Here is a 227732-nt window from a genome sequence, read left to right as displayed (position 1 = left end):
AGCGACCTGCCCGCATTGGCCGGCCTGCGCATGCATTACCTCGACGAGGGGGCGCGCGGCGGCGTCACCTGGCTTTGCCTGCACGGCAACCCCGCCTGGAGCTACCTGTACCGCAAGATGATTCCCGTGTTCCTCACAGCCGGGCACCGCGTGGTCGCGCCCGACCTGATTGGTTTCGGTAAAAGCGACAAACCTAAAAAGGACGGCTTTCACAGTTTCACCACGCACCGCCAAATCCTGCTGGAATTCGTGGAGCGCCTTGATCTGAAAAATATCGTGCTGGTGGTGCAAGACTGGGGTGGGCTGCTCGGGCTGACTTTGCCCGTGGCGGCACCTGCGCGGTACAAGGGCCTGCTGGTCATGAACACCACACTGGCCACCGGTGATGTGCCGCTGTCACCAGGGTTTCTGGCCTGGCGTGAGATGTGCGCCAAAAACCCGGCCTTCGATGTGGCGCGCCTGTTCGCGCGCGGCAATCCGCAGATGCGCGCTGAAGAATGCGCGGCTTACAACGCGCCGTTTCCCGACAAAGGCCATCGCGCCGCGCTGCGCGCCTTCCCTGCCATGGTGCCCGAGTTCGAGGATTCGGAAGGTGCCGCCGTGTCGCGCGAAGCGAGGCAATTCTGGCGTGAGCGCTGGCAGGGCCGGGCCATGATGGCCGTTGGGGCTCAAGACCCGGTGCTCGGGCAGCCCGTGATGCGCCAGCTGCAGCAGATGATCAAAGGCTGCCCCGAACCGGTGATCTTGCCCGAGGCCGGGCATTTTGTGCAGGAGCAGGGCGAGGCCATCGCCCAAAGTGCCGTGGCCCTTTTTCGCGGCTGATTCCCGTCCGCGCCACTGCTGCTGCGCGCAATGGGATACTTGCAGCCGTGAAAAAACATATCTACATCTTTTCCCCCTCCAGCGCCGTGCGCGACAAAGCCGCTTTCAAGCGCGGCGTCCTGCGCCTCAAAACGCTGGGCTACGACGTCGAGATTGACGAGGCCGCGCTCGCCAGCTACCAGCGTTTTGCCGGCGACGATGAGACCCGTCTGGCCGCCATAGCCCGGGCCGCCGCCAGTGGTGCGGATGTGGCGCTGATTTCGCGTGGAGGTTATGGACTGACGCGTATCCTGCCGCAGATCAATTACAAGGCGATCGACAAAGCTGTTTCGAAGGGCATGCGTTTTGTGGGCCTGAGCGATTTCACAGCGTTGCAAAACGCGCTACTGGCCAAAACCGGAGCCGTGACCTGGGCCGGCCCGGCGGTAGGCGAGGACTTTGGCACCGAAGGCCAGCCCGACGACATCATGGAAGCCTGTTTTGACGACCTGATTACCGGGCAGGGCGAAGGAACAGGCTGGCGGTTGCCGAAAGTTGCTACCAAATCAATAGCTGCCAACGCTTATCCAGCAACGGCAGAGAGCCGGTTGAACATCAACAATGCGGTCTTGTGGGGTGGTAACCTGGCGGTGTTGTCCTCGCTGGTCGGCACACCTTACCTGCCCGCCGTCAAGGGCGGCATTCTGTTTCTGGAGGAAGTGCACGAGCACCCGTACCGGCTTGAGCGTATGTTGACCCAGTTGCTTCATGCCGGCGTGCTCGCACAGCAAAAGGCGGTGGTACTGGGGCAGTTCACCAACTACAAGCTGGTGCCGCATGACAAGGGTTTCAAACTGGCGACGGTGGTGCAGTGGCTGCAAAACCGGATCAAGGCACCGGTGTTGAGCGGCCTGCCGTTCGGGCACGTACCGACCAAGGTGGTGTTGCCGGTGGGTAAGAAAGTAACCCTGGCAGTCGAGGAAAGGGATGCGTTTTTGCTGTGGGGCCACAGCCACTAAAGGGCGATGGCTAATGAAGACCAAGCCGTTTGGCCGATGGGCCGGGCTGGGGGACCTCGGCAGGGTTTCTAGTTGGTCAGTGAGCTGCGGCGCGAGCCCAAGCCGCCGGGCAGCAGGCCTTCAAACATCTTGGTGATGCTGCTGACTTTCTGGCGTGCGATGGTTTCACCTTGCATGGCCGAAATCACGGCCATCACGTCGCCCCGGGCATACCAGAGACCTTGTGCATCTTGTGCGTAGCGAATCCGTAGCGCGATTTTCGGATAGTGTTTCTCGCCGAATTCACCCAGCTCGGTGAGCATCAGCTGCCGAATGCCTTCGGTGCGTTTTTCCAGGTTGGAGGGGGTTACTTCGCCACCGTTGAGCAAACCCAGCAAGCTGCTTTTTAGATGAGGCTTAATCCAGCGCATAGAGTGGAAGCTTTCAGAGAGTCGTCCGACAAGAATTCGTGTGGTCTGGTAGATTAAGGCCGAGCGAGGCGGGATGCAAGTTCTATTGCGTGACATGGTTAACGCAAAACAACAAACAAATCAATGTGTTAGTAACCAAATGTCATGTCGATTCTTCGGTTTCAATTAAAAATGAATACTTTAGACCTCATCAATTTAGAATCAACGTGCGAAAAAGCATGCCATACATCTCTGTGACTTATTTGCCATTATTGCCTTAGTTTCCTCTCAACTTTTTGTCTTTCGAACCACCATTTATGACCACCTATTCTTCCCACTACATCAACGGCCAATGGGTCAAAGCCCAATCGGCCGAGACTTTGCCAGTCCATGACTCCAGCACCGAAGAAGTCATGGCCACGGTGCCCGCAGGTACGGCGCAAGAGGCTGAGCAGGCCGTGCTCGCGGCCCGCGCCGCCTTTGACGGCTGGTCAAGCCTGACAGCCGAGGAGCGCGCGGTTTACCTCGACAAAATTGCGGCCGGCCTGAAGGCGCGCGCCGAAGAGATGGCGCTGGCCATTTCCCGCGAAGTCGGCATGCCGCTGAAAATGTCGCGCATCGTGCAGGTGGGCGGCCCGACCTGGCACTGGGGCAACTACGCCAAGATCGCCCGCAGCTTTGAGTGGGAAAAACGTGTGGGCAACTCGCTGGTGGTGCGCGAGCCCATCGGCGTCGTGGGTTGCATCACGCCGTGGAATTACCCGCTGAGCCAGATCACCCTGAAAATTGCGCCGGCGCTGGCCGCCGGCTGTACCGTGGTGCTCAAGCCCAGCGAGATCGCTCCGGTCAACGCCATGATCCTGGCCGAGATCATCCACGAAGCCGGCTTGCCGCCGGGCGTCTTCAACCTGGTCAACGGCATGGGCCCGGTGGTCGGCGAGGTCCTGGCTACCCATCCGGAGGTGGACATGGTCAGTTTCACCGGCTCCACCGGCGCAGGCAAACGGGTGGGCCAGCTGGCCAGCCAGTCGGTCAAGCGCGTAGCGCTGGAGCTCGGCGGCAAGTCCGCCAGCGTCATTCTGGACGACGCCGACTTCGAAGCGGCGGTCAAAGGCACGGTGTCGGCCTGCATGCTCAACAGCGGCCAGACCTGTTCCGCCCACACCCGCATGCTGGTGCCGGCCGGCCGTTATGAAGAGGTCAAGACGCTGGCCCAGGCCGCGATTGCCAAGTTCAGCGTCGGCCCCAGCCTGGAAGAAACCAGCCGGCTCGGCCCTCTGGTCAGCGCCAACCAGCGCGACCGTGTGTTGGGCTTCATTCGTACCGGCATCAAGGAAGGCGCGGACGTGATTGCTGGCGGTGCCGAGCCGCCAGCCTTTGAGAAGGGCTATTTTGTGAAGCCCACCATCCTCGGCATCAAGTCCACCGACACGCTGGCCCAGGAAGAAATCTTCGGGCCCGTGCTGGTCGTTATTCCCTACAAGGACGAGGAAGAGGCAGTGGCGATTGCCAACAGCACCATCTACGGCCTGGCCGGTGGCGTCTGGAGCGGCAGCGACGAACACGCGATGAAAGTGGCGCGCCGCATCCGCACCGGGCAGATTGACATCAACGGTGGCCCTTTCAACGCCAACGCACCGTTCGGCGGCTACAAGCAATCGGGCAACGGCCGTGAAGCCGGTGTGTACGGGTTTGAAGAGTTCCTGGAGTTCAAGGCTATGCAGCTCAAGCCTGTTGCCGCCTGATTTTTCCCAAGGGCATTCGCTGGACAGATTCAGGTAGGCTATCGCCCACAACGAGGAGGCGATGATGGTCTGGATCAAGCGGTTTTTTTGGGTGCTTCTGGCGCTGGGTCTTTTGCTGGCGGCCGCGCTGGCGGTTTATGCCAGCCGGGCCCTGCCTGCCCTGGACGGTGAACTCAAGCTGCCTGCGCTGGCGGCCCGCGTTACGGTGGCGCGCGACGCGGCCGACGTAACCCACATCCAGGCCCAGTCCCCGCGTGATGCCTGGCTTGCACTCGGCTATGTGCACGCGCAAGAGCGCGGCTGGCAGCTCGAGTTCAACCGGCGCGTCATGCACGGCGAGTTGTCCGAAGTGCTGGGCGAAGCCACGCTGGAGACCGACAAGCTCATGCGCGCACTCGGCATCATGGAAGCGGCCGAGCGGCAGTGGCAGGCCTTGCCGGCCGACGGCAAGGCCGCGTTGCAGGCCTACAGCGACGGCATCAACGCCTTTTACGCCGGTAGCTCCCAGGCGCTGTCTCCCGAATTCCACATCCTTGGCGTCAAGCCGGGCGGGCGCAAAGGCCAGCCCTGGACGCCACAGGACAGCGTGGGCTGGTCGCTGATGATGGCGCTGGACCTGGGCGGCAACTGGGGCACCGAATTTGCGCGGCTGTCGGCAGCCAAAGTGTTGACCACGGGGCAACTCTGGCAGTTGTTCACGCCTTACCCCGGTGAGGCGCCCGCATCAAAAACCGATTTCGCCAAACTGTATGCCGGGCTCGGCGTCTACAAAAATTCAGATGCTATCAAAACAGGAGCTGTTGGTACAGACAAACAAAGGGCTGAAGCCCTGTTTGACTCACAAAATCCGGCAAACATGCACGCCATGATGGCGCAGGACATCAACACCTGGGCTGCCAGCATCGGCAATGTCGAGGGCAAGGGTTCAAACAACTGGGTGCTGCCCGGTAGCCGTACGCGCAGCGGTAAACCGCTGCTGGCCAACGACCCGCACCTGGGTCTGTCGGCACCGGCCATCTGGTACTTCGCCCACCTTGAGGCGCCCGGGCTGAATGTTATTGGCGCGACCTTGCCGGGCCTGCCTTTTGTGGTGCTTGGCCGCACAGACAAGGTCGCCTGGGGCTTTACCAACACCGGCCCCGACGTGCAGGACTTGTACCTGGAGCAGATCAATCCCGCCAACCCCGCGCAGTACCGTGTTCCCGGTGGGGCGGGCCAGCCGCAGTGGGCCGACTTCAAGACGCGCGCCGAGACCATTGCCGTCAAAGGCAAGCCCGATGTGCAACTGACGGTGCGTTCCAGCCGCCACGGCCCCGTGCTCAGCGATGTACAAAAAGCGCACGGCGAGGTGCTGGACACGGCCAAATACGTTCTGGCGCTGCGCTGGAGTGCGCTGGAAACCGACAACTTCACCGTGCTGGCGGGTGTTCGTTCCAACCGCATCCAGTCGGTCGACGACCTCATCGCGGCCTACGCCGACTACCACTCACCCATGCAAAACGCGGTGATGGCTGATGTCTCCGGCAAGGTCGCCTACAAAGCCGTGGGCCGCGTGCCTTTGCGCCATCCTGACAACGACATTCGCGGCATAGCGCCTGCGCCAGGCTGGGAGGCCCGCTACGACTGGGCCGGTTGGCTGCCCTATGCGCAGACACCGCAGGTCGACGCGGCTGCCATTGGCCGCAAAGGCTGGTTTGCCAACGCCAACCAAAGCGTCACCCCGGCAGGCTACGACCATTTCATGGGGCAGGACTGGGTGGCTCCCTACCGCTTTGACCGTATTGAAAAGCTGCTCGCCGACTCTTCCCGCCACGACATGGCGTCCATGCAGAAGATCCAGGGAGACCAGTTGTCACTGGCAACGCTTGCCTTGCTGCCCTTGTTGCAGAAGACAGTGTCAGAGCATGCGCTCGCCGGGGAAGCACAGGCGCTGCTGGCGGGCTTTGACGGCAACATGCTGGCCGACACCGCCGCACCACTGATTTTCTCGGTCTGGGTTGACGAATTCACGCGTGGCGTCATTGGTGGCAAGCTCGGAGAAGAACGCTTCAAGTCGATGTATGGCAAACGTCACTTTCGCAGCGCCATTGAAGAGATTGCAAAGCGGAACGATGCCTCCTGGTGCGGTGCCTCAGGTTGCGCGGCCCAGTCCACCGCGGCGCTTGACCGCGCACTGACGCGTTTGCAGGCCAGCCATGGCAGCACGCCGGCAAAGTGGAAGTGGGGTGATGCGCACTACGCGCTGTCGGTGCACCGGCCTTTTGGCAGCGTTCCCCTGCTTGCCAAGATGTTTGATGTGCGGGTGGCCACCGGGGGCGATTCGTTCACGGTCAATGTGGGTCAATACTGGCCTAACGACCCGAAAATTCCGTTTGCGAATCGCCACGCCGCGTCCCTGCGCGCGCTGTACGACCTGTCCGACCTTGAGAACTCGCGCTTTATTTACCAGACAGGGCAGAGCGGCCTGGTCTTTTCAGGCCGTTACCGTGACATGCGTAAAACCTGGGCAGCGGTGGAGTACAGGCCATTGCAGATGAAGCCGACGGGTTTTTCGCACCAGCTGACACTCACCCCCTGACGGCTCTGGGCGTCAGGGCATTCAGGCCGGCACGGCGTCCACATTGAGCCTGTCCCAATGCCTGTGGCTGGCAATGGCTGCAATAAAGGCCTGCGAGATCTCGCCATCGGCCGTTCGCCGGGTGTCGGCCATCAGCACGCCCGGCGTGGGCTGCATCAGCGCGTCTCCCTTGGCCTCCAGCGCGAAGCCGAGTGTGCTCAGCAACTGGGCTCCATCATTGAGCGCACACACGGGCTTGCAATGTTTGTAAGCCTCCAGCACGAAATGCACCGCGTCGCCCAGCTGCGCCAACGCCACGGCGCTGTCCGCGCCGCCCGGTATCAGCACGGCATCAAACATGATGGATGGCATATTGGAGAACGTGTGGTCTGCAGCGAGTTGCTTGCCCGATGAGGTGCTTACAAACCCCAGTTGCGGTGCAACAAGTTTGCACTGCGCGCCCGCGTCCAGCAGCTCTTGCTGCAAGCGTTTGAAACTCAGCAGGTCCACGCCGTCGGCCACCAGAATGGCCACCTTGCGGGTCTTGATGTCAGCGGCAGGCTTGGCCACCATGCTGAGCGCCGCATCGTCCTCGACGGTGGGGATGATCCTGTAGTCGCGAAACCCCAGGCGCCCGGCTGCGGCTTTGGGGTCGGGTGCATTGATGCCGAGCGGGGCAGCGACGCGCGCTGCCAGTTTCGCATCGACATGGGCCAGGTTATCCACCATTCGCTGGCGAATATCCGTCACTTCCACTTTGGAAAGCTCAAACCGGAAAGCGGCCACGATGTGGTCTTTCTCTGCCGGGCTCTGGCTGTTCCAGAACAACGTGGCGTGCGAAAAATGATCATCGAAGGACGGACTGCGCCGGCGGATCTTGGGCGACTCCAGCGCTTGCGGGTGGGTGTTAAAACCCTGTGCGCCTCCGTCAACGCGGAATTCCGCGCCGGTGGCTAAAGTGTTGGGTTCGTAGGCAACGCGGCCCTTGCTGATTTCCTGGCGGTGCATGCCGTCTCGCTGGAAGTTGTGGAACGGGCAAACCGCCTTGTTGATGGGTATTTCGTGAAAATTGGCGCCGCCCAGGCGTGACAATTGCGTGTCGGTGTAAGAGAAAAGGCGCCCCTGCAGCAGCGGGTCGTCGCTGAAGTCGATGCCCGGCACCAGGTGCCCGGGATGAAACGCCACCTGTTCGGTCTCGGCAAAGAAATTGTCAGGGTTGCGGTTGAGTACCAGCTTGCCGATGATCTGCACCGGCACGACTGATTCCGGAATCAGTTTGGTCGGGTCCAGGATGTCAAAGCCCAGCTTGTCTTCCTTGCCTTCTTCAACAATCTGAACGCCGAGTTCCCACTCCGGGAAATTGCCCTGTTCGATGGCCTCCCACAGGTCGCGACGGTGAAAGTCGGCATCCTTGCCGGCAAGCTTCTGGGCTTCGTCCCAGGCCAGGCCATGAACGCCCAGCTTGGGCTTCCAGTGAAATTTCACAAAATGCGAATCACCGCGCGCGTTGATGAAGCGAAACGTGTGAACACCGAAACCTTCCATCATCCGGTAGCTGCGCGGAATGGTGCGGTCCGACATGGCCCACATCAACATGTGGGTGGACTCCGGCATCAGGGAAACGAAGTCCCAGAAGGTGTCATGGGCGCTGGCCGCCTGCGGCATCTCGTTGTGCGGCTCGGGTTTGAGTGCATGCACCAGGTCAGGAAACTTGATGGCGTCCTGAATGAAAAACACCGGAACGTTGTTGCCGACCAGGTCGTAGTTGCCTTCGTCGGTGTAAAACTTGACTGCAAATCCGCGCACGTCGCGCACGGTGTCGGCTGATCCCCTGGAACCGGCGACCGTCGAGAAACGCACAAACACCGGCGTTTCCGCTTCCGGGTTCTGCAAAAAGCCGGCGCTGGTGAATTGCGTCATCGGTTTGTAGACCTTGAAGAAACCGTGCGCCGCCGAGCCGCGGGCATGGACGGCCCGCTCAGGAATCCGCTCGTGGTCGAAGTGGGTGATTTTCTCGCGGAGGATGAAGTCCTCCATCAAGGTCGGGCCGCGCACACCCGCCTTCAGGGAATTGTGGTTGTCGGGAATCCGCAAGCCCTGATTTGTCGTCAGCATGTTCCCTGGTTCGCTGGTGCTGTTTTGTAACTGTTTTTGCTTTTCTGTAGCGCTGGAAAGAAGTTTGGGTGAAGTGCTGGTGGCGCTGCGCTTGGGTTGCGGCATCGGGGTTCCTTAAGACGCGGAAAAAATAAAAAGATGTTGGCCCGCTGGGCAAGGCAGCTGTGGCAGCGAAGGGGACTAGCTGTTTTCGGTTTCGCAATCCAGCAACCGCTCCACGCCTTTGACGATAGCCATCACACCGAGGGCGGCCACCAAGCCGATGATCAGCCAGCCGATAGCTGTCTGTAGCGCTTCCGCGCTGCCGTCCGGCATCACGGCCAGAACAGTGATCAGACCCGCCAAAGCAGCCAGCAGCCACGTCGCGGGGCCAAAAAAAGCAAGAGACGAGGCAGGCGCCGGTTTGAGCGGAGAGACCGTGGAAGAAGAGGCTGCGATGGCCATGATGCGTACCCCGGGTTGATGTGCTTGCCTGAACTGTGGAGAGCAGACTGTGGAGAGAACTGCTTTCACCATACAAACTTGGGCCGGTAAAGTCCGTAGCCCCTGTGCGTCAGCAGCTGTAAGGGCAATCGCGAGCAGGTGTAAGACCCGTCTTACGGTGTGGCGTTTAGGGACGCTCACTGGCTTGCGGCTTGGCGGATGCGTGATGCAAGGCATTCCCCGAAATAGCATTTCAAGTGCCCGCCCCGCGACCTCCTCCTACAAGCCAACCCACGGCTATCCCGCACGCATGTGATGCAGGGGCTTTTAGAGTTGAGTTCATGACGAACTGGTTCAACAAAGCGCAACAAAATTTCCCCAGCTTCACCGTGTAACAGCGAAACCAGCCGACCCCCCGTTTTCCTGTTCAGAAAGGATTTTTGTGATGCCGTCACTGAATGACGAAATATCTCCGCAGAGTCAGCCCCGGCAATTGGGTGACGATGTGTTGCAGTCTGCGGAAGAAGCGGTGCTTGTCAATCCGACGTCGGCTGAAGCCGCTCTGTTTCAAACTGTGTCGGTTGGTGGTACAGAAGCGGAGAAGGGCGCAGGAGGTTCGCTGTCGCGGTATCAGGAGGCGTTATGCGCTTATGTCGCCCGCAAACCGGGCACCTCTGCATTGATGGCAGCTGCCACCGGTGCATTGGTCGCGGGCCTGTTGAAGTTCGCTTTGGGCCGCCGCCCATCAGACAGCTGACCGCGCGTCGCAGGCACTACTTGTCGATGGAGAAACCCATGATCTTTTTTTCTGCAGGTACCCCAGATCCAGGCACTCAGATACCGACCGAAATGCCGCCTCCGGTGATGCCTCCTTTGCCGGAAGTCCCCCCTGAAGTGATTGATCCACCCGGCGAACCGGTCCCGCCTGTGCGTGAACCCGGCAAGGTCATACCCGCACAGGCCGGGGCTTGATCAGGTGGAGCGAGCAAAGAAAAGGCCGGCTATAGCCGGCCTGCGCCCCAAGCCCCGCACACGATAATGTGGCCGGGCAGGGTAGCTGTCAGGCCATGCCGGCCAGGTAGATGATGGCGCGCAGGGCAGAGAACTCGTAGTCCACAAACTCGTCAAACTCGCGGCCCTTCAGCACGGCAGGCGTCCATTTGTTGGCCGTCAAGGCGTCGGTCCAGGTTTTGGTTTTGGTGGCGTCCACAACCATGTTGGCCAGCGCTTCACGCTGTTCAGGCGTGATGCCGGGCGCGCCATAAACACCGCGCCAGTTGCCGATGACCACGTCAAAGCCCTGTTCCTTCATGGTGGGCACAGCCACGCCAGGCAGGCGTTTTTGGGAGGTGACACCAATGGCCTTCATTTTTCCGGCATTGATGTATTCCGCAAACTCGCTGTAGCCGCTGCCGCCCACTGTGACGTTGCCGCCCAGGATAGCCGCCGTGGCTTCGCCGCCGCCGCGGAAGGCAACGTAGTTGACCTTCTTCGGATCAACCCCCACGCTGCGCGCCAGTATGCAGGCTGCAATGTGTTCGGTAGAGCCGCGTGAGCCGCCGCCCCACTTCACGCTGCCGGGGTCTTTCTTCAGTTGCGCCACAACGTCCTTCATGCTGGTGAAAGGCGAATTTGCCGGCAGGACAAACACGTTGTATTCGCTGGTGAGCCGCGCAATGGGTGTCACCTGGGTCAGATTGACAGGTGGCCGTCCGGTGATGATGCCGCCCAGCATCACCGCGCCCATCACCATCATGGCGTTCGGGTCGCCCTTGCTGCTGTTGATGAACTGTGCCAGGCCCAGTGCGCCCGCGGCGCCGCCCTTGTTCTCGTAGACCACGGCGTCGGCCAGCTTGCCGTCCTGCAGGGCTTTGCCCAGGGCCCGGCCGGTGGTGTCCCATCCACCGCCGGGGTTGGCCGGAATCATCATTTTGACGGTAGGGGCAGCGCGTGCTGTCAGGGGCAGGGCGCCGGCCGCAGCCAGTGCAGCCATGGATTTAAGGAAGGTGTCGCGACGCATGTTTGTCTCCTCTAAGGGTGGTGGTGAGATTTCATGGTGCGCGGCGAGCCTGTCACTTTGCTGTCTAACGCCTAGGTGAAAACGCTCGTACGCGCTACAGAGCGTACTCTTCAAATAGCCCCGCAGCTAGCTTGCGCAGGGGCAAAAGCCTAAAATACAGGGTTCTCCCTAAAGCCCCCATGAACGCCCCTATCGACGTTTCCTTTTTCGCGCGCGCCGCAAAACCGCTGACCAGCTACCGAAAGTACTGGGCCAGCCGCTTCGGCACGTCGAAATTTCTGCCCATGAGCCGGGCCGAAATGGACGTCCTGGGTTGGGACAGCTGCGACATCATCATCGTCACCGGTGACGCCTATGTCGACCACCCGAGCTTCGGCATGGCGGTCATTGGCCGCATGCTTGAGGCGCAGGGCTTTCGCGTCGGCATCATTGCCCAGCCCGACTGGCAAAGCGCCGATCCGTTCAAGGTACTGGGCAAACCGAACCTGTTTTTCGGCGTCACCGCCGGCAACATGGACTCGATGATCAACCGCTACACCGCGGACCGCAAAATCCGCAGCGACGACGCCTACACCCCCGGCGACATTGGCGGCAAACGCCCCGACCGCGCCGCCATTGTTTACTCGCAGCGCTGCCGCGAGGCTTTCAAGGACGTGCCCATCGTCTTGGGCGGCATCGAGGGCTCGCTGCGCCGTATCGCGCATTACGACTACTGGTCCGACAAGGTGCGCCGCTCCATTGTGGTGGACGCCAAGTGCGATTTGCTGCTCTATGGCAACGCCGAGCGCGCGATCGTCGAGATCGCGCATCGCCTGGCCGCCAAGGAACCTGCGGCCACCATGACCGACATCCGCGGCACGGCTTTCATTCGCCGCACAGGCGACGACACCGCGCAGGGCTGGTTCGAGATCGATTCCACCAGCGTGGATGCGCCGGGCCGTGTCGAAGCGCACGTCAATCCCTACCTGATGATTTCGGAGCAGGCGAAAGAGCAGGGCGCAAGCTGCGCGCGTGAAGACGAGGCGGCAGAAGTTGCGGTGAAGGCTGAATCGGCGGGCTCGCAGGTTCCAGCCAAAGCCCCGCAGGCCAACCCGGCCATCAAGCCGCTGACCTTCGTGCCCAACCCGGCTTTGTCCCACATGCAGGGCAAGATCAAGGTCCCGCCGCGCGACCGTTCGGTCATCCGCCTGCCATCCTACGAACAGGTCAAGAGCGACGCGGTGCTCTACGCCCACGCCAACCGAGTGCTGCACCTGGAAACCAACCCCGGCAACGCCCGCGCCCTGGTGCAGGCGCACGGCGAAGGCGCGACCGCGCGCGACGTGTGGATCACGCCGCCGCCGATCCCGCTGACCACGGCCGAGATGGACTACGTGTTCGACCTGCCGTATGCACGTTCACCGCACCCGGCCTACCAGGACGAGAAAGGCAGCCACGACGGTGCCACCAAGATTCCGGCCTGGGAAATGATTCGCTTCAGCGTCAACATCATGCGCGGCTGCTTCGGCGGCTGCACCTTCTGCTCCATCACCGAGCACGAGGGCCGCATCATCCAGAGTCGCTCGGAAGATTCGGTGATTCGCGAGATCGAGGCCATCCGCGACACCGTCAAGGGCTTTACCGGCGCGATCTCCGACCTGGGCGGGCCGACCGCCAACATGTACCGCATCGGCTGCAAGTCGCTGGAGATTGAATCGGCCTGCCGCAAGCCGAGCTGCGTCTACCCCGGCATCTGTTCGAATCTGAACACTGACCACAACCCGCTGATCAAGATGTACCGCCGCGCGCGGGCGCTCAAGGGTGTGAAGAAGATTTTGATCAGCTCCGGCCTGCGTTACGACCTGGCCGTGCAAAGCCCCGAGTATGTGAAAGAACTGGTCACGCACCACGTGGGCGGCTATCTGAAGATCGCGCCCGAGCACACCGAGCAGGGCCCGCTCACCAAGATGATGAAGCCCGGCATCGGCAGCTACGACAAGTTCAAGCAGATGTTCGAAAAGTACAGCCTTGAGGCTGGCAAGAAGCAGTTTTTGATTCCCTACTTCATTGCGGCCCATCCGGGCACCAGCGACGAAGATATGATGAACTTGGCGATCTGGCTGAAGAAAAACGGCTTCCGCGCCGACCAGGTGCAGACCTTTTACCCGTCGCCGATGGCCACGGCGACGACGATGTACCACACCAACAAAAACCCGCTGCGTAAGATCACGCGCGACAGCGAGACGGTGGACATTGTGCGCGGCGACAAGCGGCGCCGCCTGCACAAGGCCTTTCTGCGCTATCACGATGCCAACAACTGGCCACTGCTGCGCGAGGCGCTTAAAGCCATGGGCCGTGCTGATTTGATCGGCAACGGCAAGCACCATTTGATCCCGACCTTCCAGCCGCTGACCGATGGAGGCTACGTGAGTGCGCGCAAGAAGAACTCGACCACCGTGACGTTGAAATCCGTCACCCCGGTCAAAGGGCGCATCCTGACCCAACACACGGGCTTGCCACCGCGTGACAACGGATCGGGCAAACCTGCGCGGCGCAGCAAGCCACGCTGACTCTTTTTTAAGCCTTTCAAGCAGTCGCCCCGGCGACAAAATGCGGGTTTATACCGGCTGGCTGTTTTTCGCATGGTGTTGCTAAATTTGCTCACCAACCGGAGACCACCATGCTGAAACCCTTGAATCGTCGCGAATTGCTGACCCAGGCAGGTTCTGCCGGTCTTCCCCTTTGCCTGGGGGCACTCGCATCGCCCGCACTTGCGCAGCAGGGTTACCCCAACAAACCTATCCGTATCGTCGTGCCGTTCAATGCGGGCGGTGCCACTGACGTTCTGACCCGCCTGATTGGCGAGAAGCTCAGTGCACGCCTGTGGCAGCCGGTGCTTGTCGACAACAGGGGCGGTGCTGGTGGCATTGTGGGAACGGACAACGTGGCCAAGGCCGCGCCGGACGGCTACACCTTTGTGGTGTCTCTCAATTCGTCGCTGATGACTAACCTGTTCCTGTACGACAAGCTGCCCTATCACCCGCAGCGTGACCTGACGCTGGTCTCGCAATTTGTCAATGCGCCGGTTACCTTGGTTGTTCACCCCAGCGTGCCCGCAAAAAATGGCCCCGAACTGCTTAAATACATCGCGGCCAACAAGGGCAAGCTTTCTTATGGCTCATGGGGCGTGGGCTCCTATGCGCACCTGGCCGGCTACTCCATGAGCGAGAGCCAGAAGGCCGACATGGTGCATGCGCCGTACAAAGGCGAGGCGCCCATGTTGCAGGAGTTGATCGGTGGCCAGATCCAGATGTCCTACGCCAGCGCGCTGGCGGCCAAGCCGCATATCGAGGCAGGCAAGCTCAAGCTGATTGGCGTGACCGGACTCAAACGCATGGCCGTTCTGCCCAATGCGCCCACGCTGACCGAGCAGGGGCTGACAGACGAGTTCTACCGCATTGCGGGCTGGATAGGCATGGCCGCGCCGGCCAAAACACCCAAAGACATCATCGCCCGCGTGTCCAGCGAGATCCAGCGCATCTGCGTGATGCCCGAGATCGTCGAAAGAATCTCCAGCATGGGCTTCACGGTGGCCGCCAGTACGCCCGAGGCGTTTGCCGCCGCCTACAAAAAGGATTCCCCGGTCTGGGAGCGGCTGGTCAAGACTTCTGGCGCCCGACTGGATTTGTGAACGGAGTGCCTTCACGACGGCGTTCAGGTTGCCACTGGCCGTATTCCTAAGGAAAATCGACCGCTGGCCCTTATTGGACGGGCGCAAGCAGCTATTAAATGGATAGCGCTTGCTGTTCAACGTTCCAGCGCGGTTCACACCGCTTTCATGTGCTTGCAACCGGCCGCTTCCCCGCACCGGCCTATCGCCGTAGACTGGTTTTTTCTTCGGAGAAAACACCATGCTCAAGAGCGCACCCCTGTATTCCTATGTGCCTGTCAGCAACCTGAAGCGAGCGCGCCAGTTTTATGAAGACGAACTCGGCCTGGGCCTCGGCCAGTCTTCAGGCCCCGGCCTGATTTTTCAGTGCGCCGGTGGCACGGGTTTTTTCATGTACCCCACACCCGGCGCCGGCACGAACCAGGCCAGTTGTGCCTTCTGGCAGGTCGGCGACATCAAGACCACGGTGGCCTGGCTCAAGGGCCGTGGCGTGGTGTTTGAAGAGTACGACACCCCCGACATGAAAACCGAGGGCAGCATCTTCACCGGTGGCGGCGCCATGGCGGCCTGGTTCAAGGACACCGAGGGCAACATCATGGCGGTGGTTCAAGACCTTGATGAATAGGGCCTATTTACCTGTTTTCCGGTCATCCTCAAGAAAAATAGGCCACTAGCCCATATTCTGCGGACGTAAGTAGCTATTAAATCGATAGCGAATCGGTGGCCTTGCCACGCCGGCCGCGAGCCGTTCTACCTTGCCTCCAGTCAGAGCAGCACGAACAGGCTTTTCTTCAGCACATTCAACCAGCTGATGGGTAGCCGCCGCCATAACGGCGATGCCAGGGACAGCGGCACTGTGCCGCGGATCACCACGCCGTAGTCATGGGATGCCTCGTGGGGGAAGTAGTCGGGGCGGATGTACATGATTTCCCGGAACCCCCGCTGCTTGTAGTAGCGCAATTGGGGGTCGAGTGGCAGCACAGTGCCTCTTCTGCCCGTACGACGGCCACCGTGTACATAGCGATAAACCGATCCACCTGGATTCCGGTCCAACCACTTCTTGAACCCTGGCAGCGGCGAGCCCAGGTAGATGTGCCTCCACCCAGCCTTGAGGGCATGCGGCCAGAAGAACTCGAACAGGGCGTCGCCAGCTTCGGGGTGGATGCTGCTGAAACTGATGCCGAATAACTCCATGTCAGTTTCCTCAGCCTGCGTTCTTGCGCATTCCTGCCAGTTGGCCGATTGCATCAGCAAATCCCGTGAGGTGGGTTTCATGAACATCGAGGCCAGGGCCTCACCTGTCGACGCATCGAATGCTCCGAGACAGAGCTGGGGGTAGCGAGCGATGCGCACGCTCATTTCGTCGGCCGTCGCGGCCTGCTCCGGTTCCCACTTCTGGTTCTCCAGCGCCAGCAAGGCGGGAATGTCGGCAGCTAGGAGGAATCGCGTCGTGACAAGATTGCGCGGCGGGCATGCAACCCCGGCTGGCGCTTGCACGGGCGAGGGCTGGGCCAGTACCCGCAGCGGAAGAAAGTAGCTGGCCCAGGCGGGTACCAATTGCAGGGCACGTTTGCTCTTCGCCAGAAAACCAAATGCGGACGTCCACCACCCGGCGGTCTGCCGAGATGTGCGCGCTTTGTCGATGCGACCAAAGATTCTCACATGAAGCAGTATGTCGACGGCCAGCAGCAGAGAGGCCAGCAGGTAGAAGCCCAGGCGCTGCAGGCCCGAGACACGGCAGGCCCGCATCAGATCGAGGGTGACATGGGCATGGGCGATTTCCTCTGCGCAATGCCAACGCCACAAGCGTACCTGCGGTGAATTGTTTGCCGAGAGCCAGCCACGCGTGCCGTGAAGTGCAGCTCGGGAAATGACGCTGGTGATGTGCTCAAACGCGCCAGCCAGGCACAGGCGCTGGTTCACCGAGAGGTATTTGCTGAAAGAAGTGAGGTCGCCAGCTATCCGCTGTTCAAGCGCCTGCACCGGGTAGCCCTGAAGCGTCAGACGCTGGTTGTACAACTGGTGTGCCCGCTGGTGGGCTTGTTCTTCCGCAATGAACTTCCGGCAGGCATCTTGCAGCGGCGTGTGGTGCGCAAGCGTAGCCGCTGCAGCCTCTACAGCTGCGATGACAAATTCTTCACCTACCGGTAGCAGCACTGAAAAAGCGTCAAACAGATAGGTTTTAAAGGGCGTGTCATTCCAGAAAAGAGGGGCCGCGGGCGGTGCCGCCTGAACAGAAGACGACATTCTGAAAATTCCAGTCAAGGTGGGGTATGGCCCGACGCGCAGAGTGAACCTGCGCTGGGTTAAAACCATGCATTACGCGCTTTGAACGTGAAAGCTTGATGACATGGGGCCTGCGGGTGTGTGGACAGTACCCTGCGCGAAGGGGGGGTCATCGGCGCGGTTACCTCTCCGCTTTCGTTAGTCCTTGATCGCGCCACGCTGAGAATTGACGCTGCTTCTTGGTGAGGTCAATTCCTGCGGTTACGATTACCGAAATTTCCCCTTTCAAGTTCCTCAATCCACGCCCACGCTTCCTCCCATTCGCCATGATCATCTGCCCCAAATGCAACTCGTCAGGCGCTCCTGGTGCCACAGACTGTGTGAAGTGCGGATACCTATTCACAGCGGCAGAGTCCAATCCAGGGTTCTCCCCGAGGAAGATCTTCAAGTGGTGGCTTGGCTTCTACGCCTTCTGGCGAGCTTTTGGCCTGGTCACAAGCTCCATCGCGGCGCTTCGTGCTGTGGATGCTGGTCTTTCTTTCTACTTTGCAGCTACGGCTCTGTGCCTGACGGTCTCGCTCATAGGTATTTTTCTGCTATGGCGTGGCCGGAAAGTTGGCCTGGCTGTTTTTGTGGTTGGCGAAGCTCTTTCCACTGTGCTGCAGCTTCTCGTAGGTAACGTCATTGCCGTCATCTATCCGTTCATCGCCGTTGGTGTCATGTGGCTCACACACAAGCGAGCAATGCATAGTGCGGCCTAACCCCTTTAGGTGCTGAATGGAAATCAACCTTCGCTACTGGATCGGCCCCGCAGAATACCTAGCGCGCGACGAGTTGCTGCATCCCGAAGCTTTTCGCACTGCCAGGGCGGGCTTTCGACGTGAAGCGGTTGAATACCTGATCGTCTGCCTCTTCGCCTTGCTCGCATCGTGGCAAACACGCGAGACTCTCTTCGTACTTATTGCGCTTGGATTCTTCGGGTACAAGATTGCGTGGTTTGTCATCGTGCAACGTGAGTTTCAAAAGGCGCTCGCGGCGGCCGCCAAAAAACAGGCGCCGCGCGAAATTGAGCTAATCATTGACGATCAAGGGCTTCACGAAACGGTCGAAGGCGTCAAGTCGTTTGCGCCTTGGTCGGCGGTGAAGTCGCAAGTCCGATTTAAGGACACGTACTTCCTTGCGCTCGCCGGTGGGCTCACGGCCGTTGTTCCGTGCTCGGCATTGACCCAGTCAGGTGCGGGAGGCGAAGAAGCACTGATTGCCGTCCTCCAGATGAGGGCTGTTCCACTGCGGAATGGTGCTGCATGAGCGCACCCAGCAAGTCGGCCAACACGGGCTCACAGCGTTGTGCACTCATATGAGATTCAGTAGAAAAACCGTCCTGAAAATCTTGGCGTCATGTCCAGGAGCCACCGTTGGGCTTCTTCTTGCTCGTCAGGTTCTTCTGCAGGGGCTGCAGCATGCACCACTTTAGATCTTCCATACTGCCTGCACTCTTTTCAGGAAGCATTGGGGTGTTGCTCTTCTGGCTGTTCCTTTGGACCTTCGTTGATCCGCAGCTATGTTCAGAGTGGTGCGGCACTTTCCTGACCGGCTTGGTTTTTCTGGCACGCGAAATGTTTGGCCTGCTCGGCGTTAGAGTGCTGTTGGTTGGGCTCAGCCTGATGTTCATCGGCTGGACGGTGAAAATCATTCGGGAGCGGTGAGCGTAGCGCCAGCGGTCTAAATTAGGTCATATGTCATGAAAAATCTCCAGAAATTCGCGGCTTGGCATAAAGAGCGACGACGAAAGAATAGAGTTAGTGTGCTTATATCGTCCGTGGTGTTTATTCCGGCGTATTTCGTGGCAAAACAATTCACGTCCAGCCATACGGATGCCGCATTTGTTTCGTTGATAGTTGCCATCGTAATTGGCGTTTCTTTCGGCCCATTGGTAATTTGGTTTCTTGCTCGGCTACCAAGAAATGAAAAGCGGCGGTGAGCAAAGTGCCGTCCAACTTGCCGCCCAACACGGAATCAACGGTGAAGCCGTTGATCCGGGTAGCTCTACGTTAGGCATCGAAAAACAACGTTTTCTAAAATCCTGGATCAGAACACAAATGCCCACCTTCACCTCATCAGAAGTTGTTGTCCAGCGTCAACTGGACGCATATAACGCCAAGAACCTCAACGCCTGGCTGGCAACTTACGCCGATAACGCCAAGCAGTTCGAACTTGGAGGCGCACTCTTGGCCCAAGGCCACGAAGCAATTCGGGCTCGCACTGCGCCGCGCTTTGCTGAACCCAACCTGCAAGCAATTCTTTTGAAGCGTGTCGTCATGGGAAACGTTGTCGTTGACCACGAAGATGTCATTCGAACTTTCCCCGAAGGCCCAGGAAGAGTGGAGTTGGTGTGCGTCTACGTCGTTGAGGAGGGAAAGATCCAAAGCGCCTCATTCAGCATTGGGCCTCAAGTGCTCACGCCCCCTGGCTAAGACCAGCGTGCCCAGCGATGCCTAATCAATCGAGAGGGGCGTCCAGTAACCTTAAGGGAGAGTCCATGAATCTGTTCGCTGAAGTAATGCTTTTTCTTTCTGCCGCGGGCCTTGCTTTGTTCGTTGGCGCGCTGTTAACAGAGGCTATGGTGCTTGTTCCCATGTGGCGAACATTGCAGCCACAAGAATTCTTCACACTGCATGCAGCGCATGCTCATCGCCTGTACACGTTTTTTGCGCCGCTCACGGTGAGCGCAACGGTGCTTGCGGTGGGTGCGGCAATTACATCCGTCGCCACAGATCGTCCACTAAGTTCTGCATCGGTTGTCGCTGCCGTTCTCGCATTGGTCATTCTTTCAACGTACGTTCTGTACTTTCAGCGCGCCAATGCGAGCTTTGCCGATGCGAGCATCACGCACGAAGCTCTTCCTGCAGAGTTGGCGCGTTGGGCTTCGTGGCATTGGTTCCGCACAGCGATCGGCCTTGTGGCTCTTGCCTCGGCATTGCTTGCATTGCGTGGCGGTACAAACCTCTAGAAAATGAATCGGCCGCCTAACCCATCATTCGAAACGGACGCATAAATGCTTCTGTGCGCATCGCGTATCGATCGTGCGCCGGTCGCCCTCGAGGACACGGAGCACTTCGAGGTGACTGGAGACTTCTTGAACAACTATCCTCGTCGACTAGAGTAGCTTTTCGAAGATGACGAAGGCACGTAAACCTTCCTTCAAGCGAACCTGCCCTCGGCCGACCGCTTGAGTCAAACCTTAGACAAAATGAAAAAACACTGTTGCGATGCGTTGGGCCAACAAGCGGAGTTCACTTGTCCGCAGCATCCTGTGTTGCACGACTGCCCGGACGCCCTGGTTTCGTACAGCCCAAAATTCAATGAATATGCCCTTATCGTTCATGACGGAGGAGCTAGCGGTGTGGTTATCGCCTACTGTCCATGGTGTGGTTCCAAACTCCCTGCGTCTTTGCGTGAGCGCTGGTTCAATGAGCTGGAAACATTGGGCTTTGATGATCCTTTTGTTCAAAATATCCCAGGGAAATACAGGACCGAGGATTGGTATCGTGACGTTTGATAGATCAGCCAAGCGCGGATCGCCTTCTGTATTAACTTAATGCTAACGTTAGGTGTACACATGCTCCCATCACTCCTCGCCATCGCATTACTCCACTGGGCCGTTCTTCTTGTACCCGGTTTCAACGTTGTGCTGCTCGCGCAACTTGCAGGTGGCCAAAGTCGCGTAGCGGCTTTTGCAGCCGTTGGGGGAATGACAACTGCCACCCTGGCATGGGCGTCGCTTGCGGTCATGGGTATCGGCGTTGTGTTCTCCACCCAGCCCATGTTGCGCCAGGGGGCCCAGATCGCGGGCGGGCTGTATTTGCTTTACCTTGCGTTCAATCTCTGGCGAGCGGGTGCTTCAGTGGCTTCCGTGCCTCAGGAGACGTTGAGCAAGAGCGCGGCATTTCGCGTTGGCTTCATGACCAGTGCGCTCAACCCCAAAATGGCGCTGTTCTATGGAAGTGTGTTTGCTACGGCCTTGCCACCGTCGCCATCCTGGGTGCATGTGGCCAGCGCGGTTGCCGTGGTTTATCTCAACTCGATCATCTGGCACACCAGCCTCGCCGTGGCCTTTTCGCAGAAAGCCGTCCAGCGTGCTTATCTGCGGAACTTCGCTCGCCTGACCAAGGTCTCAGGCGCTGTCGTCGGTGCCTTCGGCTTGCGGTTGATCGTGGGAACCATCCAGGAGCTGCGTGCCCGCATGCCCTGAGGTGCAAGCGGACTATCCACCAACAGGTTTAAAGAGGAGAACACATGCGCCTGTCCACCAAACGCTGGCTTGCCTTCATCGCTGCCGCCTTGCTTTGCACGCAACCAGGCGCACAGGTTCAACCGGGACCGTGGCCCACGCAGCAGTGGACAACCGCGACGCCGGAAGAGCTGGGTATGGACTCGCGTGCGCTGGCTGCGTTGGTGGACTTTGGCGCTGCCGGCGACATGGACAGCCTGGTGGTCACGCGGCATGGCAGGATTGTTGCCGAGGCCTACTACGCACCTTTCAAGCCGGGCATGCGGCACAGGATCAACTCCGCCACCAAAGGCGTTGTGGGCGCCCTGACGGGCATTGCCATTCAGCAGGGCAAGCTCAGCGGCGCAGCGCAGCCGGTGCTGCCGCTTTTCGCAGACCGCAACATTGCCAACGTAGACGATCGGAAAAAGGCAATGACGGTGCAGAGTCTGCTCGACATGACCTCCGGCCTGGACTGGACGGAGCCGTTGACCGAAGGGCGGCCTGAGTCGATGTTTGAGATGTGGCGCACCACCGACTGGGTGCAGTTCATTCTGGACCGGCCTATGGCGCAGGCGCCTGGCACGGCCTTCAACTACAGCAGTGGCAATTCGCACTTGCTGACTGCCATTCTGGCGCGGCAAACCGGCATGAGCGTGCCCGACTTCGCGACGCAGAACCTGTTCAAGCCGCTGGGTATTTCCGATGTGGTGTGGCAGAAAGACCCGCAAGGCTTGGCCATCGGCGGGTACGGGCTCTATCTGCAGACGCGCGATATGGCAAAAATCGGCTACCTGTATTTGCGGGGCGGCGAGTGGGACGGCGCGCAGATTGTCCCGCGCAACTGGGTGAACAAGGTGTTCCAGGCCAAGGTGCCGATGATATTTCCGCCCGTCACCTCCACAAGCCTGCGCTACGGCGACCAGTGGTGGACCCATTCCGAGCGCAAGATGTACATGGCTGTGGGCTACAACCGGCAAATCATTCTGGTGATGCCTCAGGAAGGCGTGGTGGCCGCGATGACGGGGCGCAAGCACTACTCCTTTACCCAACTGCTCGAGCTGGTGGCCCAGACCGTGAAGTCAGGCAGCGCGCTTGTCCCCAACCCCGAGGGCATGGCCTTGCTGGCGCAGCGCGTGAGGGATGTAGCCAGCGAGAAGCCGGTTGTTGCAGTCGGACCGGCCCTGGCCCAAAGCATTTCAGGCAAAACTTATCGCCTGGTGCCCAACAACCTGGGTGTTATTGAGTTCACCTTGCACCTCACCGCATCGCCGTCGTACGACATCGTCAGGTATGTCGCGCGCGGCAGCAGCGAGACGAAAAAAATGTCATTGCCGCTCGGCCTGAACGGGCAGTTCTTGCCGGGCGACAACATCAACGGGTCCGCTTTTGTCAGCAAGGCCAGCTGGACCGCCCCCGACACCCTGACCCTGGTGACACGCCAGCCGCAGGAAGCCGATACCTTTCGCTACGTGCTGAAATTCACCGGCAACCAGGTGGCGGTTAACTACACCAACGCCTATGGTGTTCAGCAAAACCTGAGTGGTGAAACCAGCGACTGATGGGTCAGAAGGGAGGGTCGGCGTGGGTGACGCACTTTCCCTTCTGTCATTGCGGACTCGATCCGCAATCCATGCCGGCTTGTCCCGTCCGTGGGTTCGCGTTGCATGGATCCCGGGTCAGGCCCGGGATGACTGGCGGAGCGGGGTGGAAAGGCTCTTTTTACAAATCCTTGAAAGAAAAGTGGCTCCAGCCCTTTGTTTTCGGGTGTCAGCAGCTATCAAAACAAGAGCGACCCACGCTGCCCCCATCGCCTGCAGGCGTCCTTGACCTGACGCAAGCCTGCATCTGCCCCGCTGGGCGAGAATTAACGCTTTGAATTGCCTATGCTCCAGTTCCTGCCTCCTTTCCTGCGCGGTGTGATTGCGCTGCTTTTGCTGGTCGTCAACACGCTGTTCTGGTGTGTCCTGCTGTTCGCCTTCTCGCTGGTCAAGCTGTTGCTGCCGTTTCAGGCGGTGCGCACGCGCGTTGACCCGCTGCTTAACGCCATTGCCACCGCCTGGATTGCCTGCAACAGTGGCTGGATGCGGCTGACGCAGGCTACGGTGTGGGACGTGGCCGGGGTGGACGCGCTGAGTTACGAAGGCTGGTACCTGGTCAATGCCAACCACCAGTCGTGGGTGGATATTTTTGTGCTGCAGCACGTGCTGAACCGGCGCATTCCCATGCTGAAGTTTTTCCTCAAGCAGGAGCTGATCTGGGTGCCGGTGATTGGCCTGGCGTGGTGGGCGCTTGATTTCCCTTTCATGAAACGCCACACCAAGGCCGACCTGCGCAAACACCCAGAGCGGCGCCTGCAAGACCGCGAAGCCACGCGCCGCGCCTGCGAGAAGTTTGCCCTGGTGCCCACCAGCGTGATGAACTTTGCCGAGGGCACACGCTTCACGCCCGCCAAGCATGCTTCACAGGCTTCGCACTACCACCACCTGCTCAAGCCCAAAGCCGGTGCGCTGGCGCTGGCCATCAACGCCATGGGCGAAAAGTTTCACTCGTTGATTGACGTCACCATCGTCTACCCGGCGGGCGCGCCCAGCTTCTGGCAATTTCTTTGCGGCCAGGCGCCCAAGGTCATCGTGCGTGCGCAGCAGTTGCCCATTCCCGCCGAGTTCAGCGTCGGCGACTACGGGGGCGACCCGGCGTTCCGCATGCAGTTCCAGCAGTGGTTGACGGACTTGTGGGACAACAAGGACAAGCAGATCACCGCGCTGTTGGCGCAAAGCAAGGCGCTGTAGGCCTTGGCCCTGTAGCCGCCGTACACGCCTGAGGTTGGTTTTGTAGAACAAAATCAGTCATTTGCCCACGCTCCACGGGCGCAAGCAGCTATCAAAACAGGAGCGGGTTCAGGGGTGACAGCTGGAATGCCCAGGCCAGGCCAGCCATGGCGCTGCACTTGTACAGCGGTGCAGGGGTGACCTGCTAAGCTGGCAGAACGCGCGTCTCGCACGCGCCACCGCGTGCACCGCACAGATGGGGGAATCCAATGCACATCGCTCGCCGAGTCCTGCTTGCCCTGGCCATGGGCGTTCTGGTTTTGTGTTCATGGCTGGCACCCATGGATGCCCCGGCAATGGAGCAGGTTGACGCTGGCCTCAAGCGTGCGCTCATCAGTTTTGCCACAGCACGGGTGTTGAACGCCGCCATCTCGGTCGCCCAGGGCACCGAGGCGCTGGTCCAGCCCTTCGGCGTGGGTGTCACGCTCGCACCCGGCCAGGTGCTCGACCCCGTCAACGATCTGGTTGAACAGTTCTCCAATCTGATGCTGGCTGCCAGCGTGGTGTTTGGCGTGCAGAAGGTGTTGATCGGCATTGGCGCTTATTGGCCCATCTCTTTGGTGTTGACTGTGGCCGCGCTGGGCTGGTCATGGCTTTACTGGCGCGGGCAGCACCCGCCAGCCTGGCTCTCGCGCACGCTGGTCATTGTGTTGATGCTGCGCTTTGCGGTTCCAGTGGTGACGATAGGCACCGACTTACTGTGGCAAAAGTTTCTGGCCGCCGACTACCAGGCCAGCCAGCAACTGATAGACAGCGCCTCAGGCCGCGTTGACAAGCTGAACCCAGTGGAGCCGGCAGGGCCGGGCAACCTCAGCCTGCTCGACAAGATGAAAAACTGGCTCGCGAAAAATGCCGACGTGAAGCAGCACTTTGACGACCTCAAGCAGGCGGCAGAGCAGGCCACAGAGCACATCATCAAACTCATCGTCATCTTCTTGCTGCAAACCCTGGTGATTCCGCTGGCGCTGCTGTGGGCAATGTACGGGCTGGTCCGGCGAGTCTTTGAATGGCCGGGAAGGCCTGTTTTACAGGGAAAATTAGCCTCTGGCCCTTGATCGGCGGGCGCTAGTAGCTATCAATTCAGGAGCTCCGGAGCGACCGGCTGCGCCTCGGTGAGCACCCGGTGCAGGGTTTGCAGAAGTTCGGTGTTCGAGGTCTGGGCTTTGAGCAGCACGGCGGCGAAGCGGGCGGCCTCGGCCGGCTTCAGTGCCGTGGCTGAGAACACCACCACGGGAGGCGGGTTGCCCAGCGCCTCAATGTCCGCCAGCACCTCCCACCCGGAGCCGCCTTGCAAGGTCAGGTCAAGCAGCACCAGGTCGAAGCGCTGCTCCCGCAGCCGCGCGCGCGCTTCCCCGGGCGAAACCGCAAACTCGAAAACGGCGAAGTCCTGCGCAATGGCCGCCGTGATGCGCTGCGTGTCGAAGTCGTCTTCGATATGCAGGATGCGCGGTTTCCCCTGGCTCATGAGGCCGATGGCGCGGCGTAGTGTGCGAACCAGCTGGTTCTCGTCGATGGGCTTGTCCAGCCAGTCTGAAATATTCAAGGGCAGGTTGTTGCACCGGATATGGCCTTCGCTGGCCGAGGCAGACACCACCACGATGGGCAAGTCGCGCGTGTGCGTTTGCCGGCGCAGGGTGCGGATCAGGGTGATGCCGTCCTGGTCGGGCAGCTCCAGGTCCATCGTCATCGCGGCATAGTGGGTTGTTTCCAGAAAAGACAGAGCCATGGCGGCGGTATAGGCCCTGTCCACGTCAAAGCCGCCCTTGTCCAGCATCATGCCGATCAGGTGGGCGATGTCGCGGTCGTCTTCGCACACCAGAATGCGCGGGCGGTCGCCGACGGACGCTGCCACCGGCGGCCGCTGATGCCCTGTCGATAGCGGCAGTTCAAAGAAAAAGGTGGTGCCCTTGCCGGCTTCACTTTCAAAACCAATCTGGCCACCCAGCCGTTCAACAATGGCCTTCGAAATATTCAGGCCCAGCCCGGTGCCGGCCGCCTGGCGTGTGTCGGATGAATCGGCCTGCGAGAACTTCTGGAAGATGCGCTTGCGAAACTCATCGGGAATGCCGGGGCCGCGGTCGCGCACCTCCACCCGCACGCCAAGGCCCGCCCGCGACACGTGAACCTCCACCGTTTCGTCGGGCGGGGAAAACTTCATGGCATTGGACAGCAGGTTGGTCACCACCTGGGTCAGGCGGTCGCTGTCCGCAAACACCTGCAGGGTTTCGTCGGGGCAGTACAGGCGCAGGCCCACGTTTTTTGTGGTGCCGAAACCTTCGTTGGCCTCCAGCGCCTGCGCCAGCAGCGGCTTCAGGGCTATCTCTTTCAGGTCGAGCTGAATCTTGCCAGACTCGATTTTCTCGATATCCAGAATGTCGTTGATCAGGCGGATCAGTCGCTCGCAATTGTTCTTGGCAATCTCCACCAGCGTCATGACGGCGTCGGGCAGCTTGCCCCCCACACCGCCCGCAATCAGCCCCAGCGAGCCGCGAATCGACGTCAGCGGTGTGCGCAGCTCGTGGCTGACGGTGGAGACGAACTCGCTCTTGATGCGGTCGACTTGTTTAAGTGCGGTGACGTCGATGGCCTGCACGTAAAAGCCGAGAACCTTGCCCTCGTCGGCGTCCTCCCCGTAACGCGGAAAATAATTGACCACATAGTCGCGCACGTCGCCGCGCGGGGTTTTCCGGACGCGGTCATAAACCACCGGGTACCCCGCCAGAACCTCTTTAATGGCGGGGATGTTGCTTTGGTAAATCTCCTCGCCCAGCACCTCACGCATGTGCTTGCCGTCAATCTGCGCCGCAGACAAGCCCAGGCCCTCTTCATAGGCCAGGTTATGAAAGCGGTAGTGCTGGCTGGCATCAATGTACGAAAGCAGGGCTGGCGTGTTGTTGGTGATGTCGCGCAACTGCGATTCACTGCTGCGCAGCAGCTCGCCGGCATCGCGCGCATCTTTTTCCGAACGAACCAGCTTGCGCACCAGCGGTGTGACCAGAATATGCAGCAGCAGCATGCCGGCAATCATCAACCCCGCCAGCATCGGCAGGATGTCTTTGACCTGGGTGAGGGTGGGCGAGTACAACTCATTCTGGTCGAGCTTGAGCACCATCCCGAAGCCGGCGGGCTTGACCGGTATGTAGGCCGCCACCACCTGTTCGCCGCGGTAATCCCTGGCAGCGATGATGCCGGTGTTTCCAAGCAGAGCGTGGTTCATGGGCAGGGGCGTGCCGTTCATCACGCGGTCAACGCGCTTGAACCCGATGCCGGGCAAGCGCCCCAGGAAACAGTCCATGGCCTTGCCGCCATCGTCCAGCGGCGCGCAAACCGCGAACTCGGCACTTTGGCCCATGGCACCCACCTCGCTAAAAACGCGGGTCAACAGGGGCAGGGTGCTCTCCGTCATGACGGCGCCCACGCGCAGGCCTTTCTGGTCGAGGATGTCCACGTGCGTCTGAACCGTGAATTCTTTGTTCCACAGCAGGAGGGCGCGTTCCTTTTTGCTCAGCAAAAGGTGTTTTTCATCGCTGCGGGAAAAACTGCCGGCGCGTCCGACTTCACGGCCCGTTGCATCAAGAAAAGACATGCCCTTGAAGCCGGTGGGCAAAAACGAGGTGGCGGCCCGCTGCATGGCAAGCAGGGCTGTAGCGTCATTCGGCGTGGTCTCGAGAGTCTGCAGGGTTTGCACCAGAAAGGGCCGGGTGGCCACTGTGCGCGCGTCAGTCAGGGCCCGGCTGGTCTGGCTCTCAAAAAGGCGGGCATTGCTTTGCAGAGCCGTCTGTAGGCTGCGGCTGAGAACAGACTCCATCTGCCGTTCCATGACGGCGTACACGGCGATGCCCGCCGCGATACTGGTCGCCATGAGGATGAGGCCGCCAATCATCGAAATCCGGCGGTCTTGAGGCATTGAAAACAAAGGTTCTCTTTTCGTGTCGGGCTTCGAGTGTTGGGGGCTTCGACTGTCCGGCGGCGACGCCTTGGTGCAGCTCTGCCGCGCGTAAAGTCGCGTATCAAGAATAGCGCCGTTTTCCTGTTTTGGGTGTGTTCCGCAGCTCCTGCGGCATGTGATATCTGGACTGCAGCCGTGATCGCTTGGTTTGTGGCGCCTGTGTCACCATGTGCGAGTCCAAATACCAGGGCAACAAAATTAAATTGCATGAACCGTGAATCCTTTTCGCCTTGGGCCCCCTCTTTGTGGGTGATGCCGACCTTTTTACCGGCAGCCATGGAGAGAAAAATGTTCTATCGAAAAAATGTGGGCAGCAAAGAGCGCGTGGCGCGGCTGGTGGCGGGTGTGTTGATGGGCGTTTGCGGCCTGTTCTTCTTCGGCGCCACGCCGCTAGGGTGGCTGGCGCTGGGTGCCGGTGTCATGACCGTAGTCACCGGTTTGTTTGGTTTTTGCCCGGCCTGCGCCATGGTGGGCCGCAGGCTTCCCGGGGAGTGACAGTGACGGTTGAAAAAACCATGTTTGCCGCTGCACAGGCCGGTGACCCGCTGGCGCTGGACCTGCTGCTGCGCCAGCTGCAGCCCGACATTCGCCGCTACGCCCGTTTTCAATGCCACCGCAGCTCCGCCATTGAAGACGTGGTGCAGGAGGCGCTGATCATTGTTTACCGAAAGGTGGGCTCGGTGCGTGATGCCGCGGCGGTGGCCGGGTGGATGTTCCGGATCGTGGCCCGGCTGTGCATGCTGCCAGTGCTTGGCTTCATGCGCGGCACGGAACAAATCGAGGCCGTGCAGGAGAGCGCGCGCTTTGCCACCATGCCGCAAGACGACCTGCGCATTGACCTCATTCGCGCACTGGAATCATTGCCCGCCATGTACCGCGAAGTTGTTTTGCTGCGCGACATGGAGCAGCTGACCATCACCGAAATTGCGGAGTTGTTGCAAATTACCCGCGAAGCCGCCAAAAGCCGCATTCACCGCGCCCGCAGCCTGGTGCGCGAGTACCTGCTGGGCGGCCTGCCGGGGCCGGGCAAGGCGGCGCCATGAATCTCTTCAGCAAAGCCGCCACAGGTTTCTTTGCCAGCCAAAGCCTGGCTGGCCACCTGCTGCGCGGTGCCGCTGCCTTCACGCTTTTGTACTGGGCTATTGCGCATCAGCAGGCGCAGCCCTTGATGGCCTTGCTGGCCGGGGCTGGCGCGCTGGTGGCCATGCGGGGTTGCCCGGTTTGCTGGACCATTGGGTTGGTGGAAACTTTGGGGCAGAAGTTCAAGCGCCGGCCGGGTTGAGTGGCAGGGCCCGGTTTCTTTAAGAAAAATTGGGCACCAGCCCTTTATCTACGGGCGCAAGCAGCTATTAATTTGGTAGCGCGTTTGCGCGAATCGATTCAGTGCAGCCGGTCAGCCAGCTGTGCCAGCCCGGCGCGGCGGTGCACGCCGAGTTTGTCGAACAGGCGCTGCAGGTAGGTGCGCACGCTGGGCAGGGCGATCGCAAGTTCGCGGGCAATCTCCTTGTCGGTCAGGCCGCGGCACACGCAGCGCGCCACCTCCATCTCGCGCCGGCTCAAGGTCGCCAGCGGCAGCGTGGCCGGGGCAGGGAGCGAGCGGCGCGCACGCCGCAGCGCGGCCACGAAAGCCGGCGCCAGCATGTCCAGCAGTTGCTTGTCGTGGGCAGTGAACTCGTTGCCGCTGCGCCCGCGCCAGATGCGCAGGTCGCCCAGCGCCTCGTCGCCGTCGAAGGCATGCAGGTTGATGCCCCAGTGCAGACCGTCGCGCGCCAGGAAGTCGTTGAAGAACTCGGTTTTCAGGAAATCCCGGCGCGGCATCACTTCGCTGACCAGGGTGGCGTGGCGGCGCGACTGCAGTGCAAAGGTGATGGGGTCGCGGTACTGGTACCAGGCCTCGTAACGCTGCAGGTTGGCCGGGTCCATGTGGATGGCCACGCGCTGGTCAAAGCAGCCCGAGGGTGAGCTCCAGATGTAGGAGGCAAAGTGGTCGGCGCGAAACAGCGCCAGCGTGGCCTGGCCCATGCGCTCGCGGATCTCGCGCTCGTTCAGGTCTTCGGCCAGCAGGGAAAAGCAGGTGGCCAAAGCGCGTTGCTCGGTGCCGGACAGGAACATGGCGGGCCTCTACGAAGGAACGAATGAGCGGTGGAAAACCGTGTGGTGCGGCAAGCCTAGCGCCAAGACCGGCGCCGGTCAATCGGCCGTGTCATCGAATTCGATGACAGACAGCCGCGGCGGCAGGCGCGATGATTTTGCTGCAACCACCACCAAACATCAGGAGTGACCATGGCCCGCTTTGCCCTCCCACACACCTGCAGCGCCCTGGCTGCCGCCGCCGCACTTTCGGCCTGCAGCGGCCCGGGCGGCCTCAAAGGCACACCCGACATCGACACGCTCACTGCCACCGAGGCCGCGGCCCGCGTCTGCAGCGGTGAGCTGAGCAGCGAAGCGCTGGTGCAGGCCTACCTGGCGCGGGCCAAAGCCCGGCCCGAGCTGAACGCCTTTGTCACACTGGACGAAGCCGGCGCCCTGCAGGGTGCGCGTGCGGCCGACCAGCGCCGTGCGCAGGGCGGCGCCTGCCTGCCGCTGCAAGGTGTGCCCATCGTCGTCAAGGACAACATCCAGGCCAGGGGCCTGCCCGCCACGGCCGGCACGCCGGCGCTGAAAAACTTTGTGCCCGCTGCCGACGCCCCTGTGCTGCAAAAGCTGCGCGATGCCGGCGCCATCGTGCTCGGTAAGACCAACCTGCACGAGCTGGCCTTCGGCATCTCGGGCTACAACCCGGCCTTCAACACCGGGCCCAACCCCGGCGTGCGCAATGCCTATGACGCGACAAAGATGGCCGGCGGCTCGTCGGCCGGCAGCGCGGCCGCGCTGGGCGCGCGCATGGCGCCCGCCGGGCTGGGTACCGACACCGGCGGTTCGCTGCGTGTTCCCTGTGCACTGAATGGCTGTGCCTCGCTGCGGCCCAGCATGGGCCGCTACCCGCAGGCCGGCATCGCGCCGATTTCGCACACGCGCGACACGGCCGGCCCGATGGCCGTGGCCATGGCTGATGTTGAATTGCTGGACCGCGTGGTCACCGGTGCGCCCGCGCTGCTGCCCGCCGACCTCAAGGCTGTCCGCCTCGGTGTGGTGCCCGGCTTCCTGGCCAACCTGGACAGCGACACGCGTGGTGCCTGGGAGGCGTCGCTGGCCCGGCTGAAAGCCGCCGGCGTCACCGTGGTTGATGTCGCCATGCCGCAACTGGCCGAGCTCAACGGCAAGGTGGGCTTTCCGGTGGCGCTGTACGAAGCGTATGACGACATGGTGGCCTACCTGGCCAGGTACAACACCGGCGTCAGCATCCGCCAGATGGCAGCAAGCATTGCCAGCCCCGATGTGAAGGGCACCTACGACGCGCTGGTGATTCCGCGCAAGCTGCCTGGGCCGGGCGGCCTGGTGGATGCCGCGCCCATCTACCAGGCGGCGATGGCCGTGCACCGGCCGGCATTGGTCAAGCTGTATGCCGACACCTTTGCCGGCCAGCGGCTCGATGCGCTGGTGTTCCCCACCGTGCCGCGCACCGCGCTGCCCGCCACGCCCGAAGCCAGCAGCCTGGAGAACTTTGGCCTCTTCATCCAGAACACCGACCCCGGCAGCAACGCCGGCATTCCCGGCATCCAGCTGCCCATGGGCCTGGGCGCCAGCAGCCGCATGCCGGTCGGGCTGGAGCTGGACGGGCCGGCCGGCAGCGACAGGCGGCTGATCGCGATTGGCCTGGCGCTGGAAGGGGTGCTGGGGCGTTTGCCGGCGCCGCGCTAAGCGTTTGCCTTTGCGGGGGCTGAATTGCTAGCGTTTTTATAGCTGCTTGCGCCCGTGGAATAAGGGCTGGAGGCCGATTTGTCTCTATAAACCTTGCCAAACCAGCCACGCACCCAGTGCCAGCAGCCCGCCCATCAACCAGGTCTTGAAACTTTCCTGGCTCAGCTCGTCGCGCAGGGCCTGGCCCAGCCACATGCCCACCAGTGCCGGCATCAGCATCAGCAGCGACTGCGTGGCCGAGTCGGCATTCAGGTGGCGGCTGCCGGTCAACGTTACGGCCAGCGCCAACGTGGAAACAGTGAACGATAGGCCCAAGGCCTGGGCCATCTCGTCTTTCTTCAGCCCCAGCGCCTGCAGATAGGGCACGGCCGGCAGCACGAACACGCCGGTCGCCGCCGTCAGCAGGCCGGTCAGGCAACCCACCACGCCAGACACGGCGGTTTCATGCCGCGCGTGCGGCTGCGGCAGATGTATGCCCGCCAGCCCGGCCAGGGCATAAGCCACCAGGCACAAGCCCAGCCACAGCATGGCGTTACCGGCGGATGCTGACATCCAGCCACGGCCCAGCCACATGCCGGCGCACACGCCAAGCATCATCGGCCAGAGCCGCCAGGCCAGCGCCCGCAGGTGCCCGCCGCGCGACATCTGCCACAAGTTGGTGATGAGCGAAGGCAAAAAGAGCAGGGCGGCACCCTCGGCCACCGGCATCAGCAAGCCCAGCAAACCCATGGCCACCGTCGGCAAGCCCATGCCCAGCACGCCCTTGACGCCGCCCGCCACAAAGAAAACAAAACTAACCACCATGAAGTCGTGGGCGTTGGGTACGAACATGAATGCTCCTGAAACAAGGGAGTGTTCAGTCTGGCTTGTGGGAGCGTCGGTGACTATCTGTCTTTGCTTGAGGTAGGCTCAGCGCTGTGTATAGCCACCGGTGAACAGGCCCCCCAATGCGTTTCGACTGGACCGACCTTCAGCTTTTTGTGCACGCCTGCGAGGCCGGCAGCATGACGGCCGCCGCCAGCCGTTCGCACCTCACACTCGCCGCCGCCAGCGCGCGCCTGCGCGGCATGGAAGAGCAGGCCGGTGTGGCACTGCTGGCCCGCCACTCACGCGGCGTGCGGCCGACAGCTGCCGGCGAAGCGTTGCTGCGCCACGCCCACGCCGTGCTGGCGCAGATGGCCCAACTGCGCGGCGAGCTGGCCCTGCATGGCCGCGGCGCGCTCGGCAAGATCCACCTCATGTGCAACACCTCGGCCCTGGTGCAACACCTCCCGCCGCTGCTGGCCGCCTTCCTGCGCGAGCACCCGTCCATCGACACCGTGGTCGAAGAAAGCGCCAGCCCACTCACCGTTCAGGCGGTGAGGCAGGGCGCCACCGACATCGGCATTGCTTCGGACGCAGAAGACATGACCGGCTTGCAAACAGCCTTCTTCTGCAAAGACCCGCTGGTGCTTGTGCTGCCGCGCGGCCATGCACTGGCGCGCAATCGTTCTGTGGCGTTCGAGAAGGTGCTCGATCTTGAGCTGGTGGGCTACAGCGCTTCCAGCGCCTTGCACACTTACCTGAGCCTGCAGGCGGCACAGCTGGGCAAGCCCATGCGTGTTCGTGCCAACCTCGGCAGCTTTGAGGCGATGTGTACCTTGGTGGAGCAGGGTGTGGGCGCGGCGGTGGTGCCTGCCGCTGTGCTGGGGAAGGCCGTTGGCAACAGGCGGCTGACCGTGCGGCCCTTGTCGGATGCCTGGGCCAAGCGGTCGCTAGTGGTGTGTGCGCCGGTGGATCTGGCTAATTCGCAGCCTGCTGGGCGGTTGTTTGAGTTTTTGAAAATTACTAGCAACAGAACTAAGCAGGATTTTTTGTGATGCACGAAGCCAACACATCACCGATCTCATCGCCATCAACTTGCTATTGTTAAAGTTCCTAATCAAGATCTTGCAGATACGTGCGTGTTGCAGGCGAATAATTTTTCAGTTTGATATCTGAGAATGATGCGCCAGCAATCGATCCAAGTCGATCCGGTTCTAGGTAATACATCGACCCTTCTAAGGTTAGAACGCCGTCGGTTATCAGCTTACGAAGTACGGCCTCTCCAATGCTCCCTTTGAGCATTCGTGCGTGTTCAATTTTGTCTTGAAACCGAGCAAGCCTGCCTTTACTGTGCGATCGAAATGCCATAACAAGTCGTCGAAGGGTGCGAAGTGCATCGGACGTTCGAGGGTCTTCGTCGGGAACCGAAGGTGATGCAAAATTTGTCCACGGATAAGCGTCAGATCCTTGCCACGTGACTTGTAAGCGCGCTGGTTGCCTAATCGACGGAGCAGAAAGAGCCGCATCGGCGTCAAGCACTTGCGTTTCCAATAGAACAAGATTTTCACTGGTGTTGTGAGAATCTGTTTTGACAATGACTTGACTGCATACCAGCTTGAGCGTGCCAGCACTTATTGAGACAGGTGCTATCAATTCCAGCTGGTCGCCGTTGCCAATCTCGACTGTTGTAGATTCCGCATCAATGCTTACTCCAGAGACACGCCTGCCTAGACGAATAGTTCCTGTACTCGAAGCTTTTAATTCAATGCTAGAAAAAGTAGTGTCTTGTCGGCCTACGAAAATCTCAACCGATAAGTTGTCTTCTGCCTCCTCAGCTTCAATAGAGAGTCGGACGGTGTCGCGAGGGCTAGCTTTTGCTAGTACTGATTCGAAAAGCAAACCAATATGCTCAGTAGGAATTACCTGTGCAACTGACTGTTCCGTGCCCACTTCTTCATTATGTGGTGTTTTGTAAAAGTCATAGAGGAATGGATTTGGAGTATTTTGTCCAGTGCTTGCATATCGCTCAGCGGCTCTTACCAGATCAACATGATTGCTCTTAAGGGCAGCGGACACAATACATGCGCTGAATACTGCGCTAGACGGCGCTGTTCCCGAGCCGTTTAGAAATGGGTGTTGCGGTAATAGATTGTTGACTGCTTGTTCGTAGGCCGAAACTTCGGCTTGCTTGAGATGAGATGGAAGAGGTGGGGGGTTAAGATGAAGAAGCTTTCTCGCGATCCGCGAAAGTTGTTCTTCGGGCGTGTAGAGCAGTTCGGGCTTCGCGATTGATACCGCGCTGTTCACTTGCGTTACAAGCTTTCCTGACTCGCGGCGTAATATCTCCGATGTGAGGCTATTGAGAACCGCCCCTTCCAGAATTCGTTGCATTTCCTCGCCTATGCGCGCTGGATTGTTCTGTGAAGCAACAACTTTTGCTACCGCGTCAAGCACGGGTGCATATCCGAAAAAGCGGTTGCCATCGTATGCTGAAATGCTTTGAAGTCCTACAACGATCCTTGTGATTGCCTGTTTGTAAATGGTTGTATGGGTAGAGAGCGATCCGGCGAGATCTGGATAGTCGAATTTTTCTTGAAAGTTTTTCTGTTTGCTGAGCTTTACAAGCCTAGCCATTACAAAGTTTTCGGCCTGTTCGACGTTGAACAACTCAATGTCAAAGATCGGAGCGTTTATGCTCTCTTTCTCATTCAGAATCATCCAGGCTTCTTCAATAATGCCCACTCGCCCAAGCACCACGACCGGAAATTTTCCGGATCTTGCCACCAGTGCAATATCGGATAAAAAATCCTCAAAACCCGATTGAGTTGCTCTCAATCTAGCCTCATCCAAGGCGTCTATCAAAACCGCTGTTTTACCTGCTGTCCACTGGTCCCAGAGGCTGTTGCGAACTAGTCCACCAACCATGTAGTTGCCCGCTACAGTTGCGGCTTCTGCAAGGTTTAAGTAGGCAGCTCCCGTCGCCGCGCAAATTTCATTGGCCAACGTCGATTTTCCAACAGCACCGGGCGCCCCAATTAGCCAAACACGTTGGGTCAAATCGTCGTATCCCTCGCGAAGGCTCAAGTCAGTAGCTACGTATGACTCCTCTTGCGTGCAAGTTAAGTTCCATCCTGGCAAGGCGCTGGCTGGCAATTGCTTATTAATCCCAGCAAACGTCGAAATCCAAAATGTGGTCGAGTAGTCCATAAGTCTCTCATTTGTATATATTGGGAATTTTGCTGTATTTGCCAAACCAATTCCATAAAGAGTACCACGCCGCTAACGGTTTTATTGCCAGTGCATAGGCGCCATTTCACTTAGTTGACATCGCTGCGTGCAAAGACAACTATGATCCTATCCATGCACCTCCAGCTCTCTCCTCCTTCCGTCTAACTCGCACTGCACTTGGCCTCACGCCGGGTCGCGCATGCGGCCGCGCTTGTTCTTCCATTCAATGAACAACAGCGCGCGGCCATGAGTTGACGCGCCTGCCTGCCTTTTCTTCTTTCCTATGGCTGCAAACAGCCTTGCAGCAGGCGCACGGATGGAGAACTTTTTTCATGAATTCCCGAACATCGGCCGCTTTGGCCTGGGGTGGCGTCCTGCTTGCGGGCGTCTTGTGGGGTGTGGGCGCGCTGGTTGCCCAGTCTGTGATGGAGGGCGGCGGCATGTCGCCGTTCAGTCTGTCGTTGGTGCGGTTTGCACTGGGCTTGCCGCTGCTGTGGTGGTGGCACTGGCGGCAAATGGCTACTGCGCCGGCGGCTGGGAAATGGCGAAACCTGCCGTGGCAGGAGAGGGCGCTGGTTGTTTCCACCGGCCTGGCCATGGCGATGAACGTGACTTGCTGGTTCATGGGCGTCAGCTACATCGGCGCGGCCTTGCCGACGGTGATTTCGATCTGCTGCGCGCCGATGATCGTGGCGCTGCTTTCGGTGCTGCGCGGGTATGAGCGGGCCAGCGGGCAGCTGCTGTCTGCGCTGGTGCTGGCGCTCGTGGGCGTGGCATTGATTGTTGTACCGGAGGAAGCCTTGACCCTGCCGCGCGACTATGCAGCGGGCCTGGCGTGGTCGTTCGCTTCCGCCGCCTTGTACTCGCTGGTGGTGCTGGGCAATGCGCGCATGCCTGCGCATGTGCCGGCGGTCAGTGCCTCGGCCTGGGGCATGGCAGTGGCGGCGCTGCTGATGCTTGTGCTGGCCGGCGCGCAGGGCATCACGTGGCCGCAAGACGGCACCGCCTGGCTGCAGGTGGCCTACACCGGCGTGGCGACAACTTCGATTGCCTACCTGGCTTTTGCCTGGGGCGCGCGCCGGTTGTCTCCGACGGCGGCAGTGGTGGGCACCTTGATTGAACCGCTGGTGGCCGCTTTGGCTGCAGCTTGGCTGTTTGCGGAGCCACTGACGGCGCGGCAGGGTGTGGGTGCATTGCTGCTGGGGGTGGCGATGTTGCTGCTGGCGCGGCGGCGAGCGGCTTAGTGGTTTGGCTTGTCATCCCGGATCTGATCCGGGATCCATGCTGCGTGGACCTGCTGTGGGGTGTGCCTGCATGGATTGCGGGTCAAGCCCGCAATGACAGCGAAAGGACGGGTTGCGCAAAAGTTTGAAGCCAAATCGACACCCAGCCCTTATTTGACGGGCGCAGGCAGCTATTGATTCGATAGCGTGTGCAACCTCAAAGCCCGTCGTACCGCCCGATCGCCTTCACCTCCGTCTGCACCGGCGGCTCCACGCAGCGATCCTTGATCCCCGCCAGGAAAGCCCGGAACGCTTCCACCTTCATCAGCGGGCTCTCCTCCGCCCCGCCGTCACGCGTGGCCACGTGCATGAAGCTCACCCCATCGTCGAGCCGAAATGTCTGATACCGCAAGCCATCTGGCTTGTCCCGCGCAAGCTCCGCAAACGTCTGCTCGATCAGCCGCTGGTTGTCGTCGGCCAGTTCCGGCTTGACCTTGTAACGCACCAAAATTGTCTTCATGATTTCACTCCTTGTATTGCTGCCGTATCGTCTTGGGCTGCGCGCGGCTTCAGCCGCCAGCCCACCGCCGCGCCGGCCAGCGAAAGCGCCGCGGTCGCCATCAAGGTCGCCGTGAAGCCGGCGCCGAACTGCTGTGGGCTGGCATAGCCGCCCACCCGTGTGAACACCGCGACCACCAGCGCCACGCCGAACACGCCGCCCAGCTGCCGCAAGGTGTTGAACAGGCCCGCCGCCTTGCCCATGTCGGCCGGCTCCACCGCGCCCAGCACGGCGCTTTGCACCGCGGGCATGGCCATCGAGATCCCACCGCCCGCCAGCGCGAGCGGCAGCACCCACATCCAGTAGCCGGCATCGCCCCGCCCCGATGACACCAGCGCGGCCAGCCACACCATGCCCAGCGCCTGCAGGACCAGGCCTGCAACCACCAGTGCCTTCTCGCCCACGCGCTTGACCATCGCGCCCGCCACCGGCGCCACCAGGAACAGCGTGGCCGTCCACGGCAGCATGCTGGCGCCCGCGGCCAGCGGCGACAAATGCCATGCCACCTGGAAGAACTGCGCCATGAAGAACAGCGTGCCCATCAGCGACGCCGTGAGCAGGAAGGTGATGCTGAGCCCCACCGCCAGCACCGGCGAGCGGAACAGCCGCGGCGGCACCATCGCGTCCCATGCACGCAAGCGCTGCGAAGCCACGAACAATGCGCCCAGTACCACGCCAGCGGCCAGCGATATCAGCACCTCCGTGCTGTCCCAGCCATCGCGGTTGCCGCGCACCAGACCCCACACCAGGCCGAGCAGCGACGCCGTCATCAGCAGCGCACCCCAAATGTCCAGCGGCGCCGACGCAGCCTTTCCTTCCGGCACCTTGGCCAGCACCAGCCAGCCCACCGCCAGCGCCACTGGCAGGTTGATCCAGAAGATCCACTGCCACGCCAGTCCGTGCACGATGGCGCCGCCGATAAGCGGTCCCGACAACACCGCCAGCCCGGTGATGCCGCTGAACAGGCCCAGCGCCTTGGCCCGCTGGGGCGGCGGAAACGCCGCGCCCAGCAGTGCCATTGCAATCGGCATCAGCAGCGCCGCGCCCAGTCCTTGCACCGCCCGCCCCGCGATCAGCCACCCCGTGCTGGGCGCCAGCGCGCAGGCGGCCGAGGCCAGCGCGAACAGCGCCAGCCCCACCACGTACATGCGGCGCCGCCCGAATCGGTCGCCCAGCGCTGCGCCTGTCATCAGCAGCGCGGCAAAGCTGAAGGTGTAGGCGTTGACTGTCCACTCCAGCGCCTCCACCGACGCGGCCAGGTCGTGCCGCAGCGTGTCCAGCGCCGTGGTCACTACCATCGCGTCCAGCGCGGCCATGAACGAGCCGGCCGCGGCCAGGCCCAGCACCCAGCGCTGGGTGCCCGTGAATCCCTTGGGTTGATGAGTGTCTTGCATTGGCTTGTATCCTTTCCTGGGTGCCTGCTGACAAAGACGAAGAGCGGAGCCGAAACGATCCGGAAATATTTTTTGCGTGCACCGCATCCTTTAACCTTTGCCAAACGTCTTCTCTTTAACTGCCTGGCTTCACCCGCAATCCATCCGCCCCAGCAAAGGCCCGCATGCACCCCGCCAAACTCCCCGACCCGCCGATACCCGATCCCGACTTCCCCCAGCTGATGGCTCAGCTGCGCGCCCGCCTGCATCGCTATTGCGCGCGCATGACGGGCTCGATGCTGGACGGCGAAGACGTGGTGCAGGAAACGCTGATCAAGGCCAACGGGAGCTACGACGCGCAGGCTGTGCAGAACGTGGAGGCGTGGCTGTTTCGCATCGCGCACAACGCGGCCATGGACTTCCTGCGCCGCCGCTCGCGCGAGCAGGCGATGTTTGCCGACGAAGACGTGGATGCCATTGCCGACACGCAGGCCGAGCCCGCTGACCGCCGCCACGTGGCAACCGCAGCCTTGCGCACCTTCATGCGCCTCGCGCCCGCGCAGCGCAGCACCGTCATCCTGGCCGATGTGCTGGGTTATGCCCTGGAAGAAGCGGCCGGCGTGATGGGCACCACCGTGCCGGCTGTCAAGGCGGCGCTGCACCGTGGCCGCGCGCACTTGCGCGAGCTGGCCAGTCAGCCTGACGACGCGGCCCCGCCGCCCAGCCTGTCACCACAAGACCAGGCCCTGCTGGCCGCCTATGCTGAGCGTTTCAACGCCAGGGATTTCGACGGCCTGCGCGAGATGCTGGGCCAGGACGTCAAGCTGGACCTGGTGGCGCGCCGCAAGCCGATGCAGGCGCGCGGCGGCGAGTACTTCACGAATTACGCCGCCAAGACATACGGGCTGCGCATGACGCCGATCAACGTGGAGGGCCGGCCGGGACTCTGGGTGGATACCGAGGCGGACGAAGGGGCCGGGGCGCCGGGGTATGTGGTGGTGCTGGCGTTTGCTCAGGGGAAGGTGACGGGGATCAGGGATTTCCGGTATGCGCGGTGGGTGTGCGCAGCCATTGGGACCGATCCCGGGAAGTTTGAATAAGTAGAGTTGCTGGCAACTGCCTGCAAGCTAGTCCCAGAACGGCCTGGCCTGTCTGGCAAAACCGTCACAGGCCTGCTGGCAGCCTTGCACATGTGCCGCGCGGCGGGCGCTGAGCCAGCCTGCGCCGAAGAGGGCGCGCGGGTCGTGGCCTGACAGGCCTTGCCAGGCCTGCAGCGCCGCCACCTCGTCGTGGTAAATGCCCAGTGCGTCCTGCAGCGGTTTGATGGCGGCAAGGTAGGCCTCTGATTTTCGCTTTGAAAACAGTGGCTGCGCGAACTCGGCCAGGTAGCGCAGGCGCTTGAGGCGCTTGCGCAGGGCATGTTGCTCGGGTTCAGGCAGGGTCGCGAATTGCTGGCCCTGCGCCAGCACCTGCTTGTGCAGCCTGGCCAGGCGTTTGCGCAAGGTTTTTTTGGGTGGTTTGTCTTCCGGGTCAGCTTCAGCAGAAGCCGCGTGAACAAAACCCACCAGGCACAACAGCGCCTGCTGAAAGGCCGGCGCGCGCACCGACTCTGCCGCGCTGGGCAGGGCATCCATTGCGCCCTGCCAGTCCAGTGGCGGGCCGCCTGCGGCTTCGATCTGGCCTTGCAGCTTGTGCAGGAGGTAGTCGCGGTCGCGGTGCAGGCCCAGCTCGCGGAAGACGGTGGCCAGCGGCGCTTCCCATTTGTCGCCTTGGCCACCCCAGTTGCCTGCGAGGGCGTCGAGTTCTTTCAGCGCGGTGCGCAGTCGGCGCAGGCCCACGCGCAGCTGGTGGATGTGATCCTCGCCGGTGCAGCCGCCAGCCACGTCGCTGGCGTTGGCCAGCACTTGGTCCAGGCAAGCCGCCAGCACCGCGGCAGCCACCTCGCGGCTGGAGGCGTGGTGGGGAAAGCGCGGCGGCTCCGCATTCACGGCGGCACCGAAGTCCTGGCCCGCTGCCAGGCGCTGGCCTTTCATGGACTTGCTCACGCTGCTGAGCCACAGGCCATGCTTGAGGCACCAGTTGCCTGCCAGCGCCACGGCAACGGCGGGCTGGCCTTGTTTGAGTTCCAGCTCCAGCTCGCTCACCGGCAGCACCTTGTCGCCCGCGGCAATGCGCCCCCGGTCCAGCGCGAGCTCGACCACTGCGCCACGCACACGCACGAGCCGGGTGAGGCGGACGATGTCGGTGGTGTACACCGGCGCCAGCCCGGGGAAAGATTCGCCGGGTTTGAGTTTCAGGGCCCGGCGAATGCATTCGCCGACCGGTGTGCCGCTATGGCGCGCCAGCTCAGGCTCCGGCGCCGCATGGGCGCCCAGCGCCACATTGTGTTCCAGCCGTTCCAGCGGCCGGCTGCCGGGCGCCTTGGCCGTCTGTACCCACTGCCGGCCTTCCTTGCGCAGGCGCAGCACCACACCCTGCGCCGCCAGTGCACCCTCGGGCGTGTCGAAATAGCGCGCCTGCAGCCGTTGCTGCGCAACCCGTCCGCGGCGCACGGCAGCCTCAACCGCCGGGCGCCGGGCGGGCGGAATTTCAAACTTGAATTCGAACTCGGTCATGGTGCGCAGTGTCTGGGGGTAGGCTTTCCATCCTACGCACCCGGGAATCCAATGCAAGGTGAGCGTTTGGACTTCTTTCGCAGTTTACGAAGCCAAATCGGGCGCCAGCCCTTATTTTCCGGGCGCTGTCAGCTATTCATTCGATAGCGTATGCAGCGGAATATCTTTCTCCTCCGCCAGCTTGTTCAGCTGCGCACGGGTCTGCGTAAGCATGAAAGCGGCCACCGCTTCGTGCGTGGCGGGCGCAAACATGGCGCGAATGTCTGAGGCGGCTACGCCGGCTGCTTCGCATAGCGCTGCGGCAAAGTGCGGTTCCAGTGCAGCGACAGCTGCACGCCCGTCCTTGCAGGCGTAGACGCGGTAGCCGGCATGTGCGCCACCGACGGAGCCGGTGGGCTGTGTCAGGCCCCATTGCCGAGGCAGCGCCAGGTAGGCGGCGGCTTCGGACAGCGCCACTTCGATGAAGGCGCCCTGGGGATGCGGGTCGCCTGAGCCGGTGTAGGGCTCTTGCCGGCGCAGCGCGGCTTGCAGCACGGCTTCGCTGGCCATCAGTGAGCCGCTCATGTCGGCGTAGAGCGTGGGTGGCAGGTTGAGCCCCGTGACCAGGTCGTTGTGGGCCATGTAGGTCAGGTCGTGGCCGGGCTCTTCGCCCAGTGCGCCCGGCGCACCGACGATGGCGACGTGCGAGAGCGCGGGGTAGCGCGAGTGGATTTTTTTCCAGCTCAGGCCGAGCTTTTCAATGGCGGAGGGGCGAAACGAGGTGAGCAGCACATCGGCTTTTTCAAGCTCGCGGTGCAGCACCTTCTGGCCGGCTTCGCTTTTCAGGTCGGCGCTCAGCACCTTCACGCCTTCGTGCAGCTGTGCGTAAGCCGGCTTGTTGTACAGGCCCATGGGGTCGCCCGCGGGTGGCTCAAGCTTGACGCAGGTTGCCCCCATCTGCCGGCAACGCATCAGCGCGGCGGGGCCGGGCAGGTTGAGCGCCAGGCTCAGGATGCGTGTGCCTTGAAGGGACTGAAGGGCAGGGGTTTTGGCGGGGGCAGAGGAGGTCATCTGGGTGGCGGATGGTCGGGAGAGGATGAAGGCGGAATGCGTCCGAATGCAATTGACCTTACCAGACTTTGCAGGCGGGGCGAGGAAGCCTTTATTTTGTAAAAATTTATGTTTTACAGAAATTAATTATTGTTTTACAGATATTTATTGCCATAATGGAGGCCTCATGACATAGGGGGCACCCATGAAAAACGCATTCACCGCAAGCACCCTGACACGCCCTGACGTGCAGCGCCTGAACAGCGCCTTTGCCTGGGTTTGTGCCTTGCTGGCCGTGGCTTTGCCGCTGGCCGTGTTCTATCAACTCGTCACCACGCCAACCGAGGGTTTGCTGCTCCGCTCGGGCGTCAGCCTGTCGGCGCTGCAGGCGGCCATGCTTGATGTGGAGCTGTGGCAGCGCGCGCTGGCGGTGCTGCTGGGCATGGTGCCGGTGTGTTGTGCCTCTTATGGCTTGGTGTGCGCGATGCGCTGCTTCTCCGGGTTTTCGCAAGCCGAGTATTTCAGCGTGCGCACCGTGCGTTACCTGCGCGGTTTTGCCGCCGGCATTTTTGCGTCGGTGGTCACTGGCCTGTTTGCTTCGACGCTGATCAGCGTGGTGCTGACGGCTGGTGCGCCGGCCGGGCAGAAGGCCTTGTCTTTTGGCCTGGGCAGCAATGAGTTGCTGACGCTGCTGTTTGCCGGCATGGTGTGGCAGATCGCCGCCGTGATGGGCAAGGCCGTGGCCCTCGCGGAAGAGAACGCCCAGTTCATTTAAGGCAAGGGCCTGTTCACACTATTTATGCAAGGTGCGTTGCGAGTCAAAAAGGTCATGCGCGAGGCGCAAAATGCAGCCGGGCTGACGCCCGGCAAGGCTTTGCAACGCTGTGCATGGCCTTTTTGGCCGCAACCCGGAGGGAACATGGTTAAAACAACGCCACTCGTTGTTGCACTCCTAGCTCAGCCGCCCAGGCTGAGCGTCGTCGCGCGCCTAGATTGGCGCTGTTTTAACCGTGTTCGCACTTGTATAAATAGTGTGAACAGGCCCTAGCTGTGAGCATCGTCGTCAAACTTGACGTGATGCTGTCGCAGCGCAAGGCCAGGTCCAAAGACCTGGCCGCCTACGTCGGTATCACAGAAGCCAACCTGTCCCTGCTCAAGCAGGGCAAGGTCAAAGGCGTGCGTTTCGATACCTTGCTGAAGATTTGCGAATTCCTGGAGTGCCAGCCGGGTGACCTGCTCGTGAATGTGCCTGATGGAGGCCCGTTAACCCGTTAGCAGGCCGCGTAACGCCAGCTCCCCGACTGCGTCAGGCGCCGAAATCGAGCGGCAGGCCCACGTAGTTTTCTGCAACCGAGCGCGCGCCAGTCTCCGAGTGGACGATGTAGTCCAGCTCGGCGTCCTGCAGCTTCTGGCCGATGGGGCCATTTTCGGGGAAGTTGTGCATCAGGCCGGTGAACCACCATGAGAAGCGCTCGGCCCGCCAGATGCGTTTGAGGCAACGCTCTGAATAGGTGTCGATGCCGGCTTCGCTCTTGTCGGCGTAAAACTCGATCAATGCGCCGGACAGGTACTTCACGTCGGTGGCGGCGAGGTTCAGGCCTTTGGCGCCGGTGGGCGGCACGATGTGGGCGGCATCCCCGGCGAGGAACATGCGTCCAAAACGCATGGGCTCGGCGACGAAGCTGCGTAACGGAGCCACGCTTTTCTCGATGGAAGGGCCGGTGACGAGTTTTTCTCGGCCACCCGCGTCCAGGCGCAGGCCCAGCTCGTTCCAGAAGGCGTCGTCAGACCAGGCTTCGACCTTGTCGGTCAGCGGCACCTGCAGGTAGTAGCGGCTGCGCGTGTGGCTGCGCTGCGAGCACAGCGCAAAGCCGCGGGTGCTATTGACGTAAATGAGTTCGTGGTGCACCGGCGGTGTCTCGGCGAGCACGCCCAGCCAGCCGAAGGGGTAGATTTTTTCGTACTCGGCCACCGCGCCTGCGGGCACGCTGGCACGGCAGACGCCGTGAAAACCGTCGCAGCCGGCAATGAAGTCGCATTCAATCTCATGCGTCTGTCCGTCTTTTTCGTAAGTCACACGGGGCTTCTTCGTGTCGAAGCCGTGCACGGCGACGTTGCCGGCTTCGTAAACAGTAGTCAGGCCTGCCGCCTGGCGCGCATCCATCAGGTCGCGGGTGACTTCGGTCTGGCCGTAGACCATGACGTTCTTGCCGCCGGTCAGGCGGTTCAAGTCGATGCGGTGGCGTTCGCCCTTGAACAACATGTCGAAGCCGCCGTGCACCAGGCCTTCCTGGTGCATGCGTTTGCCGACACCGGCTTCGTCAAGCAGGTCAATGCAGACCTGCTCGAGCACGCCAGCGCGGATGCGGCCCAGCACGTAGTCGCCGCTCTGGCGTTCAACAATCACCGCGTCGATGCCGGCCTTGTGCAGCAGTTGGCCGAGCAGCAGGCCGGAGGGGCCTGCACCGATGATGGCAACCTGGGTACGCATGTCTGTCTCCAATTTCCAGTTCGTTTTTCCTGAACGGTGAGCGTAGGCCTTGGGCCGGGGGATAGCCAGTTCCGCCACGGCGCTTTGCACGATCTGCAGGCCATTTGTGCGATGATCGCGCAATGAGCAGCCAATCAACACCTCCCGCGGAAACGAACGGAATGCTGCAAGCCGGCAAACCGATTGCCCGAGCCGACCTGATTGAAGGCATGGCCAAAGGCATGGCGGTGCTGGAGAGTTTTGACACGCAGCGCCAGCGCCTGAATGCCACGCTGGCCGCTGAACGTGCGGGTATCACACGTGCCGCAGCGCGCCGCCATCTGTTGACGCTGGCGCACCTGGGTTACCTGGAAACCGACGGCAGCTATTACTGGCTGGCGCCCAAGGTGTTGCGTTTTTCGGGGAGCTACCTGGCTTCGGCACGTTTGCCGCGCGCGGTACAACCCACGCTGAACCGCCTGGCGGCGCAGACCCAGGAGTCGTTTTCAGCCGGGGTGCTGGACGGTGACGAGGTGGTGGTCATTGGGCGCAGCGGTTACGAGTGGAAAAGCGGTGGCGACGGCGCTGTGCGCATATTGGCTTACGGCTTGCATCTGGGCGCGCGTTTGCCTGTGCATGCCACGTCCACCGGGCGGGTGCTGCTGGCCGCCAAGCCCAAGACCGCGCTGACGCAATGGCTCAAGGGACGCACGCTGGCGCGCCTGACCACGCGCACCATCGTCGACATCAAGCAGTTCCGGGCGGTGATCGAGCAGGTGCGTGCAGACGACTTCTGCCTGGCGGTGGAAGAGCACGAGCTTGGCGTGCATGCGCTGGCGGTGCCGCTGCGCAACATGCAGGGCAAGACGGTGGCAGCGCTGAATGTGGTGGCGTCGCCGCAGCGGCTTTCCGCGCAGGTGATGCAGCGCGATTTGCTGCCGCTGCTGTTTGATGCAGCCAGGGAACTGCGGCCGCTGATGTAGCCTGTGATTTATGCCACTGGTTTGATGGGCCTGCCGCGAACTAAAATTCTTGCATGCAAGCGAAAACCAAAAAAAGCGAGCTGACCCGCAACGCCATCATCGAGGCGGGCATTGACATTGCTGTCCGCTATGGTCTGGGCGCCGTCACGGTTCCCATCCTGGCTGAGAAGCTCAAGCTCTCCAACAGCGGCGTTTTTTCCCGCATCGGCTCCATTGAAACGCTGCGCCTTGCATTGGTAGAGGAATACGGCAAGCGTTTTCTGGCGGAAATATTTTTCCCCGCACTGAAAAAACCGCACGGCCTGGATCGGCTCGACGCCATGGTCGAGTCATGGATCCGAAAAATATGCAGTGGAGATGGCAACAGCATGGCGCTGTTTGAAGTAACCGCCTTTTCGATGGACCAGGCGGCGCACGACACGCGGGAGATTCTGGTGGGTAACGTGCGCGCATGGCGCGGCGTGATGATGCGTACCGTCATGCAGGCGATGGCACACAGGCAGCTCAGGGAAGATATTGACCCGGCCTCGCTGCTTTTCGAAATTCATTGCCTGGTGCTGGGGGCTTTGTATGAGTACCGCATCATGAATGACGCGAACACGGCGGACAAGGCGATGGCTTCTTACCGGGCGCTTATCCAGCGGGTCAAAAGGCCCGCAAAAGCCGCATAAGGCAAGGGTGAGAAAGCCGGCTGGCCTCGTGCTCAGTCAGCCTGGTGCAGCGTGAAGAAGAAGGTGGCGCCTTTGTCAGGCGCCGATTCAGCCCGGATCGTTCCGCCGTGCCGCTGGATGATCCTGGCCACGGTCGCCAGGCCGATACCGGTGCCCGCGTAGTCCGCAACATCATGCAGGCGCTGGAAGGTGCCAAAAAGCTTGTCTGCATAGGCCATGTCAAAGCCGACGCCGTTGTCACGAACAAAAAAGGCGCCGTGCGGTGAAAGCCGTCCAACCGAAATTTCGGCTTTCGAGCGGCGTGAAGTGAACTTCCACGCATTGCTCAGCAGGTTTTCCATCACCGACTGAATCAGGCGGCTGTCACCCTGAACCTGCAGGCCCGGCTCGACACTGAACACGACCTGACGGTTACGCTCCATGGATTTCAGGCGCTCCAGGATGTCGCTGCTGATGGCGCTGAGGTCCACCTGTTCATGCTGCAGCTCCTGGCGAGTCACATGGGCCAGCAACAACAGGCCTTCAATCAACTGGCCCATCTTCCCCACGCCGCCTTTGATACGGGCCAGGTAGTGCTGGACGCGGACGGAAGAGTTGTCGCCCAGTTCTTTTGCCAGCAGTTGACTGAATCCGTCCACGGTGGTCAGGGGTGAACGCAGGTCGTGCGAGACCGAGTAGGAAAACGCTTCCAGCTCGGCGTTGGACAGCCGCAGTGCCGCTTCTATGGCCATGATCTCCGTCATGTCGACATCGATCCCCACCCAGAACATCACCTCTGCGGTGTCGTTGAACACGGGCGATACGCGGTGGGACATGCTGCGGTAGTTGCCGTCCTTGTCACGCAAGCGCCGGATTCCGCTGTAGGGCGTACGGTTCTCGCGTGCTTTCCGCCAGATTTCATTCATTCCCTTCCGGTCGTCCGGATGCACCAGTTCCATCCAGGCCGTACCGTGCCAGTCGGGCGGCGCGCCACCGAAAATTTCGTACCAGGCGCTGCTGATGAAGGTGGCGTCCCCGTGCGTGTCGAGGGTCCAGATCGGGTGCGGCGCCTGCTCGGCCAGAGCCCTGAACAGCGCTTCCTGGCGAGACAGTGCGCGCGTGCGCTGCGCTACTTTTTCTTCAAGGTTGCTGTTGAGCTCCTGGACCTGGGTCAGCAGGTTGGCGTTGTCTATGGCAATGAGGGCGAGTTCTGCCAGTTCGGTGGTGACGTACTCGTCCTGCTGCGTGAACTCACCCTCGAACTTGTCGGAAAGCTGCAGCAGGCCGACGTTCACGCCGTCACGACCGGTCAAGGGCACTGCCAGCCAGCCATTCACGGCCGGGTGCTTGTCGGCATAGGTTCCAAAGCCGCGCCAGCGCGGATGTGCGACCAGTTCGGCCTGGGTCAGGCGCAGGGGCCGGTTGGTTTCGCAGACCACCGCATAAATGCCGCTGCCATCGGGTGGCTCAACCAGATGCCGGTAGTTCGCGTATTTGTCGGACAGTGACAGCGCGGTGATGCTTTGGGACCAGTCGCTACCCTGTGTCAGGCTGACAACAGCCTGGTGCGCGCCAATGATGGTGCGTGCCTGGTCTGCCACTTCCTGCATGACTGTATCGAGGGTGCGATGCTGGGTGATGGCCTGTGCTGCTTCGGCGGCGCGTTGCAGCGTTTGCAAATGGCCTTGAAGGGCTTGCTCTGCCTTGACGCGCGACGTGACGTCCTGCAACGCGCCCTGCATGCGCCGGATCGTGCCCTGGCTGTCGCGCACCGCCTGGCCCATCGAACGCACCCAGATCGTCCGGCCGGTTCCCGTCACCACCTCGACTTCCACATCGAAGGGCGTACCGTGTTCAATGCATGCTTGCGCCACCCGTGTGGCCAGCGGCTGTGATTGTGGCGTACATAGCCCGATAGCGCTTTCCAGGGTAGGCGCGCTGCCTTCAGGCAGTTCAAGCACAAGGGAGGCTTCGTCTGACCAGCTGAAGCGCATCTCGGGAAGATCGAGTGCCCAGCCGCCCATTTTGGACAGTTGCCCCGACATGCGCAGCAGTGATGTTTGCGCATGCAGTGCCGCTTCGGCTTGTTTCAGGTCGTCGATGTCCGTGGAGGTGCCGTACCACGAGACAATGCGTCCGGCATCGTCGCGGTTGGGAAGCACCCGCGCCAGCTGCCAGCGGTAAGTGCCGTCTCCGCACAGCAGGCGGTGTTCGTTGTGCAGGCTTTGTCCGGTTTCGATGGCGACGCGGAAGTCCTCGGCGCATCTTTCAAGGTCGTCAGGGTGAATGCGCGTGAACCAGCCTCCCTGGAGCGATGCTTTCACCGGTTGGCCGGTCACCTGGGTCCATTGGTTGTTGACGAAAGCCATGTGACCCGTGGCATCAGTGATGAACACGATTTGCGGCATGGCCTGGGCCAGCTGGCGAAAGCGCAGCTCGGTGCGCTCGCGCTGCTGGGTGTACCGGTAGAGCAGGGCCGATAGCAGCGCGACGATAGCTGCAGCTGCGAGCCAGATCAGCCCGGTCAATTTGGAAAAACGCCTCCACGAGGCCAGTACATCGCCGTGAAGCGAGCCGGCGTAGACCACCAGTTCCGGATAGCGGTCAAGCGCGCGGTAGGCAATGACGCGGGTTTGGCCGTCGATAACACTGAGCGTGGTGTAGACGCCCTGCGGGGCCCTGGAAAGGTTTGCAAACAGGGGGAGGGCCGGCATCGCTTTGCCCATCGAAGAGTCGTCAACGGGGCTGCGCATCATCATCACACCGTCCTTGCGGAAAAGCGCAATGGCACCGCCTTCTCCCAGTTTGATGCTGCGCCAGAGGGTATCGAAATACTGCGGCTCCACCGCAGCCGCAATCACGCCAGCGAAAGTTCCATCGGCGGCATACAGCGGCCTGGACGCGGTGATCATCCAGGTGCCCGTGGTGCGGCTGCGCACAGGGGCACTGAGGTGGAACCGCGTTGCGGGGCGTCGCAGGTAGACCTGGAAATACTCGCGGTCTGCCAGTTGCAGTTTGCTGTTTCCTGTGTTGGAATCGAAAACAATGCGGCCTTGCGCATCCATGACCCATAAAGACCGAACGAACTCCAACCCGGCGAGTTGCTCACGCAGTACGGCTCGGGCCGAGTTTTCGTTCAGCTTCTTCTCGTGCCGCAGGGCTTGAAGCCGGTCAGTGGCCAATTGCAGGCGCTGGTCTACGATCTGGAATGTGTGGCTGGTTTGTTCCTCGACGATATGCGCCAGTGATTGGGTGATATTTTCCCCGGTTCGCAGAGCCTCGCCATGAAGATAAAACAGTGCGACGGCAACCGCGCAGGCGGATACCACGATCAGTGCGGCCGACAGCCAAACAATGAGGCGCCTTATGGTGTCCTGGTCGGAGATGGACGATTCCCGGATTTGCGGCAGGGACGCATCAACTTGCCAGGGCCAAAGCATGCATCCGACCTTTCAGTGGATCCAGGCCGTGATGGCCCGGATGAATGCATGATGCCATGCAGGCCGGGCTTTGTCGATTGAACGCGCTAGCGGTTTTCCCGGTCTGTCGGGCAGTGTTTTAGACGCCCAGGTATTGCGTCAGCAACTCCGGCCGGGCATGCAGTTCCGGTGAGCTGCCTTCAAACACCACCTCGCCCTTGACCAGGATGATGTTGCGGTCTGTGATCTGTGTGACGTGTTTCCAGTTCTTGTCGACGATCACGCTGCTGATGCCGCTTTCGCGGATCACGCCGCAGATGCGCCAGATCTCGCGGGCGATCAGCGGGGCCAGGCCTTCAGTCGCCTCGTCGAGGATCAGCACGTCGGGATTGGTCATGAGTGCGCGGCCGATGGTCAGCATCTGCTGCTCGCCGCCGCTGAGCTGCTGCCCGCCGTGGCCCAGGCGTTCCTTCAGGCGCGGGAAGGTTTCGAGCACCCGTTCGTAAGTCCAGTCGCGCTGGCCGCGGGTGCCGGCGCGCGCCGCCATCTTCAGGTTCTCGACGACGCTGAGATTGCCGAAGATGCCGCGGCCCTCGGGCACATAGGCAATGCCGAGCTGGGAGATTTCGTAGGGCGCGCGGCCTGCCATCGGCCTGCCCACAATGTCGATGCTGCCCGAGCGTGGCTTGACCAAACCCGTGATGCTTTTGAGCAGGGTGCTCTTGCCCATGCCGTTGCGACCCATCAGGCCGATGGTTTCACCACGCGCCACCGAAAAATCGATACCGCGCAGGATGTGGCTGGCGCCGTAATAGGTGTGGATGCCTTTGGCATCGATCAACAGCTCGGCCATCAATGTTCCTCTCCGAGATAGGCGGCCTGCACACCTGCATCGGCCCGGATGGCGGCGGGTGCGCCGCTGGCAATCACCTTGCCGTCCACCATCACGGTCAAGCGGTCGGCCAGCGTGAAGACCGCGTCCATGTCGTGTTCGACCAGCAGGATGCCGTGGTCCTTCTTGAGGCTCAGGAGCAGGGCGACCATGCGTTCGGCCTCGGCCACCCCCATGCCCGCCAGCGGCTCGTCGAGCAGCAGCACCTGCGGCCCGGTGGCCAGCGTCATCGCAATCTCGAGCTGGCGCTGCTCGCCATGACTGGTGGTGCCGGCAATCGCATTTTTCCGGTTCTCAAGGCCTGAAAGCTCGATAGCCCTTGTCGCACGGTCATTGATAGCTACAAAATCAGTAGCGCGTCTGAGCCAACGTGCGGCATGCGGCTGGCGCGACTGGGCCGCCATGCGTACGTTCTCCCAGACGGTGAAGGGCAGGAAGATGTTGGTTTTTTGGTAGCTGCGGCCCAGGCCCTGGCGCGAAATTTTTTCGGGGTTCCAGCCGGTCACGTCCTGGTCGCCCAGCTGGACTGAGCCAGACGTTGGCGGCAGGTCACCGGACAGCAGGTTGGTCAGCGTGGACTTGCCGGCGCCGTTGGGGCCGATCACGGCGTGGATGTGGTTGCGCAGCAGCTCCAGCGAGACATCATTGACAGCGGCCAGGCCGCCGAAACGCTTGGTCAGCTTCTGTGCAGAAAGCAGGACTTCACTCATGGTCAGCTTTCCGTGATTTGCCGAAGCGCTCAACCAATCCGAGGATGCCGCGCGGCGCGAAGGTCACCAGCAGCACAATGAACAGGCCCATCCACAACTGCCAGTGCTTGCCAAGGTTCACGCTGCCGACCATGGGAAGGTCCTTGAACACATGCAACAGGTATTCAAAGGCAAAGGCGCCGACGATGGCGCCGGCGAAGTTGCCCATGCCACCCAGTATCACCATCATGATGGCGTGCGCGCTCATGTGAAAACCCATGAGCTCGGGGTTGATGTAGCCGGTTTGTGTGCCCCACAAATACCCGGCCAAGCCGGCCAGTGCACCGGCCAGCGTGAACGCTGTCAGCTTGTAGCGGAAGGTGCCAAAACCCATGGCGCGCATACGATGCTCGTTGACGCGTATGCCGGCCAGTGCACGCCCGAACGGGCTCCACAGCAGACGTCGCAAAAAGGCGTAAACCCCCAGCATCACGGCCAGGGTGAAGTAGTACAGCGTGCGCTTGTTGTCGAGGTCGAAGGGCATCCAGCCGAAGAGGGTGGTGTCCGGCTTGAAGTTGATGTACAGACCGTCCGAGCCACCCAGCTCCTTGTTGTCGAAAAACAGGAAGAACACCATCTGGGCAAACGCCATGGTGACCATGATGAAGTAGATGCCATGGGTGCGCACGACGAAAAAACCGATGATGAGTGCGGCCAGCCCCGCGGCCAGCACGGCGACAGGCAAGGTCCACCACAGGCTGACGGCCTCGCCCTGTGGCATGAGAAAGGCCAGCGCATAACCGGCCAGGCCGAAGTACGCGGCGTGGCCCAACGAGACCAGGCCGGTGACGCCTTGCAGCAAATCCAGGCTCATCGCAAAAATGGCCATGATCATCATGCGCGTGACCATCTGCGTATAGAAATCGGTACCGGCAAAAGGGAAGGCGATCAGAGCGACTAGGCCCAGTACCAGCGTGATTTGCACGCCGCGCGGCAGGACTTCGAGATTGGATTTCATCGAGCTCATTGCTTGAACAAGCCTTCAGGCTTCCAGAGAAGGACCGCAGCCATGAGCATATAAACCAGCATGCCTGCCACCTGAGGCAGCAGCACCTTGCCGAAGGTGTCAACCAGCCCGACCAACAGGGCCGAAATGAGGGCGCCGCGCACGGAGCCGATGCCGCCGATGACCACCACCACAAAACACATGATGAGTACCTGCGAGCCCATGTTGGGGTAGACGCTGGCAATCGGCGCGGCGATCATGCCGGCCACGGCGGCCAGCGTGACACCGAGTGCGAAGACCACCGCGTGGATCAATTTGATGTTGATGCCCAGTGCGCCCGCCATGTCGCGATTGAAGGCGCCGGCACGGATTTTCATGCCGAGCCGGGTTTTGGAAATCAGCAGGTACAGGCCCACGGCCAATGCGATACAGACGCCGGACATGAAGAGGCGGTAGACCGGGTAAGACAGGTTCTCGGTCAGCGGAATCGAGGCGCTGAGCAGCTCTGGAATCGGCACGCCGTGCACGTCGTCGCCCCAGAGGAGGGATCGCAGTTCTTCAAAGATGTAGATCAGGCCGAAGGTCAGCAGCACCTGGTCGAGGTGATCGCGATGGTAGAAGTGCCGAAACAGCAGCCACTCAAGTGCCAGCCCGAAAATCGCCGACAGCACCGCGCCGCCAAGAATGGCCAGCGTGAGGCTGCCGAAATAGGCGCTGAGCGACCAGGCCAGATAGGCGCCCAGCATGTAGAAGCTGCCGTGCGCGAGGTTGACCACACCCATGATGCCGAAGATCAGCGTCAGGCCGGCGGCCAGCATGAACAGCAGCAGACCGTACTGGACGCTGTTGAGCAGCTGGATGAGGAAGTTGGCGAGATCCATGGCTCAGCGTCAGGCCTGTCTGCGGGTCAGTAACAAGAGCCCACCCATGAGCGTAAACAATCCGCCGGAGACGCGATTGAACCATCGCACGGCGCGATTTGAGCGCAGCAGCGGTGCAATGCGGGCAACACCCAAAGCGCAGCCGCTCAGAACACTGAACTCGAACGCCATGAAGGTCAGCGCGAGGATGGCGAACTGCGGCACGAAGGGCGCCGATGGATTCAGGAACTGGGGAAAGAACGCCGCAAAGAAAAGCACGGCCTTGGGGTTGCTCGCACCGACCAGAAAGCCGCGCAGGAAGAACGAGCGGCGCGGCGTTTCAGCCACACCTGCATCGGCACGCAACACCGCGGCTTCACTGCGAAAAGTTTTGACACCCAGGTAAATCAGGTAAGCCGCGCCCAGCACCTTGGCCACCGTGAAGGCGGTTTCAGAAGCCGCCAGCAAGGCGCCAAGCCCAAGTGCAGACAGCAGCATCACGCACAACACGGCACTGACGCTGCCGGCCACTGAGGTCATGGCCTTGCGCGGCCCATGGTTCAGCGAGGTTGTCATGCACATCAGCATGGTCGGCCCCGGTGTGAAGATCAGCAGCGCGACGGCGGCGAGGTAAAGAAGGTAGGTGGTGAGAGTCATGGGGGTGAAGATAGCATCAGAATGGCCCCCACGGTCGCTCACTGCGTGTAGCTCCCTGCCCCCCGAGGGGGCCGCCCGCCTGCGGCCCGGCAAAGCCGGTTCCGCGGCTCATGCTGGTAGGGAGGGCATTAGGTTGGCCGGACTAGCCAGGCTAGGTTCAAGCCATCTTGCAGCCGGCACCGGAATCGGCCAGTGCCTTGGCGGCCACGCCGAGCACCTTGTTTTCCTTGTTTTCGACCACGCGCAGGTAGATGTCTTGCACCGGGTTGTGTGACTTGCTCATGGTCCACTTGCCGCGTGGGCTGTCGATCACGGCTGACTCCAGGGCTTTGTACAGCGCAGGCTTGCTGTTCAGGTCACCCTTGACGGCGTTGGCACCCTGCACCAGCAGCAGGCCGGTGTCGTAGCCCTGCACCGCATAAACGTCGGGCTGACTACGGAAGGCTGTGGCATAGGCTGTGCGGAAAGCCTTGTTGCGTGGCGTGTCCAGCGAGTCGCTGTAGTGCATGGTGGTGATGATGCCGTCCGCTGCGGGGCCGGCCGCGTCGAGCACGCCTTCAGTCAGGAAGCCGGAACCGTACAGCGGGATCTTGCCTTTGAGGCCGGCAGCGGCGTAGTCGCGGATGAACTTGGCAGCACCACCGCCGGCAAAGAAGCAGGCCACAGCGTCGGGTTTGAGGGCGGCAATTTCAGTCAACAGTGCCTGGAACTCGACGTTGGGGAAGGGCAGGCCCAGCTCTTTGATGATGGTGCCGCCGGCTTTGGTGTAGCTTTCCTTGAAGCCTTCGAAGGCTTCGTCACCGGCTGCGTATTTCCAGGTGATCCAGACGGCTTTCTTGTGGCCCTTGGCAACCATGGCCTGGCCCAATGCGCGGGTGGGTTGCGAATTGCTGAAGGACGTGCGGAAGACGTTGGGAGCGCACAGCCCGCGGGTGGCGGCATGCACGCCGGCGTTGGGGATCAGGCTGAGCACGCCGGAGTCGCGTGCGACTTTCTGAATACCCATTTGCACGCCGGAGTGGACGGTGCCAACCAGCACATCGACCTTGTCGCGCTGCACCAGCTTGCTGGCGTTTTCAACACCTTTGGACGGCTCGGACTCATCGTCCACCTTGAAGTATTCAATTTCGCGGCCACCGAGCTTGCCGCCTTGCTGGTCAATGGCCAGGCGAAAGCCGTTTTCAATCGCCACGCCGAGCTGCGCAAAGGTGCCGGTGTAGGGCAGCATGAAACCCACGCGCACCTTGCCGGACTGCGCCCGCACCACTTGAGGGAGCAACAGGCCGGTGGAAGCCGCGCCGATGACGGCTGCACTCTGGCTCAGGATCAAACGACGTGAAGGAAGGCGTGAGGTCATGGAAAACTCCTGGTTGAAACGTGAGAGGAAGCGCGCGATGCCGAATGGTAACGGTGCACCTGTGAAAACACCCTAGTGAAAAACCCGAGATTGAAGATTAAATTGTTTATATCTAAAGCAATTACCCTGCCAGCTTGGTCGCTTCAGGCCCGGGGTGAGCGCAATTTGAAGCGCTGGATCTTGCCGGTGGCTGTTTTGGGCAGCTCGGACACAAACTCGATCCATCGCGGGTATTTGTAGGGGGCAAGTTGCTGCTTGACGTGTGCTTTCAGGTCATCGGCCGACGCGGCTTGCCCGGCCTTGAGCACCACAAACGCCTTGGGCTTGATCAGCTGGTCGGCGTCGGCCAGGCCGATCACCGCCACTTCCAGCACGGCGGGGTGTGTCATCAACGACGCTTCCACTTCGAAAGGAGAAACGTAGATGCCGCCGACTTTGAGCATGTCGTCGGTGCGGCCGCTGTAGGTGTAGTAGCCGTCGGCATCGACTGTGTATTTGTCGCCGCTGCGTGTCCATTCGCCGGCGAAGGTGGTTTTGGTTTTTTCGCGGTTGTTCCAGTACATCAGCGCGGCGCTGGGGCCCTTGATCTGCAGCTCGCCGATTTCGCCCACGCCACAGTCGCTGCCGTCGTCGCCAACGATGCGCAGCTCGTAACCGGGCACGGCCTTGCCGGTGCTGCCGTAACGCACCTGGCCGGGCCGGTTGCTCAGGAAGATGTGCAGCATCTCGGTTGATCCGATGCCATCGAGGATTTCACAGCAGTAATGCGCGGTCCATTTTTTGCCGATCTCGGCGGGCAAAGCTTCACCGGCGCTGGTGCAGACGCGAAGCTTCAGCTCCGCTTTCTGTGGACGCGCCGGGTCGGCCAGCAGCGCCGCGTACAGCGTTGGCACGCCGTAAAAAATGGTGGGCTGGTGCTTCTTCAAAATGCTGAAAACTTCCGCCGGCGTTGGCCGTGAGGGCAGAAGGACGGCCGTGGCGCCCACACTCATTGGAAAAGTCAGCCCGTTGCCCAGGCCGTAGGCAAAAAACAGCTTGGCAGCGGAATACACCACGTCCGACTCCTGGATGCCCAGAACGCCGCGGCCATACAGCTCGGCGGTCTGGATCAGGTGGCTGTGCAGGTGCACCGTGCCTTTGGGGGTGCCGGTTGAGCCGCTGGAATAAAGCCAGAAGCAGGCTTCGTCGGCGCAGGTGCTTGCTATATTTTTTGTAGCTGCTTGCGCCCGTATCAATTGGGCTAAGGTGGTATTTGACTCTGAAGCTTCCACGCCGGCGACGATAACGCTGCGCAAAGCCAGTTGGCTCAACAGAGGTTGAAACGCGGGCAGGAGGGCGCTCGAAACAATCAGCCCCTGTGCGCGTGAGTCGCGCAGCATGAAATCGAAATCGGGTGTGGTCAGCAGCGTGTTGGCCGCGATGGGCACCACGCCGGCCAGGATGCAGCCAAGAAAGGCCACCGGCCACTCGGTGGTGTCGTGCATGGCCAGCAAGATGCGGCTCTCGGGTGCAAAGCCCTGGGCACGCAGGGCGTTGGCAAAGCGGTGCGACTGGTCTGTCAGCTCGCCATAGGTCAGCGTGGTGCCGCTGACTGCGTCAATAAAAGCCAGCTTGCTGCTGCGGCCGGCGTTGCGCTCCAGCAGATCGTGCGCGGCGTTGTACTCGCGAGGAATGTCGACGAAGGGTGGGCTCACCGAATGGTCAGCGCGGCTTGACTGCATGGATGTCTCCGTTAACTATCTTTTTTATAGCTGCTCGCGCCCGCACTTATTGGGCTGGAGCCTTATTTGAAGCAAAAATCAGGCGGTCTCGGCATTGGAGGCGCTGCTGAGCACCAGGGCCAGCCACTCACGGCACCAGGCCGCTCCTTCGGTTTCGGGCAGGGTACCGGCGCTGGCATCGTGGCACCAGATCTCGCCGATGCGCTGGGCACCCAGGCCCTGCAGACGTTCGTCGAACTTCTTGCCGCCGAAAGCAAAGGTTTGTTGGTAGGTGCGGTCGCCGAGGGCAATCACGCCGTAACGCACGTGGCCGAGGAATTTCGGCTGGGCGTCCAGCGAGTCGTACAGCCCGCGCGCGTTGTCCGGCACGTCGCCCTGGCCATAGGTGGATGAACATATGAGATATATTGCATCTCCTTCGACGGCGTTGTCGAAGACGTTGATCTCCAGACCATCCATCAGCTGCACCTCGATATCGCTGACAAGATCAGCGCAGTCCATCTGAATGGCCTGAGCTACGTAGTCAGCGGTGCTGGTCATGGTGCCTACAAGAATTTTGAGCTTCATATTGTTCCGATCATCCTGGGCTGGTCGAAGGGTGAAAAAAAGATGCAATAAACTGCTTGACGATTGCGTTTAGTGAAGTATACTGCAATCTTGATATAGCGCAAATACTTTTCACAAAAATTGGTGTTCGATGCAAGTCATGTCCGAAATTGAAGCAAAAGCCACCCTGGCCGAACTGGGCGCCCGGGTGCGCGCCTGGCGCGCCCGCCGCGGCATGACCCGCAAGGCCCTGGCCAGCGATTCGGGCCTGAGCGAGCGTTTCCTGGCCGATGTGGAAAGCGGCAAGGGCAATGTGTCGATCAACTCTCTGGAAGCCGCGGCCCGTGCGCTGAACATCTCGATTCTTGAATTGCTGCAGGACGCGCCACGTCCGGCGCTGGCTCGTGTGCAGGGTTTGCTGGGCCGGCTTGACGACACGCAGCTGGATCAGGCGTATGCCTTGCTGGGCGGCACCTTTGGTCTGAGTGATGCGGCAGGCCGCGAGCAGCGGATTGCACTGATTGGCCTGCGCGGCGCGGGTAAATCTACGCTGGGTCAGAAACTGGCCACCGAGCGCGGCGTGCCTTTTATCGAACTCGACCGCGAGATTGAGCGCGAGGCCGGCACCAGCATGAACGAAATTTTGCTGTTGCATGGGCAGGCCGGCTATCGCCGCTATGAACGGCGTGCACTCTTTCGCATTGCCGAGGACCACGCCGATGGCGTAGTCATGACGACGGGCGGCAGCATTGTCAGTGAGCGCGAAACCTTTGACCTGTTGCAAAGCCGCTTTTACTGCGTCTGGCTCAAGGCCAGCCCGGAGGAACACATGGCACGTGTGGTCGCGCAGGGCGACATGCGGCCTTTTGACACGACCCGCGGGGCCACGAACGAGGCGATGGAAGACATACGCCGCATTCTTGCCAGCCGTGAAGCGCTGTATGCGCGCGCCGACGCCGTAGTGGACACGTCGGCCCGCACGCTGAAACAAAGCCTGAAAGACATGGAACGCGCCGTTCCTGCCCAGGCGCAGGCCACCGGGCAATGATTAATTCACATGAAGGAGGCAAGTCATGAAGCGCATGGCGAGGGGCCCCAGCTTGCTGGGGATCGACACGCGGAATGACTTAGGGTGGTCGACACCCACGCAGTACCGAAACCAACCAAGATACAGGAGACCACGATGAACGCGATGACTGAACCGCTTCTTTTCAAACAGGTGATTGAGGGCCAGGAGCGCGAGCTCGTGAGCTTTGCCACCCACCCCAGCAAATACCAGCACTGGACCTTGAGCGTGGAGGGCGACGTTGCGCGCCTGAAGCTCGACATCAACGAAGACGGCGGCATCAAGCCAGGCTACAAGCTCAAGCTCAACAGCTACGACCTCGGCGTGGACATCGAGCTGCACGACGCCATTAACCGCATTCGTTTTGAGCACCCGGCCGTCAAGGTGGTGGTGTTTGAAAGCGGCAAGGAAAAAATCTGGTGCTCGGGCGCCAACATTTACATGCTGGGCCTGTCCACCCACGGCTGGAAGGTCAACTTCTGCAAGTTCACCAATGAGACCCGCAATGGCCTGGAGGACTCTTCGCGCCATGACGGCCTGAAAGCCATTGCTTCTGTGACTGGCGCCTGTGCGGGCGGTGGCTACGAGCTGGCTCTCGCCTGTGACCGCATCGTGATGGTGGACGACCGCTCCAGCACCGTGAGTCTGCCCGAAGTGCCGCTGCTCGGCGTGTTGCCCGGCACCGGCGGCCTGACGCGCGTGACGGACAAGCGCAAGGTGCGCCGCGATCTGGCCGACATCTTTTCCACCACCTCGGAAGGCGTGCGCGCTGACCGCGCCAAAGACTGGAAACTGATCGACGCCTACGCCAAGCCGCAACAATTCAGTGCACTTCTTGCTACAGAAATTGAAGCGCTTCGCGCCCAGTCTACAAGGGCTGCAACCTCAAAAGGCATTGAACTCACGCCGCTGAAAGTGCTGATCGACGACAAGGGCTACCACTACAGCGTGGTGGATGCGCAGGTGGACCGCGAGAAACGCATTGCCACCATCACCATCAAAGCGCCGGCTGCTGCCGTCGAGTCGACAGCCGAAACAATTGAAGCTGCAGGCGCCAACTGGTACCCGCTCAAGCTCCAGCGCGAACTCGACGATGCCATCCTGAACCTGCGCACCAACGAGCTTGAAGTTGGCACCTGGGTCATCAAGACGCAGGGCGACGCCGGCCAGGTGATCCGCATGGACGAAGTGCTGGCCAAGCTCAAGGACCACTGGCTGGTCAAGGAAACAATCGGCGCGCTGCGCCGCACGCTGGCCCGTATCGACGTGACCAGCCGCTCGCTGATCGCGCTGGTCGATGCCGGCTCGTGTTTCGCCGGAACGTTTTACGAACTGGCGCTGGCCTGCGACCGCATCTACATGCTGGACCTGCCCGATTCGCCCGATGCTGCGCCTACGCTGCAACTGAGCCCGGCCAACTTCGGCTGGTTCCCCGCAGTGAACAATCTGACGCGCCTGCAGACCCGGTTTTATGAAGACGCCACCACCATCGGTCAGCTCGAAAAACTTGGTGACAGCAAACTGCGCGCCGACCAGGCGCTGGAGTTCGGCTTGGTCACGCTGACACCTGACGACATCGACTGGGAAGACGAGATCCGCATCATGCTCGAAGAGCGCGCCTCCATGTCGCCTGACGCCATGACCGGCATGGAAGCCTCGTTGCGCTTCCCGGGCAAGGAAACCATGGAAACGCGGATTTTCGGCAGGCTCTCGGCCTGGCAGAACTGGATTTTCATTCGCCCGAATGCGGTGGGTGAGGACGGTGCACTCAAATTATTTGGAACAGGTAAAAAAGCCAAGTTCGACTGGAAGCGGATTTAAAGATCAATTTTTCTGTCATGCCGGATCTGATCCGGCATCCATGCTTCGCCAGCCAGCGGGCCGCGTGACGTGGATTGCGGATCGAGTCCGCAATGACAAACTACCAAGGAAACACCATGAGCAACATTGACCTGCAAGCCCTGATTCCCAACAACGTCAACCTCGGCGAGAACCGCCAGCTGCAGCGCGCGCTTGAGCACTGGCAGCCGGCCTTCATGAGCTGGTGGGACGAAATGGGTCCGAGCGACTTCAATGCGAAAGAGGTCTACCTGCGCACAGCCGTTGGTGTGGACGCTTCCGGCTGGGCCAGCTACGGCTACACCCCCATGCCCGACTACCGCTGGGGCATCTTTCTGGCGGACAAGGAAGAAAACCGCAAGATCGGTTTTGGCGACCACATGGGCCAGGACGTCTGGCAGGAAGTGCCGGGCGAATACCGCAGCGCTTTTCGCCGCCTGATCGTCACCCAGGGCGATACCGAGCCGGCCTCTGTCGAGCAGCAACGGCTGCTGGGCCACACCGCGCCTTCCTTGTATGACCTGCGCAACCTGTTTCAGGTGAATGTGGAGGAGGGCCGTCATCTGTGGGCCATGGTTTACCTGCTGCACGCGCACTTCGGCCGCGACGGCCGTGAAGAGGCCGAAGAGCTCCTGACGCGCCACAGCGGCGACGCCGACAAGCCGCGCATTCTGGGCACCTTCAACGAGCCCATGGACAACTGGCTGAGCTTTTTCATGTTCACCTACTTCACCGACCGCGACGGCAAGTTCCAGTTGAAAAGCTTTGCCGAAAGCGCGTTCGATCCGCTGGCCCGCACCACACGTTTCATGCTGACCGAGGAAGCGCATCACATGTTTGTCGGCGAAACCGGCATAGGCCGCGTCATCAAGCGCACGCTGGAAGTGATGAAGGAACTGGACACCGACAACGTCGACACCCTGCGCAAGGCCGGCGTGATCGACTTGCCGACCATCCAGAAATTCATGAACTTCTGGTTCACCTCCTCGCTGGACCTGTTCGGCTCCGAAGCTTCGTCGAACGCTGCCAATTACTTCAGCAACGGCATCAAGGGCCGACCGGACGAAGCCAAGTTCGCCGACCACGTCGAACTCGAAAGCGAAATGACCATCCAGGTGCCGGACGGGAAGGGCGGGCTGAAGAACGAAACGATTTCAACGCGCAACGGCATGAACGAGATCACGCGGCTGGAATACGTGAAGGACTGCAACGTCGGCGTGACGCGCTGGAACATGGCGATCAAACGCGCCGGTGTGGATTTCGAGCTGAGCTTGCCGAACACACGTTTCCGCCGCAGCGTCGGCTCCTGGGCCGGCGTGCACACCGATCCGCAGGGCAATCCTCTCAGCGAAGCCGAGTTCAACGCCAAAAAGGACGCGTGGTTGCCGACGGACGAAGACAAGACCTTCATCCACAGCCTGATGCAGCGCGTGACCGAACCCGGCAAGATGGCCGGCTGGATTGCGCCACCGGACCGCGGCATCAATGCCAATGCGGTTGAGTACGAGTACGTCAAACTGTAGGGGTCCGATTTAAACCAAGCCTGGGCCGCGGGACTGGCTTTGCCAGACCGCAGGCGCAGCGGCCCCCTTTCGTCGTGAAAGGGGCAGGGCGATGCCGCAGGCTACACGCAGTGAGCAACCGTGGGGGCCACATCCGCTCCCCGCTCCTTGAGCAAATCCCGCAGCAGCGAACGGTGGCAGCGCGATTCGTTCTCGCAATAACACCCCATCGCGAAATTGGTTTGGTGTGAGAGTGCAGCCAACAGGTCCAGGTTTCGGCTGGCGTCGGCGTCAGCCATTTCAGAGCGGTACTTCTTGCTAAAGGCGACCCACTCCTTGTCGGTTTCCACCGATTGGCCGAGTTTCATGGTTTCCACGCTGGGCGCGAGATTGGGGTACCAGACGTCGTACCAGTTCTGCGACGCAAATTCGGTTTTAGGCACGCCGCGCGGCGGACGGCGCACTGTGCCTATGCGCAGGCCTTCGCCACTGCTTCGGGCAGTGCCCAGTTTGACGATTTTTACTGCCATGGGAGATCCTTTCAGCACCGATGATGAACGCCATTCTGTACGGTTTTAGTTGAACGGTCATGTACGGTGGTGCACTGAACGGCTTGGTTCAGTGGTCTGCCCGGAGGGGATCGAACCCCCGACCCTCAGCTTAGAAGGCTGATGCTCTATCCAACTGAGCTACGGGCAGAAATGCGGATACGGCGAATGTAAACGCAGATGCGAAAAAAGCCCACAGAGTGAGCTTTTTTGGGATGTTTCTTTGGTCGGAGTACAAGGATTCGAACCTTGGACCCCCTGGTCCCAAACCAGGTGCGCTACCAGACTGCGCCACACTCCGACAAGTCCAAGATTATAGCCCGAACCGGCTACCTGCTGCCAGCCTTGCTGAATTATTTACTTGGCTTCAGTGGCTGGCAGGTCCAATTCAGCGTTTCTGGTACTGCGTTTTACCGAAGAGAATGTCGCGCGCCTTGTCGTCGGTGATGGGGCGGCGCAGGTCGGCCAGTACCTTGACACCGCGCTGTACCGCGGGGCGGGCGGCGATCAGGTTAAACCATTTCTTGAGGTATGGGTAATCAGCCCAGTCAATGCCGTGGTTTTCCCAGTTGCGCAGCCAGGGGAAGATGGCGATGTCGGCAATCGTGTATTCGTCGCAGGCCATAAACCTGCTGCTTTCCAATTGCTTGTTCATCACACCGTAAAGCCGCCTGGTTTCGTTGGTATAGCGGTTGATGGCGTATTCGATCTTTTCCGGCGCGTACTGGCGAAAGTGATGGGTCTGGCCAATCATCGGCCCGACCCCGCCCATCTGGAACATCAGCCACTGCAGGACCTGGAATTTGAGCCGGTCCGTTTGGGGCAGAAACTGGCCAGTTTTGGCCGCCAGGTACAGCAGGATGGCGCCGGATTCAAAGAGGGCGATGGGCTTGCCGTCCGGACCGTGGGGGTCCACCATTGCCGGAATCTTGTTGTTGGGACTGATCGCCAGAAACTCTGGTTTGAACTGGTCGCCGGCGCCGATGTTGACTGGAACCGCCTCCCAGTCACGGCCGAGTTGAAGCCCGCATTCCTCGAGCATGACGTGGACCTTGTGGCCGTTGGGTGTGGGCCAGGAATAAACTGTAAGCATGAATAGAACCTTTGGAACTATGATGGCGCGGACCCTGTTAATCACAGGTTCTGAAGCACTTTAAGAGAAAAACCGGAAACATGTTTAAGCGTCTGAAAAAGGTCTTTTCGCCGGGAGCTTCGCTTCCCGAGATGGCCGCGCGTGCTGATGCCGTGTCCGAATGGGCGGGAACGCAGGGGTTCAGTTATTCATCCCAGAGCTCGGGGCAGGGGCTTGTGCTGACCGGCAAGGTGCGGGGCAAGCCCTGGAAGCTGGAAAGTGGCTCAGCGTCACGTGACTACATCCGGGGCGAGGAACTGCGTGCCCGGGCGGCGCTGGGGATTAATGAAGATGCCGCGGTGCTGATCATGAACCGGCCGCTGAAGGAGACGCTCGAAAAGCGCGCCTACGCGATTTACACCGACACCCTGCAAACCACGGCGGACCCGAGCCTGCCCGAAGAAATGCGCTGGCTGGCCATGTACGAGGAGTTCGGCTGGAGCAGCCTGGTGCCGGAATTCTGGGAGCGTTACACGGTGCTGGCCGACCGGCGTGACAACGCGCTGGCATGGGTGGACAACAATCTGGCGGAAATGTTGCTGCACTGGCCCAAACCCGGCCCGGATGCGCAAACCCCGTTCATCCTGATGCTGTTGCGCGGCAAGGCGTATCTGCGCATGCAGTACGTCCCCGGCGATATTGCAACGCTTCAGCACGCTGCCATCACTTACACCAGTGCCTGCGAGGCAGCGCTGGCAGGCCTGTCGACTGATATTCCCCTCTGACTCAAGTAAAATAGGGCTTGGGCCCAATGGATACGGGCGTTAGCAGCTATTGTTTTTATAGCTGACCGGTGCCCGGTTTTTCTTGTCAACTACCGCGGGTGATCGGCATTTCGACTTCGCCCGGCATGGCCAGGTGTTTTGCAAGTTCCAGTTTGGCCAGCGAAGCGCGGTGCACTTCGTCCGGGCCGTCGGCCAGGCGCAGGGTGCGCTGGTGCGCGTAGGCATAGGCCAGGGGAAAGTCGTCTGACACACCGCCACCGCCGTGGGCCTGAATGGCCCAGTCGATGATCTGGCAGGCCATGTTGGGCGCCACCACCTTGATCATCGCGATTTCAGCCTTGGCGACTTTGTTGCCAACCGTGTCCATCATGTAAGCGGCCTTGAGCGTCAGCAGGCGCGCCTGGTCAATCATGCAGCGTGCTTCGGCAATACGTTCATGCCAGACCGACTGAGTCGCGATGGGCTTGCCAAAAGCGACGCGGGTGTTCAGGCGCTTGCACATCAGCTCCAGCGCGCGCTCGGCGATGCCTATGCTGCGCATGCAGTGGTGGATGCGTCCGGGGCCGAGGCGGCCTTGCGCAATTTCGAAGCCGCGGCCTTCGCCAAGCAGCAAGTTGCTTGCAGGCACGCGCACATTGGTCAGGCGTACTTCCATATGGCCATGCGGTGCGTCGTCGTAGCCGAAAACGCTCAGAGGGCGAATCACGGTAATCCCGGGCGCATTGGCCGGCACCAGAATCATGGACTGTTGCTCGTGGCGGCCGGCCTCGGGGTTGGTTTTGCCCATGACGATGTAGATCGAGCAGCGTGGGTCGCCCGCGCCCGACGACCACCATTTCAGGCCGTTGATCACGTAGTCGTCGCCGTCGCGCTCGATTCGGCACTGGATGTTGGTGGCGTCGGACGAAGCCACTTCGGGCTCGGTCATCAGGAAGGCGGAGCGGATTTCGCCCTTGAGCAGGGGTGCGAGCCAGCGGTCCTTGTTGGCCTCGGAGCCATAACGCTCGATAGTTTCCATGTTGCCTGTATCGGGCGCAGAGCAGTTGAATACCTCGGAGGCAAACACCACGCGGCCCATGATTTCGCAGAGCGGCGCGTATTCGAGATTGGACAGGCCTTCGGGTGCCCGTGAGGAATGGGGCAAAAACAGGTTCCACAGGCCTGCGGCACGGGCTTTGGGTTTGAGCTCTTCAATGAGGGTTGTCGGAATCCAGGCGTTGCCCTTGGCGCGGTTTTCGGCAATCTCCCGAAAGAAACGTGCCTCGTTCGGGTAGATATGCTGGTCCATGAACTTGAGCAGGCGGGCCTGCAGTTCCTGTACCTTGGGGGTGTAGTTGAATTCCATTGGCTTGACTCCTGGGTAAACGTTTTCTTTAACCGCGCTGGTGGCCGGAGTTGCTTTTTTTTGCAAAGTCCCAGGCCATGCGTGCCAGCGCAGGTGCGCCTTTGGACGAGGCGACGGCCTGGGCACTGGCGGCTGTGCCTGCTTCCACGCGTTTGGCAATGCCCTGCAAAATGGCGGCGAGCCTGAACAGGTTGTAGGCGAGGTAAAAATTCCAGTCGGCCTTGATCAGATCGGGGCTGGCAAAGCCGGTGCGCTCGCAATACAGGCGGATGTAGTCTGCTTCGGTCGGAATGCCCAGGCTGGCAACGTCGAGCCCGCCAATGCCGCGAAAGGCGCCCGGCGGAATGTGCCAGGCCATGCAGTGGTAGCTGAAATCGGCCAGCGGATGGCCCAATGTGGAAAGCTCCCAATCCAGGACGGCCAGCACACGCGGCTCGGTCGGGTGAAACATGAGGTTGTCCAGGCGGAAGTCGCCGTGCACGATGGACACCATGCTTTCATCGCGCGCGCTCGCCGGAATGTTCTCGGGCAGCCACTTCATCAGCGCATCCATCTCTGCAATAGGCTGGGTGATAGAGGCGGTGTACTGCTTGCTCCATCGGCCAATCTGGCGCTCAAAATAATTGCCGGGTTTGCCGTAGTCGGCCAGGCCACGCTCGGCGAACTTCACTTTGTGCAGTGCGGCGATCACGCGGTTCATCTCGCCATAAATTTCTGCGCGTTGTGTGTTGGTCATGCCGGGCAAGGCCTGGTCCCACAGCACGCGGCCTTCGACGAATTCCATGACGTAGAAGGCGCGCCCGATCACCGCTTCGTCCTCGCACAGGCAATACATTTTGGCCACCGGCACGTCGGTGCCCTGCAGGCCCGTCATGACCTTGAACTCGCGTTCTACAGCGTGAGCCGAGGGCAGCAGTTTGGCGACCGGGCCCGGCTTGGCGCGCATGACGTAAGCCCTGGCCGGCGTGATCAGCTTGTAGGTTGGGTTGGACTGGCCACCTTTGAACATTTCCACGCTGAGCGGGCCCTGGAAACCGGGTAAGTGTTTCTGCAGGTAGGCACTGAGTGCGACGATGTCAAAGGCATGCTGTGCCGAAACCTCCCGCGTGCCCAGGAAATGGTCAAAGTTGCTCATTGGTTTATTTTTCCAGGTCCGCTTCGGAGATGCGCATCAGTGCTTCGCGGTTGCGCACGACCAGGCCACCCGGTTCGATGCGAATCGCATCCTCGCGCTCCATGGCCTTGAGCTCCTGGTTCACCCGCTGGCGCGAGGCGCCCAGCAATTGCGCCAGCTCTTCCTGCGCCAGCTGCAGCCCGATGCGCACTTCGCGGCCGTCGCTCAGGCTGCTCACGCCATAGCTGCGCACCAGGTGCAGCAACTGCTTGGCAAGCCGCGCCCGCAAGGGCAGGGTGTTGAGGTCTTCCACCAGGCCGTAAAGCTGGCGGATGCGGCGCGCGTGCAGCCGCAGCATGGCTTCGTACAGCTCCACATGGGCGGCCAGGATTTTCTTGAAATCTGCCTTGGCCACACACAGGATGGTGGTCTCGCCATGCGCATAGGCGTCGTGCGTGCGCCGGTCGCCGTCGAAGATCGCCACATCGCCAAACCAGATGCCGGGCTCCACATAGGTCAGCGTGATCTGCTTGCCCGAAATCGAGGTCGAACTCACACGCACCGCTCCCTTGGCGCAGGCGATCCATTGTTCTGGCGGATCGCCGCGGGCGGCGATCAGTTCGCCGTCCTTGAAACGTTGGACGTAAGCGCATCGAAGTATGTCGTGCCTGAGTGAGGGGGATAGGGATGAAAACCAGCGGCCACCATTGATGGCCTCTCTTTCGTCTATCGTAAGAATGGGATCGTCCATAGCCTGTCTTTTGAGTGACTCACAAGACTGCTATTGTCGCGCCAGTGACGGCGGGACGGACCTCCACCTGTCGCCTCGGTGTCCGTGGCCATCATGGCCCTCGCTCACGCGCTGCGCTGGGGAGCCAGATGGAGAGGCGTTACTTAGCTATAGCGCGGCGTGCGCTTTTCAAGAAAAGCGGCAATACCTTCGCCGCCATTGGGATGGTGCAGATTGCGTACGAAATGCGCACGCTCGGCATCCATTTGCTGGCTCAGGGTATTCACCTGAGCGTCGTTGATGAGTTCCTTGATGCTGGCCAGCGCGCTGGGCGCGCGGGCATTGAGCGTATCGGCCAGCTTCAGCGCTTCATTGAGCGCGTCACCGGCAATGACACTGCGGTTCACCAGGCCCAGCGCATGCAGTCGCGGTGTGCCTATGCGTTCGCCGCACATGAGCAGTTCAGTGACCAAGGCGCGGGGCAGGGCGCGGCTGAGGGACCAACTGCCGCCGCCGTCCGGCGACAGGGCCACGCCGCTGTAGGCCATCACAAACACGGCATTCTCGGCCGCGACCACGAAATCGCAGGCCAATGCCAGCGAGAAACCGGCACCGGCAGCGGCGCCCTCGACCGCTGCAATCACCGGTTTCGGAAAAGTGCGTATCGAATCAATCCAGCTGTGCAGGCCATTGATGCTCTGGGCCTGGACGTCGGTCGACAACTCCCGGTTGCCCTGCAAACGACGCAGGTTGCCCCCGGCGCAAAAGTTGGCACCTTCGCCGGTGATGACCACACTGCGGATGTCAGGGTTGTTTTCGGCGGCGTTAAGCGCTTCCACACCCTGGGCATAGATCTCCGGCCCGAGGGCGTTCTTGAACTCGGGATTGCTCAGGGTCAACACCAGGGTGCTGCCGTCGCTGGTGCTTTTCAGTGCGCCTGCCATGTTAGTTCTTTCAAAAATGTTGACCCCCGTCGGATGCTCACTTCGTGTAGCACCTTCCCCCTCGAGGGGCGGCGCCTGCGGCCTGGCAAAGCCAGTTCCGCGGCCCCGCCGGCGGGAGTCTGAAAATTGCAGCCTTTGGGTTTGATTCACTCTTCCTGATGTAGGAGGCTCAGGCCGATGGCACCGCGGCGACGCAGCCACGGAGAAGGGCGGTAGCGCGGGTCGCCATACACGGTCTGCATGTTGAATAGCACTTCCAGGATGTTGGTGGGGCCATAACGGTCGCCCATGGCCAGTGGGCCCAGGGGGTAGCCCAAACCCAGGGTAACTGCGGTTTCCAGGTCTTTGGGGCTGCAGATGCCCTGCTGACAGATGTCGCTGGCAATATTGACGATGGTAGCCACCACGCGCTGGGTGACAAAGCCGCCGCTGTCGCGGATCACGCTCACGGCTTTGCCGTCGCGTGCAAAAAGCGCATGCGCGGCGTCGCGCATATCGCTGCGGGTAGCGGGGTTGGTGGCCAGCACGCGGCGCTTTGTCGCTGCGTCGTCGATGAGCATGTCAATGCCAATCGTGCGTGCAGGGTCAAGGCGCTCGACCACTGCGACGGTGGTGATGTCAAAACCCAGTGGCGCGACGAGCACAAGTGCGTTCATCGATGGTGAAGCACCGGTTTCGATGCTTGCCCCGAGGTTTTTCAGCAGCTGCAGAAGTTCTGAGCGGCGGGCAGCACGCGGCGACACCCAGACGGGGGGTATTTCTGCCACCGTGGGTACAGGAAGCTCAGCCGACGTCTGTGCGACCCCTTCAACATAACGGTAGAACCCCTCGCCGGTTTTGCGGCCCAACATGCCGCCTGCCAGGCGCTGCGCGGTGATGACACTGGGACGGTAGCGTGGCTCCTCGTAATACTGGTGGTAAACCGACTCCATCACCGGGTGCGACACATCCAGGGCCGTCAGGTCCATCAGCTCGAAGGGACCCAGCTTGAAGCCGGCCTGGTCCTTGAGAATGCGGTCTATGGTGGCAAAGTCGGCGATGCCCTCGCTGACGATTCGCAAAGCCTCGGTACCGTAGGCGCGCCCAGCGTGGTTGACGATAAAACCGGGCGTGTCTTGGGCGTGGACGGGCGTGTGGCCCATCTGCCGCGCATATTCGGCCAGGGCCGTGCTGGTGGCGGTTGCGGTCTTCAGGCCTGCAATCACCTCGACCACTTTCATGAGCGGGACCGGGTTGAAAAAATGAAAACCCGCGAAGCGCCCCGGATGCTTGAGCCCGCCAGCGATGGCAGTCACCGACAGTGAGGACGTATTGCTTGCCAGGACGGTTTGCTCGGAAACAACACTCTCGAGGGATGAAAAGAGTGACTTCTTCACATCCAAACGTTCTACAACAGCTTCGATAACAAGGTCGCACCCCGCCAGGTCATTCAGGGCATCGGCACGGAGCAGGCGCGCTTTGTAATTGGCGGCTTGTGCGGCGTCGAGCCGGCCTTTAGCCACTAGCTTGTCCCATTGGGCTGCCAGGGCGTCGCGTGCCCTGTCAGTGGCACCTGCCTGCGTATCGAAGAGCTTGACCGTGCTGCCCGCTTGAGCTGCAATTTGTGCAATTCCCTGGCCCATGGCCCCGGTCCCGATTACGCCGACTGTGTTGTAGAGTAGTTTCATGGAGCCTGATTATCCAGCAGGCTGCACCGATGACCGTGGTTGCCCCGGGCGTTGCGGGTGGTCCGGGTGTTTGCGGATGCCCTGGGCTGGGGGTAGACTTGTTTCGGCGTTATCCATCCGGGACGCAGGCTGCTATAGGGATTGAATGAACCTGCCTGGGGGACTTGCGAAGCATGCCGTGTCTCTTTTTCATCTCAAAATCCCCGGTATGTGCCTTACCCTTGAGGTTGATCATGCCAAAATCATCCAAGTGAATACTTTTCTACATCTGCGCAAGATCCGCCGCCTTCTGCTGGGGTGCTTGTGGCTATGTGTGGTGAGTTCGTCCGCTGTCACGTTGGGTCCCAACACCCGCTCGGCCGTTCTTGGCCAGCCGTTGGACCTGTCCATGCAGGTGATGCTCGAAGCGGGTGACAATCCCCAATCCTTGTGCCTGGAGGCTGATGTCTTCTACGCGGAGAAGATGCTGGGCAAGACTGATGTCAAGGTCACAACTGAGAAGGCAGCGAATGCCCAGGACTGGATGATTCATGTCCGGGCAGCGGCACCCGTTGAGGGGCCTGTGGTTACGGTGCATCTGCGCGCGGGATGCGTGCAGAAAACTGCGCGGCGTTATGTCGTGCTTGCGGCGACCAAATCGCGCTCCGTAGCCCCAGACGCTCAGGCACTTTCTGCTGGTGGGACTTCAACCCCTGCCTCGACCGAGCCCGGTACGGAGAAAGTCCTCGCTCTGGAAAATGAGCTTCGCCAGATGCGCGACAACCTGCAGAAGAGCCAGTCTGCGTTGGCCGAGAGCAAGGTCCAGCTTGAAAAAGTCGAAGGCGGGCGCTATGGCAAGGTGCCGATGTATGGCTTGGCTGCATTGGTGTTGATTGTGTTTGCGGTCGTGTTTTTCCTGGGATACATGCGTTCGGTTGCACGCGAACCTTCTTCTGCGTTTGCCCCGCTGCCGGCTGGTTTGGGCCCGGATGGTGGACCATCCACGCTTATGCCTCTGGCTGACGCCGGGCCTTCCCTGGATGGCAGGGTCAACGAATCGCTTTTTGATGAGCTGAGGCGTGTATCCCGGTCATCCCCCCCTTCCGAATCGGTCCCCCCTCTGCCGCCGCGTGATCGCCCCCGTTTCTCCGTGAGCGTGCCCTTTGTGCCGCGGACAGTGAAGGTTCCGGAACTGTTCGATCTTCAACAGGAGGTGGAGTTTTTCAGTTCGCTGAAACAACAGGCCAAGGCCATTGAGCTGCTTCGCGAGCATCTGGTGGGCAACGTCAAGACCAGCGCCTTGGTTTATCTGGATCTGCTCGACCTGTATCACCAAACCGGCAAGGAGCAGGACTACGAGGACCTGCGCGATGACTTCAATCGAGTGTTCAATACGCGAATTGGGCCTTTTGCCCGTTATGCGCCAGCCGCATCTGGCGGACCGGTTTACGCGGGGGTGTTATTGCGGATCCAAGCTGCCTGGCCAGGCAGGGAAGTCTTCAAAATCATTGAGGATGCACTATTCAGGGAGCCCGGAAATGCCACAGAAGTGCTTGCGTTGGAGGAATACCGGGAATTACTGCTTTTGTATGCCGTGGTTCGGGAAATCATCGAGCTGGAATCGGGATACACCGGAAGCGGGGAGACGCAATGGCCTGAATTGGCAATGCAACCGAGATCGTCACCGCGCCTCGGGGTGGATATCGATTTGACCCAGTTTTCAGAGGGCAGCTCGAGCAGGAGGGAGCGCAGCCGGGACCCTTCAACGGCACATGATTCAGGAAGGGATTCCGAGCGCGCCGGAACCGCTTCCAGCCTCGCAGAGCTGCTTCATACAGCGCGGCAAAAAGAAAGCGGGAGGACCGCTGCGCCGTTGCCCAGGTCTTCCGGCACGTCCCATACCGGAACCCCAACGGGACTTGACTCCCTGGTGGACTTCGACGACTACGATACGGGCTATCGGCCCGATGATTTCGACAAGTCTCGCTCCTGAGTTTCTAACCACCGTCTCCCCTTCGGTGGCATAACCAGCCGAACTGACCTTTCTGAGGCTTCTTCAGCCTGCCCAATCTATTGCCTATTCACTCCTGCGCCCAGGGGATTTGTCGTTGTGTGTCAAAATGTAATATGTATACTTTTTTCTTGTTTCAGTGACCTTCTTGCGACTGCTCATAGCAGCAATATTCTGGGCAGCAGCATCAAGCGCCGTCGCCGTTTCCCTTGGGCGCAGCCAGGGTGCAGCGTTGCTGGGGCGTCCGTTGGCTATCTCCGTCGGGCTTGCGCTGGACGGCTCGGAAGCTTCCACTGAATCGTGCGTCAGTGCCGATGTTTTTTACGCTGATAGCCGGTTGGAAAACTCCCGTGTTAGTGTTTCCCTTGAAAAGACGCCTTCTGGCCAGGAAGCCCTGATCCGCATCCGGACAAACGTCGCGGTAGATGAACCGGTGGTGACCGTGCAGGTGCGTGCTGGATGTACCCGAAGCGTCGAAAGACGCTATGTGTTGCTCGCTGATCCTGTGTCCCGACTGCTGGGCACGCCTGCTGAACAGGCTGACCCACCCCGCGGAAAGACCACCATAGAGCTACCGGCTCCCGATAGTTCCTTGATGGGCTCTTCCCCTGGCGCGCGTCCTGTGCCCGGCCGGGCCCAGCTGGCGGCGGTTCGAAGCCACGATGCCGTCAGGGCGACAACCCGCAGCTCACCAGCCCGCCCTGCTGCGAAACCCGTTGCGCGGCTCAAACTGGAACCTCTGGATCTCACGCTAGAGACATCGCCTCAGCTCAAGGCTTCCAGTGAGCTTTCGAGCTTGCCTGAAGCCAGCGCCAGTCAGCGCGCAATGGCTGCTGCCTTGTGGAAGGCGTTGATGGCTGAGCCTGAGGATGTGCTTAAGGACGCGGAAAAAATAAGTTCAATCGAAGCCGATTTGAAGCGGCTGAACTCCGAAAGCAAAAAAAACCAGCTTGCCTTGGCCGACCTCCAGGTTCAGCTGCAACTACAGCAGCGCGATGCGCGGTGGTGGATTGGAGGATTGCTCGCCGTGCTGGTGCTGCTGATTTCCGGTTTCTTCTTCTGGCGCCGGGCGACCTCTGAGCGCGCCGCTCCTTGGTGGCGCAGGAAAAAGGCTTCTGAAATGCACTGGTTTGCCAGTGCATTGGGCGGTAACGCCGATGTTGGCAGGGACAGCGTTCCGATTGATTCGGATCTGCTCTATTCAATGCCACCAGACGGAAACGCGGGCGCAGAGCTGGCGTCCAGGCCATCGCGGGTTACACCGAAGCCTGCCTCCAGCTTCATGCCGCCGTCGTCCCGGCGCGGCCACACAGACTTTGCGCTGAGCATGCCTCACGTACCGCGAGCAGTCAAAGCCGAAGAGCTATTTGATGTTCAGCATCAGGCAGAATTTTTTGTCTCGATTGGCCAGCATGAGCAGGCCGTTGCGGTTCTGCGCAACCACATTTCAGAAGACTCCCTCACCAGCGCACTCGTTTACCTGGATCTGTTCAATCTGTATCACCAGTTGAAGTGCCGGACCGAGTTCGACGGCTTGCGCGTGGAATTCAGTCGGCTTTTTAATGCCGAAATCCCACCGTTCGACACGTACACCGAGGTCAGTTTGGGGCTGGAGGTCCATGAGGCGGCATTGGCCCGGATTGTGTCCATGTGGCCGAGCCCGAAAGTGCTTGAAGTGATCGAGGAGGCGGTGTTTCGCGAGCCTGGCGACCAGACGGAGGTATTTGGGCTGGAGGCCTATCGCGAGCTGCTCTTTCTTTACGGCATTGCCAAGGAAATCGTTCAGACTCATTCCGTAGCCAACTCAAGCTTGCTTGACTTCGATTTGCCTTCCTTGCCGCCTCTGGAAACTGGAGGAGCAGGCCGCGAATTGCCGGCTCCTGAAACTGCCGTCGCGCCGAGCGTTCAGTCTTCCCCAGCCAAAAGGGGCGACAGCCGTGCGGCCGCTTTGCAAAACACCTTGTCCCAGCGTGGTGTGGACATTGACCTCGGTGCGCTTGAAACGGAAAAGTCGTTTGTTGCCGTCCCTGCGCGCGGAGCCGTACCCATTGTGGCGAGAGCGGCTCCGTCGCATTCACCGGCAGAGGATTTCGGTGAATTCAACCTGATTGATTTCGAGATATCCAGCCTGTCGTCGCGACCGGAGGGCGGCAAGCCCAAAAAATAATGGTGTTTGTGCGCTGGGCACAACGTTCATCAGCGCCGCACTTGCAATGCCCCGGGGTTGACGATATTGGTTGGCGTTCCCTTGATGAAATTGACGACGTTGTCAAAGGCCGAACCAAAATAAAGCTCGTAGCTTTCCTGTTCCACATAACCGATATGTGGGGTACAGATACAGTTTTCCAGACGCAGTAACGCGTGGCCCTGCAGGATGGGCTCTGACTCAAATACATCGACAGCCGCCAGCCCCGGGCGACCGCGGTTCAGCCCGGCAATCAGCGCCTCGGGCTCGATCAACTCGGCGCGGGATGTGTTGACCAGTATGGACGTAGGCTTCATTCGCAGCAGGTCGTCCAGCGTCACCGCCCCCCGGGTGTCATCGTGCAGCCGCAGGTGCAGGCTGAGCACGTCGCTGTCTTCGAAAAACTCGGTCTTTGACAAGGCCACCTCATACCCCTCGGCCTGAGCTCTGGCACGTGAGGCCTGGCTGCCCCAGACCAGCACACGCATGCCGAAAGCCCGGCCGTACCCGGCGACGATCTGGCCAATCTTGCCGTAGCTCCAGATGCCCAGGGTTTTTCCCTTGAGTACCGAACCGATGCCGAAGTTGGCCGGCATCGAGGCGTTTTTCAGGCCTGCCTGCTGCCAGGCGCCATGTTTGAGATGCGACACATAGTGCGGAATACGGCGTGTGGCCGCCATGATCAGTGCCCAGGTCAGTTCTGCCGGTGCCGTTGGTGATCCAACCCCTTCGGCAACAACAATGCCGCGTTCGGTGCAGGCAACGACATCGACATGGCTGCCTACGCGGCCAGTCTGCGCAATCATCTTGAGCTTGGGAAGTTTCTCGATCAATTGGCGCTGCAGTTGCGTTCGTTCGCGAATGAGAACGATCACGTCGGCATCCTTGAGCCGAACCGAAAGCTGGCCAATGCCTTTGACGGTATTGGTGTAGACCTTGGCCTGGTATTCGTCGAGTTTGGCGGCGCAGGGAAGCTTGCGAACCGCATCCTGATAGTCGTCGAGGATCACAATATTCATGGTCGATATTGTGCCTGCAAGTTCTGTTGTCACACGGAACCAGGGACGCGTTGGCCACGGCGGCAACGGACTCTAAAGACGCCACCGCCGCGGAGCGCGCGGTGGATGCTGCTTGCGGTAGCCGCTTTCGGGTGGCCTTGTGGGCCGTTGGGCTGTCAGATGGCTTGGGCAGTTTCCCGCTGCGCCATGCGGTCAAGCTCGGCACAAACATCAGCCATGCGGCCTGAGATGACCATACGCCCGGCGCAGGAGGAGCTGATTCCGGCTTCGAATTCGCGAACGACTTTGAGCCGGCGCGATGACGCGGCCTTGGCCACCGTATGGCACGGCTTTTTCCCCATGGTATTGAGCGGGCGAGTGCCGGGAACCGGCTTTTTCGCATCGAGCTGCGTTTCGGCTGCGCCCGGGTGACGTGATGCTTTCATAAAGTCTGGCACTGGGTGGGTGGATGGCGTGGGCCGCAGGAACGAGGCCAGAGCCTGCAGTGGCGAGAGCAAGACCGAAAAGACTGGTGAACGTGAAAAAACGGCGATTCCCATGAAAACTCCTGGAGTAGAGATAAACACAGGCAGGATTGCAAACCGAATATCTGTCGCACCAGGGTGTTGGTACCTATGACCAAACGCCCGCCACCTGTTGCGCAGAAAAAATGGGCGCCCGAAGAGGTTGCCCCGAAGGGGTTACATCAGCATGGTGTTTCGGATCAGGCCAACTGCAAGGCCTTCAATTTCAAAGGCTTCGCCGGGTTCGACCACAATGACTTTGAAATCGGGATTTTCAGGCAGCAACTCGATAGTGTTCTTGTTGCGGCGAAAACGTTTGACGGTGACCTCATCGCCCAGGCGCGCCACCACAATTTGCCCGTTCTTGGCTTCCTTGGTCTGCTGCACGGCCAGCAAATCGCCATCCATGATGCCGGCATCGCGCATGCTCATGCCGCGCACCTTGAGCAGGTAGTCAGGCTGGCGCTGGAACAGGCTGCTTTCAAAATAGTAGGTATGGTCAACGTGCTCCTGCGCGAGAATGGGGCTGCCAGCAGCAACCCGCCCCACCAGAGGCAGGGCGAGTTGGGCCAGGCTTTGCAACGGCAGGGAAAACTGTTTGATGCGTGACTCGTTAATGGAACGCAGGGTGTCGCTACGCAGGCGGATGCCTCGCGAGGTGCCGCTGACCAGCTCGATCACGCCTTTGCGCGCAAGGGCCTGCAGGTGTTCTTCGGCCGCATTGGCTGACTTGAACCCGAGCTCGTTGGCGATTTCAGCCCGGGTGGGCGGCGCACCGGTGCGAGCAATGGCGCTTTGGATCAGCTCAAGGATTTGTTGCTGACGGGCGGTGAGTTTGGGCATTTCGGGAGAATCGTTGAAGCTGTTCATGGCGGGGGTCCTAGCAAAAAACAGATGAATTCGATAGTCCGGTACGGAGGAATGAAGAGTTGGCGAGCTGTTTTAATATCCAGTAGCTGTATTTTCATCCAGTTTTTCAAAGAATGCAAGTGCGAAAACATATGACGAAGAAAAAGATCGTGATTCTGGGTACAGGCGGAACAATTGCCGGTACCGCCGACAGTGCGTCGGACCATACGGGTTACACCGCGGCACAGGTCGGTATTGAACAGCTGGTGGCTGCCATCCCTTCCCTGAGGGACAGTCCCTTCGGGTTGGTGACAGAGCAGGTGGCGCAGGTTGACAGCAAGGACATGAGTTTTGCGGTCTGGGCGAAGCTGGCTGCGCGTGTCAGCCATTTCCTGGCGCAAGCTGAGGTTCAGGGGATAGTGATCACGCACGGTACCGACACGCTGGAGGAAACCGCCTGGTTTCTGCATGCCTTGCTGAACCCGGACAAACCTGTGGTACTGACCTGTGCCATGCGACCGGCCACCGCCCTGGTGCCCGACGGCCCGCAGAACATGCTGGACGCGTCGGCCGTTGCCGCGTTTCCCGGTGCCCGAGGCGTGTTGGCTGTTTGTGCCGGTGTCATTCATGGCGCGCGGGATGTGCAGAAGGTCCATACCTACCGGCTCGATGCATTCAGCTCAGGCGATGCCGGGCCGATCGGATATATCGAGGAAGGGCGCTTGCGCTTAACAAGAAATTGGCCTGAAGCCGTTATTCCCCGGGCGCCAGTAGCTATTAAATTTATAGCGAATCAAGAGGCGGCCTTGGCTTGGCCCAGGGTGGAAATTGTCATGAACTACGCGGGGGCCGGTGCTGCGGTGACGAGCGCCCTGGTCGCAGACGGTGTACAGGGCCTGGTCGTGGCGGCGACGGGCAACGGGACACTGCACCATGAGCTGGAGGCTGCTTTGCAGCTGGCGCAGGCTGCGGGCGTGCGGGTGGTGCGCGCGACGCGCTGCTTCGAGGGCCGGGTAATACCCGGTGCCGGTGACCTTCTTCCGGACTCGCAGGGCCTGACGCCTGTCAAAGCCCGGGTGGACCTGATGCTGCAGCTAATGGGCTGACGCGTGTTCGCTGCGCTGAAATCCCACCTGTGGATTGATGGCCCGCGGTCCAGCCCAAGCTGAGGTGGATTGGGAGCGTGTACAGGGCGCCAGCAAAAAAGCCGTCTTTCGACGGCTTTTTTTCTACAGCGAGCAATGCTCAGCTGGACAAAGCTTCAAAAGCCCGCGAGGTGATGTCGTCCACGCCGCCCATGCCGCTGATGGCGCGGTATTTGGGGGCAAGATGGGATTCAGCCTTTGCCCAGCTGGAGTAATAGTCCACCAGAGGCCGGGTTTGCGCGCTGTACACCTCAAGCCGTTTGCGCACTGTTTCTTCCTTGTCGTCTTCACGCTGAATCAGCGGTTCACCCGTCACGTCGTCTTTGCCTTCCACTTTGGGAGGATTGAATTTGACGTGATAAGTACGGCCTGACGCGGGATGCGAGCGACGACCGCTCATGCGGTCGATGATGGCTTCGAAAGGCACGTCGATCTCCAGCACATAGTCCAGCTTCACGCCGGCTGCTTTCATCGCATCGGCCTGCGGAATGGTGCGCGGAAAACCGTCGAAGAGAAAACCCTTGGCGCAGTCGGGCTGGACAATGCGGTCCTTCACCAGGTTGATGATCAGGTCGTCGCTGACCAGCGCGCCGGAGTCCATGATTTTTTTTGCTTCCATGCCCAGGGGCGTGCCGGCCTTGACGGCAGCGCGCAGCATGTCGCCTGTGGAAATTTGGGGGATGCCGTACTTCTGGCAGATGAAGGTCGCCTGCGTACCCTTGCCCGCGCCCGGCGCGCCCAACAAAATCAGTCTCATGGATGTCCTTGGATTTACGAATTCTCGATAGCGGACGCTTGCCTGATACCGGCTCCTGCCTCACCTTGTTTTTGGGCTGAAGGATAGCATGCGCACCCCTGCGGGCAACTTACACAAACAGCCTGCGCACCCGCTCCAGATCTGCCGGGGTGTCCACGCCGGGCCCGGGAGCCTGCGTTGTCACATGCACCGCGATGCGATGGCCGTGCCAGAGCGCGCGCAGTTGTTCAAGCTGCTCGAGTTGTTCGATCGGCGCCTGCGGCAGCTTGGGGAATGCCCGCAGGAAGCCGACCCTGTAGCCGTAGATGCCGACGTGCCGCAGAGGCCCCGGCAGGGAATTGCCGGTTCTCCACCAAGGGGTGCCGGGAAAATCGCGGGCGGCCGGAATCGGCGAGCGGCTGAAATACAGGGCGGTGCCGTGTGCGTCGAGAACCACCTTGACCACATTCGGGTTGAGCAGTTCTTCCAGGTCGTCGATGGCATGCGCGGCGGTACTCATGGCGCAATCGCCGCGCTGCGCGAGCAGGCCGGCCACGGCGTTGATCAGCGCCGGGTCCATCAGCGGTTCATCACCCTGCACATTCACGACCACGTCGTCGTCGCCAAGGCCCAGGGCGTCACACGCCTCGGCCAGGCGGTCGCTGCCGCTGGGGTGATCTGAACGTGTCAGAACGGCTGCCACGCGGAAAGCCGAGCAGGCATCCATGATCTTCTGGCTGTCGGCCGCCACGACCACGCGGGAGGCTGCACTTTGCATGGCACGCTGCGCGACCCGCACGACCATGGGCACACCGGCAATGTCGGCCAGCGGCTTGTCCGGCAGGCGAGTGGAGGCGAGGCGGGCGGGGATGAGAACCGTGAAGCTCATGCCGGGACCATCACAGCCCGAGTTCCTCGTCGGTCAGCGTTCGTGCCTCGCTTTCGAGCATCACAGGCAAACCGTCACGGATGGGGTAGGCCAGGCGGGCGCTGTGCGAGACAAGTTCCTGTTTTTCGCGGTCGTAGTCGAGCGGGCCCTTGGTCACGGGGCAGACCAGCAATTCAAGCAGTTTGGTGTCCATGGGGGGATGTTAATGGAGAAAGCAGGGGCGCCAGCAGGGCGTCGAAGGCGATGAAAAATGCTGCATCGGGTGTGAACTCCAGAGGCACGGCCAGCACATTGGCTTGCCTTGGAAACAGCTTGACGGCATCTTTTTCGGTGCAAATCAGGGTGTAGCCCTTATCGGACGGTCGCGGATAGCTATCAAAATCATAGTGATCGGGAAGCACCCGGGTTTCGGTCAACTGCAGGCCGCGGCTTCTGAGCATGGCAAAAAAAGCTTCGGGTTTTGCAATGCCGGCGAGAGCCAGCAATGGCTGGCCGCCCAGCTCCGCCAGCGGCACCTTGCTGCCATCGGCGCGTACCGCGTGGTTGGCGAGTTGCCGGACCGAGCCGAACCCCTTGAACGCAGGCTGGCCGCCGGTATGCAGGACGAGGTCGATACCGCGGCCGCCGCTGCGGACGCCGTGTTTCAACCGCTCGGGCCAGGGTTCACGCAGCGGCCCGGCTGGAAGGAGCCAGCCGTTGCCGGTGCCCCGTTCATCGAAGACGGCAATTTCGATGTCGCGCTGAAGCGCGTAGTGCTGCAGGCCGTCATCACAGATGACCAGTTGCGTGAGCGGGTACCTGGCGAGCAGCGCACGCGCGGCTTCCGCACGCCGGTTTGCTACAAAAACAGGAGCGTTGGTGGTCCGCTGAATAAGGGCAGGCTCGTCACCTGACTCTTCGATCGGGGTGCCCGCCAGCACCTCCTGGCAGTGCTGGCCGGAGCGGCCGTAGCCTCGCGAGACCACGCCCACGCGCAAACCACGCGCCTGAAGATGCCGTACCAGCGCAATGACGGCAGGAGTTTTTCCGGCGCCGCCGGCCACCACATTGCCAACGATGATGACCGGGACGGGAAGGCGTTCGGATCGGATGTAACCGGCGCGAAAAGCCTGCCGCCGCAATTCGATCAGCAGCCCATACAGGCGAGAGACGGGCCAGAGCAGGCAGGCGAGCAACCCCCGCCGCAGCCATGCCTGCTGCAACCGCTGTGTCACCTTTACCGGGAGCCGGCCTGCGCCGCGCTCTGGGTGGCAAAGGTGATTTGCGTCAGGCCGCTGCGCCTGGCCGCTTCCATCACCGTGATCACCGACTGGTGGGTGGCGCTGGCATCGGCGCTGATGATGATGACGCTGTCTTTGCCGGCCTTGGCGGCCAGCGTGATGGCAGCGCTCAGCGCTTCGATGCTGCGTCCGGCTACCGGCGCCTTGCTGACCATGTAGCGGCCATCGCTGCTGACGGCGACGATGACTTCCTTGGGGTAGTCGCGCTGCTGGTCGGTGTCGGCCACGGGCAGTTTGATCTGCAACTCCGTGAACTTGCTGTAAGTGGTCGACAGCATCAGGAAGATCAGGACCACCAGCAGCACGTCAATGAACGGAATCAGGTTGATTTCAGGCTCATCGCGCGAGGTGCCACGAAAATTCATGCAGGCCTCCGAAGGAAAAGCGTGCGGGCCATTATTTCCTCAGCGTGTTGAGGTGACGCACAAAACGTTCGGAGGCGATTTCCATGGTCAGCAGGTAGCCGTCAACCCGTGCGCGGAAGTAGCGCCAGAAGATCAGCGACGGGATCGCAACAATCAGGCCGAACGCGGTGTTGTAAAGCGCGATTGAAATGCCTTGTGCGAGCTGGGCCGGATTGCCGCCGGCCGCGTTGCTTACCCCGCCACTGCCGGCTTGCGAGCCGAAGATCTCGATCATGCCGATGACGGTGCCCAGCAGGCCCAGCAGCGGCGCTGCCGAGGCGATGGTGGCCAAGGCGGCCAGGTAGCGCTCCAGCGTGTGGGCGGCGCGTCGGCCGGCGCCTTCCAGCGTGGAGCGCAGATCGTCTTCGCTGATGCGGGGATTGGTGTTCAGCGCCCTGAAGCCGCTGGCCAGCACCTGACCGAGCAGGGAGTTTTGTTCCAGGTGCGAAACCACATCGGGCGAAGGAACGGCGCCGCGCGAAACAGTGATGGCTTCATCCAGCAGCCGGGGCGGCGCGATTTTCCGGGTTTTAAGACTGACAAAACGCTCAATGACCAGGGCCAGAGCCAGAATGGAGCACGCAATCAAGGGCCAGATTGGCCAGCCTGCGGCTTGTATGATCGAAAACAAGAATCGGTCTCCCGGGCAAATAGTTGCTGTGGATTATGGCCCAGCCGAGATCCTGGCCCCCGAGATTGCTCGCCTCGGCGCTCGCTTTTGAGGCCTGGCCTTTTTGTAGGTGCTAACCCACAGATCTTGTGGATAACTTTGTTAGCAAGTAGGCGCGGAGGTGCCGCAAAGCCGCGCCAATAGGGCACTGTGACAAAACGATGAAAAATTGAGCAGAATAAAGTTGTTATAAATCAATGATTTACACGAAGTCATCAGCCTCTCCCCGGCAAATCGCGGGTTTTACCCAGCCAGCATGCCCTTCTGTGGAGTATTACCCCCGCCAAACCAGGGGATTTGATGGTGTTTGAGATGCCTGGGCCTCCTCAAAGCCCGTCATCGGGAGTTCGCATTTGGCCTGTGGGCTCACTTCTGCGCGCGATTGCCGACAGCCTGGAGGCGCGCTTCAATCCCGTGGCGGTGCAAGGCGAGGTCAGCGGCTTTTCGCGGGCTGCCAGCGGCCATTGCTATTTTTCCTTGAAAGATGAACAAGGTCAGGTGCGTTGTGCGATGTTCCGGCGCGCAGCCGGCTTGCTGGACTTTTCACCACGCGACGGGCAACTGGTTGAAGTGCGCGGCAGGCTGGGTGTCTATGAGCCGCGTGGCGAGTTGCAAATGGTGGTCGAATCCATGCGCCAGGCCGGGCAGGGTAACCTGTTCGAGCAGTTTCTTCTGCTCAAGGCCCGGCTGGAGGCAGAGGGCCTCTTTGAGGCCAGTCGCAAACGTCCGTTGCCGCTTTTGCCGCGCGCCATTGGCGTGGTGACATCGCTGGGTGCGGCTGCACTGCACGACGTTGTGACTGCGCTCAAACGCCGCGCACCGCATGTTCCGGTGGTGATTTACCCTGCCAGCGTCCAGGGCGCCCAGGCTCCCGAAGAGTTGCGCCAGGCCCTGCGCAAGGCCGCGCAACGCGCCGAGGTGGATGTTCTTTTGCTGGTGCGCGGCGGCGGGGCCATGGAAGATCTCTGGGCCTTCAACGACGAGCAGTTGGCGCGCCTGATCGTTGCGTCACCCGTCCCGGTGGTGTGCGGGGTCGGGCATGAAACCGATTTCACGATTGCCGACTTTTGCGCCGACCTGCGCGCGCCGACCCCCACAGCTGCCGCTGAAATGTGCGCCCAGCCGCAAGCCGTCTGGCTCGGGGCCTTGGCGCTTGCGCGGGACCGCATGCAGGGCGGCGTGGAGCGACAGTTGCAGGTGCACAACCAAAGACTGGATTGGGCCGCGTCGCGCGTAAGCCGCCCCTCCCATCTGGTGACGCGCCAGCAGGCACGTTTGACCAGCCAGGCGCAGCGTCTGCGCCATTCGGTGCAGTCGGCTCTTCAGCTGGAACAAGGCAGACTGCAAGCGCTGGTATCTGCCTTTCCGCAGGCCGTGGATGGCGCCGTGACGGCACAGCAACGGCGGCTTGAGCGCGCGCAGTTGCGGCTGGAACCGCTTGACCCCAAACTGGTGCTCCAGCGCGGCTACGCGTGGCTGGCCGACCTGCACGGGCAAGCCATCACCAGCGCTGCTGCTACCACACCCGGCCAGCCCTTGCGCGCTACCCTTGCCGACGGCGAGGTCGATTTGACCGTTTCCGCGCCGAGGTTGATTTAGTTTTTACAATGGCCGTCGAAACCGGCTTTATCAACAAAACACTTTAACGAGGAAACCCACATGGAACACAAACTACCCCCCCTCCCGTACGCGATTGATGCACTGGCGCCTCATTACAGCCAGGAGGCTTTTGAATACCACCATGGCAAGCACCACAACGCTTATGTGGTCAACCTCAACAACCTGCAAAAAGGCACCGAGTTTGAGGCCATGACACTGGAAGAAATTGTCAAAAAATCAAGCGGCGGCGTGTACAACAACGCTGCCCAGATCTGGAATCACACCTTTTTCTGGAGTTGCATGAAGCCCGCCGGCGGTGGCGAGCCTGGCGGCGCGCTGGCTGCAGCCATCAATGCCAAGTTCGGCTCTTATGCCGCTTTCAAGGAAGCGTTTGTGAAATCGGCTGTTGGCAATTTCGGCTCGGGCTGGACCTGGCTGGTGAAAAAGGCAGACGGCTCGGTGGACATCGTCAACACTGGCCCCGCCGGTACGCCGCTGACCACGGCCGACAAGGCCCTGCTGACGGTTGACGTCTGGGAGCACGCTTACTACATTGACTACCGCAACCAGCGCCCCAAGTTTGTGGAAACCTTCTTGTCGAACCTGGTGAACTGGTCGTTTGCCGAGGCGAATTTCGCCTGAGTTTGAGTCTTGCTCCCATGAAAAAGCCGACAGAAGTCGGCTTTTTCTTGCCTGCCGTCCTGGCGCGCCAAGTCGGCCGCCTAACGAGCTGGCGTGAATACCGGACCGGACAGCTTGCTGCCGGCCTTGATGCCTTTTTTGGCAAACCAGCCAACGTTCATTTCCAGGACATAACGCACCGGCTTTTCCGAGCAGTGAGACTCCGTGGTCTGCGGCTTCATGTCGGCCAGGTTGACGATGGTCCCGTCGTCTGCAACAAAGGCTGCGGTCAGGGGCAGCAGGGTGTTCTTCATCCAAAAGCATTGCTTTGACGCCTGCTCGAATACAAAAAGCATACCTTCCGTAGAGGGCATTTCCTCACGGAACATCAGGCCGATTTGTCGCTGCTCGGGAGTCAACGCCACTTGCGCATCGATGAGGTGCATACCCGCCGACAACTTGACGCGCTGGAGGTTCATCTGCGGCGCTCCCGGGGCTCCTTGGGCAGAGGCGTTGCCGCAAAAAAGCAGCGAACCGAGAATAAAGGCGGCAAGCCGGTAGGCGGGGGAAAGTGTGCGGTAAGAAGTCAAAAAGGACATGGGGCGTCACTACGGGGTGTTTAGTCGGCCAGCATAAACGACGGCCATAAAAAATGCCCGCATTGCGGGCATTTCAGGTAGTCGCGAAGAGTTACTTCTTGGCAGCAGCTTTGTCTTCCATTGCTTTCTTGGCGGCAGCGGCTTTTTCAGCTTTTGCAGCCTTGGCAGCGGCGGCTTTGTCTTCCTTGGCTTTCTTGGCGGCAGCGGCTTTTTCAGCTTTTGCAGCTTTGGCAGCAGCAGCTTTTTCAGCCTTGGCTTTCTTTGCATCGGCTTTTGCGTCAGCTTTGGCAGGCGCTGGCATGGCAGCAGCAGGTGCGGCTGCAGCAGGCTTGGAAGCCGCGCCCATGGGAGCACCAGCGTGGGAAGCGGCGAAAGCACCGGCAGAGAAGAGACCGGCGATCAAAACAGCGAGGATCTTGTTCATTTGAAATTTCCTTGAAACGTTATTGAAAACAATCCCCCGAATATTTCGAAGGCCTCACCGTAACGAAGGGCGTTTGCAATCGGTTGACACGCCGCCCTGAAAATAGTTGGCGGATTATTTTGCGGCTAGAATTTACGGGTTATCACCTAACCCGCGCCAGGCAGCTTTTCCCTGCAATTTCCAGCGCTTACCGGAGACTTTCCCACATGTACCAGCACATCAAGGTGCCCGCCCAGGGTAAAAAAATCACTGTCAATGCCGACAATTCACTGAATGTTCCGGACGAGCCGGTCATTCCGTTCATTGAAGGTGACGGTACAGGGGCGGACATCACGCCGGTCATGCTCAAAGTGGTGGATGCGGCCGTGGCCAAAGCCTACGGCGGCAAGAAAAAGATTCACTGGATGGAGGTTTATGCCGGCGAAAAGTCGACCAAGATCTATGGCCCCGACGTCTGGCTGCCCGAAGAAACACTGCATGCCGTCAAGGACTATGTGGTCTCCATCAAGGGCCCATTGACCACGCCGGTCGGCGGCGGCATCCGTTCGCTGAACGTGGCCTTGCGCCAGGAACTGGACCTCTACGTCTGCCTGCGCCCCATCCAGTACTTCGCCGGCGTGCCTTCGCCTGTGAAAGAGCCGCACAAGACCAACATGGTGATTTTCCGCGAGAACTCGGAAGACATCTACGCCGGCATTGAGTTCGAAGCCGAGTCCGACAAGGCCAAGAAACTCATCAAGTTCCTGCAGGACGAGATGGGCGTCAAGAAAATCCGCTTCCCCAATACCTCGGGCATCGGCATCAAGCCGGTTTCGCGCGAAGGCACGGAGCGTCTGGTGCGCAAGGCCATCCAGTACACCATCGACAATGACAAGCCCAGCCTGACGATTGTCCACAAGGGCAACATCATGAAGTTCACCGAAGGCGGCTTCCGTGACTGGGCCTATGCCCTGGCGGCCAAGGAATTCGGTGCCGAGCTGATCGACGGCGGCCCGTGGATGAAATTCAAGAACCCGAAAACCGGCAAGGAAATCACCATCAAGGACTCCATCGCCGACGCCTTCCTGCAGCAGATCCTGCTGCGTCCGGCCGAATACTCGGTGATCGCCACGCTGAACCTGAACGGCGACTACGTCTCCGACGCGCTGGCGGCCCAGGTGGGCGGTATCGGCATTGCCCCGGGTGCCAACCTGAGCGACACCATCGCCATGTTTGAAGCCACCCACGGCACGGCACCAAAATACGCTGGCAAGGACTATGTGAACCCCGGTTCCGAAATCCTGTCCGCCGAAATGATGCTGCGTCACATGGGCTGGACCAAGGCTGCCGACCTGATCATCAGCTCGATGGAAAAATCGATCGAGTCGAAGAAAGTCACCTATGACTTTGCCCGCCTGATGGAGGGCGCGACCCAGGTCAGCTGTTCCGGTTTTGGCCAGGTGATGATCGACCACATGTAAGCCAGCCCGCCGGCCGTTTTGGCCGGCGACTTGCCGGACTGCCGGAAAAACAGGCAGAAAAAGCTGCAAAACCGCCCCAGGCTTGAGCCGGAGGCGGTTTTTTCATGGGCTTTCGGCGTGCCTTTGAAAAGTCAATTGTGCGCGCTTGATTGTCGTGTTCCCGCCACCAATTTCCCTGTCAGGCGCACTGGACAATTCCGGTCGCTAGAATGAATTCCATGGCCAGCAAACCTCCCAAGACTCCCGCAACACCCAAGGCCCCGGTCTTCAAGCCTGATGACGCCAACGGCGGAGATTCGGTGGTGCTGGAGCGCCGACCGCAGAAAACGGTGCCGCCGCAGATGTACCAGGTGGTGTTGCTCAATGACGATTACACGCCGATGGAGTTTGTGGTGGTGGTGATCCAGGAATTTTTCAACAAAGACCGGGAAACCGCGACGCAGATCATGCTGAAGATCCACCTTGACGGCAAAGGCGTGTGTGGCGTGTTTTCCAAGGACGTGGCGTCCACCAAAGTGGACCAAGTCACAGAAGCGGCAAGAAAAAATGGCCATCCGCTGCAGTGTGTGTGCGAGCCCATTGAATAATTGAAAAAACAGCCCATATCGACTTGAAGAGTTACACAATGCAGTTATCAAAGACTCAAGCAGCAAGCCGAAAGGAAAAGCAATGATTGCCCAGGAATTAGAAGTCAGCTTGCACATGGCCTTTGTTGAGGCCCGGCAGCAACGCCACGAGTTCATCACCGTGGAACACCTGCTGCTCGCTTTGCTTGACAACCCCAGCGCGGCCGAAGTGCTGCGCGCATGCTCAGCCAATATTGATGACCTGCGCAAGTCGCTGGCCAATTTCATCAAGGACAACACGCCCCAGGTCGCCGGCAGCGACGACGTGGACACGCAGCCCACGCTGGGTTTCCAGCGTGTGATCCAGCGCGCCATCATGCACGTGCAGTCCACCGGCAACGGCAAGAAGGAAGTCACCGGTGCAAACGTGCTGGTCGCCATCTTCGGCGAAAAAGACTCGCATGCCGTGTATTACCTCCACCAGCAGGGCGTGACCCGCCTGGACGTGGTGAACTTCATCGCGCACGGCATCAAGAAAAGTGACCCGCCCGAACCGACCAAGGCCGGCGAGAGCGCAGCCGAGAACGAAGAGGGTGGCGAGAAGAACGAAAAAACTTCTCCGCTGGAGCAGTACACCCAGAACCTGAACCAGCTCGCCAAGGACGGCAAGATCGACCCGCTGATCGGCCGCCACTACGAAGTCGAGCGCGTCATCCAGATCCTCTGCCGCCGCCGCAAGAATAACCCGCTGCTGGTCGGTGAAGCTGGCGTGGGCAAGACCGCGATTGCCGAGGGCCTGGCCTGGCGCATCACGCAGAAAGACGTGCCCGAGATCCTGGCCGAAGCGCAGGTTTATTCCCTGGACATGGGCGCCTTGCTGGCCGGCACCAAGTACCGTGGTGATTTCGAGCAGCGCCTCAAGGGCGTGCTGAAAGCGCTGAAAGACAAGCCCAACGGCATCTTGTTCATCGACGAAATCCACACCCTGATCGGTGCCGGTGCGGCTTCGGGCGGCACGCTGGATGCGTCCAACCTGCTGAAACCCGCGCTGAGCTCGGGACAGCTCAAATGCATTGGCGCAACCACCTTCACAGAGTACCGCGGTATTTTCGAGAAAGATGCTGCCCTGTCTCGCCGTTTCCAGAAAGTCGATGTGGTTGAGCCCACGGTGCAGGAGACGGTCGACATTCTCAAAGGCCTGAAGTCGCGTTTTGAAGAGCACCACAGCGTCAAGTACGCCGTGGCGGCGCTGCAAGCTGCGGCTGAGCTGAGCGCCAAGTACATCAACGACCGCCATTTGCCCGACAAGGCGATTGACGTGATTGACGAGGCCGGTGCAGCCCAGCGCATTTTGCCGCCGTCCAAGCGCAAGAAAATCATCACCAAGGCCGAGGTGGAAGAGATCGTGGCCAAGATTGCCCGCATTCCACCGGCCAATGTGTCCAACGACGACCGCGGCAAGCTCAAGACGCTGGAGCGCGACTTGAAGAGCGTGGTGTTCGGCCAGGACAAGGCGCTCGACGTGCTGGCCTCCGCCGTGAAGATGGCGCGTTCGGGCCTGGGCAAGGACGACAAGCCAATTGGCTCCTTCCTGTTCTCCGGCCCCACCGGTGTCGGCAAGACAGAAGCGGCCAAGCAGCTGGCCTACATCATGGGCATCGAGCTGATTCGCTTCGACATGTCAGAGTACATGGAGCGCCATGCGGTGAGCCGCCTGATCGGTGCGCCTCCGGGCTACGTCGGTTTTGACCAGGGTGGCTTGCTGACTGAAGCCATCACCAAGAAGCCACACGCGGTGCTGCTGCTCGACGAGATCGAGAAAGCGCACCCGGACATCTTCAACGTGTTGCTGCAGGTCATGGACCACGGCACTTTGACAGACAACAACGGGCGCAAGGCCGATTTCCGCAACGTGATCATCGTCATGACGACCAACGCCGGCGCCGAGACCATGAACAAGGCGACCATCGGCTTCACGAATCCGCGCGAGGCGGGCGACGAGATGGCCGACATCAAGCGCCTGTTCACGCCCGAGTTCCGCAACCGGCTTGACGCGGTGGTGAGCTTCAAGGCACTCGACGAAACCGTCATCCTGCGCGTGGTCGACAAGTTCCTGCTGCAACTCGAAACGCAACTGGCCGAGAAGAAGGTGGACGTCACCTTTACCGACACGCTGCGCAAGTACCTCGGCAAGAAGGGTTTCGATCCGCTGATGGGCGCACGGCCGATGCAGCGCCTGATCCAGGACACCATTCGCCGCGCGCTGGCCGACGAGCTGTTGTTTGGCCGCCTGATCGACGGCGGCCGCCTGACGGTCGACATGAAGGTGACGACCGACGAAAAAGGGGTCGAAACCGGCGAAGTCGAGCTCGACATCCAGCCGTTGCCGAAGAAGGAAGGCCGGGCCAAGCCGGAGGCCGAAGAGGCAACAACCGACTGAACGCCGGATTTGGGCATTCAGCAAAAAGGCCGGTAGCATGGCGCTACCGGCCTTTTTCATTTGCTCCTTAAATGATAGCTGCTTGCGCCCGTGTTTATTGGGCAAATGGGCTATTTCATACATCAACCTGGTTAAAAAGCGTTCAACCGATGGCTCCGCACACCTTTCTCTGGCATGACTACGAAACCTTTGGCCTGAACACGCGCCGCGACCGGCCGGCACAGTTTGCCGGTGTTCGCACCGACGCCGAGCTCAACGAGATCGGTGAGCCGCTGATGATTTATTGCCGGCCAGCCAGGGACTACCTGCCCGACCCGACCTCCTGCCTGATCACCGGCATCACGCCGCAGCTGTGCCTGGAGCGCGGCTTGCCCGAGCATGAATTCGCCGCCCGCATCGAAGCCGTGCTGGCCCAGCCCGGCACCATAGGCGTGGGCTACAACACCATCCGTTTCGACGACGAAGTCACCCGCCACCTTTTTTGGCGCAACCTGATGGACCCCTATGCCCGCGAGTGGCAGAACAACTGCGGCCGCTGGGACTTGCTTGACGTGGTGCGCATGGCTTATGCGCTGCGGCCTCAAGGCATTGAGTGGCCGATGAAGCCCGACGAACGCCGTCCCGACGAGGCTGGCGCGCTGCGTCCCAGCTTCAAGCTCGAAGACCTGGCACGTGCCAACGGCCTGCTGCACGAGTCGGCGCACGACGCCTTGTCGGACGTGCGTGCCACGATTGCGCTGGCCCGCGTGATCCGCACGGCCCAGCCCAAGTTATTTGATTTCTGCCTGGGGCTGCACAAGAAAGACCGCGTAGCCGCAGAGCTCGGCTTGCCCACCAGCCCGCAGACTGCGCAGCCCTTTCTGCATGTGTCGGGCATGTTCCCGCCCGAGCGCGGCTGCCTTTCCGTCATGTGGCCGCTGGCCATGCACCCCTCGAACAAAAACGAGTTGCTGGCCTGGGACCTCTCGCACGATCCGGCCGAGTTGCCCCTGCTCGACGTGGCCACCCTGCGCCAGCGCCTGTTCAGCAAGTCGGCGGACTTGCCAGAAGGCGTGACGCGGCTGCCGATCAAATCGGTGCACCTGAACAAATCGCCCATGGTCGTGCGCAAACTGGCCACCCTGAGCCCGGAGATGGCAGCCAAATGGGGTGTGGACGTTGAGGTCGCACTGCGCAATGCCGAAAAGGCCGCCAGCTTGCCCGACATGAGCGCCATCTGGCCCGAAGTCTTTGTGCGGCCCAAGGAAGGTATTCCTGACGTGGACGAAGACCTGTACGGCGGTTTTATCAACAACGACGACAGGCGGCGGCTCAACAAGCTGCGCGCCTTGCCGCCAGCCGAACTCGCGCACAGCCGCACCGGCTTCGACGACGAACGGCTGGAAGAGCTGGTGTTCCGCTACCGCGCGCGTAACTTTTCTGAGGCCATGTCGCCCGAAGATGCCGAGCGCTGGGAGGCTCATCGTGCCGTGCGCCTGCTGGAAGGCGAAGGTGGGGCGCGCAACGTGGATGCGTTTCTTGCCGCGCTTGATGTGCTGTCGGAAACGGCAGATGAGCGCGGGGAGGCGGTGCTGGGGGCGCTGTACGAGTATGCGGAGATGATTACGCCCGAGGTTTAGCCTGCCCGCGCTACGCCCCAGCAGGCTCCCAGGGCGGGTGTTTTGCCATCACGCCTGCGTGAAGTTCACTGCCTTCAAACACCGCCAGCCAGCTCTGCAGACGCGGCCACGGTTGCGCGGCAAACCAGTCCGCATCGGTGCGCGCGAACTGGCGGATGAAAGGCAGGATGGCCATGTCGGCCAGGCTGGCTTGAGCGCCCAGCAGCCAACCCGAGGCCAGGCGATCGTTCAGTTGCGCCAGCCACTGCGCCGCTTCGCTGCGGTGTTTCAGCGCAAAGCCGGCTACGTCGCCCTCTGACTCCTGCGGGTAACGGTTCGGGTACTTGTAGCGATCCAGGTAGCGCTTGAAGTCGCCATCGTTGGCGTCGATCAGCGCATCCATTTCCTGCTGCGAGGCCTGCGGCGGTGACAGCCATTGCGCCGGGTCGTTGCGGGCCAGCGCCCAGCGCATGATGTCCAGGCTCTCCTCGATCACCTCGCCGCCGGGCAACACCAGCACTGGCACCGTTCCCTTGGGCGAGGCGGCCAGCATATCGGCCGGCTTGTTTCTTAGCACCACTTCGCGCAGCTCATGCGGCTGTTTGCTGATGGCCAACGCCAGCCGTGCACGCATGGCGTAGGGGCAGCGGCGAAACGAGTAGAGGATCGGGAGAGCGGGCAGGGCGCCCATCAGGAGCTTTCTTTGTCCTCTGCGCTCGACTGTGGCAGCTTGGCACCGATGTGCGGCTGGCGGCGCCGGTTGGCGTAGTCGACCTGGCGTTGGCGCTCGATGAAGCCGCGCTTTTGCTCTTCGGTTTTCTTGTCGTGGCAGGCCGGGCAGCTGACGCCGGGCACGTAGAGCGGCGAGGCCTTGTCGGCTTCGCTGATCGGGTCGCGGCAGGCGCGGCACAGGTCGTAGTGGCCGGTCGCCAGGCCGTGCACGACGGAAACACGCTCGTCGAACACAAAACACTCGCCTTTCCAGAGGCTGTCGGTTTCGGGCACGGTTTCCAGGTATTTGAGGATGCCGCCTTCCAGGTGGTAGACCTCCTCAAAGCCGCGGGTGCGCATGAAGGCTGTGGATTTCTCGCAGCGTATGCCGCCGGTGCAAAACATGGCCACCTTGGGTTTTTTGCCATCTTTTTCAGCCAGTAAGCCGCCCGGTGCAGACTGCGCTTCCACCCAGGAGGGCAGCTCCGAAAAACTTTTGGTATGGGGGTCCACCGCGCCGGCAAAGGTGCCGATGCCGACTTCGTAGTCGTTGCGGGTGTCCACCACCACCACGCCGGGCTCGGAGATCAGCGCATTCCAGTCCTGCGGCTTGACGTATTGGCCGGCCATCTCGTTCGGGTTGATGCCGGTCACGCCGAGCGTGACGATTTCGCGCTTGAGGCGCACTTTCATGCGGTAAAACGGGAACTTGTGGGCACGCGACTCCTTGTGCGCCAAATCGGCCAGACGCGGGTCTTGCCGAAGATGTGCCAGCACCGCCTGCACCCCTTCGTCGGGCCCGGCAATTGTGCCGTTGATGCCTTCCCGGGCAAGCAACAGCGTGCCGCGTACATCATGGGCTTCGCAGAAGGCCTGCAGCGGCGCCTGCAACTCGGCAAAGTCGGGCAGGTCGACAAATTTATAAAGAGCAGCGGTCAGGAAGTCGGGCATAGCAAGGCAAAACAGGAAGAGCAGCGGGAAATGTTGGAATTGGCCGGGGAGGCCGGACCCTCCATCCTAACGTCTGGCGCTTTGGGCGGACCTGATGCGCATCAAGTGCCCCTGGCACCCGCTACCGATTTTGCCGCTACAGCATAGTACCCCGATGCGCTATTGATTAGATAGCAATCAGAGCCCATGAATAAAGGGCAAATGCCATTTTTTTACCCTGCGTTATCACCGCAGGGGCAAGCCGGACAGGAATCCTTCCACAGCTTCTGTGTAGACTCCTGGCAGGCCCAGCAGGGTGTTGATCTGTTCGTGCGTCATGTTTTGCGGCAGCACGCTTGCCCGTCCCCCTTTGCCCGTCACTTTGGCGGCAAAATCGCGTGCCTGCGGACAGGGGCCGTCGCCTCGCTGCGTCGAGCAGACCAGGAGCATGGGCACGGCATCAGACGCCAGCACACTGCTGGGCGAGACACTGCGCCAGTAAGCCGGGTCGGCGCCAAAGACGCGGTCGTAAAAACGCATGTGCCGGGCCTGCATGATGCGTTCCAGGTCCAGCGCAGCGCTGTCAAGCGCCACGGTGCCCAGCCAGGCTTGTGCGCCTGCTTCGCGGGCCAGCGAAGGCGAGGCGCTCAGCAACGCCACCAAGTGTGCGCCAGCAGAATGCCCCATGAGGACGAATTTTGCCGGGTTGCCTCCCCATGAGGCGGCCATGGACTGCGCCCTGGCCAGCCCGCCGGCTACATCACGCGCCTGCACCAGCGGATCCACTTGTGGCGAGAGCCGGTAACCAACCGAGACAAAAATCCAGCCCTTTTGTTTGACCCAATAAGCCACTTTGTTGTCCACCACTTTGGGCATGGCCTTGTTGCCCGCCATCCAAGCGCCGCCATGCACCATGACGATCACGGGCACATTGGCTGCGCCTGCCGCCTGCTCCGGCAGGTAGACGTCCATGCGTTGGCGTGGGTCCTCGCCGTACGGAACGTTGGCGATGCGGCGCACGCCTTCCTGCATGGTGGGCACAGCGAAGGCGAAGCTGCCTGATACAAGAAGCGCGGCAAGGCCGATGCGTCGCAGGAGGGTGGCAAGACAGATCATCAATATCTCTCCAGTAAAAGCGCGAACGTGGCGGCATGGTCAACCGGCCGGTTTGCGGGCGCTTTTCTTCGACGTCATGTAGGCACCAATGTCGCCCGGTGTGACGACACCGGAGTGGCTTGCGTCGATGGCATCGAAGTTTTTGTAAACCATGGGCATCTTGGCCTGCGCTTCCTCGCGTGTCAGTTTGCCGTCTTTGTTGATGTCGGCTGCGGCAAAGCGTTTTTTCAGCTCATTGCGGGCTTTTTCCATGCGGGCAGCATCGGGTGCCTGGGCCTGGGCCGCGGTGGCCAATGCCAGGATGCCGATGAGCGGGAGTGTGCGCAAGATAGAGAAGGAGAAGGGTTTCATGAGAGGGCTCCAATGAAAGGTTGTGGAAATGCGTTACAAAAAGTCGGTTTCCACTCAGCGCGACGGACAGCTCATGGTCGCGCCGGAGGCGTCGTAGCAGGTGGTGTTCCGGGTCACGCCGGTGGCCTGGTTGTAGGTTGCCGTGCTTTGCACGCTGTTGCCGGTGGCAGCACTGGTAGCGCTGGTGCTGCGGTTGGCGTCTACAGTGCCATCGGCGCTTTTGCTGCTGCTGCCGCTGGTTTCCACATTGCCTTTGGCGCCGCTGGCGGCAAAGCTGCCGCTGCGCTGGGCAGAACCGTCGGCGCTGCGGCTGGCCTGGCCGCTGCGTACGGCAGTGGCACCACGGGGGCCGGTGGTGGTGGCGCCGCCGGCGGTTGTGGCATTGCCTTGCCCGTCGGTGGTGGTGGCTCGGTTTCGCACCCGCGTGCCGCCCTGCGCTCCCTGGCGTGTCACGGCTGTGGTGGCGGTCGCACCGCCCCCAGCGTTGGGGCGCACGACGCGGTGGCTGGCCGCGTCGGCATCGGTTGCGGCAAAACCTACGGCCAGCAGGGCAAAGGTCAGGGTGGTAGCTGAAAGGGCGGTTTTCATGGCGGACTCCTTCAAATTGAAAGTCGTTGAACGGTGTTGAGACTGCGAAACGGCCCTCGCCGTGTCGTGATTCAACTGTCGCCGGCAGATGTGAGCCAACCATGGCAGCCGCGGGCCTCTTGATGACAATGCATGAGCAAAACCCGGCTTTGTCATCGTTTGTCATGATTTGCCGGGCGCCTGGTTCTGGCCGGGCCGCTACCATGGGGCATCTTTCTTGCGGCAGGTGCTTTTTATGACCTATTTACAGACAGTACAAACAGTACAGACAGGCCCATCACGATGAGCGAGGCCCTGGCCCGGGTCCTGGTGGTGGACGATGAGGCGGACCTGCGCAGCCTGCTGCAGCGCTACCTGGGCGACCAGGGTTATGCGGTGCGCACGCTGGAAGATGCCAAAACCCTGGATGCCCTGCTGGCGCGCGAGCGTTTTGACGTGCTGGTGCTTGATGTGATGATGCCGGGCGAAGACGGCCTGGCGGTGTGCCGCCGCCTGCGCGCGCAGGGCGAAACCATTCCCATCGTCATGCTCACTGCCCGGGGCGACCCGGTGGACCGCATCGTCGGGCTCGAAATGGGTGCCGACGACTACCTGCCCAAACCCTTCAACCCGCGCGAGCTGCTCGCACGCATCCAGGCGCTGGTGCGCAGGCAGCGCATGCTGGGCGCCCACAGCGGCCCCTTGCCCGGCCAGGGCTCCGTGCAGTTTGGTGGTTTCACGCTGGCGCTGGAGGCGCGCCGGCTTGAAAGGAATGGGCAGGACGTGCCTTTGACCACGGGTGAGTTCAACCTGCTGCAGGCGCTGGCCTTGCACCCCAACCGGCCGTTGGGCCGCGAGCGGCTGATCGAGCTGGCCTATGGCCGTGACCACGAAGCCACCGACCGCAGCATCGACGTGCAGGTCATGCGCTTGCGCAAGCTGATTGAGGCGGATCCTTCCCAGCCGGTGCACATCCAGACCGTCTGGGGCGTGGGTTATGTGTTTGTGCCGGAAGGCGGTGCGGCAAAACACGGCAAGGCGGGCAAGCCGTGAGGCTATTCCCGCGCAGCCTGTTCGGCCGCAATGTGCTGCTGATCGTGGTGCTCATTGTGCTGGGCCAGCTGCTTGGTGCGCTGATGGTGCGCCAGCTGATTGTCAAACCGCGGCTGGCGCAGCTTTCGGTGGCCGTGACGCGCAATGTGAGTTCGATACGTGCCGGCCTGGCTGCTATGCCGCCGGCCCAGCGCGAAGCTTTTGTGGCCCGGTTCAACCACCGCGCCATGCAGGGCGTCACGCATGAAGTCGACGGAACTGATCGCGGCCAGCGCCTGCTGCTCAGCCGGCTGGAGCGCCGCTTCGTTCGCGAAGCTTCACGTGGTATTGCGGCCGAGGGGGAGGGCGCAGAGATCATCTGGCGCCGTGAGGCCGGCGGCAGCCTGGCGGTGCGTTTGCGGCTCGACGGCGCCGACCACTGGGTCACCTTGCCCGGTGTGCTGCCGGCGCGCGAATTTACCGGCGCATGGGTGGTTGCGTCGCTTGCCAGCGCCATGCTGGCATTGTTGGGCGCGCTGCTGATTCACCATTACCTCAATCGCCCGTTGCGCCGCGTGGTGGCCTCAGCGCACACACTGGCTGGCGGCAACAGCCCGCAGCCATTGCCTGAAGATGGCCCCACGGAAATTGCCGACCTGAGCCGCAGCTTCAACCAGATGGTGCGCGCCCTGGCCCAGGCCGATGACGAACGAACGCTGATGCTGGCCGGTGTTTCACATGATTTGCGCACGCCGTTGACCAAGCTGCGGCTGGGCATTGAAATCCTGCGCGACAAGGCCGATGCCGAGCTGATGGCCAGCATGACGCGCGGTGTCGAGGAAATGGACGCCATCATCGGCCAGTTTCTGGACTTTGCCCGCAGTACCGACAGCGAAGAACGGGTACCGGTTGATCTGGACGCGCTGGCGGCAGAAGTGGTGGCGGCATCGGCCGACCATGGCCGGCCGGTAACCTTACAGGCAGGCGGATTAGCGCCGGTAATGCTGCGACAGCGGGCCATGCGCCGCGCGCTAACCAATCTGGTCGAAAACGCCTGGCGCCATGGCAGCCCGCCAGTCACGATAGCCACCGGCGAGCGGGGCGAGTCAGTCTGGATAGAGGTGACGGACCGCGGCGCCGGCATCGCCGCAGCAGAAGCGGAGGCGTTGAAGCAACCCTTTCGCCGTGCGGAAAGCACGCGCACCGGCCCGCCCGGCGCGGGTTTAGGCCTGGCCATCGTCGACCGCATCGTGCGCGCGCACGGCGGAACGCTGGACCTGCTGCCGGCCGCAGGAGGTGGCCTGCGTGCCCGGGTCACCCTGCCGCGGCCCTGAAAACACCCAAAAACCCGAAGGGCCTCTTTTTTGATACGAAATGAGCCACTGGCCCAATGAATACGGGCGCGAATAGCTATATATTTGATAGCGTACGAATATTGGCGGGAAAGCGATAGCACCTGGCTGCCTGGGTTAAGGAGTCTGCCTGTCTGCAAGGGCGGCAGACTTCACCCACAATTCCCGTTTCCTTACTCACCGAAAGCAAAGACACCATGACCCCATCCCTCAAAGTTGCCGTCATGGGCGCAGGCGCCGTCGGTTGTTATTACGGCGGCATGCTGGCCCGTGCCGGGCTTGATGTGGTGCTGATTGCCCGGCCCCGGCATGTTGACGCCGTCCAGAGTGATGGCCTGCGCATGGAAACCCGTACCTTCGACGAACACGTGCGACTGGCCGCCAACAGCGAACCTTCCGCCGTGCAGGGCGCCGACCTGGTGCTGTTCTGCGTGAAATCCACCGACACCGAATCTGCAGGCGCGTTGATCCGGCCGCACCTGGCACCCGGTGCGCTGGTGTTGTGCCTGCAAAACGGCGTGGACAACGCCGACCGCCTGCGCACCGTGCTGCCGCAGCACAGCGTGGCCGCCGCCGTGGTGTACGTCGCCACCGAAATGGCCGGCCCCGGCCACGTCAAACACCATGGCCGTGGCGAGCTGGTGATCGAGCCTTCCAGCCTGAGTGAGGCCGCGGCCCAGGCATTCGTCGCTGCTGGTGTGCCGGTTGAAATCTCCGGCAACGTGCGCGGTGCACTGTGGGCCAAGCTCATCCTCAACTGTGCCTATAACGCCGTTTCAGCCATCGCACAGCTGCCTTACGGCAGAACCGTGCAGGGTGAAGGCGTGAAAGACGTCATGCGCGACGTGGTGGCCGAATGCCTGGCCGTGGCCAAGGCCGAGGGCGTGCAGGTGCAGGGTGACATGCTTCTGGCTGTCGACAAACTGGCCGGCAGCATGCCCGGCCAGTTTTCATCCACCGCACAAGACCTGGCGCGCGGCAAGCCCACCGAGATCGACTACCTCAACGGGCTGGTCGTCAAACGCGGCGAGGCACTGGGCGTGGCAACGCCGGCGAACCGGGTGTTGTGGGCGTTGGTCAGGCTGATAGAGAGCAAGCACCCCTGAACTGCGTTCTCCGTCATTGCGAGCCTGACCCGGAATCCATGCCGCTCAGCCTCGCTGCGGTGCCAGTGTTTTGGTGTAAAGCGACGCGCCAACCAGGTCTTTCAAGGTGACCGTCATGGCTTTGGTTTTGGCGTCGATGTCCACCTGACCAAAGAACTGCATGCCGTTGGTGGGCGGTGCATTCACTTCGCTCGGGGCTTTCTGGTACACCACCTGCATGCCGAAGGTGGCGTCGGTTTTGTTGGGCCCAAAACCACCGGCGTTGAGCGGGCCCGACACAAACTCCCAGAACGGCGAAAAATCACTGAGCCGGGCCTTGGCCGGGTCAAAATAATGCGCGGCGGTGTAGTGCACATCGGCGGTCAGCCAGACCACGTTCTTGATGCTGGCGCGCTTGATCTCGCGCAGCAGGCGCGCAATTTCGAGTTCGCGGCCCATGGGGGTGCCGTCATCGCCGTTGGCGCTGGCTTCCCAGCGGTCGCGCCCGTCGGCATCTTTTCCATCGGCCACATGCAGGCTGATGGGCATGTCGGCGGCGATCACTTTCCAGACTGACTTCGAACGCTTGAGGCCGTCCAGCAGCCAGGCGATTTGAGGGCGGCCCATGAAGGCGCTTTCCTCGGTCTCGCTGGTCTGCAGGTTGTGGGTGTTGGGGCCGCGATAGCTTCGCATGTCGACCACAAACATGTCCAGCAGGGGGCCTTGCGGCAAATGCCGGTACACACGCTCACTCTCAACGTCGGCGGTACGGCGTATGGGCGCAAATTCATGAAAAGCTTTGGTGGCGCGCGCCACCAGCAAAGGCACGTTCTTTTCGGTGTAACGCTTGTCAGCACCGAGGTCTTTGGAGTCAGACCAGTTGTTGACCACCTCGTGGTCATCCCATTGCCATATTTGCGGCACTTCTGCCGCCATGCGGCGAACATTGGCGTCCATCAGGTTGTAGCGGTAGCGGCCGCGGTACTCGTTGAGTGTTTCCGCAACCTTGCTGACTTCTTCGGTGACCACGTTGTTCCAGAGGGATCCGTCAGCGAGCTTGACCTGGGCCGCGATTGGGCCGTCGGCGTAAATCGTGTCACCGCAATGCAGGAAGAAGTCAGGGTTGACCTTTCGCATTTGCTCGTAGATTTTCATGCCGCCCCATGCCTCGTTGATGCCCCAGCCTTGCCCGGCCGTATCGCCACTCCAGGTAAAGCGCACGTCGCGTACAGCCTTGCCCCCTGCGTTGGCAGGCAGGCGCAGGTGGCCGGGCACGGCTTCAGACAGCACACGTTCGTTATGCAGGTCTTGCAGCACCACGCGGTAGAAAATTTCCTGGCCCGCCGGCAAGCCCGTCAGATCCACACGCCCGGTGAAGTCGGTGTCGTCCATCAGGTAGGGCCCCCGCACACGGGTGGCATTGGCAAAACTGGCGGTCGTTGCCCACTCCAACCAAAGGCGTGAAGGCCGGTCACTCCGGGTCCAGATGACCGCGGCGTCCGCCTTCGGATCGCCACTTTGAATCCCGTGGGCCATTTGTGGCCGCATGGCGTCGCGCGTGATGAGGGCAGGAGCGGCCTGCGCCCTGGCGAGGCGGGGCAGCGCCATGACCGAGCCTCCCAGCACGGTGGTCGAATAAAAAAATTGGCGGCGATCCATGAGTTTCTCCAAGAAATAAGACGTTGAAGCGCCTATTCTTTTGGCACTACATGTCAGCCTCATGAATCAGCCACCGCACTGAAACGCGGCGGTGCTGCCGGGCGTGTACAGCCCAAGTCAGCGCACGTTTGCCCAAATGAAGTACTGGTTGGCACCAAAATATGCCTCTTTTTGAGTCCTGATGCACAAGTTTGGGGCGACCAATCCGCGCCGTGCCGTCCCTTGCCCCCTTGCAGGGCGGGTTTTCATCGTGCTTTGTTTAACGGCACGGTATGTGCTTCATCCATCAAGTCAGGCTAACGAAGGCCTGCGCAGGGTACAGCGAAACTCGCGGTACCCATCGATCTGAATGGATAACGTCGTCCACTTCGGTCTTCATCTTTTTGAAGATCTCGAAGTGGATTTTTTTTTGGTTTTTCAGGATTTAAGGGGTCGTATGGCTTATTTAGTGCCTTCGGAATTTGTGACCAAGATGGTGGATGCGGGCGAATCCAAAATCTTCATGTCCACCCGCGACACCGTGATCCGGGCCTACATGGCCGGCGCCATCCTGGCCCTGGCGGCCTGGTTCTCAGTCACCATCAACGTGCAGACCGGCCAGCCGTTGCTGGGCGCGGTGCTGTTCCCGGTGGGTTTCGTCATGCTGTATCTGTTCGGCTTTGACCTGCTCACGGGCGTGTTCGTGCTGTGCCCGCTGGCGCTGATCGACAAGCGCCCGGGCGTCACCCTCAAGGGCGTGCTGCGCAACTGGGGCCTGGTGTTCGTCGGCAACTTCGCCGGCGCCTTCACGGTGGCCGTGATGATGGCGATCTACGTCACCAACGGCTTCTCCACCGAGCCCAGCGCGGTGGGCAAGGCCCTTGGCGTGATCGGCGAGAGCCGCACGCTCGGCTACCAGAAGTACGGCGCGAACGGCATGCTTACATTGTTCGTGCGCGGCATGCTGTGCAACTGGATGGTGTCGGCCGGCGTGGTGGGTGCAATGATTTCCACCCAGGTCAGCGGCAAAGTGATCGCGATGTGGATGCCCATCATGCTGTTCTTCTACATGGTGTTCGAGCACTCGATCGTGAACATGTTCCTGTTCCCCTCGGGCCTGCTGCTGGGCGCGCACTTTACCATCATGGACTATTTGATCTGGAACGAGATTCCGACGGTGCTGGGCAACCTGGTAGGCGGCCTGGCCTTCACCGGCCTGACACTGTATGCCACGCACATTAAAACCGGACCGACACGTTCCATCAAATAGTCCGTCTCAAAAACAAAGGCCCTTGCGTATCCCGAATACGCGGGGGCTTTTTCGGTACCCCACATGTCCAGTGAACTGAAGATATCGGCAGGTCAGTATTCGGACAAGGGCCGCAAGGAAACCAATCAGGATTTCCACGGTATCTACGTACCGAAAGAGCCGCAGCTGAGTGCCAAGGGCATTGCCATTGCGCTGGCCGACGGCATCAGCAGCAGCGCCGTCAGCGACGTGGCCAGCCAGTACGCCGTCACCGGTTTCCTCGAAGACTACTACTGCACCTCGGAAGCATGGTCGGTCAAGACTTCGGCCGAGCGGATTTTGAGCGCCACCAACTCCTGGCTGCACGCGCAAACGCAGAAAAGCCAGTACCGCTACGACAAAGACAAAGGCTATGTGTGCACCCTGAGCGCCATGGTCATCAAGTCGACCACCGCGCATATTTTTCATGTCGGTGATTCACGTATTTACCGCCTGCGCGGCAAGTCGCTGGAGCAACTCACCACTGACCACCGCGTGTGGATTTCCCAGGGCCAAAGCTACCTGGGCCGTGCGCTGGGCGTCAAGCCGCAGCTTGAAATTGACTACCAGACCCAGCAAGTGGAGCAGGGAGACATTTTTCTGCTGGCAACTGACGGTGTGTACGAGCACGTCAGCGAGCACGACATGGCCGGCATCATCCACATCTGCGCCAACGAGCCGGAAGGGCTGGATATTGCCGCCAAATCCATCGTCGAAAAAGCCCTCCAACAGGGCAGCGCCGACAACCTCACGGCACAGGTCGTGCGTGTCGACGAGCTGCCCCGCGGGCAGACCAGCGAGATGGTGCAGCAGTTGTCAGGCCTGCCGCTTCCGCCCATCCTCGAAGCCAGAACGGAATTTGACGGTTACACCATCGTCCGCGAAGTGCACGGCAGCAGCCGCAGCCATATTTACCTGGCCACCGACAACGACACAGGCGCGCTTGTCATCCTCAAAACACCGTCGATAGACCTGGGCGGCGACCCGGCCTACCTTGAGAGGTTTCTGACCGAAGAGTGGATCGCAAGGCGCATCAACAGCGCGCATGTGCTGAAGCCTTACGTGCCGACCCGAAAGCGCCACTTTGTGTATGTGGCCACCGAATACATCGACGGGCAAACGCTGAGCCAGTGGATGAATGACAACCCCCGCCCCGGCCCGGAAGCCGTGCGCGGGGTGGTGGAGCAAATCGCCAAAGGCCTGCTCGCGTTTCACCGGCTGGAGATGCTGCACCAGGACCTGCGGCCCGAGAACGTCATGATCGACAAGACCGGCACGGCCAAGATCATTGACTTCGGCTCAACCCGCGTGGCCAGCTTCATGGAAGCAGACACGTCCGGCGGACGTGACGATATTCTGGGCACGGCCCAGTATTCCGCGCCGGAGTATTTTTTGGGCGAGGGCGGCACCACACGCTCAGATATCTTCTCGCTCGGGGTCATCACCTACCAGATGCTGACGGGCAAGCTTCCCTACGGCGCCGAGGTCGCGAAATGCCGAACCCGCGCCGCACAAAGCAAACTGCGCTACGACTCCGTGCTGTACGACGACCAGGGCATACCCGCGTGGATAGACGGCGTGCTCCGCAAAGCCGTTCACCCCGACCCCGTCAAGCGTTATGGCGAGCTGTCGGAATTTTTATACGACCTGCGCCACCCCAACCAGACCTTTCTGGACAAGACCCGGCCGGCTTTGCTGGAGCGCAACCCGGTGGGCTTTTGGCGGGGTGTTTCCCTGATCCTGGCGGTGGTCATCGTGGTGCTGGTGGCGCTGAAGTCCGCCACCTGACAAGGCGATGTACCTCGCTTGCTCAGGACGTCATTCAGGCGGAGTGAGCCACTTGATGGCCTCATCTTCGCTGGTGAACACCATCAGGTTGACACCGGCTTTTTGTGCCGTCTTTTCGCTGGTGTGCGTGATGCGGTCGGCCGGCACGACGGACGCCACCTGGCGGAGGTGTTGCAGGTGGCGGCCCACCGCCTCACCCACAGCCTGGTGTTCGGCGTAGGACTTCAGGGTACGCACGCCGCGCAAATCACACAGCGCGCGGCCACTGAGCCAGCCGCGGGACTGCCCGGCGAGCGCTTCCACAAAATGCAAAAACTCTTCAAGGGATGGGGCACCTTCTACGCGAACGACTGCGTACGCCTCTCGCTGCTCGACGCTGAAATCAATGCCCATGCCGCAGGATAACCCTTGCGCAGAAAAAAAATGACTGGTGAATGGGTGGGGTTGACTCTGCTCGAATGTGCGCTGGCAAGCAAAATGTCTTCGGGTCTGCAGGCCGAACAACGAAATTCGCTATGTTTTAAATAGCGAACTATCCAGAAGGGACAAGGGGAAAAGGCCGATTCGGCTTAGCACGTCACGCCGGCGGACTGCAGGAACTCCTGCAGCGCGGGAAAACCCAGCGGCTTGGTGAGATGGGCGTCGAAGCCCGCGGCCGTGGCCATGCTGTTTTTGAGGTGATCCCAGGCTCAAGACTTGCCGAGCAGCCTGGATATTTCCCGCCAGTGTTTCGGCTCCACCGGGGTGATGGACAAGCGGTTGCCCTTGCGCAGAATCACCATGTCTTCCAGCGCCGGGTTGGCGCGCAGCTCCGGCAAGGTCAGGTTGCGCGTCTTCTTCAGCACCTGCACATCCACCAGCAGCCAGCGCGGCTCTTCAGGCTTTGACTTGGGATCGTGGTAGTGCGACTTGGGGTCAAACTGCGTCGGGTCGGGGTAGGGCGCTGACGCCACCTGCGCCAGGCCGACGATGCCCGGCTCCGCGCAACTCGAGTGGTAGAAAAGCACGCCATCACCGACCCGCATGCCGTCGCGCATGAAGTTGCGTGCCTGGTAGTTGCGCACGCCGACCCAGGGCACCGTCGATTTCTTCGCCGCGAGCGCGTCGTCGACTGAGCATTCTTCGGGTTCGGATTTCATGAGCCAGTAACTTGTCATGGGGCTGCTTTGGTGCCTGAGGTTGCGACGGAACAAAGCTTAGCTGATCGACGGGGCCAAGAAAAGTCGATCCGGCTCAAACCCGCTCAAAGTCGATGAAGCTCTTTTCAGTATCAACCGCGAGCAGCTTGACGCGCGTCGTGTCGCCTACGTCCAGCCCTTCAAAACCCCGCATGACACGGCCTTCCAGCAAAGGGCTGCTGATGCGCACAAACGTGCCCTTGGGTGCCGCGCCCGTCACGATGGCGTTGAATACATCGCCGATGCGCCCTTGCAGCAACCAGGCGCCGGCCGCCTTGAGAACCTGGCGCTCAACCTTGCTGGCGTTGTCTTCCTGCAGCGTGCAATGCCTGGCAATCTCCGTCAGCTGTTCGGCGGAGTAGGGTGAGGCTTCACCGGCCAGAGCCGCCTTCAGCAGCCGCTGCGTGATCAGGTCGGGAAAGCGGCGATTGGGCGCGGTCGAGTGGGCGTAGTCATTGACGGCCAGCCCGAAGTGGCCCAATCCGTTTGCTCCATTTCCCCCCGATGGCGCAGCGGCGTACTCACCCGAGCCCAGCATTTTCACCACCGCCAGCGACAGGTCGGCAAAGCCCGCAGGGTCGGCCGCGCGCCGCGCACTCAGGAAGCCGTCCAGCGCCAGCGCATCGGACAGGGCGGGCAGCTCCACGCTGTGGCTTGCAGCCAGCGCAACAATGCGGTCCCAGCGGCGCGGTGACTGCAGAAACCGGCGTATCGACGGAAAACCCTTGTCCACCAGAAAGCGCGCCGTCGCGCCATTGGTGGCAATCATCAGGTCGGCAATCAAATCCTTGGCCCGGTTTTTCTCGTCAGGACGCAGGTCGATCAGCTGACCCTTCTTGAACACTGGGCGGGCGGCGATGGTATTGACATTGAGCGCACCGCGCGACTGGCGCCATTGCCGCAGCTTGCCGGCCAGTGCGTCATGCAGACGCACCTGCGCTTCCAGGCCGGGCACGCTGGCCACCTGTGGCGGGGCCGGCGCCGCGCCGTCCAGCCAGGCCGAAACCGCGTCGTAAGTGAGCTTCGCGCGGTTAAGCACCAAAGCGCGGTAGATGTCTGAGCCAGACACCGTGCCATCTGCGGCCACCTGCATGTCCACCACCACGGCCAGCCGCTCCTGGCTTTCGTGCAGTGAGGTGAGGTTTGTAGACAGCACCTCGGGCAGCATGGGGAAAATGCCTGCCGCTGTGTACACCGAGGTCGTGTTGGTACCCGCATGGTCATCCACCGCCCCGCCGGGCCGCACCATGCAATCAACATCGGCCACCGCCACAAGCAGCCGCGCGGCACCCGCAGCCAACGGCTCGGCCACGCTCAGCTGGTCCAGGTCGCGCGTGTCGTCGTTGTCAATCGAGAACCAGGTCAGTTGTCGCAGGTCGCGGATGTCTCCGTTGCGTTCGGGGCCGGTCTGGCGCGCGGCTTCGGCTTCCCGCAAGGCCTGCGGAGAGAACGCGGGCAACAGGCCGCGGGAGCGCATGGCCTCGACGGCAATTTGGTGAAGATGGGTGGAGTCCATGGCGTGTGAACAGTGAATTGCCTCAATGTACCCGTTGAAGACTTCCGTTTGGCGAGCGGCGCGCCAGGCGCTCATTTGACCTGCATCGCCCTGGGGGTTATAAATCGCCCACACAACAGGAGACCACCATGGGATTGATGAAATTTGCGGGCGCTGCGGCGCTGTCAACGGTTTTGCTCGGCTGCGCTATGCCCATGGGCGGTAGTTGGACCGCCCTGGTGGACGGGGAGCGTGGCCTGGAAAACTTCAATCTGGTGGGCGTTGCCAACTGGTCGGGTACTGACGGTGCTATTCAGGCAACGGCAGGCGGCGCCAGACCGGCTTACCTGGTGTCCAAACAGTCCTACACAGATTTCACGATGCGTGTGGAGTTCTGGTCCAGCGACGACGTCAACAGCGGCGTCTTTGTGCGCTGCGCCAACCCGGCCGAGATCACTGACGAGAACTGCTACGAAGCCAACATCTTCGACCAGCGGCCCGACCCGACCTATGGCACCGGCGCCATCGTGAAGGTGGCCAAGGTGTCACCCATGCCCAAGGCGGGCGGCAAGTGGAATGTCTACGAGATCACTGCCAAAGGCCCGCGCCTGACGCTGGTGCTGAATGGCGTGAAAACAGTGGACGTGGAAGACCGCAAACTCACCAGCGGGCCCGTGGCGCTGCAATGGGGGCGTGGGATCATCAAGTTCCGCAAAGTGGACATTCGTCCGATCTAGTATCCGCAGTCGCAGGACTGGGCCACGCTCAGCTGGTCCAGATCGCGGATGTTTCCATCGCGTTCGGGGCCGGCCTGGCGCGCGGCATCAAAACACTGTACGAATCAGGAAAAACCATGCCGACCGAAGAGGCTCGGTCTATCTCGTGGGACTCGAGATACGAACAAAATCAAAAGTATGCGTGCCGTCCGGGTACCCGGTACTTTCGATGTGCAAATTGTTTCCGCTGCATTGGTATGTTGAGCCTCCGAGCAGAGGGCCTACACCAGCAACGGCGAGCAATAGAGGCTCTTTTTTGGTAACGGGCAGGGTGACACCGTCTTCACCCCGCGAATTCGGGACGTGCGGCCTTCTCATATAGGTCGAGGTATTGACAGTGCCCTCTGGTCGTCGAGAAGGGTTCTGGAACGCAATCATGAGACTGCCCACACCCGTACCCCAGAAAATGGGAGATGAATCCTTCAGGGCGGTTTCGACGAGGCTTGTCCCCGACTCAGGGCGATGTTGGCTTCGGTAGACGAGATTTTCATGAACATAGCGTCCGGTGCCCAAGCTTGTAGGCGTCGCATCCGGATTGAATATCAGGTACAGCCTGCCACTGACGATGGTGTGGGATTCAACGCTTCGGTGTGCGCGCCTTCTGAGGTTCTCTAGAAGCGACGGCTCGGTCATCCGCCATTCACCGACCACGCAATTGCAATTTGTGTCCCTGTCAGGAATCGAGACCCGCATCACCCCTGCCGTGTCGCTCGATGACGTGCTGCGGACCTCACGGAATTGCGCTTCGGATTCGCAGGCTAAAACAGTTGCCGGCGGGTCTGACCAGCCTGTGCCCGCCGATGCAGCCCATTTGATGCGCGCATCCGCCGGTCGGCCTTCGAAGCTCACGTTATAGGCGCGTCCAGGCGCAAAAATTATCGGGCGCCGCTCAACGACGTAGTTTGTCGTTGGCAAGGGAAACTCCCCTGCATCTGAAATCCTCAAGGGCTCACCTTGCTGAGGATTCGACGGGATCAGCCTTCCTCCTGGCAGTTGGATGTTTCTGTCAAGGTAGGCCCTCGAGAACTCAGACCATTCGTCGCTGGTAACAACACGCCGTAGCGCTTCCAACTGCTCCTGGCGGGGCGAGGGCCTAGAAGGCATTTGGGCTATGAACGCTGGAATCGCGCTGTGTCCCCGCGTCTGTCCCCACCAGGCAAAAAACACGGCGGTGTCATAACTCATCATTTCGTAGAGAGATGTACGCACACTTGACTGATCGAACGGCAACAAGCTGGGGTCGTATTCCGCCGCCCCAGGCCTGGACAAGTATGCAAAGTAGTGGGCCGTCCCCTCGATCCACCACCACCCGGCATTTGCCAGACCTCTTCCCGTATCTCTGCCCGCACGTAGTCCTGCAGCCATTTGCCCTTCCCAAAGGCGATATTGCATGCAGTGAAATAGCTCGTGGGAGAGGGCGAAAAAAAAGGCCTCAGGCGAGGTGGCTCTAGCGCCCTTGAAGAAAGCGATTTGACATTCGCGCTCTACAATTTTTCGCGCAGGGGAATAAGCACCGTATTGGGCATCCAATGTCATGGTATGGCCGTATTCATCATCAACCACCGGAGGGGTATCGGTGAGCAGCACGCTCACATTTCCGAGGGAGACAGTTCCCATTTTCTCCATCGCAGCCCCCACACTTCTGGCGAGCTCGTGAAATTCCGTCATGAGCGCTTCATGATCTCTGCTCGCAGATCCACGCAATTTCAAGACACGCATTTTTGTGGTTCGGCCATTTGCGGTGATAGTTGTCGTGCCTACGTCGTCGCATGAACTCGCGCCCAGCCGTCGATCAAAGACCTGCATGTACGCAGCGTCCGCACAACGGCCAAAGCCAGGCAAAAGAGCTTCATCAGCCAAAGCAGTTTCAGCGCCAAACGGGAGCGATGACAACAAAATGACTCTTAAAACAAGTGAAGGTAGACGCATCGAATTTCCTTGTCTGGTTCTGCGGTTCACGAGGCCCCGGTTTTTTGCTTGGGACCGACCAGGGCGCTCGCGAGAAACTGCCCGGCAGCCCAGGCTTTGAAACGGGAACATGCCATCATCAAGGCCACCCTCGATGTTTCTTGATTAGCTCGGGAATTCGTCGGTGTCGCTTGCCGCATGCAGGGCGTCGGCGGCGGCAAAGATGCGGTCTTTGATGTCTTGCGATAAAGCCATTTTGCCGACTCGTTGGGAATTGGTAGGAATAGTAGCGATTTACAGCAAGGAGCGACCTTCTTTTTGGCAACAGTTGGAAACTGGGTTGAGCCAACCGCAATTTATTTACTTGAGCCAGGCAAACAGAAACCCGTCTCACCTGGCCGCCCGTCTACTCGCAACCTTGCCACCACCTCCGGTGTCTCCGCTAGCAGCTTGCCATTCTTCCAAACCTTCAAGCGATTCGCCCGCAGCCGGATCGCCTCCACCGCATCCCGCGCCTGCAGCAGCACAAAGCTCGCATCACAGCCCTGCGCGATGCCGTAGCCTTCGAGGTGCATTACCTTGGCCGCATTGACCGTCACCGCGTCAAAGCACTGGCGAATGCCTTTCTGGCTCGTCATCTGCGCCACATGCAGGCCCATGTGCGCGACTTCGAGCATGTCGCCGCTGCCCATGCCGTACCAGGGGTCCATCACGCAGTCGTGGCCGAAGGCGACGTTGACACCGGCGGCCATCAGTTCGGGCACGCGGGTCATGCCGCGGCGTTTGGGGTAGGTGTCGTGGCGGCCTTGCAAGGTGATGTTGATCAGCGGGTTGGCGATGACGCTGACACCGCTTTCAGCAATCAGAGGTAGCAGCTTGCTCACGTAGTAGTTGTCCATGCTGTGCATGGAGGTGCAGTGGCTGCCGTTGACGCGGCCTTGCAGGCCCAAGCGCTGCGCCTCAAACGCCAGGGTTTCAATGTGGCGGCTCAGCGGGTCGTCGGATTCGTCGCAGTGCATGTCGACCAGCTTGCCGCGCTCGGCGGCGATTTCGCAGAGCAGCTTCACGCTGGCGGCGCCTTCGGCCATGGTGCGCTCGAAGTGCGGAATGCCGCCAACCACGTCCACGCCTTTGTCGAGCGCACGTTTGAGGTTCTCCACGCCGCCTTTGCTGCGCAGCACGCCGTCTTGCGGGAAGGCGACCAGCTGCAGGTCAATATAAGGCGCTACCTGTTTCTTCACTTCCAGCAGCGCGTCCACCGCCAGCAAGCTGGCATCACTCGTGTCCACATGGCTGCGAATAGCGAGCAGGCCTTTGGCCACGGCCCAGTCGCAGTAGGTGAGGGCGCGTTCAATCAGTGCGTCGGCGGTGAGCAGCGGCTTGAGTTCGCCCCACAGCGCGATGCCTTCGAGCAGGGTGCCACTTTCATTCACGCGCGGCAGGCCGTAGCTGAGGGTGGCGTCCATGTGGAAATGCGGGTCGACAAAGGGCGGGCTGAGCAGATAGCCCTGGCAATCGATTTCCTCCGGCGCGCTTGCGGGCAACGAGGGTTGGACGGCGATGATCTTTCCGTCCAATACCGCGACGTCCTGGGCTGTTCGGCCATCGGGGAAACTTGCATTGCGGAGAATCAGGTCAGGTTGGGTCATCGGTGACTCCGGTCAGCGAAGGTAGCTGGGACGTTAGGGCGGTTTTGAACGATTCAGACTGAATATATGCGCCCGCCTCTTGCCGCAACTGTTGCATGTTTTCTGCCCATCCGTTCAATCGGACCTGGGCTGCCTTGATCGTCGCATAGCATTTGTCCAGGTATTCAGAGGCTGCGTGGCAACCGTCGATGCTGAAAACATCAAATTGGTCCAAGAAGTGGTGAATTAGCTTGTTGCGTAGTTCTACCAACTGCTTCAGCTCCGCCACTATGAGTGCGCCATCCTCAGGGCTGAATTGGATACCGAGTCGCATACGAAAGCGGATCGAATCTGGCGACTCCTTCAGATCAGATTCTTCTTCGAAAGATGTTGTCCGAATAAACGAGTTTGATGCGACTGTGACAAGGTTACCCAAGGTCGCTAATCTAACTTTTTCAGCCCGTTTCTCCCTTTCCTCGTGCGCGGTATCAATCGTGCCCGTCTCTTCAGAGTGAACAATCAGCGCTTTCATCAGCTGCTCATACTGCTGGAGTTGCAGAATGGTGCGACCCAGCTTGCGCTGCACCTCACGTTGCGGTCCCGCTATCAGGTCATCCGACTTGATATCTTTGGTCACGGGCTCGCTCGGGTCTGAGCTTTCGATGCTATTCATCATCAGCGTTTTTCCTTGCGGTGTGCCGCAAGACTTCAGGGTCGGCCACCATGGCTGCAAAGGGCTCGCGGTCGGCGTCTTTCCACTGCCGCAATTGGATGCGCGGGCTGGCCAGCAGCTCTGGCGCGATGTCGTTGCTGGCTGTCCATTCAATGGCTTCGGCTTGCAGGCCGCCATTCAGGGCGTCCAGCAAGACCTGCCGCTCTGCCTGTTTGCGTGCGGTCCTTTCGTCAAGAAAAGCCGGGTCGGCTTCTTTGTCCTGTGAGCGCCTGCGCATCAACGTTCTCCCTTTCGATATGGCTTCATCAACGCCTGAGGATACGCCGCCTTGCGCCCTGGCCGCGCCTGCTACAGCTCAAACAGCCGCTGCACCAGCCACCAGGCGGCCAGCATGGCCACCAGCACCGAGCCGCCCTTGAGCACGCCCACCCGGTAAAAGCGGGTGCTCCGAAGCGAGAAGGCCAAGGGCAGGAAGACGGCAACAATGGCCAGCTGACCGATCTCGACGCCGACGTTGAAACCCACCAAGGCCAGCACCAGCGCGTCTTTGGGTAGGCCCAGGTCGGCCAGCACCGACGCAAAGCCGAAACCGTGGATCAGGCCGAAGACAAACGCCATGACCCAGCGCCGCGATTCACCGCCGCGCAGATTGCTCAGCGCCGCAACAATCACCGAAGCTGCAATCGCCGACTCAACCCAGCGCGAGGGCAGGGTGATGACTTCGAGCGCGGCCAGGCTCAGGGTGATGGAATGCGCAAGGGTGAAGGCGGTGACCACCTTGAGCACTTCCTTGACGGCACCGCCCAATTGCGGCGCGGGCTCCCACCGGCTCTCGCGCCGCACCAGCACCGCCGGCAGCAGCAGGGCCAGCAGAAAGAGGATGTGGTCGTAACCTATCCAGATGTGCCAGACGCCGTCGACCAGGTATTGCGCCAGCGTTTGCCACGCGCCGGCAGGCAGCAGCGCGAGGGATTGTTCGGCAGATTCGGTGCCGAAAATCAGCGCCTGACCGGTGGCACTGCCGGGGGCCACCCACTGCACCAGGCCGCGGTGCGTCGGGTCAACGTCAAAGAAAAGGGAGTAGCGCGCCTTCAGGCCGCCGGCCAGACTGGCGCAGCGCGCGTTCATCTGCAGCACCGCGTAGGTGCCGTCGCTGTGTTTGTCCAGCATCAAGGGCTGGGTGGCCGCCCAGGGGCAGGCTGCGCCGCCTGCGCTCAGTGCCAGGCGGCTGTTGGCCAGGCCGACGATGTCTGCCTCGCGCTGGCGCACTTCACCCCAGCTGAGCTCGCCGTTGCCGTCGCGGTCCAGCTGCAGCACGTAGTCGAGGTCGCGCAGCGCGATGTCCCAGCGCACGGCGATGTCGCCGTTGTCCTGTGCGGCGCGCAGGGTGAGGTAGCTGTCGCTGGGCTTGTGTGCCCAGGCGCTGGCGGACAGCAGCAGGGCCATGAGGCTGAATAGCCAGAACTTCAACCGGCCTCTCATCGTGCGGCACCCGGTGTGGACAGCGTGTCGAACAGGGTCTTCAAGTGCGGGTCTTCGTAGCGGCTGCTGCGCATCCAGCCGATGGCGGGCGCGGCTGCGCGGGGTTGTTTGGCGGCGATGGCGGCACGCATCAGGATTTCGGCGTCGCGCGGCTCTTTCTGGTCGTTGTAATTGCGGGTGGCGAGGTCCAGGGCTTTGGACGGGTTGCCTTCGATGTCGAGCTCAAAACGGGCGGCTTCCTGCTCGTGCAGACGGTCCCCGCGCAGCGCTGCTGCTGCGAAGCGATCGCGCAGCTGGCTGGCCCAACCATCAGCGCGACTGTCTTTGGCCGCACGGCCGGCCATGGCCAGCCGCAGCAGAAGAATGTCAGAGCGCTCCCAGGATTCGAGCAAGCGCATGACTTCGGCCGGGCGGTTTTGCTGCAGCAGGTAGTCGGCGTAGGCGCCCAGGAGGAACTGGTCGGTGACGCCCTGCTGCAGCGCTGCCTTGAAATGCGCCTCAGCCTGCGGGAAGCGCCCCAGGCGGACGGCCATTTCGGCCAGCCGTGTGTTCAGCCACAGCCTGAGTTCGGGTGACAGCGGCCCGGCCGCGGCCAGCCCGGCGGCAAGGCCGTCGTACGCCGCAGCCAGCTGCCCGGTGGCGGCCTCCACATAGGCTGAGCAGCCCTGTGCCTGCAGCGGTTGCACCAGCGGCGCCAGCCGTTTGCATTCAGCCAGGGCTTCTTCATAGTTGGCCTGCACCATGTGGATGGCGGAGCGCCAGGCCAGGGGTTCACTGGACTGCGGGTCCAGCGCGTGCGCCTTGGCCAGGCTGCGCAGCGCGCCTTCAAAGTTATGGCTGTATTGCTGGATCAACCCGTGTACCAGCCAGTAGCCGGCAAGATCGGGGGCGGAGCTTGCAAGCGGCGCAATGGCCGCGGACGCGTAACCCACATAACGCGGGTCACCCTGGGCCATGGCCAGGTCGAAATAGCGCCGGGCAATGTCTATGCGCAAAGCAACATCGTCTGGCCGCGCGGCCAGTTGCTTGCGCAGCGAGTCGACCCGCCCGATGGCCGGATCGCTGGCGCGAGCAGGAAGGCGTTCAACCACCTCGGCGTCGCTGGCGGGTGTGTAGGGCGCGGCCTGAACCGCCCCCAGACCCAGGAGCAGGGCCAGACCGAGAATTTTCATGAAAGGAGTCTGCTATTAAATAGGTAGCTGCTTGCGCCCGTGTTTATTGGGCAAACGGCCTATTTTGTGCCGAAGATGCGGTCGCCGGCGTCGCCCAGGCCAGGCAGGATGTAGCCATGGCTGTTGAGTTCGCGGTCGATGGCTGCGGTGTAGATGGGCACGTCGGGGTGAGCTTTTTGCAGCGCGGCAATGCCTTCGGGGCAGGTCAGCAGACAGACAAACTTGATGGATTTGGGGTTGAGCTCCTTGAGCCGCTCGACTGCCGCGATGGCCGAGTTGCCGGTGGCGAGCATCGGGTCAACCACGACGATGTCGCGCTCTTCCATGTCGTGTGGCATCTTGAAGTAGTACTCGACCGCCGTCAGGGTTTTGGGGTCACGGTACAGGCCGACATGGCCCACGCGCGCGCCGGGCACCACGCTGAGCATGCCTTCAAGAATGCCGTTGCCGGCGCGCAGGATGGAGACAAACACCAGCTTTTTGCCGTCGATGACTTTGGACGTGGTTTTTTCCAGCGGGGTTTCAATCTCGATGTCCTGCATGGGCATGTCGCGTGTGACTTCGTAGGCCATCAACATGCTGAGCTCGTTGAGCAGTGTGCGAAAGGTGTTGGTGGAGGCGTCCTTGCGGCGCATCAAGGTGAGCTTGTGCTGCACCAGCGGGTGGTCAATCAGGTGGACTTTGTTGGCGAGGATGGTCATGTGCTTGTGTGCCTTTTGTTCTGCTTGTTTTGTCAGTTGTTCTGTTCTTGTTTCTGAATCTCAGAATACGGTGCCGTCGCTCTGGATGTTCAGGGGCGGTAAACCCAGGTGCAATTGCTGTGCCAGTGCGCGCCCTGCGGCCCAGGTGCCGCCTTCGAGTACGCAGGCCAACGGCATCTGCTCAACCGTCAATCCTAACTGCTCGCGCACCAGCGGCGCGAGCTCGTCGAGCAAGGCCACGGTGAGTGCGCGCCACTCAACAATCAATTCGTCGCCCGCCTCGTGCAGCTTGTCGGCCTGGGCAGGATCCTTGAGCAGCAGCACGCCGGCATCGAGGAAGAGGCCGCCGTTGCGGTATTCGGGCAAACCGGTCAGTGCGTCCAGGCCGCCAACCGGGTGGCCTGCCCATTCAAAGGGCTCCAGCAACGAATAGGTGAGCCACTGCGAGAGTTTGTGAAAAGGCATCCAGCCGCTGGCCAGGCCTTTTTCATCGCTGCCTGCTGCGGGGTGTCGCCAGCAATCGCCCAGCGCCATGCCACTCAGCGTGTTTTGTGCGGGCCAGATAGGGGACAGGCCGGTCAGCAGCACTGCCAGCAGATCGTGCGCTGCAATGGCGGCACCGTCTTTTGCGCTCGAGGTCAGCAAATCAAACAAATGCCCTGGGCGCGCGGGCTCGCCAAACAGCGCGGGCTGGTCTTGCAGCGCCTGGCCGAGGCGGCGCAGCAGCGCGGCGCGGCCATCAAGGCCTACCAAGGGATTGGTGTTCGGGTCCACCTGAAAAGCTGCGCTCAGGCTTTCAGCCGTGACGGCCTGGAGCCCCTTGGCGTCGGCCTGGAGCGGGTGCGCAGGGTCGCTGGAAAAAAGCCCGGCCATGAAGGCATGAAAACTCGCGACGCCCAGGCCTTCGGAGCGGCCATAGCTGTGTTCGGGGCGTTCGCCTTGGGGCGCTTCCCGGTAAGACCAGTCGGGGCCGGCGCCTGCGTCCAGCAGCACGCTGACCAGCGCCAGATCAATTTGCGAACGGGCCCTTTCCGCGGGTGAGGCTTCGCCCAATGCGCGGTTCAGTTGCGCCAACCTGTCCACCTCACCGGCCTCGAAGTGCCGCCAGCGGCTGTGGTACGGAATTTTCAGGTCGGGGTAACGCGCCTGCGTCAGCTCTGCCACCAGCAGGGCGGCGTTTGCCATGGCGCCGTCGTTGACGGTGAACCATGCTGACTCGCCGCGGCGCGCGCGTTCCAGCAGGGCTGTGGCACGCCTGCGAATCGTGTTTGTAGAGCGTAATTCGGCTACAGCCCTTTGCGTACGGGCGCCAGCAGCTTCTTTTTTGATAGCGGTAGAGGGTGGCTTCTTGGACTCAGGCATCAAGCCCCCGTCCCTTGGCCTTTTTCAGCTCTTCCGCCGTAGGCACCGCGCCCGGCGTGAAATAACCGGCGGCCATCTTGGCGTCCATCTCCACCTGGGCATCGGCGGGAATCATGTGCTCAGGGATGTTCACACGCTCAACCACCTCAATGCCGGCGCGGGTGATGGCGTCGTATTTCATGTTGCTCATGGAAACGAGCCGGTGGATCTTGCGTATGCCCAGCCAGTTGAGCACGTCAGGCATCAGCTCCTGGAAACGCATGTCCTGCACGCCGGCTACACACTCGGTGCGGTTGAAATATTGGTCGGCAGTATCGCCGCCCACCTGGCGCTTGCGTGCGTTGTAGACCAGGAATTTGGTGACTTCGCCGAGCGCCCGGCCTTCCTTGCGGAAGTACGACACCAGGCCCACACCGCCGCGTTGCGCGCCCTGGATGCATTCCTCGATGGCATGTGTCAGGTAGGGCCGGCAGGTGCAGATGTCGGAGCCAAAAACGTCCGAGCCGTTGCATTCGTCATGCACGCGGGCCGTGAGTTCGACGTCGGGATTCGCCAGGTCGCGCGGCTTGCCGAAGATGTAGGCGGTCAGGCCGCCAATGGGCGGCAGAAACACTTCCAGGTCGCTGCGGGTGACGAGTTCAGGGTACATGCCGCCGGTTTCCTCAAACAGCACGCGGCGCAAATCGGTCTCGCTGCAGCCAAAACGTTTGGCGACTTCGGGCAGGTACCAGACCGGCTCGACCGCCACCTTGGTCACCATGGCGGCGCCGCCGGCGGTCAGGTACTTGCCGTCGGCCTTCAGGCGGCCGGACTGCAGGGCTTCAATCACTTCCGGAAGGATGACGTGCGCCTGCGTCACGGCAATCGTCGGGCGGATGTCGTAGCCGGCAGCCAGCTCGGCAGCAAACACGTCGGCCACCGTCGCTCCCCAGGGGTCCATGGCCACGATGCGGCCCGGTTCGCTCCATTGCGGGTAGGGGCCAATGATGTCGGTGGGGGAGGTGTTGGTGAGGTCGGCCTTGTGCTTGGCCGAAAGTGCGCCGGAGGCGATGGCGAGTGCGCGGTAAACGCTGTAGGAGCCGCTGTGTGTGCCGATCACGTTGCGGTGGCTGCGCTTGGTGGTGGTGCCGACCACGGGGCCGCGTTCGGCAGGGGTGGCCGCAGCCCAGCGGATTGGCAGCGCGCCGAAACCGCCGGCGTGGGAAGTCAGGCGGATGTGTTGGGACGAGGCTGGAGTGGTGGAGGCAGCAGCAGGCGAGGCGGGTGCCGGGACGGGATCAAGAGGCTTGGCAGCAGCTTCAGCAGACATTGCGGATCCTTCAAAAAATCCAATGTACCGATGCGTGCCGTGATTGACAAGCCCGGCGTTTTTGCCGGGTCGTTAATATGCGACAGAGCCTTGAAGTGGGCCCTGTCCCGGTGCAGATTCAGCGTTTTTTGCCGCCGAAGATGGTGCCGAGCGCACCGCGCAGCACCTGCCGCCCCAGCGCGCGGGCTTCAGACTTCAGCACCGACTGCACCAGGCCATCACGCTGGCCGCCGCGTGGGCCTTTGGAGCCGAAAAGCACATCGCTGATGCCGCCCATCAGTCCACCGGACGCTTCTGCGGTTTTCGCTGCTTCGGCCTGTACCGCCGCAGTGCGCGCCTTCAGCATCTCGTAAGCCGACTCGCGATCGGTTTCCTTTTCATAAACACCCGTCACCAGCGAACTGGCGACCAGTGCATGGCGCTGCTGCGGTGTGATGGGGCCGATCTGGCTGCCTGGCGGCAGCACATAGGCGCGCTCGGTGATGCTGGGCCGGCCCTTGCTGTCGAGAAAACTCACCAGGGCCTCGCCAACGGCCAGCTCGGTGATGGCGGTTTCGATATCGAGGCCGGGCTTTTGCCGCATGGTTTGCGCCGTGGCCTTGACGGCTTTTTGGTCGCGTGGCGTGAAGGCGCGCAGGGCATGCTGGACCCGGTTGCCCAACTGGGCCAGCACCGAGTCGGGAATGTCCAGCGGGTTCTGGGTGACGAAATAAACGCCGACGCCCTTGGAGCGCACCAGGCGCACCACCAGTTCAATGCGTTCGATCAGGGCCTTGGGCGCTTCGTTGAACAGCAAATGCGCTTCGTCGAAGAAAAACACCAGCTTGGGTTGGTCCGGGTCGCCGATCTCGGGCAATTGCTCGAACAGCTCGGACAGCATCCATAGCAAAAAGGTGGCGTACAGGCGCGGCGAGTTCATCAGCTTGTCGGCTGCCAGGATGTTGATCACTCCCTTGCCGTTGTCCGTTTGCATGAAGTCGCTGATGTTGAGCATGGGCTCGCCGAAGAACTTGTCGCCGCCCTGCGTTTCGATCTGCATCAGCCCACGCTGGATGGCGCCCACGCTGGCGGCGCTGATGTTGCCGTATTCGGTGGTGAACTGGCTGGCGTTGTCGCCCACATGCTGCAGCATGGCGCGCAGGTCTTTCAGGTCCAGCAGCAGCATGCCGTTGTCGTCGGCAATCTTGAACACCAGGTTCAGCACGCCCGCCTGGGTGTCGTTCAGGCCCAGCATGCGGGCCAGCAGCAAGGGGCCCATGTCGGACACCGTGGCCCGCACCGGGTGGCCCTGCTCGCCAAACACGTCCCACAGCGTGGTGGGGCAGGCGAGGGGTTCGGGCTTGTCGATGCCGCGCTCTTTCAGCACAGCCGACATCTTTTCGCCCATGCTGCCGGCCTGGCTGATGCCGGCCAGGTCGCCTTTGACGTCGGCCATGAAGACCGGCACGCCGATTTTCGAGAAGTTTTCCGCCAGGGTCTGCAGGGTCACGGTCTTGCCGGTGCCGGTGGCGCCGGTGATCAAGCCATGGCGGTTGGCCAGGCCGGGAAGCAGCTCGCAGGGGGTGGAGGCGTTCTTGGCAATCAGAAAAGGCTCGGCCATGGGGTGTCCTCGGGTTGGCGGGAGCTGTGAGGCGCTCCCTAAAAGTAAAATGCGGTTTGTAGATTAAATCAATTCCAAAGGATTTCCGTGGCTGGTCACAGTAAATGGGCGAATATTCAGCACCGCAAGGGACGCCAGGACGAGAAGCGCCAGCGCATCTGGACCCGTGTGATGCGCGAGATCATGGTGGCGGCCCGCATGGGTGGCGGCGACATGGGCACCAACCCGCGGCTTCGCCTTGCTGCTGAAAAAGCCAAGGCGGCCAATATGCCGCTGGAGAATGTCAAATACGGCATTGCCAAGGCCACGGGCAGCCTGGAAGGCGTGCATTACGAGGAAGTGCGTTACGAGGGCTACGGCATAGGCGGCGCTGCCATCATCGTCGACTGCATGACCGACAACAAGGTGCGCACCGTGGCCGAAGTGCGGCACGCGTTTTCCAAACACGGCGGCAACATGGGCACCGAAGGTTCGGTGGCCTTCCAGTTCAAGCATTGCGGCCAGCTGATTTTTGCGCCCGGCACCAGCGAAGAAAAAATTATGGAAGTGGCGCTGGAGTCTGGCGCCGACGACGTGATTTCCCATGACGATGGTGCAATTGAAGTGCTGACGCCGTATGCGGACTTCGAGACTGTCAAGAACGCGCTGGAGGCTGCGGGCCTGAAGCCTGAAGTGGCCGAGGTGACCATGCGTGCTGACAACATGATCGAGCTCAGCGGCGAAGATGCGCAGAAAATGCAGCGGCTGCTGGACGTGCTGGAAGACCTGGACGACACGCAGGACGTGTTTCACAACGCCGAGATTTTATGAGCCCCCACGCTCCGCACTTCGTGTCGTCGCTGCCCCCGAGGGGGCGCTGCGCCTGCGGCCCGGCGAAGCCGGTTCCGCGGCCCTGGCTGGTCAAGAGGGGCCCTAGCGGCCTACGCTTGCTTTGAAATACCTATGAAAGTTCTCGCATGAAAGTTTTGGTAGTCGGTGGCGGCGGCCGTGAACACGCGCTGGCCTGGAAACTGGCCCAGTCGCCCAAAGTGCAGGCGGTGTATGTGGCACCAGGCAACGGCGGCACCGCGCTTGATCCGCGGCTTGAGAACATAAATATCACGGATGTCCAGGCGCTGCGGGCGTGGGCAGCTACAGAAAAGATAGCGCTGACGGTCGTCGGCCCCGAGCAACCGCTGGCAGCCGGCATCGTCGACGAATTCCGCGCGCACGGCCTGCGGGTGTTTGGCCCCACCAAAGCGGCCGCGCAGCTGGAAAGCTCCAAAGCTTTTTCCAAAGCCTTCATGAAGCGTCACGGCATTCCGACCGCCGAATACGAAACCTTCACCGATGCGGCCGCTGCGCACGCCTATGTGGACGAAAAAGGCGCACCGATAGTGGTCAAGGCCGACGGCCTGGCTGCCGGCAAGGGTGTGGTGGTCGCGATGAGCCTGCACGAGGCGCACGAAGCCATCGAATTCATGCTGGCCCCCGACCCCAGCTTCAACCCGCTGGGCGTGACGCACAACGCCGGTGGTGCGCGCGTGGTGATTGAGGAGTTTCTGGAGGGCGAAGAGGCCAGCTTCATCGTGATGTGCGATGGAAAAAACGTGGCGGCCATGGCTACCAGCCAGGACCACAAGCGCCTGCTGGATGGAGACGAAGGCCCCAACACCGGTGGCATGGGTGCCTATTCGCCAGCGCCGGTGGTGACGCCCACCGTGCATGCGCGGGCGATGCGGGAGATCATCATGCCGACGATCAAGGGCATGGAAAAAGACGGTATTCCTTTCACCGGTTTTCTCTACGCCGGACTCATGATCACTCCGGACGGCAAGGTCAAGACGCTGGAATTCAATTGCCGTATGGGCGACCCTGAAACCCAGCCCATCATGATGCGGCTCAAGTCCGACCTTTTTGACGTGATGATGGCCGCCACTTCGGGCAAGCTCGATGAGGTGGAACTGGAATGGGACCGCCGCGTGGCGCTGGGTGTGGTGATGGCCGCACATGGCTACCCGCTAAAGCCCCGCAAGGGCGATGCCGTCACCGGCCTGCCAACGGTCAGCCCGTTGGCAGCCGCCGAAGATGCGGTGGTGTTCCATGCCGGAACATCCACTGCTCCGGGAGGTGTCAAGGGTAGCGTGGTGACCAACGGTGGCCGCGTGCTGTGTGTCACGGCGCTGGCCAGCTCGGTCAAGGAAGCACAGCACCGGGCTTACGAGCTTGCGCAGGCGATTCATTTTGACGGTGCGCAGTACCGCAAGGACATTGGCTTTCGGGCCATCAGGTCCTGAACCGGGCCGCTCCCACCAGCGCGCCCTGACCCCGTATTTACACCACCTTCCCATGACCAGCCCAGATCTTTCCGGTGTTCGCGGTTTCCTGCTGGGCCTGCAGGAACGCATTACCGACGCGATAGCTGCGGTGGACGGCCGGCCTTTTGCGGTCGACCAGTGGCAAAAGGAGCCGGGGGAAGCCCTGCAGGGCCGGGGCATCACGCAAATCCTGGAGCAGGGTCAGGTGTTTGAACGCGCCGGCTGCGGGTTTTCGCATGTGCTTGGTCCGAAACTCCCGCCTTCGGCTACGCAACACCGGCCCGAGCTGGCTGGCGCGCCGTTTGAGGCCATGGGCGTTTCCCTGGTGTTTCACCCGCGCAACCCCTACGTGCCCACGGTGCACATGAATGTGCGCATGCTGGCCGCCACACCCGTTTCAGGCCCGTCGGCTTACTGGTTTGGCGGCGGCATGGACCTGACACCCTACTACGGCTTTGAGGAAGATGCGGTGCATTTTCATCAAACCTGCAAGGATGCGCTGCTGCCTTTTGGCGATGACAAGTACCCGCGCTTCAAGACCTGGTGCGACGAGTACTTTTATCTCAAGCATCGGAACGAGCAGCGTGGCATAGGCGGTGTGTTTTTTGACGACTTCCAGGAGTTGGGCTTCGAAGGCAGTTTTGCCATGATGCGCTCCGTGGCTGACTCGTTTCTGGAGGCCTACCTGCCGATTGTCGAGCGCCGCAAGGACATGGCCTACAACGAGCGCGAGCGTGACTTCCAGCTTTACCGGCGCGGCCGGTATGTGGAGTTCAACCTGGTCTGGGACCGCGGCACGCACTTTGGCCTGCAGTCGGGCGGCCGCACCGAGGCCATTCTGATGTCCATGCCGCCGCTGGCCAGCTGGTCGTACCAGCGGCCGGTCGAGGCCGGTTCTGCGGAAGAGCGGCTGTCCACCGAATTTTTGGTCAGGCGGGACTGGCTTTGAGTGCGCCGCCGGTCGCTGTGATCAAGCGCCTGGGCGTTTTCGGCGGATCCTTCGATCCGCCGCATCGGGCGCACGTGGCGCTTGCGGAAACCGCGCTGGCCCAGCTTGGGCTTGATCGCCTGCACATCATTCCCACCGGCCAGGCCTGGCACAAACGCAGGACGCTCAGCGCACCGGAACACCGCCTGGCCATGGCCAGGCTGGCGTTTGACGGGCTGGACCGCGTGGTGGTTGACGATCGAGAGCTTTTGCGTGCCGGCCCCAGCTACACCATTGACACTTTGGAGGCCCTCCAGGCTGAAAATCCGGAAGCACAGCTCTACCTTGTCATTGGGGACGACCAGTTTGCCGCGCTGAAAAGCTGGCACCGCTGGGAGGCGATTCTGGAAATAGCTATAATTTGTATAGCAAACCGCGCTGATCCGGTAAGGACACAGGCCGGTTTTGAGCTTGAAAAACAGGCCCGGCATGCGGTTTTGACCCTGCAACTGCCGCTGATGCCTGTGAGTGCCACCGACATACGGTTGCAAATCAGTTCAGGCCACGCCAGCCCGCAGGGTTGGGCCCCCTTGGTTCCCGAGCCGGTTGCGCGTTATATTGAGCGCCATCGGCTCTATGTTTCTTCCTAATTCCCGTCAACTCCATTTTTTTCATTGAAGCAAACCACTGCATGACTTCCACCCCCGCCAACACCGCCAGCACCGCTGCCAAAAAAGACGTCCAGAAACTGCAGCGAGCCATCATCGATGGGCTGGAAGATGTGAAAGCGGTGGACATTCAGGTGTTTGACACGGAGCACATCACCTCGCTGTTCGAGCGTGTGATCATCGCCTCGGGCAGCTCCAACCGCCAGACCAAGGCGCTGGCGGCCAGTGTGCGCGACGCCGTGCGTGATGCGGGTTTCGCCAAGCCACGGATTGAGGGCGAAGACAACGGGGAGTGGATCATTGTGGATTGTGGCGCGGCTGTGGCCCACATCATGCAGCCGACCATTCGCCAGTACTACCATCTTGAAGAGTTGTGGGGCGACAAGCCTGTCAAACTCAAGCTCGGCGCACCCGCACCTCTGGTTAAAGCAGCCAAACCTGAGGTCGAAGATGCGCCCAAGCCGGCCAGGGCTCGCGCCGGCGTCAAGCCTGCTGCCAAAGCGGGCAAACCTGCTGCCAAAAAGATTGCGGCCAGAACAGATGACGGCACTTACGTCGGTCGGGTCGGCAAAACCAATGACTGGACCGCCAAACGCAATGCCGCCGCCCCGGCGGCTGAGCCTGCAGCCAAACCGGTTCGCGCCGCTGCAAAAACTGCCGTGAAAAAAGCACCGGCGAAAACACCGATCGTCAAAATTCCGGCTGCCAAAAAGGTAGCTGCGAAGAAAACGGTTGCCAAAACCGCAGCCAAGAAACCCGCAGCGAAGAAAACCACGACCCGGAGCAAATGAGGCTGACGATTGTCGCGGTCGGCCAGAAAGTGCCCGACTGGGCGCAAACCGCCTACGACGACTACGCCAAGCGTTTTCCACCGGAGCTTCGTGTGGAGCTCAAGGCCGTCAAAACCGAGCCGCGAGCCTCCAAAACACTCGAAACCTTGCTGGCTGCCGAACGCCAGCGCATTGACGCCGTGATTCCCAAAGGCACACGCATCGTGGCCCTGGACGAACGCGGCACCGCCGTGACCACGGTGGCGCTGTCCGAAAAGCTCAAGGCCTGGCAGCGCGAAGGCGATGACGTGGCCATCGTGATTGGCGGCCCTGATGGGCTGGATCCGGGCTTCAAGCAGTCAGCCCATGAACGTGTGCGCCTGTCAGACCTGACCTTGCCGCATGCCATGGTGCGTGTGCTGCTGATTGAGCAGCTCTACCGTGCCTGGAGCATCACGGTGAATCACCCGTACCACAGAGAGTGATGTTGCCCCCACGTTCGTTCACTGCGTGTAACTCTCTGCCCCCCGAGGGGGCTGGCCTTGCTTGGGGCGGCCCGGCGCGGCGGCCAATGCCCCCACGGTCGCTCACTGCGTGTAGCTCCCGAGGCCTTGCAGGCCGCGGCTCGCGAGACGCTTCGCCTTTGTCGCCTGTCCAAACCTGCGCAGGCAGGTTTGGAGCCGCAGGCTCCAGCCCCTCGGGGGCCGCTGCGCCTGCGGGCCGGCGAAGCCGGTTCCGCGGCCCCTGCTTGAAGGGACGGGCTTCCGTGCGCTGACTGTATGACTGACTTTATCTATCTTGCCTCTCAAAGCCCCCGTCGCAGGCAATTGCTTGAGCAGCTGGGCGTGTCTTGTGAGCTGCTGTTGGCGGACGCTGATGAAGACAGCGAAGCGCTGGAAGCTCTATTACCTGGCGAATCGCCGACGGCCTATGTCCAGCGTGTAACGCAACTCAAGCTGGATGCCGCCGTGGCACGCCTGAAGCAACGAGGCTTGCCGCCAGCGCCCGTGTTGTGTTCCGATACCACCGTCGCGCTGGGACGCCGCATTTACGGCAAACCCGATGACGCGGCCGACGCCGCGCGCATGCTCGGCGAACTGGCCGGTACCACGCACCGTGTGCTGACTGCGGTGGCGGTGCAGCATGGACGCAAGCGACTGCAGGCCCTGAGCGCGTCGCGTGTGACCTTCGCACCTCTGAGCAAGGCGCAGATCCGCGCCTATGTGGCCAGTGGTGAACCCATGGGCAAGGCGGGTGCCTATGCGGTGCAGGGCAGGGTGGCCATGCACATCAGCCATATCAGCGGGAGCTATTCGGGCATCATGGGCTTGCCGCTGCATGAAACGGCACTGCTGCTCAATGCTGCAGGCATGAAAATATAATTTTCCCGAGACAAAAAGCATGCAACAAGACATCCTGATCAACTGGTCGCCGCAGGAAACCCGAGTGGCGGTTGTCGAATATGGCGCGGTGCAGGAACTGCATGTCGAGCGCACGCTGGAGCGGGGTCTGGTCGGCAATGTCTACCTGGGCAAGGTGGCCCGGGTATTGCCGGGCATGCAATCGGCCTTTATTGATATCGGTCTGGATCGCGCGGCCTTCCTGCACGTGGCGGACCTGATGAGCAGCATCAACAGCCGGCATGCGGATACCGACAACGCCACGGCGCCGGCCGCTGCGCCGAAGCCGATTGAAAAGCAGCTGTTTGAAGGTCAGTCGCTGATGGTGCAGGTGCTCAAGGACCCGATAGGCACCAAAGGCGCCAGGCTCACGGCGCAGGTCAGCATTGCCGGGCGTTTGCTGGTGTTCCTGCCGCAGGACAACCATATCGGCGTGTCGCAGAAAATCCCGGCCGCGCAGCGTGAAGAGTTGCGCCGGCGCCTTCAGGCCCTTACGTCCGATCTGGGAGGAGGCTTTATCCTGCGGACCAACGGGGAAGACGCCAGCGATGCCGAGCTTGGCGAGGACATCGCTTACCTCCGCAAGACCTGGGGGCGTATCAAGGACGCCGCGCTGCGCCTGCCCCCCACATCCGTGCTCCACCAGGACCTGAGCCTGCTGCAGCGGGTGCTGCGGGACATTGTGGTGGAGACCACCCAGAGCATTCGCATTGACTCGCGCGAGCAGTTTGAAGAGCTCAAGCGTTTTGCGATTGAGTTCATGCCTGCCACCCTGCAAAGGCTGCAGTTACACAGCGGCGAGCGGCCGATTTTTGACCTGTTCAACATTGACGAGGAAATTGCCAAGGCACTGGGCCGCCGTGTGGACCTGAAGTCAGGTGGCTACCTGATCATCGACCAGACCGAAGCGTTGACGACGGTGGATGTGAATACCGGCGGTTTTGTGGGCGCGCGAAATTTCGACGACACGATTTTCAAAACCAATCTGGAGGCTTCCCAGGCGATAGCCAGGCAATTGCGTCTGCGTAACCTGGGCGGCATCGTGATCGTCGACTTTATCGACATGGTGCAAGCTGGCCATCGCGATGCGGTGCTGGCCGAGTTCCAGAAGCAGCTGGCGCGTGACCGTATCAAGACCAACGTCAATGGTTTCTCACCGCTGGGTTTGCTGGAAATGACCCGCAAACGGACCCGCGAGTCTTTGGCGCATCAACTCTGCGAGCCGTGCAGTGCCTGCATGGGCAAGGGCGTGGTCAAAACCGCGCGCAGCATCAGTTATGACATCCTGCGTGAAATTCTCCGGGAGGCCCGTCAGTTCAATCCGAAGGAGTTCAGGATCATTGCTTCGCCGAAGGTGATTGAGTTGTTTCTTGACGAGGAAAGCCAGCATCTGGCTGGCCTGAGCGACTTCATCAGCAAGCCGATCTCGCTCCAGTCAGAAGCCGCTATGGCACAGGAACAATACGATATCGTCCTGCTCTGACGCACCGCCACGCATGCCTGACACAGCCATCCCCCAGCGCCCGATACCGATTCTGGTTTATCACCAGATCAGTGAAGCGCCACCCAAGCCGGCGCCATTCCGCAGTCTTTGCGTGGCGCCGGCGTCGTTCGCCCGGCAAATGGCCTTGCTCAAGCTGCTGGGTTACCAGGGCCTGTCGATGAGCAGGCTGCTGCCCTATCTGCGTGGGGAAAAAACCGGCAAGGTGGTGGGCATCACTTTTGACGACGGGTACCAGAACAACCTGACCCATGCGTTGCCTGTGCTGCAGCGCCATGGCTTTTCTTCGACCTGTTATGCCGTCAGCAACCTTCTGGGCAAGACCAATGTGTGGGACGAAGGCATAGGCGTTGCCCAAGTGCCGCTGATGGATGCCAAGGAGCTGCGCCTCTGGGTGGCTGGCGGGCAGGAAGTGGGCTCGCACACGCAGAACCATGTGCGTTTGTTGCAGAGTGAACCCTCCGTGGCCATGGCCGAAATGGCGCAGGACAAGGCTGCGCTGGAAGCGTTGCTGGCTTCGCCCGTGCGGCATTTTTGCTATCCGTATGGAGAGTACGGGCCGCAGCATGTTGTCATGGCCCGCCAGGCCGGGTTCCACACTGTCACCACAACGCAGCGCGGGCGCAGTTCCGCCGGGAACGACCTGATGGAATTGCCGCGGGTGCCCGTCGTTCGTTCCACCAGCCTGCCGGTGTTCTGGCTCAAGATTGCGACCGCATACGAAGATCGGGACCGCAAGTGACTGGCGCGCCCCCTGACGCTGAGGCACCGCACAGGCTGCGCATTGCGGTGCTGAACCGCATTTTTGACCCGGCCGGAGGTGGGGCAGAACGCTATTCGATTGCGCTTGTTGAGCAACTTGCGCAGCGCCACGAGATCCATGTGTTTGCACAGGAAATCAGGCACCACGCGCCAGGCGTGGCTTACCACCCGGTTTCCATGCTCTTGCGCAAGCCACGCTGGTTGAACCAACTCTGGTACGCCACAGCCACCTGGTTGGCCACACGCCGGGGTTTTGACATTGTCCATTCGCATGAAAACACTTGGCATGGACAGATTCAGACCGTGCATGTGCTGCCGGTGAAATACAACCTGTTCCATGGACGGACCGGGTGGCGTCGTGTGCTGGCCTGGGCCAAAGTCTGGACCAGCCCGCGCCTGTTGACCTACCTGGGGCTGGAGCGCCTGCGCGTCGCGCCCCGGCGCGGGCGATGCGTGGTGGTGACATCGGCCAGCCTGGGTGACACCCTGGCCGCAACCTATCCGGCCGCCGCAGCGATGAGCACTGTCATCACACCGGGGGTGGTATGGCCCGTCTCACCTACTGACGCGACGGAGCGGCGTGCTGCCCGCCTGCAACTGGGACTGCCGCCCGAGGGTCGCTGCCTGTTGCTTGTTGGAAATGACTACCGCAAGAAGGGCCTGGGAACGCTGCTGCGAGTGCTGCGCGACCTGCCTGCAGACGTGGTGCTGGCGGTGGTGGGCAACCCGGGGCAAATCCCGGTCTTTCAACGTCAGGCGCAAGCGGAAGGTGTGACCAGTAGCGTTTTTTTTCTCGGCTCGCTGCAGGACGTGGCGCCTGCGTACCGAGCGGCGGACTGCCTCGTGCACCCGACGCTGGAGGACACCTTTGCCATGGTGGTTCTGGAGGCCATGGCGCACGGCCTGCCGGTGGTGGTCAGCAGTGCAGCGTACTGTGGTATTTCCAGCCTGCTCAGTCATGGCGCGGATGCGCTGCTTTTGGACGATCCCCAAGATGTCGCGAAATTGGCTCGCACCCTCAAACAGGTACTCGGCGACGAGGTCTTGCGGCAGGAATTGGGTAAGCAGGCGAGGGCGTTTGCGAACCGCTACCAGTGGCCAACCATTGCGCGCCAGCAGGAAGCCGTGTACTTCGCAACGCTGAATGCCGAGCAGCGCTGAAACGCTGCGCTCAGGCCACCAGCTTGAAGTGTTTGCGGCTGAAGTCCAGCCCGGTGAGTTGCTCGATCTGCCGCATCAAGTGGTATTTGTTTTCCTTGCGCGTGGGCTTGTAAGCCGGATCGATCTGTAAATCCTGTTCAGCGCCGGTTAAAAGCCATTCCCGTACCGCCTGGGGGTGCGTACCTTCGAAAGCCTTTAGCGCGCGTGCATCGAACTGGCTGTAGCGGACCTGCATCTTGGTGGAGGTTGCCCAGTATTTGCTCACCTGGTCCAGCTTTTTCTGCATGTCCTCGTTGCGGCGGATCCAGCCATAGTGATAGATGTGGGCGTTGGCCAAGGCCGCTTGCGGGTTACGCGGCCGCTTGTGATCGGTGGTCACCAGCCAGTATTGGCCGTCTGGCGCGTAGGAGCGGATGGTGTTTCTGATCAACCGGCATTCGCGTCGGTACCAGCCCGGGCTGATCGAAATCCATTGGGGCGAGCCATAGAAGTGGTGGTAGTCGAAAACCAGCGCTTCCACCGCCGGGTTGCCGTGATGCTGCTCAACACTGGCCCGGATGGCTGCGAGATCTTTCTCGTGGACCACTTCGTCTCCCTCGAGGTAGAAGGCCCAGTCGCCAGTGCAGGCGTATTGCGCGATCATCTTTTGCTGCGCATACACAAAACCGCGGTCGGCCATGCGTTCGTTCCATACCGTTTCGATCACGCGGATCTTCGGGTCGCCAATGGCGCGTACCCTTGCGAGCGTGTCGTCGCTGCCTTGGCCTACCGCCACCACGAACTCGTCGACCAAAGGAAGCAGGGAGCGGATCGAAGCCTCAAACGGAAAACCCAGCTCAACACCGTTGCGGATAAAAGTAAAACCACTGATGGAGATAGTCATGACAATTGCGCGACGGATGCGCTTTGCGATAGATCGGCATCGTACAAGCCCAGCTTGTACAGGCGTGAGTAGGGGCCGTCGCGTTCGATCAGCTCCATGTGTGTTCCCGTCTCGACGATGCGGCCCGCGTCCATCACGACGATGCGGCTGGCATGCTGGACGGTGGACAGCCGGTGCGCAATCACCAGGGTCGTGCGGTTGCGCATGAGGCGCAGCAGGGCTTCCTGCACTGCGCGCTCGGACTCGGTGTCTAGGGCCGAGGTGGCTTCGTCGAGGATCAGGATGGGGGCGTCTTTATACAGCGCCCGGGCGATCGCCAGCCGCTGGCGCTGCCCACCCGACAGCTGGGTCGCATTGTGGCCGACCAGGGTGTTCATGCCCTGTGGCAGTTCGGTAACGAACCGTTCCAGGTTGGCGGCCTTGAGGCAGGCCATCACCTTGTCGTGATCGACATCCAGGCCCAGCGCAACGTTGGCAGCGACGGTGTCATTCAGCATGACGACGTGCTGACTGACCAGTGCAAACTGGCTGCGCAATGAAGCGATTTCCCATTCGCGCAACTCATGGCCATCGAGTTCTATGGTGCCCGACGTTGGCTCCACAAAACGCGGCAAAAGGTTGACCAGGGTGGTCTTGCCGGCGCCCGAGGCACCTACCAGTGCAACGGTTTCGCCGGGTGTAATGTCCAGGTTCAGGGCGTCAACCGCGGGCGCACCATCGTCGCTGTAGGCCACGCGTGTGTTGATGAAACTGATTCGCCCGTTCGCCCGTGCTTTCGCAAAAGTTCCGCCGGGCTCGTCGTGGGTTTTCTCCATCAGATCCAGCCCTCGTTCAAGGGCAGCCAGACCGCGTGTGATCGGATTGGCGGCCTCTGAGAGGCGTTTGATGGGGGCCACCAGCATGAGCATGGCGGTGACAAAGGCCACAAAGGAGCCTACGGAGGTGTCGTCGGTAGCGCTCTGAAGCAGTGCCACGGAAATGACTGCGGACAGCGCGGAGGCGGTGAGCAACTGGGTGGCCGGGGTCATGGCTGCCGAGGCCACCACGGACTTCATGGACAGGCGGCGCAGGGTGTCGCTCAATTTTGCGAACCGGTCGGCCTGGGCTTCCTGCGCGGCATGCAGCCGGATGTCCCGATGAGCCAGCACGTTTTCCTCAACCACATAGGCCAGGGAGTCGGTGGCACCCTGGCTGGCCCGGGTCAGGCGGTACAGACGGCTTGAAAGTACGCGCATTACCCAGGCAATGGCTGGAATCAGCAGCGTGATGATCAGCGTCAGGCGCCAGTTCAGGTAAAGCAGGTAGCCGCACAGGGCCGCCACGGCCAGGCAGTCGCGCGCCAGGCCCATGACTGAATTGACGAGCATGGACGAGCCGTTTTGCACCTCATAGACCACGGTGTTGGACAGGGCGCTGGCCGACTGGGTGGAAAACAGGTCGAGCCGCGCTGTCAGCAATTTGTTGAACATCGCCTTGCGCAACTTCAACAGGCCGAGGTTGGTCACTTTGGCCAGTGCAATTTCAGCGACAAACCCAGCGAATCCCCGAACGCCGAACAGCAGCAGCAGGGCCACGGGCACCATCCAGATGGCGAGATCACCCTTGCGAAAGCCTTTGTCCAGCAAGGGCTGCAAAAGGGCGGGTATCAGCGGTTCCGTGGCTGCACCGACCAAGGTTGCCCCGATGGCCAGAATCCAGGCGCTGGCTGGCTGGCTGAAATAGGGTCGAATGCGGCGCAACCGGTTGCCCATGGGCAACGGCGGCGGCGCGGCGGCGGCATTGCCGTCCGGCGTGGCCGGGTTATCCGTCAAGTCCGGACTCCGCTACCCGCAGGGATCAATACCACGGCTGCGCGCTCATTGGCGGGGCGGAAAAGGACTGCGATTTTGGGCATGGTGCTGGGGGACGCTGGGCTGGAGTGAGCAAGCCTGCATTATCGTGGAACAATTGGAGGCCAATTCCTACAAACGCCCGCGCTCGCAGCGCCCACAATGACAGGCTTGTCTGTGGAGGGGCTGTTGTGGTTGCTGGCTTGCAAAAACCACCCACATCCGACTCTCATGACCCTGTCCGTCATCATCATCACAAAAAACGAAGAGGCCAATTTGCAGGCATGCCTGGAGTCCGTGCGGTTCGCTGACCAATGGGTTGTTGTTGACAGCGGCAGCACCGACAACACATGTGCGATCGCCAGTGCTTTTGGTGCAGAAGTTAAGCAGACCACAGAATGGCCGGGCTTCGGTCCGCAGAAGAACCTTGCCCTCGACCTGGCCACCCAGGACTGGGTGCTGTCGCTGGACGCGGATGAACGCATTCCCCCCGAACTTGCGGCCGAAATACAGCGGGTCACACAAGACCCGGCTGCCAACGCGTTCGAGATACCGCGGCTCACACAGTTTTGCGGGCAATGGATCTACCACTGTGGCTGGACGCCCGACCGCGTGCTGCGGCTGTTTCGGCGCGGGCAGGCCGAGTTCAGCAATGATCTGGTGCACGAACGCGTGATTCTGAAATCCGGCACGCTGTCCCGTCTGAAAAACCAGATGCTGCATTACAGCTACCCGACACCGGCACATTATTGGCGCAAGTTGGAGCAGTACAGCCTGGCATGGGCCGAGCAGGCGCGCGCCCGAGGCAAGTCCAGCTCCATGCCCAGGGCGGTAATATCCGGGCTGATGGCCTTCGTGAAAAGTTATTTCTTTCGCCTTGGCATCCTGGATGGCAGCATGGGGTTTGCCGTGTGCGCCATGCAGGCTCAGGCCGCTTTTGGCAAGTATTTCACTCTGTATTGTTTGAACCAGCAAAATGAACCCAAAAAAATCTGATTCATCCGTGGCCCAAGGCCTGGTTTCTGCCCGTCGAACCTTTGTTGCAGGCTTGGCTGGCGGCCTGGGTGGTCTTGCAGTATGGCCTGCATGGGCCCAGTTTCGCGTCGAGGTGTCGGGCGTGGGCCTGACCCAGCTACCTATCGCGATTGCAGGATTTCGTGGTGATGCACAGTCGCCTCAAAAAGTTGCCGCCATTGTGCAGGCCGATCTCGAGCGAAGCGGCCAGTTCCGCGCGGTCGACTCAAGCGGCCAGAGTCTCGATGAAAGTTCGAGGCCTGACTTGTCTGTATGGCGCCAACGGGCGGCAGATTCCCTGTTGACCGGTAGCGTGACCCGTCTGGCCGATGGCCGGTATGACGTGCGTTGCCGTCTCTGGGACGTGGTGCGCGGGCAAGACCTCGGCGGACAGAGCTTTGTGGTAACCCAGGGTGATCTGCGCCTGTCGGCACACCGAATTGCCGACTTTGTGTATGAAAAGCTGACCGGTGAGAAAGGCGTCTTTTCGACCCGCATTGCCTATGTGACCAAGGTGGCCCAGCGCTACAACCTGTGGGTCGCCGATTCAGACGGCGAGGGCGCGCAGTCCGCACTGACCAGCCCGGAGCCCATTATTTCCCCTTCCTGGTCACCCAATGGATCGCAACTGGCCTACGTGTCCTTTGAATCGCGCAAGCCCGTGATTTACGCGCACGATGTGGCCACGGGTAAACGGCGCTTGCTGGCGAACTTCAGAGGCTCCAACAGTGCGCCCGCCTGGGCGCCCGATGGCAATTCGCTGGTGGCGACGCTAAGCCGTGACGGCGGCTCCCAGTTGTATGCGATTTCGGCCGCAGGCGGGGAGCCTCGGCGCCTGACACAGTCGGCCAGTATCGATACAGAGCCGGCATTTTCTCCGGACGGAAAGTTCGTTTATTTTGTGAGCGACCGGGGCGGGTCCCCGCAGATCTACCGCATGGGTGCCGGTGGCGGCAATGTCGAGCGAGTCACCTTTACCGGGAGTTACAACATATCACCGGCCCTCAGTCCCGATGGTCGCTGGCTCGCCTATATTTCCCGGATAGGCGGTGCCTTCAAGCTGTACTTGATGGAACTTGGCAAGGGAACTGCGATCGCATTGACAGACACGAGTGCCGATGAAAGCCCAAGCTTTGCACCCAACAGCCGCCTGATTGTTTATGCCACCCAACAGCAGGGCAGGGAAGCGCTGCTGACCACCACGCTGGACGGCAAGATCAAGGCTCGGCTAACAGGTGCAACCGGTGACATACGCGAGCCAGACTGGGGACCTTTCCAGAGGTAACCCAGCTAGCCAGATATAAATATTCTTGTTAATACTGAAAGTACTCCCATGAAGCGCATCCTGATTTCATTAGCCTCCATCATCACTCTGACTGCCGCCTTGGTAGGTTGTAGTTCAGGGGTCAAACTCAACGAGGTCCCGGTTGAAAACAGGACAGGTACTGGCACTGGCCAGGGCACGGGTGATGCATCCGGGGTATCGGGTCGCAATGTTGAACCAGTTCTGATTGGAGCCACTGACCCGTCCCTTGCCGGCCCACCCGGCATCGCAAAAGTCATCTATTTCGACTACGACAGCTTTGTCATCAAGCCGGAATTCCAGGCAACCGTTGAAGCACATGCCCGTTTCCTCAGCGCCAATAAGGCCCGCAAGCTGGTCATTGAAGGCAGCACCGATGAGCGTGGCGGGCGCGAGTACAACCTGGCACTGGGCCAGAAGCGTGCTGAGGCCGTGCGCCGCGCGCTTGGTCTTCTCGGGGCTACCGATGCACAGGTCGAAGCCGTGAGTTTCGGTGAGGAAAAGCCCGCCGCTACTGGTGCAAATGAAGAGGCCTATGCCAAGAATCGGCGGGCCGAGTTCAATTACCGTTAATCCTGAGTCATGAGCTTGAAAAAAATTCGGACTTTGCTGGGGGCATTGGTTTGCGCACTCGCCTGCGCCATGGCATTTAACGCCCATGCAGCCCTTTTTGAGGATGATGAAGCCCGCAAGGCGATTCTTGAATTGCGACAGCGGCTGGATGCAACAACCGCCGAGCTGCGCAAGTCTGGAGACGAGACCGCGCAGTTGCGTCGCAGTCTGCTCGAGTTGTCCAGCCAGATTGAGCAACTGCGCAGCGAACTGGCCAAAATGCGCGGGCAGGACGAGCAGTTTGCTCGCGAATTGGCTGAAGTCCAACGTATGCAGAAGGATATGTCGCAAGGCGTGAACGACAGATTGAGCAGGTTCGAGCCCTCCAAAGTCAGTGTCGATGGCCGGGAGTTCACGGCCGAACCCGCGGAAAAGCAGGAGTTTGAAGCGGCGCTGGCTGTCATGCGCAAGGGCGAGTTTGGGCCGGCCCAGACTGCTTTTACCAACTTCCTCAAGCGTTATCCGCAAAGCGGCTACAAGGCTTCCGCGTTGTTCTGGCTTGGCAATGCACAGTACGCACTCCGCAACTACCGTGACGCCGTGATCAATTTTCGCGCCTTGGTGGCAACCGATGCGGAACATGTGCGCGCGCCTGAAGCTGTACTGGCCATCGCCAACTGCCAGGTCGAACTCAAGGACACCAAGGGCGCCCGCAAGACGCTGGAAGACCTGCTCAAGGCCTACCCGCAGTCGGAAGCGGCCTCTGTTGCCAAAGAGCGTCTGGCCCGACTCAAATAGTCTTGCCGCAGGGGTCGGGGCGTCTTCATGGGCCTGCCCCTAAAATCGGGAGATGGACACCTCCCAGCTCAACGCTCTCACCACCCAGGTCCTCTGGGCGGCTTTTATTCTTGCCGCCTTCTTTGGTGCCATCGCCCAGCGAACCCACTTTTGCACCATGGGCGCCGTTAGCGATATCGTCAACATGGGTGACTGGACGCGCATGCGGATGTGGGGCATGGCTGTCGGCGTGGCCATGATCGGCTTTTACGGTCTCGCAGCAGCGGGATTGATCGATCCTTCCAAAACCCTCTACGCTTCCAACCGTTTTATCTGGTTGTCCGCACTCGTCGGCGGCCTGATGTTCGGCTTCGGCATGGTGCTTGCCTCCGGGTGCGGCAGCAAGACGCTGGTGCGTATCGGTGGGGGCAACCTCAAATCGCTGGTTGTTTTCCTGGTCATGGGCGTAGCCGCTTTTGCAACCCTCAAGGGAATCACTGCAGTGCTGCGCGTGGCCACGGTGGACCGTGTTGCTGTTGACTTTTCCTCGAATGCTGCCTTGTCCAGCTGGGTTGCGGGTGTGGTGGGCGTTTCGCCGGCTCTGGCCGGGCTGGGTATCGCTGTGATACTGGGTGGTGGCCTGATCGTATGGGCTCTGCTGGGGGCGGAGTTTCGCAGTTTTGACAACCTGCTCGCAGGCTTGGGCATTGGCGCAATCATTGTGGGCATGTGGTGGGTCAGCGGCCATCTGGGCTACATCGCCGAGCATCCGGATACCCTGCAGGAAGCCTTCCTGGCGACAAATTCCGGGCGCATGGAGGCTTTGAGTTTTGTTTCACCGGTGGCCTATACCGTGGACTGGCTGATGTTTTTCAGTGACAAGAGCAAACTTTTGACCATCGGCATCGTTTCAGTTTTTGGTGTGGTTGTGGGCTCAGCAGCGTACTCGGTGGTCACCCGCAGCTTCCGCTGGGAAGGCTTTCGCAGTGTTGAAGACACTGGCAACCACCTGGTCGGCGCGGTCTTGATGGGCGTGGGGGGCGTGGCCGCCATGGGTTGTACCGTGGGCCAGGGCCTCTCGGGTATTTCCACACTGAGTGCCACCAGCTTTGTGGCCGTGGCCTCAATCATTGCCGGCTGCGTGGCAGGCGTGCGCTACCAGGTCTGGCGACTTGAGAAAAGCATCCAGTGACCGACCTGGCAACTGCAGACCCTGAGCGGCGCTTTGGTGGGTTGGCGCGCCTTTACGGCGTGGCGGGGGCAAAGAAAATCCGCTCGGCCCATGTGGTGGTCGTTGGTTTGGGCGGCGTGGGTTCGTGGGCGGCTGAAGCATTGGCTCGCAGCGGGGTGGCGCGCCTGACACTGATTGACCTCGACCATATTGCGGAGTCCAACATCAACCGCCAGATTCATGCGCTGAGCGCGACACTGGGTCAGGCCAAGGTCCAGGCCATGCGTGAACGTATTACCCAGATCAATCCCGACTGTGACGTGCGCTGCGTCGAAGAGTTTGTCGACGCAGACAACTGGCCGGTGATTGCCGGGCTGGACCAGGCGGGCAGCGACAAGGTGTCGGTGATTGACGCGTGTGACCAGGTTCGGGCAAAAACCGCCATGGCTGCATGGGCCATGAAAAACCGGATCAATTTCATCAGCGTGGGAGCAGCCGGCGGCAAGCGCCATGCGCACAAGGTTGACATTGACGACCTCTCACTGGTTACGCATGACCCCCTGCTTGCACAACTGCGCTACCGCCTGCGCAAGGAGCAGGGGGCCGCGCGCAAGGGGAAAATAGGCGTGGCCTGTGTGTTCAGCCGCGAGGCCGTGATGCAGCCTGCTTCCGCTGTTCAACGTGAACCTGATGTGGCCGCGGAACTGCAAGCCTGCGATATCGCGGACGATGCGCAGAACGACGGCAGCCTCAACTGTCATGGTTACGGATCGGTCGTCAGCGTGACCTCCACCTTCGGTTTGTGCGCAGCCGGCTGGGTGCTCGATAAAATTGGAAGCTGAGTTTGCGAGGCGCCAAAAAATGACGCTATAATTCAAGGCTTTGCTGCACGCGTTGCAGTAAAAACCGGGTACATCCAACGATGGGCCTCGGGACCATAGCTCAGTTGGTAGAGCAGCGGACTTTTAATCCGTTTGTCGTGGGTTCGACCCCCGCTGGTCCCACCAGATTTGAGGCGCCTGATTGAAAGATCAGGTGCTTTTTCTTTGGGTTCTTAGCTCAGCTGGTAGAGCAGCGGACTCTTAATCCGTAGGTCGCGAGTTCGAATCTCGCAGAACCCACCATATTTGAAGCGCCTGACCGAAAAGTCAGGCGTTTTTTTATTGGCGGCTTGAATTCGAGGGTGAAGAATTGAGTGAGCCGAAGACGGGCGGGGCGTTACGAGGACGCCTGCCTGACACGCCTCAGAAGCAGGAGCAGGGCAAGCTCCACCAGACAAAGCATCACCGCAGCAAGACCGGTGACTTCCCTGATTCCGGATTGCCTTTCCCCGGTAGGAAACATCTCCAGAGAGCCTTGAACGAAATACACAAGGTCGAGCGCCAGAATGATTGCGACGATGGCCATGGCGCAGCGAAGCGTCCATTTCATCCATTTCAAAGCCATTCCCTGGGTCCGCGGGCTTGAGGTGTTCATTGACGGCTGAGTGTGGCGTGCCGATCAAGGGACCGCAGAATACCCCAACAACGGCACTTCCAGATGCGCCTGTTGCGCGACACGGATGCAGTCTTTCATGTGTTCTTCGCCGAGGTAGCGGATGGCCGCGTAGCCCACGGTGGCCGCTACGATCTGCCCGGCGAAAGGCACGTATTTGGCGAGTTGCTTGGTTGTCAGGCGCATGCCGATCTTCGTTGCTGCCTTGAGCACCAGCTCGCGGCTAATGAGTTTTCCGATCAACACGGAGCCGACCAGCGCAACGGCTTTCTGCACCTGCTCGCGCTTCGTCGGATCAAGCTGGTCGAGCTGCTGCGGCGTGAGGCCGAATTCCTTGTTGATCTCGGGGATCAGTTTGGAGAGCAGGGCCGCGTCGACTGCCCAGTCCAGGCCGGGCAGCGGAACGGCGCTGGCCGCGGCAGCGACCATGGCGCGTTTGTTGAGCAGTTTGCGGCCTCGCATGACGGCAGCCTGAAGGGCGGCGTCGTCGGAGGCCATTTGAAGGGCGGTAGGCATGAAGGCACTTTAGCGCCAAATGCCAGGCAGGGTTAGAGCCGCAACCCCAAGCCCTTACCCTCAAGCCAGAGAGGTTTCGATCTGCTCGGTGAGTTCAAGCCAGCGTTCTTCCAGCGCGCCGATCTCGCTCTCGATGACTTTGAGGCGCTTGCCGGTCTGGGCCATCTCCGCGGACGCAGTGGTGCCGGCCAGTTTAGCCTGCAGCGTGTCGCGTTCGGTGTTCAGCGCCTGCATTTGCTGGTCAATTTTTTCCAGCTCCTTGCGCAGCGGTTTGGTGCTGTCGGACTGTTGCTGCCGGCGCTGGGCGTCTTCTTTCTTGTTGGTCGGTTTCTTCGCATCAGAAGTGGCTGAAGCCCCCGCCGGCTGTGCGCTGGCAGCTACTGATTTGGTAGCGGTTGCGGCAGGCGCCGCAGCGGCACCGCTGCCGGACTTCTTGGCTTCTTCACGCTGGCGCTTGGCATAGTCCAGCAAATACTTCTGGTAGTCGTCCAGGTCGCCGTCAAACGGCGCCACGCCGCCCTGCGACACCATCCAGAACTCGTCGCAGACGGCGCGCAGCAGGGCGCGGTCGTGGCTGACCAGCATGACGGTGCCTTCAAATTCATTGAGTGCCATCGACAGTGCTTCGCGCGTGGCCAGATCCAGGTGGTTGGTCGGCTCATCAAGCAGCAGCAGGTTGGGGCGCTGCCAGACAATCATGCAAAGCACCAGACGGGCTTTTTCGCCACCGCTCATGCTGCCGACGGCCTGCTTGACCATGTCGCCGCCGAAATTGAAGTTGCCCAGGAAGCTGCGCAGGTCCTGCTCGCGTGTGGGCTGGTTGCCCATCTTGCCGGCGGCGGTGACTTCCTTGACGAGGCGGATCATGTGTTCCAGTGGGTTGTCGGCCGGGCGCAGCACGTCCAGCTCCTGCTGGGCGAAGTAGCCGATGTTCAGGCCCTTGCCTTCGGTCATGTCGCCACTGATGGGAGCCAACGCCCGCGCAATGGTTTTGACCAGCGTTGACTTGCCTTGCCCGTTGGCGCCCAGGATGCCAATGCGCTGGCCAGCCAGCACCGACTTGCTGACGTTTTGCACGATAATCGTGGGCGGCGTGCCTTCGGGCGCGTCGGCCGGCGGTGGATAGCCGAAGTAGGCGTTCTGCATCGACAGCATGGGGTTGGGCAGGTTGGCCGGTTCCTTGAACTCGAAGGTGAAGTCGGCTTCGGCCAGCAGCGGGGCGATTTTCTCCATGCGGTCCAGTGCCTTGACGCGGCTTTGCGCCTGTTTGGCTTTGCTGGCCTTGGCCTTGAAGCGGGCGATGAACTTTTGCAGGTGGGCAATCTTGTCCTGCTGCTTGTTGAATGCGCCTTGCTGCAGCGCCATCTGCTCGGCGCGCAGGTCTTCGAACTTGCTGTAGTTGCCGCCGTAGCGCGTGAGCTTGGCACGTTCGATGTGCACGGTGACGTCGGTCACGGCGTCGAGGAATTCCCGGTCATGGCTGATGACCAGCATGGTGCCCTGGTAACGCTGCAGCCAGGCTTCCAGCCAGACCAGCGCGTCCAGGTCCAAATGGTTGGTCGGCTCGTCGAGCAGCAACAGATCGGACGGGCACATGAGGGCTCGTGCAAGCTGCAGGCGCATGCGCCAGCCGCCGGAAAAGCTGTTGACCGGGTTGTCGAGCTCGCTGACCTTGAAACCCAGGCCGAGGATCAGCGCCTGCGCACGTGCCTGTGCGTCGTGTGCGCCGGAATCATAGAGGTCCATGTAGGCATGGGCCATGCGGTCGCCGTCGCCGCTGTCTTCGGCGGCCGTCACCTCGGCCTGCGCGGCCAGCAGCACCACGTCGCCCTCGATCACGTAGTCGGTGGCGCTTTGTTCGGTTTCGGGCATGTCCTGGGCAACCTGTGCCATGCGCCACTGGGATGGGATGTAAAACTCGCCGCCGTCTTCGTGCAACGTGCCGTTGAGCATCGCGAACAGCGAAGACTTGCCCGCGCCATTACGCCCCACCAAGCCGATTTTTTCGCCGGGGTTGAGGGTGACAGACGCGCTGTCGAGAATCACTTTGGCGCCGCGACGCAGCACCACGTTTTTAAGGGTAATCATTTAAAACAGACAAACTCGGGAAAATATGCGGTCATGCAGACCGCGACGCAGGTTTCAGGCCAATTGCTGGCGCGTAAGGAGTAAAACCTGGTCAGCGCCTGCGCTGGTCTCGAACCACAGGGGTTCAAGCTCGGGGAAAGCGCGTTCAAAATTCTCGCGCTCGTTGCCGATTTCCAGCACCAAAACAGCATTTTCGCTCATATGGCGGGCGGCGTTTAGAAAAAGGCTTCTGATGAAGTCCATGCCGTCCTCGCCGCCGGCCAAGGCCAAGGCCGGTTCCGCCCTGAATTCGGCAGGCAGCGTGGCCATGGTGGCTGCGTTGACGTAGGGCGGGTTGCACAGGATCAGGTCGTACGGGCCGGGGCAGGAGGCCAGCCCGTCGGATTCAATCAGCGTGATGCGGCCCTGCAATTCGTGGATGTCCACATTGATGCGCGCCACGGCCAATGCATCGGCGCTGATGTCGGCTGCATCCACCGCAACGTCCGGATAGGCCATGGCAGCGAGGATGGCCAGGCTGCCGTTGCCGGTGCACAGGTCCAGCACACGGTGTGTCGCTTCGTTGAGCCAGGGGTCAATGCTTTCATCAACCAACAGCTCGGCAATGAGGGAGCGCGGAATGATCACGCGTTCATCGACATAGAAGGGCACACCTTGCAGCCAGGCCTCTTTGGTCAGGTAGGCGGCGGGCTTGCGCGTGCTGATGCGTGCTTCCAAAAGGATAGCTACCTGCGCAACATCGGCAGGGGATACGGGCTGATTTTCCACTTCATCGAGCTCGTCCAGGGGCAAACCAAGCCGCCACAGCACCAGCCAGGCGGCTTCGTCGAACGCGGTGAGGGTGCCCTGGCCAAAGCCATCGGCCTGGCTAAGGCCGGCAGCCTCCAGCCTGTCCGTCCAGTGCTCGACCAGGGAGAGCACCGTTGGTTGGCTTTCCGGGCTCATAAGGCTGCCAGACGCTCCAGCACGCCTTTGTAGATGTTTTTCAGCGGGTCCAGCGAGCTGACCAGCACGTGTTCGTCAATCTTGTGGATGGAGGCATTGATCGGGCCGAACTCGATGAGCTGCGGGCAGATGCTGGCGATAAAGCGCCCGTCGCTGGTACCGCCAGTGGTGGACAGCTCGGTGGCCAGGCCGGTTTCAGCCTGGATGGATTGGCTGACCGCTTGGACCAGTTCGCCTGGCGTGGTCAGGAAGGGCTGGCCGCCCAGTGTCCATTTCAGCGTGTAGTCGAGCTTGTGCTTCTGGAGGATGGCTTCCAGCCGCGTTTTCAGGCTGTCGGCCGTCGATTCGGTGGAAAAACGGAAATTGAAGTCCACCACCAGTTCGCCCGGAATGATGTTGGAGGCGCCAGTGCCGCCATGCACGTTGGACACCTGCCAGCTGGTCGCCGGGAAAAACGTATTGCCGGCGTCCCACTCGGTAGCCACCAGTTCGGCCAAGGCCGGTGCGAAGCGGTGAATCGGGTTGTCGGCCAGGTGCGGGTAGGCGATGTGGCCCTGAACACCCTTGACCGTGAGTTTGCCGCTCAGCGTGCCGCGGCGGCCGTTCTTGATCATGTCACCGAGCTGGTTCACCGAGGTGGGCTCACCGACGATGCAGTAGTCCAGCACCTCGCCACGTTCTTTCAGCTGCTGGACGACGATGGCCGTGCCGTCAACGGACGGGCCTTCCTCGTCGCTGGTGATCAGGAAGGCGATGGATAGATTGGGCTGGGGGTTGGCTGCCAGGAATTCTTCAACAGCAACCACCATGGCAGCAACTGAGGTTTTCATATCAGCTGCACCGCGCCCGTAGAGCACGCCGTCGCGGTGGCTGGGCGTGAAGGGAGGGCTGCTCCACTGGTCGAGTGGGCCGGTCGGAACCACGTCGGTGTGGCCGGCGAAGATCAGCGTCTTCGGCGCTATTGAATTGGTAGCTGCCTGCGCCCGTGTTTCCTGGGCTAAAGGGCTAAAGCCCTTGAATTTTGCCCAGAGATTAGTGACCCGGAAGTTTTCGGGGCCGCTGACGATGGTTTCGCACTCAAAGCCCAGGGGCGCCAGTCGGGTCGAAAGAATAGCCTGGCAACCGGCATCGTCGGGTGTGACGGAGGGGCGAGAGATCAGCTGTTCGGCAAGGCGAAGCGTTGAAGACATCGAAGAGAAGACCCGCTACGCTTAAGGGTTGCCGTAACCGGTGTTGCCGGTTTTGGTCTCGTGACGAACATCCAGGGTGATTTCAGTGAAGGATGCTTCCTCGTCCTGCTCTTCCTCGGGCTCAGCGGCCTTGGCAGCCGCAGCAAAGTCGTTTTCCAGCCGCCACATCAGGTTGGTTGGCGAGTCGGCATGCAACAGGCCTTCTTTGCGCGAAACCGTGCCTTCCACAATCAGTTTGGCGATGTCTTGTTCGAAGGTTTGGGAGCCTTCGGCCATGGATTTTTCCATGGCTTCCTTGACGCCGGAAAAGTCGCCTTTTTCGATCAGCTCGGAAATCAGCTTGGTGTTCAGCATGACCTCGACTGCCGGTGCCCGGCTACCGGCCAGCGTGCGCAGCAGGCGCTGAGAAACGATGGCCTTCATGGCGGCGCCCAGGTCGCCCAGCATGGTGGTGCGCACCTCCACCGGGTAAAAACTCAAAATCCGGTTGAGCGCCTGGTAACTGTTGTTGGCGTGCATGGTGGCCAGGCACAAGTGGCCGGACTGCGCATAGGCAATGGCTGCCGACATGGTTTCCCGGTCACGGATCTCGCCGATCAAAATCACGTCCGGCGCCTGGCGCAATGCGTTCTTCAGCGCCACCTGCAGCGACTGCGTATCGCTGCCAACTTCGCGCTGGTTCACTACCGATTTCTTGTTGGTGAAGATGAACTCGACGGGATCTTCAATCGTCAGAATGTGCCCAGGTGCAATGCCATTGCGGTGGTCCATCATGGAAGCCAGCGTGGTGCTTTTGCCGGCCCCGGTGGAGCCCACCATCAGCAACAGGCCGCGTTTTTCCATGATCAGGTCGGCCAGGATGGGCGGCACGTTCAGACTTCCGAGCGCCGGGATGTCGCTGGGCACATAACGAATCACCGCCGCGTAGGTGGCGCGCTGCCGGAAACCGCTGATACGGAAGTTGCCGACGCCGGCCAGCGGAAAGCCCATGTTGAGCTCGCCGAGTTCTTCCAGCTCCTCAATCCGCTCGGGCGGCAGCACCTCGGCCAGCAGGTTGCGCGGCGCGTCGGGCGGCAGAATCTGGCTGTTGATGGGAATCGCTTCGCCATTGATCTTGATCAGGGCCGGTGAGTGGGCTGACAGGTACACGTCGGAAGCCTTTTTATCGGCCATCAAACGGAGAATTCGTTCCATCGTGCTCATAGTCGCCCAGTCATCGTCAATGTTGAGTTACGCCGTCAATCAGTCGCGGAGCAGATCGTTCAAACTCGTTGTGGCGCGCGTCTTGGCATCCACGCGCTTGACGATCACCGCGCAGTACAGCGAGTATTTTCCGCCCGCCTTGGGCATGTTGCCCGACACCACGACAGAACCAGCCGGAATGCGGCCATAAGTCACGGTGTCGGCTTCGCGGTCATAAATCGGCGTGCTCTGACCGATGTAGACGCCCATCGAAATAACGGAGTTTTCTTCGACGATCACACCTTCGACCACTTCCGAGCGTGCACCGATAAAGCAGTTGTCCTCGATGATGGTGGGCCCGGCCTGCACCGGCTCCAGCACGCCGCCAATGCCCACGCCACCGGAGAGGTGCACGCCTTTGCCGATTTGCGCGCAACTGCCCACGGTGGCCCAGGTATCGACCATGGTGCCTTCGTCCACATAGGCGCCGATGTTCACGTAGCTGGGCATGAGGATCGCGCCCTTGGCGATGTAGCTGCCGCGGCGTGCCACGGCGGGGGGCACCACGCGCACGCCGCTGGCTTTCATTTCTTCTTCGCTCAGGTGCGAGAACTTGGTTGGAACCTTGTCAAAAAAGCCCAGGTCGCCGGCGCGCATCATCACATTGTCTTTCAGGCGAAAGCTCAGCAGCACAGCCTTCTTGATCCATTGGTGGGTGGTCCATTGGCCCACGCCCTGGCGTGTGGCCACGCGCAGGCGGCCGGCGTTGAGTTCGGAAATCGTGTGTTCCACCGCGTCCTGTACTTCTTTCGAAGCAGCCTGGGGGGACAGGTTCGCGCGGTCTTCCCAGGCGGCGTTGATGATGCTTTGCAATTGGTCTTGATTCATTTTTTAAGCAGAAGTGGATTGGATAAATTGAACGATTCTTTCGGCAGCCTCGACACATTCGGCCGTTTCGGCCACCAGCGCCATGCGGATCCGGCCGGTTCCGGGATTGTGGCCCCGGGCTTCGCGGGCCAGGTAACTGCCAGGTAACACCACCACATTGTAAAGAGCGAGCAATTCTCGCGAAAACGCAGGGTCGTCGTTGTTGAAGCGCTCGGGAATTTGCGCCCAAAGATAAAAACCGGCATCGGGCAAGGCCACGTCCATGACCCGGGCGAGCATGGGCGTGACGGCGGCGAATTTCTCTCGGTACATTGCGCGGTTGTCCACGACGTGTTTTTCGTCGTCCCAGGCGGCAATGCTGGCGGCCTGCACGATCGGGCTCATGGCACTGCCGTGGTAGGTGCGGTAGAGCAAGAAGGGCTTGATCAGCGCCGCGTCGCCAGCCACAAAGCCGCTACGCAGGCCCGGCACGTTGCTGCGCTTGGACAGGCTGGTCAGGGCGATCAGGTTTTTGAAATCACTGCGGCCCAGCTTGGCGGCCGCTTGCAGCCCGCCCAGCGGCGGCTCGTCGCGAAAGTAGATCTCGCTGTAACACTCGTCGGAGGCGATGACAAAGCCGTACTTGTCGCTCAGTTCGAACAGCAGTTTCCATTCATCAAGGCCCATGACCGCGCCGGTCGGGTTGCCCGGTGAGCAGACAAACAGAAGTTGTGTCGTTTTCCAGACCTCCTGCGGAACGGCAGCCCAATCCACCGCAAAATTACGGGCCGGGTCGCTGGGCGCAAACCAGGTGTCAGCACCGGCCAGCAAAGCCGCGCCTTCATAGATTTGATAAAAGGGATTGGGTGACACAACAGTCGCACCCGGCTGCGTAGGGTCAATAACCGTTTGTGCCAGCGCAAACAGCGCTTCGCGCGAGCCATTGACCGGCAGGATCTGCGTCAGCGGATCCAGTGCCAAACCGTAGCGGCGCTGCATCCAGCCGGCCATGGACTGGCGCAGCCTCGGCTCGCCCGCCGTCGCCGGGTAGCTGGCCAGCCCGCTGAGGCTGGCGTTCAGCGCCGTTTTGATCAATTCCGGCGTCGCATGTTTGGGCTCACCGATGCCAAGGCTGATGGGGCGATAAGCAGGATTCGGTGTGACGCCGGCGTGGAGCTGGCGCAGCCGCTCAAAAGGGTAGGGCTGAAGGCGTTTCAACAAGGGATTCATCGCCCGGATTATCCAGTGTGGACTGATGGCTCACCTTCAGGGTACCGCATGGGTCTGGCTTCCGCTATCAAATGAATAGCTGCTTGCGCCCGTGCGTAAAGGGCAAAGTGCCGATTTCTCTCTTGCTTTTCCTTGAAATGCCAGCCGACTGCTACAAAACGACAGGCAAGACCGGCCAAGCCAAGCAGCCGACACCATTTTTTACAGCGGCCGACCGGTACAGCTCGGGTAACATTGCGGGCTGTGCATTGCCTGAAGCGACGCCGGGCGCCTTCAAAAAGTGCCATACAAATCAACGAGTTAGCTTCAAAGCGCCAAGAAAAAAACAGGGTCAGCCGTGCGTCTCAATTCGATCAAGTTATCCGGGTTCAAATCATTTGCCGAACCGACCAATTTTGTGCTGCCGGGCCAACTGGTTGGCGTGGTCGGTCCCAACGGCTGCGGCAAGTCCAACATCATGGATGCCGTGCGCTGGGTGCTCGGCGAAAGCCGCGCCTCCGAATTGCGCGGCGAGTCCATGCAGGACGTCATCTTCAACGGCACCAATATCCGCAAGCCGGCCAGCCGCTCCAGCGTCGAGCTGGTGTTTGACAACGCCGACCACCGCGCCGGGGGCCAATGGGGCCAGTTTGCCGAAATCGCAGTCAAGCGCGTGCTGACGCGCGACGGCACCAGCAGCTACTACATCAACAACCAGCCGGTGCGCCGGCGCGACGTGCAGGACGTGTTCCTCGGTACCGGCCTGGGTCCGCGCGCCTACGCCATCATCGGCCAGGGCACGATCAGCCGCATCATTGAATCCAAGCCCGAAGAACTGCGCCTGTTCCTTGAGGAGGCTGCTGGCGTGTCCAAGTACAAGGAGCGCCGCCGCGAAACCGCCAACCGTCTGAGCGACACGCGCGAGAACCTGACTCGCGTCGAAGACATCCTGCGCGAGCTCAATGCCAATCTCGAAAAACTCGAGAAGCAGGCCGAGGTTGCGCTGCGCTACAACACCCTGCATGCCGACGCCACGCTCAAGCAGCACCAGCTCTGGTTCCTGAAGCGTGCCGAGAGCGAAGCCGACCAGGCGAAGGTCAAGGCCGATGCCGAGAAATCGGTCAACGACCTGGAAAGCCGCATCGCCGATTTGCGCCACATCGAGGCCGACCTGGAAACCATTCGCCAGGCGCATTACGCCGCCGGTGACCACGTCAATCAGGCCCAGGGCAAGCTGTATGAAGCCAGCGCCGAAGTCGGCCGGCTTGAAGCCGAAATCCGCTTTGTGGTCGAAGGTCGTCAGCGCGTCGAGCAGCGGCTGGCGCAACTGAAAGAACAAACCGCCCAATGGGCCGCTCGCAAGGATGACGCGGCCATCGAGACCGAAAACCTGGCCGCCCAGGCCGTGCAGGCCGAAGAACAGGCCGAGTTGTTGGCCGCGCAGAGCGAAGACCAGGCCGGCCAGTTGCCCGCGCTTGAAGAAGCACTGCGCGCCGCGCAATCCAAAGCCAACGAGCAGCGCGCCAGCGTGGGCCAAGTGCAGCAGCAGATTCAGGTGCTGGCCGCCGACCAGCGCAACATCGAAGAACAATCGCGCACCCTGAGCCTGCGCCACGAGCGCCTGACGGCGGACAAAAACGCCCTCAACGCGCCCGATGAAGCCCGCCTCGTCAACCTCAACACCCAATTCACCGCCGCCAAAGAAGCGCAGGAAGAAGCCGAGGCCCGTCTGCACGAACTGACCGAGAGCGTGCCTCAGCTTGATGAAGACCGCCGCAACAAGCAGCAGGCAGTCAACACCGAATCAGCCAAACAGGCCGACCTGTCGGCGCGCATGGAAGCGCTCAAGGCATTGCAGGAAAAGGTCAAGACCGACGGCAAGCTCAAGCCCTGGCTGGCTAAACACGGCCTGGACGGGCTGCAGGGCCTGTGGAGCCGCATTCATATCGAGCAGGGCTGGGAAAATGCCCTTGAGGCCGCCTTGCGCGAACGGCTGGGTGCGCTGGAAGTCAGTCGGCTGGACATGGTGCGAGGTTTTGCCGGCACCGATGGCCGCGACACGCCGCCGGCCAAACTCTCGTTTTATTCCCCGCCATCGGCTGCAGCACCTGCCAAAGCTTCCGCAACGAATCTGAAACCCCTGGCCGACCTGCTGCGCCTGGGCGACGCCGGCCAGGCTGCGCTGCTCGGCGACTGGCTGCATGGCTGCCTCACCGCCGCAAGCCTGGACGAAGCGCTGGCCGCGCGCCAGCAGTTGCAGGCCGGTGAAGTGATTTACGTGAAAACCGGCCACGCCGTGACGCAACACAGCGTGAGTTTTTACGCGCAGGACTCCGAGCAGGCCGGCCTGCTGGCCCGCGCCCAGGAAATCGAAAACCTCGAGAAACAGTTGCGTGGCCAGGCACTGATCAGCGACGAAGCGCGCAGCGCACTGATACGCGCCGAGGCTGCCTATGCCGACGCCGCCCAGCGACTGGCGACCGCTCGCCGTGAAACCGCCGAAGGGCAGAGCCGCACCCACGAACTGCAGGTTGAAGTGCTGCGCCTGACGCAGCTGGCCGAGCAAACGCGTGCGCGCAGTGAGCAGATTGCCGGCGACCTGGCAGAAATCGACGCGCAGATGAACGACCTGCAGGAACGCAAGGTCACCGCTGAAGCACGTTTTGAAGAACTGGACATGCAGCTGGCCGACAGCCAGGAGCGCCATGCCCAGCTCGACGACCGCGTGATCGAGGCCGAGCGCAAACTCAATGAATCGCGTGAACAGCAGCGTGCGCTCGAGCGCCAGTCACAGGAAGCGCAGTTTGCGCTGCGCAGCCTGGCTTCGCGCCGCGACGAGCTGGCCCGTTCCATCGACATTGCCGCGCAGCAGGCCTCGACCATCGCCACCGAGGAGGAGCGCGCCAAAGAGGAGTTGTCGCGCCTGACCGATGCCGCGGCCCAGGCAGGCCTGCAGGACGCATTGGCCGTGAAGCTGGAACGCGAGGCCGACCTCGGCGCCAAGCGCAGCCAGTACGACGACCTGACCACCAAGCTGCGCGCCAGCGACGAACGCCGTTTGCAGCTCGAACGCGAACTCGACCCGCTGCGCCAGCGCATCACCGAGTTCCAGCTGAAAGAGCAGGCCGCGCGCCTGGGCTTCGAGCAATATGCCCAGTTGCTGGCAGATGCACAGGCTGATTTGAGCGCTGTCGAGCAGTCCATTCAAACGGGCAATGTGCGCCTGACCGGCCTGCAGGGCGAAATCGACCGCATCAACCGCGAAATTCAGTCTCTCGGTGCCGTCAACCTGGCTGCGCTGGACGAACTCAGCAGTGCGCGTGAGCGCAAGCAGTTCCTCGATGCGCAGTCGGCCGACCTGAACGAGGCCATGAACACGCTGGAAGATGCGATCAAGAAGATCGATACCGAAACCCGCGAGCTGCTGTCCACCACCTTCGATACAGTGAACCGCCATTTCGGCGAGATGTTCCCGCGCCTGTTCGGCGGCGGCAACGCCAAGCTCATGATGACCGGCGAGGAAATCCTGGACGCCGGCGTGCAAGTGTTGGCACAGCCACCGGGCAAGAAGAACCAGACCATTCATTTGCTGTCTGGAGGCGAGAAAGCTCTAACGGCGATTGCGCTGGTGTTTGCGATTTTCCAGCTGAATCCTGCACCTTTCTGCCTGCTGGACGAGGTCGATGCCCCGCTGGACGATGCCAACACCGAGCGTTACGCCAAGCTGGTGGCCAGCATGAGCAAGGAAACCCAGTTCCTCTTCATCAGCCACAACAAGATCGCCATGGAAATGGCCGAACAGCTGATCGGCGTGACCATGCAGGAGCAGGGTGTTTCGCGCATTGTGGCCGTGGACATGGAAGCGGCGCTCGGTTTTGCGGAAGCGGCGTAAACAGAGATGAGCACACTCCAGATCAGTTTGGCCATTCTTGGTGGTTTGATCCTCGCGATTGTGGTGGCCCACAGCGCATGGTCGGCCCGCAAAAACCTTCCGAGGCAGGCTACGCCGGAACCAGCGCCTTTGCCGGCCGAACCCATGGGGGGCGTCGTCCCTTTCGACGACACCGAAGCAGAGCGCCAGGAACCGGGTTTTGACCGGGACTCCAGCCTTGACACCCTGACGGCGCTGACCGTTCCCGAGAAAAAGCCCGGCCTCGACGCCTTGATTGACGTGATTGCCCCGATCTCGGTGGATGCTGCGGTCTCCGGCGAAGCCGCTCTTGCCGCGATGCCAGCCACGCGCCGCGCCGGCAGCAAGCCGTTTGCCATCGAAGGCCTGAATGCGATTACCGGTACTTGGGAGACCCCTGTTCCTGGCCAGCGTTACAGCGAGCTTCAGGCCGGCGTGCAGCTGGCCAACCGCACCGGTGCGCTGAACCAGATCGAGTTTTCAGAATTTGTCATGAAGGCGCAGGCTTTCGCCGACGCCATCGATGGCCAGCCTGAATTCCCGGACATGCTGGACGAGGTGGCCCGAGCGCGGGAACTGGATAACTTTGCCAGCGCGCACGATGCGCAATTGAGTTTTACCTTGCGCGCAAAAAACACGGCCTGGAGCCCGGGCTATGTTCATCAGAGCGCGGCCAAGCTCGGTTTCGTGACAGGCTCCATTCCCGGCCGCATGGTGTTGCCCGCCAGCGAGTCTGGCCATGCGCCGATTCTGGGTTTGGCGTTCGACACGCAGGCTGCGATGGCAGAAGACCCCGAACAAACCGCTTTGCGCGAACTGACACTCTCGCTGGATGTGCCGCAGGTGCTGCGTTCCGAGCAGCCTTTTGTGCGCATGTGCGAGGCCGCGATCGCGCTGGCCGCAAGCATGGACGGCGTGATCATTGATGACCAGGGCCAACCAATCCGGCCCGAGGCCATGGAAATCATCCATGCCGACCTGGAGCAGCTCTATGACACGCTGGAAGGCCGCGACATGCCGGCTGGCTCGGCGCTGGGCCGGCGGCTGTTCTCGTGATGGCGGCCTGATTTTTTTGCAGCGTTTCCCATGGTGACCAAAGACATGTTCGGGGAGCCTTCCGATCCGCCGGCGAGTGCCGCTGACCGCGTGGCCGCCTTGCGCGATGAACTGCACAAGCACGCTCACAGTTACTACGTGCTCGACGAGCCGACCGTTCCCGACGCGGAGTACGACAGGCTGTTCCAGGAACTGCAGGCCTTGGAAGCCCAGCATCCCGAGCTGGCCAGCCCGGATTCACCCACCCGGCGCGTGGGAGGCAAGCCGCTGAGCCAGTTCGCCAGCGTGCGCCATGCCGTGCCCATGCTGAGCATTCGCACCGAAACCGATACCGAGGCCAGCGGCGCCCAGAACTTCGATACCCGGGTGCGCAAGGAGCTGGGCCTGGCCGAGTCCGAACCACCCGTGGAATATGTGGCCGAACTCAAGTTCGACGGCCTGGCCATCAACCTGCGCTATGAAGATGGCGTGCTGGTGCAGGCCGCCACACGGGGCGACGGCGAGGTTGGCGAGGACGTGACGCAGAACATTCGCACCATCCGGCAGATCCCGTTGAGGATTGCGGCCCCCACGCTCATCGCTTCGCGTACTTCGCTGCCCCCCGGGGGGGCTGAACTTGCTCGGGGCGGCCCTTCGCGGCGTTCGCCCTCAGATATTTCTGTGCCGCCCGTGCTCGAGGTGCGCGGCGAGGTCTACATGCGCCGTGACGACTTTGAGTCGCTCAACGAAAAGCAGCGCGAAAAGATCGCGCAGGGCGCCAAGGGTGAAAAAACCTTTGTGAACCCGCGCAATGCTGCGGCCGGCGCCGTGCGCCAGCTGGACCCGGCGATTGCCGCGCGCCGCCCGCTGAGCTTTTTCGCCTACGGCCTGGGTGAGGTCACGCCGAAAGAGCAGGGCGGGCCCGACTTCGAATCCCACTTCCAGATGCTCCTGACCCTGAAGTCATGGGGTTTTCCGGTCGCAGCCCTTACCCAGACTGCGCAAGGTGCTTCTGAATTGATAGCATTCCACCAGAAGATTGGCAAGGAACGCGACCAGCTGCCCTACGACATCGACGGTGTGGTCTACAAGGTCAACAGCCTGGCGCTGCAGAAAAAACTCGGTTTTGTCACGCGCGAGCCGCGCTGGGCGGTGGCCCACAAATACCCGGCGCAGGAGCAGATGACCACTGTGCTGGCGATTGACGTGCAGGTGGGACGAACCGGCAAACTGACACCGGTGGCCAAGCTGGCACCGGTTTTTGTCGGTGGCGTGACGGTGACCAACGCAACGCTGCACAACGAGGACGAGGCCAGGCGCAAGGACGTTCGTATCGGCGACACCGTGGTCGTGCGCCGTGCCGGCGACGTGATTCCCGAAGTCGTCAGTGTGCTGGCGGAAAAACGCGTGAGAGATGCCCCGCAATTCACCATGCCGCACACTTGCCCGGTCTGCGGCTCGGACGCGGTGCGCGAGGAGGGCGAGGCCGACTACCGCTGCACCGGCGGCCTGTTCTGCGGCGCCCAGCGCAAGGAGGCCATCCTGCATTACGCACACCGGCGCGCGGTCGAGATCGAAGGCCTGGGCGACAAGCTGGTGGAGCAGCTGGTCGATGCCAACGTGATCCGCACCCTGCCGGACCTGTACCGCCTCGGCCTGACAGCCCTGGCCGGCCTGGACCGCATGGCCGACAAGTCGGCCAACAACTTGCTGGAAGCGCTGGAGAGGTCTAAGAGCACCACTTTGCCGCGTTTCCTGTTCGGCCTGGGCATTCGCCACGTCGGTGAGGCCACGGCCAAGGAGCTGGCGCGCCACTTCGGCAAGCTCGACGCGGTCATGGATGCAACGGAAGAGCAACTGCTCGAAGTCAGCGACGTGGGCCCCATCGTCGCCAAAAGCATTCGCACCTTCTTCGACCAACCGCACAACCGCGAGGTGGTCGAGCAACTGCGCGCCTGCGGCGTGCACTGGACAGAAGGCGAGCCGGCCGCCCGTGCGCCGCGGCCGCTGTCCGGCAAGACCTTTGTCATCACCGGCACGCTGCCCACGCTGAGCCGCGACCAAGCCAAAGACATGGTGGAGGCGGCGGGCGGCAAGGTGGCAGGTTCGGTTAGCAAAAAAACCGACTATGTGGTGGCCGGCACCGAGGCGGGCAGCAAGCTGACCAAGGCCCAGGAACTGGGTGTGGCGGTCATCGACGAAGCTGCTTTGCTGGTAATGCTGGCCGCTCCCGCTGCCTGAAGCGTTCAAACTTCTGGTGGTAGAGCTTCGTCGCTGAATTGTTCGGGCCGGCGCCATAGCCACACCAGAACACAGGCCATACTGCCTATGGCCAGCAGGGCCACCCAGCGCGAGGGAACCAGCGCCAACATCAATGCCGCACTGGCGCCCATAACCACTGTGGCCGTCCACTTGGCGCGCCTGCGCACCACCCCGCCGCGGCGCCACTCGGTCAGCATAGGGCCGAAGGCAGTGTGCCCCTCCAGCCAGGCCAGAAGACGTGGAGAACTCTTAGTGGCCGCCCATGCAGACAGCAGGATAAAAGGCACCGTGGGCAGCACGGGCAGAAAGATGCCGATCACGCCCAGCGCCAGGCTAAGCAGCGCCAATGCCAGAAACAGCCAGCGTGCCAGTGGGTTAAACGGCTTGGACACAGGGGACGGCAGGTCTTCGGAAGGTTCGAACATCCCTCATTTTGCCGTTTAGCTCTGCAGGTTTGGGGATGTCGGCAGCCTTCTTGGCGCCGCACGCAGGATCCAGACCACACGCGGCTATCTCAACACGGGCATCAGCACCTGTTTACACGGCGTTACGGGGCTTTGCATTCCGGACGTAAGGTGCACCGAGGTCGCCACACGTTAAGACCTGAACAACAGGAGATTTTCATGAATTACCAACGTCTTTTTACCGGCGCTGCAATGGTTGGCCTGGCAGCCATATTGTCTGGCTGTGTTGTGGCGCCGATAGGACCGCGGCCGGTGGCGGTCTATCCGGCTGGTGTTTACGTCGAGCCTGCACCCGTCGTTGTGGTGCCTGCGCCGGGCTACTACCGTCACGGTTACCGCCACCGCCATTGGCGCTGAGTCGCTGAACAACGGGGCACCGCGATAATCGGTGCATGACCATTCGCGATATTCTCAAAATGGGTGATCCGCGCCTGCTGCGGGTGGCCCAGCCCGTGACCGACTTCGACTCCGATGAATTGCACCTGCTGGTGGCAGACATGTTCGAGACCATGCGTGCCGTCAGCGGTGCCGGCCTGGCCGCGCCGCAGATCGGCGTCGATTTGCAACTGGTTATTTTCGGCACCGATGCCGTGAATCCGCGCTATCCCGATGCACCGCTGGTGCCGCGCACGGTATTGCTCAATCCTGTGATTACGCCGCTGTCAGACGATGAGGAAGACGGCTGGGAGGGCTGCCTGTCGGTTCCCGGGCTGCGCGGTGTGGTGCCGCGCTGGTCAGCCATCCGTTACGCGGGCTTCGACCCCTACGGCGACCCCATCGACCGCACGGTGGACGGTTTTCATGCCCGGGTGGTGCAACATGAGTGCGACCACCTGATGGGCGTGCTTTATCCCATGCGTATCCGGGATTTCACGCAGTTCGGGTTCACCGAGGTCCTGTTTCCCGGGCTGGATGCAGCCGACGACTGATATTCAGACCTCAACCGAGTCCGTGGCAGGCCGGTCCGCAGGCAATTTGACACGGTGGCTCACACCCAGCACGGAGCGCCACCAGTGGGCCGACCCTTCGGCAGGAACCGGCGGCGCCGTCGCAGTATTCAGCGGCACATAGTCGATCGTCACGCGCCGGCGGTAGCGGGCCACATCGTCGCCCGCCAATTCAATTTGCGGCCGCGCCGCGCCCCGGCTTTGTACCAGAACCTGCCCCGGCACAGCCCCGGCCTTGATGAGGGCCGATCGGACCGCCATGGCACGGCGATCTCCCATGAGCCAGAAAAAGCGGTGGCTGCCGGTGCCGTAGCTGTGGCCGGAGACCACGGCAGCGAGGTCGGAGTGGGCAACGAGGTAAGCGGCATGCGCCTCCAGTAGCTGTGCGTAGCTTTCTGACACCAACCAGTTGTCGGGCTCAAAAAATATCTGGTGGGCCAGCGGCCGGCCATCGCCAGCGCAGGCACCGGATGAAAGCAATGCCTGCTCGCGATCCAGCAGGGTCTGTATTTTGTGCGACACCTTGTCTCCTCAAATTGGCTGTGTGCAAAAACAATTCAGACCATTGTCCGCCGCGTCGCTCAGAGGAGGAAGGCTTGTTTCAAGTTATTTCATTACTTTAAGAAAACTTTATAACTATTTGATTTTATTCAGATAATTTAAATTTATTTGAAGCCACCTTCTGAGTGGTGTGGTGGACAGCCCCGGCGAGGGGCGTCGAGCTGGCGGGCCGTCACCGGCCCGGCCGCGCAATCTCGCCGGGGGACCGGCAAACAGCTGAAAAAGTGCTGAGGCTCAGGCCCCCAGCGCTTCCAGCAGCTCGGTTTCGATCGCGATCTGCGCCCTGTTTTGCTGGAGCTCCGGCCCGTCGATCAGGAAGGTATCCTCCACGCGCTCACCCAGAGTGGTGACTTTGGCGAGCTGCAGGTTGATGCGATGCCGCGCCAACACCCGTGCGATCGAATACAGCAGGCCCACGCGGTCGCTGGCCGAGACGCTGAGCAGCCAGCGCTGGGCCTTGTCGTCAGGCCGAAGGTCCACGCGCGGGGTGATGGGGAAGCTCTTGACCCGGCGCGACACCCGGCCTTTGCCCGGAGCGGGCAGGGGCCCGTTTTCTTCAATCGCCCGGTCCAGGTCTGCCTCGATCATCGCCACCAGTTCGCGGTAATGCTCGGAGAGCGTGGGGCTGACCACCTGGAAGGTGTCCAGGGCATAACCCGTGGAGCCCTTGGCCGGTTTGGCCGTGTGAACCTTGGCGTCAAGAATGCTGAAGCCCGCTTCCTCGAAATAGCCGCAGATGCGGGCAAAGAGGTCCGGCGCATCGGGCGTGTACACCAGCACCTGCAGGCCTTCGCCGGTTGCCGAACGCCGGGCCCGCACAATGCACTTGGCGGAACCCACATGCCGCGAGAGCTGGCGGGCATGCCAGGCGATGTCGCCGGCTTCGTGACGCATGAAATAGCTGATATCCAGCGTGTCCCACAGGGCCTTGTGGGCTTCAAAGGGCTCGGCATGTAATGCCAGTATGGTCAAGGCCTCGCGTTTGCGGGCTTCGACTTCGGCGTCCGCGTCGGGTGCCCGTCCGCCCAGCACCCGCAGGGTATAGCGGTACAAGTCCTCAAGCAGTTTGCCCTTCCAGGCGTTCCACACTTTGGGGCTGGTGCCGCGAATGTCGGCCACCGTCAGCAGGTAAAGCGCGGTGAGGTAGCGTTCGTTACCGACGCGTTTGGCGAAACCTGCAATGACCTCCGGGTCGCTCAGGTCTTCCTTCTGGGCAATGCGGCTCATGCTCAGGTGCTCGCGCACCAGGAATTCGATCAGTCTGGCATCCTCGGCCGCAATGCCGTGCTGGCGGCAAAACACCCGTACGTCGCGGCACCCCAGTTCGGAATGGTCGCCGCCCCGGCCTTTGGCAATGTCATGAAAAAGGGCCGCGACGTAAAGAATCCAGGGCTTGTCCCAGCCGGCGGCCAGTTGCGAACAGGAAGGGTATTCGTGGGCGTGCTCGGCCATGAAGAAGCGCCGCACGTTGCGCAACACCATCAGGATATGTTGGTCCACCGTGTAGACGTGAAACAGGTCGTGCTGCATCTGCCCGACGATTTGGCGGAACACCCAGAGGTAGCGGCCCAGCACCGAGGTCTGGTTCATCAGGCGCATCGCGTGGGTGATGCCCACCGGCTGCTGCAGGATCTGCCGGAAGGTGTTGCGGTTGACCGGGTCATTTCTGAATTTGGCGTCCATCACGCCACGTGCGTTGTAAAGCGCGCGCAAGGTACGGGCCGACAGGCCCTGAACGCCCACCGTGGTCTGGTAAACGAGAAAGGTTTCGAGGATGGCGTGCGGGTTGTTCAGGTACAGCTCATCACTGGCCACCTCGATCATCCCGGCTTTGTTCAGAAAATGTTCGTTGATCGGCTGCGGTACCTGCCCGCTGGGGTTGAGTCGCTCCTCGATGTTGAGCAACAGGATCTGGTTGAGCTGCGTGACTGCTTTGGCGGCCCAGTAAAAGCGCTTCATCAGGGCTTCGCTGGCACGAGAAACCACCCGGCCGGTTTCGCTATGCGTAACCGTCGCGTAGCCGAAAGACTCGGCCACCACGGTCTGCAGGTCAAACACCAGGCGATCCTCACGCCGGCCCGAAAGCAGGTGCAGGCGCGCCCGTATCAGGCTCAGCAGGGCCTCATTGGCCTTGATTTGCCGTATCTCAAAGGCGGTCGCCAGGCCGTTGCGCGCCAGGTCATCCCAGGACTTGCCCAACCCGGCTGCGCGGGCTACCCACAGGATGATCTGCAGGTCGCGCAGTCCGCCAGGAGACTCTTTGCAGTTGGGCTCGAGCGAGTAGGGCGTGTCTTCAAACTTGTTGTGGCGCTGGCGCAGCTCCAGCGTCTTGGCCACAAAAAAAGCTCGCGGATCAAGCACCTCGTCGAGTTGCACAAGCAGGGCGGAAAAAAGCGTTTTGGAGCCAGCCAGCAACCGCGCCTCGAGCAGAGAGGTCTGAACGGTCACATCCTTGGCGGCTTCCTGGACACAGTCTGTGAGGGTACGCACACTGGAGCCGATCTCCAGCCCCGTGTCCCAGCAACTGCCGATGAAGTTTTCGATGCGGGTTTTCAGGTCGGCGTCGCTTTCCACCCGGGCGTCGGCCGGAAGCAGCAGCAACACGTCGACGTCGGAATGCGGGAACAGCTCGCCCCGGCCAAAGCCGCCAACGGCGACCAGCGAGCAACCGGTCGGAAAACCTGCACGCAGCCAGAGTTGGCGCAAGGTGCCGTCGGTGTGACGGGCCAGCTTGTGCAGCAGGCTGCGGATCCCCCGTGTGGACGAGCCGCTGCCTGCCAGCGAGGTCAATAGCGCGGTTTTGCCCGCACGGTAGGCCTCACGCAACTGGGCTGGTTCCAAAAGAGAGGCAGACGTAGGCAGCGCGGAACGCATGGTGGCTGGCGCTGTGGGCGCAGGAGGGCTTGTCCGCCGGCTCAAGCCAGCGAATCGGCGGGCGCCGGTGCCACTGCAGCGTTAGCCGCCTGCGGCACAAAATCCGGAATTGACGGGCTGCCGGCTGACAGCGTGAGTACTTCGTAGCCGGTTTCAGTCACCAGAATCGTGTGCTCCCATTGGGCCGACAGCGAATGGTCGCGCGTCACAATGGTCCAGCCGTCTTTTTCAGGGCCGTCCTTGATCTCGCGTTTTCCGGCGTTGATCATGGGCTCGATCGTGAAGGTCATGCCGGGCTTGAGTTCTTCGAGCGTGCCGGGGCGGCCGTAATGCAGCACCTGGGGTTCTTCATGGAAATTGCGGCCGATGCCGTGGCCACAAAACTCGCGCACGATCGTGAAACCCTGCTTTTCGGCGAAAACCTGGATGGCATGTCCGATATCGCCCAGCCTGGCACCGGGTTTGACCCGCATGATGCCGTGCCACATGGCTTCATAGGTGACCTTGCACAAGCGTTTGGCGGCAATTGATACGTCGCCAATCATGTACATGCGGCTGTTGTCGCCAAACCAGCCGTCCTTGGTGATCACGGTGACGTCGATGTTCATGATGTCGCCCTTTTTCAGGGGCTTGTCATTGGGAATGCCGTGGCAGACCACATGGTTCAGCGAGGTGCACAGCGAGGCCGGGTAGGGCGGGTAACCCGGCGGCTGGTAGCCCAGGGTGGCTGACACCGTGCCTTGCACGTCGACCATGTAGTCATTGGCGAGTTTGTCGATTTCCCGGGTCGTGATGCCGGCCTTCACGAAGGGCGTCAGATAGTCCAACACCTCGGAAGCCAGCTTGCAGGCAACCCGCATGCCTTCAATGCCGGCCGCGTCTTTGTACGTAATACTCATGCCCCAATTATCCCACTGCCACAGCGGCCCTGCATTCCTGCGGGCTTCGCACGGTCTTGGCGTAACCGGATGCCGGAGGCCCGGTGTTCAGTCGCTGATAAAATTGCGGGTTAACGCGTATCCCGCAGCCGTGCATTGGCAAGCGTTAGACCCCAAGCAGCTTGTGAGCTGTCCACCTCCCACTACAAGGCCACCGCCACCGTGACCCTGCATCTGACGACTTTCGAGGGCGAACCGCAAGGAATCAACGCCCTGAGCGACTTTCGCGTCCAGCAACTTCTTCCCCGCCTGCAAGCCATTCACGACAAGATCGTGGGGATCAGTGCCCGGTTTGTGCACCTGGTTGCCACCGAAGCGCCGGTTGACGAGAAGCTCAAAGCCCGGTTGTCGGCCCTGCTCAGTTACGGCGACCCCTGCTCCCCGGGCAGCGGCAAGGCTGACGAAGAGTTGCTGGTCATCGTTTCTCCCCGGTTTGGCACCGTGTCGCCGTGGGCGTCCAAGGCGACGGACATTGCCCACAACTGCGGCCTGGCCATCAAGCGTATCGAACGCATCACCGAATACCGGATCAACCTGAAAACGGGCTTTTTCGGCAAGACGGCGCTCAGCGAGGAACAGCGTGAGCAGGTTGCCGCCCTATTGCACGACCGCATGACGGAAAGCGTGATGGCCGACCGCGCGCAGGCCGCCGGCCTGTTTACCGAGTTGCAAGGCGCGCTGCTAAAGACAATTGACGTTCTGGCAGGTGGCAAGGCTGCGCTTGAGACGGCCAACAGCGAGTTCGGCCTGGCGCTGGCCGTGGACGAAATCGACTACCTGGTGAACGCCTTCACCCAGCTGCAGCGCAACCCGACCGACGTCGAGTTGATGATGTTCGCCCAGGCCAACAGCGAGCATTGCCGTCACAAGATCTTCAACGCCGACTTCACGATTGACGGCGTAGCGCAGGACAGGAGCCTGTTCGGCATGATCCGCAACACTGAAAAGCTGCACCCGCAGCACACGGTGGTGGCTTATTCGGATAACGCATCCGTCATGGAAGGCGCGAAAGTCCAGCGCTTTTATGCCAAATCGGCCACCAGCCCAGCAAATACGGGCGCAACCAGCTATCAAACCTATAGCGCCACCGACGACGTGCTGATGCATGTGCTGATGAAAGTGGAAACGCACAACCACCCGACGGCGATTTCCCCATTCCCAGGCGCATCCACTGGCGCCGGCGGCGAAATCCGCGACGAAGGCGCCACTGGACGTGGCTCCAAACCCAAGGCCGGCCTCGCCGGCTTCACGGTATCCCGCCTGTTCGACGGCAGCTACGGCAAGCCGGAGCACATCGCCAGCCCGCTGCAGATCATGACCGAGGGCCCGCTGGGCGCCGCGGCCTTCAACAACGAATTCGGCCGGCCCAATCTGGCTGGCTATTTCCGCGAGTACGAGCAGACCGTGGGCGGCCAGCGCTGGGGTTATCACAAACCCATCATGATCGCCGGCGGTGTCGGCACCATCGACGCACAGCTCACGAAGAAGATTCTGTTCCCCGCCGGCACCCTGCTGATCCAGCTCGGCGGCCCCGGCATGCGCATCGGCATGGGCGGCAGCGCGGCCAGCTCCATGGCCTCGGGCGCTAACGCGGCCAGCCTGGATTTCGACTCCGTGCAGCGCGGCAACCCCGAGATCGAGCGGCGCGCCCAGGAAGTCATCAATCAGTGTGCCCAGCTTGGGGCAGCCAATCCCATCCTGGCCATCCACGACGTGGGCGCCGGAGGTTTGTCCAACGCCTTCCCCGAACTGGTCAACGATGCCGGGCGCGGTGCACGCTTCGATCTGCGCGCCGTACCGCTCGAAGAAAGCGGCCTGTCGCCCAAGGAAATCTGGAGCAACGAAAGCCAGGAACGGTATGTGATGGCCATTGCGCCGGAATCGCTGGTAACCTTCCAGGCTTTCTGCGAACGCGAGCGCTGCCCGTTTGCGGTGATCGGCGTGGCGACCGAGGAAAAGCAGCTGGTGTTGTCCGATACCGACAAAGCTGCGCCAGTCGACATGCCGATGAATGTGCTTTTGGGCAAGCCGCCCAAGATGCACCGCGACGTGAAGTCGGTTCAGAAAAGCATCAAGCCCATCGACCTGACCGGCGTGGACCTGCAGAAAAGCGTGATCGCCGTGCTGAGCCACCCCACCGTGGCCTCCAAGCGTTTCCTGATCACCATTGGCGACCGCACCGTGGGCGGGCTCACACACCGCGACCAGATGGTCGGGCCGTGGCAGGTGCCGGCGGCCGACTGCGCCGTGACGCTTGCCGACTACCAGGGCTTTGCGGGCGAAGCCATGAGCATGGGCGAACGCACGCCGCTGGCAGTGAGCAATGCCGCGGCTTCGGGTCGCATGGCCGTTGCCGAGGCCATCACCAACCTGCTGGCTGCGCCGATCGAACTCCCGCGGGTGAAGCTCTCGGCGAACTGGATGGCCGCCTGCGGCGAACCGGGCCAGGACGCCGCGCTGTACGAAACCGTCAAGGCCGTCGGGATGGAACTCTGCCCGGCGCTGGGCGTGTCGATTCCCGTCGGCAAGGATTCGTTGTCCATGCGCACGGTCTGGAGCGAAGGCAAGGGCGGCAAGAAGGTCACCTCGCCGGTGTCGCTGATCGTCAGCGCGTTTGCGACGCTGGCCGACGTGCGCGGCACGCTGACGCCGCAGTTGGACAGCCTTGAGGCTGACACCACGCTGATCCTGATCGACCTGGGCAAGGGCCAGAACCGCATGGGCGGCTCCATCCTCGCGCAGACGCTTGACCTCGAAGACGGCGCCGTGCCCGACCTGGACGCCCCCCAAGACCTGGTCAACCTCGTCAACGCCATCAATGCCCTGCGTACCCAGGGCCAACTGCTGGCCTACCACGACCGCAGCGACGGTGGCCTGCTGGCCACCACCTGTGAAATGGCTTTTGCCGGCCATGTGGGCGTCTCGCTCAACATCGACATGCTGCTGGTCGAAGGCGACGGTATCTCCGACAGCCGCATGGACACCGGCGACAGCAAGAACTGGGCGTCGCAGGTCAGCATGCGCCGCGAAGAGCTCACGCTCAAGGCACTGTTCAACGAAGAGCTGGGCGCCGTCATCCAGGTGCGGACTGAAGCGCGCAACGAGGTCATGCAGGTGCTGCGCGAACACGGCCTGTCGAAGTTCAGCCATTTCATTGGCAAGACCCGACCGGCGCATGCCTCGCTTGAGGTAGGCAAGGGCGAAGTCCAGGTCTGGCGCGACACCAAGGCTGTGTTCAGCGCGAAACTGCAGGACCTGCACCAGGTCTGGGATGCGGTGAGCTGGAAGATCAACCAGCAGCGCGACAACCCGGTCTGTGCCGATGCCGAACACGCAGCAGCCGGCGATCCAGCCGACCCCGGCCTGCACGTGCATTTGACCTTTGATCCAGCCAAACGCCCGCAGGCGCCCGCGCTCAACCTGTCACGCCCACGGGTGGCGGTGCTGCGCGAGCAGGGCGTCAACTCGCATGTGGAAATGGCCTATGCCTTCACGCAGGCTGGTTTTGAGGCCTGCGACGTCCACATGACCGACCTGCAGGCCGGCCGGGCGCAACTGGCCGACTTCCAGGGCCTGGTGGCTTGTGGCGGTTTCAGCTACGGCGACACCCTGGGTGCCGGCATAGGCTGGGCCCGCTCCATCACCTTCAACCCGGTGCTGTCAGAACAATTCACGGCCTTCTTTGGCCGCAAAGACACTTTCGGCTTGGGCGTGTGCAACGGCTGCCAGATGTTCGCCGAGCTGGCCGACATCATTCCCGGCGCCGAAGCCTGGCCGCGTTTCACCACCAACCGCAGCGAGCGTTTCGAGGCTCGCTTGAGTCTGGTGGAGGTGCTCGAGTCGCCGAGTCTCTTCCTGCAGGGCATGGCCGGCAGCCGCCTGCCGATTGCTGTGGCGCACGGTGAAGGCTATGCGAACTTTGCTTACCGCGGCGACGCGTCCAAAGTGATTGCAGCGATGCGTTTCACCGACAACCATGGCAAGCCGACCGAAGCCTACCCGGCCAACCCCAACGGCAGCGCCGGTGGCCTGACGGCAGTAACCACGGCCGACGGCCGTTTCACCGCCATGATGCCGCACCCCGAGCGCGTCTTCCGCAACGTGCAGATGAGCTGGACGGACCAGGACATCAGCGCCCACAGCGCGTGGATGCAGCTCTGGCGCAATGCGCGCCGCTGGGTAGGCTGAGTCTTGCCTGTCGATTGGGTTCGGCGGGCGTCATATGTCGTTCCTTACGGCCTGATCGCGCTGCTCGCATGGCTGGGCGATCTCTCCTGGTGGGCCATTGCCATGTTGGCTGGCGGTTTCGTCTTCGCCTGGGACTGGCTGTGGGGGGACCGGCATTTGCTTGACGCCAAGATATGCCTGGTCCTGATGGGCGGCGGACTGGCGTGTATTGCAGTTGCCTTCTACCTGGCAGATGGCTTGAGCTTGTCTCTTGGCGAATTCAGCAAACTCGCAGGCCAGTTGCCGCGCAGGCAAAGGCTGCCTTATCACCTCCCTTCCATCGGCGTGGGGCTGACTCTTTACGGCTTGCTTGGGTGGAGCCGCGCCTGGCTTCCGGACAAAGATGAGCGTTGGTAACTGTCTGTCGGTCGGCGAATGCAGCTCTGGTTCAGCGCCAAAAGAAGTAGAAAAAACAGGTTGTAGTCGTTTTTTGGTCTTGGCGGGCAGCTCGCCGTCTGGGTGAAGGATCCGCCGTCAAAATTCGAACTTCTGACCGGGCTCGCCCACCAGCATGCGTGCCGTGCTTGGCCCATTGCCCAGGGCGCTTTGGAATTCGGCCGGGGTACCGCGCAGCACGGGGGTGGTTCCGTAGTGAATGGGAAGGGCGAACTTGGGCTTGATCATGTCGCGGACCGCCATGGCGGCGTCCTTGGGGTTCATCACAAAGTGGCCGCCAATCGGGATCAGCACCAAATCGGGACGGTACATGTCGCCAATCAGGCGCATGTCGCCGAACACACCGGTATCACCCATGTGCCAGATCTTGAAGCCGTTTTCCATTTCAAGGATGAAACCGACAGGCTCCCCACCCACATGCACCTCGTCCTTGTTCGTTGCCGGGTTCTTCCAGACCAGTTCTGACGAGTGTTCGGCGCGTACCGCCGTGATTTTTACGCCGCCGGGGCCAAAGGGCATGATGGTGCCGCCCTTGCCAAAACGCGGCGCCAACTCGGCCGGCAGGATGCCCAGCGCAGCCACGGTCTGATTCATGCCGGCGGGGCCATACATGGGTGCCTTGTGCATCAGCGCCAGCGCTGGCGCATCCGCGAAGTGGTCGAAATGCCCGTGGGTTACAAGAATCAAATCCACTTTCCCCAGCGATTCCAGGGGTTTGAAACTGGCAGGCGTTTTGGGATTGGACGTGAGCCAGGGATCGATCACGATCACTTTGCCCGTTGGTGTGGTGATGCGTGTGGTGGCTTGTCCCAGCCAAAGCACCTCGGTCTTGCCCAAGGTCTGGGCGGAAGTTGCGGAGCTGAACAAGCCGAGCAGGACCAGAAGACCGGATAACAGTGTGCCGCGAAGAGCCGAAATTTTCATGGGAAATCCTTGATGGTTGGTATGCCATCCATTGGAACGAGCAGAAGGAGCTTCGTCAACGGGGAACCCCCGGGACATCTTTTTGAGCGGCGCTCCCCGGCATTCGAAGTACAAAATCGCCTGGGTGGCAATTTTCCAGATGCTGAGGACATAAAAAAACGCGGCGCAAAGGCCGCGTTTTTATTCAGGCTGTCGGCCCGGCCGGATCACTCGACCTTGGCTTTTTCGCGCAGGCCTTGCTGGAAGGCCGCCAGTTTTTGCTGTTGCATCTGCTGCGCGATCTGCGGCTTGAGTTCTTCAAACTGGGGAAGCTGGGCGGTGCGGATATCGTCTACACGAATGATGTGATAACCGAATTGCGACTTCACCGCGGTGTCAGTCAATTGGCCCTTGTTCAGCTTGGTCATGGCCGCGGCGAACTCCGGGACATAGCTGCTTGGGTTGGCCCAGTCAAGGTCGCCGCCATTGGCGCCGGATCCCGGGTCTTTTGAGGATTTTTTGGCTATTTCTTCAAACTTGCCGCCTTTTTTCAGGCTGGCGATGATGGCTTTGGCTTCGTCTTCTTTTTCCACCAGGATGTGCCGCGCCTTGTATTCCTTGCCGCCGTTGGCTGCAACAAACTTGTCGTATTCGCCTTTGAGATCGGCATCGGTCACCGGGTTCTTTTTCTGGTAGTCAGCAAACAGCTCGCGGATCAGGATGGCTTGGCGGGCCAGGTCCATTTGTGTCTTGAAATCATCGGTGCCGGCAAGGCCAAGCTTTTCGGCTTCCTGCATGAACACCTCGCGGGCAATGACTTCTTCCTTGATCTGGCCTTGCATTTCAGGCGTCACCGGACGGCCGGAACGGGCCAGTTGCTGTGCCAGTGCCTCAACGCGGGCCTTCGGAACTGGTTTCCCGTTGACGATGGCTACGTTTTGGGCAAAGGCGCCCGACGCGCCCAGGGTCATCAGGCCGGTGAGGGCGCTTGCCAGTAAAACTTGCTTTTTCATGAATTTCCTTGGGTAGTCGTTGATGGAAAACGGCACCGTCCTGGACGGAGGCCGAAAATCAGGGGGTTGGAAGGATCTCAATGGCCAGCGCGTGCAAGCCCTGATCAATGAAATTTTGCAGTGCATCATACACAAGCCGGTGGCACGCCACGCGGCTTTTGCCCGCAAAGGCAGTGCTGGCAATTCGTACACGGAAGTGACTGCCGAAACCCCGGGCGTTGGCCCCTGCATGCCCGGCGTGCGCGGCGCTTTCGTCAATCACTTCCAGCAGGCTGGGGTTGAGGCGAGCACGCAGTTGCTCCTCGATGCGGGCGGCGTGAATCGGCAGTGCCTCGGAATAAGCGGTCATGGTTCGGTGCCGGCGTGTTTGTTCAGGAAGACGGCTTGTCCCAGCACAAAAAGCAGCATCAGGCCGAGGCCCCCGAACAGTTTGAAATTGACCCAGGTAGCTGTAGAGAAATTAAAGGCCACCCAGAGGTTCAAGACACCCATGAGCGCGAAAAAAGCCATCCAGCTGTAGTTGAGATTTCGCCAGACCGGCTCGGGCAGGGTCATTTGTGCGCCCATCAGCGACCGGATACCGTTTTTCCTGAAAGCCAGCTGTCCGACGAGCAACGCACCTCCCATGACCCAGTAAAGCACCGTGGGCTTCCACTTGATGAAACTTTCACTGTGAAAGTAAATGGTGGCGCCGCCCAGCAGCGTCACCAGCCCCAGGCTGACCCACAGCATGGTGTCGATCTTGCGGCCGCGCGCCACCAGCCAGAGGATCTGGGCAAGCGTGGCCAGAATCACAACCACGGTGGCCAGCAGGACCGGCGCCTCGGCGGTGCCCACCACGCCGCCGGACACCATGAAGCCGAGCCATTCAGTGGCAGTACGGGCAGCCCACTCGGTGTTGCCCTCGGCGTACTTGAACATGCCGAAGAAAAGAATGATGGGCAGGAAGTCGAAGAGAATTTTCATAAGTCAATTATCGCGGGACAAGCAAGGAGCAAATTGAGAAGGTCGTGGTGTCCGATTTTTCCAGCAGGGGCCGCGGGACTGGCTTTGCCAGACCGCAGGCGCAGCGCCCCTCTTCTTCGTTCAAGGGGCAGCGCACCGCCGTAGGCTCACGAAGTGACAAGCGTGGGGGCTCACCCCTTTTTGAAGTCCAGCGAAGCCGAATTCATGCAATAGCGCAAACCGGTAGGCGAGGGGCCATCGGGAAACACATGGCCCAGGTGTGCGCCACAGTTGGCGCAGACGGTTTCCGTGCGCACCATGCCGTAGGCGCGGTCCACATGTTCTTCAATCGCACCTTCTTTCACTTCCTGTGAAAAACTGGGCCAACCGCATCCCGCGTCAAACTTGGTCGAAGCGTCGAAAAGTTCGGCATCGCAGCAAATGCAGCGGTAGGTGCCCGGCTCAAAATTCTTGTCGTACTTGCCGGTAAAGGCGCGCTCGGTGGCCGCGTGGCGTGTCACGTCGAAAGCGCCGGGCTCGGCACCCTTCTCGGCAAGCAGGGCCTTCCATTCGGCGTCTGTTTTCTGGATTTTTACGGTCATGACTCTACCTTTTGAGACTGTCTTTAATCTTGCTTACGAACTGCAGCTGATTTCGATGGACGCGGCCCAGTCGGGTGGGAAGCCGGCGTCCGCCTCATGCGCCGGATGCTCATCAAATGGGGCCTGAAGCAGGGTCAGCAAGGTGTTGACCCTGGAGAAATCCATTAGTTTCGCGGCCTGGATGGCTTGTTCACCAAGGTGATTGCGCAAAACGTATTTCGGATTGTTCTTGAGCATCAAATCGGCTTTTAGCCCAATGTCTACGGACATAGTGCGCTCTGAATACTGTAGCGACCAGGCATCGTACCCGGCGCGGTCCAGGAACAAGTCGCGCACCGCTTCGCGCCCTTGGGGGCTCTGGAAGTGGCACAGCCGGCGCCAGAAGATGGTGTAGTCCACCTTGTCTGCAGCCAGCAGCTTGAAGGCGTTTTCGATCAAGGTCTTGTCCTCGGGGCGGGCATCCACCAGGCCCAGCTTGGCACGCATGCGGGCCTCCAGGGCCTGCGGAAACACGGTTTTATACGACTCCAGCGCAGCCAGCGCCTGATCCTGCTCCTCGATCAGCGGCAACAGCGCCTGGCCGAGGCAGAACAGGTTCCAGTAGGCGATATTGGGCTGCTTGTTGTAGGCATAACGGCCCTGGCTATCCGAGTGGTTGCAAATGTGACCGGGGTCGAAAGCGTCGAGGAACTGGAAGGGACCGTAATCAATGGTCAGGCCCAGGATGCTCATGTTGTCGGTGTTCATCACGCCGTGGCAGAAGCCGCTGGTCTGCCAGGCAGCCATCAGCGCCGCCGTGCGTTCGCTGACAGCCTGCAGCAGGGCGGCATAAGGCTGCGCGCTTTCGCGACAGGCCGGGTAAAAATTGTCGATCACGAAGTCGGCAACGGCTTTGAGCTGCTCATGTTGCCCGCTGTAGCTGAAGTGTTCGAAGTGGCCGAAGCGGATGAAACTGGGTGAAGTGCGCGTCACCACGGCAGCCGTTTCGATTTCCTCGCGCCGGACTCGGGCGTCAGAGCCAGTGACACACAGGGCGCGCGTGGTTGGGATGCCCAGACCATGCATGGCCTCTGAACACAGGTATTCGCGGATCGAGCTGCGCAGCACGGCGCGGCCGTCGCCCATGCGCGAATAGGGCGTCATGCCTGCCCCCTTGAGCTGGATTTCCTGCGGACCGCCTGCGGTATCGATCTCCCCAAGCAGGATGGCCCGGCCATCGCCGAGCTGCCCCGCCCACTGGCCAAACTGGTGGCCGCTGTAAACACTGGCCAGCGGCTGCGAGCCTTCGGCGACCATGTTGCCGGTGAACAGCTCTAACGCTGCCTGTGATTCGAACCAGGCTTCCTCCAGCCCCAATTCACGGGCCATGGCGGCGTTGCGGCCGACCCAATAGGGGGATAGCAAGGGGGTGGGCAACAGTTCGGTATGGAAATCCGGGCCCAGCGCGGCAAAACGGTTGTTCCAGGTCAGGCCCGGGACGGCAAGCAGGGATTCGTCGGTGACTGCGTTCATCAAGCCATTGTCCTATGGTGCAAGCAGCCCCGTGCAGATGGGGTTAAAGGCTTCTTCGCGTCAGATTGGCTTCACGAACGGTCGGCTGCCACGGCGCCCGCCGGCTTGACCGCATACGCGGCAAGCGCGTGTTCATCCAGCATGGCGACCCGACCAAACTCCAGCGACACCAGGCCCTGCTGCTCCATCGACTTGAGGGCCCGGTTGACCGTTTGCCGCGACAGGCCGACCAGATGACCGAGTTCTTCCTGCGAAAGCACCAGCCGACGCCGGCCCTGCCAGAACACCCGGGTCAGGTACAGGGCCACGCGTTGCTCGGGCGAGCGCAGGCGCTCCGCTTCGATGATGGTCATGGCCTGGCCCAGGCGCCGGTTCAAATGCGTAACCAGGAAGTGGTTGAACGGCAGGCAGTGCGCCAGCAATTCGTCAAACTGGGCGCGCGGCAGGCACAGCAGCAAGGTGTCGCGCAGGGCAATCACGTCATAACGGCGCGGCTCGGTCTTCAGGACCGAGCCCTCGCCAAACCACTCGCCATCGGGTACGCCCAGGAAGGCCGACACCTTGCCTGTGGGGGAAGTGCTTTGTAGCTTGACCAGCCCCGACAGCACCGCATACCAGCCCTTGACCGGTGAACCGGCGGCCAGCATGACCTCGCCTTTGCGGCCGGACAGCGTGATGGTGCGCTCCAGCATGCGGGTACGGGTGTCGGCGGACAGGGCGGCAAACCACGGCTGGCCGTGCAGAAAGCGGTGGTGCGAGAAAACGGCTTCATCAAAGGGCATGGCTGCGATTGTCCTCGCCTCGCGCAGCGTCTTCGCAGGTTTTGCCGTTTCCGGGTTTGTACCTACAAACTGTCGGGGCAGCGACAAGCTTTGCTCGGCCGGCAGCACCGGTCCATAGTCTGCGGTGCTGCCGCCATGATGCAGGTTGCGGGAATTTCCGGTGCAGGGCCCGCAACGCGCGGCGTTACCATGCCTTCACGACACCGTCGGATAGACCAGAATTTTTACCGGATCAAAAAAGGAGACGAAGCCATGTTGGGTTTGATGCAAGGCCAGCCACTGCTGATTTCATCGCTGATTGATTTTGCCGAGCGCCACCACGGCGATGCAGAAATTGTTTCGCGCCGGGTAGAAGGCGATATTCACCGCTACACCTATCGCGATGTTGCCCGGCGTTCACGCCAGGTGGCCAAGGCACTGGATGCGCTCAAGCTGCAGTTCAGTGACCGCATTGCCACCCTGGCCTGGAACGGCTACCGGCACCTGGAGCTGTATTTCGGCGTCAGCGGGTCCGGCCGCGTACTGCACACGCTGAATCCGCGCCTGCACCCGGACCTGGTGTCCTGGATTGCCAACCATGCCGAGGACCAGGTGCTGTTTTTCGACATGTCCTTCCTGCCGCTGGTTCAGGCCTTCCACGCGAAATGCAACACCATCAAGCATTACATCGCGCTTTGCGATGCAGACAAGCTGCCGGCCGACAGCGGCATTCCGAACCTGAGCAGCTACGAGGCCTGGATTGCCCCGCATTCACCTGACTACAAGTGGCCCAGCTTTGACGAGAACTCGGCGTCGAGCATGTGTTACACCAGCGGCACCACGGGCAACCCCAAGGCCGCGCTTTACAGCCACCGCTCGACCATCCTGCATGCGTATGCGGCCGCCTTGCCCGATGTGATGTGCCTGAGCGCGCGCGACTCCATCCTGCCGGTGGTCCCCATGTTCCACGTTAACGCCTGGGGCATTCCGTACTCGGCCGCGCTGACCGGCGCCAAACTGGTGTTTCCCGGCCCGGCACTCGACGGCAAGTCGATTTACGAGTTGATCGAGAACGAAAAAGTGTCCTATGCCGCGGGTGTGCCCACGGTCTGGCAGATGATGCTGGGCCACATGAAACCCGCAGGCCTGAAATTCTCCACGCTCAAGCGCACGGTCATTGGCGGCTCGGCCTGTCCGCCGGCGATGATCCACGCCTTCCAGGAAGACTATGGCGTCGAGGTGCTGCACGCCTGGGGCATGACCGAAATGTCACCGCTGGGCACCCTGTGTACCCTTAAGAACAAGCACCTGGGCATGTCGAAAGACGAGCAGATGAAGATCCGCCTGAAACAGGGGCGGGCCATCTATGGCGTGGACATGAAAATCGTCGATCCGGAAGGCAATGAAATCGTCTGGGACGGCAAGGCCTTTGGCGACCTGTACGTCAAGGGGCCATGGATCGTGGCCGAGTACTTCAAGGGCGAGGGCGGCAACCCGCTGATTGATGGCTGGTTCCCGACCGGCGACGTGGCCACCATCGACCCCGACGGTTACATGCAAATCACCGACCGCAGCAAGGACGTGATCAAGTCCGGCGGCGAGTGGATCAGCTCCATCGACATCGAAAACATCGCGGTGGCGCATCCGGCCGTGGCCATGGCCGCCTGTATCGGTGTCAGGCATCCCAAATGGGACGAGCGGCCCATCATCGCCGTGGTCAAAAAACCCGGCGCAGAGGTCACGCGCGAAGAACTGATCAAGTTTTACGAAGGCAAGACAGCCAAGTGGCAGATCCCGGACGACGTGGTTTTTGTCGATGCCATCCCGCTGGGTGCCACCGGCAAGATGCTCAAGACCCGTTTGCGCGAGCAACTCAAGGACTACAAGCTGCCTTCGGTCTGAAGACGGGTAAAAAGCGTGCGGCTGCAGTGCAGAACCGGTTTTTCCCGCTGTGCGTCGGCGTGTCGCATTGGCGATAGAAACGCCCTGCGCTTAGGGGCAATCCCTGACCGCTGCACTGCACAAAACTTGTACGCTCGTTTCATTGTGATTACCTAGGAGACATTGATGACTTTTCAGATCAGACACCTCGCACTGGCCGCTGCTTTTGCATGCGCCGGTACTGTTTTTGCGCAGCCTGCTGCGCCTGCAAAACCGGCAGCACCCGCGGCCAAGGCTGCGCCTGCGGCCAAAGCCGCTCCCGCCAAGGCGGCTGGCGCGCCCATGTTCGCAGCCGGGCCGCTCAAGGGCGAAACTGTCAAGCTGGTCAGGATTGATCCTTTGACCGGGTTGCTGGGGCCGGTCGGCGTCGCCCAGACCAAGGGGTATCAGTTTTTTGCCGAAAAATACAGCGGTACCGGCAACCCCGCCGGCGTGAAATTTGAGTTCTCAACCATCGACAACAAACTCAGCCCGGCGGAAAGCCTGAACGCGCTGAAGGCCGCCATCGACCAGGGCGTGCGTTACATCATCCAGGGCAACGGCTCTTCAGTCGCGCTGGCCCTGTCCGATGCAATCACCAAACACAATGAGCGCAACCCGGGCAAAGAGGTGATGTACCTCAATGACTCGGCGGTCGATCCGGACTTGACCAACAGCAAGTGCAGCTACTGGCACTTCCGCTTTGATGCCGATACCTCGATGAAGATGGAGGCCATGTCCAGCTTCATGGCGGATCAGAAAGACATCAAAAAGATCTACCTGCTGAACCAGAACTACTCGCACGGCCACCAGGTCGCCAAGTTCGCCAAGGAATCCCTGGCACGCAAGCGCCCGGACATCCAGTTTGTGGGCGAAGACCTGCACCCGTTGGCCCAGACACGTGACTTTGCGCCCTACATCGCCAAGATCAAGGCATCCGGCGCCGACACAGTCATCACTGGCAACTGGGGTTCCGATCTCTCGCTGCTGATCAAGGCCGCCAACGAAAACGGCTACACCGGCAAGTTCTTCACCTACTACGCCGGCGTCACTGGCACGCCTACGGCCCTGGGACAAAACGGCGCCGGGCGCGTCTATCAAATTGCCTACAACCACTACAACATGGGTGGGCAGATGGAAAAGTGGATGAACGAGTTCAACACCAAGTACAACGACGACTTCTACACCGGCTCGACCATCCGCATCTACGAGATGCTGGGTGCGGCCATGGCCAAGGCCAAATCCACCGACCCCGTGAAGGTGGCGGCGGCGATGGAAGGCCTGCGGGTGCAGAGCTTCAACGGCGAGGTGGAGATGCGCAAAACCGATCACCAGCTGCAGCAGCCGCTGTACATGTCGGTCTGGCAAAAGACCGATGCCAAGAGCCCCTACAGCCCCGAGAAGACCGGCATGACGTTGGCAATGCTCAAGGAATACCCGAACTACATTTCGAGCACGCCGACCAGCTGCCAGATGAAGCGTCCGTAATCAAAAACGCCTGAAGACAGAGCCCGAGCGGGTTGCCGTATCGGGCTCTTTTACTTTTACCGGTGAGGAAGGTTAGCTGGAATGGAGTTTTTCATCATCTCGATGCTGAACGGGCTGAGCTACGGGCTCTTGCTGTTCATGCTGAGTTCCGGGCTCACGCTGATTTTCAGCATGATGGGCGTCCTGAATTTTGCGCACGCCAGCTTCTATATGCTGGGTGCCTACGTGGGTTACACCGTGGCCCAGTTCGTCGGTTTCTGGCCTGCGTTGCTGATAGCGCCCCTGGTGGTTGGTGCACTCGGCGCCTTGTTCGAGCGTGTGAGCCTGCGCAAGGTGCACAAGTTCGGCCACGTGCCCGAACTGCTGATCACCTTCGGGTTGTCCTACGTGATTGTGGAGCTGGTACAACTGGTCTGGGGCCGCATTGCCCTGGAATTCCATCCTCCTGCAGTACTGCAAGGGCCGGCGTTCACCCTGATTAACGATTCCGTCAAGGGAATGAGCCTGCACTGGGGCGTTGCGCCTGCCGAGCTTTGCAGTGCAGCGGATGCTGCGGTGCGTATCGTCTGCTCGCCTTTCCCGGCCACACGCGGTTTCATGATGCTGGTGGCGCTGGTGATGCTGGGGTCGGTCTGGCTGCTGCTGACCCGTACCCGCATCGGCCTGGTGATCCAGGCTGCGCTCACGCACCCGGAGGCCGTCGAATCGCTGGGCCACAACGTGCCGCGCGTGTTCATGCTGGTGTTCGGCGCCGGCTCCGCGCTGGCGGGCCTGGCCGGCGTGATTGGTGGGAGCACCTTCCTGACCGAGCCGGCCATGGCGGCCACCGTGGGTTCCGTCATCTTCGTCGTTGTCGTGGTGGGCGGCATGGGTTCCCTGTCGGGAGCCTTTGTGGCTTCGCTGCTGATCGGTGTGATCCAGACCTTTGCCGTGGCGTTCGATTACTCACTCGCCACCCTGGCCCAGCAGATCGGCCTGCCGCTCAGTGCTGGCGTGGCCAACAACTCGTACATCAAACTCACCCTGTCGCAAGTGGCTCCCATTCTTCCTTACCTCTTCCTGGTGCTCATCCTGATCTTCAGGCCCCGTGGCCTGCTTGGCAAGCGGGAGGGCTGAGGCATGAAAACGCATTACCAATTTGCTCCGCTCAATATCGGGCGCTGGCTCACCTGGGGTCTGTTTGCGCTGCTGCTTGCCGTGGCACCGCTTTTGTTTGGCAGCGGCCTGGCCATGACCGTGCTGTCGCAAATGGGCATTGCCATCATCGCCTGCCTGTCTTACAACATGCTGCTGGGGCAGGGCGGCATGCTGAGCTTCGGGCACGCGGTCTACACCGGTCTGGGTTCATTCCTGGCCATCCACGCGCTAAACAGCATCGGTAACGGATCGCTCCCCCTGCCGGTGTCCGTGGTGCCATTGGTTGGTGCATTGGCCGGTGTGGGTTTTGCCGTGTTGTTCGGCTATGTCACCACGCGCAAGTCGGGCACCACATTTGCCATGATCACCCTGGGCCTGGGCGAACTGGTGTTCGCGCTGTCGCTGATGATCCCCGAGTTTTTTGGCGGGGAAGGCGGCGTGTCTGGCAACCGCGTGACCGGCAAGGCCGTGATGGGCATCACCTTCGGCCCGCAGGTTCAGGTTTACTACCTGATCGCGGTCTACACCTTTGTAGCCGTCGGCGCCATGTTTGCCTTCACACGAACACCCCTGGGACGCATGCTCAACGCCGTGCGCGACAACCCGGAGCGGGTCGAGTTTGTCGGTTATGACACGCAGAAGGTGCGTTATTTCGCCTTCATCATTGCCGGTTTTTTTGCCGGTCTGTCGGGCGGACTGGCGGCGCTGAACTTCGAAATCGTCACGGCAGAGGTGGTCGGTGCCGCGCGCTCGGGGGCTTACCTGCTGTTCACCTTCCTGGGCGGCGCGACCTTCTTTTTCGGTCCCATCATCGGCGGCATCCTGATGGTGCTGGCCTTTGTGCTGCTGTCGGAATTCACCAAAGCCTGGCTGCTCTACCTGGGCCTGATCTTCCTGTTCATGGTCATGTATGCGCCGGGCGGAATTGCCAGCCTGATCATGATGAACCTGCGCGTGGCCGCCTTTGGCAAGCTCAGGCAGTTGTGGGTCAGCTATCTGGCGCTCGCCGTCACGGCGCTCATTCTGCTGGTGGGTGCCGCAGCCATGATCGAAATGGTCTATCACCTCCAGCTCAACACTACGCTGGGATCCGAGTTGCGTTTCCTGGGTATTCCTCTCGACTCCAAGGGATTGAACAGCTGGTTCGGCGCTGCCTTCGTCACATTGACCGGCCTGGGCCTGTTTGAGGTCACGCGCCGTCAGTTCTTGCGCGAATGGGGCGAAATTCAAGAATATATCGAGAAGGAAATCAAGCGCAGGGAGGCCTTGTCGTGACCTATGCACTTGAACTGAAAGACCTGCGCAAGAGTTTCGGCAAGACTGAAATCATCCGCGGCGTCAACATAGCGGTAACCGCCGGCGAACGCGTCGGCATCATCGGCCCCAACGGCGCCGGCAAATCCACGCTGTTCAATCTAATCAGCGGGCGCTTCGCTCCCACCAGCGGTGAAGTGCTGCTCAACGGCCAGCGCATTGACGGCAAGAAACCGTTTGAGATCAACCGGGCCGGCCTGTCGCGCAGCTTCCAGATCACCAACATCTTCCCCAAGCTCAGCGTGTTCGAGAACCTGCGCTGCGGTGTGCTCTGGAGCCTGGGCTACAAATACACCTTCCTGAAGTTCCTCGCCAACCTGGACGATGCGAATGACCGCGCCGATGAGCTGATGAAGATGATCAAGCTGGACAAAAAGCGCGATGTGCTGGCTATCAACCTGACCTATGCCGAGCAGCGCGCGCTGGAGATCGGCATCACCATTGCCGGCGGTGCCAGCGTCATCCTTCTCGACGAACCGACTGCAGGCATGAGCCGCAGCGAAACCACCCGCTTCATCAAGCTGATCAAGGAAGTCACGGTCGGCAAGACCCTGCTCACGGTGGAACACGACATGGGCGTGGTGTTCGGCCTGGCCGACAAGATTGCGGTTGTCGTGTATGGCGAAGTGCTGGCTTTCGACGTGCCCGAGGCAGTGCGCGCCAATCCCCGCGTTCAAGAGGCTTACCTCGGGTCTGCCGTGGCCGATTCCCAGGCGGGAGGACACTGAACATGGCCCCCACGCTTGTCACTTCGTGTACTACGCTTCCCCCCGAGGGGGCCAAAGGCTGCCTAGGGGCGGCCCGTCGGAGCCTTTCATGCTGAAAATCGAAAACCTCCACGCCTATTACGGCAAGAGCCATGTACTTCACGGCGTCCACTTTGATGTGCAGCCCGGTGAAATCGTGGCCCTGCTGGGCCGCAACGGTTCCGGCCGCTCCACCACAGCCAAGGCCATCATGGGTCTCGTTGAATGCGAGGGCGACATCCAATGGAAGGGCAAACAGATTGTTGGTCAGAAGGCTTACGAAGTCGCACATCTGGGCATTGGCTACGTTCCCGAGAACCGCGATATTTTCCCGACGCTCACGGTGCACCAGAACCTGATGCTGGGCCAGAAAGGCAAGGGCAAGGGTAGCCGCTGGTCGTTCGAGGACATGTACCAGATGTTCCCGCGCCTCAGGGAGCGCCAGCACACCGAGGCGGGAGTGCTGTCGGGCGGCGAGCAGCAGATGCTGACCTTGTGCCGCACGCTGATGGGCGACCCGGACCTGATCATCATTGACGAGCCGACCGAGGGCCTGGCGCCGAAAATTGTTGAACTGGTAGGGCAGTACCTCCAGACTCTGAAGGCCAAGGGCATCTCCGTGCTGCTGATTGAGCAGAAGCTGACCATTGCCATGGCTATTTCCGACCGTGCGCTGGTCATGGGGCATGGGAGTATCGTGTTCCAGGGCACGCCGGACAGCCTGCGTGCCGATACCTACATCCGCAAGGAATGGCTGGAAGTGTGAGACTGTGAGTCTTTCTACTGCGCGACCCGATCTGACTCCTGCGGTGCTCACCGTACTTTTGTACGGCTCCGCTCCTAGCAGCCCCCAGCCCGCTCGCTACGAAATCTTCACAGCCTCACAGGTTAAGACCGCAAGCCCGGTTTTGTCGCGACTGGGACAAGGCAGGCAGGGGCAAGGGTTGCACTGCAACATAAGCCCTCTACAATGACAAAAAGAACGGTCGTACTATTTTTAGCTTTCGACCGTCTGAAGATTCCGTCCCGGCCAGTTAAATGGCCGGGTAATACCCAACAAAGGAAAGCAAATGACAGCCAAATATGAAGTTCACGGCAGCGTCGCGGTGATCACCCTGGACAACCCGCCAGTCAATGGCCTGGGTCACGCCACCCGCCTGGGCATCACCGACGGCCTGCAAAAAGCCAATGCCGATGCGGCTGTCAAATCGATTGTCATCACCGGCGCCGGCAAGGCCTTTTCCGGCGGCGCCGACATCAAGGAATTCGGATCGCCCAAAGCACTCGCCGAACCCAACCTGCTGAGCGTCATCCTCGCGGTTGAAAACTCGGCCAAACCTGTGGTGGCTGCAGTTCACTCCGTCTGCATGGGCGGCGGGCTGGAGCTGGCGCTGGGCTGCCATTACCGCATTGCCGCGCCCGGCACCAACGTGGCCCTGCCTGAAGTCAAGCTGGGCCTGATTCCCGGCGCTGGCGGTACGCAGCGCCTGCCTCGGGCCCTGGGTGTGGAGCCTGCGTTGAACATGATTGTCAGTGGCGAGCCAGTCAAGAGCGAACTGCTGGCCCAGATTCCCGGCCAGAAGCTGTTCGACAAGATGGCCGCGTCCGCCGAGTCCCTGGCCGAAGAGGCTTTGGCCTTTGCCCAGTCGGTGTCCGACACACGTCCCCTGCCGCTGGTGCGCAACATGCCTTGCAAACACCCGAACGGCGACGCCTACTTCCAGTTTGCACGCAACATGGTCAAGGGCATGGCCAAAAACTTTCCCGCACCGGCCAAGTGCGTGGATGCGGTTGAATCTGCCACGAAGAAAAAATTCGATGACGGCATGGCTTTCGAGCGTGAAATCTTCATCAACCTGATGTGGACGCCGGAATGCAAGGCGCTGCGCCACATTTTTGCGGCCGAGCGTGCCGCCTCCAAAATTCCCGACGTGCCGGAAGACACGCCCAAGCGCGAGATCAAGTCGGTGGCCGTGATCGGTGCCGGCACCATGGGTGGCGGCATTGCCATGAACTTCCTGAACGCCGGCATCCCGGTCAAGATGCTGGAGATGAAGCAGGAAGCGCTGGACAAGGGCATTGCCACCATCCGCAAGAACTACGAAGCCCAGCTCAAGAAGGGCAAGCTCAAGCAGGACAAATACGACCAGCGCATGGGCCTGCTCAGCACCACCTTGAGCTACGACGACCTGAAAGACGCCGACATGGTGATCGAGGCCGTGTTCGAGGAAATGGGCGTCAAGGAAAAAGTGTTCAAGGAACTCGACCGTGTGATGAAACCCGGCGCCATCCTGGCCTCCAACACGTCCACGCTGGACGTCAACAAGATTGCCTCGTTCACCAAGCGCCCGCAGGACGTGGTCGGCATGCATTTCTTCAGCCCCGCCAACGTGATGAAGCTGCTTGAAGTGATCCGCGGCGAAAAAACCGCCAAAGACGTGCTGGCTACCGTGATGGCTGCAGCCAAGAAGATCAAGAAGACCGCCGTGGTTTCCGGCGTCTGTGACGGCTTCATCGGTAACCGCATGATCGAGCAATACGGCCGCCAGGGCGGCTTCCTGCTCGACGAGGGCTGCACGCCTGCGCAGGTCGACAAGGCGATGGAGAAATTCGGCATGGCCATGGGCCCCTTCCGCATGGGCGATCTGGCCGGCAACGACATCGGCTGGGCCATCCGCAAGCGCCGCTACCAGGAAAAGCCAGGCATGAAATACAGCAAGACAGCCGATTTACTGTGCGAAAAGGGCCGCTTCGGCCAGAAAACCGGCGCCGGCTGGTACGACTACGTGCCTGGCAAGCGCGACGCCATTCCGAACGCCGAAGTTGTGAAGATGATTGAAGATCACCGTGCTTCGCTGGGCATCACCCCGCGCAAGATTTCCGACGAGGAGATCGTCCAGCGCCTGGTGTATTCGCTGGTCAACGAGGCGGCACACATCCTGGAAGAGGGCATTGCCTCCAGGGCCAGCGACATCGACATGGTCTACCTCATGGGCTACGGCTTCCCGATCTACCGCGGCGGCCCCATGAACTATGCCGACCAGATTGGCCTGTTCAACGTGGTGCAGACCATGAAGCGTTTTGCCCAGAACCCGCTGGACGACGCCAAATTCTGGCAACCGGCGCCGCTGCTGGCCCGTCTTGCTGCTGAAGGCAAGACCTTCAACTGATGGCCGCCGAAGGCAAGACGTTCAATTAATTTCCGGAGATTCACATGACTTCAGCTGTAATCGTTTCCACCGCCCGCACCCCCCTGGCCAAAAGCTGGAAGGGTTCCTTCAACATGACCCACGGCGCCACCCTGGGCGGCCATGCGGTCGAACACGCCATCAAACGCGCCGGCATCGAGGCGGGCGAGGTTGAGGACGTGATCATGGGCTGCGCCAACCCCGAAGGTGCGACGGGCGCCAACATCGCGCGCCAGATCGCGTTGCGCGCGGGTTGCCCCATCACCGTGTCCGGCATGACCGTCAATCGCTTCTGCTCGTCCGGCCTGCAGACCATCGCCATGGCCGCCCAGCGCATCATTGCCGGCGAAGCCGACATCTATGTGGCCGGCGGTGTCGAAAGCATTTCCTGCGTGCAGCAGGAAATGAACACCCACATGCTGGCCGACTCCTGGCTGGTGAAGAACAAGCCCGAGATTTACTGGAACATGCTGCAGACGGCGGAGCAAGTCGCCAAACGTTACGGCATCTCGCGCGAGCAGATGGATGAATACGGCGCTGCCAGCCAGCAAAAGGCCACGGCCGCCCTGGCGGCGGGCCTGTTTGACGCGGAGATCGCTCCGATCACCGTGACCATGGGTGTGGCCGATGCGGTGATGGGCCTGACCACCAAACAGGTCACGGTCAGCAAGGACGAAGGCATCCGCGAAGGTACGACCAAGGAAGGCATCAGCGGCATCAAGCCGGCCATCCCCGGCGGCGTGATTTCGGCCGGCAACGCCAGCCAGTTTTCCGATGGCGGCGGTGCGGTCGTGGTGATGAACGAAACAGTTGCCGAGAAAAAAGGCCTGAAACCGCTGGGTCGCTTCCTCGGCTTCGCGGTGGCCGGCTGCGAGCCTGACGAAATGGGCATCGGCCCGGTCTACGCGATTCCCAAAGTGCTGGCGCGCCTGGGCCTGAAGGTCAGCGACATCGACCTGTGGGAACTCAACGAAGCGTTTGCCGTGCAGGTGATCTATTGCCGCGACAAGCTGGGCATTCCCATGGAAAACCTCAACGTCAATGGCGGTGCGATTGCGGTCGGCCACCCCTACGGCGTCAGCGGCCAGCGTCTGACCGGCCACGCACTGATCGAAGGCAAGCGCCGCGGCGCCAAGCGTGTCTGCGTGACCATGTGTATTGGTGGCGGCATGGGCGCTGCGGGCATTTTTGAAGTGCTCTGAGTTTCTCCAGCGAGCACACAGACCAAGGGGCTGAGCTGACTGTCCGCATAAAGCCGGACAGGCGGCCCGGCCCCTATTTATTGATGGGTACGCCCCAGCTAAAAGTGAGAGCACCATGAGCCTTCGTCCCACCCTGGATTTTCTGCTTTACCAATGGCTGAACGCTGAATCGCTGAACCAGCGCGAGCGTTTTGCAGACCATTCGCGCGAAACCTTCGATGCGGTGTTTGACACCTGCGAACGTATCGCCCGCGAGAAATACGCACCCTTCAACCGGCTGGTCGATACGCAGGAGCCGCAGTTTGACGGCGAAAAAGTCATCCTGCCACAAGCCACACACGACGCCAACAAGGCCTATGCCGGCTCGGGCATGCTCAGCGCCGCGCAGGACTACGAGGAGGGCGGCATGCAGCTGCCTTACACCATCGAGGCGGCGGCCAACTGCTTTTTTGCGATGGCCTCGGTCAGCATGGGCTCCAGCCTGCTGACCAAGGGCAATGCCAATTTGCTGCTGGTGCATGGCACCGAGGCACAGAAAGCCGTGTTTGCGCGCAACGAGTTTGCCGGGCGCTTCTCGGGCACCATGTGCCTGAGCGAGCCGCAGGCCGGCTCCTCGCTGAGCGACATTACGACGCGTGCCGTGCCGGATGGTGCGGACTTTGAGGCCGAGCCGCTGGGGCCGCGCTACCGCCTCAAGGGCAACAAGATGTGGATCTCGGCTGGCGAACACGAGCTGACCGAAAACATCATCCACCTGGTGCTGGCAAAGATTCCGGGCCCGGATGGCAAGCTCATTGCTGGCACGCGCGGCATCTCGCTGTTCATCGTGCCCAAGAAGATGGTGGGCGCAGACGGCCAGCTCACCGGCGAGCGCAACGACGTGGCCTTGGCCGGCCTGAACCACAAGCTGGGCTGGCGCGGCACGACCAACACGCTGCTGAACTTCGGCGAAGGCAAGTACCCGGTGGGCGGGGAGGCCGGTGCTGTCGGCTATCTGGTCGGCAAGCCGCATGAAGGCTTGCGCTGCATGTTCCACATGATGAATGAGGCGCGAATCGGCGTGGGCACAGCCGCAGTGATGCTGGGCATGGCCGGCTATTACGCTTCGCTCGACTACGCAAAGAACCGGCCGCAGGGCAGGCCGGTTGGCCCGGCGGGCAAAGACTCGGCCCAGCCGCAGGTGCGCATCGTTGAACACGCCGACGTCAAACGCATGCTGCTGGCCCAGAAAAGTTATTGCGAAGGAGCGCTAGCGCTGGAGCTGTATTGCGCTCGCCTGGTGGACGAGCAGCACACCGCTGAGCCCCAGGCCGCCGATGAGGCGCGCCTGCTGCTGGAGGTACTCACGCCGATTGCGAAAAGCTGGCCCAGCGAATGGTGCCTGGAAGCCAACTCGCTGGCCATCCAGATTCACGGTGGCTATGGCTACACGCGCGACTTCCCGGTCGAGCAATACTGGCGCGACAACCGTCTGAACATGATCCATGAGGGCACCCACGGCATTCAGGCCACCGATCTGCTGGGCCGTAAGGTGTTGATGGAAGGCGGCAAGGGCCTGCAACTGCTGGCCGCACGCATCAACAGCACGATTGAGCGCGCCATCCAGGTGCCCGAACTCGCCGCCCATGCCAGCGCACTGGGCCAGGCGCTGCTGCAGGTGGGTGCGACCACCAAAGCCGCCTGGGCCACCGGCAACCCGACCGATGCATTGGCCAACGCCGTCCCCTACATGCAAGGCTTCGGCCATACCGTCCTGGCCTGGATCTGGCTGGACGTGGCGCTGGCCGCCCTGAAGGCAGACGCTACAAAATCGATAGCTGTTACGGCAGGTAAGCTGGGCGCATTGCGTTACTTTTATCACTACGAATTGCCTAAAATCGACGCATGGCTCAAGGTGGTCGCAACCCGCGACCTGACCTGTGCCGAATTGCCGGAGGAGGCTTTCTGATGGGGTTTTTCAAGGAATCGGGGGGCACCACGTCGAACAAGTCGATTGCCCGCCTGCAAACGCTGATCTGGGTTCTCATTTATGGCGGGCTGCTGACGCTGGTGCTGGGCCTGTCGGTGCAGCGCACCCACGACCCGCTCGGCTGGTCCATGGTGGTGGTCGGCGGCATTGTGGCCGCCATCGGCTTTTCGCTGATCTATGTCCGCTCCCGCCTGACCCCCGGCGATTGACCCCTTTCCACTCCCGGCCGTCCACCGCGCGACAGCCGGCCGGCATGCATTGCGCGACACTCATTTTCATTTTTACCCCAGAACAAGGAGCCCGACCATGACCCGTACCATCCAGCAGCTGTTCGACCTCACCGGCAAGACCGCGCTGGTCACCGGCGGTTCGCGCGGCCTGGGCTTGCAGCTGGCGCAGGCGCTCGGCGAAGCCGGCGCCAAAATCATGCTGAGTTCGCGCAAGGCCGAAGACCTCGAGGAGTCTGCAGCCACACTGAAGGCCGCTGGCATCGCCGTGGACTGGATCGCCGCCGACTGCGCCAAAGAAGCCGACATCCGCGGCCTGGCCGATGAAACCATCAAACGCTTCGGCCACGTAGACATCCTGGTCAACAACGCCGGCGCCGCCTGGGGCGCGCCCGCCGAAGACCACCCGGTCGAAGCCTGGGACAAGGTCATGAACCTGAACATTCGCGGCTACTTCATCCTGAGCCAGCACATCGCCAAACACAGCATGATCGCGCGCCGTTCCGGCCGCATCATCAACGTTGCCTCTATCGCCGGCCTGGGTGGCAACCCACCCGAGATGACCACGGTGGCCTACAACACGTCCAAGGGCGCAGTCATCAACTTCACACGCACACTCGGCTGCGAATGGGGCAAGTACAACATCACCGTCAATGCCATCTGCCCGGGCTTCTTCCCGAGCAAGATGACCGTCGGCACCCTCAAGGCCCTGGGTGAGGAAAAGCTGGCTGCGCATGCACCACTGCTGCGCCTGGGCGATGACGAGGACCTCAAGGGACTCTGCGTGCTGTATGCGTCGGATGCCGGCAAACACATCACGGCGCAGTGGCTGGCTGTGGACGGCGGCGTCTCCGCAGTAACCGGTGGCTAACGTGGACTACTGCGCAGGCGTGATGCGTCGTTGGGCGGTGCTCGAAATCCTCACGTACCTGAGTACGTTCCGGTTCCTGCGCTCCGTCCGCCTCGCCTGACGCCTGCTCGCTACGCCCACGAAAAATGAACCATCAACTGGGGATAACAGCATGAACTTCGGCGTTGAAATTCCTTTCGTTCATCACCTTGGCTTCGAGCTGGTGCTGTTCGAAGGCGGGCATTCGCAGATCGACTACCTGCCCAAGCCAGAACACCTGAACTCGTTTCAGGTCACGCACGGCGGGGCGCTGATGACCTTGCTGGATGTCGTCATGGCCACGGCTGCGCGCAGTGCGCGCCAGGAGATGGGCGTGGTCACCATCGAGATGAAAACCAGTTTTATGCAACCGGCGCGCGGCAAGCTCAGCGGCAAGGGCAGGCTCATGCACAGCACGGCCACCATGGCTTTTACCGACGCCACCGTGTATGACGAAGACGGCAAGGCCTGCGCACACGCCACAGGTACTTTCAAATACGTCAAACGCCTGCCCGTGGGTTCCAAAGAGGTGAATCCGCTCAATTTCCGCATTTCAACCGATTGACACGTATTTTTCATATCAAATCTTGCCACAGCCCTTATCCCACGGGCGTAAGTAGCTCATAAATTCATAGCAAAACCAGGACGCCATCATGCCAGTCAATAAGCAAATCCATCTCGACAACCGTCCCACCGGCGAAGCCGTCGCCAGCAATTTCAAGCTCGTCAGCAGCGACACCCCGGCGCTGCAAGACGGCCAGGTTCTGGTGCGCCACCACTTCATGAGCCTGGACCCCTACATGCGCGGCCGCATGAACGACGCCAAGAGCTATGCCCAGCCGCAGGCTTTGGGCCAGGTCATGGGCGGCGGCACGGCCGGCGAAGTGGTCGAGTCGAAAAACCCCAAATTTGCAGTGGGCGACAAGGTGGTCGGCATGGGCGGCTGGCAGGAGTACAGCGTGGTCGATCCAAATCAGCCCGGTGCCCTGCGCAAGGTGGACACCACCCATGTGCCGCTGTCGCATTACCTCGGCGCGGTTGGCATGCCGGGTGTCACCGCCTGGTACGGCCTGGTGAAAATCATCGAACCGAAAGCCGGCCAGACCATGGTGATCAGTGCCGCCACCGGTGCAGTGGGCAGTGCCTTTGGTGCGCTGGCCAAGGCCCGCGGCTGCCGCGCTGTTGGCATTGCCGGCGGGCCCGATAAATGCAAATACGCCGTCGATGAGCTGGGCTTTGATGCCTGCATCGACTACAAGCAACACAAGGATGCGGCCTCGCTGTCCAAGGCTCTCAAGGAAGCCTGCCCGGATGGTATTGATGGCTACTTCGAGAACGTCGGCGGCATGATTCTGGACGCCGTGCTGACACGCATGAATGCCTTCGGCCGCATCGCCCTGTGCGGCATGATCGCCGGCTACGACGGCCAGCCGTTGCCCATGACTTACCCGCAGCTGATCCTGACGAATCGCCTGAAGATCGAGGGCTTCATCGTCAGCGAACACATGGAAGTCTGGCCCGACGCGCTGAAGGAGCTGGGCATGCTGGTCGGCACCGGCAAGCTCAAGCCGCGCGAAACGATTGCGCAGGGCGTCGCCGCTGCCCCGGAAGCTTTCCTGGGTCTGCTCAAAGGCAAAAATTTCGGCAAACAGTTAGTCAAGTTGATTTGACGCCGCATTTCCGCCGCCGTTGAAAGGGATGCCATGAATGTCACCCACGAAGTCTTCAACCAGCCCGAACCCCTGGTCGGCTACAACCTGTTCGACACCAACCGCGGCCTGCGCGATGCGCTGAAGTTCAACGCGCCCAAGCTGGCAACGGCGGAGCTCAGCGCGCTGGGTGCCAGCCTGGGCAGCGCGGAGATGCAAACCCATGCGCGCCTGGCCAACACCCACACGCCGGAGCTGCATAGCCATGACCGCTTCGGCCGGCGGGTCGATCAGGTGGAGTTTCACCCGAGTTATCACGAACTGATGAAGCTGGCCACCAAGGCCGGACTGCATGGCACACCGTGGAACGGCGAAGGTACCTCGCCACACGTTCTCAGGGCCGCTGGTTTCATGCTGTTCACCGAACTCGAGTCGTCCACCCTCTGCCCGATTTCCATGACCTACGCGGTCACGCCGGCGCTGCGTAGCAATGCGGCCATCCACGCCGAATGGGCACCCAAACTCACCAGCCGCGCCTACGACCCGGCGCTCAAGCTTTTCTCCGGCAAAGCCGGGGTGACCATGGGCATGGGCATGACGGAAAAGCAGGGCGGCTCCGACGTGCGCGCCAACACGACACAGGCCGCAGCGGACGGCAGCGACGCCTGGGGCCAACGCTACCGCCTGACCGGCCACAAATGGTTTTTCTCGGCGCCCATGTGCGACGCCTTTCTGGTGCTTGCGCAGGCGCCCGCGGGCTTGAGCTGTTTTTTCCTGCCGCGCGTTCTGCCGGATGGCAATCTCAACGCCATCCGCATCCAGCGCCTCAAAGACAAGCTGGGCAACAAGGCCAACGCCAGTTCCGAGGTTGAATTTGAAAACGCCATCGCCTGGCTGGTCGGCGAAGAGGGTCGCGGGGTTCCGCAAATCCTCGAGATGGGCACGATGACCCGGCTGGACTGCGCGCTGGGTACCAGCGGCCTCATGCGTCAGGCGCTAAGCATTGCCCTGAACCACTGCGCTCAGCGCCAGGCTTTCGGCAAACCGCTGATTGACCAGCCCTTGATGCGCAACGTGCTGGCCGACCTGGCGCTCGAATCCGAAGCCGCCACCGCGCTGTCCATCCGCCTGGCGCGCGCCTTTGACAAGCGCACCGATCCGCATGAGCAGGCCATGGCGCGCCTGTTGACGCCGGTGGCCAAGTTCTGGATCTGCAAACGCGGCAGCCACTTCGCCCAGGAAGCCATGGAATGCCTGGGCGGCAACGGTTACGTGGAAGAGGGCGGTGAAGGCATCATGGCCCGCATCTACCGCGAGATGCCGCTCAACTCCATCTGGGAGGGCGCCGGCAACATCATGGCGCTGGACCTGCTGCGCGCACTGCGCAAGGCCGATGCAGGCGCCGCGCTGGCGCGGGAACTGGCTCCGGCCAAAGGCGCCCACCCCGCGCTGGACCGCCTTGCCGCCGCGCTGCCGACCCGTGTGGAAGAAATGGCAACTGAAATGGAGGCTCGCCGCCTCGCGCAGGACGTGGCCCTCGCCGTGCAGGCTGCGCTGCTTTACCAAAGTGCACCGGCCGCCGTGTTCAGCGCTTTCTGCGATTCACGTCTGGCCGGCAACTGGGGCCAGGCATTCGGCACCCTGGGTGCGGGTGTGGCCTTTGATGCCCTGATTACCCGCGCCATGCCGCGATAACCCCTTTTCGAAAGACAAAAAATGGCCGACCTGATCCTTCACCACTACCCGAATTCACCTTTCTCGGAAAAGATCCGGCTCATCCTGGGCTACAAAAAGCTCGCCTGGAAATCGGTGGTTATTCCGGCCCTCATGCCCAAGCCCGATGTGCTGGCACTCACCGGGGGTTACCGCAAGACGCCGTTCATGCAGGTTGGCGCCGATATTTTTTGTGACAGCGCGCTGATCTCCGATGTGCTCGAACACCTGCAACCCACACCTTCCATCTACCCCGAGCCCGGCAAGGGCCTGGCGCGCACCCTGGCGCAGTGGGCCGATAGCTCGCTGTTCTGGGCAGCGATGGCGCACAACCTCGGGCCCAAGGGTGCGGCCCACATGTTTGCCGGCGGGCCGCCCGAGGCGGCCTTGGCGTTCAGCGAAGACCGCAAGGCCATGAGCGCCGGCATGGTGCGCCTGCGCCCAGCCGACGCAGCGGCAGCCTACAAGTCCTACCTGCGGCGCCTGTCGGACATGCTTGATGACCAACCCTTTTTGCTCGGCCAGGTGCCGTGCATCGCCGACTTTTCTGCCTACCACCCGCTGTGGTTCACGCGCGTGCGTACGCCGGTGGTGGCCGACATCCTGCAGCTCACGCCCGCCGTGCTCGAGTGGATGGACCGCATGAACGCCATCGGCCATGGCAGCATGGAAAAATTTGATGCCGCCAGGGCCATCGCCGCCGCGGCTGCAGAGGAGCCGATGGTTGTGGGCCATGGCCTGTTGCGTGACAGCACCTTCCAGGACGAACACGGCATTCCGCTCGGCAGCCGCGTCACGGTTACGGCAGAAAGCTTCGGGCCAGAGCCGACCGAGGGCGAGCTGATTGCCGCGACGCGCACGCACTACACACTGAGCCGCAGGGACGAACGCGCCGGCACGTTGCACGTGCATTTCCCGCGCATCGGTTATGTCCTGAAAGCAGCCACACCAGCATGAGCATTACATGGCGGTTTGCAGCGTTTGATGCGTTGTCGGCCGCAGAACTTTATGAACTCCTGAAGCTGCGCACCGAGGTTTTCGTGGTCGAGCAGGCTTGCGCTTTTCAGGACATGGATGGATCCGACAACAAGGCCGTTCATGTACTTGGTACAGCCGGTGGTGAACTGATGGCCTATGCGCGGTGCTTCCCCGCAGGCATCAAGTTTCCCGAGGCAAGCATAGGGCGCGTGATCACCCGTGAGTCTGTCCGCGGCAGCGGTACGGGGCACGAACTCATGCGGCAGTCCATTGCCTGCGTCGGACAACACTGGGGCCTGCAGCCCATACGGATAGGTGCACAGGCCCGGCTTGAGAAGTTTTATTTGCAGCACGGTTTTTTGACTGCAGGCGCGCCATATATCGAAGACGGCATTCCCCACGTCGAGATGCTGCGCCCGGTTTAATTCAAGGAGTTATTGATGATCACGGATTTCAAAGGCAAGACCGCCGTTCTCACCGGCGCCGGTTCGGGCTTCGGCCTCGAGTGCGCACGTATTGGTGCCCGGCTTGGCATGAACCTGGTGCTGGCTGATGTGCAGCAGGACGCGCTGGACAAGGCCGCGGCCGAAATGACGGCCGCTGGTGCGCAGGTACTGGCTTTTCGCCTCGACGTGTCCAAAGCCACCGAAGTTGAAGCCTTGGGCGCGGCTGTGCTGGCACGCTTCGGTGCGCCGCATTTTGTCTTCAACAATGCAGGGGTCGGGGCAGGGGGCCTCATCTGGGAGAACACGCTGAAAGACTGGGAATGGGTCATTGGCGTCAACCTCATGGGCGTCGCGCACGGCGTGCGCGTCTTCACGCCCATGATGCTCGAAGCCGCCAAAAAAGACCCGGCCTGGCAGGGCCACATCGTCAACACGGCTAGCATGGCAGGGCTGCTGAACGCACCCAACATGGGCATCTACAACGTCAGCAAACATGCGGTGGTCAGCATGAGCGAAACCCTGTACCAGGACCTCGCGCTGGTGACCGACCAGATCAGTGCCTCGGTGCTTTGCCCTTTCTTCGTTCCCACAGGCATTGGCCAGAGCCAGCGGAATCGGCCGGATGCGTTACCGGCCGCCAAGCCGACGAAAAGCCAGTTGATTGGTCAGGCCATGAGCGACAAGGCCGTAAGCTCGGGCAAGGTGACTGCGGCCGAAGTGGCGCAAAAAGTTTTCGATGCGGTTGCCGCCAACCAGTTCTACATCTACAGCCACCCCAAGGCCATCGGCTCGGTGCAGACGCGGCTGGAAGACATCCTGCAGGCGCGCAACCCGACCAACCCGTTTGCGCACAAACCGGAAATCGGCGAAGAACTCAAGAAGGCCTTGCGCGAGGCCTGACGTCCACCTCGGCGGAGCGTCGCGGGGCTTTCCCCTCAAGCAAAAGACGCAGGGACAACGCCTGAATGTGGAGGCTCTTCAATTCAAGCAGGGGCCGCGGATCTGGCTTTGCCAGTCCGCAGGCGCAGCGGCCCCCGAGGGGCTGGAGCCTGCGGCTCCAAACCTGCTTGAGCAGGTTTGGACAGGCGACAGAGGCGAAGCGTCTCGCGAGCCGCGGCCTGCAAGGCCTCGGGAGCTTGCGCGTTGTGAGCGACCATGGGGGCTTTATTTACGCCCGACCGCCGTCATCAACTCGCTCACAGGGACGATGCGGCCATGCAACGGCAGGATGCGCTCCACAGCGAGCTTGCCTTGTTCGATGTTCTGCACCAGGTTCACATGGTTGGCGTTGGGCTGGGCCGGAGCGGGTGCATTGGGCGGCCCGGGGGTGTAGGCATCGGCCTCAATCAGGATTTTCTCTTTGGGCAGGTACACCATCAAAAAGCCCTGCGCGTGAACGCTACCCTGGATCTCTGAAATTTCCACTGTTCGTGCGCCGTCATTCAAAATCCGTTTACCGCTGACGCCTTCCACGGTCGCGCGTCGGCCCGATCGGGCCATCGCATCGGGGCGGATGCTGTTGGTGGTGCTCATGGCTTTGTCGTACCAGGGCTTGCCAGCGCCGCTGGTGATCAGCGTCGCACCTTCGGACACCCCGGTGCGCAGCCCGCCCGCGTGGTCAAAGTGATGGTGGGAATTGACAACGTAGCGCAGCGGCTTGCCCGGCACCAGTTTGCGCACCTCAGCCAGAACAGCGGCTGAACGACCGTCGTACAGCGGCGTTTCCACCAACACGGCGTAGTCCTTCATTTCAATCAGCACACTGTTGTGTGAACCACCTGCCAGATGCCAGACGCCGTCCGCCGCCTTCTCGGCAACAACGCGCTCGGCAAACTGGCGCACCAGCTCCGGGGCAACAATATCGGCCGCGATATTGACCTGGACTTCACTCACCTGGATGTCCAGAACCTCAGTGCCGCCCATGGTTTGCCGGATGCGGCTCGGGAATTTCACGCCCGCATAGTCCCGGTAACCGGAAAAAGTGATGACCGAGGGTGTATCGCCCATCACGGGGTTGGGCTGGCGCGAATCAATACGTTCAACCAGGTTGTCGGCGTTGACATAGGCCGTGGCCTCAAACCGGCCCGGCTCGGTGAAGGACAAGGTGGTGTAGGGCTTGCCGTCAAGAGTGCGTGTGCCGGCCGTGGCCTTGTTCTTCAGTGCGGCCTTGAGAACGCCGTGCGGTGTGGTCCAAAGATCGTGGATCCGGCCATCCAGCGCCACCGGCGACGCGACCGGTGCAGGGCCCACCATGTTCCAGGCCCAGGTGCCTTGCAACATACCGACACTGCGTTGCTCGCCCAGGCCCATCAAGGGCAAGGCGCCGCCACCGCTTGCTTCCGCGCGGGTTACCGCGGCCTCCTGACGCAGGGCGCTGTTCTGATAATCGACGAGCCGCGAAAAGCTGGTGACGGTGATCTTGGGCCACGAGGTACCCGGCTGCCAGGCCTGGCCAAAAGTGGAGCCTGTGCCGCTGCCGGCATAACGCAGCGTATTGAGTGCAGCGCCGCCCATGGCAGTTTCCGCGCGCTGGATGACCGCTACCGGGTCGGCTGGTGCCCAAGCGGCGCAACCTGAAAGAATCAGCAGGCTGCTTGCAACCAGGCCAGCGGCCCAGGTGAAAGAAAGGCGCGGGGAGGAGGTCATGATGGGTCCGATCGATGGGGGTAGTGCCAGCGCCAGAGGTTAGTCTCGCCGCCTGAGCTGAAGCAGCGGCAATACCCTAAGAGATTCCGCTATCGAGGTGGGAACTTTTCCTCGAATGCCTCGTCGCCGATTGATTCAGTCGAGCAGCCGCCCTGTGGCGGGAAGCTTGTTGGAGCTTACCTGCTCGTCCGTCAGTTCAGGGCCTTGCCACATCAACACATCGGAGGCGCCGGCGCCCAGCACCATTTCCCGGAATGCCCGGATTTCCACCTGGGTGAAGCCGCCGGCCGGGTCGCCCAGCGGATGAAACACAACGCGCGGCGTCGTCGCCAGCCAGCCGGACCCGGTCAGTTTGCGAATGAATGCCTTGACGACCTGTTCACCGGCGATGAAGTCTCCCACCATGGTGCGCGGATGGGAAAACGGGTTAATAACTTCCACAGAAGGCGTTGCCCGGTGCAATGAAGCCTCGGCGCCCACTCCCAGGATCTGCGGTTTTTTCGCCCCGCGCAGGATGGCGATTTCAGGCACTTCAGAAATGAAGGCACCGGTCCTGACATTGCGTATCGTCAATCGTTCCGGCGACAAGCGGAGGTAAAAAGTAGGGCTGACGAAGGCGAGCAGTTTAAGCATGAACCGAATATAGCAAGCACCCCCTTGCGCACGGGAATACGTTCCTCCAGCCCGAACGCCACTGCGCAGAAACTTTCATAATCTGTCTCATGGCACCGACGATTTCACACCTTTTAGCTCGCAGGCAGGGTGATTCATGTTGACCGCCACTGCACTGCAATCCGGGCCTATCGAAGTTGTGGACTACCGCTGCAGTACTGGACCCGATGCCCGGCCTTTCACCGAGGTGCACAGCGGCTACTCGGTGTCGTACGTCCGCAAGGGCAGCTTCGGTTATCGCACGCGCGGCGAGCGTTATGAGCTGGTGGCCGGCTCGGTGCTGGTAGGCCACCCGGGCGACGAGTTCATGTGCACGCACGACCACCATGTCTGTGGCGACGAATGCCTGGCTTTTCATCTCTCGCCGGGCTTTGTCGACCTGATTGGCGGCGACGCCGGCACCTGGCGCACGGGCGGCCTGCCGCCTTTGCCCGAACTCGTGGTGCTCGGCGAGCTGGCGCAGGCTGCGGCTGCCAACCAGAGCGATGTTGGGCTGGACGAGGCCGGCCTGTGGTTCGCCTCCCGTTTTGTGGAAGTGGTGGCAGGCCGCAGGCCAACACCGCAGCGCGCCACCGCCAAAGACCGCCAGCGTGCGGTGGACGCGGCGATGTGGATCAACACCCATTCGCAGGAAGACATTGCCCTCGACCACGCCGCCAGTCAGGCAGGGCTGAGCCCGTTTCACTTCCTGCGGTTATTTTCGCGGGTGCTCGGCGTCTCGCCACACCAGTACCTGGTGCGCTCCCGGCTGCGCCACGCGGCGCGGTTGCTGGCCGACGGCGACCGGTCTGTCACCGATGTGGCGCTGGACGTCGGGTTTGCCGACCTCAGCAACTTCGTGCGCACCTTCCACCGCGCGGCCGGCGTCTCGCCGCGTGTCTTCCGCCAGGCTGCGAGAAAAGGGCTGAAAGGGGAGCGCAAGATTCTCCAAGATCGCATCGCCGCACTGCTCGATGATGACCGCTTGATCCACTCTTCAAGCAGGAAATCACCATGTACGACCACCTCGGCATAAAGGTCAGGGACCTCGCAGCCAGTATCCGTTTTTATGAAGCCGCACTGGCACCGCTGGGCCATGTGCTGGGCTCCCATGACGACAGCTACGCCGGCCTCGGCCCGGCCGACGCACCGGCCCTGTGGCTTTATGCGTCCAAAGGTGTCAAGGGCCCGGGTGCCCACATCGCGTTCCGTGCAGCCAGCCACAAGGCCGTAGACGCTTTTTACAAAGCCGGCCTGAAGGCCGGCGCAAGCGACAACGGCGGACCCGGCCCGCGCCCGGACTACAGCCCGACCTATTACGCCGCTTTCCTGATCGACCCCGACGGCAACAACGTCGAAGCCGTCTGCCCCTGAAACCCGCTCACAGGACAACAGCCGCCTACAGGCGTGTCATCCCTCCCTCAGGCGGGCTGAAGTGCAAACGTCACCTTGACGGCGGTTGCCGCCCGGGTTCTTCCGGCAGGGTGCGCCGCAACCACCGAGGGTGCCACGACCAGGCTGAGGGCAGACGGCTCCATCGCGTAGATCAGCGCACGGCGGTGTTCCGTCGTGAGGAAGCTATCGCCGGCATCCAGAACGATATCGCGCGGATCGTTGTCCAGGGTCACCCATACGCTGCCCTCACGGCAGAGGATTTGCACGCCGGCGGCGTCCGACACGCTGAACATCGCCTGGTGGGCAAGGGACAGGTCGAACTGGTTGGAGCTGGTAGTCATGGTGGGCCTTTCACATTCGGTATGGAAATGAATATACTGGCCGGCCCCAGAGTGTTCAAACGTTCATTTGGAATCTTTCGCATGCCCCAGCCGAATGTGAAGTCAGCATCTCCCCTGGTGCTTCCCCAGGGCATACGCCGCAGCGAGCTGCCCCGGCTGGAGCTGCTGTACAGCTTCGAAGCGGCTGCACGGACGCTCAGTTTCACGCACGCAGCCGCAGAATTGTTCCTCACGCAATCGGCGGTCAGCCGGCAAATCCAGCAGCTCGAAGCCGACCTGGGCACGCCCCTGTTCGAGCGGCACCATCGCGCGCTTGCGCTGACCGACGCCGGTCGCATCATGCAGCGTGCCGTCAGCGATTGCCTGGAGCGGCTGCGCGACGCCACCACCAGCTTACGTGCCACCACGAGCGCGCGGCAGGTCGCCATCACCACCACGCCGGGCTTTGCCTCGCTGTGGCTGATTCCGCGGCTGGCACGTTTTACCGCCACACACCCCGGCGTCGATGTGCGCATTTCAGCCACGCTGGAAGTGCTGGACCTGGAACGAAGCGGCATCGACGTCTCGGTCCGCCTGAGGACCATAGAGCACGCGGTGGGCACTGCCCTGTTCGAGGAAACCGTGACCCCCGTGTGTTCACCGCAGTTGCTGAAAAACCGCGCCTTGCCTCTGAAAAAACCGGCAGACCTTGTGGATCACACCCTGTTGGCCGCCGACATGCCGCAAGGCCAGCCCCTGACCATTGACTGGGAACCCTGGTTCAAGGTCATGGGACTGCCTGAAGTGCGCATGAAAAACACGCTGCGCTTTTCGCAGTATTCCGATGTGGTGGCCGCGGCGGTTGCAGGGCAGGGCGTTGCCATCGGGCGCCTGCCTTTGTTGGGGGAGTTGCTGCGGGAGGGCAGGCTGGTCGCCCCCTTCAGCGGCGTCGCCTCACGCATGGGTTACTTTGTGAATATGGCACCGCGTGCCGCCGGCAATGCCGATGCGCAGGACTTCGTTCGCTGGCTGATGGCAGAAGCCGAAGACGCAAAGATCGTCTGCGCGTGAAACGGCCCCTCGTGCGGCGCACTAGCGGTACTTCGCCGCCGAGATGAATTCCGAAAAGGTCTCGCACCACACCAGCACCGTGGTGTAGGCGGTGATATCCACACCTTCGGGCACTGGCACAACGAAGTTTTCGAAAGTCCTGATGTCGCCCACACGCACCGAGCGTGACTTGAGCTTGAGAAACTGGGCTTCATTTTCAACAAACTCCGGTACCAGGTACAGCTTGTAATCAGGGCCGGGCGAGACCTTTCCCATCAATGCAATGGCTTGCCTGCCCACCGAAACCTCACCTTCACCCCAGTGCAACAGGTCACTTCCTTTGAGGTCACGACGAAAATTTCCCTTGAACTCGGAACTGCGCGCAATCGCCATGATGCTTTCAAGCGACGGCATTCCCGGCGCGGTCAGGATGGGCAACAGGTAAATGCCCAACAAAAAACCAAGCAGCAATGTAGCGGCATGAGAACCGGCCAAAAGCAGGATTTTCTTCATGTGACTGAAAGCCGGGTCAGCCCGTGCATTGAAGGCTCAGTGCCTGCAGGGTCTTGCCACTGGACGGGTCAAACACCACCAGATTAACCTGCCGCTCGTGGCCGGGCGTTGCGGCAATGCTGCGAAAACCCAGTTTTTTCGGCGTGGCATCGGCGCTTCGGTATTCGCCTGCCTGGGTGTATTGCCGCACCACAAAATCATGCTTCAAAAACTCACCGGCGTTTTCGCCAGCCTTCACTTTCGAGTTGTGGCCGTGCTCGGTGACTGTCCAGTACGCTGCCCACGCCGGCACGGGTGCTGCTGGGTTGACCGGCGTCACCAGGGCCTCGAATTGATCTGTTGCCAGTTGCTTGACCTCGATACGAAGCTGGGCAGATTCCTTCTGGCCGCTGATGCGTTGCTCTGCACCACGCCATTGAGGCAAGTCGCGGCCATTGACGACCACTTGGGGCGTGTAGATGCTTCGCAGCCGGTTCCTGCCGGCAACTTCATTCTGGCGGGCGGTGTGCGCAGGGGCTGCGAAGCGGTCCACCCAGCCGATGTAGTCCCAGTAGCCCACATGAAAAGCCTGGACCACGACGTTTTTTCCCTTGAAGGCCGAAGCCCATTTATCGGCTGGCGGACAAGAGCTGCAACCTTCCGAGGTGTAGAGCTCCAACACCGGCGTCACGGTGGGGCCGGAGCTGGCCAGGCACTGATTTGACATGGAAAATGTGGCACTGGCCCACGTGGCAAGCGCGCAAGCAGCTATGAATTTAGTAGCAAAAGTAGCCATGGCCGGGGTCCTTTGGGTGGCGTAACCCCTGTTTGTCGCGCGGCAAGGGCTGTTCTTACAACGCCGTCACACCCTTTGCAAGGCCCCAGCCTTGCGTGAGGCTCGTGGCGGCTCAGAGCAGAGGCGGCGCGTCTGTAAGCGCAACGCGTGGCCGTACGCCATCTCGCGTTTCCAGCCGGTCTTCAAGTTCGCCGATATAGGCCGCCAGTGTGTTTCCCGATTGGTCGATCTTGCTGACCAGCGCGGCCTGTGTCTGGGCCAGCCGTTCGGCAAGCACCGTTGCTTGAGCCGCCTCTCGCTGATGCACAGCAAGCGCCTGTGCCTCCAGGTACTGGCGCAGTTCGGTAAAACGCGACGCCTCGGCCCGGTCGGCAAGTTCGCGCTGCGCAGCCAAGGCCCGGGTGGTCTGGCGCATTTCAAGCAAATGGGTACTTTGGATATACAGCGTGGTCCCGAGGAACACCAGCAGCACCGTGGCGAGCAACACCAACAGCAGCAAACCGAGCGGCGCTTGCACCGTGGTGAAGCCCAGGCTCAGCATCGAGGTCCGCGTGAATTCATCCATGTTCAAGGCTGCAAAGCCGGCCATCAGCGCAATGGCCACAACTAACACAATGGTTCGGATACGCATGATCGGGCTCCAGAAATTGAAGCTTGATCATGGTGGCGGCCACCAAGGCCGCGTGTAGGAAAAAAGCCTCTCCACGCGAGCGGATAAAGGCTGGATCGGCTGGCTTCAGCGGGGTTTTGCCGCGCCGGCTGCAGGTTCCGGCATGGACACAGCGGCAGCCTCCGGCTCCATGGCTTCAGCCGCTTCTTCATTGAGCGCCTTGCCAACCTGCTTGGGCCGCGTCAACGGGGTCGGGGTCCAGCGGCCACCATGCATCAGGTCGATGCCGCTGTTGATGTCCCCGCACAGCTGCAGTTGCAGGCGCTCGGCATCCCTGCGGCGAATGTCTTCGGCAATTTCCACCACCTCGGTCTCTTCCACGCCCAGGCGGCGCAGTGCCTCGCTGCTGAAGGCCAGGGCCGACTCCAGCGTTTCACGCAACTGGTAGTCCACGCCGCTGCGGATCAGCTCGATGGCGTGCTGGCGGTCGTAGGCACGCGCCAGCACCGGCGTGAGCGGAAACTCGTGCTTGGCCAGCTCCACAATCCGGCTGGTTGCCTCTTTTTTGTCGACGCAAACAAGAATGGCTCGCGCATGCCCGGCGCCGCTGGCGTGCAGCACGTCCAGGCGCATGCCGTCGCCGTAATACACCTTGAAGCCGAATTTCGCCGCCGCGCGGATCATGTCGGTGTCGTTTTCAATGATGGCAATGTCGATGCCGCGCGCCAGCAGCGACTGGCTGGCGATCTGGCCGAAGCGGCCGAAGCCGATGATGAGCACGCTGCCCTTGAGGCCATCGGTCTCCTCCACGCTTTCCACGCCGTCCATGTCCTGCTCGGGCTTGTCGGGCAATAACCAGCGAAGCGACATGACAGCCAGCGGGGTCAGTGCCATGGAGATGATGATGGCCGCCGTCAGGATGGCGTTGACATTGGCTTCGACAATGCCGGCCGCAGTCGCAGCCGAATACAGCACAAAGGCAAACTCGCCGCCCTGGGCCATCATGGCCGTGCGTTGCAGGGCGTCGCCATGGTTTGATTTGGTGATACGTGCCACCGTGTAAATGCCGACACCCTTGAGCGCCATGTAGGCCAGCACACCGCCAAGAATCAGCGGCCAGTCGGCCAGCACCAGCTTGAGGTCCAGCGACATGCCCACGCCCATGAAAAACAGGCCCAGCAAAATGCCGCGGAAGGGTTCAATGTCGGCTTCCAGCTGGTGGCGGAAAGTGGATTCGGACAACATCACGCCGGCGGCAAAAGCACCCAGCGCCATCGACAAACCACCCCACTGCATGGCCAGGGCCGCACCGAGCACCACCAGGAGGGCTGCAGCCGTCATGACTTCACGGGCCTTTGCTTTGGCGAGTACGCGAAACAGTGGGTTCAGCAGCCAGCGGCTGACCGCCACCAGGCCAATGATGGCTGCGAGCGCCACACCTATGCTGACCCAGCGCGACACGCCGGTGCCATCAGCCGGTTCTGGAGACAAAAAGGCGACGATGGCCAGCAAGGGAACAATCGCCAGGTCTTCCAGCAGCAGGATGGACACCATGCGCTGGCCACGCGGCGTCGAGGTGTCGCCGCGTTCCTCAAGCAGCTGCATCACGATGGCGGTGGAAGACAGCACAAAACCCATGGCGGCAATAAAAGCCACAACCGGCTTGAGCCCGGCGCCCATGCCCAGCGCGGTGAGCAGCGCGCCGCAGACCACCACCTGCATCAGGCCCAGGCCGAAGATCTGGCGCCGCATGGTCCACAGGCGGGTCGGCTGCATCTCCAGCCCGATGACAAAAAGGAACATCACCACGCCCAGCTCGGCCAGGTGCAGGATGGTTCCCGCTTCGCTGAACAGGCCCAGGCCGAAGGGGCCAATAGCCAACCCAGCCGCCAGGTAACCCAGCACCGAACCAAGGCCCAGGCGTTTGAAGAGCGGCACGGCCAGCACGCCGGCGGCCAGCAAAATCACGACTTTGACCAGCTCACTGCCTTGTTCGACTGCCATGCGATTCCTGTGTGCCGGATTGAGAGAGGGGAAGGGGAGATGTTATCGGACTTTTCGAGGGCAGAACCACGCCGGCGATGTGGCACACTCGCCCCCTTTCTCCAGTGCAATTTCAGAAATACATGCAAAAAATCATTCGCCAGATCGCAGCAGAAATCAAGGTCCAGGAACACCAGGTCAAAACGGCTGTCGAGCTGCTGGATGGTGGTGCCACCGTGCCCTTCATCGCGCGTTACCGCAAGGAAGTCACCGGCGGTCTCGACGACATTCAGCTGCGTGAACTCGAATTTCGCCTCGGTTACCTGCGCGAGCTGCAGGAGCGGCGTGAATCGGTGCTCAAAAGCATCGAAGAGCAGGGCAAACTCACGCCCGAACTGATTGCCGCGATTGAAGCCGCGCCGACCAAGCAGGAACTCGAGGACCTGTACCTGCCCTTCAAGCAGAAGCGCCGCACCAAGGGCCAGATTGCCCGTGAAGCCGGCATCGAGCCGTTGGCCGACAAGCTTTTTGCCAACCCGGCACTGGTGCCGGCGGACGAAGCCGCCGCCTTTGTCAAAGCCGAAAAAAGCGAGAACGGCGACGACTTCACCACCGTGCAGGCCGTGCTGGACGGCGTGCGCGACATTCTTTCCGAGCGCTGGGCTGAAGACGCGGCACTGCTGCAATCGCTGCGCCAATGGCTGTGGAACGAAGGGCTGCTCTCGTCCAAGCTGGTCGCCGGCAAGGACGAAAACAATGCGGACAACAGCAAATTCCGCGACTACTTCGACTATGACGAGCCGATTGGCCGCGTGCCTTCGCACCGCGCGCTGGCCGTGTTCCGCGGCCGCGGGCTCGAAATCCTGGACGCCAAGCTGGTGCTGCCTGTGCCGCCGGAAGCGGGGCAGCCCAGCATTGCTGAGGGAAAAATTGCGCTGCACCTCGGCTGGAGCCACAAGGGCAGGGCGGCGGACGACTTGATCCGCAAATGTGTGGCCTGGACGTGGCGCGTCAAGCTCAGCCTGTCCATCGAACGTGATTTGTTCAGCCGCCTGCGCGAAGAAGCCGAGAAGGTCGCCATCAAGGTGTTCGCCGACAACCTGCGCGACCTGCTGCTGGCCGCGCCGGCTGGCCCGCGCGTGGTGATGGGCCTGGACCCGGGCATACGCACCGGGGTCAAAGTTGCAGTGGTTGATGCGACGGGCAAGCTGGTCGAAACCTCCACCGTCTACCCACACGAGCCGCGCAAGGACTGGGACGGCTCGCTGCACACCCTGGCCAAACTGTGTGAGAAGCACGGCGTCAACCTGATCGCCATCGGCAACGGCACCGCCAGCCGCGAAACCGACAAACTCGCCGCCGATTTGATCAAGGGCATGGCCAAGGTCGAACAGGTCATCGAGAAAGTCGTGGTGAGCGAAGCCGGCGCCTCGGTGTATTCGGCCAGCGAATTCGCCAGCCAGGAAATGCCCGACGTGGACGTGAGTCTGCGCGGTGCCGCCAGCATTGCGCGGCGCCTGCAGGACCCGCTGGCCGAACTCGTGAAGATCGACCCCAAGTCCATCGGCGTGGGCCAGTACCAGCACGACGTGAACCAGAGCGACCTGATGCGCAGCCTGGACACCGTCGTCGAGGACTGCGTAAACAGCGTGGGCGTTGACCTGAACACCGCCAGCGTGCCCCTGCTGGCACGCGTTTCGGGTCTGAGCAACACCGTGGCCAAGGCCGTGGTGCGCTGGCGTGACGCCAATGGTGCGTTTGCCAGCCGCGCCGACTTGCTCAAAGTCACCGGTCTGGGCGCCAAGACTTTCGAGCAAAGCGCGGGCTTCCTGCGCCTGCGCTCCGGCAGCAACCCGCTGGACATGACGGGTGTGCACCCCGAAACCTATCCGGTGGTCGAAAAAATCATGGCGCACACCGGCAAGCCGGTGGCCGAGCTGATGGGCCGTGCCGACATGCTCAAGACACTCAAGCCCGAGCTGTTTGCCAACGAGCAGTTCGGTGTCATCACCGTGAAAGACATCATTGCCGAACTCGAAAAACCCGGCCGCGACCCGCGCCCGGACTTCAAGGTGGCGCGCTTCAACGACGGCGTGGAAGACATCAAGGACCTCAAGGAAGGCATGACGCTCGAGGGCACGGTCAGCAACGTGGCTGCCTTCGGTGCCTTCATCGACATCGGTGTGCACCAGGACGGCCTGGTGCATGTGAGCCAGCTCTCCAACAAGTTCGTCACCGACGCGCGCGAGGTGGTGAAAACCGGCGACATCGTGAAGGTGCGCGTGACCGAGGTGGACGTGGCCCGAAAACGCATCGGGTTGACTATGAAGCTCGACGCGGCGCCCGCTCGCCGCGATGGTCCGCGCGACAACCGCTTTGAAAGCGCACGCCCGGGGCAAAACCAGAACCGCGGCGGCAACTATGGCGGCCAGGGCAGGGCACCGCAACCGGCCGCATCGACGGCCATGGAGTCGGCCTTTAGCAAGCTGGCGGCGCTGAAGAAATAGGTCCCGTCGCTAAAAAGACTGCAAGTGCCTATTTTTCAGAGGAGAATAGGCGGATTGCCCAATACACACGGGCGCAAGCAGCTACCAAAACCATAGCAATCGCATTGACGTCATGCAAGCCCTTCGCATCTACGCCGGCCCCAAGGCACGCCGTCACATTGAGCAGCACGGCCTGAACCCGAAGGACGTGCGCGTGGTTCCGGGCGCCGCGGGTGGCCCCAAGGGCCTGGTGCTGGGGCCGCTTGATCGCTTCATTTTTGGCGACTGGCTGGCGGCCAGCACGCAAGAGGTGCATCTGGTTGGCGCCTCCATCGGTGCGTGGCGCATGGCCACTGCCTGCCTGGACGATCCAGCCACCGCCTTCCTGCGCCTGGAGAACGACTACATCCAGCAGCACATCGCCGCACCGCCAGGCAAAAAACTGCCGCCCGCGCAGATCGTCAGCGAGCAGTTCGGCCAAAGCCTGAAAGACTTTTACGGTGGCCGGGTGCAGCAGGTGCTGCAGCACCCACGCTACCGCCTGCACATCGTGACTTCGCGCGGGCGCCACATGCTGCGCCGCGAACATGGGCTGGGAACGCCGTTGGGTTATCTGGGTGCTTTTCTCACCAACACCTTGCACCGCAAGGCCATGGGCGCCTGGCTGGAGCGGGTGGTGTTTTCCAGCCAGGACGCAGCGCTTCCCTTTGCCACCAGCGACTACCGCACGCGCCAGTTGCCGCTGACCGAGGCCAACTTCAACCCGGCGCTCCAGGCCAGCTGCTCCATCCCCTTCATGCTCAAGGCTGTACACAACATTCCCGGCGCGCCACCCGGCGCTTACTGGGATGGCGGCATCACCGACTACCACTTGCACCTCAACTATGCTTCTGATTTGATAGCTGGCCGCGAAGGCGGGACGGGGGCTACAGGCACTTTTGACTCTAAGAATACGGCTTCACCCGGCCTGGTGCTCTACCCGCACTTCCAGAAGACCGTGGTGCCCGGCTGGCTCGACAAGGGCCTGAAATGGCGCCACGGCGCCACGCATTTCCTCGACAACATGGTGCTGCTCGCACCCGATCCGGCCTGGATCAAAACCTTGCCCAACGGCAAGCTGCCCGACCGCAACGACTTCGTGCAGTACACCAGGGACCCGCAAGGCCGCATGAAAGTCTGGAACGCCGCCGTGGCGGCAAGCCGGCAGTTGGCTGAAGAGTTTCAGGGGTGGCTGGAGAAGCCGGATATGGAGCGGGTGGCGGCGTTGTGAGTCCGCGCCGAACTTACTCACGCACCGCAAGTAATCGATTTACCTGGTTAGCGAGGTCTTGTTCGTAGGTCCGGCCCCAGTAAATGAAGTGGCGCGCTTCGATCAGTTCGGAGCCCCGAGGCAAGCCCAGTCGACGAACTGCACGCGACGCCGCAGTACCAGCGCACACAATTACCCGAGGTTTAATGATGCGAAGCAAGAATTCGAAAACAGACGTTGTTCGATATTCGTGTTGAAGGTCTGCCAAACGTTTGCTCTGCGTGGCGTACGCATTGAGTTCAACGACTTGCCCAGCAATTTGAGGAACAAAACGTTCCAGCGCGGCGCGTGACCGTCCCCATTTATTGTTCTGCCGAACTCTGTATTCCGCGATCCATGACGCGCGGTTCATTCCGGACTCATCACTCCAATAGGGCCAAAAAGGGGTATTCGTTGCAGGATTGATCCCAATCACAGCCACGTTGCAAATTAGTGGGTTCCCGTCACACAGCAAAGGGCGAACACCCTCCGAGTCGCCAATCAATTGCCTCAGCTGCGCGGAGAAATCTTTCACGACTACAGCGACGTCCCCAGCATCTCCTCATACTCCCCAGCAGTAGCAATCCGCGGATTGGTCTTGTGGCAATGGTCGGCCAGCGCGCCTTCGATGATTTTTCCGAACTGCCCGCGCTGCACCCCCATCTCGGCCAGACCCGTGGGTAAACCGAGGCGGGCGTTCATGTCCTTGATGGCTTCGGGAATGTCGCTGCCGGAAGCCAGGCCTATGGCCTGGGCCATGCGCTGCAGGCGGTTTTCCTTTTGAATCGATGCGGCACTGGCGTTGAAACGAACCACTGCCGTCAGAAGCGATCTGACGCGCCCCCTCATTTTCGAACAGGGTTCAATGCAGCCCTGTTTTCGAACGTCATTTTGAAGTGCAGATTATGTCCGCTAGGGTTAGACCGCCAAGCGGATTTGGTCATGTGTGCTACGGAGTCGTCGGGACTTGAATTTACGAAAAAAACCGCTTTTCCTTTCGGATACTCGGTTCCACAACTTGCCGTCCAAGCGCCTGCGGGGCCTTTGGCATCTGGAGTTGGATAAGTTGACGTAGGACCCATGCTTGGAACTGAGATTTTTGAATCGCTCGGATTGTTCAAATCACTCAGAGTAATCCAGGCTACATATTGTTTTGCAGGGTTCAGTCGCAGATGCGGAATGTCGAAGTACAACCATTCGTACCGAAAATCCCGAATAGTCCTGGGCTCAGACACCCACAGCACTTTCGGTGCAGGTCGGTCTTTATCCCACTCAGACAGCCGTACTTGTAGCTTGAAGTCAGGTTTAAGGGGTGCTTGCTCGGCGTTGTATTGACTAAAATGGAAACCAATATTGAACAAGACAGGAGTTCGTTGCTCGGGGGCGAACACTTGTCCAGCAGCTATCGGCGCGCCAACTTTTCCTGGTGAATAAATCGAGTAGCCGCTACTGGACATCCCGGCTTTTGAATTGACAGGCAATGTTGCTTCAACTCTGACGCCTTTTGCGATATCTTGAACTGAGGGCTTCGGTCGTATTTTGTGATTGCCACTTGAATGCAAATCGACATGCATCACGCTGCTACACAATGCTTCATTGCCTTCATACACATTTACCAGTGGAACCGGGCGTTCATCGATAGTGACCTCAGTCGAGGGATCGGCTTGCCTGGAAAGAGTGATTTTTTGAATCACAGGAATCGGATTGGGTGTCTGTTTTTTTGAATCTACCGATGACTTCAATTCGCAAAGTTCCTTGACTCCGTCAGAGAACATCAGCGTGTAGATCACCACCTTCTCTTGCTTGGCATATGCGGGGTCGTCGCAATAGAAGCTGTTGGCAGCTCCTACCAGGCGAATGGAATCACGCTTTCCGGAATCGTTCTTTCCGTAATCGATGATCAGATCCTTGGCGCAGCCAACAAGTAGAGTGATCGTGAGGAACGAGATAGTCAAATTTCGATGGTGCATGTCGCCTCTGATATTGGTAACTGGCCGAAAGCTTCGTGTTTGGGTGCGTGAGCGCTGATCGACATTGATAGTCGCTATTTGAGTCGTCGAAAAATCCAATCGATCAAGAAGGGCAATATCCCCTCAAAGCGAAGCCCCCAGCATCTCCTCATACTCCCCAGCCGTCGCAATCCGCGGATTGGTTTTGTGGCAGTGGTCCGCCATCGCGCCCTTGATGATGTCGGGGAACTGATTACGCGTCACGCCCATGGCCGCCAGGCCGCTGGGCAGGCCGAGGCGGGCATTCATGTCCTTGATGGCTTCGGGAATGTCGCTGCCCGACTGCAGGCCCATGGCCTGGGCCATGCGGTTGAGGCGGTTTTCTTTTTGAATCGACTCCGCGCTGGCGTTGAAGCGCACCACAGCTGGCAGAAACATGGCGTTCAGAGTGCCATGGTGCAGGCGCGGGTCCACGCCGCCCAAGCTGTGGCTCAAGGAATGCACGCAGCCCAGGCCTTTCTGGAAGGCCATCGCGCCCTGCATCGAGGCGCTCATGAGGTTAAAGCGGGCTTCGCGGTCGCTGCCGTCGCGCGTGGCACGTTCGATATGCGCCCAGCCGCGCTGCAGGCCGTCCAGGCCAATGCCGTCGGCCGGCGGGTTGAAGGCGGGCGCCATGAAGGTTTCCATGCAGTGCGCAATCGCGTCCATGCCGGTAGCGGCCGTCAGTTTGGCGGGCAGGCCCAATGTGAGCTCGGGGTCGCAGATCGCGGTTTTCGGCACCAGGTGCCAGGAGTGAAAACCCAGCTTGCGGTGGTCGTCCAGGATGATGATGGCGCCACGCGCCACCTCGCTGCCGGTGCCACTGGTGGTGGGCACGGCAATCAGCGGTACGGCGCGGTCGGTGATTTTCAGCGAGCCGCCCTCGATGGTGGCGTAGGTCTTGAGCGGGCCTTCGTGGGTGGCGGCAATCGCCACACCCTTGGCGCAGTCGATCGCCGAACCACCGCCGACAGCAATCAGGCCGTCGCAGCCCTGGGCCTTGAACATCGCGGTGGCGGCGCGCACGGCGGCCTCGGTCGGGTTCGAAGGCGTCTGGTCGAACACCGCCACAGTCATGCCGGGCAGGGCATCCAGCGCTTTTTGCAGAACACCGGCCGCCTTGACGCCGGGGTCGGTGATGACCAGGGGCTTGCTGATGCCCACGCGTTCGCATTCCTGCTTGAGGAGCTTGACGGCGCCGTAGTCGAACTGGATCTGGGTGATGTAGTAGATGAAGGCCATGCTTGCTGTCTCTTTCGGCGTTGTAGGATGCGGGTCGATTTTATGTATTCTTGCCTAAGGAAGTGCTGAATAAGTTCTTGTGGATGCGCGGCAGGCGGATTGGGATGGGATGCAAGGCGGATTTCTTGCCAATAGCTGGCTATTGGCAAGAAATTCAACGCAGCTGACCGCCCAAGCCCGTCTGATAGCGCGCCGCAAGGGACTTGTTCAGCGCTTCCCTAACCTCATCACCTTACCTGAACAGCCGGAGACACCCATGACGCGCATGCAGACCTTGACGGCGGCCGTCCCGTAGATGCGCGGACAGTCTGCACACGCCCTGCTGACACCCGCCATGCGCGACGTGATCAGCCGCATGGTGCGCGCCGGGCGCCCGGCTTTCCATACGCTGACCGCTACCCAGGCCCGTGCAGCCTACGAGGCCGGAGCGGGCGTGCTGGAAATTCCCAAACCCGCGCTGGCGCGCGTGGAAGACTTCAGCCTTGCGGCGCACGACGGCCACGCCTTGCCGGCCCGGCTGTATGCACCTTCGGCCGACAGGCTGCCGGTGCTGCTGTATTTCCATGGCGGAGGTTTCACGATAGGCAGCATCGCGTCGCACGATATTTTGTGCCGCCAGCTCAGCCATCTGGCAGGCTGCGCTGTGGTGTCGGTGGATTACCGGCTGGCGCCGGAGCACAAATTCCCCACCGCTGCCCATGACGCCTGGGATGCGCTGCAGTGGCTGGCTGCCCATGTGGCAGAAAAAAACCTGGACGGCAGCCGGCTGGCCGTCGGCGGTGACAGCGCCGGTGGCACCCTGGCCGCAATGTGCGCGGTGCTGGCGCGTGACGCCGGCCTGCCGCTGGCCCTGCAGCTGCTTTTTTACCCCGGCTGCAGCGCGCACCAGGACACACCCTCGCACCGCAAATTTGCACGCGGCTTTGTGCTGGAAGAGCGCGAAATCAACTGGTTTTTCAGTTGTTACGTGCGCGGCCCCGCCGACCGCGAAGACTGGCGTTTTGCGCCGCTGAACACACCCGACGTGGACGGCGTGGCGCCGGCCTGGGTGGGCCTGGCCGAGTGCGACCCGCTGGTCGATGAAGGCGTGATGTACGCTGACAAGCTGCGCGCAGCGGGCGTGCAGGTCGACCTGGAGATTTACCGCGGCGTCACCCACGAGTTCATCAAGATGGGCCGCATCATTCCCGAGGCGCGGCAGGCCCACCAGGATGCCGCCCGCGCCCTTCAACAAGCTCTTTTTACACAAGAAACCGACTTATGAAACGACAGGACTTCCGTTTTTTCCACCGTTTGCGCGTGCGCTGGGCCGAGGTGGACATGCAAAAAATCGTCTTCAACGCGCATTACCTGATGTATTTCGATACCGCCGTCACCGACTACTGGCGCGCGCTGGCTCTTCCTTATGAAGAAACCATGCACCAACTGGGCGGCGACCTGTATGTCAAGAAGGCCTCGGTCGAATTCCATGCTTCGGCGCGCCATGACGACCAGCTCGACGTTGCCATGAAGTGCTCGCGCATCGGCAACTCGTCCATGGTGTTCACCGGCGCGATCTTCCGCGGCGACCAGTTGCTCATCACCAGCGAACTGATCTACGTGTTTGCCGACCCGTTGACGCAAACCTCGCGGCCAGTGCCCGAAAGGCTGCGCCGTATCCTGACCGCTTATGAAGCCGGCGAGCCGATGGTGACAGTCAAGCTTGGCTCGTGGGACGAGCTGGGCACTCACGCCGCGGCCATTCGCACGGCCGTGTTTGTCGAGGAGCAGCGCATTCCGATGGAGATGGAATGGGACGAAGCAGATGCAACTGCCGTTCACGCCGTGGCTTACAACGGCCTGGGCCAGGCCATCGGCACCGGCCGCCTGCTGCAACACGCAGCGGGAAGCGGAAAAATCGGCCGCATGGCCGTCCACAGAGTGCTGCGGGGTTCCAGCCTGGGTCGCGAACTGCTGAAGGCCCTGATGGCGGCCGCCCGTGAGCGCGGTGATGCCGAAGTGATGCTGCATGCCCAGCGCAGCGCCGAAGGTTTCTACAGCCGCCTGGGTTTCCAGCCGCGCGGTGAACCTTTCGATGAGGTGGACATCCCGCACATCGAGATGGTCAAGGCGCCCTGACTTCAGTTGGCGACGCGACTTCGCTGCCAGGCCAGCTCGCAGTGCTGGCTGCCCGCCTGTGCAGGAACGGCCGCAGCCTCGCGGGTGTGGGTGGTTTCCTCGACACGCAAGTCCCAGCTCAATTCCGAACCAATGCCTTCACCGGCACGGGCCACCAGCAGGGTGCTGCTGCGCGTGCCATAGCCATGCTCCGGGAAATCAACAAACACACTGGACAGCGCACGCTCCAGCGGTAGCGGCACGCCGGTGCGCGGCAGATGCGGGTCGCTGGCGCGCTGCCTGTCCTGCAGCGCAAACCAGAGGCGTGCCTGGAGCTCGTCCTCGTTGGGTGACTCCAAAGCGCTCTGCATGGCTTGTTTCAGCGCGACAGTTTTGGGCCAGGGAGTGTCCAGAGCTCCGTTCGACAAGCCATAAAGGCCCGGGCTCAGTTCGCGGGCCTGCCAGTCCAGCCCCGGCTGGTTGCTGAGCCAGTGCCATGACGGCCCGGAAGACCCGGTAGAGGACTGGAAATCACCAAGCACCAGGTTGAACGTGCCATAAGCCGTGGGGTCGGTGCTGGCCACGAACTGGCCGGCATCCATGCCGCCTTCCAGCCAACGCATGACCAGCTCGCCACGCGACCTTTCGCCGGTGATCCGCGGCACCTCGCGCACATTTGTCAGCATGGCGAGGCGGCCGCCGGGAGTCAGGCCCATCCAGGTGCCACCGGCGCGCAGGTCGCGTCCGGAAATCACTTCGGTACCCGCTTCGGTGCGCCAGCGCGCCAGCGGCAGCGTGGGCCGGTCCAGGAACTCGTCGCGATTGGCCGCAATCACCAGTGGCCAGTGCTCCGAGGCGCCGATGGCAAAGGAGATCAGACACACCGACCGGCTCCTTGCTTAGATATCTTCAAGCAAGGGGTAGGGCAGCGGCAGCAAGGCCAGGGTAGGGCCGGTTGCGCTGCCCAGGGTCAGCCGCCCGGCTTCGGCGTCTGCCGCTGCAGAGGTCTGCATGGACACGATCACATCAAAACCCGCCGTGGGGTGGGGCGCGCAGGCGGCAACCAGACCGCAGGGCTGTTCAGCGTCCGAGGTGTGGAAAACTTCCTGGCCGGTATGCGCCGTGCCTTTGCTGTGCGCCACATAGGCCCGGCGTTTAAGCGTGCCGCGAAACTGGCTGCGCGCAACGATTTCCTGGCCGGGGTAGCAGCCCTTCTTGAAGTTCACGCCGCCGACCGACTCGTAATTCAGCATCTGGGGCACAAAGGCCTCGAAGATGGGCTGGGTGATCATGGCGATGCCGGACTGCACCTCGAGCCATTGCCAGTGCGCCAGCGGCATGGCCGCTCCTGCGGGCTGCGGCGTGCCGGCGGGCGCGCACCACAGTGCACGTGCCTGGCCGGCGCCTGGATACAAAAACACCAGATTTGCATCATCAGAATCGGCTTTTTCCCATACCGGTCGGGCGCCACCAGCTATGGAATCAATAGCATCACCAGCCAGACCCCAGAGGGCATAGTCGGCCGTGGCATCGCTGAGTTTGGCCTTGGCGCGCAGCACAAACATCGAGAGCCGCTTCAGCGTGGCCGGCAAGATGTCGCGGCTGCAGACCAGCAGGATTTCTTCGTGGCTGCGTTTGAAAACGATGAAGCTGGCCTGCATGCGGCCCTTGGCATTGCAGAACGCGGCCAGGCGCGCCTCCGACATGCCGAGCAGCGCCACGTCTTGCGTGAGCTGGCCCTGGAGAAATTTGGCGGCTTCCTCGCCAGCCACACGAATCACGCCCAGATGCGCCAGTTCGGCGACGCCGGAGGGCAAGGTGGTCAAGGGCGAGGGCGCAAGAGGGGATTCAGAAGGGGAGGTCAACATGGGCTGAATTATCATAGACCCATCGTTTTCCGGAAGGTAACAGGGTTGTGCGTCGTTTCTTCATGAGTTTTCTGGTGCTGGTGTTTCTGGCCGGCCTGCTGGGGTTTGGCGCCGCCGGCTGGTGGCTGTACGAACCCCTGCGCCTGCGCCCGCAGCCCGGGAACCAGGTGGTGGACCTGGAAATCGAGCCCGGCACACCCGCCCAGCGCGTGGCCGAGGTTGTGGCTGCCAGCGGCGTTGATGTGGAGCCGGTATTGCTCTATGCCTGGTTTCGCCTGTCGGGCCAGGCACGCCAGATCAAGGCCGGCAGCTACGAAGTGACGCCTGGAACCACGCCGCGTTCGCTGCTGAGCATGCTGGTGCGGGGCGAGGAAAGCCTTAAAAGCGTCACCTTCGTCGAAGGCTGGAACTTCCGGCAGGTGCGTGCAGCCCTGCAAAAGGCAGAAGCCCTCAAGCCCGACAGCCAGGGCTTGAGCGGCGATGCCATCATGACGCAGTTGGGCAAGCCCGGTGTTCATCCTGAAGGCCGGTTTTTTCCCGATACCTACACCTATGCCAAAGGCTCGAGCGATCTGTCGGTGCTCAAACGCGCGGCCCGGGCGATGGACAAGCGCCTTGAGGCTGCCTGGGCCATGCGCCAGCCTGACACGCCGTTGAAGACGGCCGACGAAGCGTTGATCCTGGCCAGCATTGTGGAAAAGGAAACCGGCAAACCTTCTGACCGGGCCGAAATCGGCTCGGTGTTCAGCAACCGGCTGCGCATCGGCATGATGCTGCAGACCGACCCCACCGTGATCTACGGCATGGGCGAGCAGTTTGACGGTAACCTGCGCAGGCGCGACCTGCTGGCCGACACGCCGTACAACACTTACACGCGCGGCGGGCTGCCTCCCACACCGATTGCCATGCCCGGCAAGGCGGCGCTGCTGGCTGCCGTGCAACCGGCTTCGAGCAAGTCCCTGTATTTTGTGTCGCGCGGCGACGGCACCAGCCAGTTCAGCAGCACGCTTGATGAGCACAACCGTGCGGTCAACAAATACCAACGGGGGCAGTGATGGCCCCCACGCTTCGCACTAACGTGTCGTCGCTGCCCCCCGAGGGGGCCGCTGCGCCTGCGGGCCGGCTAAGCCGGACCCGCGGCCCCTGCTTGAAGGGACGGGCCTGTCCCGGCGTTACTAACGATGACTAACGACACCACCACCGGTTTATTCATCAGCTTCGAAGGCATAGACGGCGCGGGCAAATCGACGCACATCAGCGCGCTCGCCGAGGCTTTCAAAGCGCAAGGCAGGGCTGTAACGCTGACTCGCGAGCCTGGCGGCACCGCATTGGCAGAAAAATTGCGTACCCTGATCCTCAACGATGCCATGGATGCGCTGACTGAAGCATTGTTGATTTTTGCGGCGCGTCGTGATCACCTGACCACTGTGATTGTTCCGGCGCTGGCCCGCGGTGATGTTGTTTTGTGTGACCGTTTCACCGACGCGACCTTTGCCTACCAGGGAGGAGGGCGTGGATTCGACCTCGACGTGCTATCAAAACTGGAGCTATGGGCGCAGGATGTACAAGGGCTGGGACGCGATTTTGTTCATGAACTTGGCAGAAAAGGCGCAGCTCCGGCGATTGTCAAACCAGACCTGACGATCTGGTTTGACTTGCCGCCTGAAGAAGCTGCCAAACGCCTGGCGGGCGCCCGGGTGCCGGACAAGTTTGAAGCCCAGCCGGTGGAATTTTTTCGCCGTGTGGCCCAGGGTTATGCCGATCGCATGGCCGCCGACCCGTTGCGTTTTGCCCGAATTGACGCCAACCGGCCGCGCGAAGCAGTCTGGACTTCTGTGCACGGCGTGTTCAGCGGCCGGGGCTGGTTGCCATGAGCAGCGAAACCGAAACCACAAATACCGCGCCATTGGCGCCATGGCTGCAAACACAACTGCGCGGTCTGCTGGCCCAGCGCGGCCACGCGTGGTTGCTCAGTGGTCCTTCCGGCCTCGGCCAGTTTGACTTGGCGCTGGCGCTGGCTCGGGCCTGGCTGTGCGAAAACCCGTCGGCCGATGGCGCATGCGGCGTGTGCGGCAGCTGCCACGCGGTTGCTGTGCATACCCATGCCGACCTGTGCCTGCTGATGCCTGAAACCCTGTCACTGGCACTGGGCTGGCCCCTGGACGAAAAAACCCAGGACGAGCTGGACAGCAAGAAGCGCAAGCCCAGCAAGGAAATCAAGGTTGATGCGGCGCGCGAAGCCGTCACCTTTACCCAATTCACGCGTTCGCGCGGCGATACCAAGGTGGTGTTGGTTTATCCGGCCGAACGCATGAATGCGATCACCGCCAACACCTTGCTGAAAACACTGGAAGAGCCGCCCGGCGCAGTCAAGTTCATCCTGGCCACCGAAGCGGCGCACCAGTTGCTGCCCACCATTCGCAGCCGCTGCCAGGGCCACACCATGCACTGGCCGGCCTTTGAAGAAGCTTTGGGCTGGCTTGCCGAGCAGGCCGGGCCGGAGGGCAAAGCCGGCAAGCTGCCGGACACGGCAGACCTGCACACCTTGCTGGCCGCGGCCGGCGGGCGGCCCGCTGACGCCCTGGAACGCGTGCAAGCAGGTGCCACCAGTGCCGTGGCGCAACACTGGCAGGGCTTGCCCAAAGCCATGGCCCGGGGCGAAGTTGGCGCCTTGACCGACTTCGGACCGGCGCAGGCCGTGGACGCCCTGCAAAAGCTTTGCCACGACATGATGGCCATGCGCGCCGGTGCTGAACCCCGTTTTTTCCGCAGCGCCGACCTGCCCGTGCAATCACCCGGAAAGCCCGGCTTTGCCGCGCTGGGCGCCTGGGCGAAGGAATTGGCGGCCACAGCACGCACCGTGGAGCACCCTTACAACCCCGGTTTGATGCTTGAATCGTTGGCAAGCCGCGCCCAGTTGGCGCTCAATTCAAAATAAGCGTGTTTTCTTGCTGACAGCCTGCGGGTCAAGCCGATAAACTAGCCTCATGAGTACAACGCCACCCTCCGGTGCCGCCGGCGCCACTGCGACAAGTTCCAGCGCCGCCCGCCCCAGCGTCATCCAGCTGGCTATCCGGGAAAAAGCAGCCCTGTATGCCGCCTATATTCCGCTCTTCACCGAAGGCGGTGTGTTCATTCCTTCGGCACGCGACTACAAGCTGGGTGATGACGTATACGTGCTGCTCTCCCTGCCGGAGGACACGCAGCGCTATCCGGTGGCTGGCAAGGTGGCGTGGGTCACGCCAGCACGTGCTTCAGGCAACCGCACCCAGGGTGTGGGCGTTCGTTTCCCCAATGACGAAAAATCGCGCCTGCTGAAGATCAAAATCGAGGAAATCCTCGGCGCACACCTGGCTTCCGACCGTCCGACGCAGACGATCTAGCCTTCGCCAGCCAGCGACTCGCTACTTTTTTGATAGCTGCTTGCGCCCGTCTGATATGGGCCAACGCCAGCTTTCTCTACTGAAATTGCCCATTCTCGATGTTTACCGATTCCCATTGCCACCTGAGCTTTCCCGAACTGCAGGCCCAGCTGCCGCAGATTCGCGAAGCGATGGCACAAGCCCAGGTCACCCGCGCCCTGTGCATCTGCACCACACTTGAAGAGTTCGAAACCGTTCATGCGCTGGCCACCACCTATGACAATTTCTGGTGCAGCGTGGGCGTGCATCCAGACAACGAAGGCGTGACGGAACCCACCCTTCAAGACCTTGTGCAGCGCGCCGCCCTGCCCAAAGTCGTCGCTATCGGCGAAACCGGCCTCGACTACTACCGCCTTGGCGAGCGCAGCATCGCCGACATGGAGTGGCAGCGAAACCGCTTTCGTACACATATCCGCGCGGCACGCCAGACCGGCAAGCCGCTGGTGATTCACACCCGCAGCGCCTCAGCCGACACGCTGGCCATCCTGAAGGAAGAGGGTGAAACAGCCGACAACGCGGGGAGGGCGGGCGGCGTTTTTCACTGCTTCACCGAAACCGCCGAGGTTGCCCGCGCCGCGCTGGACCTGGGGTTTTACATCTCGTTTTCGGGCATTTTGACCTTCAAAAACGCGTCTGACCTGCGTGAAGTTGCCCGTTTTGTGCCGCTGGACCGCACCCTCATCGAAACCGACAGCCCTTATCTGGCGCCCATGCCCTACCGCGGAAAAACCAACAATCCGTCTTATGTTCCCTATGTGGCCAAACAGGTGGCCGAGATCAGGCAGGTGCCGGTTGAAACCATTGCTGAGGCCACCAGTCATAACTTTGAGCGCTTGTTTTCAGGGGTTTCGGTATGAATATGAACTTGATAAATTGGTTTAAGAATATCTTATATCTATTTGTTTTATCAGGATTTATTTCCGTTCATGCGGGCTCGTACGAGGATTTTTTTGCCGCCATCAAGCAGGACGACGCCTCGGCCATCCAGGGCCTGCTTGCCCGCGGGTTTGACGCGAACACGCTGGACCCCAAAGGCCAATACGGCCTGTACCTTGCACTTCGCGAACCTTCCCTCAAGGCCGCCCGGGCGCTGGTGGAATGGCCTAAAACCGATGTCAACGCCCTCAACGCCCAAAATGAAAGCCCGTTGATGATGGCCGCCCTGAAAGGGCACCTGGAAGCCGCTGCCGCCTTGATTAAAAGAGATGCCGATGTCAACAAGACAGGCTGGACCCCGCTGCATTACGCCGCCAGCAACGGACATATTGCGGTCATGGCCCTGCTGCTGGAAAACCATGCCTACATCGATGCCGAGTCGCCCAACGGCACGACCCCGCTGATGATGGCTGCCCAGTACGGCACGGCGCCGGCGGTCAAATTCCTGCTTGAGGCGGGCGCCGACCCCTTGCTTAAAAACCAGCAGAGCCTGACCGCAGTGGACTTCGCCCGGCGGACAAGCCGCACGGAGTCCGTGGAGATCCTCACCGCAGCCATCCGCGGCCGCCAGGCCACCGGTAAATGGTGAGGCACCGATTAAACTGCACACACAACCAGCGACTCGCTGGTTATTTTTTGGCCAACAAGGAGAAGAGATTCCATGAGTAAAGCACCGTTTTCTTGCGTCCTGAGCGATGACAAGTCAGAGATGAAACTGGTGGCGCAGGCGGGCGAGTTCAAATATTCAGCCCAGCAGGTTGAAGAACTTGCGCTGTTCTTCGGCCAGCTTCGGGCACAAATGTCTCCGGGGCTTCCCGAGCAATCCGGCGACGTGGTAGCACTTGAAGGCGATCGCTGGGAGGCCTACAAGAAAATGCAGGACGGAAGCGCACGGATTTACTTTCGGGTGCCCGGCATGGGCTGGTCCTTCATTCAACTTGAAGAAAACCGTTGCAATGAGCTGGCGGCTGTACTGAACCCAAGGCTGCAGGCTGTTCAGAATCAATAGTCCGTTGATCGCAGCATCGATTGCAGAGTGGCTAACGACCATCGAGAGACCGCTTCGGCGGTCTTTTTATGGCTAGTTTTATCTTCTACGATGTATATTATGTTAATTAACAAATTGAGGCGATTAAATCGTATTTGGACAAAACAGACAAATATGTAGAAAATAGACAAAACTCTATGGGCCGCATATGCAGCAGTTCTCTTCCACCGATGCCAAACAACGCTTTGGTCAGCTACTAAAGGCATCAGCCTCAGCGCCTGTAGCCATCGAGAAGCACGGAAAAATTCAGGCCTACCTTGCTTCACCTGAATTTTTCGAACGCGCCAAAAAAAACGATCCGGACAATTCAGCCCGCAAGCTTGCCAGAGCGAACCAGGCTTTGATTGAAAAAGACCGGCTCATCAGGCACCAGCGAATCGCGTTTGACCTTGCCACATCAACGCCAGGCAAGCGCGAGCTCCTGATCAAAACCGCGCTTGCCGTGGTCGAACGCTGGCGTGTTGAGCGCCTTTGCAGCGTGGACTACATCCAAAAATGGGAACACATTCTGAAGATGTCGCCTCAAAAGATGGCGGCGACGATGGTTTCTGACATCGACGGTTGGGGCACTTCCCTGCGCCAGAACTCCCCATGGATCGGAGTGCACGCATGAATCTGGACGCCCTTTTCGCGTTGTTTAAAGAGGCTCGGGTGCTGTCCGGGCACACTGATTTCGTGGTCATCGGCAGCCTTTCCATCCTAGGCCTTGAACAGAGCTTCGAAATTCCAGACGCGATGACGATGTCAAATGACGTTGACTGCTACACCAAAGCCGACCCGGGTCGCATATTCGACGTCGTGGACGCCCTGGGAGAAAATTCGCCGTACCACAAGAAATCAGGCTTCTTCCTCGATGCTGTCTCACCCGAATTGCCAAGTTTGCCGGACGGCTGGCGGGAACGCTTGATCAAGGTCGAACGCGACGGCCTGAGGGCCTGGTTTCTCGACCCCAATGATGCCGCCCTCTCCAAATACGCACGCGGTGAGCCTCGTGATCGAAGGTGGATACAGGCGGGCGTTCTCGCAGGCGTCGTGTCGATGCCCATCGTCAAAGCCCGCATCGGCAGCACGAACTTTTACGACAGCGAAGAAGAGCAAAGGGCCCATACGCTGGTTGAAGAAGATCGAGCCTGGTTCGAAATCGTTAAGCAATCACGCATGAAGATGCCGTCAGGGAACTCTTCAGGCCAAACCTGACCCTCTAATTTGGTTTCACACTTGTGACAGTGGCCTTCTTGAGCCGGCCCAAGATCCAGTTGTTGCTGTCAACCGGCCAGTATTCGTTGACCGTGGTCTTGCTGGAGCCTTCGCTGTTGCTCACCGTGATCTGGGTCGGGTCGCCGTACTGGGGGTTTTGACCGTAGACATAGCTGGTGCTGCTGCCGGGGTATGGGCTGCCACTCAAGTCCCAGCTTTCTTCGACGCTCTGGCTGGGGTACACAAAGACGCTGGCTCCTGCGGAGCCCGGGCTCTGGGCATAGGTGTTGGTGGTGCGTTTGAGCAGGCCGGCGTTGCCGGAGCCGGCCAGGCGGGTTTCGTTTTTGGTGACTGTTCCGGTGAAGGGATGGTTCTGGTTGAACTCGGTGTAGCTTTCGATGTTGTTGGCGACGCTCTTTGATTTCATCCAGCGAAAGCCGAGAGAGCCTCGGCCTGTGCCCTGCTCTGCTTTCAGGCCGCCGTAGCTGTACTGAACCGTGTTGACGCCGCCGACTCCGTTGCTGCTTGCGACTGAAGAAACAACAAGACGAGGGAACTGCAGATCCATTTTCGGATAGGCCGCCTTATCAGTACCGCTGTCTTTTGTGTAAATGCTGGCGTCGGTAATTGGATTATGAGAAATGGAGACCACAGGACTCAGGCCATTGGCGATGGACAAAACTACATCGACACTCGTTTTAGGAGTTACCCAGGCCCCGAAATAAGAGCTGCCAACAGCCCAGATGTTCTGCACGATGTCTAGCAAGCCGTCGCCGTTGAGATCAATGAGCTGGACACCATTGCGATGATTCAGATTGCTATCGTTGTGATGGGCCTCTAGAACAACTGGAGGAATATATTGCGGCGCACTTACCCACCCGGCCCCGGTATTGAGCCAGGCGCCGGTGTAGTTGCTGCCGACGGCCCAGATGTTTTGCACGATATCCAGCAGACCATCACCATTGAGGTCAATGAACTGCACCCCATTTTTATGATTCAGATTGCCATTGTTATGGTGGGTCTCGAGAACAACAGGAGGAATATATTGCGGCGCACTTACCCACCCCGCGCCGGTATTGAGCCAGGCGCCGGTGTAGTTGCTGCCGACGGCCCAGATGTTTTGCACGATGTCTAGCAAGCCGTCGCCGTTGAGATCAATGAGCTGGACACCATTGCGATGATTGAGATTGCTGTCGTTGTGATGGGTCTCTAGAACAACAGGAGGAATATATTGCGGCGCACTTACCCACCCCGCGCCGGTATTGAGCCAGGCACCGGTGTAGTTGCTGCCGACGGCCCAGATGTTTTGCACGATATCCAGCAGACCATCACCATTGAGGTCGATGAACTGCACACCATTCTTATGATTCAGGTTGCCGTTGTTATGGTGAGCCTCGAGAACAACAGGAGGAATATATTGCGGCGCACTTACCCACCCCGCGCCGGTATTGAGCCAGGCACCGGTGTAGTTGCTGCCGACGGCCCAGATGTTTTGCACGATGTCCAGCAGACCATCACCATTGAGGTCGATGAACTGCACACCATTCTTATGGTTCAGGTTGCCGTTGTTATGGTGAGCCTCGAGAACAACCGGAGGAATATATTGCGGTGCACTTACCCAACCTGAGCCGGTATTGAGCCAGGCGCCGGTGTAGTTGCTGCCAACAGCCCAGATGTTCTGCACGATGTCTAACAAGCCGTCACCATTGAGGTCGATGAACCGCACCCCGTTGCTGTGATTGAGGTTGCTATCGTTTTGCTGCACGGCGAGAGCAACGGGTAAAGCGTACTGCGGTGCACCTGTCCAACCTGAACCGGTATTGAACCAGGCACCGGTGTAGCTGCTGCCCACTGCCCAGATGTTCTGCACGATGTCCAGCAAGCCATCACCATTGAGGTCGATGAACTGCACGCCATTCTTATGGTTCAGATTGCTGTTGTTATGGTGAGACTCCAGGACGACGGGCGGAGTGTACTGCGGCGCACTTAGTCTGAGGGAAGGGGTCGACCCGTATGAAATGTTGGTTGCGGGAAAGCAAATACTTTCCGTCGACCCGTAGCACTCCGCAACGCTTAGCAAGCGAGAGCGCTGCGTTGCCAGGCTGCTTTCATAAACAGCCCGATAGACTTTCCCCTCAACTCCACCTGCATTGGTTTTGATACTGGTCACGCGTCTATCCGTCTGCACCAGACTACCCGACACATAGCCAGGACTTTTATCAAATCTTGCTGTGTCATATTCAAAGCTGACTGTATTCCCTCCATAGCTGATAGTGAGGGGCGCATACACACTGCTGTCAGCGCTTTCGTAATAGCCGAACGTCATGAAGTTGGTCTTGACGTCCTGAACGCGGTTAAGCGCCCAGACCCGCACGGTGGGCTTCCCCTGCGCCTCAATCTGGGAGTCTGCCGTGTTCCCCAGCTCCATGGTCAGGCCAGCCTTGGTCTGCATGGTGAAGTAGGCCGGGCCGTTGCCTGCCGTGCCGTAAGCGATGATCTTGCTGAAGCTCTCGCGCTCGGTGCGGTACTCGGAGTTTGCTGCGCCATAAGTTCCGCTGACCAATACCAGCCTTTGTCCATCCAGGCAAAAGCGGTCATTCATGTCGTAGTTCACACCACCGCGCGCACCGTCCTGGGCCATGGTTCTGGGGCAACGGGTAATGGCACTCAAGCCGCTCAGACTCCAGCCCATGCCCAGCAAGCCATTGCCACTCTGGCTGTTGTATTCCAATGAAAGCTGGGGTTGCATGCCGGCCACACCGGGGGGCACCTGGATGGGGATGGAGTACGTTGCTGCACCTGACTCGTTAACGCTGAACTGCCCGGGAGTGGTGCCTGCTACGGTGGTCTGGGCCAAGACTGGTCCTGCCATCAGCGCTGTGCTGAGACTCAGAATAATTCCCAGCAATACGCGGCTGTATCTGTTATTCATTTTGTCGCCCTCCCTCTTTACTCATGCTTGTATGTTTGTTTTCTTTTACGGCTTGACGCTGGTAACCGTGGCTTTCTTGAGCCGGCCCAATATCCAGTTGTTGCTGTCAACCGGCCAGTACTCGTTGGCCGTGGTTTTGCTTGAGCCTTCGCTGTTGCTTACCGTGATCTGGGTCGGGTCACCGTACTGGGGGTTTTGACCGTAGACGTAGCTGGTGCTGCTGCTAGGGTACGGGGTGCCGCTCAGGTCCCAGCTTTCTTCTACGCTCTGGCTGGGGTACACAAAGACGCTGGTGCCAGCAGAGCCTGGGCTTTGGGCATAGGTGTTGGTTGTTCGTTTGAGCAGGCCGGCGTTGCCGGAGCCGGCTAGGCGGGTTTCGTTTCTGGCCACCGTTCCGGTGAAGGGGTGGTTCTGGTTGAACTCGGTGTAGCTTTCGATGTTGTTGGCCACGCTTTTGGATTTCATCCAGCGAAAGCCGAGTGAACCTCTGCCTGTGCCCTGCTCTGCTTTTAAGCCGCCGTAGCTGTACTGAACGGTGTTGATGCCGCCTACGCCGTTGCTAGTGGATACCGAGCTGACTACGTACATCGGCATTTGTAGGTTTACCTTGGGGTAGACGGAGGCGTTGGGGGCTGTGTCTTTGGTGTAGACGGTCGGGGTGGTTAGTGGGGTGTGGGCAATTGCTAAAGTACGCGTAAGCCCTACCTCTGATGACAGGGTAGATACAAAGAGCCTTCCCCCACTAGACAAACTTACGTGGTTCGTATTATTGGTTTCGTGGCAAAAGCGATCGGCCAGGCCATCGCCATTGAAATCGGCAAATTGAACCGGCCCCCCACACCAATAGCCTGACGCCACGGTTGGGCCAAAGGTGCCATCTCCATTTGACAAACTTACGTGGTTCGTATTATTGGTTTCGTGGCAAAAGCGATCGGCCAAGCCATCGCCATTGAAATCGGCAAATTGAACCGGCCCCCCACACCAATAGCCTGACGCCACGGTTGGGCCAAAGGTGCCATCTCCATTTGACAAACTTACATGGTTCGTATTATTGGTTTCGTGGCAAAAGCGATCGGCCAGGCCATCGCCATTGAAATCGGCAAATTGAACCGGCCCCCCACACCAATAGCCTGACGCCATGGTTGGGCCAAATGAAACAACCGACCGCCCCCATTGGACATTTAATCTGGGCATACAAATGCTGTCGCCAGCACACTCTGTTAGAGCTTCTACCGTGCTCGTATCAGTCGCACTTGCCTGCGCCACATAAGCCAACCGATAGTCTTTCACCAAGGTAGCCCCACTGAACGTCTTGATATTGCCAATCCGCTTGACGCTCTTTACCATCGCCCCGGCCTGGTACCCAGTTTTCACATCCAATCTGGCAACCGCGCTCGCAACAAATTGCACCGAGGCGCTGGGCACCAATGCAGGCACAGATGTCGAATTGCCCGTGTAGTCCATGCGTAGCGGGTAGTACGCTCCATTGAGCGTATCTTCGTCATAGCTCACCATCAGGTAGTTGCCCTTGACGTCTGTCACCTTGTTCTGGGCCCAAACCCGGATGCTTGTGTTGGGCCAGGTGGCACTGCTGCCCGACGCCTTGATGGCTTCTATGGCGGAGTCAGGGGTGTTGCCGTACTCCACCGTCAAGCCACTTTTGGTCTTGACGGTAAACGATGCCGGACCGTTGCCCGCTGTGCCGTTGGCGGTGATCTTGTTAAAGCTCTCTATCTCCGTGCGGTATTCAGTGCCTGCGGCGCCGTAGACGGTGCCCGTGCTCAGGATGAGTCGTTGGCCATCCAGGCAAAAGCGATCATTGGCATCAAAGTTGACTCCGCCCATGACACCGTCTGTGGCCCGGGTTCTGGGGCAGCGGGTAATCGCCGACAAGCCCGAGATGCCCCAGCCCATGCCCAGCAAACCATTGCCACTTTGGCTGTTGTATTCCAGGAAGAGCTGGGGTTGCATGCCGGCCACGCCGGGCGGTACCTGGATGGGGATGGAATACGTGGCTGCGCCGGACTCGTTGACGCTGAACTGGCCAGGGGTGGTGCCGGCGACTGTGGTCTGGGCCAGAACTGATCCTGTCATTAGCGCTGCGCTGAGGCTCAGTGCCACACCCGCCAGAATGCGGCTGTATCTGTTCTTCATTTCCTCGCCCTCCTCTTTACTTGCACTTTTAGTTCTTGTGTTGTTGGTCCGTGCTGTCGCTTACGGTTTGACGCTGGTCACGCTGGCCTTCTTGAGCCGGCCCAGTATCCAGTTGCCGCTGCCGGTGTTGGCTGGCCAGTACTCATTGACTGTCGTTTTGCTGGAGCCTTCGCTGTTGCTCACCGTGATCTGGGTCGGGTCACCGTATTGCGGGCTCTGGCCGTACACGTAGCTGGTCGTGGCGTTGGGGTACGGGGTGCCGCTCAGGTCCCAGCTTTCTTCTACGCTCTGGCTGGGGTACACGAAGACGCTGGTGCCAGCAGAGCCCGGGCTCTGGGCATAAGTGTTGGTGGTGCGCTTGAGCAAGCCGGCGTTGCCGGAGCCGGCCAGCCGGGTTTCGTTTTTGGCGACTGTTCCGGTGAAGGGGTGGTTCTGGTTGAACTCGGTGTAGCTTTCGATGTTGTTGGCTACGCTCTTTGATTTCATCCAGCGAAAGCCGAGCAGGCCTCTTCCTGTGCCCTGCTCTGCCTTCAGGCCGCCGTAGTTGTACTGAACGGTGTTGACGCCGCCCACACCATTGCTGGTACTGACCGTGCTCACAACGTATTGCGGGTACTGAAGATCTATCTTTGGGTACACCGCAGCGTTCGGGCTTGCGTCCCGGGTGTAGACCGCGTTGTCCGGCAAAGGTTTGTAATTCAACGAAGTTGTGGCGCCTTGACCTGAGGTCACCGAAATCATGGAGTCGGGTGAACCTGATATGGGCGTTCCAAAAAAGGTGCTGCGCTGCTGGCCTCTGCCGGAAGCATTTCCATAAGGAAAAGTCCCATCGGTGATGTAGGCGACATCGAGCTTGCCATCACCGTTGACGTCTCCCATCACCAACTCATGCCAGCCAAAGTGCGTATCTGCAGATGAAATTATCCTGGGTGCAAAATTCCCATCGCCAAGACCCAGAAACAAACTACGCTGCTGACCCTTACCCGAGTCACCGCCATACGGAAATGTTCCATCGGTGATGTAAAGGATGTCGAGCTTGCCATCACCGTTGAAATCCCCAGGAACCTGATCATGCCAGCCAAAATGGGTGTCGGCAGAAGAGATTATCCGGGGACTGAAAGTCCCGTCGCCCAGACCCAGGAAGGCACTGCGTTGCTGACCCTTGCCCGACATATTTCCATGGGGGAAAGTCCCATCGGTGATGTAGAGGATGTCGAGCTTGCCATCCCCGTTTACATCCCCAGTCACCAGCTCATGCCAACCAAAGTGAGTGTCAGCCGATGAAATGACACGAGGACCGAAAGTCCCATCGCCCACGCCCAGGAAGACACTGCGTTGTTGACCCTTGCCCGACATATTTCCATAGGGAAATGTTCCATCGGTGATGTAAAGGATGTCGAGCTTGCCATCACCATTGATATCCCCGGTGACCAGATCGTGCCAGTCGAAATGCGTATCGGCGGCAGTAATCACGCGGGGAGCAAAAGTTCCGTCACCCAGACCCAAAAACACACTGCGGTGTTCCCCTTTGCGTGTGGGGTTTCCATTGGGATCGTTTGACCCGTCGGTGATGTACATCAGGTCCAGCCTGCCATCACCATTGATATCTCCCGTGACAAGCCGATGTCCGGCAAAGTGGGTATCTGCAGAAGAAATTATCCGGGGACCGAAAGTCCCGTCGCCCACGCCCAGGAAGACACTGCGCTGCTGGCCCTTGCCAGAAGCATTTCCATAGGGAAAAGTTCCATCGGTGATGTAGAGGATGTCGAGCTTGCCGTCACCATTGATATCCCCGGTGACCAACTCGTGCCAGTCGAAATGCGTATCGGCGGCAGTAATCACGCGGGGAGCAAAAGTTCCGTCACCCAGACCCAAAAACACACTGCGGTGTTCCCCTTTGCGTGTGGGGTTTCCATTGGGATCGTTTGACCCGTCGGTGATGTACATCAGGTCCAGCCTGCCATCACCATTGATATCTCCCGTGACAAGCCGATGTCCGGCAAAGTGGGTATCTGCAGAAGAAATTATCCGGGAATCAAAAGTCCCATCACCCCCAGCCAGCCAGCCAGGCGTTGTCCCTTGCAGGCACACACCATCGCCGCCACACTCTGCAATACCCGTCAGGCGTGAAGAACCGACTGCCCCGCTGTTATCGAAGCTGAGCCTATATTCCTTGACCAGCGTTGTTCCAATGTAGGTTTGAACTTTGGTCATCCTGACTGTGTTCTTGAGCAGACTGCCCGCGTGGTACATCGGGGCAACGTCAGGCCGTGTTTCGTACAGCAACTGGATTGAGTTGGCGGGAGAGCTGCCACTTGTGGTGCTGCCCGTGTAGTCCACCCGGCTGGTGTAGTACTGGCCATTGGCGTTGTCTTCCACATAAACGGCGGTGAGGTAGTTTCCCCTGACGTCGATGATCTTGTTGACGCCCCAGAGCCTGGCATGGGCCTTGCCCTGCGCTTCGATCCGGGAGTCTGCGGTGTTGCCGTACTCCATAGTGAGCCCTGCCTTGGTCTTCACGATGAAGTAGGCCGGGCCATTGCCGGCACTGCCGTGGGCGGTGATTTTGCTGAAGCTCTCGCGCTCGGTGCGGTATTCGGCTCCCGCTACTCCTTCCGTGCCGGAAATCAGCAGGAGCCTTTGGCCATCCAGGCAGAAGCGATCGTTCATGTCGTAGTTGACGCCACCACGCACACCGTCCTGGGCCATGGTTCTGGGGCAGCGGGTAATGGCACTCAAGCCGCTCAGGCTCCAACCCATGCCCAGCAAACCATTCCCACTTTGGCTGTTGTATTCCAGGAAGAGCTGGGGTTGCATGCCGGCCACACCGGGTGGCACCTGGATGGGGATGGAGTAGGTGGCTGCGCCGGACTCGTTGACGCTGAACTGGCCCGGTGTGGTGCCGGCGACGGTGGTCTGGGCTAGGACTGATCCTGCCACCAGCGCTGCGCCGAGGCTCAGAGCGATTCCCGTCAACACGCGGCTGTATCTTTTATTCATTTCCTTGCCCTGCTTCTTTACTCATGCTTCTAGGTTTGTTTTCTTTTACGGCTTGACGCTGGTAACACTGGCCTTCTTGAGCCGGCCCAGTATCCAGTTGCCGCTGCCGGTGTTGGCTGGCCAGTATTCATTGACCGTGGTCTTGCTGGAGCCTTCGCTGTTGCTCACCGTGATCTGGGTCGGGTCGCCGTACTGGGGGTTTTGTCCGTACACGTAGCTGGTGCTGCTGCTGGGGTACGGGGTGCCGCTCAAGTCCCAGCTTTCTTCCACGCTCTGGCTGGGGTACACAAAGACGCTGGCACCGGCGGAGCCTGGGCTTTGGGCATAAGTGTTGGTGGTGCGTTTGAGCAGGCCGGCGTTGCCGGAGCCAGCCAGGCGGGTTTCGTTTTTGGCGACCGTGCCGGTGAAGGGGTGGTTCTGGTTGAACTCGGTGTAGCTTTCGATGTTGTTGGCTACGCTCTTTGATTTCATCCAGCGAAAGCCCAGGGAGCCTCGGCCTGTGCCCTGCTCTGCTTTGAGGCCGCCGTAGCTGTACTCCACAGTGTTGACGCCGCCTACTCCGTTGCTGGTGCTTACCGTGCTGACGACGTATTGCGGGTACTGCAGGTCGACTTTGGGGTACACCGCTGCGTTCGGACCGCTGTCTTTGGTGTAAATCGCACTATTGGTTAGCGGGGCGTAGTTCGGAGCGAAGCTAGCTCCTCCGCCATTCACAGTCGACCTTACCAAATCTGACTGCACCGACAAAGTACCGGCAAATAGCGTTTGTGCTTGACTGTAGTCATTTGCAATTTGTACTAAATCGGCCTTTTCAAGACCTCGAAAATTCCCCGAAAAAGTGCGGGCATAGTTATTTCTCCAAAAAGGTAGTGCAGTCGGCGCCTGATAACTCCCTTGCACATAACTCCCATCGGGCTGCGCAATCAATACCTGAGCCTGCTCATATGCATCAGCAATTTGTACAAAGTCTGTGCGGCCGTCGCCATTTACATCTACCGGGATCGTTGCTCCATACGACGCACGCCAAAATGGTCCAACATTGCTGGCCGACTGCCACGCGCGAACGAAGGAGCCATTGCCATTGGACAGCAGTACTTGAGCGTCGTAAGTTGCATTGACAACTTGCACAACATCCGCAAGGCCGTCTCCGTTTACATCTGCAATAAAAGTGCTTGCGAATCCAATGCTCCACATAGGACCTGCGGGGCTCCAATCAGGCCCAGTACCTGGCGCTTGATAACTCCCTTGCACGTAACTCCCATCGGGCTGCGCGATCAATACCTGAGCCTGCGCATAAGCATTGGCAATTTGTATAAAGTCTGTGCGGCCGTCGCCATTTACATCCACCGGGATCGTTGCTCCATACGATGCACGCCAAAATGGTCCAACATTGCTGGCTGACTGCCACGCGCGAACGAAGGAGCCATTGCCATCGGACAGCAGTACTTGGGCGTCGTAAGTGGCATTGGCAACTTGAACCAGGTCTGCACGACCATCACCATCGACATCAACTACAAAAGTTTGGCAATATCCGTTTTGCCAAACAAGTGCGTTGCCAGGCGCCTGATAATTGCCTTGAACATAACTTGCCCCTGACTCGCTCGTCCATTCCAACCTGGTTGCAGGTAAGCAGTCGCCGACACTGTCACATCCAACAACTGACGCAATTTTGCTTCTCTCAACCGCACTAGCCTGCACCAGATACTCCAACCGATAGTCACTAACCAGCGTTGTTCCGGTGTAGGTCTGGATGTTGCCCAGCCGCTTGGAGGTCTTGATCAGCGCTCCCGCCTGATAGGCCGTCTGTACGTCCAGCCTGGCCGTGGCGGTTGGCACAAGCTGCACTGAGTTCGCAGGCACCTGCCCTATGCTGGCATTGCCCGCATAGTCAATTCGAAGGGGGTAAAAGTCCCCATTAGCGCTGTCCTCGGCGTAGCTGAACGTCATGAAATTGCTCTTGACGTCTTGGACGCGGTTGAGCGCCCAAACCCTTACCGTGGGTTTACCTTGCGCTTCAATCTTCGAATCGGCCGTATTGCCCAGCTCCATCGTCAGGCCAGCCTTGGTCTGCATGGTGAAGTAAGCCGGACCATTGCCCGCACTGCCGTAAGCGGTGATCTTGCTGAAGCTCTCGCGCTCGGTGCGGTACTCGGAGTTGGCTGCGCCATAAGTTCCGCTGACCAGGATCAGCCTTTGCCCGTCCAGGCAGAAGCGGTCGTTCATGTCGTAGCCGACACCCCCGCGTACACCGTCCTGGGCCATGGTTCTGGGGCAACGGGTAATGGCACTCAAGCCGCTCAGACTCCAGCCCATGCCCAGCAAGCCATTGCCACTCTGGCTGTTGTATTCCAGCGAGAGCTGGGGTTGCATGCCGGCCACGCCGGGCGGTACCTGGATGGGGATGGAATACGTGGCTGCGCCGGACTCGTTGACGCTGAACTGGCCGGGCGTGGTACCTGCGACTGTGGTCTGGGCAAAGGACGTACCGCACGCTGCCGCGCACAACACGGCGCCCAGCAGTGCCTGCTTATATAGATGCCTCATCGCGCCCTCCGCCCTGTTATTTATAGTCACGCCGAAATTTTGTTTGAGACGATGCTACCAAAGGCAGGTGGTATTTCATAACGTTTTGTCGTTGAAGAAACAGCCTCGGGCCTGCCTTTGGCCTATGGGTTCGTGGACTAGCAGCATGTAGCTCATGAGGGCTCCTGTTTACTACGTATTTGATAGCAAAGTATTGCCGTAGTGAAGGGCGAAGTGACTATTTTTATCACGAAGCTACCCAAGGGGGTTTCATCGCCCGCACTCCAGACTGGCCGTGGATTCTTTCAGAAAAATGGCCGACGTCAAAGCCGCTTCGAGTGCTGGATCCGGAGGAAGAACTTGCCGGGGTTGGCCCTCTTTGAAAGCCCAAGATCATCCGACTTATCGTTGACCACGACACACCAATAGCCAATGCTATTGCAGCCTGGCTGTGGCCACCCTGGTAGAAGACATCAGCCATGCAAGATGGGAGACCTGACCCCTTCCCCTGCATTGCACAGCACTGCCCGCGATGCGGAGTTTGACCTTCAAGTCAGTTCGCAGCAACGGAAGGGGGCCAAGTCCGGCTCCTATCGTTGCCTTTCCATATTTGAATCTCAAACTTGGGGCGCTGCGTTTGGATCGTTATTTACAAAAAACTCATGACTTCTTCGAGCAAATAAATATCGCCCAACCGTTACCGTTTTCCTGATCTCCATCGCGCAACACGGTAATGCCTTGGGGACATTGACTTGGAATCAGCATCTTTTCCTTCAAATAATTTTGTATAGCGACACGACGATGTAGCCCAACCCGATCTACGTCGCTGCGCTTAAAGCTAAACATGAATTCGGTTGCATTCACTTGACGTATTGGTCCAGACTTTTCTGTCGGGGGTGCACCCCAGTTACAGCCGACGCCTACTACAGGAAGTATCGCAATGAGCATGTGAAAACATGATCGGTTTACTTTGCCCATTAGTGGCGTCGCTTACTGCTGAAGTAGAGATAAGTGGCTGGATGATCGGCAGCCAATGCCACCCCAGTACCGACTGCAGCTGGCAACATTCCCGCAAAACTGTATGCTTGAAACAAAGTGTCGAAGGTAGCACCGCGGCTCATATACCACCCGGTATCTGGGCTGTAAGACCAGCTATTTTGGAAGTCGTGCAGTTTGGAGACCGCGTTTACAAACCTACCCAGGTAGCTGTTTTCTGAATAGAGATGCTGCCCAGAACCCTCCCCCGCCATGCCAGTCTTGGTAAACCAATTGCCCTCTTTAAGGGGGTTCTCGGTGTAGTCCACATCCCGGCTTCCGTCCGTGAGAAGCTCTCCCCAGCGGTTTCTCATGCAGGCCGCGCCAGTTTCGCATGCCTTTAGTTTCGAAGCATCTGTGGCCTTGCTTGCATACTTGTAAACTTCACTTACAACTGAGAGAACGAATGCAGATTTAAATCCCTCCTTAAAGGAACCTCCTTGGAGGCTTGCAGATACACCCCCAACTGTGGCGTTCGCAATAACTGTCGGCACGATCCCCCAATCAGCGCCCTTTACGTAACTCAAAGCATATGTCGTCGCGTAGGTGGTTGCTCCGGCTTTAAAAGCCGCAGTCATGGACCCTGTGCCTTGATAGGTGTAATACGAGGAGAATGCTGCCGCACCAGCCGGGCCCCCATAGATCGTAGCCACAGCCTGTCCCACCGCATAGGCCCACTTGTGGGTCATGATGTAGTTGTCAACCTGCTTCTGCCCCGGCTGTGAAGCGACGAGATTGAAGAGATTCTTCGGGGTAGGCGCTATGTGGTGAGTAATGATCGCCTTAAAGAAGCTCTTGAAGCTGAAGTAGCCACTGGGATCCGTAAGCGCCAACGGGTTATTCGAGACATAGGTATATCGGTTGTAGCTCTGCAGGTTGCTCGGATCCTGAATGAAAGGATCAGCACTCATGAACCGCCCAATCAGCGGGTCATAAATGCGCCCGTTCATGTGAATCACCCCCATCTCGTCCAGATGCTCATGCATCGTGTAACCCCGATCGGTGTTGAAGCCGACGATGGAGTCCAGCACGTCCGGCGTGCCGTTGACGAAACGCCGCTTGCCCCAGGGGTCAAACGCCATGCGTTCAATCACGGCGCCGTTTTCGTCACTGACCGCCACCATGCTGCCCAGGTGGTCGTGGTGGAAGTAGTTGGTTGCCGTAGGCGCTGTGCTGCCCAAGGTGCCGGTACGCTGCACAAACATGGCAAACACCAGGCCGCCGGCGCTGACGTAATGCTTGT

The 227732-nt window shown here is 60.9% G+C and carries 203 protein-coding genes, 4 tRNA genes and 1 pseudogene (1 of these 208 running past the window's edge); 107 read left to right on the top strand and 101 right to left on the bottom strand.

What is annotated here, in order from left to right; all coding sequences use genetic code 11:
- Both tadA and B0B52_RS14545 read left to right on the top strand, forming a co-directional pair.
- Window positions 1-822 carry the 3' portion of a tRNA adenosine(34) deaminase TadA gene (gene tadA / locus B0B52_RS14550; RefSeq protein ID WP_217349804.1) on the top strand. Its footprint begins 558 nt before the window's first position, so only the last 822 of its 1380 coding nucleotides appear in the window; the start codon falls outside the window, past its left edge; it ends in the stop codon at window positions 820-822.
- 47 nt (window positions 823-869) lie between these two features.
- Window positions 870-1820: an LD-carboxypeptidase gene (locus B0B52_RS14545; RefSeq protein WP_077594372.1), complete on the top strand. Its 951-nt coding sequence runs from the start codon at window positions 870-872 to the stop codon at window positions 1818-1820.
- 68 nt (window positions 1821-1888) lie between these two features.
- Here B0B52_RS14545 and B0B52_RS14540 read toward each other — a convergent pair whose 3' ends face one another.
- Window positions 1889-2230, bottom strand: coding sequence for a hypothetical protein (locus B0B52_RS14540; RefSeq protein WP_077594371.1), 342 nt, complete (start codon window positions 2228-2230; stop codon window positions 1889-1891).
- A gap of 296 nt (window positions 2231-2526) precedes the next feature.
- Here B0B52_RS14540 and B0B52_RS14535 point away from each other — a divergent pair, with 296 nt between their 5' ends.
- Together B0B52_RS14535 and B0B52_RS14530 are read left to right on the top strand one after the other, a co-directional pair.
- Window positions 2527-3954 carry an aldehyde dehydrogenase family protein gene (locus tag B0B52_RS14535; RefSeq protein ID WP_077594370.1) on the top strand — a complete coding sequence of 476 codons (1428 nt, stop codon included), beginning with the start codon at window positions 2527-2529 and terminating at the stop codon, window positions 3952-3954.
- Window positions 3955-4018: 64 nt separating this feature from the next.
- Entirely contained in the window at window positions 4019-6532 is a 2514-nt protein-coding gene (locus B0B52_RS14530) for a penicillin acylase family protein (protein ID WP_077594369.1), read from the top strand.
- A 21-nt stretch (window positions 6533-6553) separates the two neighbouring features.
- Here the strand turns inward: B0B52_RS14530 and katE are convergent, their stop codons facing one another.
- Both katE and B0B52_RS14520 read right to left on the bottom strand, forming a co-directional pair.
- Window positions 6554-8731, bottom strand: a complete 2178-nt coding sequence (gene katE, locus B0B52_RS14525) for a catalase HPII (RefSeq protein WP_077594368.1) — start codon at window positions 8729-8731, stop codon at window positions 6554-6556.
- Between the two features lie 75 nt (window positions 8732-8806).
- A complete protein-coding gene (locus tag B0B52_RS14520) occupies window positions 8807-9070 on the bottom strand; it encodes a hypothetical protein (RefSeq protein WP_077594367.1) in 264 nt (87 codons plus the stop codon).
- Window positions 9071-9494: 424 nt separating this feature from the next.
- On the opposite strand from B0B52_RS14520, the gene B0B52_RS14515 reads away from it, so the two are divergent.
- Window positions 9495-9806, top strand: coding sequence for a hypothetical protein (locus tag B0B52_RS14515; RefSeq protein WP_077594366.1), 312 nt, complete (start codon window positions 9495-9497; stop codon window positions 9804-9806).
- 303 nt (window positions 9807-10109) lie between these two features.
- On the opposite strand, the gene B0B52_RS14510 is transcribed toward B0B52_RS14515, so the two are convergent.
- Complete coding sequence (locus tag B0B52_RS14510) at window positions 10110-11069, bottom strand: tripartite tricarboxylate transporter substrate binding protein (RefSeq protein ID WP_077594365.1); 960 nt, start codon at window positions 11067-11069, stop codon at window positions 10110-10112.
- A gap of 179 nt (window positions 11070-11248) precedes the next feature.
- Between B0B52_RS14510 and B0B52_RS14505 the strand changes: the two genes are divergently transcribed.
- From B0B52_RS14505 to B0B52_RS14495, 3 genes are all read left to right on the top strand, one after another.
- Entirely contained in the window at window positions 11249-13618 is a 2370-nt protein-coding gene (locus tag B0B52_RS14505) for a YgiQ family radical SAM protein (RefSeq protein WP_077594364.1), read from the top strand.
- A 110-nt stretch (window positions 13619-13728) separates the two neighbouring features.
- The gene (locus B0B52_RS14500) at window positions 13729-14739 is read left to right on the top strand and encodes a tripartite tricarboxylate transporter substrate binding protein (RefSeq protein WP_077594363.1); all 1011 of its coding nucleotides are present in this window, start codon (window positions 13729-13731) and stop codon (window positions 14737-14739) included.
- Window positions 14740-14959: 220 nt separating this feature from the next.
- Window positions 14960-15343, top strand: coding sequence for a VOC family protein (locus B0B52_RS14495; RefSeq protein WP_077594362.1), 384 nt, complete (start codon window positions 14960-14962; stop codon window positions 15341-15343).
- A gap of 140 nt (window positions 15344-15483) precedes the next feature.
- On the opposite strand, the gene B0B52_RS22595 is transcribed toward B0B52_RS14495, so the two are convergent.
- Window positions 15484-16965, bottom strand: a complete 1482-nt coding sequence (locus B0B52_RS22595) for a metal-dependent hydrolase (protein WP_217349803.1) — start codon at window positions 16963-16965, stop codon at window positions 15484-15486.
- A 305-nt stretch (window positions 16966-17270) separates the two neighbouring features.
- Between B0B52_RS22595 and B0B52_RS14480 the strand changes: the two genes are divergently transcribed.
- The 10 genes from B0B52_RS14480 to B0B52_RS14435 all read left to right on the top strand — a co-directional run bounded on the left by B0B52_RS14480 (window position 17271) and on the right by B0B52_RS14435 (window position 25100).
- Window positions 17271-17705, top strand: coding sequence for a hypothetical protein (locus tag B0B52_RS14480; RefSeq protein ID WP_139351950.1), 435 nt, complete (start codon window positions 17271-17273; stop codon window positions 17703-17705).
- Window positions 17706-17721: 16 nt separating this feature from the next.
- Window positions 17722-18252 (top strand): YcxB family protein, encoded by a 531-nt coding sequence (locus tag B0B52_RS14475; protein WP_077594360.1) that lies wholly within the window; start codon window positions 17722-17724, stop codon window positions 18250-18252.
- Between the two features lie 206 nt (window positions 18253-18458).
- Window positions 18459-18650 (top strand): hypothetical protein, encoded by a 192-nt coding sequence (locus B0B52_RS22255; protein WP_168173552.1) that lies wholly within the window; start codon window positions 18459-18461, stop codon window positions 18648-18650.
- A gap of 240 nt (window positions 18651-18890) precedes the next feature.
- Window positions 18891-19418, top strand: coding sequence for a nuclear transport factor 2 family protein (locus tag B0B52_RS14465; RefSeq protein WP_254425715.1), 528 nt, complete (start codon window positions 18891-18893; stop codon window positions 19416-19418).
- Window positions 19419-19483: 65 nt separating this feature from the next.
- Window positions 19484-19954 (top strand): DUF1772 domain-containing protein, encoded by a 471-nt coding sequence (locus tag B0B52_RS14460; protein WP_077594357.1) that lies wholly within the window; start codon window positions 19484-19486, stop codon window positions 19952-19954.
- A 240-nt stretch (window positions 19955-20194) separates the two neighbouring features.
- Window positions 20195-20503, top strand: a complete 309-nt coding sequence (locus B0B52_RS14455) for a hypothetical protein (RefSeq protein WP_077594356.1) — start codon at window positions 20195-20197, stop codon at window positions 20501-20503.
- A 60-nt stretch (window positions 20504-20563) separates the two neighbouring features.
- On the top strand, window positions 20564-21196 hold the full coding sequence (locus B0B52_RS14450; protein WP_168173551.1) for a LysE family translocator: 633 nt from the start codon (window positions 20564-20566) through the stop codon (window positions 21194-21196).
- Window positions 21197-21240: 44 nt separating this feature from the next.
- Window positions 21241-22776, top strand: a complete 1536-nt coding sequence (locus B0B52_RS14445) for a serine hydrolase (protein ID WP_077594354.1) — start codon at window positions 21241-21243, stop codon at window positions 22774-22776.
- A 324-nt stretch (window positions 22777-23100) separates the two neighbouring features.
- On the top strand, window positions 23101-24006 hold the full coding sequence (locus tag B0B52_RS14440) for an acyltransferase (RefSeq protein WP_077594353.1): 906 nt from the start codon (window positions 23101-23103) through the stop codon (window positions 24004-24006).
- Window positions 24007-24254: 248 nt separating this feature from the next.
- The gene (locus tag B0B52_RS14435; protein WP_077594352.1) at window positions 24255-25100 is read left to right on the top strand and encodes a hypothetical protein; all 846 of its coding nucleotides are present in this window, start codon (window positions 24255-24257) and stop codon (window positions 25098-25100) included.
- Between the two features lie 20 nt (window positions 25101-25120).
- Here the strand turns inward: B0B52_RS14435 and B0B52_RS14430 are convergent, their stop codons facing one another.
- Window positions 25121-27907, bottom strand: a complete 2787-nt coding sequence (locus B0B52_RS14430) for an ATP-binding protein (RefSeq protein WP_254425714.1) — start codon at window positions 27905-27907, stop codon at window positions 25121-25123.
- Between the two features lie 375 nt (window positions 27908-28282).
- Here B0B52_RS14430 and B0B52_RS14425 point away from each other — a divergent pair, with 375 nt between their 5' ends.
- Genes B0B52_RS14425 through B0B52_RS14415 form a run of 3 tightly spaced genes read left to right on the top strand, consistent with a single transcriptional unit; the run spans window position 28283 to window position 29276 of the window.
- Window positions 28283-28489, top strand: coding sequence for a DUF2892 domain-containing protein (locus B0B52_RS14425; RefSeq protein ID WP_077594350.1), 207 nt, complete (start codon window positions 28283-28285; stop codon window positions 28487-28489).
- Between the two features lie 2 nt (window positions 28490-28491).
- Complete coding sequence (locus B0B52_RS14420) at window positions 28492-29037, top strand: RNA polymerase sigma factor (RefSeq protein ID WP_254425713.1); 546 nt, start codon at window positions 28492-28494, stop codon at window positions 29035-29037.
- Entirely contained in the window at window positions 29034-29276 is a 243-nt protein-coding gene (locus B0B52_RS14415; protein ID WP_077594348.1) for a hypothetical protein, read from the top strand. The genes B0B52_RS14420 and B0B52_RS14415 overlap by 4 nt, the downstream gene beginning before the upstream one ends.
- A 98-nt stretch (window positions 29277-29374) precedes the next feature.
- Here the strand turns inward: B0B52_RS14415 and B0B52_RS14410 are convergent, their stop codons facing one another.
- Window positions 29375-30106 (bottom strand): helix-turn-helix transcriptional regulator, encoded by a 732-nt coding sequence (locus B0B52_RS14410; protein ID WP_077594347.1) that lies wholly within the window; start codon window positions 30104-30106, stop codon window positions 29375-29377.
- Here B0B52_RS14410 and B0B52_RS22475 point away from each other — a divergent pair.
- Entirely contained in the window at window positions 30105-30275 is a 171-nt protein-coding gene (locus tag B0B52_RS22475) for a hypothetical protein (RefSeq protein ID WP_168173550.1), read from the top strand. The two genes, B0B52_RS14410 and B0B52_RS22475, sit on opposite strands and share 2 nt — an antisense overlap.
- 2 nt (window positions 30276-30277) lie before the next feature.
- Window positions 30278-31795: an indoleacetamide hydrolase gene (iaaH, locus tag B0B52_RS14405; RefSeq protein ID WP_077594346.1), complete on the top strand. Its 1518-nt coding sequence runs from the start codon at window positions 30278-30280 to the stop codon at window positions 31793-31795.
- Between the two features lie 84 nt (window positions 31796-31879).
- Here iaaH and B0B52_RS14400 read toward each other — a convergent pair whose 3' ends face one another.
- A complete protein-coding gene (locus B0B52_RS14400; RefSeq protein WP_077594345.1) occupies window positions 31880-32626 on the bottom strand; it encodes a sulfite exporter TauE/SafE family protein in 747 nt (248 codons plus the stop codon).
- A gap of 116 nt (window positions 32627-32742) precedes the next feature.
- Between B0B52_RS14400 and B0B52_RS14395 the strand changes: the two genes are divergently transcribed.
- Window positions 32743-33654: a LysR substrate-binding domain-containing protein gene (locus B0B52_RS14395; protein WP_077594344.1), complete on the top strand. Its 912-nt coding sequence runs from the start codon at window positions 32743-32745 to the stop codon at window positions 33652-33654.
- A gap of 58 nt (window positions 33655-33712) precedes the next feature.
- Here the strand turns inward: B0B52_RS14395 and B0B52_RS22245 are convergent, their stop codons facing one another.
- On the bottom strand, window positions 33713-35806 hold the full coding sequence (locus B0B52_RS22245) for a hypothetical protein (protein ID WP_139351947.1): 2094 nt from the start codon (window positions 35804-35806) through the stop codon (window positions 33713-33715).
- Between the two features lie 353 nt (window positions 35807-36159).
- On the opposite strand from B0B52_RS22245, the gene B0B52_RS14380 reads away from it, so the two are divergent.
- Window positions 36160-37071: a DMT family transporter gene (locus B0B52_RS14380; RefSeq protein WP_077594341.1), complete on the top strand. Its 912-nt coding sequence runs from the start codon at window positions 36160-36162 to the stop codon at window positions 37069-37071.
- 196 nt (window positions 37072-37267) lie between these two features.
- Here B0B52_RS14380 and B0B52_RS14375 read toward each other — a convergent pair whose 3' ends face one another.
- Window positions 37268-37570: a hypothetical protein gene (locus B0B52_RS14375; protein WP_077594340.1), complete on the bottom strand. Its 303-nt coding sequence runs from the start codon at window positions 37568-37570 to the stop codon at window positions 37268-37270.
- Window positions 37567-39003 (bottom strand): MFS transporter, encoded by a 1437-nt coding sequence (locus B0B52_RS14370; protein WP_077594339.1) that lies wholly within the window; start codon window positions 39001-39003, stop codon window positions 37567-37569. Before B0B52_RS14370 ends, B0B52_RS14375 begins: the two co-directional genes overlap by 4 nt.
- 164 nt (window positions 39004-39167) lie before the next feature.
- Between B0B52_RS14370 and B0B52_RS14365 the strand changes: the two genes are divergently transcribed.
- Window positions 39168-40082, top strand: a complete 915-nt coding sequence (locus tag B0B52_RS14365; RefSeq protein ID WP_077594338.1) for a sigma-70 family RNA polymerase sigma factor — start codon at window positions 39168-39170, stop codon at window positions 40080-40082.
- 27 nt (window positions 40083-40109) lie between these two features.
- Here B0B52_RS14365 and B0B52_RS14360 read toward each other — a convergent pair whose 3' ends face one another.
- A complete protein-coding gene (locus tag B0B52_RS14360) occupies window positions 40110-41597 on the bottom strand; it encodes a CYTH and CHAD domain-containing protein (RefSeq protein ID WP_077594337.1) in 1488 nt (495 codons plus the stop codon).
- A gap of 132 nt (window positions 41598-41729) precedes the next feature.
- Window positions 41730-42647 carry a CoA transferase gene (locus tag B0B52_RS14355; protein ID WP_077594336.1) on the bottom strand — a complete coding sequence of 306 codons (918 nt, stop codon included), beginning with the start codon at window positions 42645-42647 and terminating at the stop codon, window positions 41730-41732.
- A 184-nt stretch (window positions 42648-42831) separates the two neighbouring features.
- On the opposite strand from B0B52_RS14355, the gene B0B52_RS14350 reads away from it, so the two are divergent.
- Both B0B52_RS14350 and B0B52_RS14345 read left to right on the top strand, forming a co-directional pair.
- On the top strand, window positions 42832-43401 hold the full coding sequence (locus B0B52_RS14350) for a DUF2975 domain-containing protein (protein WP_077594335.1): 570 nt from the start codon (window positions 42832-42834) through the stop codon (window positions 43399-43401).
- A 275-nt stretch (window positions 43402-43676) separates the two neighbouring features.
- On the top strand, window positions 43677-43901 hold the full coding sequence (locus B0B52_RS14345) for a helix-turn-helix transcriptional regulator (RefSeq protein ID WP_077594334.1): 225 nt from the start codon (window positions 43677-43679) through the stop codon (window positions 43899-43901).
- 31 nt (window positions 43902-43932) lie between these two features.
- On the opposite strand, the gene pobA is transcribed toward B0B52_RS14345, so the two are convergent.
- Window positions 43933-45117 (bottom strand): 4-hydroxybenzoate 3-monooxygenase, encoded by a 1185-nt coding sequence (gene pobA, locus B0B52_RS14340; RefSeq protein ID WP_077594333.1) that lies wholly within the window; start codon window positions 45115-45117, stop codon window positions 43933-43935.
- 122 nt (window positions 45118-45239) lie between these two features.
- Between pobA and B0B52_RS14335 the strand changes: the two genes are divergently transcribed.
- Window positions 45240-46079, top strand: coding sequence for an IclR family transcriptional regulator C-terminal domain-containing protein (locus tag B0B52_RS14335; protein WP_305790772.1), 840 nt, complete (start codon window positions 45240-45242; stop codon window positions 46077-46079).
- A 53-nt stretch (window positions 46080-46132) separates the two neighbouring features.
- Window positions 46133-46750, top strand: coding sequence for a TetR/AcrR family transcriptional regulator (locus B0B52_RS14330; RefSeq protein WP_077594331.1), 618 nt, complete (start codon window positions 46133-46135; stop codon window positions 46748-46750).
- A gap of 32 nt (window positions 46751-46782) precedes the next feature.
- On the opposite strand, the gene B0B52_RS14325 is transcribed toward B0B52_RS14330, so the two are convergent.
- The 9 genes from B0B52_RS14325 to B0B52_RS14285 form a co-directional block, all read right to left on the bottom strand.
- The gene (locus tag B0B52_RS14325; protein WP_077594330.1) at window positions 46783-50169 is read right to left on the bottom strand and encodes a PAS domain-containing protein; all 3387 of its coding nucleotides are present in this window, start codon (window positions 50167-50169) and stop codon (window positions 46783-46785) included.
- A gap of 118 nt (window positions 50170-50287) precedes the next feature.
- The gene (locus B0B52_RS14320) at window positions 50288-51001 is read right to left on the bottom strand and encodes an ABC transporter ATP-binding protein (RefSeq protein ID WP_077594329.1); all 714 of its coding nucleotides are present in this window, start codon (window positions 50999-51001) and stop codon (window positions 50288-50290) included.
- Window positions 51001-51750: an ABC transporter ATP-binding protein gene (locus B0B52_RS14315; RefSeq protein ID WP_077594328.1), complete on the bottom strand. Its 750-nt coding sequence runs from the start codon at window positions 51748-51750 to the stop codon at window positions 51001-51003. The genes B0B52_RS14320 and B0B52_RS14315 overlap by 1 nt, the downstream gene beginning before the upstream one ends.
- Entirely contained in the window at window positions 51743-52756 is a 1014-nt protein-coding gene (locus tag B0B52_RS14310; protein WP_077594327.1) for a branched-chain amino acid ABC transporter permease, read from the bottom strand. Before B0B52_RS14310 ends, B0B52_RS14315 begins: the two co-directional genes overlap by 8 nt.
- On the bottom strand, window positions 52753-53616 hold the full coding sequence (locus tag B0B52_RS14305; RefSeq protein ID WP_077594326.1) for a branched-chain amino acid ABC transporter permease: 864 nt from the start codon (window positions 53614-53616) through the stop codon (window positions 52753-52755). Before B0B52_RS14305 ends, B0B52_RS14310 begins: the two co-directional genes overlap by 4 nt.
- Window positions 53617-53625: 9 nt before the next feature.
- The gene (locus B0B52_RS14300; RefSeq protein WP_077594325.1) at window positions 53626-54252 is read right to left on the bottom strand and encodes a LysE family translocator; all 627 of its coding nucleotides are present in this window, start codon (window positions 54250-54252) and stop codon (window positions 53626-53628) included.
- Window positions 54253-54409: 157 nt separating this feature from the next.
- A complete protein-coding gene (locus B0B52_RS14295; RefSeq protein ID WP_077594324.1) occupies window positions 54410-55609 on the bottom strand; it encodes an ABC transporter substrate-binding protein in 1200 nt (399 codons plus the stop codon).
- Between the two features lie 143 nt (window positions 55610-55752).
- Window positions 55753-57330: a benzoate-CoA ligase family protein gene (locus B0B52_RS14290; RefSeq protein WP_077594323.1), complete on the bottom strand. Its 1578-nt coding sequence runs from the start codon at window positions 57328-57330 to the stop codon at window positions 55753-55755.
- Window positions 57331-57408: 78 nt separating this feature from the next.
- A complete protein-coding gene (locus tag B0B52_RS14285; protein WP_077594322.1) occupies window positions 57409-57897 on the bottom strand; it encodes a flavodoxin domain-containing protein in 489 nt (162 codons plus the stop codon).
- 139 nt (window positions 57898-58036) lie between these two features.
- On the opposite strand from B0B52_RS14285, the gene B0B52_RS14280 reads away from it, so the two are divergent.
- The 3 genes from B0B52_RS14280 to boxB all read left to right on the top strand — a co-directional run bounded on the left by B0B52_RS14280 (window position 58037) and on the right by boxB (window position 62304).
- On the top strand, window positions 58037-58924 hold the full coding sequence (locus B0B52_RS14280) for a helix-turn-helix transcriptional regulator (RefSeq protein WP_077594537.1): 888 nt from the start codon (window positions 58037-58039) through the stop codon (window positions 58922-58924).
- 144 nt (window positions 58925-59068) lie between these two features.
- A complete protein-coding gene (gene boxC, locus B0B52_RS14275; RefSeq protein ID WP_371327402.1) occupies window positions 59069-60763 on the top strand; it encodes a 2,3-epoxybenzoyl-CoA dihydrolase in 1695 nt (564 codons plus the stop codon).
- Between the two features lie 116 nt (window positions 60764-60879).
- Window positions 60880-62304 (top strand): benzoyl-CoA 2,3-epoxidase subunit BoxB, encoded by a 1425-nt coding sequence (boxB, locus tag B0B52_RS14270; RefSeq protein ID WP_077594320.1) that lies wholly within the window; start codon window positions 60880-60882, stop codon window positions 62302-62304.
- A 101-nt stretch (window positions 62305-62405) separates the two neighbouring features.
- On the opposite strand, the gene B0B52_RS14265 is transcribed toward boxB, so the two are convergent.
- The 4 genes from B0B52_RS14265 to B0B52_RS14250 form a co-directional block, all read right to left on the bottom strand.
- The gene (locus B0B52_RS14265) at window positions 62406-62813 is read right to left on the bottom strand and encodes a DUF488 domain-containing protein (protein ID WP_077594319.1); all 408 of its coding nucleotides are present in this window, start codon (window positions 62811-62813) and stop codon (window positions 62406-62408) included.
- A 92-nt stretch (window positions 62814-62905) separates the two neighbouring features.
- Window positions 62906-62982: transfer RNA gene (locus tag B0B52_RS14260), tRNA-Arg, on the bottom strand.
- 73 nt (window positions 62983-63055) lie between these two features.
- Window positions 63056-63132: transfer RNA gene (locus B0B52_RS14255), tRNA-Pro, on the bottom strand.
- A gap of 87 nt (window positions 63133-63219) precedes the next feature.
- A complete protein-coding gene (locus B0B52_RS14250; RefSeq protein ID WP_077594318.1) occupies window positions 63220-63924 on the bottom strand; it encodes a glutathione S-transferase N-terminal domain-containing protein in 705 nt (234 codons plus the stop codon).
- Window positions 63925-64004: 80 nt separating this feature from the next.
- Between B0B52_RS14250 and B0B52_RS14245 the strand changes: the two genes are divergently transcribed.
- Window positions 64005-64688, top strand: coding sequence for a hypothetical protein (locus B0B52_RS14245; RefSeq protein ID WP_077594317.1), 684 nt, complete (start codon window positions 64005-64007; stop codon window positions 64686-64688).
- Between the two features lie 85 nt (window positions 64689-64773).
- On the opposite strand, the gene B0B52_RS14240 is transcribed toward B0B52_RS14245, so the two are convergent.
- From B0B52_RS14240 to B0B52_RS14220, 5 genes are all read right to left on the bottom strand, one after another.
- Complete coding sequence (locus tag B0B52_RS14240) at window positions 64774-66033, bottom strand: acyl-CoA dehydrogenase family protein (RefSeq protein WP_077594316.1); 1260 nt, start codon at window positions 66031-66033, stop codon at window positions 64774-64776.
- A 28-nt stretch (window positions 66034-66061) separates the two neighbouring features.
- On the bottom strand, window positions 66062-67168 hold the full coding sequence (locus tag B0B52_RS14235; protein ID WP_077594315.1) for a phosphotransferase: 1107 nt from the start codon (window positions 67166-67168) through the stop codon (window positions 66062-66064).
- A gap of 4 nt (window positions 67169-67172) precedes the next feature.
- The gene (locus tag B0B52_RS14230) at window positions 67173-67898 is read right to left on the bottom strand and encodes a Crp/Fnr family transcriptional regulator (protein WP_077594314.1); all 726 of its coding nucleotides are present in this window, start codon (window positions 67896-67898) and stop codon (window positions 67173-67175) included.
- A gap of 143 nt (window positions 67899-68041) precedes the next feature.
- Window positions 68042-68821 (bottom strand): oxepin-CoA hydrolase, alternative type, encoded by a 780-nt coding sequence (locus B0B52_RS14225; protein WP_077594313.1) that lies wholly within the window; start codon window positions 68819-68821, stop codon window positions 68042-68044.
- Between the two features lie 146 nt (window positions 68822-68967).
- Complete coding sequence (locus tag B0B52_RS14220) at window positions 68968-70488, bottom strand: 3-hydroxyacyl-CoA dehydrogenase (protein WP_077594312.1); 1521 nt, start codon at window positions 70486-70488, stop codon at window positions 68968-68970.
- A 145-nt stretch (window positions 70489-70633) separates the two neighbouring features.
- On the opposite strand from B0B52_RS14220, the gene B0B52_RS14215 reads away from it, so the two are divergent.
- Together B0B52_RS14215 and B0B52_RS14210 are read left to right on the top strand one after the other, a co-directional pair.
- Window positions 70634-72460 (top strand): hypothetical protein, encoded by a 1827-nt coding sequence (locus tag B0B52_RS14215; RefSeq protein WP_217349802.1) that lies wholly within the window; start codon window positions 70634-70636, stop codon window positions 72458-72460.
- 844 nt (window positions 72461-73304) lie between these two features.
- Entirely contained in the window at window positions 73305-74645 is a 1341-nt protein-coding gene (locus B0B52_RS14210; protein ID WP_217349801.1) for a hypothetical protein, read from the top strand.
- A gap of 29 nt (window positions 74646-74674) precedes the next feature.
- On the opposite strand, the gene B0B52_RS14205 is transcribed toward B0B52_RS14210, so the two are convergent.
- From B0B52_RS14205 to lexA, 3 genes are all read right to left on the bottom strand, one after another.
- Window positions 74675-75682, bottom strand: a complete 1008-nt coding sequence (locus tag B0B52_RS14205; protein WP_077594309.1) for a D-2-hydroxyacid dehydrogenase family protein — start codon at window positions 75680-75682, stop codon at window positions 74675-74677.
- 155 nt (window positions 75683-75837) lie between these two features.
- Entirely contained in the window at window positions 75838-76221 is a 384-nt protein-coding gene (locus B0B52_RS14200) for a hypothetical protein (protein ID WP_077594308.1), read from the bottom strand.
- 141 nt (window positions 76222-76362) lie between these two features.
- Window positions 76363-77055, bottom strand: coding sequence for a transcriptional repressor LexA (gene lexA / locus B0B52_RS14195; protein WP_077594307.1), 693 nt, complete (start codon window positions 77053-77055; stop codon window positions 76363-76365).
- Between the two features lie 131 nt (window positions 77056-77186).
- Between lexA and B0B52_RS14190 the strand changes: the two genes are divergently transcribed.
- On the top strand, window positions 77187-78140 hold the full coding sequence (locus B0B52_RS14190; RefSeq protein ID WP_077594306.1) for an asparaginase: 954 nt from the start codon (window positions 77187-77189) through the stop codon (window positions 78138-78140).
- A 139-nt stretch (window positions 78141-78279) separates the two neighbouring features.
- Here the strand turns inward: B0B52_RS14190 and adk are convergent, their stop codons facing one another.
- From adk to B0B52_RS14160, 6 genes are all read right to left on the bottom strand, one after another.
- Window positions 78280-78936 carry an adenylate kinase gene (gene adk / locus B0B52_RS14185; RefSeq protein ID WP_077594305.1) on the bottom strand — a complete coding sequence of 219 codons (657 nt, stop codon included), beginning with the start codon at window positions 78934-78936 and terminating at the stop codon, window positions 78280-78282.
- 109 nt (window positions 78937-79045) lie between these two features.
- Window positions 79046-79804 carry a 3-deoxy-manno-octulosonate cytidylyltransferase gene (gene kdsB, locus B0B52_RS14180; RefSeq protein WP_077594304.1) on the bottom strand — a complete coding sequence of 253 codons (759 nt, stop codon included), beginning with the start codon at window positions 79802-79804 and terminating at the stop codon, window positions 79046-79048.
- 10 nt (window positions 79805-79814) lie between these two features.
- Window positions 79815-79997: a Trm112 family protein gene (locus tag B0B52_RS14175; RefSeq protein WP_077594303.1), complete on the bottom strand. Its 183-nt coding sequence runs from the start codon at window positions 79995-79997 to the stop codon at window positions 79815-79817.
- Window positions 79978-81018, bottom strand: a complete 1041-nt coding sequence (gene lpxK / locus B0B52_RS14170; protein ID WP_077594302.1) for a tetraacyldisaccharide 4'-kinase — start codon at window positions 81016-81018, stop codon at window positions 79978-79980. The genes B0B52_RS14175 and lpxK overlap by 20 nt, the downstream gene beginning before the upstream one ends.
- Before the next feature lie 2 nt (window positions 81019-81020).
- Window positions 81021-81449, bottom strand: a complete 429-nt coding sequence (locus B0B52_RS14165; protein ID WP_077594301.1) for a biopolymer transporter ExbD — start codon at window positions 81447-81449, stop codon at window positions 81021-81023.
- 31 nt (window positions 81450-81480) lie between these two features.
- Window positions 81481-82119 (bottom strand): MotA/TolQ/ExbB proton channel family protein, encoded by a 639-nt coding sequence (locus B0B52_RS14160; protein WP_077594300.1) that lies wholly within the window; start codon window positions 82117-82119, stop codon window positions 81481-81483.
- A gap of 351 nt (window positions 82120-82470) precedes the next feature.
- Here B0B52_RS14160 and xseA point away from each other — a divergent pair, with 351 nt between their 5' ends.
- Window positions 82471-83757, top strand: a complete 1287-nt coding sequence (xseA, locus tag B0B52_RS14155; protein WP_254425712.1) for an exodeoxyribonuclease VII large subunit — start codon at window positions 82471-82473, stop codon at window positions 83755-83757.
- Window positions 83758-83817: 60 nt separating this feature from the next.
- Window positions 83818-84399: a Fe-Mn family superoxide dismutase gene (locus tag B0B52_RS22710; RefSeq protein ID WP_254425711.1), complete on the top strand. Its 582-nt coding sequence runs from the start codon at window positions 83818-83820 to the stop codon at window positions 84397-84399.
- An 80-nt stretch (window positions 84400-84479) separates the two neighbouring features.
- Here the strand turns inward: B0B52_RS22710 and B0B52_RS14150 are convergent, their stop codons facing one another.
- Together B0B52_RS14150 and B0B52_RS14145 are read right to left on the bottom strand one after the other, a co-directional pair.
- Window positions 84480-84977: a DUF192 domain-containing protein gene (locus tag B0B52_RS14150; RefSeq protein WP_077594299.1), complete on the bottom strand. Its 498-nt coding sequence runs from the start codon at window positions 84975-84977 to the stop codon at window positions 84480-84482.
- Between the two features lie 91 nt (window positions 84978-85068).
- Entirely contained in the window at window positions 85069-85401 is a 333-nt protein-coding gene (locus B0B52_RS14145) for a cell envelope biogenesis protein TolA (protein ID WP_077594298.1), read from the bottom strand.
- Between the two features lie 206 nt (window positions 85402-85607).
- Here B0B52_RS14145 and icd point away from each other — a divergent pair, with 206 nt between their 5' ends.
- The 4 genes from icd (at window position 85608) to sbcB (ending at window position 91486) form a co-directional block, all read left to right on the top strand.
- Complete coding sequence (gene icd, locus B0B52_RS14140) at window positions 85608-86861, top strand: NADP-dependent isocitrate dehydrogenase (protein ID WP_077594297.1); 1254 nt, start codon at window positions 85608-85610, stop codon at window positions 86859-86861.
- 218 nt (window positions 86862-87079) lie between these two features.
- Window positions 87080-87448: an ATP-dependent Clp protease adapter ClpS gene (gene clpS, locus B0B52_RS14135; RefSeq protein ID WP_077594296.1), complete on the top strand. Its 369-nt coding sequence runs from the start codon at window positions 87080-87082 to the stop codon at window positions 87446-87448.
- Window positions 87449-87530: 82 nt separating this feature from the next.
- On the top strand, window positions 87531-89867 hold the full coding sequence (gene clpA / locus B0B52_RS14130; RefSeq protein WP_077594295.1) for an ATP-dependent Clp protease ATP-binding subunit ClpA: 2337 nt from the start codon (window positions 87531-87533) through the stop codon (window positions 89865-89867).
- 149 nt (window positions 89868-90016) lie between these two features.
- Window positions 90017-91486 (top strand): exodeoxyribonuclease I, encoded by a 1470-nt coding sequence (sbcB, locus tag B0B52_RS14125; RefSeq protein WP_077594294.1) that lies wholly within the window; start codon window positions 90017-90019, stop codon window positions 91484-91486.
- Between the two features lie 10 nt (window positions 91487-91496).
- On the opposite strand, the gene B0B52_RS14120 is transcribed toward sbcB, so the two are convergent.
- From B0B52_RS14120 to B0B52_RS14100, 5 genes are all read right to left on the bottom strand, one after another.
- Window positions 91497-92156: a glutathione S-transferase gene (locus B0B52_RS14120; RefSeq protein WP_077594293.1), complete on the bottom strand. Its 660-nt coding sequence runs from the start codon at window positions 92154-92156 to the stop codon at window positions 91497-91499.
- Window positions 92156-93127 carry a rhodanese-related sulfurtransferase gene (locus B0B52_RS14115; protein ID WP_077594292.1) on the bottom strand — a complete coding sequence of 324 codons (972 nt, stop codon included), beginning with the start codon at window positions 93125-93127 and terminating at the stop codon, window positions 92156-92158. Before B0B52_RS14115 ends, B0B52_RS14120 begins: the two co-directional genes overlap by 1 nt.
- Window positions 93128-93352: 225 nt before the next feature.
- Window positions 93353-94222, bottom strand: a complete 870-nt coding sequence (locus B0B52_RS14110; RefSeq protein ID WP_077594291.1) for an alpha/beta hydrolase — start codon at window positions 94220-94222, stop codon at window positions 93353-93355.
- A 39-nt stretch (window positions 94223-94261) separates the two neighbouring features.
- Window positions 94262-94573, bottom strand: coding sequence for a hypothetical protein (locus B0B52_RS14105; RefSeq protein ID WP_077594290.1), 312 nt, complete (start codon window positions 94571-94573; stop codon window positions 94262-94264).
- Between the two features lie 54 nt (window positions 94574-94627).
- Complete coding sequence (locus tag B0B52_RS14100; protein WP_077594289.1) at window positions 94628-95161, bottom strand: hypothetical protein; 534 nt, start codon at window positions 95159-95161, stop codon at window positions 94628-94630.
- A gap of 282 nt (window positions 95162-95443) precedes the next feature.
- Between B0B52_RS14100 and ompR the strand changes: the two genes are divergently transcribed.
- The 3 genes from ompR to B0B52_RS14085 all read left to right on the top strand — a co-directional run bounded on the left by ompR (window position 95444) and on the right by B0B52_RS14085 (window position 98630).
- Complete coding sequence (ompR, locus tag B0B52_RS14095) at window positions 95444-96193, top strand: two-component system response regulator OmpR (RefSeq protein ID WP_077594288.1); 750 nt, start codon at window positions 95444-95446, stop codon at window positions 96191-96193.
- Window positions 96190-97506, top strand: coding sequence for an ATP-binding protein (locus B0B52_RS14090; protein WP_077594287.1), 1317 nt, complete (start codon window positions 96190-96192; stop codon window positions 97504-97506). The genes ompR and B0B52_RS14090 overlap by 4 nt, the downstream gene beginning before the upstream one ends.
- Window positions 97507-97721: 215 nt before the next feature.
- Window positions 97722-98630: a ketopantoate reductase family protein gene (locus tag B0B52_RS14085; protein ID WP_077594286.1), complete on the top strand. Its 909-nt coding sequence runs from the start codon at window positions 97722-97724 to the stop codon at window positions 98628-98630.
- 45 nt (window positions 98631-98675) lie between these two features.
- Here the strand turns inward: B0B52_RS14085 and B0B52_RS14080 are convergent, their stop codons facing one another.
- Window positions 98676-100268, bottom strand: coding sequence for an alkaline phosphatase (locus B0B52_RS14080; RefSeq protein WP_077594285.1), 1593 nt, complete (start codon window positions 100266-100268; stop codon window positions 98676-98678).
- A gap of 436 nt (window positions 100269-100704) precedes the next feature.
- On the opposite strand from B0B52_RS14080, the gene B0B52_RS14075 reads away from it, so the two are divergent.
- Complete coding sequence (locus B0B52_RS14075) at window positions 100705-101517, top strand: formate/nitrite transporter family protein (RefSeq protein WP_077594284.1); 813 nt, start codon at window positions 100705-100707, stop codon at window positions 101515-101517.
- Window positions 101518-101580: 63 nt separating this feature from the next.
- Entirely contained in the window at window positions 101581-103323 is a 1743-nt protein-coding gene (locus tag B0B52_RS14070; RefSeq protein ID WP_077594283.1) for a bifunctional protein-serine/threonine kinase/phosphatase, read from the top strand.
- 30 nt (window positions 103324-103353) lie between these two features.
- On the opposite strand, the gene B0B52_RS14065 is transcribed toward B0B52_RS14070, so the two are convergent.
- From B0B52_RS14065 to B0B52_RS14055, 3 genes are all read right to left on the bottom strand, one after another.
- Complete coding sequence (locus B0B52_RS14065) at window positions 103354-103716, bottom strand: STAS/SEC14 domain-containing protein (RefSeq protein WP_077594282.1); 363 nt, start codon at window positions 103714-103716, stop codon at window positions 103354-103356.
- A 296-nt stretch (window positions 103717-104012) separates the two neighbouring features.
- Window positions 104013-104480, bottom strand: a complete 468-nt coding sequence (locus tag B0B52_RS14060) for an EVE domain-containing protein (protein WP_077594281.1) — start codon at window positions 104478-104480, stop codon at window positions 104013-104015.
- A gap of 76 nt (window positions 104481-104556) precedes the next feature.
- A complete protein-coding gene (locus B0B52_RS14055; RefSeq protein ID WP_077594536.1) occupies window positions 104557-106017 on the bottom strand; it encodes an RNB domain-containing ribonuclease in 1461 nt (486 codons plus the stop codon).
- 128 nt (window positions 106018-106145) lie between these two features.
- Here B0B52_RS14055 and B0B52_RS14050 point away from each other — a divergent pair, with 128 nt between their 5' ends.
- Window positions 106146-106733: a DUF1080 domain-containing protein gene (locus tag B0B52_RS14050; RefSeq protein ID WP_077594280.1), complete on the top strand. Its 588-nt coding sequence runs from the start codon at window positions 106146-106148 to the stop codon at window positions 106731-106733.
- 138 nt (window positions 106734-106871) lie between these two features.
- Here B0B52_RS14050 and B0B52_RS14045 read toward each other — a convergent pair whose 3' ends face one another.
- From B0B52_RS14045 to B0B52_RS14000, 10 genes are all read right to left on the bottom strand, one after another.
- Window positions 106872-108701 (bottom strand): hypothetical protein, encoded by a 1830-nt coding sequence (locus tag B0B52_RS14045; RefSeq protein ID WP_139351944.1) that lies wholly within the window; start codon window positions 108699-108701, stop codon window positions 106872-106874.
- A 335-nt stretch (window positions 108702-109036) separates the two neighbouring features.
- The gene (locus tag B0B52_RS14040) at window positions 109037-110329 is read right to left on the bottom strand and encodes an amidohydrolase family protein (RefSeq protein ID WP_077594278.1); all 1293 of its coding nucleotides are present in this window, start codon (window positions 110327-110329) and stop codon (window positions 109037-109039) included.
- Window positions 110316-110984, bottom strand: coding sequence for a hypothetical protein (locus B0B52_RS14035; protein ID WP_077594277.1), 669 nt, complete (start codon window positions 110982-110984; stop codon window positions 110316-110318). Before B0B52_RS14035 ends, B0B52_RS14040 begins: the two co-directional genes overlap by 14 nt.
- Window positions 110974-111258, bottom strand: a complete 285-nt coding sequence (locus tag B0B52_RS22705; protein ID WP_254425710.1) for a GNAT family N-acetyltransferase — start codon at window positions 111256-111258, stop codon at window positions 110974-110976. Before B0B52_RS22705 ends, B0B52_RS14035 begins: the two co-directional genes overlap by 11 nt.
- Window positions 111259-111329: 71 nt before the next feature.
- Window positions 111330-112451 carry a HupE/UreJ family protein gene (locus B0B52_RS14025; protein ID WP_371327401.1) on the bottom strand — a complete coding sequence of 374 codons (1122 nt, stop codon included), beginning with the start codon at window positions 112449-112451 and terminating at the stop codon, window positions 111330-111332.
- Between the two features lie 8 nt (window positions 112452-112459).
- Entirely contained in the window at window positions 112460-113635 is a 1176-nt protein-coding gene (locus B0B52_RS14020) for a hypothetical protein (protein WP_077594275.1), read from the bottom strand.
- 59 nt (window positions 113636-113694) lie between these two features.
- The gene (gene upp / locus B0B52_RS14015; protein ID WP_077594274.1) at window positions 113695-114336 is read right to left on the bottom strand and encodes a uracil phosphoribosyltransferase; all 642 of its coding nucleotides are present in this window, start codon (window positions 114334-114336) and stop codon (window positions 113695-113697) included.
- A 60-nt stretch (window positions 114337-114396) separates the two neighbouring features.
- The gene (locus tag B0B52_RS14010; RefSeq protein ID WP_077594273.1) at window positions 114397-115698 is read right to left on the bottom strand and encodes a URC4/urg3 family protein; all 1302 of its coding nucleotides are present in this window, start codon (window positions 115696-115698) and stop codon (window positions 114397-114399) included.
- Complete coding sequence (locus B0B52_RS14005; RefSeq protein ID WP_077594272.1) at window positions 115691-117007, bottom strand: GTP cyclohydrolase II; 1317 nt, start codon at window positions 117005-117007, stop codon at window positions 115691-115693. Before B0B52_RS14005 ends, B0B52_RS14010 begins: the two co-directional genes overlap by 8 nt.
- Before the next feature lie 118 nt (window positions 117008-117125).
- Window positions 117126-118607 (bottom strand): helicase HerA-like C-terminal domain-containing protein, encoded by a 1482-nt coding sequence (locus B0B52_RS14000; protein ID WP_077594271.1) that lies wholly within the window; start codon window positions 118605-118607, stop codon window positions 117126-117128.
- Between the two features lie 87 nt (window positions 118608-118694).
- On the opposite strand from B0B52_RS14000, the gene B0B52_RS13995 reads away from it, so the two are divergent.
- The 10 genes from B0B52_RS13995 (at window position 118695) to B0B52_RS13950 (ending at window position 128094) form a co-directional block, all read left to right on the top strand.
- A complete protein-coding gene (locus B0B52_RS13995; RefSeq protein WP_077594270.1) occupies window positions 118695-119417 on the top strand; it encodes a YebC/PmpR family DNA-binding transcriptional regulator in 723 nt (240 codons plus the stop codon).
- Window positions 119418-119563: 146 nt separating this feature from the next.
- Window positions 119564-120883 carry a phosphoribosylamine--glycine ligase gene (gene purD, locus B0B52_RS13990; protein ID WP_077594269.1) on the top strand — a complete coding sequence of 440 codons (1320 nt, stop codon included), beginning with the start codon at window positions 119564-119566 and terminating at the stop codon, window positions 120881-120883.
- A gap of 52 nt (window positions 120884-120935) precedes the next feature.
- Window positions 120936-121853 (top strand): oxygen-dependent coproporphyrinogen oxidase, encoded by a 918-nt coding sequence (gene hemF / locus B0B52_RS13985; RefSeq protein WP_077594268.1) that lies wholly within the window; start codon window positions 120936-120938, stop codon window positions 121851-121853.
- A complete protein-coding gene (gene nadD, locus B0B52_RS13980; RefSeq protein ID WP_371327400.1) occupies window positions 121850-122482 on the top strand; it encodes a nicotinate (nicotinamide) nucleotide adenylyltransferase in 633 nt (210 codons plus the stop codon). Before hemF ends, nadD begins: the two co-directional genes overlap by 4 nt.
- Window positions 122483-122523: 41 nt before the next feature.
- Complete coding sequence (gene rsfS, locus B0B52_RS13975; protein WP_077594266.1) at window positions 122524-123291, top strand: ribosome silencing factor; 768 nt, start codon at window positions 122524-122526, stop codon at window positions 123289-123291.
- Window positions 123288-123755, top strand: coding sequence for a 23S rRNA (pseudouridine(1915)-N(3))-methyltransferase RlmH (gene rlmH, locus B0B52_RS13970; protein WP_077594265.1), 468 nt, complete (start codon window positions 123288-123290; stop codon window positions 123753-123755). The genes rsfS and rlmH overlap by 4 nt, the downstream gene beginning before the upstream one ends.
- A 294-nt stretch (window positions 123756-124049) precedes the next feature.
- A complete protein-coding gene (locus B0B52_RS13965) occupies window positions 124050-124652 on the top strand; it encodes a nucleoside triphosphate pyrophosphatase (RefSeq protein ID WP_077594264.1) in 603 nt (200 codons plus the stop codon).
- Window positions 124653-124671: 19 nt separating this feature from the next.
- Window positions 124672-126153: a ribonuclease G gene (gene rng, locus B0B52_RS13960; RefSeq protein WP_077594263.1), complete on the top strand. Its 1482-nt coding sequence runs from the start codon at window positions 124672-124674 to the stop codon at window positions 126151-126153.
- 13 nt (window positions 126154-126166) lie between these two features.
- Window positions 126167-126913: a polysaccharide deacetylase family protein gene (locus tag B0B52_RS13955; protein WP_077594262.1), complete on the top strand. Its 747-nt coding sequence runs from the start codon at window positions 126167-126169 to the stop codon at window positions 126911-126913.
- Window positions 126910-128094: a glycosyltransferase family 4 protein gene (locus B0B52_RS13950; protein WP_077594261.1), complete on the top strand. Its 1185-nt coding sequence runs from the start codon at window positions 126910-126912 to the stop codon at window positions 128092-128094. The genes B0B52_RS13955 and B0B52_RS13950 overlap by 4 nt, the downstream gene beginning before the upstream one ends.
- A 10-nt stretch (window positions 128095-128104) precedes the next feature.
- On the opposite strand, the gene B0B52_RS13945 is transcribed toward B0B52_RS13950, so the two are convergent.
- Both B0B52_RS13945 and msbA read right to left on the bottom strand, forming a co-directional pair.
- Entirely contained in the window at window positions 128105-128977 is an 873-nt protein-coding gene (locus tag B0B52_RS13945) for a glycosyltransferase (RefSeq protein ID WP_077594260.1), read from the bottom strand.
- Window positions 128974-130728 (bottom strand): lipid A export permease/ATP-binding protein MsbA, encoded by a 1755-nt coding sequence (gene msbA, locus B0B52_RS13940; RefSeq protein ID WP_077594535.1) that lies wholly within the window; start codon window positions 130726-130728, stop codon window positions 128974-128976. Before msbA ends, B0B52_RS13945 begins: the two co-directional genes overlap by 4 nt.
- Before the next feature lie 309 nt (window positions 130729-131037).
- Between msbA and B0B52_RS13935 the strand changes: the two genes are divergently transcribed.
- From B0B52_RS13935 to B0B52_RS13900, 8 genes are all read left to right on the top strand, one after another.
- A complete protein-coding gene (locus B0B52_RS13935; RefSeq protein ID WP_077594259.1) occupies window positions 131038-131802 on the top strand; it encodes a glycosyltransferase family 2 protein in 765 nt (254 codons plus the stop codon).
- Window positions 131783-133105, top strand: a complete 1323-nt coding sequence (gene tolB / locus B0B52_RS13930) for a Tol-Pal system beta propeller repeat protein TolB (protein ID WP_077594258.1) — start codon at window positions 131783-131785, stop codon at window positions 133103-133105. Before B0B52_RS13935 ends, tolB begins: the two co-directional genes overlap by 20 nt.
- A 48-nt stretch (window positions 133106-133153) precedes the next feature.
- Window positions 133154-133696 (top strand): peptidoglycan-associated lipoprotein Pal, encoded by a 543-nt coding sequence (pal, locus tag B0B52_RS13925; protein ID WP_077594257.1) that lies wholly within the window; start codon window positions 133154-133156, stop codon window positions 133694-133696.
- Between the two features lie 9 nt (window positions 133697-133705).
- Window positions 133706-134473, top strand: a complete 768-nt coding sequence (ybgF, locus tag B0B52_RS13920; RefSeq protein ID WP_077594256.1) for a tol-pal system protein YbgF — start codon at window positions 133706-133708, stop codon at window positions 134471-134473.
- A gap of 52 nt (window positions 134474-134525) precedes the next feature.
- Entirely contained in the window at window positions 134526-135644 is a 1119-nt protein-coding gene (locus B0B52_RS13915; protein WP_077594255.1) for a YeeE/YedE family protein, read from the top strand.
- Complete coding sequence (locus B0B52_RS13910; protein WP_077594254.1) at window positions 135641-136465, top strand: ThiF family adenylyltransferase; 825 nt, start codon at window positions 135641-135643, stop codon at window positions 136463-136465. Before B0B52_RS13915 ends, B0B52_RS13910 begins: the two co-directional genes overlap by 4 nt.
- An 89-nt stretch (window positions 136466-136554) precedes the next feature.
- Window positions 136555-136630 (top strand) — tRNA-Lys (locus tag B0B52_RS13905).
- Window positions 136631-136671: 41 nt separating this feature from the next.
- Window positions 136672-136747, top strand: a tRNA-Lys gene (locus tag B0B52_RS13900).
- 94 nt (window positions 136748-136841) lie between these two features.
- Here B0B52_RS13900 and B0B52_RS13895 read toward each other — a convergent pair.
- The 8 genes from B0B52_RS13895 to dapC are packed head-to-tail and all read right to left on the bottom strand — an operon-like array spanning window position 136842 to window position 145135.
- Window positions 136842-137099 (bottom strand): hypothetical protein, encoded by a 258-nt coding sequence (locus tag B0B52_RS13895; RefSeq protein WP_139351942.1) that lies wholly within the window; start codon window positions 137097-137099, stop codon window positions 136842-136844.
- Window positions 137100-137123: 24 nt separating this feature from the next.
- Window positions 137124-137633, bottom strand: coding sequence for a hypothetical protein (locus tag B0B52_RS13890; RefSeq protein WP_077594252.1), 510 nt, complete (start codon window positions 137631-137633; stop codon window positions 137124-137126).
- Between the two features lie 60 nt (window positions 137634-137693).
- Window positions 137694-139721, bottom strand: coding sequence for an ABC-F family ATP-binding cassette domain-containing protein (locus tag B0B52_RS13885; protein WP_077594251.1), 2028 nt, complete (start codon window positions 139719-139721; stop codon window positions 137694-137696).
- A 54-nt stretch (window positions 139722-139775) separates the two neighbouring features.
- Window positions 139776-140666: a 50S ribosomal protein L3 N(5)-glutamine methyltransferase gene (gene prmB / locus B0B52_RS13880; protein ID WP_077594250.1), complete on the bottom strand. Its 891-nt coding sequence runs from the start codon at window positions 140664-140666 to the stop codon at window positions 139776-139778.
- Entirely contained in the window at window positions 140663-141856 is a 1194-nt protein-coding gene (gene dapE / locus B0B52_RS13875; protein WP_077594249.1) for a succinyl-diaminopimelate desuccinylase, read from the bottom strand. The genes prmB and dapE overlap by 4 nt, the downstream gene beginning before the upstream one ends.
- A 21-nt stretch (window positions 141857-141877) precedes the next feature.
- The gene (locus B0B52_RS13870) at window positions 141878-143059 is read right to left on the bottom strand and encodes a PilT/PilU family type 4a pilus ATPase (RefSeq protein WP_077594248.1); all 1182 of its coding nucleotides are present in this window, start codon (window positions 143057-143059) and stop codon (window positions 141878-141880) included.
- Window positions 143060-143098: 39 nt separating this feature from the next.
- Entirely contained in the window at window positions 143099-143926 is an 828-nt protein-coding gene (dapD, locus tag B0B52_RS13865) for a 2,3,4,5-tetrahydropyridine-2,6-dicarboxylate N-succinyltransferase (protein ID WP_077594247.1), read from the bottom strand.
- Between the two features lie 3 nt (window positions 143927-143929).
- Window positions 143930-145135 carry a succinyldiaminopimelate transaminase gene (dapC, locus tag B0B52_RS13860; RefSeq protein WP_077594246.1) on the bottom strand — a complete coding sequence of 402 codons (1206 nt, stop codon included), beginning with the start codon at window positions 145133-145135 and terminating at the stop codon, window positions 143930-143932.
- Between the two features lie 337 nt (window positions 145136-145472).
- Between dapC and smc the strand changes: the two genes are divergently transcribed.
- The 3 genes from smc to ligA are packed head-to-tail and all read left to right on the top strand — an operon-like array spanning window position 145473 to window position 152300.
- The gene (gene smc, locus B0B52_RS13855; protein ID WP_077594245.1) at window positions 145473-149006 is read left to right on the top strand and encodes a chromosome segregation protein SMC; all 3534 of its coding nucleotides are present in this window, start codon (window positions 145473-145475) and stop codon (window positions 149004-149006) included.
- A 6-nt stretch (window positions 149007-149012) separates the two neighbouring features.
- The gene (locus tag B0B52_RS13850) at window positions 149013-150080 is read left to right on the top strand and encodes a cell division protein ZipA C-terminal FtsZ-binding domain-containing protein (RefSeq protein ID WP_077594244.1); all 1068 of its coding nucleotides are present in this window, start codon (window positions 149013-149015) and stop codon (window positions 150078-150080) included.
- A gap of 30 nt (window positions 150081-150110) precedes the next feature.
- Window positions 150111-152300: an NAD-dependent DNA ligase LigA gene (gene ligA, locus B0B52_RS13845; RefSeq protein WP_077594243.1), complete on the top strand. Its 2190-nt coding sequence runs from the start codon at window positions 150111-150113 to the stop codon at window positions 152298-152300.
- A gap of 5 nt (window positions 152301-152305) precedes the next feature.
- Here the strand turns inward: ligA and B0B52_RS13840 are convergent, their stop codons facing one another.
- Window positions 152306-152746, bottom strand: a complete 441-nt coding sequence (locus B0B52_RS13840) for a YbaN family protein (protein WP_077594242.1) — start codon at window positions 152744-152746, stop codon at window positions 152306-152308.
- 198 nt (window positions 152747-152944) lie between these two features.
- On the opposite strand from B0B52_RS13840, the gene B0B52_RS13835 reads away from it, so the two are divergent.
- Both B0B52_RS13835 and def read left to right on the top strand, forming a co-directional pair.
- On the top strand, window positions 152945-153142 hold the full coding sequence (locus B0B52_RS13835; RefSeq protein ID WP_077594241.1) for a hypothetical protein: 198 nt from the start codon (window positions 152945-152947) through the stop codon (window positions 153140-153142).
- Window positions 153143-153177: 35 nt separating this feature from the next.
- Complete coding sequence (def, locus tag B0B52_RS13830) at window positions 153178-153714, top strand: peptide deformylase (RefSeq protein WP_077594240.1); 537 nt, start codon at window positions 153178-153180, stop codon at window positions 153712-153714.
- Between the two features lie 3 nt (window positions 153715-153717).
- Here def and B0B52_RS13825 read toward each other — a convergent pair whose 3' ends face one another.
- From B0B52_RS13825 to map, 3 genes are all read right to left on the bottom strand, one after another.
- A complete protein-coding gene (locus tag B0B52_RS13825) occupies window positions 153718-154254 on the bottom strand; it encodes an OmpA family protein (protein WP_077594239.1) in 537 nt (178 codons plus the stop codon).
- 273 nt (window positions 154255-154527) lie between these two features.
- The gene (locus B0B52_RS13820) at window positions 154528-157167 is read right to left on the bottom strand and encodes a [protein-PII] uridylyltransferase (RefSeq protein WP_077594238.1); all 2640 of its coding nucleotides are present in this window, start codon (window positions 157165-157167) and stop codon (window positions 154528-154530) included.
- Between the two features lie 41 nt (window positions 157168-157208).
- Window positions 157209-158066 (bottom strand): type I methionyl aminopeptidase, encoded by an 858-nt coding sequence (gene map, locus B0B52_RS13815; protein ID WP_077594237.1) that lies wholly within the window; start codon window positions 158064-158066, stop codon window positions 157209-157211.
- A gap of 201 nt (window positions 158067-158267) precedes the next feature.
- Here map and purL point away from each other — a divergent pair, with 201 nt between their 5' ends.
- Both purL and B0B52_RS13805 read left to right on the top strand, forming a co-directional pair.
- Window positions 158268-162293: a phosphoribosylformylglycinamidine synthase gene (gene purL / locus B0B52_RS13810; RefSeq protein ID WP_077594534.1), complete on the top strand. Its 4026-nt coding sequence runs from the start codon at window positions 158268-158270 to the stop codon at window positions 162291-162293.
- A 3-nt stretch (window positions 162294-162296) separates the two neighbouring features.
- Window positions 162297-162689, top strand: coding sequence for a hypothetical protein (locus tag B0B52_RS13805; RefSeq protein WP_077594236.1), 393 nt, complete (start codon window positions 162297-162299; stop codon window positions 162687-162689).
- Window positions 162690-162806: 117 nt separating this feature from the next.
- Here B0B52_RS13805 and B0B52_RS13800 read toward each other — a convergent pair whose 3' ends face one another.
- The 7 genes from B0B52_RS13800 to B0B52_RS13770 all read right to left on the bottom strand — a co-directional run bounded on the left by B0B52_RS13800 (window position 162807) and on the right by B0B52_RS13770 (window position 168485).
- Window positions 162807-163652, bottom strand: coding sequence for a metal-dependent hydrolase (locus B0B52_RS13800; RefSeq protein WP_077594235.1), 846 nt, complete (start codon window positions 163650-163652; stop codon window positions 162807-162809).
- Between the two features lie 206 nt (window positions 163653-163858).
- Window positions 163859-164644 (bottom strand): peptidylprolyl isomerase, encoded by a 786-nt coding sequence (locus B0B52_RS13795; RefSeq protein ID WP_077594234.1) that lies wholly within the window; start codon window positions 164642-164644, stop codon window positions 163859-163861.
- Between the two features lie 58 nt (window positions 164645-164702).
- Window positions 164703-164993, bottom strand: coding sequence for a BolA family transcriptional regulator (locus tag B0B52_RS13790; RefSeq protein WP_077594233.1), 291 nt, complete (start codon window positions 164991-164993; stop codon window positions 164703-164705).
- The gene (locus tag B0B52_RS13785) at window positions 164990-165610 is read right to left on the bottom strand and encodes a septation protein A (RefSeq protein ID WP_077594232.1); all 621 of its coding nucleotides are present in this window, start codon (window positions 165608-165610) and stop codon (window positions 164990-164992) included. The genes B0B52_RS13790 and B0B52_RS13785 overlap by 4 nt, the downstream gene beginning before the upstream one ends.
- A gap of 170 nt (window positions 165611-165780) precedes the next feature.
- Window positions 165781-166191 (bottom strand): peptide-methionine (R)-S-oxide reductase MsrB, encoded by a 411-nt coding sequence (msrB, locus tag B0B52_RS13780; RefSeq protein WP_077594231.1) that lies wholly within the window; start codon window positions 166189-166191, stop codon window positions 165781-165783.
- 33 nt (window positions 166192-166224) lie between these two features.
- Window positions 166225-167703: a YdiU family protein gene (locus tag B0B52_RS13775; protein WP_077594230.1), complete on the bottom strand. Its 1479-nt coding sequence runs from the start codon at window positions 167701-167703 to the stop codon at window positions 166225-166227.
- Between the two features lie 71 nt (window positions 167704-167774).
- Window positions 167775-168485 carry a Crp/Fnr family transcriptional regulator gene (locus B0B52_RS13770; protein WP_077594533.1) on the bottom strand — a complete coding sequence of 237 codons (711 nt, stop codon included), beginning with the start codon at window positions 168483-168485 and terminating at the stop codon, window positions 167775-167777.
- Window positions 168486-168737: 252 nt separating this feature from the next.
- On the opposite strand from B0B52_RS13770, the gene B0B52_RS13765 reads away from it, so the two are divergent.
- The 17 genes from B0B52_RS13765 to B0B52_RS13685 all read left to right on the top strand — a co-directional run bounded on the left by B0B52_RS13765 (window position 168738) and on the right by B0B52_RS13685 (window position 188230).
- Window positions 168738-170366 (top strand): 3-(methylthio)propionyl-CoA ligase, encoded by a 1629-nt coding sequence (locus B0B52_RS13765; protein ID WP_077594229.1) that lies wholly within the window; start codon window positions 168738-168740, stop codon window positions 170364-170366.
- Between the two features lie 321 nt (window positions 170367-170687).
- Window positions 170688-171872, top strand: a complete 1185-nt coding sequence (locus B0B52_RS13760; RefSeq protein ID WP_077594532.1) for a branched-chain amino acid ABC transporter substrate-binding protein — start codon at window positions 170688-170690, stop codon at window positions 171870-171872.
- Between the two features lie 81 nt (window positions 171873-171953).
- A complete protein-coding gene (locus B0B52_RS13755) occupies window positions 171954-172988 on the top strand; it encodes a branched-chain amino acid ABC transporter permease (protein WP_077594228.1) in 1035 nt (344 codons plus the stop codon).
- Window positions 172989-172991: 3 nt separating this feature from the next.
- The gene (locus tag B0B52_RS13750; RefSeq protein WP_077594227.1) at window positions 172992-174284 is read left to right on the top strand and encodes a branched-chain amino acid ABC transporter permease; all 1293 of its coding nucleotides are present in this window, start codon (window positions 172992-172994) and stop codon (window positions 174282-174284) included.
- The gene (locus B0B52_RS13745) at window positions 174224-175051 is read left to right on the top strand and encodes an ABC transporter ATP-binding protein (RefSeq protein ID WP_077594226.1); all 828 of its coding nucleotides are present in this window, start codon (window positions 174224-174226) and stop codon (window positions 175049-175051) included. Before B0B52_RS13750 ends, B0B52_RS13745 begins: the two co-directional genes overlap by 61 nt.
- Before the next feature lie 88 nt (window positions 175052-175139).
- Entirely contained in the window at window positions 175140-175835 is a 696-nt protein-coding gene (locus B0B52_RS13740) for an ABC transporter ATP-binding protein (protein ID WP_077594225.1), read from the top strand.
- 304 nt (window positions 175836-176139) lie between these two features.
- The gene (locus tag B0B52_RS13735; protein WP_077594224.1) at window positions 176140-178239 is read left to right on the top strand and encodes a 3-hydroxyacyl-CoA dehydrogenase NAD-binding domain-containing protein; all 2100 of its coding nucleotides are present in this window, start codon (window positions 176140-176142) and stop codon (window positions 178237-178239) included.
- 44 nt (window positions 178240-178283) lie between these two features.
- Window positions 178284-179459 (top strand): acetyl-CoA C-acyltransferase, encoded by a 1176-nt coding sequence (locus B0B52_RS13730; protein WP_077594223.1) that lies wholly within the window; start codon window positions 178284-178286, stop codon window positions 179457-179459.
- 115 nt (window positions 179460-179574) lie between these two features.
- A complete protein-coding gene (locus B0B52_RS13725) occupies window positions 179575-181407 on the top strand; it encodes an acyl-CoA dehydrogenase (protein ID WP_077594222.1) in 1833 nt (610 codons plus the stop codon).
- Window positions 181407-181637 (top strand): hypothetical protein, encoded by a 231-nt coding sequence (locus B0B52_RS13720; RefSeq protein WP_077594221.1) that lies wholly within the window; start codon window positions 181407-181409, stop codon window positions 181635-181637. Before B0B52_RS13725 ends, B0B52_RS13720 begins: the two co-directional genes overlap by 1 nt.
- Window positions 181638-181734: 97 nt before the next feature.
- Window positions 181735-182526, top strand: coding sequence for an SDR family oxidoreductase (locus B0B52_RS13715; RefSeq protein ID WP_077594220.1), 792 nt, complete (start codon window positions 181735-181737; stop codon window positions 182524-182526).
- 151 nt (window positions 182527-182677) lie between these two features.
- Window positions 182678-183109: a PaaI family thioesterase gene (locus B0B52_RS13710; protein ID WP_077594219.1), complete on the top strand. Its 432-nt coding sequence runs from the start codon at window positions 182678-182680 to the stop codon at window positions 183107-183109.
- 88 nt (window positions 183110-183197) lie between these two features.
- A complete protein-coding gene (locus B0B52_RS13705) occupies window positions 183198-184214 on the top strand; it encodes an NADP-dependent oxidoreductase (RefSeq protein ID WP_077594218.1) in 1017 nt (338 codons plus the stop codon).
- A gap of 33 nt (window positions 184215-184247) precedes the next feature.
- Window positions 184248-185888, top strand: a complete 1641-nt coding sequence (locus tag B0B52_RS13700) for an isovaleryl-CoA dehydrogenase (protein WP_077594217.1) — start codon at window positions 184248-184250, stop codon at window positions 185886-185888.
- Between the two features lie 21 nt (window positions 185889-185909).
- Window positions 185910-186863: a glutathione S-transferase family protein gene (locus tag B0B52_RS13695; RefSeq protein ID WP_077594216.1), complete on the top strand. Its 954-nt coding sequence runs from the start codon at window positions 185910-185912 to the stop codon at window positions 186861-186863.
- Window positions 186860-187309: a GNAT family N-acetyltransferase gene (locus tag B0B52_RS13690; protein ID WP_077594215.1), complete on the top strand. Its 450-nt coding sequence runs from the start codon at window positions 186860-186862 to the stop codon at window positions 187307-187309. The genes B0B52_RS13695 and B0B52_RS13690 overlap by 4 nt, the downstream gene beginning before the upstream one ends.
- A 15-nt stretch (window positions 187310-187324) precedes the next feature.
- Window positions 187325-188230 (top strand): SDR family oxidoreductase, encoded by a 906-nt coding sequence (locus B0B52_RS13685; RefSeq protein WP_077594214.1) that lies wholly within the window; start codon window positions 187325-187327, stop codon window positions 188228-188230.
- A gap of 264 nt (window positions 188231-188494) precedes the next feature.
- On the opposite strand, the gene B0B52_RS13680 is transcribed toward B0B52_RS13685, so the two are convergent.
- On the bottom strand, window positions 188495-189976 hold the full coding sequence (locus tag B0B52_RS13680; RefSeq protein ID WP_077594213.1) for an MBL fold metallo-hydrolase: 1482 nt from the start codon (window positions 189974-189976) through the stop codon (window positions 188495-188497).
- A 135-nt stretch (window positions 189977-190111) separates the two neighbouring features.
- The gene (locus tag B0B52_RS13675; RefSeq protein WP_077594212.1) at window positions 190112-190609 is read right to left on the bottom strand and encodes a rod shape-determining protein; all 498 of its coding nucleotides are present in this window, start codon (window positions 190607-190609) and stop codon (window positions 190112-190114) included.
- A 136-nt stretch (window positions 190610-190745) separates the two neighbouring features.
- Between B0B52_RS13675 and B0B52_RS13670 the strand changes: the two genes are divergently transcribed.
- Both B0B52_RS13670 and B0B52_RS13665 read left to right on the top strand, forming a co-directional pair.
- Complete coding sequence (locus tag B0B52_RS13670) at window positions 190746-191663, top strand: AraC family transcriptional regulator (protein WP_077594211.1); 918 nt, start codon at window positions 190746-190748, stop codon at window positions 191661-191663.
- Window positions 191642-192001 (top strand): VOC family protein, encoded by a 360-nt coding sequence (locus B0B52_RS13665; protein ID WP_077594210.1) that lies wholly within the window; start codon window positions 191642-191644, stop codon window positions 191999-192001. The genes B0B52_RS13670 and B0B52_RS13665 overlap by 22 nt, the downstream gene beginning before the upstream one ends.
- 47 nt (window positions 192002-192048) lie before the next feature.
- Here the strand turns inward: B0B52_RS13665 and B0B52_RS13660 are convergent, their stop codons facing one another.
- Window positions 192049-192363, bottom strand: a complete 315-nt coding sequence (locus B0B52_RS13660) for a DUF2917 domain-containing protein (RefSeq protein ID WP_077594209.1) — start codon at window positions 192361-192363, stop codon at window positions 192049-192051.
- Window positions 192364-192444: 81 nt separating this feature from the next.
- On the opposite strand from B0B52_RS13660, the gene B0B52_RS13655 reads away from it, so the two are divergent.
- Window positions 192445-193413 (top strand): LysR substrate-binding domain-containing protein, encoded by a 969-nt coding sequence (locus B0B52_RS13655; RefSeq protein WP_077594531.1) that lies wholly within the window; start codon window positions 192445-192447, stop codon window positions 193411-193413.
- A gap of 21 nt (window positions 193414-193434) precedes the next feature.
- Here the strand turns inward: B0B52_RS13655 and B0B52_RS13650 are convergent, their stop codons facing one another.
- From B0B52_RS13650 to B0B52_RS13635, 4 genes are all read right to left on the bottom strand, one after another.
- The gene (locus B0B52_RS13650) at window positions 193435-193905 is read right to left on the bottom strand and encodes a DM13 domain-containing protein (protein WP_077594208.1); all 471 of its coding nucleotides are present in this window, start codon (window positions 193903-193905) and stop codon (window positions 193435-193437) included.
- Between the two features lie 16 nt (window positions 193906-193921).
- On the bottom strand, window positions 193922-194680 hold the full coding sequence (locus B0B52_RS13645; protein ID WP_077594207.1) for a DUF1223 domain-containing protein: 759 nt from the start codon (window positions 194678-194680) through the stop codon (window positions 193922-193924).
- A gap of 112 nt (window positions 194681-194792) precedes the next feature.
- Entirely contained in the window at window positions 194793-195311 is a 519-nt protein-coding gene (locus tag B0B52_RS13640) for a hypothetical protein (protein WP_077594206.1), read from the bottom strand.
- 105 nt (window positions 195312-195416) lie between these two features.
- Window positions 195417-197294, bottom strand: coding sequence for a monovalent cation:proton antiporter-2 (CPA2) family protein (locus B0B52_RS13635; RefSeq protein WP_077594205.1), 1878 nt, complete (start codon window positions 197292-197294; stop codon window positions 195417-195419).
- A 122-nt stretch (window positions 197295-197416) separates the two neighbouring features.
- On the opposite strand from B0B52_RS13635, the gene B0B52_RS13630 reads away from it, so the two are divergent.
- Complete coding sequence (locus tag B0B52_RS13630) at window positions 197417-199780, top strand: Tex family protein (RefSeq protein ID WP_077594204.1); 2364 nt, start codon at window positions 197417-197419, stop codon at window positions 199778-199780.
- Between the two features lie 112 nt (window positions 199781-199892).
- Window positions 199893-201029 carry a phospholipase gene (locus B0B52_RS13625; protein ID WP_077594203.1) on the top strand — a complete coding sequence of 379 codons (1137 nt, stop codon included), beginning with the start codon at window positions 199893-199895 and terminating at the stop codon, window positions 201027-201029.
- A gap of 13 nt (window positions 201030-201042) precedes the next feature.
- On the opposite strand, the gene B0B52_RS22220 is transcribed toward B0B52_RS13625, so the two are convergent.
- From B0B52_RS22220 to B0B52_RS13615, 4 genes and pseudogenes are all read right to left on the bottom strand, one after another.
- Entirely contained in the window at window positions 201043-201420 is a 378-nt protein-coding gene (locus tag B0B52_RS22220) for a hypothetical protein (RefSeq protein WP_139351941.1), read from the bottom strand.
- 164 nt (window positions 201421-201584) lie between these two features.
- Window positions 201585-201920, bottom strand: a pseudogene (locus tag B0B52_RS13620) (iron-containing alcohol dehydrogenase); the annotation flags it as partial.
- Entirely contained in the window at window positions 201893-203017 is a 1125-nt protein-coding gene (locus B0B52_RS22215) for a hypothetical protein (RefSeq protein WP_139351940.1), read from the bottom strand. The gene B0B52_RS22215 and the pseudogene B0B52_RS13620, both read right to left, overlap by 28 nt.
- A gap of 123 nt (window positions 203018-203140) precedes the next feature.
- The gene (locus B0B52_RS13615; protein WP_077594201.1) at window positions 203141-204277 is read right to left on the bottom strand and encodes an iron-containing alcohol dehydrogenase; all 1137 of its coding nucleotides are present in this window, start codon (window positions 204275-204277) and stop codon (window positions 203141-203143) included.
- Between the two features lie 295 nt (window positions 204278-204572).
- On the opposite strand from B0B52_RS13615, the gene B0B52_RS13605 reads away from it, so the two are divergent.
- Entirely contained in the window at window positions 204573-205541 is a 969-nt protein-coding gene (locus B0B52_RS13605; RefSeq protein WP_077594199.1) for an alpha/beta hydrolase, read from the top strand.
- Window positions 205538-206395: a YbgC/FadM family acyl-CoA thioesterase gene (locus tag B0B52_RS13600; protein WP_077594198.1), complete on the top strand. Its 858-nt coding sequence runs from the start codon at window positions 205538-205540 to the stop codon at window positions 206393-206395. The genes B0B52_RS13605 and B0B52_RS13600 overlap by 4 nt, the downstream gene beginning before the upstream one ends.
- 2 nt (window positions 206396-206397) lie before the next feature.
- Here B0B52_RS13600 and B0B52_RS13595 read toward each other — a convergent pair whose 3' ends face one another.
- Complete coding sequence (locus tag B0B52_RS13595; RefSeq protein ID WP_077594197.1) at window positions 206398-207258, bottom strand: NRDE family protein; 861 nt, start codon at window positions 207256-207258, stop codon at window positions 206398-206400.
- Between the two features lie 15 nt (window positions 207259-207273).
- Complete coding sequence (locus B0B52_RS13590) at window positions 207274-208242, bottom strand: folate-binding protein YgfZ (protein WP_077594196.1); 969 nt, start codon at window positions 208240-208242, stop codon at window positions 207274-207276.
- Between the two features lie 47 nt (window positions 208243-208289).
- Here B0B52_RS13590 and mltG point away from each other — a divergent pair, with 47 nt between their 5' ends.
- The 9 genes from mltG to B0B52_RS13545 all read left to right on the top strand — a co-directional run bounded on the left by mltG (window position 208290) and on the right by B0B52_RS13545 (window position 214845).
- The gene (gene mltG, locus B0B52_RS13585) at window positions 208290-209297 is read left to right on the top strand and encodes an endolytic transglycosylase MltG (protein ID WP_077594195.1); all 1008 of its coding nucleotides are present in this window, start codon (window positions 208290-208292) and stop codon (window positions 209295-209297) included.
- 126 nt (window positions 209298-209423) lie between these two features.
- Window positions 209424-210116: a dTMP kinase gene (tmk, locus tag B0B52_RS13580; RefSeq protein ID WP_077594194.1), complete on the top strand. Its 693-nt coding sequence runs from the start codon at window positions 209424-209426 to the stop codon at window positions 210114-210116.
- Complete coding sequence (locus B0B52_RS13575; protein WP_077594193.1) at window positions 210113-211180, top strand: hypothetical protein; 1068 nt, start codon at window positions 210113-210115, stop codon at window positions 211178-211180. The genes tmk and B0B52_RS13575 overlap by 4 nt, the downstream gene beginning before the upstream one ends.
- A gap of 49 nt (window positions 211181-211229) precedes the next feature.
- On the top strand, window positions 211230-211625 hold the full coding sequence (locus tag B0B52_RS13570; RefSeq protein ID WP_077594192.1) for a PilZ domain-containing protein: 396 nt from the start codon (window positions 211230-211232) through the stop codon (window positions 211623-211625).
- Window positions 211626-211723: 98 nt separating this feature from the next.
- Window positions 211724-212521, top strand: coding sequence for a TatD family hydrolase (locus B0B52_RS13565; RefSeq protein ID WP_077594191.1), 798 nt, complete (start codon window positions 211724-211726; stop codon window positions 212519-212521).
- Complete coding sequence (locus B0B52_RS13560) at window positions 212518-213189, top strand: ankyrin repeat domain-containing protein (RefSeq protein ID WP_077594190.1); 672 nt, start codon at window positions 212518-212520, stop codon at window positions 213187-213189. The genes B0B52_RS13565 and B0B52_RS13560 overlap by 4 nt, the downstream gene beginning before the upstream one ends.
- Window positions 213190-213309: 120 nt before the next feature.
- Window positions 213310-213609 carry a hypothetical protein gene (locus B0B52_RS13555; protein WP_139351939.1) on the top strand — a complete coding sequence of 100 codons (300 nt, stop codon included), beginning with the start codon at window positions 213310-213312 and terminating at the stop codon, window positions 213607-213609.
- 187 nt (window positions 213610-213796) lie between these two features.
- Window positions 213797-214261: a type II toxin-antitoxin system Phd/YefM family antitoxin gene (locus tag B0B52_RS13550; RefSeq protein ID WP_077594188.1), complete on the top strand. Its 465-nt coding sequence runs from the start codon at window positions 213797-213799 to the stop codon at window positions 214259-214261.
- On the top strand, window positions 214258-214845 hold the full coding sequence (locus B0B52_RS13545; RefSeq protein ID WP_077594187.1) for a DUF6036 family nucleotidyltransferase: 588 nt from the start codon (window positions 214258-214260) through the stop codon (window positions 214843-214845). The genes B0B52_RS13550 and B0B52_RS13545 overlap by 4 nt, the downstream gene beginning before the upstream one ends.
- Before the next feature lie 4 nt (window positions 214846-214849).
- Here B0B52_RS13545 and B0B52_RS13540 read toward each other — a convergent pair whose 3' ends face one another.
- The 5 genes from B0B52_RS13540 to B0B52_RS13520 form a co-directional block, all read right to left on the bottom strand.
- Complete coding sequence (locus B0B52_RS13540; RefSeq protein WP_077594186.1) at window positions 214850-217777, bottom strand: FG-GAP-like repeat-containing protein; 2928 nt, start codon at window positions 217775-217777, stop codon at window positions 214850-214852.
- A 45-nt stretch (window positions 217778-217822) separates the two neighbouring features.
- Entirely contained in the window at window positions 217823-219931 is a 2109-nt protein-coding gene (locus B0B52_RS13535; RefSeq protein WP_077594185.1) for an FG-GAP-like repeat-containing protein, read from the bottom strand.
- Between the two features lie 60 nt (window positions 219932-219991).
- Window positions 219992-222931 carry an FG-GAP-like repeat-containing protein gene (locus B0B52_RS13530; RefSeq protein WP_077594184.1) on the bottom strand — a complete coding sequence of 980 codons (2940 nt, stop codon included), beginning with the start codon at window positions 222929-222931 and terminating at the stop codon, window positions 219992-219994.
- A 45-nt stretch (window positions 222932-222976) separates the two neighbouring features.
- Window positions 222977-225475, bottom strand: coding sequence for an FG-GAP-like repeat-containing protein (locus B0B52_RS13525; protein ID WP_077594183.1), 2499 nt, complete (start codon window positions 225473-225475; stop codon window positions 222977-222979).
- 956 nt (window positions 225476-226431) lie between these two features.
- Window positions 226432-227732, bottom strand: a 1301-nt coding sequence (locus B0B52_RS13520; protein ID WP_305790770.1) for an RHS repeat domain-containing protein, incomplete at its 5' end; no start/stop codon positions are given.

It is taken from the genome of Polaromonas sp. A23, from assembly GCF_002001015.1.
In the GTDB taxonomy this organism is placed as follows: Bacteria; Pseudomonadota; Gammaproteobacteria; order Burkholderiales; family Burkholderiaceae_C; genus Polaromonas.
This window is presented reverse-complemented; position numbering and strand designations above follow the sequence as displayed.

Bases quoted from the DNA above. Each gene is read 5' to 3' on its own strand.
- B0B52_RS14050 (WP_077594280.1), top strand. From the start codon at position 106,146: ATGGGATTGATGAAATTTGCGGGCGCTGCGGCGCTGTCAACGGTTTTG.
- B0B52_RS14520 (WP_077594367.1), bottom strand. From the start codon at position 9,070: ATGGCCATCGCAGCCTCTTCTTCCACGGTCTCTCCGCTCAAACCGGCG.
- rng (WP_077594263.1), top strand. From the start codon at position 124,672: ATGCAACAAGACATCCTGATCAACTGGTCGCCGCAGGAAACCCGAGTG.
- B0B52_RS13555 (WP_139351939.1), top strand. From the start codon at position 213,310: ATGAAACTGGTGGCGCAGGCGGGCGAGTTCAAATATTCAGCCCAGCAG.
- B0B52_RS14215 (WP_217349802.1), top strand. From the start codon at position 70,634: ATGAACCTGCCTGGGGGACTTGCGAAGCATGCCGTGTCTCTTTTTCAT.
- B0B52_RS14120 (WP_077594293.1), bottom strand. From the start codon at position 92,156: ATGGGCGCCCTGCCCGCTCTCCCGATCCTCTACTCGTTTCGCCGCTGC.
- B0B52_RS14250 (WP_077594318.1), bottom strand. From the start codon at position 63,924: ATGCTTACAGTTTATTCCTGGCCCACACCCAACGGCCACAAGGTCCAC.
- tmk (WP_077594194.1), top strand. From the start codon at position 209,424: ATGACTAACGACACCACCACCGGTTTATTCATCAGCTTCGAAGGCATA.
- tolB (WP_077594258.1), top strand. From the start codon at position 131,783: ATGAACCCAAAAAAATCTGATTCATCCGTGGCCCAAGGCCTGGTTTCT.
- B0B52_RS13750 (WP_077594227.1), top strand. From the start codon at position 172,992: ATGAAAACGCATTACCAATTTGCTCCGCTCAATATCGGGCGCTGGCTC.
- B0B52_RS13655 (WP_077594531.1), top strand. From the start codon at position 192,445: ATGCCCCAGCCGAATGTGAAGTCAGCATCTCCCCTGGTGCTTCCCCAG.
- B0B52_RS14475 (WP_077594360.1), top strand. From the start codon at position 17,722: ATGGAAATCAACCTTCGCTACTGGATCGGCCCCGCAGAATACCTAGCG.
- B0B52_RS14455 (WP_077594356.1), top strand. From the start codon at position 20,195: ATGAAAAAACACTGTTGCGATGCGTTGGGCCAACAAGCGGAGTTCACT.
- B0B52_RS13735 (WP_077594224.1), top strand. From the start codon at position 176,140: ATGACAGCCAAATATGAAGTTCACGGCAGCGTCGCGGTGATCACCCTG.
- B0B52_RS14350 (WP_077594335.1), top strand. From the start codon at position 42,832: ATGAAAAACGCATTCACCGCAAGCACCCTGACACGCCCTGACGTGCAG.
- B0B52_RS13795 (WP_077594234.1), bottom strand. From the start codon at position 164,644: ATGAAAAAGCAAGTTTTACTGGCAAGCGCCCTCACCGGCCTGATGACC.
- sbcB (WP_077594294.1), top strand. From the start codon at position 90,017: ATGGCTCCGCACACCTTTCTCTGGCATGACTACGAAACCTTTGGCCTG.
- def (WP_077594240.1), top strand. From the start codon at position 153,178: ATGACCATTCGCGATATTCTCAAAATGGGTGATCCGCGCCTGCTGCGG.
- dapE (WP_077594249.1), bottom strand. From the start codon at position 141,856: ATGTCTTCAACGCTTCGCCTTGCCGAACAGCTGATCTCTCGCCCCTCC.
- B0B52_RS13690 (WP_077594215.1), top strand. From the start codon at position 186,860: ATGAGCATTACATGGCGGTTTGCAGCGTTTGATGCGTTGTCGGCCGCA.
- ligA (WP_077594243.1), top strand. From the start codon at position 150,111: ATGGTGACCAAAGACATGTTCGGGGAGCCTTCCGATCCGCCGGCGAGT.
- B0B52_RS14035 (WP_077594277.1), bottom strand. From the start codon at position 110,984: ATGATGAATAGCATCGAAAGCTCAGACCCGAGCGAGCCCGTGACCAAA.
- B0B52_RS13720 (WP_077594221.1), top strand. From the start codon at position 181,407: ATGGGGTTTTTCAAGGAATCGGGGGGCACCACGTCGAACAAGTCGATT.
- B0B52_RS22220 (WP_139351941.1), bottom strand. From the start codon at position 201,420: ATGAACCGCGCGTCATGGATCGCGGAATACAGAGTTCGGCAGAACAAT.
- B0B52_RS14225 (WP_077594313.1), bottom strand. From the start codon at position 68,821: ATGGCAGGCGCACTGAAAAGCACCAGCGACGGCAGCACCCTGGTGTTG.
- B0B52_RS14335 (WP_305790772.1), top strand. From the start codon at position 45,240: ATGAGCAGCCAATCAACACCTCCCGCGGAAACGAACGGAATGCTGCAA.
- B0B52_RS14370 (WP_077594339.1), bottom strand. From the start codon at position 39,003: ATGCAAGACACTCATCAACCCAAGGGATTCACGGGCACCCAGCGCTGG.
- B0B52_RS14435 (WP_077594352.1), top strand. From the start codon at position 24,255: ATGCACATCGCTCGCCGAGTCCTGCTTGCCCTGGCCATGGGCGTTCTG.
- B0B52_RS13820 (WP_077594238.1), bottom strand. From the start codon at position 157,167: ATGCGTTCCGCGCTGCCTACGTCTGCCTCTCTTTTGGAACCAGCCCAG.
- B0B52_RS14010 (WP_077594273.1), bottom strand. From the start codon at position 115,698: ATGCCTGAGTCCAAGAAGCCACCCTCTACCGCTATCAAAAAAGAAGCT.
- B0B52_RS14355 (WP_077594336.1), bottom strand. From the start codon at position 42,647: ATGACCTCCTCTGCCCCCGCCAAAACCCCTGCCCTTCAGTCCCTTCAA.
- purD (WP_077594269.1), top strand. From the start codon at position 119,564: ATGAAAGTTTTGGTAGTCGGTGGCGGCGGCCGTGAACACGCGCTGGCC.
- B0B52_RS14235 (WP_077594315.1), bottom strand. From the start codon at position 67,168: ATGAGCAACTTTGACCATTTCCTGGGCACGCGGGAGGTTTCGGCACAG.
- B0B52_RS14005 (WP_077594272.1), bottom strand. From the start codon at position 117,007: ATGTCTGCTGAAGCTGCTGCCAAGCCTCTTGATCCCGTCCCGGCACCC.
- ompR (WP_077594288.1), top strand. From the start codon at position 95,444: ATGAGCGAGGCCCTGGCCCGGGTCCTGGTGGTGGACGATGAGGCGGAC.
- B0B52_RS13850 (WP_077594244.1), top strand. From the start codon at position 149,013: ATGAGCACACTCCAGATCAGTTTGGCCATTCTTGGTGGTTTGATCCTC.
- B0B52_RS14280 (WP_077594537.1), top strand. From the start codon at position 58,037: ATGTCCGAAATTGAAGCAAAAGCCACCCTGGCCGAACTGGGCGCCCGG.
- B0B52_RS14230 (WP_077594314.1), bottom strand. From the start codon at position 67,898: ATGGACGATCCCATTCTTACGATAGACGAAAGAGAGGCCATCAATGGT.
- B0B52_RS13800 (WP_077594235.1), bottom strand. From the start codon at position 163,652: ATGAAAATTTCGGCTCTTCGCGGCACACTGTTATCCGGTCTTCTGGTC.
- B0B52_RS13785 (WP_077594232.1), bottom strand. From the start codon at position 165,610: ATGAAAATTCTCTTCGACTTCCTGCCCATCATTCTTTTCTTCGGCATG.
- B0B52_RS13700 (WP_077594217.1), top strand. From the start codon at position 184,248: ATGAATGTCACCCACGAAGTCTTCAACCAGCCCGAACCCCTGGTCGGC.
- B0B52_RS13605 (WP_077594199.1), top strand. From the start codon at position 204,573: ATGCGCGGACAGTCTGCACACGCCCTGCTGACACCCGCCATGCGCGAC.
- B0B52_RS14150 (WP_077594299.1), bottom strand. From the start codon at position 84,977: ATGTCCTTTTTGACTTCTTACCGCACACTTTCCCCCGCCTACCGGCTT.
- clpA (WP_077594295.1), top strand. From the start codon at position 87,531: ATGATTGCCCAGGAATTAGAAGTCAGCTTGCACATGGCCTTTGTTGAG.
- B0B52_RS14325 (WP_077594330.1), bottom strand. From the start codon at position 50,169: ATGCTTTGGCCCTGGCAAGTTGATGCGTCCCTGCCGCAAATCCGGGAA.
- B0B52_RS13935 (WP_077594259.1), top strand. From the start codon at position 131,038: ATGACCCTGTCCGTCATCATCATCACAAAAAACGAAGAGGCCAATTTG.
- B0B52_RS13575 (WP_077594193.1), top strand. From the start codon at position 210,113: ATGAGCAGCGAAACCGAAACCACAAATACCGCGCCATTGGCGCCATGG.
- B0B52_RS14175 (WP_077594303.1), bottom strand. From the start codon at position 79,997: ATGGACACCAAACTGCTTGAATTGCTGGTCTGCCCCGTGACCAAGGGC.
- B0B52_RS14430 (WP_254425714.1), bottom strand. From the start codon at position 27,907: ATGGCGACCAGTATCGCGGCGGGCATCGCCGTGTACGCCGTCATGGAA.
- B0B52_RS13630 (WP_077594204.1), top strand. From the start codon at position 197,417: ATGCAAAAAATCATTCGCCAGATCGCAGCAGAAATCAAGGTCCAGGAA.
- B0B52_RS14300 (WP_077594325.1), bottom strand. From the start codon at position 54,252: ATGACTCTCACCACCTACCTTCTTTACCTCGCCGCCGTCGCGCTGCTG.
- B0B52_RS14310 (WP_077594327.1), bottom strand. From the start codon at position 52,756: ATGAGCTCGATGAAATCCAATCTCGAAGTCCTGCCGCGCGGCGTGCAA.
- B0B52_RS14360 (WP_077594337.1), bottom strand. From the start codon at position 41,597: ATGACCGAGTTCGAATTCAAGTTTGAAATTCCGCCCGCCCGGCGCCCG.
- B0B52_RS14320 (WP_077594329.1), bottom strand. From the start codon at position 51,001: ATGGCCGAGCTGTTGATCGATGCCAAAGGCATCCACACCTATTACGGC.
- B0B52_RS22475 (WP_168173550.1), top strand. From the start codon at position 30,105: ATGGCGGGCCTCTACGAAGGAACGAATGAGCGGTGGAAAACCGTGTGG.
- B0B52_RS14205 (WP_077594309.1), bottom strand. From the start codon at position 75,682: ATGAATATTGTGATCCTCGACGACTATCAGGATGCGGTTCGCAAGCTT.
- B0B52_RS14060 (WP_077594281.1), bottom strand. From the start codon at position 104,480: ATGACAAGTTACTGGCTCATGAAATCCGAACCCGAAGAATGCTCAGTC.
- B0B52_RS14220 (WP_077594312.1), bottom strand. From the start codon at position 70,488: ATGAAACTACTCTACAACACAGTCGGCGTAATCGGGACCGGGGCCATG.
- map (WP_077594237.1), bottom strand. From the start codon at position 158,066: ATGAGTATTACGTACAAAGACGCGGCCGGCATTGAAGGCATGCGGGTT.
- B0B52_RS14410 (WP_077594347.1), bottom strand. From the start codon at position 30,106: ATGTTCCTGTCCGGCACCGAGCAACGCGCTTTGGCCACCTGCTTTTCC.
- B0B52_RS13725 (WP_077594222.1), top strand. From the start codon at position 179,575: ATGAGCCTTCGTCCCACCCTGGATTTTCTGCTTTACCAATGGCTGAAC.
- B0B52_RS22595 (WP_217349803.1), bottom strand. From the start codon at position 16,965: ATGTCGTCTTCTGTTCAGGCGGCACCGCCCGCGGCCCCTCTTTTCTGG.
- B0B52_RS13755 (WP_077594228.1), top strand. From the start codon at position 171,954: ATGGAGTTTTTCATCATCTCGATGCTGAACGGGCTGAGCTACGGGCTC.
- B0B52_RS14065 (WP_077594282.1), bottom strand. From the start codon at position 103,716: ATGGGCATTGATTTCAGCGTCGAGCAGCGAGAGGCGTACGCAGTCGTT.
- B0B52_RS13600 (WP_077594198.1), top strand. From the start codon at position 205,538: ATGAAACGACAGGACTTCCGTTTTTTCCACCGTTTGCGCGTGCGCTGG.
- B0B52_RS14415 (WP_077594348.1), top strand. From the start codon at position 29,034: ATGAATCTCTTCAGCAAAGCCGCCACAGGTTTCTTTGCCAGCCAAAGC.
- B0B52_RS13945 (WP_077594260.1), bottom strand. From the start codon at position 128,977: ATGACTATCTCCATCAGTGGTTTTACTTTTATCCGCAACGGTGTTGAG.
- B0B52_RS22245 (WP_139351947.1), bottom strand. From the start codon at position 35,806: ATGGACTACTCGACCACATTTTGGATTTCGACGTTTGCTGGGATTAAT.
- ybgF (WP_077594256.1), top strand. From the start codon at position 133,706: ATGAGCTTGAAAAAAATTCGGACTTTGCTGGGGGCATTGGTTTGCGCA.
- hemF (WP_077594268.1), top strand. From the start codon at position 120,936: ATGACCAGCCCAGATCTTTCCGGTGTTCGCGGTTTCCTGCTGGGCCTG.
- B0B52_RS14285 (WP_077594322.1), bottom strand. From the start codon at position 57,897: ATGAAGCTCAAAATTCTTGTAGGCACCATGACCAGCACCGCTGACTAC.
- B0B52_RS13885 (WP_077594251.1), bottom strand. From the start codon at position 139,721: ATGATTACCCTTAAAAACGTGGTGCTGCGTCGCGGCGCCAAAGTGATT.
- B0B52_RS13625 (WP_077594203.1), top strand. From the start codon at position 199,893: ATGCAAGCCCTTCGCATCTACGCCGGCCCCAAGGCACGCCGTCACATT.
- B0B52_RS13570 (WP_077594192.1), top strand. From the start codon at position 211,230: ATGAGTACAACGCCACCCTCCGGTGCCGCCGGCGCCACTGCGACAAGT.
- B0B52_RS14085 (WP_077594286.1), top strand. From the start codon at position 97,722: ATGACCCCATCCCTCAAAGTTGCCGTCATGGGCGCAGGCGCCGTCGGT.
- B0B52_RS13635 (WP_077594205.1), bottom strand. From the start codon at position 197,294: ATGGCAGTCGAACAAGGCAGTGAGCTGGTCAAAGTCGTGATTTTGCTG.
- B0B52_RS13840 (WP_077594242.1), bottom strand. From the start codon at position 152,746: ATGTTCGAACCTTCCGAAGACCTGCCGTCCCCTGTGTCCAAGCCGTTT.
- dapC (WP_077594246.1), bottom strand. From the start codon at position 145,135: ATGAATCCCTTGTTGAAACGCCTTCAGCCCTACCCTTTTGAGCGGCTG.
- icd (WP_077594297.1), top strand. From the start codon at position 85,608: ATGTACCAGCACATCAAGGTGCCCGCCCAGGGTAAAAAAATCACTGTC.
- B0B52_RS14110 (WP_077594291.1), bottom strand. From the start codon at position 94,222: ATGATCTGTCTTGCCACCCTCCTGCGACGCATCGGCCTTGCCGCGCTT.
- B0B52_RS14055 (WP_077594536.1), bottom strand. From the start codon at position 106,017: ATGGACTCCACCCATCTTCACCAAATTGCCGTCGAGGCCATGCGCTCC.
- B0B52_RS14210 (WP_217349801.1), top strand. From the start codon at position 73,305: ATGGCTGCTGCCTTGTGGAAGGCGTTGATGGCTGAGCCTGAGGATGTG.
- B0B52_RS13685 (WP_077594214.1), top strand. From the start codon at position 187,325: ATGATCACGGATTTCAAAGGCAAGACCGCCGTTCTCACCGGCGCCGGT.
- B0B52_RS14070 (WP_077594283.1), top strand. From the start codon at position 101,581: ATGTCCAGTGAACTGAAGATATCGGCAGGTCAGTATTCGGACAAGGGC.
- B0B52_RS13915 (WP_077594255.1), top strand. From the start codon at position 134,526: ATGGACACCTCCCAGCTCAACGCTCTCACCACCCAGGTCCTCTGGGCG.
- B0B52_RS13695 (WP_077594216.1), top strand. From the start codon at position 185,910: ATGGCCGACCTGATCCTTCACCACTACCCGAATTCACCTTTCTCGGAA.
- iaaH (WP_077594346.1), top strand. From the start codon at position 30,278: ATGGCCCGCTTTGCCCTCCCACACACCTGCAGCGCCCTGGCTGCCGCC.
- xseA (WP_254425712.1), top strand. From the start codon at position 82,471: ATGCCTGGGCCTCCTCAAAGCCCGTCATCGGGAGTTCGCATTTGGCCT.
- B0B52_RS14290 (WP_077594323.1), bottom strand. From the start codon at position 57,330: ATGCAGTCAAGCCGCGCTGACCATTCGGTGAGCCCACCCTTCGTCGAC.
- B0B52_RS14315 (WP_077594328.1), bottom strand. From the start codon at position 51,750: ATGAGTGAAGTCCTGCTTTCTGCACAGAAGCTGACCAAGCGTTTCGGC.
- B0B52_RS14045 (WP_139351944.1), bottom strand. From the start codon at position 108,701: ATGCGTCTACCTTCACTTGTTTTAAGAGTCATTTTGTTGTCATCGCTC.
- B0B52_RS22215 (WP_139351940.1), bottom strand. From the start codon at position 203,017: ATGCACCATCGAAATTTGACTATCTCGTTCCTCACGATCACTCTACTT.
- B0B52_RS14165 (WP_077594301.1), bottom strand. From the start codon at position 81,449: ATGAATTTTCGTGGCACCTCGCGCGATGAGCCTGAAATCAACCTGATT.
- B0B52_RS14425 (WP_077594350.1), top strand. From the start codon at position 28,283: ATGTTCTATCGAAAAAATGTGGGCAGCAAAGAGCGCGTGGCGCGGCTG.
- B0B52_RS14495 (WP_077594362.1), top strand. From the start codon at position 14,960: ATGCTCAAGAGCGCACCCCTGTATTCCTATGTGCCTGTCAGCAACCTG.
- B0B52_RS14020 (WP_077594275.1), bottom strand. From the start codon at position 113,635: ATGAAAATTCTCGGTCTGGCCCTGCTCCTGGGTCTGGGGGCGGTTCAG.
- B0B52_RS14330 (WP_077594331.1), top strand. From the start codon at position 46,133: ATGCAAGCGAAAACCAAAAAAAGCGAGCTGACCCGCAACGCCATCATC.
- B0B52_RS14080 (WP_077594285.1), bottom strand. From the start codon at position 100,268: ATGGATCGCCGCCAATTTTTTTATTCGACCACCGTGCTGGGAGGCTCG.
- B0B52_RS13730 (WP_077594223.1), top strand. From the start codon at position 178,284: ATGACTTCAGCTGTAATCGTTTCCACCGCCCGCACCCCCCTGGCCAAA.
- B0B52_RS13660 (WP_077594209.1), bottom strand. From the start codon at position 192,363: ATGACTACCAGCTCCAACCAGTTCGACCTGTCCCTTGCCCACCAGGCG.
- B0B52_RS14305 (WP_077594326.1), bottom strand. From the start codon at position 53,616: ATGGATCTCGCCAACTTCCTCATCCAGCTGCTCAACAGCGTCCAGTAC.
- B0B52_RS14240 (WP_077594316.1), bottom strand. From the start codon at position 66,033: ATGGAATTCAACTACACCCCCAAGGTACAGGAACTGCAGGCCCGCCTG.
- B0B52_RS14145 (WP_077594298.1), bottom strand. From the start codon at position 85,401: ATGAACAAGATCCTCGCTGTTTTGATCGCCGGTCTCTTCTCTGCCGGT.
- B0B52_RS13590 (WP_077594196.1), bottom strand. From the start codon at position 208,242: ATGTTGACCTCCCCTTCTGAATCCCCTCTTGCGCCCTCGCCCTTGACC.
- B0B52_RS14505 (WP_077594364.1), top strand. From the start codon at position 11,249: ATGAACGCCCCTATCGACGTTTCCTTTTTCGCGCGCGCCGCAAAACCG.
- B0B52_RS14375 (WP_077594340.1), bottom strand. From the start codon at position 37,570: ATGAAGACAATTTTGGTGCGTTACAAGGTCAAGCCGGAACTGGCCGAC.
- B0B52_RS13535 (WP_077594185.1), bottom strand. From the start codon at position 219,931: ATGAAGAACAGATACAGCCGCATTCTGGCGGGTGTGGCACTGAGCCTC.
- B0B52_RS14440 (WP_077594353.1), top strand. From the start codon at position 23,101: ATGCTCCAGTTCCTGCCTCCTTTCCTGCGCGGTGTGATTGCGCTGCTT.
- B0B52_RS13525 (WP_077594183.1), bottom strand. From the start codon at position 225,475: ATGAGGCATCTATATAAGCAGGCACTGCTGGGCGCCGTGTTGTGCGCG.
- B0B52_RS14265 (WP_077594319.1), bottom strand. From the start codon at position 62,813: ATGGCAGTAAAAATCGTCAAACTGGGCACTGCCCGAAGCAGTGGCGAA.
- B0B52_RS14530 (WP_077594369.1), top strand. From the start codon at position 4,019: ATGGTCTGGATCAAGCGGTTTTTTTGGGTGCTTCTGGCGCTGGGTCTT.
- B0B52_RS13740 (WP_077594225.1), top strand. From the start codon at position 175,140: ATGCTGAAAATCGAAAACCTCCACGCCTATTACGGCAAGAGCCATGTA.
- B0B52_RS14515 (WP_077594366.1), top strand. From the start codon at position 9,495: ATGCCGTCACTGAATGACGAAATATCTCCGCAGAGTCAGCCCCGGCAA.
- B0B52_RS13790 (WP_077594233.1), bottom strand. From the start codon at position 164,993: ATGACCGCTTATTCCGAGGCACTGCCGATTCACGCCGCCCGCATCGAG.
- B0B52_RS13650 (WP_077594208.1), bottom strand. From the start codon at position 193,905: ATGAAGAAAATCCTGCTTTTGGCCGGTTCTCATGCCGCTACATTGCTG.
- B0B52_RS13545 (WP_077594187.1), top strand. From the start codon at position 214,258: ATGAATCTGGACGCCCTTTTCGCGTTGTTTAAAGAGGCTCGGGTGCTG.
- B0B52_RS14535 (WP_077594370.1), top strand. From the start codon at position 2,527: ATGACCACCTATTCTTCCCACTACATCAACGGCCAATGGGTCAAAGCC.
- rlmH (WP_077594265.1), top strand. From the start codon at position 123,288: ATGAGGCTGACGATTGTCGCGGTCGGCCAGAAAGTGCCCGACTGGGCG.
- B0B52_RS14190 (WP_077594306.1), top strand. From the start codon at position 77,187: ATGACGAAGAAAAAGATCGTGATTCTGGGTACAGGCGGAACAATTGCC.
- B0B52_RS13775 (WP_077594230.1), bottom strand. From the start codon at position 167,703: ATGAACGCAGTCACCGACGAATCCCTGCTTGCCGTCCCGGGCCTGACC.
- B0B52_RS22705 (WP_254425710.1), bottom strand. From the start codon at position 111,258: ATGCGCAGGCGCTCACAGGACAAAGAAGCCGACCCGGCTTTTCTTGAC.
- B0B52_RS13615 (WP_077594201.1), bottom strand. From the start codon at position 204,277: ATGGCCTTCATCTACTACATCACCCAGATCCAGTTCGACTACGGCGCC.
- B0B52_RS14510 (WP_077594365.1), bottom strand. From the start codon at position 11,069: ATGCGTCGCGACACCTTCCTTAAATCCATGGCTGCACTGGCTGCGGCC.
- B0B52_RS13895 (WP_139351942.1), bottom strand. From the start codon at position 137,099: ATGAACACCTCAAGCCCGCGGACCCAGGGAATGGCTTTGAAATGGATG.
- B0B52_RS14105 (WP_077594290.1), bottom strand. From the start codon at position 94,573: ATGAAACCCTTCTCCTTCTCTATCTTGCGCACACTCCCGCTCATCGGC.
- B0B52_RS14460 (WP_077594357.1), top strand. From the start codon at position 19,484: ATGAATCTGTTCGCTGAAGTAATGCTTTTTCTTTCTGCCGCGGGCCTT.
- B0B52_RS14380 (WP_077594341.1), top strand. From the start codon at position 36,160: ATGAATTCCCGAACATCGGCCGCTTTGGCCTGGGGTGGCGTCCTGCTT.
- B0B52_RS13565 (WP_077594191.1), top strand. From the start codon at position 211,724: ATGTTTACCGATTCCCATTGCCACCTGAGCTTTCCCGAACTGCAGGCC.
- B0B52_RS13835 (WP_077594241.1), top strand. From the start codon at position 152,945: ATGAATTACCAACGTCTTTTTACCGGCGCTGCAATGGTTGGCCTGGCA.
- clpS (WP_077594296.1), top strand. From the start codon at position 87,080: ATGGCCAGCAAACCTCCCAAGACTCCCGCAACACCCAAGGCCCCGGTC.
- pal (WP_077594257.1), top strand. From the start codon at position 133,154: ATGAAGCGCATCCTGATTTCATTAGCCTCCATCATCACTCTGACTGCC.
- B0B52_RS14395 (WP_077594344.1), top strand. From the start codon at position 32,743: ATGCGTTTCGACTGGACCGACCTTCAGCTTTTTGTGCACGCCTGCGAG.
- B0B52_RS13770 (WP_077594533.1), bottom strand. From the start codon at position 168,485: ATGCCCTTTGATGAAGCCGTTTTCTCGCACCACCGCTTTCTGCACGGC.
- B0B52_RS13890 (WP_077594252.1), bottom strand. From the start codon at position 137,633: ATGCCTACCGCCCTTCAAATGGCCTCCGACGACGCCGCCCTTCAGGCT.
- B0B52_RS13670 (WP_077594211.1), top strand. From the start codon at position 190,746: ATGTTGACCGCCACTGCACTGCAATCCGGGCCTATCGAAGTTGTGGAC.
- B0B52_RS13530 (WP_077594184.1), bottom strand. From the start codon at position 222,931: ATGAATAAAAGATACAGCCGCGTGTTGACGGGAATCGCTCTGAGCCTC.
- B0B52_RS14115 (WP_077594292.1), bottom strand. From the start codon at position 93,127: ATGCCCGACTTCCTGACCGCTGCTCTTTATAAATTTGTCGACCTGCCC.
- pobA (WP_077594333.1), bottom strand. From the start codon at position 45,117: ATGCGTACCCAGGTTGCCATCATCGGTGCAGGCCCCTCCGGCCTGCTG.
- B0B52_RS14000 (WP_077594271.1), bottom strand. From the start codon at position 118,607: ATGGCCGAGCCTTTTCTGATTGCCAAGAACGCCTCCACCCCCTGCGAG.
- B0B52_RS13760 (WP_077594532.1), top strand. From the start codon at position 170,688: ATGTTCGCAGCCGGGCCGCTCAAGGGCGAAACTGTCAAGCTGGTCAGG.
- B0B52_RS13680 (WP_077594213.1), bottom strand. From the start codon at position 189,976: ATGACCTCCTCCCCGCGCCTTTCTTTCACCTGGGCCGCTGGCCTGGTT.
- msrB (WP_077594231.1), bottom strand. From the start codon at position 166,191: ATGACCGTAAAAATCCAGAAAACAGACGCCGAATGGAAGGCCCTGCTT.
- B0B52_RS13765 (WP_077594229.1), top strand. From the start codon at position 168,738: ATGTTGGGTTTGATGCAAGGCCAGCCACTGCTGATTTCATCGCTGATT.
- upp (WP_077594274.1), bottom strand. From the start codon at position 114,336: ATGACCATCCTCGCCAACAAAGTCCACCTGATTGACCACCCGCTGGTG.
- B0B52_RS14445 (WP_077594354.1), top strand. From the start codon at position 21,241: ATGCGCCTGTCCACCAAACGCTGGCTTGCCTTCATCGCTGCCGCCTTG.
- B0B52_RS14365 (WP_077594338.1), top strand. From the start codon at position 39,168: ATGCACCCCGCCAAACTCCCCGACCCGCCGATACCCGATCCCGACTTC.
- B0B52_RS14200 (WP_077594308.1), bottom strand. From the start codon at position 76,221: ATGGGAATCGCCGTTTTTTCACGTTCACCAGTCTTTTCGGTCTTGCTC.
- B0B52_RS14245 (WP_077594317.1), top strand. From the start codon at position 64,005: ATGTTTAAGCGTCTGAAAAAGGTCTTTTCGCCGGGAGCTTCGCTTCCC.
- B0B52_RS14400 (WP_077594345.1), bottom strand. From the start codon at position 32,626: ATGTTCGTACCCAACGCCCACGACTTCATGGTGGTTAGTTTTGTTTTC.
- B0B52_RS13540 (WP_077594186.1), bottom strand. From the start codon at position 217,777: ATGAATAACAGATACAGCCGCGTATTGCTGGGAATTATTCTGAGTCTC.
- B0B52_RS14480 (WP_139351950.1), top strand. From the start codon at position 17,271: ATGATCATCTGCCCCAAATGCAACTCGTCAGGCGCTCCTGGTGCCACA.
- B0B52_RS14295 (WP_077594324.1), bottom strand. From the start codon at position 55,609: ATGACCTCACGCCTTCCTTCACGTCGTTTGATCCTGAGCCAGAGTGCA.
- B0B52_RS13710 (WP_077594219.1), top strand. From the start codon at position 182,678: ATGAACTTCGGCGTTGAAATTCCTTTCGTTCATCACCTTGGCTTCGAG.
- B0B52_RS13745 (WP_077594226.1), top strand. From the start codon at position 174,224: ATGGGGCGAAATTCAAGAATATATCGAGAAGGAAATCAAGCGCAGGGA.
- B0B52_RS14450 (WP_168173551.1), top strand. From the start codon at position 20,564: ATGCTCCCATCACTCCTCGCCATCGCATTACTCCACTGGGCCGTTCTT.
- boxC (WP_371327402.1), top strand. From the start codon at position 59,069: ATGACTGAACCGCTTCTTTTCAAACAGGTGATTGAGGGCCAGGAGCGC.
- B0B52_RS13965 (WP_077594264.1), top strand. From the start codon at position 124,050: ATGACTGACTTTATCTATCTTGCCTCTCAAAGCCCCCGTCGCAGGCAA.
- B0B52_RS14040 (WP_077594278.1), bottom strand. From the start codon at position 110,329: ATGACCCAACCTGACCTGATTCTCCGCAATGCAAGTTTCCCCGATGGC.
- B0B52_RS13560 (WP_077594190.1), top strand. From the start codon at position 212,518: ATGAATATGAACTTGATAAATTGGTTTAAGAATATCTTATATCTATTT.
- B0B52_RS13550 (WP_077594188.1), top strand. From the start codon at position 213,797: ATGCAGCAGTTCTCTTCCACCGATGCCAAACAACGCTTTGGTCAGCTA.
- boxB (WP_077594320.1), top strand. From the start codon at position 60,880: ATGAGCAACATTGACCTGCAAGCCCTGATTCCCAACAACGTCAACCTC.
- adk (WP_077594305.1), bottom strand. From the start codon at position 78,936: ATGAGACTGATTTTGTTGGGCGCGCCGGGCGCGGGCAAGGGTACGCAG.
- dapD (WP_077594247.1), bottom strand. From the start codon at position 143,926: ATGAATCAAGACCAATTGCAAAGCATCATCAACGCCGCCTGGGAAGAC.
- msbA (WP_077594535.1), bottom strand. From the start codon at position 130,728: ATGGGCAACCGGTTGCGCCGCATTCGACCCTATTTCAGCCAGCCAGCC.
- B0B52_RS13640 (WP_077594206.1), bottom strand. From the start codon at position 195,311: ATGCGTATCCGAACCATTGTGTTAGTTGTGGCCATTGCGCTGATGGCC.
- B0B52_RS13665 (WP_077594210.1), top strand. From the start codon at position 191,642: ATGTACGACCACCTCGGCATAAAGGTCAGGGACCTCGCAGCCAGTATC.
- B0B52_RS13715 (WP_077594220.1), top strand. From the start codon at position 181,735: ATGACCCGTACCATCCAGCAGCTGTTCGACCTCACCGGCAAGACCGCG.
- B0B52_RS14540 (WP_077594371.1), bottom strand. From the start codon at position 2,230: ATGCGCTGGATTAAGCCTCATCTAAAAAGCAGCTTGCTGGGTTTGCTC.
- B0B52_RS13955 (WP_077594262.1), top strand. From the start codon at position 126,167: ATGCCTGACACAGCCATCCCCCAGCGCCCGATACCGATTCTGGTTTAT.
- katE (WP_077594368.1), bottom strand. From the start codon at position 8,731: ATGCCGCAACCCAAGCGCAGCGCCACCAGCACTTCACCCAAACTTCTT.
- B0B52_RS14075 (WP_077594284.1), top strand. From the start codon at position 100,705: ATGGCTTATTTAGTGCCTTCGGAATTTGTGACCAAGATGGTGGATGCG.
- lexA (WP_077594307.1), bottom strand. From the start codon at position 77,055: ATGAACAGCTTCAACGATTCTCCCGAAATGCCCAAACTCACCGCCCGT.
- B0B52_RS13870 (WP_077594248.1), bottom strand. From the start codon at position 143,059: ATGAGCACGATGGAACGAATTCTCCGTTTGATGGCCGATAAAAAGGCT.
- B0B52_RS14100 (WP_077594289.1), bottom strand. From the start codon at position 95,161: ATGAAAACCGCCCTTTCAGCTACCACCCTGACCTTTGCCCTGCTGGCC.
- B0B52_RS22710 (WP_254425711.1), top strand. From the start codon at position 83,818: ATGGAACACAAACTACCCCCCCTCCCGTACGCGATTGATGCACTGGCG.
- B0B52_RS13705 (WP_077594218.1), top strand. From the start codon at position 183,198: ATGCCAGTCAATAAGCAAATCCATCTCGACAACCGTCCCACCGGCGAA.
- kdsB (WP_077594304.1), bottom strand. From the start codon at position 79,804: ATGAGCTTCACGGTTCTCATCCCCGCCCGCCTCGCCTCCACTCGCCTG.
- prmB (WP_077594250.1), bottom strand. From the start codon at position 140,666: ATGAGCCCGGAAAGCCAACCAACGGTGCTCTCCCTGGTCGAGCACTGG.
- B0B52_RS13645 (WP_077594207.1), bottom strand. From the start codon at position 194,680: ATGGCTACTTTTGCTACTAAATTCATAGCTGCTTGCGCGCTTGCCACG.
- B0B52_RS13675 (WP_077594212.1), bottom strand. From the start codon at position 190,609: ATGCTTAAACTGCTCGCCTTCGTCAGCCCTACTTTTTACCTCCGCTTG.
- B0B52_RS14500 (WP_077594363.1), top strand. From the start codon at position 13,729: ATGCTGAAACCCTTGAATCGTCGCGAATTGCTGACCCAGGCAGGTTCT.
- rsfS (WP_077594266.1), top strand. From the start codon at position 122,524: ATGACTTCCACCCCCGCCAACACCGCCAGCACCGCTGCCAAAAAAGAC.